The 228,404-nt window shown below is 64.4% G+C and carries 206 protein-coding genes and 2 pseudogenes (2 of these 208 only partly in view); 94 read left to right on the top strand and 114 right to left on the bottom strand.

Going from position 1 to position 228,404, the window contains the following annotated elements; genetic code table 11:
- From IDT60_RS04335 to IDT60_RS04350, 4 genes are all read left to right on the top strand, one after another.
- On the top strand, window positions 1–865 hold the 3' portion of the coding sequence (locus tag IDT60_RS04335) for a LacI family DNA-binding transcriptional regulator (protein ID WP_191080999.1). Its footprint begins 161 nt before the window's first position; 865 of the gene's 1,026 nt are visible here — the last part of the coding sequence; the start codon falls outside the window, past its left edge; the stop codon is at window positions 863–865.
- A 236-nt stretch (window positions 866–1,101) separates the two neighbouring features.
- Entirely contained in the window at window positions 1,102–2,484 is a 1,383-nt protein-coding gene (locus tag IDT60_RS04340) for a DUF1524 domain-containing protein (protein WP_191081000.1), read from the top strand.
- A 42-nt stretch (window positions 2,485–2,526) separates the two neighbouring features.
- Window positions 2,527–3,222, top strand: a complete 696-nt coding sequence (locus IDT60_RS04345; protein WP_191081001.1) for an excalibur calcium-binding domain-containing protein — start codon at window positions 2,527–2,529, stop codon at window positions 3,220–3,222.
- Window positions 3,223–3,514: 292 nt separating this feature from the next.
- Window positions 3,515–3,835: a GYD domain-containing protein gene (locus tag IDT60_RS04350; RefSeq protein ID WP_191081002.1), complete on the top strand. Its 321-nt coding sequence runs from the start codon at window positions 3,515–3,517 to the stop codon at window positions 3,833–3,835.
- A 59-nt stretch (window positions 3,836–3,894) separates the two neighbouring features.
- On the opposite strand, the gene IDT60_RS23160 is transcribed toward IDT60_RS04350, so the two are convergent.
- The 7 genes and pseudogenes from IDT60_RS23160 to IDT60_RS04380 form a co-directional block, all read right to left on the bottom strand.
- Window positions 3,895–4,296, bottom strand: coding sequence for a VOC family protein (locus IDT60_RS23160; protein WP_223883949.1), 402 nt, complete (start codon window positions 4,294–4,296; stop codon window positions 3,895–3,897).
- 45 nt (window positions 4,297–4,341) lie between these two features.
- Window positions 4,342–4,809: pseudogene (locus IDT60_RS23165) on the bottom strand (SRPBCC domain-containing protein); the annotation flags it as partial.
- A gap of 41 nt (window positions 4,810–4,850) precedes the next feature.
- The gene (locus IDT60_RS04360) at window positions 4,851–5,087 is read right to left on the bottom strand and encodes a hypothetical protein (RefSeq protein WP_191081004.1); all 237 of its coding nucleotides are present in this window, start codon (window positions 5,085–5,087) and stop codon (window positions 4,851–4,853) included.
- Window positions 5,088–5,217: 130 nt separating this feature from the next.
- Window positions 5,218–5,679, bottom strand: coding sequence for a hypothetical protein (locus tag IDT60_RS04365; protein WP_191081005.1), 462 nt, complete (start codon window positions 5,677–5,679; stop codon window positions 5,218–5,220).
- Window positions 5,676–6,107, bottom strand: a complete 432-nt coding sequence (locus tag IDT60_RS04370) for a DUF2177 family protein (protein ID WP_191081006.1) — start codon at window positions 6,105–6,107, stop codon at window positions 5,676–5,678. Before IDT60_RS04370 ends, IDT60_RS04365 begins: the two co-directional genes overlap by 4 nt.
- Complete coding sequence (locus IDT60_RS04375) at window positions 6,104–7,972, bottom strand: long-chain fatty acid--CoA ligase (protein ID WP_191081007.1); 1,869 nt, start codon at window positions 7,970–7,972, stop codon at window positions 6,104–6,106. The genes IDT60_RS04370 and IDT60_RS04375 overlap by 4 nt, the downstream gene beginning before the upstream one ends.
- Complete coding sequence (locus IDT60_RS04380; RefSeq protein WP_191081008.1) at window positions 7,969–8,454, bottom strand: MarR family winged helix-turn-helix transcriptional regulator; 486 nt, start codon at window positions 8,452–8,454, stop codon at window positions 7,969–7,971. The genes IDT60_RS04375 and IDT60_RS04380 overlap by 4 nt, the downstream gene beginning before the upstream one ends.
- Window positions 8,455–8,565: 111 nt before the next feature.
- Here IDT60_RS04380 and IDT60_RS04385 point away from each other — a divergent pair, with 111 nt between their 5' ends.
- Window positions 8,566–9,435, top strand: a complete 870-nt coding sequence (locus IDT60_RS04385; RefSeq protein WP_191081009.1) for a DUF1295 domain-containing protein — start codon at window positions 8,566–8,568, stop codon at window positions 9,433–9,435.
- On the opposite strand, the gene IDT60_RS04390 is transcribed toward IDT60_RS04385, so the two are convergent.
- Window positions 9,428–10,147 (bottom strand): DUF998 domain-containing protein, encoded by a 720-nt coding sequence (locus tag IDT60_RS04390; protein ID WP_191081010.1) that lies wholly within the window; start codon window positions 10,145–10,147, stop codon window positions 9,428–9,430. The two genes, IDT60_RS04385 and IDT60_RS04390, sit on opposite strands and share 8 nt — an antisense overlap.
- A 280-nt stretch (window positions 10,148–10,427) precedes the next feature.
- Here IDT60_RS04390 and IDT60_RS04395 point away from each other — a divergent pair, with 280 nt between their 5' ends.
- Together IDT60_RS04395 and IDT60_RS04400 are read left to right on the top strand one after the other, a co-directional pair.
- On the top strand, window positions 10,428–12,776 hold the full coding sequence (locus IDT60_RS04395; protein WP_191081011.1) for a PEP/pyruvate-binding domain-containing protein: 2,349 nt from the start codon (window positions 10,428–10,430) through the stop codon (window positions 12,774–12,776).
- A 160-nt stretch (window positions 12,777–12,936) separates the two neighbouring features.
- Window positions 12,937–13,209: an SHOCT domain-containing protein gene (locus IDT60_RS04400; RefSeq protein WP_191081012.1), complete on the top strand. Its 273-nt coding sequence runs from the start codon at window positions 12,937–12,939 to the stop codon at window positions 13,207–13,209.
- Between the two features lie 160 nt (window positions 13,210–13,369).
- Here the strand turns inward: IDT60_RS04400 and IDT60_RS04405 are convergent, their stop codons facing one another.
- From IDT60_RS04405 to IDT60_RS04415, 3 genes are read right to left on the bottom strand one after another with little or no spacing between them, the layout of a single operon-like run.
- A complete protein-coding gene (locus IDT60_RS04405) occupies window positions 13,370–14,956 on the bottom strand; it encodes a serine hydrolase (RefSeq protein WP_191081013.1) in 1,587 nt (528 codons plus the stop codon).
- A gap of 27 nt (window positions 14,957–14,983) precedes the next feature.
- Complete coding sequence (locus IDT60_RS04410; protein ID WP_191081014.1) at window positions 14,984–15,766, bottom strand: maleylpyruvate isomerase family mycothiol-dependent enzyme; 783 nt, start codon at window positions 15,764–15,766, stop codon at window positions 14,984–14,986.
- Between the two features lie 34 nt (window positions 15,767–15,800).
- Window positions 15,801–16,400, bottom strand: a complete 600-nt coding sequence (locus tag IDT60_RS04415; RefSeq protein WP_191081015.1) for a TetR/AcrR family transcriptional regulator — start codon at window positions 16,398–16,400, stop codon at window positions 15,801–15,803.
- A 146-nt stretch (window positions 16,401–16,546) separates the two neighbouring features.
- Between IDT60_RS04415 and IDT60_RS04420 the strand changes: the two genes are divergently transcribed.
- Window positions 16,547–17,407: a pentapeptide repeat-containing protein gene (locus IDT60_RS04420; RefSeq protein ID WP_370590734.1), complete on the top strand. Its 861-nt coding sequence runs from the start codon at window positions 16,547–16,549 to the stop codon at window positions 17,405–17,407.
- 59 nt (window positions 17,408–17,466) lie between these two features.
- Here the strand turns inward: IDT60_RS04420 and IDT60_RS04425 are convergent, their stop codons facing one another.
- The 3 genes from IDT60_RS04425 to IDT60_RS04435 all read right to left on the bottom strand — a co-directional run bounded on the left by IDT60_RS04425 (window position 17,467) and on the right by IDT60_RS04435 (window position 18,790).
- On the bottom strand, window positions 17,467–18,009 hold the full coding sequence (locus IDT60_RS04425) for a GNAT family N-acetyltransferase (protein WP_191081017.1): 543 nt from the start codon (window positions 18,007–18,009) through the stop codon (window positions 17,467–17,469).
- Window positions 18,010–18,084: 75 nt separating this feature from the next.
- Window positions 18,085–18,522 carry an SRPBCC domain-containing protein gene (locus IDT60_RS04430; protein WP_191081018.1) on the bottom strand — a complete coding sequence of 146 codons (438 nt, stop codon included), beginning with the start codon at window positions 18,520–18,522 and terminating at the stop codon, window positions 18,085–18,087.
- Entirely contained in the window at window positions 18,515–18,790 is a 276-nt protein-coding gene (locus IDT60_RS04435) for a hypothetical protein (RefSeq protein WP_191081019.1), read from the bottom strand. Before IDT60_RS04435 ends, IDT60_RS04430 begins: the two co-directional genes overlap by 8 nt.
- Before the next feature lie 185 nt (window positions 18,791–18,975).
- Between IDT60_RS04435 and IDT60_RS04440 the strand changes: the two genes are divergently transcribed.
- Complete coding sequence (locus tag IDT60_RS04440; RefSeq protein WP_191081020.1) at window positions 18,976–19,647, top strand: hypothetical protein; 672 nt, start codon at window positions 18,976–18,978, stop codon at window positions 19,645–19,647.
- 47 nt (window positions 19,648–19,694) lie between these two features.
- Here IDT60_RS04440 and IDT60_RS04445 read toward each other — a convergent pair whose 3' ends face one another.
- The 3 genes from IDT60_RS04445 to IDT60_RS04455 all read right to left on the bottom strand — a co-directional run bounded on the left by IDT60_RS04445 (window position 19,695) and on the right by IDT60_RS04455 (window position 22,248).
- Window positions 19,695–20,747, bottom strand: a complete 1,053-nt coding sequence (locus IDT60_RS04445) for a S66 peptidase family protein (RefSeq protein WP_191081021.1) — start codon at window positions 20,745–20,747, stop codon at window positions 19,695–19,697.
- A gap of 44 nt (window positions 20,748–20,791) precedes the next feature.
- Window positions 20,792–21,355: a dihydrofolate reductase family protein gene (locus tag IDT60_RS04450; protein ID WP_191081022.1), complete on the bottom strand. Its 564-nt coding sequence runs from the start codon at window positions 21,353–21,355 to the stop codon at window positions 20,792–20,794.
- A gap of 140 nt (window positions 21,356–21,495) precedes the next feature.
- Window positions 21,496–22,248 carry a metalloregulator ArsR/SmtB family transcription factor gene (locus IDT60_RS04455; protein ID WP_191081023.1) on the bottom strand — a complete coding sequence of 251 codons (753 nt, stop codon included), beginning with the start codon at window positions 22,246–22,248 and terminating at the stop codon, window positions 21,496–21,498.
- Window positions 22,249–22,356: 108 nt separating this feature from the next.
- Between IDT60_RS04455 and IDT60_RS04460 the strand changes: the two genes are divergently transcribed.
- Window positions 22,357–22,971 (top strand): heme-binding protein, encoded by a 615-nt coding sequence (locus tag IDT60_RS04460; RefSeq protein WP_191081024.1) that lies wholly within the window; start codon window positions 22,357–22,359, stop codon window positions 22,969–22,971.
- 303 nt (window positions 22,972–23,274) lie between these two features.
- Entirely contained in the window at window positions 23,275–24,375 is a 1,101-nt protein-coding gene (locus IDT60_RS04465) for a class I SAM-dependent methyltransferase (RefSeq protein ID WP_191081025.1), read from the top strand.
- A 74-nt stretch (window positions 24,376–24,449) separates the two neighbouring features.
- On the opposite strand, the gene IDT60_RS04470 is transcribed toward IDT60_RS04465, so the two are convergent.
- From IDT60_RS04470 to IDT60_RS04485, 4 genes are all read right to left on the bottom strand, one after another.
- Window positions 24,450–24,803, bottom strand: a complete 354-nt coding sequence (locus tag IDT60_RS04470; protein ID WP_164201843.1) for a hypothetical protein — start codon at window positions 24,801–24,803, stop codon at window positions 24,450–24,452.
- A 74-nt stretch (window positions 24,804–24,877) separates the two neighbouring features.
- A complete protein-coding gene (locus tag IDT60_RS04475) occupies window positions 24,878–25,945 on the bottom strand; it encodes a glycerophosphodiester phosphodiesterase family protein (RefSeq protein ID WP_191081026.1) in 1,068 nt (355 codons plus the stop codon).
- A 176-nt stretch (window positions 25,946–26,121) separates the two neighbouring features.
- Entirely contained in the window at window positions 26,122–26,574 is a 453-nt protein-coding gene (locus IDT60_RS04480; RefSeq protein ID WP_191081027.1) for an SRPBCC family protein, read from the bottom strand.
- A 78-nt stretch (window positions 26,575–26,652) separates the two neighbouring features.
- Window positions 26,653–27,012 (bottom strand): hypothetical protein, encoded by a 360-nt coding sequence (locus IDT60_RS04485; RefSeq protein ID WP_191081028.1) that lies wholly within the window; start codon window positions 27,010–27,012, stop codon window positions 26,653–26,655.
- Between the two features lie 333 nt (window positions 27,013–27,345).
- On the opposite strand from IDT60_RS04485, the gene IDT60_RS04490 reads away from it, so the two are divergent.
- The 4 genes from IDT60_RS04490 (at window position 27,346) to IDT60_RS04505 (ending at window position 30,713) form a co-directional block, all read left to right on the top strand.
- Window positions 27,346–28,860, top strand: a complete 1,515-nt coding sequence (locus IDT60_RS04490; RefSeq protein ID WP_191081029.1) for an MFS transporter — start codon at window positions 27,346–27,348, stop codon at window positions 28,858–28,860.
- Between the two features lie 177 nt (window positions 28,861–29,037).
- Window positions 29,038–29,709: a hypothetical protein gene (locus IDT60_RS04495; protein WP_191081030.1), complete on the top strand. Its 672-nt coding sequence runs from the start codon at window positions 29,038–29,040 to the stop codon at window positions 29,707–29,709.
- Between the two features lie 45 nt (window positions 29,710–29,754).
- Window positions 29,755–30,312 carry a hypothetical protein gene (locus IDT60_RS04500; protein WP_191081031.1) on the top strand — a complete coding sequence of 186 codons (558 nt, stop codon included), beginning with the start codon at window positions 29,755–29,757 and terminating at the stop codon, window positions 30,310–30,312.
- A gap of 35 nt (window positions 30,313–30,347) precedes the next feature.
- Window positions 30,348–30,713, top strand: a complete 366-nt coding sequence (locus IDT60_RS04505; protein WP_191081032.1) for a hypothetical protein — start codon at window positions 30,348–30,350, stop codon at window positions 30,711–30,713.
- Between the two features lie 191 nt (window positions 30,714–30,904).
- Here the strand turns inward: IDT60_RS04505 and IDT60_RS04510 are convergent, their stop codons facing one another.
- From IDT60_RS04510 to IDT60_RS04530, 5 genes are all read right to left on the bottom strand, one after another.
- Window positions 30,905–32,557, bottom strand: a complete 1,653-nt coding sequence (locus IDT60_RS04510; protein ID WP_191081033.1) for an alpha-amylase family glycosyl hydrolase — start codon at window positions 32,555–32,557, stop codon at window positions 30,905–30,907.
- Entirely contained in the window at window positions 32,554–33,480 is a 927-nt protein-coding gene (locus IDT60_RS04515; protein WP_191081034.1) for a carbohydrate ABC transporter permease, read from the bottom strand. The genes IDT60_RS04510 and IDT60_RS04515 overlap by 4 nt, the downstream gene beginning before the upstream one ends.
- Window positions 33,477–34,532 carry a carbohydrate ABC transporter permease gene (locus IDT60_RS04520; protein WP_191081035.1) on the bottom strand — a complete coding sequence of 352 codons (1,056 nt, stop codon included), beginning with the start codon at window positions 34,530–34,532 and terminating at the stop codon, window positions 33,477–33,479. The genes IDT60_RS04515 and IDT60_RS04520 overlap by 4 nt, the downstream gene beginning before the upstream one ends.
- Window positions 34,533–34,539: 7 nt before the next feature.
- On the bottom strand, window positions 34,540–35,853 hold the full coding sequence (locus IDT60_RS04525) for an ABC transporter substrate-binding protein (protein ID WP_191081036.1): 1,314 nt from the start codon (window positions 35,851–35,853) through the stop codon (window positions 34,540–34,542).
- A 127-nt stretch (window positions 35,854–35,980) separates the two neighbouring features.
- A complete protein-coding gene (locus IDT60_RS04530; RefSeq protein WP_191081037.1) occupies window positions 35,981–36,979 on the bottom strand; it encodes a LacI family DNA-binding transcriptional regulator in 999 nt (332 codons plus the stop codon).
- Between the two features lie 460 nt (window positions 36,980–37,439).
- On the opposite strand from IDT60_RS04530, the gene IDT60_RS04535 reads away from it, so the two are divergent.
- Entirely contained in the window at window positions 37,440–37,601 is a 162-nt protein-coding gene (locus tag IDT60_RS04535; protein WP_191081038.1) for a hypothetical protein, read from the top strand.
- Between the two features lie 149 nt (window positions 37,602–37,750).
- Here the strand turns inward: IDT60_RS04535 and IDT60_RS04540 are convergent, their stop codons facing one another.
- The 3 genes from IDT60_RS04540 to IDT60_RS04550 all read right to left on the bottom strand — a co-directional run bounded on the left by IDT60_RS04540 (window position 37,751) and on the right by IDT60_RS04550 (window position 40,395).
- The gene (locus tag IDT60_RS04540) at window positions 37,751–38,707 is read right to left on the bottom strand and encodes a lipid kinase (protein ID WP_191081039.1); all 957 of its coding nucleotides are present in this window, start codon (window positions 38,705–38,707) and stop codon (window positions 37,751–37,753) included.
- Window positions 38,704–39,309, bottom strand: a complete 606-nt coding sequence (locus IDT60_RS04545) for an isoprenylcysteine carboxylmethyltransferase family protein (protein WP_191081040.1) — start codon at window positions 39,307–39,309, stop codon at window positions 38,704–38,706. Before IDT60_RS04545 ends, IDT60_RS04540 begins: the two co-directional genes overlap by 4 nt.
- Window positions 39,310–39,390: 81 nt before the next feature.
- On the bottom strand, window positions 39,391–40,395 hold the full coding sequence (locus IDT60_RS04550) for a bile acid:sodium symporter family protein (protein ID WP_191081041.1): 1,005 nt from the start codon (window positions 40,393–40,395) through the stop codon (window positions 39,391–39,393).
- Between the two features lie 300 nt (window positions 40,396–40,695).
- Here IDT60_RS04550 and IDT60_RS04555 point away from each other — a divergent pair, with 300 nt between their 5' ends.
- Complete coding sequence (locus IDT60_RS04555; RefSeq protein WP_191081042.1) at window positions 40,696–42,516, top strand: calcineurin-like phosphoesterase family protein; 1,821 nt, start codon at window positions 40,696–40,698, stop codon at window positions 42,514–42,516.
- 173 nt (window positions 42,517–42,689) lie between these two features.
- On the opposite strand, the gene IDT60_RS04560 is transcribed toward IDT60_RS04555, so the two are convergent.
- The 3 genes from IDT60_RS04560 to IDT60_RS04570 all read right to left on the bottom strand — a co-directional run bounded on the left by IDT60_RS04560 (window position 42,690) and on the right by IDT60_RS04570 (window position 46,248).
- Complete coding sequence (locus IDT60_RS04560) at window positions 42,690–44,342, bottom strand: HNH endonuclease signature motif containing protein (RefSeq protein WP_223883879.1); 1,653 nt, start codon at window positions 44,340–44,342, stop codon at window positions 42,690–42,692.
- A 277-nt stretch (window positions 44,343–44,619) separates the two neighbouring features.
- Window positions 44,620–45,750 (bottom strand): NAD(+)--rifampin ADP-ribosyltransferase, encoded by a 1,131-nt coding sequence (locus IDT60_RS04565; RefSeq protein WP_223883880.1) that lies wholly within the window; start codon window positions 45,748–45,750, stop codon window positions 44,620–44,622.
- Window positions 45,751–45,930: 180 nt separating this feature from the next.
- A complete protein-coding gene (locus tag IDT60_RS04570) occupies window positions 45,931–46,248 on the bottom strand; it encodes a hypothetical protein (protein WP_191081044.1) in 318 nt (105 codons plus the stop codon).
- A gap of 296 nt (window positions 46,249–46,544) precedes the next feature.
- Here IDT60_RS04570 and IDT60_RS04575 point away from each other — a divergent pair, with 296 nt between their 5' ends.
- Window positions 46,545–46,805, top strand: coding sequence for a hypothetical protein (locus IDT60_RS04575; RefSeq protein WP_191081045.1), 261 nt, complete (start codon window positions 46,545–46,547; stop codon window positions 46,803–46,805).
- 143 nt (window positions 46,806–46,948) lie between these two features.
- Here IDT60_RS04575 and IDT60_RS04580 read toward each other — a convergent pair whose 3' ends face one another.
- Complete coding sequence (locus IDT60_RS04580) at window positions 46,949–47,137, bottom strand: type II toxin-antitoxin system YoeB family toxin (protein WP_191081046.1); 189 nt, start codon at window positions 47,135–47,137, stop codon at window positions 46,949–46,951.
- 14 nt (window positions 47,138–47,151) lie between these two features.
- On the opposite strand from IDT60_RS04580, the gene IDT60_RS04585 reads away from it, so the two are divergent.
- The 3 genes from IDT60_RS04585 to IDT60_RS04595 all read left to right on the top strand — a co-directional run bounded on the left by IDT60_RS04585 (window position 47,152) and on the right by IDT60_RS04595 (window position 49,976).
- Complete coding sequence (locus tag IDT60_RS04585) at window positions 47,152–48,417, top strand: UPF0158 family protein (protein WP_191081047.1); 1,266 nt, start codon at window positions 47,152–47,154, stop codon at window positions 48,415–48,417.
- Window positions 48,418–48,480: 63 nt separating this feature from the next.
- Window positions 48,481–48,738, top strand: a complete 258-nt coding sequence (locus tag IDT60_RS04590) for a helix-turn-helix transcriptional regulator (protein ID WP_191081048.1) — start codon at window positions 48,481–48,483, stop codon at window positions 48,736–48,738.
- A complete protein-coding gene (locus tag IDT60_RS04595) occupies window positions 48,735–49,976 on the top strand; it encodes a type II toxin-antitoxin system HipA family toxin (protein ID WP_191081049.1) in 1,242 nt (413 codons plus the stop codon). Before IDT60_RS04590 ends, IDT60_RS04595 begins: the two co-directional genes overlap by 4 nt.
- Window positions 49,977–49,993: 17 nt before the next feature.
- On the opposite strand, the gene IDT60_RS04600 is transcribed toward IDT60_RS04595, so the two are convergent.
- Together IDT60_RS04600 and IDT60_RS04605 are read right to left on the bottom strand one after the other, a co-directional pair.
- A complete protein-coding gene (locus IDT60_RS04600) occupies window positions 49,994–51,664 on the bottom strand; it encodes a thiamine pyrophosphate-binding protein (RefSeq protein WP_191081050.1) in 1,671 nt (556 codons plus the stop codon).
- 120 nt (window positions 51,665–51,784) lie between these two features.
- Window positions 51,785–52,288 carry an Lrp/AsnC family transcriptional regulator gene (locus IDT60_RS04605; protein WP_191081051.1) on the bottom strand — a complete coding sequence of 168 codons (504 nt, stop codon included), beginning with the start codon at window positions 52,286–52,288 and terminating at the stop codon, window positions 51,785–51,787.
- 93 nt (window positions 52,289–52,381) lie between these two features.
- Between IDT60_RS04605 and hisC the strand changes: the two genes are divergently transcribed.
- The 3 genes from hisC (at window position 52,382) to IDT60_RS04620 (ending at window position 56,440) form a co-directional block, all read left to right on the top strand.
- On the top strand, window positions 52,382–53,479 hold the full coding sequence (gene hisC / locus IDT60_RS04610) for a histidinol-phosphate transaminase (protein WP_191081052.1): 1,098 nt from the start codon (window positions 52,382–52,384) through the stop codon (window positions 53,477–53,479).
- Between the two features lie 53 nt (window positions 53,480–53,532).
- Window positions 53,533–54,945 carry an amino acid permease gene (locus tag IDT60_RS04615; RefSeq protein WP_191081053.1) on the top strand — a complete coding sequence of 471 codons (1,413 nt, stop codon included), beginning with the start codon at window positions 53,533–53,535 and terminating at the stop codon, window positions 54,943–54,945.
- A gap of 370 nt (window positions 54,946–55,315) precedes the next feature.
- A complete protein-coding gene (locus IDT60_RS04620; protein WP_191081054.1) occupies window positions 55,316–56,440 on the top strand; it encodes an EcsC family protein in 1,125 nt (374 codons plus the stop codon).
- Between the two features lie 581 nt (window positions 56,441–57,021).
- Here IDT60_RS04620 and IDT60_RS04625 read toward each other — a convergent pair.
- Window positions 57,022–57,747: a hypothetical protein gene (locus IDT60_RS04625; RefSeq protein WP_191081055.1), complete on the bottom strand. Its 726-nt coding sequence runs from the start codon at window positions 57,745–57,747 to the stop codon at window positions 57,022–57,024.
- Between the two features lie 92 nt (window positions 57,748–57,839).
- On the opposite strand from IDT60_RS04625, the gene IDT60_RS04630 reads away from it, so the two are divergent.
- A complete protein-coding gene (locus tag IDT60_RS04630; RefSeq protein ID WP_191081056.1) occupies window positions 57,840–58,085 on the top strand; it encodes a hypothetical protein in 246 nt (81 codons plus the stop codon).
- 16 nt (window positions 58,086–58,101) lie between these two features.
- Here the strand turns inward: IDT60_RS04630 and IDT60_RS04635 are convergent, their stop codons facing one another.
- From IDT60_RS04635 to IDT60_RS04650, 4 genes are all read right to left on the bottom strand, one after another.
- A complete protein-coding gene (locus IDT60_RS04635; RefSeq protein WP_191081057.1) occupies window positions 58,102–61,278 on the bottom strand; it encodes an exodeoxyribonuclease V subunit beta in 3,177 nt (1,058 codons plus the stop codon).
- A complete protein-coding gene (locus IDT60_RS04640) occupies window positions 61,275–63,914 on the bottom strand; it encodes a PD-(D/E)XK nuclease family protein (protein ID WP_191081058.1) in 2,640 nt (879 codons plus the stop codon). Before IDT60_RS04640 ends, IDT60_RS04635 begins: the two co-directional genes overlap by 4 nt.
- Window positions 63,915–63,992: 78 nt before the next feature.
- Window positions 63,993–64,751, bottom strand: a complete 759-nt coding sequence (locus tag IDT60_RS04645) for a DUF6308 family protein (protein WP_370590720.1) — start codon at window positions 64,749–64,751, stop codon at window positions 63,993–63,995.
- A gap of 99 nt (window positions 64,752–64,850) precedes the next feature.
- The gene (locus tag IDT60_RS04650) at window positions 64,851–66,806 is read right to left on the bottom strand and encodes an NERD domain-containing protein (RefSeq protein WP_223883881.1); all 1,956 of its coding nucleotides are present in this window, start codon (window positions 66,804–66,806) and stop codon (window positions 64,851–64,853) included.
- Between IDT60_RS04650 and IDT60_RS04655 the strand changes: the two genes are divergently transcribed.
- On the top strand, window positions 66,768–68,051 hold the full coding sequence (locus IDT60_RS04655) for an ISL3 family transposase (protein ID WP_223883882.1): 1,284 nt from the start codon (window positions 66,768–66,770) through the stop codon (window positions 68,049–68,051). The two genes, IDT60_RS04650 and IDT60_RS04655, sit on opposite strands and share 39 nt — an antisense overlap.
- Before the next feature lie 281 nt (window positions 68,052–68,332).
- On the opposite strand, the gene IDT60_RS04660 is transcribed toward IDT60_RS04655, so the two are convergent.
- Window positions 68,333–69,118, bottom strand: a complete 786-nt coding sequence (locus IDT60_RS04660) for a hypothetical protein (protein WP_191081060.1) — start codon at window positions 69,116–69,118, stop codon at window positions 68,333–68,335.
- 372 nt (window positions 69,119–69,490) lie between these two features.
- On the opposite strand from IDT60_RS04660, the gene IDT60_RS04665 reads away from it, so the two are divergent.
- Window positions 69,491–69,709: a hypothetical protein gene (locus tag IDT60_RS04665; protein WP_191082048.1), complete on the top strand. Its 219-nt coding sequence runs from the start codon at window positions 69,491–69,493 to the stop codon at window positions 69,707–69,709.
- 56 nt (window positions 69,710–69,765) lie between these two features.
- Here IDT60_RS04665 and IDT60_RS04670 read toward each other — a convergent pair.
- Window positions 69,766–70,014: pseudogene (locus IDT60_RS04670) on the bottom strand (ADP-ribosylglycohydrolase family protein); the annotation flags it as partial.
- Window positions 70,011–70,976, bottom strand: coding sequence for an ARPP-1 family domain-containing protein (locus IDT60_RS04675; protein WP_191081061.1), 966 nt, complete (start codon window positions 70,974–70,976; stop codon window positions 70,011–70,013). The pseudogene IDT60_RS04670 and the gene IDT60_RS04675, both read right to left, overlap by 4 nt.
- Window positions 70,977–71,071: 95 nt before the next feature.
- Between IDT60_RS04675 and IDT60_RS04680 the strand changes: the two genes are divergently transcribed.
- Window positions 71,072–71,734, top strand: coding sequence for an NUDIX hydrolase (locus IDT60_RS04680; RefSeq protein ID WP_191081062.1), 663 nt, complete (start codon window positions 71,072–71,074; stop codon window positions 71,732–71,734).
- Window positions 71,735–71,991: 257 nt separating this feature from the next.
- On the opposite strand, the gene IDT60_RS04685 is transcribed toward IDT60_RS04680, so the two are convergent.
- The 4 genes from IDT60_RS04685 to IDT60_RS04700 form a co-directional block, all read right to left on the bottom strand.
- Window positions 71,992–72,876 (bottom strand): hypothetical protein, encoded by an 885-nt coding sequence (locus tag IDT60_RS04685; protein WP_191081063.1) that lies wholly within the window; start codon window positions 72,874–72,876, stop codon window positions 71,992–71,994.
- Window positions 72,873–74,432 (bottom strand): SIR2 family protein, encoded by a 1,560-nt coding sequence (locus IDT60_RS04690; protein WP_191081064.1) that lies wholly within the window; start codon window positions 74,430–74,432, stop codon window positions 72,873–72,875. Before IDT60_RS04690 ends, IDT60_RS04685 begins: the two co-directional genes overlap by 4 nt.
- A gap of 32 nt (window positions 74,433–74,464) precedes the next feature.
- A complete protein-coding gene (locus IDT60_RS04695) occupies window positions 74,465–75,043 on the bottom strand; it encodes a hypothetical protein (RefSeq protein ID WP_191081065.1) in 579 nt (192 codons plus the stop codon).
- A 184-nt stretch (window positions 75,044–75,227) separates the two neighbouring features.
- The gene (locus IDT60_RS04700) at window positions 75,228–75,767 is read right to left on the bottom strand and encodes a hypothetical protein (protein WP_191081066.1); all 540 of its coding nucleotides are present in this window, start codon (window positions 75,765–75,767) and stop codon (window positions 75,228–75,230) included.
- Between the two features lie 143 nt (window positions 75,768–75,910).
- Between IDT60_RS04700 and IDT60_RS04705 the strand changes: the two genes are divergently transcribed.
- On the top strand, window positions 75,911–79,030 hold the full coding sequence (locus IDT60_RS04705; RefSeq protein WP_305072166.1) for a DUF3427 domain-containing protein: 3,120 nt from the start codon (window positions 75,911–75,913) through the stop codon (window positions 79,028–79,030).
- A gap of 133 nt (window positions 79,031–79,163) precedes the next feature.
- On the opposite strand, the gene IDT60_RS04710 is transcribed toward IDT60_RS04705, so the two are convergent.
- Complete coding sequence (locus IDT60_RS04710; protein ID WP_191081068.1) at window positions 79,164–81,263, bottom strand: DUF262 and DUF1524 domain-containing protein; 2,100 nt, start codon at window positions 81,261–81,263, stop codon at window positions 79,164–79,166.
- A 284-nt stretch (window positions 81,264–81,547) separates the two neighbouring features.
- On the opposite strand from IDT60_RS04710, the gene IDT60_RS04715 reads away from it, so the two are divergent.
- The 17 genes from IDT60_RS04715 to IDT60_RS04795 all read left to right on the top strand — a co-directional run bounded on the left by IDT60_RS04715 (window position 81,548) and on the right by IDT60_RS04795 (window position 106,702).
- Window positions 81,548–82,321 carry a hypothetical protein gene (locus IDT60_RS04715; protein WP_191081069.1) on the top strand — a complete coding sequence of 258 codons (774 nt, stop codon included), beginning with the start codon at window positions 81,548–81,550 and terminating at the stop codon, window positions 82,319–82,321.
- On the top strand, window positions 82,314–82,871 hold the full coding sequence (locus IDT60_RS04720; RefSeq protein WP_191081070.1) for a BREX protein BrxB domain-containing protein: 558 nt from the start codon (window positions 82,314–82,316) through the stop codon (window positions 82,869–82,871). Before IDT60_RS04715 ends, IDT60_RS04720 begins: the two co-directional genes overlap by 8 nt.
- The gene (gene brxC, locus IDT60_RS04725) at window positions 82,871–86,305 is read left to right on the top strand and encodes a BREX system P-loop protein BrxC (protein WP_223883883.1); all 3,435 of its coding nucleotides are present in this window, start codon (window positions 82,871–82,873) and stop codon (window positions 86,303–86,305) included. The genes IDT60_RS04720 and brxC overlap by 1 nt, the downstream gene beginning before the upstream one ends.
- Window positions 86,306–86,316: 11 nt before the next feature.
- Window positions 86,317–89,505, top strand: coding sequence for a DNA methyltransferase (locus tag IDT60_RS04730; RefSeq protein WP_191081072.1), 3,189 nt, complete (start codon window positions 86,317–86,319; stop codon window positions 89,503–89,505).
- A complete protein-coding gene (locus IDT60_RS04735; protein ID WP_191081073.1) occupies window positions 89,505–92,744 on the top strand; it encodes a DNA methyltransferase in 3,240 nt (1,079 codons plus the stop codon). Before IDT60_RS04730 ends, IDT60_RS04735 begins: the two co-directional genes overlap by 1 nt.
- A complete protein-coding gene (gene pglZ, locus IDT60_RS04740; RefSeq protein ID WP_191081074.1) occupies window positions 92,741–95,029 on the top strand; it encodes a BREX-1 system phosphatase PglZ type B in 2,289 nt (762 codons plus the stop codon). Before IDT60_RS04735 ends, pglZ begins: the two co-directional genes overlap by 4 nt.
- A 3-nt stretch (window positions 95,030–95,032) precedes the next feature.
- Window positions 95,033–97,081: a protease Lon-related BREX system protein BrxL gene (brxL, locus tag IDT60_RS04745; RefSeq protein WP_191081075.1), complete on the top strand. Its 2,049-nt coding sequence runs from the start codon at window positions 95,033–95,035 to the stop codon at window positions 97,079–97,081.
- A gap of 195 nt (window positions 97,082–97,276) precedes the next feature.
- Window positions 97,277–99,631 (top strand): UvrD-helicase domain-containing protein, encoded by a 2,355-nt coding sequence (locus tag IDT60_RS04750; RefSeq protein ID WP_191081076.1) that lies wholly within the window; start codon window positions 97,277–97,279, stop codon window positions 99,629–99,631.
- A gap of 422 nt (window positions 99,632–100,053) precedes the next feature.
- On the top strand, window positions 100,054–100,197 hold the full coding sequence (locus tag IDT60_RS04755; protein ID WP_191081077.1) for a hypothetical protein: 144 nt from the start codon (window positions 100,054–100,056) through the stop codon (window positions 100,195–100,197).
- A 30-nt stretch (window positions 100,198–100,227) separates the two neighbouring features.
- Entirely contained in the window at window positions 100,228–100,599 is a 372-nt protein-coding gene (locus IDT60_RS23500) for a hypothetical protein (RefSeq protein WP_191081078.1), read from the top strand.
- A gap of 30 nt (window positions 100,600–100,629) precedes the next feature.
- Entirely contained in the window at window positions 100,630–100,977 is a 348-nt protein-coding gene (locus tag IDT60_RS23505) for an integrase core domain-containing protein (protein ID WP_191081079.1), read from the top strand.
- Window positions 100,978–101,139: 162 nt separating this feature from the next.
- Window positions 101,140–102,702 (top strand): IS21 family transposase, encoded by a 1,563-nt coding sequence (gene istA, locus IDT60_RS04770; protein WP_191079989.1) that lies wholly within the window; start codon window positions 101,140–101,142, stop codon window positions 102,700–102,702.
- Window positions 102,699–103,445: an ATP-binding protein gene (locus IDT60_RS04775; RefSeq protein ID WP_191079990.1), complete on the top strand. Its 747-nt coding sequence runs from the start codon at window positions 102,699–102,701 to the stop codon at window positions 103,443–103,445. The genes istA and IDT60_RS04775 overlap by 4 nt, the downstream gene beginning before the upstream one ends.
- 232 nt (window positions 103,446–103,677) lie before the next feature.
- Window positions 103,678–104,124, top strand: coding sequence for a hypothetical protein (locus IDT60_RS04780; RefSeq protein ID WP_191081080.1), 447 nt, complete (start codon window positions 103,678–103,680; stop codon window positions 104,122–104,124).
- Between the two features lie 194 nt (window positions 104,125–104,318).
- A protein-coding gene (locus tag IDT60_RS04785; RefSeq protein WP_191081081.1) for an IS3 family transposase occupies window positions 104,319–105,466 on the top strand; the annotation gives its coding sequence in 2 pieces (ribosomal slippage) (window positions 104,319–104,592 and window positions 104,592–105,466; 1,149 coding nt in all).
- A gap of 185 nt (window positions 105,467–105,651) precedes the next feature.
- Window positions 105,652–106,332, top strand: a complete 681-nt coding sequence (locus IDT60_RS04790; protein ID WP_191081082.1) for a hypothetical protein — start codon at window positions 105,652–105,654, stop codon at window positions 106,330–106,332.
- A gap of 1 nt (window position 106,333) precedes the next feature.
- Window positions 106,334–106,702: a FlgT C-terminal domain-containing protein gene (locus tag IDT60_RS04795; RefSeq protein ID WP_191081083.1), complete on the top strand. Its 369-nt coding sequence runs from the start codon at window positions 106,334–106,336 to the stop codon at window positions 106,700–106,702.
- 219 nt (window positions 106,703–106,921) lie between these two features.
- On the opposite strand, the gene IDT60_RS04800 is transcribed toward IDT60_RS04795, so the two are convergent.
- Window positions 106,922–107,134 carry a hypothetical protein gene (locus IDT60_RS04800; protein WP_191081084.1) on the bottom strand — a complete coding sequence of 71 codons (213 nt, stop codon included), beginning with the start codon at window positions 107,132–107,134 and terminating at the stop codon, window positions 106,922–106,924.
- 252 nt (window positions 107,135–107,386) lie between these two features.
- On the bottom strand, window positions 107,387–108,667 hold the full coding sequence (locus IDT60_RS04805; protein ID WP_191081085.1) for a GAF domain-containing protein: 1,281 nt from the start codon (window positions 108,665–108,667) through the stop codon (window positions 107,387–107,389).
- Between the two features lie 181 nt (window positions 108,668–108,848).
- On the opposite strand from IDT60_RS04805, the gene IDT60_RS04810 reads away from it, so the two are divergent.
- Window positions 108,849–110,639: an NAD(P)/FAD-dependent oxidoreductase gene (locus IDT60_RS04810; RefSeq protein ID WP_191081086.1), complete on the top strand. Its 1,791-nt coding sequence runs from the start codon at window positions 108,849–108,851 to the stop codon at window positions 110,637–110,639.
- Between the two features lie 101 nt (window positions 110,640–110,740).
- On the opposite strand, the gene IDT60_RS04815 is transcribed toward IDT60_RS04810, so the two are convergent.
- Window positions 110,741–112,300, bottom strand: coding sequence for a glycoside hydrolase family 32 protein (locus IDT60_RS04815; RefSeq protein ID WP_191081087.1), 1,560 nt, complete (start codon window positions 112,298–112,300; stop codon window positions 110,741–110,743).
- 350 nt (window positions 112,301–112,650) lie between these two features.
- Between IDT60_RS04815 and IDT60_RS04820 the strand changes: the two genes are divergently transcribed.
- The 5 genes from IDT60_RS04820 to IDT60_RS04840 are packed head-to-tail and all read left to right on the top strand — an operon-like array spanning window position 112,651 to window position 118,414.
- A complete protein-coding gene (locus IDT60_RS04820; protein ID WP_191081088.1) occupies window positions 112,651–114,087 on the top strand; it encodes a glycoside hydrolase in 1,437 nt (478 codons plus the stop codon).
- A 39-nt stretch (window positions 114,088–114,126) separates the two neighbouring features.
- Window positions 114,127–115,464, top strand: coding sequence for an ABC transporter substrate-binding protein (locus IDT60_RS04825; protein ID WP_191081089.1), 1,338 nt, complete (start codon window positions 114,127–114,129; stop codon window positions 115,462–115,464).
- Between the two features lie 42 nt (window positions 115,465–115,506).
- Window positions 115,507–116,388 (top strand): carbohydrate ABC transporter permease, encoded by an 882-nt coding sequence (locus IDT60_RS04830; protein WP_191081090.1) that lies wholly within the window; start codon window positions 115,507–115,509, stop codon window positions 116,386–116,388.
- Entirely contained in the window at window positions 116,385–117,296 is a 912-nt protein-coding gene (locus IDT60_RS04835; protein WP_370590721.1) for a carbohydrate ABC transporter permease, read from the top strand. Before IDT60_RS04830 ends, IDT60_RS04835 begins: the two co-directional genes overlap by 4 nt.
- A 38-nt stretch (window positions 117,297–117,334) precedes the next feature.
- Window positions 117,335–118,414, top strand: a complete 1,080-nt coding sequence (locus IDT60_RS04840; protein WP_191081091.1) for a LacI family DNA-binding transcriptional regulator — start codon at window positions 117,335–117,337, stop codon at window positions 118,412–118,414.
- A 68-nt stretch (window positions 118,415–118,482) separates the two neighbouring features.
- Here IDT60_RS04840 and IDT60_RS04845 read toward each other — a convergent pair whose 3' ends face one another.
- The 3 genes from IDT60_RS04845 to IDT60_RS04855 form a co-directional block, all read right to left on the bottom strand.
- A complete protein-coding gene (locus tag IDT60_RS04845) occupies window positions 118,483–119,019 on the bottom strand; it encodes an MBL fold metallo-hydrolase (protein ID WP_223883884.1) in 537 nt (178 codons plus the stop codon).
- 133 nt (window positions 119,020–119,152) lie between these two features.
- A complete protein-coding gene (locus IDT60_RS04850; protein WP_191081092.1) occupies window positions 119,153–119,878 on the bottom strand; it encodes a hemerythrin domain-containing protein in 726 nt (241 codons plus the stop codon).
- A gap of 152 nt (window positions 119,879–120,030) precedes the next feature.
- Window positions 120,031–121,353 (bottom strand): S8 family serine peptidase, encoded by a 1,323-nt coding sequence (locus IDT60_RS04855; RefSeq protein WP_223883885.1) that lies wholly within the window; start codon window positions 121,351–121,353, stop codon window positions 120,031–120,033.
- Window positions 121,354–121,875: 522 nt separating this feature from the next.
- On the opposite strand from IDT60_RS04855, the gene IDT60_RS04860 reads away from it, so the two are divergent.
- Both IDT60_RS04860 and IDT60_RS04865 read left to right on the top strand, forming a co-directional pair.
- Window positions 121,876–122,562: an aspartate/glutamate racemase family protein gene (locus IDT60_RS04860; protein ID WP_191081093.1), complete on the top strand. Its 687-nt coding sequence runs from the start codon at window positions 121,876–121,878 to the stop codon at window positions 122,560–122,562.
- Between the two features lie 18 nt (window positions 122,563–122,580).
- Window positions 122,581–123,090 carry a DUF2087 domain-containing protein gene (locus tag IDT60_RS04865; protein WP_223883886.1) on the top strand — a complete coding sequence of 170 codons (510 nt, stop codon included), beginning with the start codon at window positions 122,581–122,583 and terminating at the stop codon, window positions 123,088–123,090.
- Here IDT60_RS04865 and IDT60_RS04870 read toward each other — a convergent pair.
- Window positions 123,087–123,500: an HNH endonuclease gene (locus IDT60_RS04870; RefSeq protein ID WP_223883887.1), complete on the bottom strand. Its 414-nt coding sequence runs from the start codon at window positions 123,498–123,500 to the stop codon at window positions 123,087–123,089. The two genes, IDT60_RS04865 and IDT60_RS04870, sit on opposite strands and share 4 nt — an antisense overlap.
- Window positions 123,501–123,688: 188 nt before the next feature.
- Window positions 123,689–124,354, bottom strand: a complete 666-nt coding sequence (locus IDT60_RS04875; RefSeq protein WP_223883952.1) for a hypothetical protein — start codon at window positions 124,352–124,354, stop codon at window positions 123,689–123,691.
- 531 nt (window positions 124,355–124,885) lie between these two features.
- Here IDT60_RS04875 and IDT60_RS04880 point away from each other — a divergent pair.
- Window positions 124,886–125,356 carry a DUF2231 domain-containing protein gene (locus tag IDT60_RS04880; RefSeq protein WP_223883888.1) on the top strand — a complete coding sequence of 157 codons (471 nt, stop codon included), beginning with the start codon at window positions 124,886–124,888 and terminating at the stop codon, window positions 125,354–125,356.
- Window positions 125,357–125,386: 30 nt separating this feature from the next.
- Here the strand turns inward: IDT60_RS04880 and IDT60_RS04885 are convergent, their stop codons facing one another.
- Together IDT60_RS04885 and IDT60_RS04890 are read right to left on the bottom strand one after the other, a co-directional pair.
- A complete protein-coding gene (locus IDT60_RS04885) occupies window positions 125,387–126,715 on the bottom strand; it encodes a DUF4241 domain-containing protein (RefSeq protein ID WP_191081097.1) in 1,329 nt (442 codons plus the stop codon).
- Between the two features lie 61 nt (window positions 126,716–126,776).
- Window positions 126,777–128,036: a S8 family serine peptidase gene (locus tag IDT60_RS04890; RefSeq protein WP_191081098.1), complete on the bottom strand. Its 1,260-nt coding sequence runs from the start codon at window positions 128,034–128,036 to the stop codon at window positions 126,777–126,779.
- A gap of 357 nt (window positions 128,037–128,393) precedes the next feature.
- On the opposite strand from IDT60_RS04890, the gene IDT60_RS04895 reads away from it, so the two are divergent.
- The 4 genes from IDT60_RS04895 to IDT60_RS04910 all read left to right on the top strand — a co-directional run bounded on the left by IDT60_RS04895 (window position 128,394) and on the right by IDT60_RS04910 (window position 132,299).
- Entirely contained in the window at window positions 128,394–129,173 is a 780-nt protein-coding gene (locus IDT60_RS04895) for an IclR family transcriptional regulator (protein ID WP_191081099.1), read from the top strand.
- Window positions 129,174–129,406: 233 nt separating this feature from the next.
- Window positions 129,407–130,672, top strand: coding sequence for a cytochrome P450 (locus tag IDT60_RS04900; protein ID WP_223883889.1), 1,266 nt, complete (start codon window positions 129,407–129,409; stop codon window positions 130,670–130,672).
- Window positions 130,665–131,942 (top strand): NAD(P)/FAD-dependent oxidoreductase, encoded by a 1,278-nt coding sequence (locus IDT60_RS04905; protein ID WP_191081101.1) that lies wholly within the window; start codon window positions 130,665–130,667, stop codon window positions 131,940–131,942. The genes IDT60_RS04900 and IDT60_RS04905 overlap by 8 nt, the downstream gene beginning before the upstream one ends.
- 33 nt (window positions 131,943–131,975) lie before the next feature.
- Window positions 131,976–132,299: a 2Fe-2S iron-sulfur cluster-binding protein gene (locus tag IDT60_RS04910; protein WP_191081102.1), complete on the top strand. Its 324-nt coding sequence runs from the start codon at window positions 131,976–131,978 to the stop codon at window positions 132,297–132,299.
- Window positions 132,300–132,367: 68 nt separating this feature from the next.
- On the opposite strand, the gene IDT60_RS04915 is transcribed toward IDT60_RS04910, so the two are convergent.
- From IDT60_RS04915 to IDT60_RS04935, 5 genes are all read right to left on the bottom strand, one after another.
- Window positions 132,368–133,756, bottom strand: a complete 1,389-nt coding sequence (locus IDT60_RS04915) for an MFS transporter (protein WP_191081103.1) — start codon at window positions 133,754–133,756, stop codon at window positions 132,368–132,370.
- A gap of 11 nt (window positions 133,757–133,767) precedes the next feature.
- Window positions 133,768–134,097: a Dabb family protein gene (locus IDT60_RS04920; RefSeq protein WP_191081831.1), complete on the bottom strand. Its 330-nt coding sequence runs from the start codon at window positions 134,095–134,097 to the stop codon at window positions 133,768–133,770.
- A gap of 1 nt (window position 134,098) precedes the next feature.
- Window positions 134,099–135,793, bottom strand: coding sequence for an FAD-dependent oxidoreductase (locus IDT60_RS04925; RefSeq protein WP_191081104.1), 1,695 nt, complete (start codon window positions 135,791–135,793; stop codon window positions 134,099–134,101).
- Between the two features lie 75 nt (window positions 135,794–135,868).
- The gene (locus IDT60_RS04930; RefSeq protein ID WP_191081105.1) at window positions 135,869–136,630 is read right to left on the bottom strand and encodes an SDR family NAD(P)-dependent oxidoreductase; all 762 of its coding nucleotides are present in this window, start codon (window positions 136,628–136,630) and stop codon (window positions 135,869–135,871) included.
- Between the two features lie 106 nt (window positions 136,631–136,736).
- A complete protein-coding gene (locus tag IDT60_RS04935) occupies window positions 136,737–137,522 on the bottom strand; it encodes an IclR family transcriptional regulator (RefSeq protein ID WP_191081106.1) in 786 nt (261 codons plus the stop codon).
- Window positions 137,523–137,651: 129 nt separating this feature from the next.
- On the opposite strand from IDT60_RS04935, the gene IDT60_RS04940 reads away from it, so the two are divergent.
- Together IDT60_RS04940 and IDT60_RS04945 are read left to right on the top strand one after the other, a co-directional pair.
- Window positions 137,652–139,376 (top strand): FAD-dependent oxidoreductase, encoded by a 1,725-nt coding sequence (locus tag IDT60_RS04940; protein WP_191081107.1) that lies wholly within the window; start codon window positions 137,652–137,654, stop codon window positions 139,374–139,376.
- On the top strand, window positions 139,369–140,130 hold the full coding sequence (locus IDT60_RS04945) for an SDR family NAD(P)-dependent oxidoreductase (protein WP_191081108.1): 762 nt from the start codon (window positions 139,369–139,371) through the stop codon (window positions 140,128–140,130). The genes IDT60_RS04940 and IDT60_RS04945 overlap by 8 nt, the downstream gene beginning before the upstream one ends.
- A 97-nt stretch (window positions 140,131–140,227) precedes the next feature.
- On the opposite strand, the gene IDT60_RS04950 is transcribed toward IDT60_RS04945, so the two are convergent.
- From IDT60_RS04950 to IDT60_RS04960, 3 genes are all read right to left on the bottom strand, one after another.
- Window positions 140,228–141,805 carry an alkaline phosphatase gene (locus IDT60_RS04950; protein ID WP_191081109.1) on the bottom strand — a complete coding sequence of 526 codons (1,578 nt, stop codon included), beginning with the start codon at window positions 141,803–141,805 and terminating at the stop codon, window positions 140,228–140,230.
- Window positions 141,806–141,899: 94 nt separating this feature from the next.
- Window positions 141,900–142,265, bottom strand: coding sequence for a hypothetical protein (locus IDT60_RS04955; RefSeq protein WP_191081110.1), 366 nt, complete (start codon window positions 142,263–142,265; stop codon window positions 141,900–141,902).
- 97 nt (window positions 142,266–142,362) lie between these two features.
- Window positions 142,363–143,229: an AraC family transcriptional regulator gene (locus tag IDT60_RS04960; protein ID WP_191081111.1), complete on the bottom strand. Its 867-nt coding sequence runs from the start codon at window positions 143,227–143,229 to the stop codon at window positions 142,363–142,365.
- 234 nt (window positions 143,230–143,463) lie between these two features.
- On the opposite strand from IDT60_RS04960, the gene IDT60_RS04965 reads away from it, so the two are divergent.
- The 3 genes from IDT60_RS04965 (at window position 143,464) to IDT60_RS04975 (ending at window position 146,645) form a co-directional block, all read left to right on the top strand.
- On the top strand, window positions 143,464–144,519 hold the full coding sequence (locus tag IDT60_RS04965; protein WP_191081112.1) for a 2,3-butanediol dehydrogenase: 1,056 nt from the start codon (window positions 143,464–143,466) through the stop codon (window positions 144,517–144,519).
- Between the two features lie 92 nt (window positions 144,520–144,611).
- Entirely contained in the window at window positions 144,612–145,889 is a 1,278-nt protein-coding gene (locus IDT60_RS04970) for a S8 family serine peptidase (protein WP_191081113.1), read from the top strand.
- An 81-nt stretch (window positions 145,890–145,970) separates the two neighbouring features.
- Complete coding sequence (locus IDT60_RS04975) at window positions 145,971–146,645, top strand: uridine kinase (RefSeq protein WP_191081114.1); 675 nt, start codon at window positions 145,971–145,973, stop codon at window positions 146,643–146,645.
- 6 nt (window positions 146,646–146,651) lie between these two features.
- On the opposite strand, the gene IDT60_RS04980 is transcribed toward IDT60_RS04975, so the two are convergent.
- Window positions 146,652–147,449 carry a DUF4386 domain-containing protein gene (locus tag IDT60_RS04980; RefSeq protein ID WP_191081115.1) on the bottom strand — a complete coding sequence of 266 codons (798 nt, stop codon included), beginning with the start codon at window positions 147,447–147,449 and terminating at the stop codon, window positions 146,652–146,654.
- Window positions 147,450–147,545: 96 nt separating this feature from the next.
- Here IDT60_RS04980 and IDT60_RS04985 point away from each other — a divergent pair, with 96 nt between their 5' ends.
- On the top strand, window positions 147,546–148,241 hold the full coding sequence (locus tag IDT60_RS04985) for a TetR/AcrR family transcriptional regulator (protein ID WP_191081116.1): 696 nt from the start codon (window positions 147,546–147,548) through the stop codon (window positions 148,239–148,241).
- Between the two features lie 58 nt (window positions 148,242–148,299).
- On the opposite strand, the gene IDT60_RS04990 is transcribed toward IDT60_RS04985, so the two are convergent.
- The 3 genes from IDT60_RS04990 to IDT60_RS05000 form a co-directional block, all read right to left on the bottom strand.
- Window positions 148,300–149,799: an APC family permease gene (locus tag IDT60_RS04990; protein WP_191081117.1), complete on the bottom strand. Its 1,500-nt coding sequence runs from the start codon at window positions 149,797–149,799 to the stop codon at window positions 148,300–148,302.
- A gap of 128 nt (window positions 149,800–149,927) precedes the next feature.
- Window positions 149,928–151,238 (bottom strand): ISL3 family transposase, encoded by a 1,311-nt coding sequence (locus IDT60_RS04995; protein ID WP_223883723.1) that lies wholly within the window; start codon window positions 151,236–151,238, stop codon window positions 149,928–149,930.
- 607 nt (window positions 151,239–151,845) lie between these two features.
- A complete protein-coding gene (locus tag IDT60_RS05000; RefSeq protein WP_223883890.1) occupies window positions 151,846–152,253 on the bottom strand; it encodes a cupin domain-containing protein in 408 nt (135 codons plus the stop codon).
- Between the two features lie 478 nt (window positions 152,254–152,731).
- Here IDT60_RS05000 and IDT60_RS05005 point away from each other — a divergent pair, with 478 nt between their 5' ends.
- From IDT60_RS05005 to IDT60_RS05015, 3 genes are all read left to right on the top strand, one after another.
- Window positions 152,732–153,112, top strand: a complete 381-nt coding sequence (locus IDT60_RS05005; protein WP_191081118.1) for a cupin domain-containing protein — start codon at window positions 152,732–152,734, stop codon at window positions 153,110–153,112.
- 73 nt (window positions 153,113–153,185) lie between these two features.
- A complete protein-coding gene (locus IDT60_RS05010) occupies window positions 153,186–154,583 on the top strand; it encodes an NAD(P)-binding domain-containing protein (RefSeq protein WP_191081119.1) in 1,398 nt (465 codons plus the stop codon).
- A 95-nt stretch (window positions 154,584–154,678) separates the two neighbouring features.
- A complete protein-coding gene (locus tag IDT60_RS05015; protein WP_191081120.1) occupies window positions 154,679–155,266 on the top strand; it encodes a TetR/AcrR family transcriptional regulator in 588 nt (195 codons plus the stop codon).
- Between the two features lie 78 nt (window positions 155,267–155,344).
- Here IDT60_RS05015 and IDT60_RS05020 read toward each other — a convergent pair whose 3' ends face one another.
- Genes IDT60_RS05020 through IDT60_RS05030 form a run of 3 tightly spaced genes read right to left on the bottom strand, consistent with a single transcriptional unit; the run spans window position 155,345 to window position 156,577 of the window.
- On the bottom strand, window positions 155,345–155,725 hold the full coding sequence (locus tag IDT60_RS05020; RefSeq protein WP_223883891.1) for a cupin domain-containing protein: 381 nt from the start codon (window positions 155,723–155,725) through the stop codon (window positions 155,345–155,347).
- 46 nt (window positions 155,726–155,771) lie between these two features.
- Window positions 155,772–156,134, bottom strand: coding sequence for a cupin domain-containing protein (locus IDT60_RS05025; protein WP_191081121.1), 363 nt, complete (start codon window positions 156,132–156,134; stop codon window positions 155,772–155,774).
- Between the two features lie 29 nt (window positions 156,135–156,163).
- Window positions 156,164–156,577 carry a cupin domain-containing protein gene (locus tag IDT60_RS05030; protein WP_208786618.1) on the bottom strand — a complete coding sequence of 138 codons (414 nt, stop codon included), beginning with the start codon at window positions 156,575–156,577 and terminating at the stop codon, window positions 156,164–156,166.
- A 258-nt stretch (window positions 156,578–156,835) separates the two neighbouring features.
- Here IDT60_RS05030 and IDT60_RS05035 point away from each other — a divergent pair, with 258 nt between their 5' ends.
- The 4 genes from IDT60_RS05035 to IDT60_RS23175 all read left to right on the top strand — a co-directional run bounded on the left by IDT60_RS05035 (window position 156,836) and on the right by IDT60_RS23175 (window position 159,795).
- Window positions 156,836–157,402: a nitrilase-related carbon-nitrogen hydrolase gene (locus IDT60_RS05035; RefSeq protein WP_191081122.1), complete on the top strand. Its 567-nt coding sequence runs from the start codon at window positions 156,836–156,838 to the stop codon at window positions 157,400–157,402.
- An 85-nt stretch (window positions 157,403–157,487) separates the two neighbouring features.
- On the top strand, window positions 157,488–157,922 hold the full coding sequence (locus IDT60_RS05040) for a hypothetical protein (protein WP_191080267.1): 435 nt from the start codon (window positions 157,488–157,490) through the stop codon (window positions 157,920–157,922).
- A gap of 176 nt (window positions 157,923–158,098) precedes the next feature.
- Window positions 158,099–158,923: a DDE-type integrase/transposase/recombinase gene (locus IDT60_RS05045; RefSeq protein WP_191080268.1), complete on the top strand. Its 825-nt coding sequence runs from the start codon at window positions 158,099–158,101 to the stop codon at window positions 158,921–158,923.
- Between the two features lie 173 nt (window positions 158,924–159,096).
- Window positions 159,097–159,795 (top strand): hypothetical protein, encoded by a 699-nt coding sequence (locus IDT60_RS23175; protein ID WP_223883892.1) that lies wholly within the window; start codon window positions 159,097–159,099, stop codon window positions 159,793–159,795.
- Between the two features lie 19 nt (window positions 159,796–159,814).
- Here IDT60_RS23175 and IDT60_RS05055 read toward each other — a convergent pair whose 3' ends face one another.
- The 7 genes from IDT60_RS05055 to IDT60_RS23180 form a co-directional block, all read right to left on the bottom strand.
- Window positions 159,815–161,068, bottom strand: a complete 1,254-nt coding sequence (locus IDT60_RS05055) for a Wadjet anti-phage system protein JetD domain-containing protein (RefSeq protein WP_191081123.1) — start codon at window positions 161,066–161,068, stop codon at window positions 159,815–159,817.
- Window positions 161,061–164,465, bottom strand: coding sequence for an ATP-binding protein (locus IDT60_RS05060; RefSeq protein WP_191081124.1), 3,405 nt, complete (start codon window positions 164,463–164,465; stop codon window positions 161,061–161,063). Before IDT60_RS05060 ends, IDT60_RS05055 begins: the two co-directional genes overlap by 8 nt.
- A complete protein-coding gene (locus tag IDT60_RS05065) occupies window positions 164,462–165,085 on the bottom strand; it encodes a DUF4194 domain-containing protein (protein ID WP_191081125.1) in 624 nt (207 codons plus the stop codon). Before IDT60_RS05065 ends, IDT60_RS05060 begins: the two co-directional genes overlap by 4 nt.
- Complete coding sequence (locus tag IDT60_RS05070) at window positions 165,082–166,524, bottom strand: DUF3375 domain-containing protein (RefSeq protein ID WP_191081126.1); 1,443 nt, start codon at window positions 166,522–166,524, stop codon at window positions 165,082–165,084. The genes IDT60_RS05065 and IDT60_RS05070 overlap by 4 nt, the downstream gene beginning before the upstream one ends.
- Window positions 166,525–166,598: 74 nt before the next feature.
- Complete coding sequence (locus IDT60_RS05075; protein ID WP_191081127.1) at window positions 166,599–166,991, bottom strand: type II toxin-antitoxin system VapC family toxin; 393 nt, start codon at window positions 166,989–166,991, stop codon at window positions 166,599–166,601.
- Window positions 166,988–167,254 carry a type II toxin-antitoxin system Phd/YefM family antitoxin gene (locus IDT60_RS05080; protein ID WP_191081128.1) on the bottom strand — a complete coding sequence of 89 codons (267 nt, stop codon included), beginning with the start codon at window positions 167,252–167,254 and terminating at the stop codon, window positions 166,988–166,990. Before IDT60_RS05080 ends, IDT60_RS05075 begins: the two co-directional genes overlap by 4 nt.
- Before the next feature lie 55 nt (window positions 167,255–167,309).
- On the bottom strand, window positions 167,310–167,633 hold the full coding sequence (locus IDT60_RS23180; protein ID WP_223883893.1) for a hypothetical protein: 324 nt from the start codon (window positions 167,631–167,633) through the stop codon (window positions 167,310–167,312).
- Window positions 167,634–168,370: 737 nt separating this feature from the next.
- On the opposite strand from IDT60_RS23180, the gene IDT60_RS05090 reads away from it, so the two are divergent.
- Complete coding sequence (locus IDT60_RS05090; RefSeq protein ID WP_024365339.1) at window positions 168,371–168,574, top strand: cold-shock protein; 204 nt, start codon at window positions 168,371–168,373, stop codon at window positions 168,572–168,574.
- A 91-nt stretch (window positions 168,575–168,665) separates the two neighbouring features.
- Here the strand turns inward: IDT60_RS05090 and ctaD are convergent, their stop codons facing one another.
- Complete coding sequence (ctaD, locus tag IDT60_RS05095) at window positions 168,666–170,420, bottom strand: cytochrome c oxidase subunit I (RefSeq protein WP_191081129.1); 1,755 nt, start codon at window positions 170,418–170,420, stop codon at window positions 168,666–168,668.
- A 104-nt stretch (window positions 170,421–170,524) separates the two neighbouring features.
- A complete protein-coding gene (locus IDT60_RS05100) occupies window positions 170,525–171,259 on the bottom strand; it encodes a FadR/GntR family transcriptional regulator (protein ID WP_191081130.1) in 735 nt (244 codons plus the stop codon).
- A gap of 191 nt (window positions 171,260–171,450) precedes the next feature.
- On the opposite strand from IDT60_RS05100, the gene IDT60_RS05105 reads away from it, so the two are divergent.
- Together IDT60_RS05105 and IDT60_RS05110 are read left to right on the top strand one after the other, a co-directional pair.
- On the top strand, window positions 171,451–172,059 hold the full coding sequence (locus tag IDT60_RS05105; RefSeq protein WP_191081131.1) for a gluconokinase: 609 nt from the start codon (window positions 171,451–171,453) through the stop codon (window positions 172,057–172,059).
- A 63-nt stretch (window positions 172,060–172,122) separates the two neighbouring features.
- Window positions 172,123–173,526 carry a GntP family permease gene (locus tag IDT60_RS05110; RefSeq protein WP_191081132.1) on the top strand — a complete coding sequence of 468 codons (1,404 nt, stop codon included), beginning with the start codon at window positions 172,123–172,125 and terminating at the stop codon, window positions 173,524–173,526.
- 78 nt (window positions 173,527–173,604) lie between these two features.
- Here IDT60_RS05110 and IDT60_RS05115 read toward each other — a convergent pair whose 3' ends face one another.
- Window positions 173,605–174,012: a TfoX/Sxy family protein gene (locus IDT60_RS05115; protein WP_191081133.1), complete on the bottom strand. Its 408-nt coding sequence runs from the start codon at window positions 174,010–174,012 to the stop codon at window positions 173,605–173,607.
- 139 nt (window positions 174,013–174,151) lie between these two features.
- On the opposite strand from IDT60_RS05115, the gene IDT60_RS05120 reads away from it, so the two are divergent.
- Window positions 174,152–174,976 carry an SDR family NAD(P)-dependent oxidoreductase gene (locus tag IDT60_RS05120; RefSeq protein WP_191081134.1) on the top strand — a complete coding sequence of 275 codons (825 nt, stop codon included), beginning with the start codon at window positions 174,152–174,154 and terminating at the stop codon, window positions 174,974–174,976.
- A gap of 6 nt (window positions 174,977–174,982) precedes the next feature.
- Here the strand turns inward: IDT60_RS05120 and IDT60_RS05125 are convergent, their stop codons facing one another.
- Window positions 174,983–175,666 (bottom strand): FMN-binding negative transcriptional regulator, encoded by a 684-nt coding sequence (locus IDT60_RS05125; RefSeq protein ID WP_191081135.1) that lies wholly within the window; start codon window positions 175,664–175,666, stop codon window positions 174,983–174,985.
- A 172-nt stretch (window positions 175,667–175,838) separates the two neighbouring features.
- Here IDT60_RS05125 and IDT60_RS05130 point away from each other — a divergent pair, with 172 nt between their 5' ends.
- Complete coding sequence (locus IDT60_RS05130) at window positions 175,839–176,597, top strand: hypothetical protein (RefSeq protein WP_191081136.1); 759 nt, start codon at window positions 175,839–175,841, stop codon at window positions 176,595–176,597.
- A 65-nt stretch (window positions 176,598–176,662) separates the two neighbouring features.
- On the opposite strand, the gene IDT60_RS05135 is transcribed toward IDT60_RS05130, so the two are convergent.
- Complete coding sequence (locus IDT60_RS05135) at window positions 176,663–177,214, bottom strand: dihydrofolate reductase family protein (RefSeq protein WP_191081137.1); 552 nt, start codon at window positions 177,212–177,214, stop codon at window positions 176,663–176,665.
- Window positions 177,215–177,432: 218 nt separating this feature from the next.
- Here IDT60_RS05135 and IDT60_RS05140 point away from each other — a divergent pair, with 218 nt between their 5' ends.
- Entirely contained in the window at window positions 177,433–177,960 is a 528-nt protein-coding gene (locus tag IDT60_RS05140) for a hypothetical protein (protein WP_191081138.1), read from the top strand.
- A 131-nt stretch (window positions 177,961–178,091) separates the two neighbouring features.
- Here the strand turns inward: IDT60_RS05140 and IDT60_RS05145 are convergent, their stop codons facing one another.
- From IDT60_RS05145 to IDT60_RS05155, 3 genes are read right to left on the bottom strand one after another with little or no spacing between them, the layout of a single operon-like run.
- Window positions 178,092–180,230 (bottom strand): bifunctional diguanylate cyclase/phosphodiesterase, encoded by a 2,139-nt coding sequence (locus IDT60_RS05145; protein WP_191081139.1) that lies wholly within the window; start codon window positions 180,228–180,230, stop codon window positions 178,092–178,094.
- 58 nt (window positions 180,231–180,288) lie between these two features.
- The gene (locus tag IDT60_RS05150) at window positions 180,289–181,683 is read right to left on the bottom strand and encodes a UDP-glucose/GDP-mannose dehydrogenase family protein (protein ID WP_191081140.1); all 1,395 of its coding nucleotides are present in this window, start codon (window positions 181,681–181,683) and stop codon (window positions 180,289–180,291) included.
- Window positions 181,680–182,900 carry a glycosyltransferase family 1 protein gene (locus IDT60_RS05155; RefSeq protein ID WP_191081141.1) on the bottom strand — a complete coding sequence of 407 codons (1,221 nt, stop codon included), beginning with the start codon at window positions 182,898–182,900 and terminating at the stop codon, window positions 181,680–181,682. Before IDT60_RS05155 ends, IDT60_RS05150 begins: the two co-directional genes overlap by 4 nt.
- Window positions 182,901–183,160: 260 nt before the next feature.
- On the opposite strand from IDT60_RS05155, the gene IDT60_RS05160 reads away from it, so the two are divergent.
- A complete protein-coding gene (locus IDT60_RS05160; protein ID WP_223883894.1) occupies window positions 183,161–183,640 on the top strand; it encodes a PRC-barrel domain-containing protein in 480 nt (159 codons plus the stop codon).
- Between the two features lie 9 nt (window positions 183,641–183,649).
- Here the strand turns inward: IDT60_RS05160 and IDT60_RS05165 are convergent, their stop codons facing one another.
- The 10 genes from IDT60_RS05165 to IDT60_RS05210 all read right to left on the bottom strand — a co-directional run bounded on the left by IDT60_RS05165 (window position 183,650) and on the right by IDT60_RS05210 (window position 194,430).
- On the bottom strand, window positions 183,650–184,468 hold the full coding sequence (locus IDT60_RS05165) for an HNH endonuclease (RefSeq protein ID WP_191081143.1): 819 nt from the start codon (window positions 184,466–184,468) through the stop codon (window positions 183,650–183,652).
- A gap of 106 nt (window positions 184,469–184,574) precedes the next feature.
- A complete protein-coding gene (locus tag IDT60_RS05170; RefSeq protein WP_191081144.1) occupies window positions 184,575–186,047 on the bottom strand; it encodes an aldehyde dehydrogenase family protein in 1,473 nt (490 codons plus the stop codon).
- Window positions 186,048–186,076: 29 nt separating this feature from the next.
- Window positions 186,077–186,970 carry an SDR family oxidoreductase gene (locus IDT60_RS05175; RefSeq protein WP_191081145.1) on the bottom strand — a complete coding sequence of 298 codons (894 nt, stop codon included), beginning with the start codon at window positions 186,968–186,970 and terminating at the stop codon, window positions 186,077–186,079.
- Window positions 186,970–187,986: a dihydrodipicolinate synthase family protein gene (locus tag IDT60_RS05180; RefSeq protein ID WP_191081146.1), complete on the bottom strand. Its 1,017-nt coding sequence runs from the start codon at window positions 187,984–187,986 to the stop codon at window positions 186,970–186,972. Before IDT60_RS05180 ends, IDT60_RS05175 begins: the two co-directional genes overlap by 1 nt.
- Window positions 187,987–188,049: 63 nt before the next feature.
- Window positions 188,050–188,892, bottom strand: coding sequence for an enoyl-CoA hydratase-related protein (locus tag IDT60_RS05185; RefSeq protein ID WP_191081147.1), 843 nt, complete (start codon window positions 188,890–188,892; stop codon window positions 188,050–188,052).
- Complete coding sequence (locus IDT60_RS05190) at window positions 188,889–190,163, bottom strand: CaiB/BaiF CoA-transferase family protein (RefSeq protein ID WP_191081148.1); 1,275 nt, start codon at window positions 190,161–190,163, stop codon at window positions 188,889–188,891. Before IDT60_RS05190 ends, IDT60_RS05185 begins: the two co-directional genes overlap by 4 nt.
- On the bottom strand, window positions 190,160–191,566 hold the full coding sequence (locus IDT60_RS05195) for an FAD-dependent oxidoreductase (protein WP_191081149.1): 1,407 nt from the start codon (window positions 191,564–191,566) through the stop codon (window positions 190,160–190,162). Before IDT60_RS05195 ends, IDT60_RS05190 begins: the two co-directional genes overlap by 4 nt.
- A 13-nt stretch (window positions 191,567–191,579) precedes the next feature.
- On the bottom strand, window positions 191,580–192,914 hold the full coding sequence (locus IDT60_RS05200) for an MFS transporter (protein ID WP_191081150.1): 1,335 nt from the start codon (window positions 192,912–192,914) through the stop codon (window positions 191,580–191,582).
- A gap of 164 nt (window positions 192,915–193,078) precedes the next feature.
- A complete protein-coding gene (locus IDT60_RS05205; protein ID WP_191081151.1) occupies window positions 193,079–193,684 on the bottom strand; it encodes a helix-turn-helix domain-containing protein in 606 nt (201 codons plus the stop codon).
- Between the two features lie 287 nt (window positions 193,685–193,971).
- Window positions 193,972–194,430, bottom strand: coding sequence for a DUF4383 domain-containing protein (locus IDT60_RS05210; RefSeq protein WP_191081152.1), 459 nt, complete (start codon window positions 194,428–194,430; stop codon window positions 193,972–193,974).
- Window positions 194,431–194,562: 132 nt separating this feature from the next.
- Here IDT60_RS05210 and IDT60_RS05215 point away from each other — a divergent pair, with 132 nt between their 5' ends.
- The 3 genes from IDT60_RS05215 to IDT60_RS05225 all read left to right on the top strand — a co-directional run bounded on the left by IDT60_RS05215 (window position 194,563) and on the right by IDT60_RS05225 (window position 197,234).
- Window positions 194,563–195,231: a hypothetical protein gene (locus IDT60_RS05215; RefSeq protein ID WP_191081153.1), complete on the top strand. Its 669-nt coding sequence runs from the start codon at window positions 194,563–194,565 to the stop codon at window positions 195,229–195,231.
- 72 nt (window positions 195,232–195,303) lie between these two features.
- Complete coding sequence (locus IDT60_RS05220) at window positions 195,304–196,608, top strand: DUF6350 family protein (RefSeq protein WP_191081154.1); 1,305 nt, start codon at window positions 195,304–195,306, stop codon at window positions 196,606–196,608.
- Between the two features lie 146 nt (window positions 196,609–196,754).
- The gene (locus IDT60_RS05225) at window positions 196,755–197,234 is read left to right on the top strand and encodes a hypothetical protein (RefSeq protein ID WP_191081155.1); all 480 of its coding nucleotides are present in this window, start codon (window positions 196,755–196,757) and stop codon (window positions 197,232–197,234) included.
- Window positions 197,235–197,265: 31 nt separating this feature from the next.
- Here IDT60_RS05225 and IDT60_RS05230 read toward each other — a convergent pair whose 3' ends face one another.
- Window positions 197,266–197,694, bottom strand: a complete 429-nt coding sequence (locus IDT60_RS05230; protein WP_191081156.1) for a hypothetical protein — start codon at window positions 197,692–197,694, stop codon at window positions 197,266–197,268.
- Between the two features lie 39 nt (window positions 197,695–197,733).
- Between IDT60_RS05230 and purN the strand changes: the two genes are divergently transcribed.
- Window positions 197,734–198,306 (top strand): phosphoribosylglycinamide formyltransferase, encoded by a 573-nt coding sequence (gene purN / locus IDT60_RS05235; RefSeq protein WP_191081157.1) that lies wholly within the window; start codon window positions 197,734–197,736, stop codon window positions 198,304–198,306.
- A 153-nt stretch (window positions 198,307–198,459) separates the two neighbouring features.
- Window positions 198,460–199,392, top strand: coding sequence for a hypothetical protein (locus tag IDT60_RS05240; RefSeq protein ID WP_191081158.1), 933 nt, complete (start codon window positions 198,460–198,462; stop codon window positions 199,390–199,392).
- A gap of 70 nt (window positions 199,393–199,462) precedes the next feature.
- Here IDT60_RS05240 and IDT60_RS05245 read toward each other — a convergent pair whose 3' ends face one another.
- Complete coding sequence (locus IDT60_RS05245; RefSeq protein ID WP_164201609.1) at window positions 199,463–200,815, bottom strand: MFS transporter; 1,353 nt, start codon at window positions 200,813–200,815, stop codon at window positions 199,463–199,465.
- A gap of 166 nt (window positions 200,816–200,981) precedes the next feature.
- Here IDT60_RS05245 and purH point away from each other — a divergent pair, with 166 nt between their 5' ends.
- Window positions 200,982–202,667, top strand: a complete 1,686-nt coding sequence (gene purH, locus IDT60_RS05250; RefSeq protein WP_191081159.1) for a bifunctional phosphoribosylaminoimidazolecarboxamide formyltransferase/IMP cyclohydrolase — start codon at window positions 200,982–200,984, stop codon at window positions 202,665–202,667.
- Between the two features lie 297 nt (window positions 202,668–202,964).
- On the opposite strand, the gene IDT60_RS05255 is transcribed toward purH, so the two are convergent.
- Window positions 202,965–203,951 (bottom strand): serine protease, encoded by a 987-nt coding sequence (locus IDT60_RS05255; protein WP_191081160.1) that lies wholly within the window; start codon window positions 203,949–203,951, stop codon window positions 202,965–202,967.
- A 207-nt stretch (window positions 203,952–204,158) separates the two neighbouring features.
- On the opposite strand from IDT60_RS05255, the gene IDT60_RS05260 reads away from it, so the two are divergent.
- Both IDT60_RS05260 and IDT60_RS05265 read left to right on the top strand, forming a co-directional pair.
- The gene (locus IDT60_RS05260) at window positions 204,159–204,386 is read left to right on the top strand and encodes a hypothetical protein (protein ID WP_191081161.1); all 228 of its coding nucleotides are present in this window, start codon (window positions 204,159–204,161) and stop codon (window positions 204,384–204,386) included.
- 230 nt (window positions 204,387–204,616) lie between these two features.
- On the top strand, window positions 204,617–206,836 hold the full coding sequence (locus IDT60_RS05265; protein ID WP_191081162.1) for an NADP-dependent isocitrate dehydrogenase: 2,220 nt from the start codon (window positions 204,617–204,619) through the stop codon (window positions 206,834–206,836).
- An 88-nt stretch (window positions 206,837–206,924) separates the two neighbouring features.
- Here the strand turns inward: IDT60_RS05265 and IDT60_RS05270 are convergent, their stop codons facing one another.
- The 13 genes from IDT60_RS05270 to purU form a co-directional block, all read right to left on the bottom strand.
- Entirely contained in the window at window positions 206,925–207,434 is a 510-nt protein-coding gene (locus tag IDT60_RS05270) for a hypothetical protein (protein ID WP_223883895.1), read from the bottom strand.
- Entirely contained in the window at window positions 207,431–208,636 is a 1,206-nt protein-coding gene (locus tag IDT60_RS05275) for a serine/threonine-protein kinase (protein ID WP_191081163.1), read from the bottom strand. Before IDT60_RS05275 ends, IDT60_RS05270 begins: the two co-directional genes overlap by 4 nt.
- A 268-nt stretch (window positions 208,637–208,904) precedes the next feature.
- Entirely contained in the window at window positions 208,905–210,236 is a 1,332-nt protein-coding gene (locus IDT60_RS05280) for a hypothetical protein (protein WP_191081164.1), read from the bottom strand.
- A gap of 91 nt (window positions 210,237–210,327) precedes the next feature.
- Window positions 210,328–211,263 carry a hypothetical protein gene (locus tag IDT60_RS05285; RefSeq protein WP_191081165.1) on the bottom strand — a complete coding sequence of 312 codons (936 nt, stop codon included), beginning with the start codon at window positions 211,261–211,263 and terminating at the stop codon, window positions 210,328–210,330.
- A gap of 169 nt (window positions 211,264–211,432) precedes the next feature.
- Complete coding sequence (locus IDT60_RS05290) at window positions 211,433–212,503, bottom strand: Gfo/Idh/MocA family protein (RefSeq protein WP_191081166.1); 1,071 nt, start codon at window positions 212,501–212,503, stop codon at window positions 211,433–211,435.
- A 34-nt stretch (window positions 212,504–212,537) separates the two neighbouring features.
- Entirely contained in the window at window positions 212,538–213,227 is a 690-nt protein-coding gene (locus tag IDT60_RS05295) for an ABC transporter ATP-binding protein (protein ID WP_191081167.1), read from the bottom strand.
- Window positions 213,228–213,229: 2 nt separating this feature from the next.
- Window positions 213,230–214,744 (bottom strand): ABC transporter permease, encoded by a 1,515-nt coding sequence (locus IDT60_RS05300; RefSeq protein WP_191081168.1) that lies wholly within the window; start codon window positions 214,742–214,744, stop codon window positions 213,230–213,232.
- Between the two features lie 254 nt (window positions 214,745–214,998).
- Complete coding sequence (locus IDT60_RS05305) at window positions 214,999–216,099, bottom strand: sugar-binding protein (protein ID WP_191081169.1); 1,101 nt, start codon at window positions 216,097–216,099, stop codon at window positions 214,999–215,001.
- Window positions 216,100–216,146: 47 nt separating this feature from the next.
- Window positions 216,147–217,430 carry a multiple monosaccharide ABC transporter permease gene (gene mmsB, locus IDT60_RS05310; RefSeq protein ID WP_191081170.1) on the bottom strand — a complete coding sequence of 428 codons (1,284 nt, stop codon included), beginning with the start codon at window positions 217,428–217,430 and terminating at the stop codon, window positions 216,147–216,149.
- 44 nt (window positions 217,431–217,474) lie between these two features.
- Entirely contained in the window at window positions 217,475–219,031 is a 1,557-nt protein-coding gene (mmsA, locus tag IDT60_RS05315) for a multiple monosaccharide ABC transporter ATP-binding protein (RefSeq protein WP_191081171.1), read from the bottom strand.
- Between the two features lie 132 nt (window positions 219,032–219,163).
- Window positions 219,164–220,354 carry an ROK family transcriptional regulator gene (locus tag IDT60_RS05320; RefSeq protein WP_191081172.1) on the bottom strand — a complete coding sequence of 397 codons (1,191 nt, stop codon included), beginning with the start codon at window positions 220,352–220,354 and terminating at the stop codon, window positions 219,164–219,166.
- 95 nt (window positions 220,355–220,449) lie between these two features.
- Window positions 220,450–220,968, bottom strand: coding sequence for a gamma carbonic anhydrase family protein (locus IDT60_RS05325; RefSeq protein ID WP_164201576.1), 519 nt, complete (start codon window positions 220,966–220,968; stop codon window positions 220,450–220,452).
- Window positions 220,969–221,094: 126 nt separating this feature from the next.
- Entirely contained in the window at window positions 221,095–221,955 is an 861-nt protein-coding gene (purU, locus tag IDT60_RS05330) for a formyltetrahydrofolate deformylase (protein ID WP_191081173.1), read from the bottom strand.
- A 274-nt stretch (window positions 221,956–222,229) separates the two neighbouring features.
- Here purU and glyA point away from each other — a divergent pair, with 274 nt between their 5' ends.
- The 7 genes from glyA to IDT60_RS05365 all read left to right on the top strand — a co-directional run.
- Window positions 222,230–223,528: a serine hydroxymethyltransferase gene (gene glyA / locus IDT60_RS05335; protein WP_191081174.1), complete on the top strand. Its 1,299-nt coding sequence runs from the start codon at window positions 222,230–222,232 to the stop codon at window positions 223,526–223,528.
- A 4-nt stretch (window positions 223,529–223,532) separates the two neighbouring features.
- Window positions 223,533–224,450 carry a bifunctional methylenetetrahydrofolate dehydrogenase/methenyltetrahydrofolate cyclohydrolase gene (locus tag IDT60_RS05340; RefSeq protein WP_164201570.1) on the top strand — a complete coding sequence of 306 codons (918 nt, stop codon included), beginning with the start codon at window positions 223,533–223,535 and terminating at the stop codon, window positions 224,448–224,450.
- Window positions 224,451–224,600: 150 nt separating this feature from the next.
- On the top strand, window positions 224,601–225,560 hold the full coding sequence (locus tag IDT60_RS05345; RefSeq protein WP_164201568.1) for an ABC transporter ATP-binding protein: 960 nt from the start codon (window positions 224,601–224,603) through the stop codon (window positions 225,558–225,560).
- On the top strand, window positions 225,553–226,413 hold the full coding sequence (locus IDT60_RS05350; RefSeq protein WP_191081175.1) for an ABC transporter permease: 861 nt from the start codon (window positions 225,553–225,555) through the stop codon (window positions 226,411–226,413). Before IDT60_RS05345 ends, IDT60_RS05350 begins: the two co-directional genes overlap by 8 nt.
- A gap of 2 nt (window positions 226,414–226,415) precedes the next feature.
- The gene (locus tag IDT60_RS05355; RefSeq protein ID WP_191081836.1) at window positions 226,416–227,276 is read left to right on the top strand and encodes an ABC transporter permease; all 861 of its coding nucleotides are present in this window, start codon (window positions 226,416–226,418) and stop codon (window positions 227,274–227,276) included.
- A gap of 142 nt (window positions 227,277–227,418) precedes the next feature.
- Window positions 227,419–227,982, top strand: a complete 564-nt coding sequence (locus IDT60_RS05360; RefSeq protein ID WP_191081176.1) for a hypothetical protein — start codon at window positions 227,419–227,421, stop codon at window positions 227,980–227,982.
- A gap of 10 nt (window positions 227,983–227,992) precedes the next feature.
- Window positions 227,993–228,404: the beginning of an exodeoxyribonuclease III gene (locus tag IDT60_RS05365; protein WP_191081177.1), read on the top strand. Its footprint extends 422 nt past the window's final position; only the first 412 of its 834 coding nucleotides appear in the window; it begins with the start codon at window positions 227,993–227,995; its stop codon lies off the right edge, out of view.

The following is a 228,404-nucleotide window of genomic DNA, read 5'->3' on the forward strand; positions in this document are numbered from 1 at the left end:
CCGCAATTCCTTCGCCTCCAACCTGCGCAGGGGTGAGACAAGGACCCTCGGAGTGCTGGTTCCCCGGCTCAGCGACACGGTAATGGCCCTCATGTTTGAAGAACTGGAGCGGGCTGCGTCGGACCGCGGATACTTTGCCATGGTCGCCACCAGCGGCGATGATCCCGACGACGAACGCCGGGCAGCGGAGACGCTCCTCGACCGGAATGTCGACGGGCTCATCCTGGCCACGGCCCGAATTGACGATGATCTGCCCAGGCATTTGCGTGAACGGGGCGTGGCCCACGCGCTGGTGCTGCGCACCGACGGGGTTAGCCCCTCGGCTCTTGGCGACGACGAGGTGGGCGGATACTTGGCGGTCCGGCATCTCATCGACCTCGGGCACCGTGGCATCGCGGTAGTTACCGGCCCGTCCTTTACCTCGACCGGGAGAGCCCGCCTCGCAGGTGCCTGCAGAGCCCTGGAAGGAGCAGGCATCGACGCCCGGAAAGACTGGCTGATTGCCGCCGGCTATGGCATCGAAAGCGGGCTGTCCGCTGCGGAAACCCTCTTGGCTCCCGACGCCCCGAACCGTCCCAGCGCGGTGTTTGCCGCCAACGACAACCTGGCCATGGGGATCATCGCAGCCGCGCACCGCCGCGGTATTACGGTCGGAGAGGACCTGGCCCTGGTTGGCTACAACGACATACCGCTCTCGTCACGCCTTTCAATTCCGCTCTCCTCCGTGCGGGTGCCCCTGGACCAGATAGCAGGCAATGCGATCGACCTCATTGTGAACCCGGGTAAGGAACCAAAAATTCGGAAATCCATGCCCACCCTGATACCCCGCCAGTCGAGCGGTACCCCCCGATACTCGGTGCGGTAGGCAGGAGTTTAGGTGTAGCTACCTTGGATTTGTGTCGGGGTTTCGGCCAATGCGTCAAAAATGACACGGCAATTCACTGCTCCGGTCAAGACCGGCTCAAGTCTCCATCAAGGTTGTCAGAGATTCACCCCAATTTCGGATTCCCGGGCTTCCCGGGAATTAGGCTCGGCATTTACGTGAACTTTCAATAGAAAAGGTCGGGCTCAGCGTTGAGCCCTGCCTAATGGGGAAAAGCAATGTCGAACTATCAGACCCTCTTCGGGTCAGCACCTCCTGCCCCTGTGCCCGGGCCGAAGCCGCCCCGCAGGCCTCGGGCTTCAACACTTATCGTTGGCGGCATCACAGCCCTGTTTATGATCATCGGTGGGTTCACGGGCGGTGTCGGCGGTGCACTCGTTTTCCTGGCCGTCGCGGCCGCCCTCACCGGCCTCTACGTTCTGGCCACCGGACGCCGCTCCTGGGCGGGGCTCCCGGCCAAACGCCGGGCCGGAGCCATTGCGCTGGCAGTCTCTTTTGCCCTTTTCATCGGCGGTGCCGCCGCCCTGCCGCGGACGGGTGCGAACGAACTGGAGGCAGCCTCCGCCGACTGGAACGCTGCCCCGGCGACCGCCCCGGCGAGCGCCTCTCAGGAAGGTTTGCCGACGCCGTCGTCCGCTCCCACGGCGCAGGCGACGGGCGCCCCGCTCGATCCCGACACGGCTTACGCCCTGGCGAACGGCACCAGCGCCGAGGCACCGAAGACGCAGCCGGCGTACGCCACGAAGGCGATCGACCTGCTGGCCACCCTGCCCATCAAGGGCCGGGCGCCGAAGACCGGATATGACCGGGCGCTGTTCGGGCAGGCGTGGATGGACGTGGACCGCAACGGCTGCGACACCCGGAATGACATACTCAAGCGCGACCTGACGGCAATCGAGTACACCAACAGCGTGCCCTGCAAGGTCCAGTCCGGCACCCTGGCGGACCCTTACACGGGCACCACCATCAGCTTCCTGCGGGGGAGTGCCACCAGCAGTGCCGTCCAGATCGACCACGTTGTTGCCCTCAGCGACGCCTGGCAGAAAGGCGCGCAGCAGCTGACCACGGAACAGCGGACAGCGTTCGCCAACGACCCGCTGAACCTGCAGTCGACGGACGGCCCCACCAACATAAAAAAGGGCGACGGCGACGCCGCCACGTGGTTGCCGCCGAACAAAGGGTTCCGGTGCGAATACGTGGCGAGGCAGATTTCGGTGAAGGCAACGTACAGCCTGTGGGTCACCCAGGCAGAGCACGATGCGATGGCCAGGATCCTCGCCGACTGCGCCGGCCAGCTGGCACCGACTAATGCGCAGGCGCCTGTTGTCGCGGCGCCCGCGCCTGCCCCGGCTGTGGCACCTGCCCAGGTGCCGCCTGCCCCGGTGGCGCCCGGTCCCGCTCCTGCACCCGTGCCTGTGGTACCCGCCCCTGCTGCTCCCGCTCCGGCCATACCGGCACCGGCCCCTGCAGCGCCGGCCGCCGCTTACTACGCCAACTGCGCCGCAGCGAAGGCCGCAGGGGCGGCACCGATTCTTGCCGGTCAGGCCGGTTACCGCGCGGCCCTGGACCGCGACGCCGACGGCGTGGCCTGCGAAAGCTGACTCTCTTCCATCACCCGTTACAAACTTTTCCAAGGGGGAAAAATGAAAAAGACACTCGCACTGGTTGTACTCACCGGGCTCATGCTCACGGGTTGCGGTGGCACGAAGGAGGCACAGCAGCCGACTGCCGCTGCTGCGGTTGTGGCAGATGCCGTGGCTGTGCCAAGCGTGGTGGGCCTGGCGTTGGACAAAGCGACGGACCAGCTCAAGGATCTTGGGTTCGAGGTCAAGGCTGAGGACATCGTCGACGGCAAAACGATCATGTCAAAGAAGAACTGGCAGGTCATGACCCAGGACCCCGCGGACGGCTCACAGGCCGCCAAGGGCTCTACCGTGAACCTCGGCGTTAAGTCGCTTGAAAAGCTTGAGGCGGAGAAGGCCGCCGCCGACAAGGTGGCAGCAGAGGCGGCTGCTGCCGAGAAGGCAGCCGCAGACAAGATTGCGGCGGAGAAAGCCGCGGCGGACAAGGCCGCAGCAGATCAGGCCGCTGCGCAGCTGGCTGCCGAACAGGCTGCAGCCCAGAAGGCAGCCGAAGCGGCGGCACAGGCGGCGAAGCCGGCACCCGTCGCTCCGGCACCCGCACCCGCCCCTGCACCGGCAGTCCAGGCACCGGCCGCCGCCTACTACGCGAACTGCGCGGCCGCCAAGGCCGCAGGTGCTGCGCCGCTGTACCGCGGTCAGCCCGGCTACCGGGCAGGCATGGATGGAGATTCCGACGGCGTGGCCTGCGAGAAGTAGTCCCAGCCAGCAGGGCTGAACGAGCCCGCCGTCGCGGGGCACATTGACACGGACACGCCGCGGATTGGGCCCGTCCAGGCGCCGGTTCGCCGTCAATGTGCCCCGCGACGGGTGCCCCTGGCAGTGCGCGAAGGCAGGGCGGGCAGCTTTGCGGAACGTGTTGTCACCACGCTCAGGTGGGCCTACGCTATGGCCACGGCCCCACGCCGGGGCCGGCCAGGACCCTCCCTCACGGGGTGCCGGGCACATGCTGGGAATGCCGCGTCCTGGACATCACGGGACAGGAAAGACCATGACCAAGTATCTGTTTGAAGCCAATTATGTGGGCGACGGAATCAAGGGGCTCATGCGTGAGGGCGGCACCAAGCGTCGTGAGGCGCTGACAGAGGCGCTCCGCTCCGTCGGGGGAACTATGGAGTGCTTCTACTACGCGTTCGGGGACGTCGATGTCCTGGGCGTGTTTGAGGTGCCGGCCCAGACGGACGCTGCGGCCCTTTCGCTGATGATCAATTCCAGCGGCTCCGTGGACGTGCGCCTGAAGCCGCTCATGACACCGGAGGACATTGACGAGGCGGCCAAGAAGACCCCGTCATACCGCGCACCCGGGCAATAACCACCCGGGCAGTAACCGCCCGGGAACTGGGCGCGTGCGCGGTTCCAACGGAAATCCGCTCACGCGGCAGGCTCGTAGCCGACAAGCCAGTGAAGCCCATGACGGTCAATGACCTGGCCGTCGGAGGCGCCCCACGGCTTGGGGGAGAGCGGATCGAGCACCGACCCGTCAACGGAGAGTTTGTCGAACCACTCGTGGAGGACCGCTGGCTCAGCGGTTCCCAGCAGCGAAAGCATGATGCCCTCGAGCCGGACCGTTGATTGGCCTTCGGCTGCATCCGATCCCGCCAGGGCCACCACGCCGTCGAGCGTTCCATGGGCTATGGCAGTGGGGTCGCCGTCGCTCCTGCCGAAGTCCTCATACGTGTAGAGGGACAGCTCGCCGCCGAAGACATCCGAGTAGAAGGTCAGCGCTTCGCGCGCCGTTCCCGGGAAAGAGAGATAGACACGGGGCCCCGCCATGCGTCCGCTGGTCACGGGGGTTATGGCGGAGCTCTCCTTGACCCGGTCGATGGTGGCAGCCCAGCCCTCTTGGGTGCCTTCCCGGATGAGCTTTTGCACCTCGTTGATGTCGAGGTGCGCAGCGAACCGGACAGTGAGGACGAGTTCCGTTTCGCTGCCGGCGCCGTTGAGCTGCACCGTGACAACAGGGGCGCCCAGCTCGTTCCCGCCGCCCAGCTCCGGCCAGCCGCCGGCTGCTCCCCAACGGAAGACGAGCCGTTCGTCGGGAACGATCTCCAAGTAGATCCCGCCTGTGGGGTAGCTAAGGTCCTCATTGACCACCATCTGCTGTTTCCACGTTCCCCCAACGCGGAGGTCCACCTCAATAGGCGTGGCGGGTGTGGGCATGTCCGGGTTGTAGAACCAGGCGAGGTGTTCAGGGTCAGTCCATGCTGTGAATACGGCATGCCGGGATGCGGCAATGACCCGGGTTAACGTGAAGCTACGGTCCTGCGTCGGGTAGTCGGTCATCATCTGTCCTCCGGTTCTGTCGGCTCATCGGGGTCGATCCTGCTTTATGGCGGGCCGAGCGTCAAGGAGATGCAGCCGTGCCCTGGAGATCCCGCTCGCTGCCGCAGGCCGCGGTTACTGCCGTTCGCCGGTGGTGGTGCCTGCCGATCCGCAATTCCCGAGACCCTGCGGACCTCGCGGAGCCGCGCCGGAAGGCCGGCAGCTGTTCGGCGGTAGTAGGTGCGCAGCAGCTGGGCTGCGGCGTCGGTATGGTCCTCATCCAGGATGTTAGGAATTGCCATGTATCCCCCAAATCGTTGTGCCGGCCCTCTGAGCCGGAAATCCCGGGAAGTCTATCCGCCGAGAGGGTGCCGTCTGGCCTGCGGAACTGCTTGTGCTGGTTGAACATCAGGCAAATCATTCCGGCAGGCATCAGACCTCGGCGCATTCGCCCTTTGGCATGGACGGGTGGCCGAACAGGACGAAATGCGTCCCGTCGTCCTCCATCACGGCCACGTAGCTTGGACCGAAGATGGCGACGGCGGCCTCGCAGATGGCGATCGCCGCCCTGGCAGGTTCGCTGCCGTCGGCACCGCGAGGGTCAACAAGGCTGGTCCCGATGGTCATTCTGCCGGGTTCGGTTTCCGTGGCGGACCTGATCTGCTTCACCCAGGCCGCGTTGGCGTTCGCCGTTGTGAAGTCCGCGGTCCTGTCGGGATCGATTGCGGACGCAGGCAGCGATTCGGGCGCCGCAGCGGTCTGGCTTGGCGCTGTTGTCCCTGTGGGAGCCGGAGGCGCAGTTGGGCCGTCCGGGGCAGTCCCGGCCGACGACGACGCGCACCCCGTGAGCAGCAGGGCGGCAGCAACCGCGGCGGCGGGCAGGGCGTTGTTCACCGCACGTCCTGCTTCACCAGCACCCGCCGCAGGGCTGTGACCGTCAGCCAGGTGACCAGGGCGCAGGCCCCGGCACCCCAGAGGATGTCCGTCACGGCCACCACGGCGGGGAAATCCTTGAGCACAGCGAACGCCGTCAGGGCCCACGTGGCGTAGGTGAAGAAGCCGAACAGGGCCGCCCCCGTGACGCGCTGCCGCAGCGTTGCCCCGGCGTCGTTGGGCCGCACGCCGTAGTGCACCATCCCGGCCACGAAGATCAGGTAGAACGCAGCGGCACCTGCGGCGTTGGGGCTGGCGGCGATCAGGTGGCCGATCTGGCTCTGGTAGAAGTTGCTCGCCACGAAGCTGATCCAGACGAGGTCCAGGACAGCGAAGATCACAGCGGTGACGGCATAGGAGAGCAGCCAGCGTTTCAGTGCGGGGTTCATGCCTGGGTCCTTTGGTCGGCGTACAGGTTGTCCACGATGTGCCGGGCCCGTTCAGTGAAGGCGCCGCGCTTGAGCTTCATGGTGGGGGTGACGTTGCCGTTGGTCTCGCTGAGATCGGCCAGCAGCAGCACAAACCTGCGCACCTGCTCGGACCGCGCGATCTTCGCGTTGGCGGCACTGACGGCCTTGCCGATGGCGCCGAGGAGCCGGGCGTCCTCGATCTGCACCGCGCCGCCGTCGTCCGGGATGCGCAGGCCCGCGAGATCCGCGATGCCCTCGCGCTCCGCCCAGGCCGCCACGGACTCCGGGTCCAGCAGCACCAGCCCGCCCAGGTACGGCTTGCCTTCACCCACCATCACGGCGTGGGCCACCAGGGGATCTCCCTCCACGTAGCCTTCCCAGATGGCGGGGGAGATGGTCTTTCCGCCGGCGGTGACAATCACGTCCTTGATCCGGCCCTGCAGCGTAAGGCGGCCCCGGTCATCCATCGAGCCGAGGTCGCCCGTGCGGAAGAACCCGTCACTGAAGGCCTCCGCGTTGTCCGACGCGCGCCGGTAGCCGGCGAACACGCCAACGCCGCGGGCCAACACCTCGCCCTGGTCCGAGATGCGCACCGTGGTGCCGGGCATGGGGACGCCCACCGACCCGGCGCTGATGGCTCCGGGCAGGTTCCCGGTCAGCGGGGCCGTAGTCTCGGTCAGGCCGTAGCCCTCGATGACCGGCAGGCCCAGGCCGCGGAAGAAGAGGGACAGCTCGGCGTCCAGCGCCGCGGCGCCGGAGAGCAGGTAGCCCAGCCGGCCGCCCACCAGCGTCCGGAGGCGGGCGTAGAACAGGCGGTCGAACAGCGCCCGCCGGGCACGCAGGCCGAGCGGGGCACGCACGGTTGGATCGGCGTCGTACGCTTCCTGAAACCGGCCCCACTCCACGGCGGTGCGCTGCGCCACAGCCCAGACCCGGCCCAGCTTTTTGGACGCGGCGGCAGCGGCGGCGGACGCCTGGATTTTCTGCAGCACGCGCGGGACCACCACCAGGAAGGTGGGTTTGAGCGCGCCGAGCGCGGGCACCACGTCCCGGGGATCGGACAGGTGCGCGATGCGCATCCCGTTGGCCAGGCAGATCAGCTGCAGGCCGCGCGCCAGCACGTGCGCCATGGGCAGGAAGATGATGGTGTTGCCGCCCTCCCGCACCACGTCCGTGTACGCGGCGGCCACGTTCAGGACCTGCCCCACGAAGTTCCCGTGCGTGATCAGGGCACCCTTGGGCGCGGCGGTGGTGCCGGAAGTGTAGACGATGGTGGCCACAGCATCGAGGTCCGCGAGCAGGCGCCGGTCCTCCACGGCACTGTCCGGAACGCCGGCGCCGAGCAGCACCAGGGCGGCCAGATCCGCTCCCGGGCGGGCGTCCATGGTCCAGACCCCCAGGCCGGGAGTTTCCGCGGCGGCAAACCCCGATTCAAGCAGCACGGCGTGCGCGGCGGTGCCGGCCAGGGCCAGCCGCACCCCGGCGTCGGCCAGGATCGCGTTCACCTGGGGTGCCGCGGACGTTTCGTAGATGGGGACCACGACGGCGGCGGCGAACCACGCTGCCATGTCCGCCAGCGCCCATTCGTAGCGTGTGGGGGACATGATGGCCAGCGAGTCGCCGGGCTGCAGGCCCGCGGCGATGAAGCCTTTGGCCAACGCCCGCACCTCGTCCACGAACTGCCGGGTGGTCACCTGCCGCCACGGGTCGGTGATGGCCGCATCGGGGGCCCGTACCTCGAAGGCAACATGCTCCGGTCTGGTCCGGAACCGGTGCATCAGCAGCTCCGTGGCGTTGCGGTGGCCGGCGGTGGAAACCAGCGGCGGGGAGGTGAACTCGTTCAACGGGCATCTTTCTGCGAAAGGGTGTGAAGGTGGTCCTGCATCTGGAGCAGCATGGCTTCGAGGAAATCCCCGACGACGGCCTGGTGCGCCGGGGGCAGTGCGGTGAGGTAGCTGTTGGTGGCAGTCATAAGCGGCCGGGTGAGGTCCGTGATCCGGGCGGTGGCTGCGGGGGTGATGCTGACATGGACCTGGCGCCGGTCACCGTCGCCCCGGTTCCGGGCCGCGTATCCTTGCGCTTCCAGCCGGCTGATGATGGCCGTGGTGGTGGCGGCGGTGGCACCCAGTTCCGCGGCGAGCGTGCCCACGGTGACCGGGGCGGAGTGTGCGAGTGCGCACAGGGCGCGGTAATCGGTGAGGTTCAGGCCGAGCCGTCGGGCCACCTCACGTTCGGTTTCGTTGGCGAGGGTGTACATGGCCTGCAGCGTGAACGCTGCCGGGTGGACAGGTGCCGTCCCGTGGACCCCTCCTTCTTGCGTTTGCATGTATCCACAGTACTCACATATGTTTGATGTTCAAAAGCGATTGAATAATAGGCTGCCTAGTTGAGTGGCTGTCTAGTTTTGTTGCTTCATAAAGGTTGGAAGGAAGCCGTGATGAAGGAATCGGACCGCAAGGCGCTCGTCATCCTGCCCGTGGTGGTGGTCATCGGGGCGCTGGTGGCTGTGGCCGGCAGCCAGGACGGTGCCGCCGTGGGCGGCTGGCCGCTGTTCGGCCTGGCCGTGGCCGCCGCCTTCCTGATCCAGTGGCTGGTGTTCATCCACGCGTGGAAGGCGCAGACCGAGAAGTATTACGACTTCACCGGCGCCCTGACCTATATCAGCATCACCTTGTTCCTGGTGCTGCTCAGCCCGGACATGGGTGCGCGGGCCTGGCTGCTCGCCGCGATGGTTGCGGTATGGGCGGGCCGGTTGGGGACCTTCCTGTTCCGCCGGGTCAGCAGGCACGGCAAGGACGACCGCTTCGACGAGATCAAGCCTTCGTTCGTCCGCTTCCTGAACACCTGGACCGTGCAGGGGCTATGGGTGGTCCTCACCGCGGCCGCGGCATGGATCGCCATCACCAGCTCCACCCGCGTGGCCCTGGACTGGTGGGCGCTGGCCGGTGTTGTGGTGTGGGCTGTCGGCTTCGGCATCGAGGTTGTGGCGGACAACCAGAAGGGCCGGTTCAAGGCGGACCCGGCCAACGAGGGCAGGTTCATCTCCACAGGCCTCTGGGCCAGGTCCCGCCACCCCAACTACTTCGGCGAGATTGTGCTCTGGATCGGCGTGCTCCTGATCGCCATCCCGGTGCTGCAGGGGTGGCAGTGGGTGGCCCTGATTTCGCCGGTGTTCGTGGCGCTGCTGCTCACCAAGGCCAGCGGCATCCCCATGCTGGAGAAAAAGGCCGAACGGAAGTGGGGCGGGCAGGCCGATTACGAGGCCTACAAGACGAACACCCCGGTGCTGATCCCCAAGCTTAAGTAGCGCCCTGGTGGTGCGGGCCCGCGTTGTCGGGGCCGCCCGCGTTGTCGGGGCCGCCCGCCGGACGCTTCCAGAGCACGACGGCGAGGATCGCCGCCCAGAGCAGGAACGCGCCGATGCTGATCCGCTCGCTGATGCCCAGCAGCAGGTTCGGCCCTGGAGCGGCCATAAACGCGACCACGCCCAGCACCGCCGACGCAGCCAGCGACGCGATCGAGTACCAGCGCATGCGGCCGTGGAAACCCGCGGCCACGAAGCACATCGCGGCGACCATGAGGGCGAGCTGGACGTTCGTGGCGACGATATGCATGGGGATGGAAGCCTCATCGCCCAGGGTCAGCGGGTAAAGGGCGCCCATGATGTTCCACAGCCCGTAGGCCGTGAGCAGTCCGCCGCCGATCCGCAGGGCCCGGTTGCCGCGCACCGAGATCCAGACCCCCACCCCGAAGGCAGTGAACAGCACGGTGTAGAGCCACGTGAAGGGGAGCAGGACCTCCCGGCCCGGGGAGCCGACGGCGAACAGCTCGCTCACCATTTGCTCGGCGCGGCGGTACCCGTCCCATCTGGAAGCCGCCACAATGTCCGTGGCAACCACGTAGAGCACTGACGAGAGCGGCCCCGCGGCGAGAAGGACTTTGCGGATGGCGTCACCGCGCTGGCCGGGTTGCGGCGTGGCCCGCCTGCGTTGCGGGGTCCGGCGCTTGTCGATCGACATTTCGGGGGGTCCTCAGAGCCCGCGGTCCGGCAACGGCCCGGCGCAGGGCCCGCGGGCATCCGCCCTCTGCGCCTCCGTGTTTAAGCCTTCGCCGGATTGCCGGGAGGCGCCAGGGCCGAACGGCCCGCCCCGGGCGCGGCGGCTCCGGGCTTCGGCGGCGGCCGCTCCGGCCCTCGGCAGTTGCGCGGAAACGGACCCTACAAAACGGACCCCGTTGCATGGCATTCTGGTCCGGTGGGAGGTCAGCGGAGCCCTCCCCATGCAGGAAGGGTTCAGGACCATGCGGACCATCGCAGCACTGCACACTCTCGAGCCTGCCGACCCGGCCCTGTGGGGGCGGAAGGCGGCTGCGCTTGCCCGCCTGGCGAGGACCGGGGACTTCACCGTCCCTGCCGGGATCGTCCTTGCCGCGGACGGCACGGGATTGACCACTGAGGACATTGAGCTGGCGGACAGGTCGGTCCGCGACATTCTCGGCGACGTCGACCTGGCCGTCCGCTCGTCCTCCAGCGAGGAAGACACCGCAGAGGAGTCGTCGGCCGGAAAATACACAACTGTTCTCGGCGTACGCGGCAGCGAAGCGCTGGCCGCGGCCGTCCGGGAGGTGCTGGGCTCGGCGGACGGCGCGCCCATGGGTGTTCTCATCCAGGAGCTCGTCCACGCGGACGCCGCCGGCGTGGCGTTCAGTGCCAACCCCGTCAGCGGTGCCAGGGGCGAGGCAGTCGTGAACGCCGTCCCCGGGCTCGGCGACCGGCTGGTCTCCGGCGAGCTCACGCCGCAGTCATGGACCGTGCAAGCCGACGGATCTGCCTCCAGCGATGACGACACCCGCGACGACGCCACGCCCGCGATCACCGCGGATGAGGCCCGGCGCATCGCCGGGCTCGCCCGGGAGGTGGAGGCTGCCGAAGGCGTTCCCCAGGACATCGAATGGGCGCTCGCCGGCGGGCAGCTGTACCTGCTGCAGGCCCGGCCCATCACCACCCTGGTGGAACCGGTGCCGGTGCCGGTGCCGGTCATCGTGCCGCGCGGGTACTGGGAACGCGAATCCGCGCATGCGGCCGCGCCGGCCACGCCATTGTCGGACTCGATCCTGGACATCGCGCCGAGTATGCAGCTCATGGCGCAGAGTTTCGGGCTGATCGCGCAGTTCGACTTCCGTGATATCGGCGGCTGGACGTACATGGGAATGCTGCCGCTGGGAATGGAGCCCAAAAGCGACAAGGCACCGCCCGTGCCGGGCTGGGCGCTGGCGCTGATGCTGCGCCTGATGCCTGAGGGGCGGCGCCGCATCCGCGCCGCCCGGAAGCAGCGCGAAGAAGACCTGTCGATGCGCCTGGTGGACGACTGGAACAACCGGCATCTGGACCGGCTGCGCGCGCGGATCGAGAGCATCAGGGACAAAGACCTCGGCAGCCTCACCAGCGGACAGCTCGCCTCCCACCTGGACGCAGTCCGGGAGCTGTTGGCGGAAACGATGCCGCTGCACTTCCTCGGGGCAATGCCGCACTTCCTGGAGACGACGCGGCTTGAGCTGTTCTGCCGGGAGCACCTGGGGTGGGACTACCCCGAGGTGCTGAACCTCCTGGCCGGCACCTCCGAAATGTCCTCCGAGCCCGCCAGGGAGCTCCGGAGGATCGCCGATCAAAGGCTCGATCCGGCGTCGAAAGTGCAGGCATTGGAAGAGTACCGGCGGGTCTATGGTGCCCGGGTTCTCTCCACCGAGCTTGCCGAACCGACCTTTGGAGAAAACCCAGGGCTCATCGCCGCGCAGCTCGAGGCCTTGGAGGCCTCCAGCCGGGACGACCCGGCGGCCGGGCAGCGCCGGCTGCGCGACGAGACCGCGGCAAAAGCACGAAGCCGGCTCCGCGGAGAAGCGCTGGAAAAGTTCAACACGCTGCTTGACCGGGCCCTGCGTGCCTACCCGCTCAGGGAGTCCAACGTCTTTTACACGATGGATTCCCCGCTGGCGCTGGTCCGGTATGCGGTCCTTGAAGCGGGCCGCAGGATGCGGCAGGCACGTGCGTTCACGGCGCTTGATGACGTCTTTTACTGCACTGCGGACGAAGTCCAGGGGTGGTTGAACGGCGCGTCGGGCGACCTTCGGCCTACGGTCAGGCGCAGGCGCGGTGAACGTGCGTGGATCCTGGCCCATCCCGGACCGCCGAGTTACGGCACGCCCCCGCCGCCGCCCCCGTCCACTAAGTGGCTGCCTGCCGATGTGCGCGAAATGATGGAGCTGATGATGCGCGCCGGCGAGCGGATCGTCGCACCGGCGGGCAGCTCCCAGATGCAGACGGCGGAGCAGGGCATCCTGCGGGGCACGCCGGCGTCGTCCGGGACGTACACTGGCGCGGCGCGGATCATCGCCAACGAACGGCAGTTCTCGCGGATCCAGCCGGGCGACGTGCTCGTGTGCCCCACCACGCGGTCCTCCTGGTCGATGGTGTTCGCGACCATCGGCGCAGTGGTGACCGACGCGGGCGGGGCCCTGTCCCACCCGGCGATCATCGCCCGCGAACAGCGGATCCCCGCCGTCGTCGCCACCGGCAACGCCACGCAGATCATTCGCGACGGCGCCCTGGTCACGGTGAACGGGACAACCGGGACCATAACCCTGCACGACTGACGTTGGCTCCCGGGTGCCAACCGGTCTGTGCCGAGCTCTGCTGGCGCTCCACCGGGCGCGCCGCCGCCCGCCACGGGGACCTAAGACTCTGACGCCGCGGAGCGCAAGGGGCGATAGTGTAAGCAGGACGGCGGTCCCTTGGTGGCAGGAGGATGCGGAAATGATGTTCTGGGGCGGGGACGGGAACATGGGCGGATGGTGGTACGTCCTGATGGTGGTGAGCTTCGTGCTGTTCTGGGGTGTCATCATCACCGCCGTTGTCCTTTTCGCCCGGTCGGTGGGACCCGGCGGGAGGCGGTACGAGGGCGGGGCCCCTGGGCACGGTTTTGCTGAGGACCTGCTCGCAGAACGGTTTGCCCGCGGCGAAATCGATGAGAACGAATACACTGCCCGCCTGGCGGCGCTCCGCCGTGGCCGCGGCTCCCCACGCTGAGCAGCAGGCGTCGCGGCGAAAGGCGGGCAAATCATCCAGGAACCCGGCAAGCTGAAGGTCCTCCTCACCGGCCTCACACCCGGTAGCTCGCTTGAGGCAGTTCGCGCCGGCCCCTTCGTACGCGGAATGAAGAGCTGAAGACAGTCGTTGGTGCTGCGGTTCACAAGCCGGTGTCTGGACCGAGCGGCTGCGGGCGGGCCCGCAGCGTCGCGAACAGCCACAGCGTCCGGGGGATCGGCCAGACGAAGGCGAGGGCGAGGACCGGCAGCAGCGAAATGCCGACGTCGGGAAACTGGCGGATGATGACGGACAGGTGGGTGTCGAAGCGGGCCGGGGCGTAGGCGAGGCACAGCCAGAGGGCGAACCCGTCGAGGGCAAGGGCCGCGGCGCCCCACGCCAGGGGCCTCCAAGGTTTTCCGGGCACAGGATGCCGCCGGAGCAGGAACCGCAGCGCCAGCCACAGGCTCAGCAGCTCCGCCAGCAGCAGCGCCAGAGCCACGGCCCAGCTGTAGCGCTGCAGCCAGTCCTCGAACACCACCGCGGGAACGGGGGAGTGCCCGTGCAGGATCCGCAGGAGGTTGGTGTCGATGGACTTGAGCCGTGACGGGGCGGCGGTGTCGTTGCCGTTGATGACGAGGGCGACGCCGAGGCCGGACTCAGGAACCACAGCCAGGTACGTGTGGCTGTTGCCCCATTCGCCCTGATGCTCCAGCAGCAGCGGCAGGCCGGCCTCCGGAACGGGCGGTGCGGCGGGATCGGCGGACTCCACGAGCGGCCGGGTGTACCACCCCATGGCATACCCCTTGGAGCCGTCCACCTGCACACGGGGCTCAAACATGGCCGCCACGCTCCCGGGCTGGAGGATCCGGGCGTCGCCGTACCGGCCGCCGTCGAGCAGCGCAATCAGCTGGTGGGCCAGGTCCTCGGCTGAGGCATAGAGCGTGGACGACGGCATCCCTGTGGTGGGTGCGGGCACATCGGTCTGGCGCCAGAACGAACCGAACCACAGCGAGTGCCCGGCGGCAGCGTTGTCCGCGCGCGCGGCGGCCCGGGTCGGATGGCTGTGGGCCATCTCCAGCGGCCCGAAGACGTGCTGCTTCAGGTAGTCCCCGAACGGCTGGCCGGAGACCGTCTGCACCAGCAGGCCCAGGATGTTGAAGTTGGCGCTGGCGTAGTGGAAGCCCGCCCCCGGGTCGCCGTCGAGCGGGGCGTCTGCGAGGGCACGGACTCCATCCTCGAGCGCCTCCGGGCCCTGCGCGTCGGAGGCTTCGAAGGCGGTGTCCCTGGATGACATGCCGCTGGCCTGGTGGAGGAGATGCCGGACCGTGATGGCGGACGAGCGGCCGTCATCCAGTGTGAACCAGGGCAGGTAGGTCCGGACCGGTTCATCCAGCCGAAGCCGGCCGGCCTCCACCTGCTGCATCACTGCGATGGCGGTGAGGGACTTGCTGGTGGAGGCCAGCAGGACCGGTGTCCGGGCGGTCATCGGCCGCCCGGACTCGTCGGCGCGGCCGAATGCTGCGGAGTGCACCTGGATCCCATCCCGGACGACGGCGACGGCGGCACCCGGGATCCCGACGTCGTCGAGCTGCCCCCGCAGGAAAGCGTCCACGGCCTGGTAGGTCGCTGCGGGACTCGCCGGTGCAGGGGCAGGCGGGTCCGGCGCGGGCGTGGCCGCCCCGCCGAGGATTCCGACCGACAGGAGGCACGCGAGGAGGCAGCGCGCTGACCGGGAAATAGCTCGCATGCCCGCACCTGCTTCGGATGCCGGATGTCAGAGCGGCAGCAGGTTTCGGAGGACTCCCTTGGGCGTTCCCCGGCCTGACAGGAGGCGGCAGCAGTCGATTGCGTCAAGTTCAAAGCAGTCGATTTCAGGATCTTCCGCACGAATGAAGGTGCCGCCGGCGGGTCCGGTGAGTTTCAGGCAGAACGGTTCCTTGTGCCGCGTGGCCCACTCGGCAATGATGTCTTCGACGATGCGGCCGTCGTGCTCCGGTGTCGGATTGACGGGGCGGCCGGTCGCCCGGCAGATGTCGATGCGATGCATCCATACGTCCCGGGTGAACCCGATGTCGAAGAGGTAACTCAGCGGCTGCCAGCCGAATTCAACCCCGTCCACGCTGCCCAGCGGAAGTAGTCTGAGGGCCCCTACGGCTGGGGGCAGCTGCTGCCGGGCGGTGAGCGCTGCCGCGGACGCGTGGTCCCACCTCGACGGGATTTCTTCGGCAGTGATATGGCTTCTGGCCCGAAGCTGGGCCTCATTGACCCCGTCGACCCAGTGCCGCCCGCCAATTTTGGTGGTGAGCCCCCGCCCCCGGATGACCTGGCGCGCGAACTCGACAAATGAGGCCTGCGCCTCCGCTGATGCTGTGACGTGCACAGCAACATCCCGCACGCTCCAGCGGGCGCAGTCAGTTCCCTTCTGCCAGTCATCGGTGCCGAGCTGTAGCAGGAGGTTGTGGAACCGGGTGTTTTCTTCTGCTGCCAACTGCATGGCTTCCTGGTGGGCGATCCTTCCGATCGCTGCCACGTCGATCGGAAAGTGTTCTGCGGGCATGGCGCTCCCTGCCTTCGCTTGCGGCCAGTCCGGTTTAGGTCCGGCCTTGATGGTCCAGATAGTAAAAAAACATGTCGAGGACGGTGTCCAGCTGCGATACCCAGCGGACTCCTCCGGGCTCGTTCGCGTGTTGCTGGCTGGCCAGCCCGGCGACGAGGGCCGTGAAAATGTCGACGTCGGAGGACGCAGTGACTCCGGCCTCGTTGAGTTTCCGGACGTATCGCTCCTGCATCATCAGTGCGGGGCCATACGCTTCCAGTGATGGCTCATAGCCGGGAATCGAGCGCTGGAAGATGAGTTGCGCCTGGACGGGGTGGGCCACACCAAACTGCAGTACAGTCCGCGCAACCAGCCTCGCGCCTTCCCGGGGCGATTCCGGGTACGCTGCATGCTCCAGCTCGAGGAGCAAGGCACCCGCGGCTTCCGCGAACATTGCATCGATCAGCGCGTTCTTGGAAGGGAAGTAGGAATAAAGGGATGGCTGCCGCAGGCCCACCCTGCGGGCAACCTGAGTAAGCGAGATGGCGGACAGGCCGTTGACCTCGGCCTCGGCCCACGCCGCCTGGACGATTTCGTCGCGCCGGGCGGCATGCCGTCCGGGCCGCGGGTCCTGGGTTTTAGCTTTAGCCTCCACGGGACCTTCCTTGGAATGCGTTGTGCTTTAAGGGTACGGATCCAGGCCCTATAGTCAATAGTTTTCCTATACCTCATTGGGAAACTCTGGAGCCTCACAAAGGTGCTGCAGAGCAATCCTTGCTGCACGGCGATTCACCGGGAATGATGGCGCGCATGGCACCGATTACGTTCACGCCTGCCCTGAACCGGCAATCCCTGCGGCCTGACTGCGGCAACTGCTTTGCCCTCTGCTGTACCGCCTTCGGATTCTCGCGGTCTGCGGATTTTGCGCTCGACAAACCCGCCGGCACTCCCTGCCAAAACCTCGCCCCCGACTTCTCCTGCACCATCCACACCAGCCTGCGCCCGCGGGGTTTCCGCGGCTGCACCGTCTTTGACTGTTTCGGCGCCGGCCAGAAAGTGTCGCAGGGGCTCTTCGGCGGCACGAGCTGGCGCGAGGATCCTGGCACCAAAAGCGAGATGTTTGCCGCGTTCAAAACCGTGCGGCAGCTGCACGAGATGCTTTGGCACTTAGCCGAGGCCCGGCGTCGGACTTTTGATCCCGACGTCGCGGAATGCGCCGGGGAGCTCGGCGCCACTATCGGGCAGCTCGTCGACGGCGGCCTGCAGCAGCTGCTCGCGCTGGATGTCCAGGACCTCCACGTCCGGGTGCGCTCGACGCTGATGGACGTCAGCGCGGAAGTCCGGGCGTCCTATTTTGCCGCCGGGAATGAACATCTTGACGCGGGGCTGGGGCCGGGAGCGGACCTGATGGGCAGCAATCTCGGGGGCCGCCGGCTGTGCGGCGCAGACCTGAGAGGGGCGTACCTGATTGCGGCCGACCTGCGGAACGCTGACCTGTCGGGCGTGGATCTGCTCGGCGCGGACATCCGGGACGCGCGGCTTGACGGCGCCGACCTGTCGGCGGCACTGTTCCTGACCCAGCCGCAGCTCAACTCCGCCAGCGGCAGCCGCACCACGCGGCTGCCCGCGGACCTGGTGATGCCCGCGCACTGGGAGGGATGAGGGAAGAGGACCGCGTACGACGGCGGCGTCCGGCGTGGGCAGTTGGAAGCACCTTCGGATCAAGCGAGGATGCGCTGGTACAGGATGTGGTCCTGCCAGGAACCGGCGATCAGCAGGTACGCGGAAGCCAGCCCGATCTCCGTGAAGCCCGCCTTCCTAAGGACCTTTTGGGAAGCTGCGTTGTGGATGAGCGTGGCCGCCTGAAGCCGGTGCAGCCCCAACTCTTTCCGCGAATAGTCCAGCGCAAAGGCGACAGCTGCGGAGCCGATTCCCCGGCCGGTGAACTCCTGGTCCACCCAGTAGCCGAGGTTGGCGCTGAGGAACGGCCCGCGCACAATGCCGGTGATGGTCAGCGCCCCAACCACCCGCTCGTCTTCCAGCAGGATGAACGGCACTTCGGAGCCGGCGGCGTGCTGGGCCAGCTTGGAACCGATGACTTCGGCTTGCCCTTCAGCGGTGTAGAACGCGGCCGGCCGGTGAGGTTCCCAGGGAGCCAGGTGGTCCCGGTTCAGCTGGTAGGCGGCCTGCAGCAGTCCGGCGTCGGAGGGGCGGATCACCCGGGCGCGGACGGTGCCGGTCAGCGCGTAGGTCGTTGCAGTCACCCCGCGACTATAGCGGCTGCGGTCACATGATGGTTGCTCTTGAGAGACAACAGGTGAGGGAACCGGAATGCCGGGTCACAGCCGCTGCAGCTTCGCGAAGGATTCGGTCCATCCGTCGCGGTGCAGGGCCAGCCGTTCCTCGGTCACGAACGGGCCCTGGGAGAGGACCAGCTTCGTGCCCGTGCCGTCGCCGGCGAGCGCGAGGTCCACAACGGTCTCACGGTCGTCGGGGGTCGGTTCTTCCCAGTTGAAGGTGTACACGAGGTGCCAGGGCGGGTCGATTTCGAGGAATTCGCCGGAGAGGTTGAAGGGCTCGCCGTCCGGGGGTGCCATGCGGAAGCGGTAGCGGCCGCCCGCCACTAGGTTGAGGTCGGCGGAGGGAAGGGTGAAGCCCTCCGGACCCCACCACTTCGCCAGTTCGGTGGCGTCGGTCAGCATCCTGAAGATCTTCTCGGGCGGAGCCGCCAGCCTGCATTCCAGGTTCAGGGCATGGCTGGCGGGCTGCTCATTCATCGTCCGGCTCTTCGTCGGTGAGCTCGGCGAGAACGTCGGCGGCATCGCTGTTGCCGTTGGCGGCGAGCCGCCGGAGCTCGTCGAGGTCCGACTTTTCGGCGGCGAGTTCAACGAGCTGGTCGGCAGCATCCCGGCTGCCGCCGTCCGCGAGACGCCGCAGTTCCTCGAAGTCTTCCCGCTCCGCGGCCAGTTCGATCAATTGCCCCACGGCGTCGGTGTCGCCGCGTGCCGCTTGTTCCCGGAGTGCTTCGAGATCGAAATCAGACATGGTGTGTACCTCCGAAGTCCGGTGCTGCTGAACATATCCGTCGGGCGTGAGCCAGTGACGTGACCCTCACGCTCCATGATGTCTGACTTGGTGAACAGGCGGAACAGGTGTTTGTGGATGGCCTTGGCTCTGCGGACCGGTTGAAGGCCCTTGGGGTGCGCCGGGGGCAGTGGGAGGATGAATCCGTGGACCAATTCTTTGACTTCCTGCGCAGCTACTGGTGGCTGGTCTTCCCTCTCAGCGGAATGGCCGGAGGGTGGGCGCGGCAGTGGTCCAAGGCCAGCGAACGCCGGCACCGTCGCCGTGTGGAGCTGTACACGCTCAAGAACCAGGCGGTGCAGGCGGAACAGGCCAGCCACGCCGAGGTCGCCGCCCTGATTGCAGCGCACGACGCCGTGAACCGGCGCTGGCTGGACTACGAGCTCGACGTCGGGAAACTCATCGACTTCCCGGTCATGACGGATGTGCGGGAGCCCCTTACGGTGGCTTTCCTCCGGGCGAAGAAAGCGGCGGACGGGTTGCGGCCGGACGCCCCGGGCGACATCACGACGGCGGCCCGGCTGGCGGAGTACCGGACAGCCGTGCACGGCTTTGAGCTGGCGTTCGACGTCGCAGAGCGCGAAGCCATGCGAGTCAAAGACCACAACTTCTCGGAGCTGGAGCGCCAGCGCCTGACGACGGCGAGGAAGCTGCTCAACATCGCCTCCGACAGCGCCGCAACGCCTGCCGAACGGCAGACCGCGTACAAGCGCGCCCGGAAGGAACTGGACGGTCTCATCGTCCTGCCCGACGTCACGGTGGCGGCGCTGGAGGTGAAGATTGCAGGCGAACTGAACGCACCGCACGCCTCCGAGTGAGTCATCGCGCCGGAAGGGACCGCGAGCACTTCGCCTATCAGAGCTAATTAGCTATAGGACGCGGTGATGGTGCGCGTTGACCCGTTCATTGTGATTTGTCCGCCGTAGGGCAGGATCCACTGGGGGCGGGTATGCCCGAACGGCACCCCGACGCAGATGACGGCCTCGGGGTTGTACAGGGTGACCTCTTCAATGACCGCGTCCCGCTGGGCGTCGCGCAGCCGGGTGCGTTCATCGGGTTCCGGCTGGTGTTCAAAATTGCTGGTCGGTGCCCTGGCGACGAGAACCCCGTGGACCGCGTTGAGGATGCCGCGCTCTCCGAGTGCGCGGACCCACCTCTTCACCCAGTCGGCGGGCGGGATCAGTTCGCTGGTTTCCAGCAGCAGGATGGACCCGTGCAGGTCCTCAACCGGCGGCAGGCGGTCTGCCAGCGCAAGCTGGTCGATGACCTCCAGACATCCGCCCCAGGTTCGTCCGGATACCAGCCGGGCCGGCCCGGCCCATGCCCACGGTTCGGTGGGCTCCCGTTCTCCGAATTCGACAAGTGCTTGCGGGTCATGCCAATCCTTGCCATAGTCCTCGGCTTCACCCGGATCGGTAATCGTGAGTTCACCGCCGGTCATCAGGGCGGCCCTTAATGAGGTGAGGTGGACTTCGTCAATGCCGGGGCCGGGACCGAGATGAACCTGGGTGGAACCACCGTAGAAACCGGCGATGCCGTGGGCCCAGAGCCAGTTCAGCAGGTTAGTGTTGTCGCTGTAACCAAGAAAGATCTTGGGATCGGCCCGGGCGGCTTCGGCGTCCAGATAAGGGATGACAGTGATCTGGTCATCACCGCCGATGGTGGCGAGTATGGCTCGGATGGTTGGGTCAGCGAATGCCGCGTTGAGATCGGCGGCACGGTCTTCGGCGGTTGCACCGAGCCGGCGGGTCGTGGGGAATTCCACGGGCACAAGACCTGTGGCGCCGGCGAAGCGATTCATGGCTTGATCGTGGACTGCAGGCGCGAAGCCGGGCGCAGCGAACGACGGTGACAGAATCGCCACCCGATTACCCTTACGAAGTTTTTGTGCCGGTACGGTGGATCCCCATTTTTCCATCACGCCATTCAAACACAACGAAAAAGCCACAGTATCCGGGGCACTCAGCGCCTGGTCTCGTACCGGGTCAGGACCATGCCGCCGGCGAACGTCCGGGTCTCCATCAGGTCCAGGTTCACCCAGTTGTCCAGGGCTGTGAAGAACGGCGTGCCGCCGCCCACCAGCACCGGGTGGGTGACGAGTGCGTATTCGTCGATCAGTCCGGCCCGCATGGCCGCGGCCGCGAGTGTGGCACCGGCGATGTCCATGGAGCCGCCGTCGCCGGCCTTGAGCCGGGTGATCTCGGTGACAGCGTCGCCGGTGACCAGGCGGGTGTTCCAGTCGACCGGGATGGTTCTCGAGGAGAACACCACTTTCGGCATGTCCCGCCAGCGGTGGGCGTACTCGGTCTGCGCAGGTGTGACGCCGGGCTGCTGGTCGGCGGTCGGCCAGTGGGAACTCATCCCCTCCCACAGTTTGCGCCCGTACAGCGCCAGGCCCGTCGCCCCTACCCGGTCGGACCACCATTGGAACAGCTCGTCACTCGGTACGCTCCAGCCGAGGTCGTCGCCGGGCGCGGCGATGTAGCCGTCCAGGCTCACATTCATGGCGAAGGTCAGTTTGCGCATGGCGTCAGTCTCCCGTGAGTCGAGGTTCGTTGTACAGACCAGCAAGGCGGCCGGGTTCAAGGCCGCCCTGCTGCTGCACGGGCGCCTGACGTCTACGGAAAGTACGACGGCGGCGCCCGGCCGGGTGCCGCCGGTCGCCTCTAGGTGTACATGAGGGAGCCGGGGGTGGTGAGTTTCTCACCCGTTTCCAGCCAGGTCTTCAGGCCGGAGAGGATCATCGGCCAGCCGCCGTACAGCTGATCGTTGGCGCCTTCGCGGAGCTGGTCGTGGGTGACGGTGAGGTGGCAGGAATCCTCGCCCACCGGTTCGATCTCCCACGTGATGCGGGAGTAGCCTTCGGCTTTGACGTCCTCGCCCCAGAGTGCGCGCATGGACTGGACGAGCCTGCGTGGGGGATCGACCTCGAGGTTCTCGCCTTCGCCCAGCAGGTCCGCCCCGTTGGGGGACATCTCGAACCTGGACCCCGGCGTCCAGTCCGAGCGGATGTTCATTCCGAACTGGTATTTGCTGCGGATCTCGCTGTCCGTGATGGCTTCCCAGAGCTGTTCCGGGGTGGTCTTGATGTAGATTTCGAAGATCTTTTCCATGGGACTTTCCAATCGGGTTTTGAGGTCGCTGAGGGCAGCGGCCCATGGTTCGGCGTACTTGCTGACCCAGCGGTCGTGGACCAGGCGGATGGGCACCGGATTGAGGAAATGGAGTTTCTCCCGGCCCCGACGGCGGGTGACCACCAGGCCGGCATCCTCCAGCAGCTTGAGGTGCTTCATGACCCCGTAGCGGGTCATGTTGAAATGCGCCTCAAGAGCGTGGAGGGTCTGCCCGTCCTCCCGGAAGAGCTCATCGAGCAGGTCCCGGCGGGTGGGGTCGGCGAGGGCCTTGAATACGGCGTCCACACCTCCAGAATAGGTGACTAAATGGTCACATGTCTAGAGTTAGTCATGGCGAGGGTGTAGCCGGATCTCTGGCCGCCGGCACCGGACCGGCGTAAGGTCTGGAGGACCATGACTGAGCAGCAGCCCTACGAACTGGTCCACCGCTATCCGCACTTTGAGCTGCGCCGCTATCCCGGGTACGCGGTGGCGGAGATACACGTCAACGCCACCTTTGACCGGGCCGGCAACGCAGCCTTCCGGCAGCTGTTCAACTACATCAGCGGCAGCAACACAGCCGGACAAAAACTGGCGATGACCGCGCCGGTCATCCAGGAGAGCAGCTCGTCACAGAAGCTCGCGATGACCGCGCCGGTGCTGCAGAGCGGTCCGCTGCCGGGTACTGATGCGCCGGCTGACTTTGTGGTTGCCTTTGTGCTGCCCGCCGGTACGACGGCAGAGACAGCCCCGGTGCCGACGAACCCCGACGTCCTGATCCGGGCTGTTCCGGGTTCGCTTGCCGCCGTCGTCCGCTTCCCGGGCAGCGGCACCGGAAAGGCTTTTGCGCGCCGAAATGCGGGGCTGCAGGCCGCCCTGAAGATCGCCGGGCTGACGGCGGTGGGCCCGCCACGGTTTGCCCGCTTTGATCCGCCGTTCAAGCCGTGGTTCCTGCGGCACAATGAGGTCATCCAGGACGTGCAGGAGCTGTCCAGCGCCCCGGAAATGCCCGGCATTACACGGGCCTGAGTTGCGGCAGCCCACGGAGCGGGAAGCCCCGGTATGCCGCCGTCGGCACCCCTGTATCCTGACAAGGTAGTCCAAGGGCTCCAGCGGCCATCGACCAAGCGCGCCTCACAGCCGGCTGACGGTCTGGAATGCTGGGCCGTAGCCTTGGACGTCGTCGAATCGCCGCTGCAAATCGTCAGTCTCCGATCGGCCCCGGACTCTCGGAATGGATCCTTCATCAGTACTGACACACCAGCTCCCGCCACAATCCCGACGCCGGACCCGGAACCGGCGCGAACGGCTGCGGCGGGTGAACCCGCCGTCGTGACCTGGATCGAGGCGGGGGAGAGCAAGACCGCGCGCTGGCGTTCGGCAAACGGCAGGCCTGCGCCGACGCGCGTGGAAGTGGTGGACGACTCCCTCACGGCCGATGATGCGAACCGGATGGCGTCACAGGGGATCGCGATGCTTTGGCACGGTGACTTCCACAACGCGCGGCAGATCCTCAACGCCCTGGACCGGCGGATCGGCGCCGGGAAGAAGACCGCAGGAACTCCGGCCGACCAGTTCTACCGGCACCGCCAGTCACGCTCGCACCGTGCACGCATTCTCGGCCTGATGCTGATTCCCCTTGATCCCGGCCCGGTGGTGCCGCTGCGCCGCGCACCGGATATCCGCGCGGCCGCCGCGGAGGCGTACGGCGATATCGGCGAACCGTCCGTGGTGTCCCTGCATGAGCTCGTCGGGGCCATCGGCGCCCACGAATGGCGGCGGAACGGCGTCTACGTCGATGCCCTGCAAGGCCGCATCCACCCGCACTACGGCACGTTCTTCCCCACCCGCAGTGAGTATGTGGATCTTGTGGCCGCCGCCGCGCTGCCCGCTGAGACGCTGGCGTTCGACGTCGGAACCGGCACCGGGGTGCTCGCTGCCGTCCTCGCCCGCCGCGGCGTCCGCTGCGTGGTGGCCACGGACAATGAACCGCGTGCCATCGCCTGCGCTGCCGAGAATTTCCGGAGCCTCGGTGTCGAGGACCGTGCCGAGGCGGTCCTGACCGACATGTTCCCGCCCGGACGGGCGCCGCTGATCGTGTGCAACCCGCCGTGGATTCCGGCCACGCCGCATTCCAGCCTGGACAGCGCCGTCTACGATCCCGGCAGCAGGATGCTGTTCCGCTTCCTGAACGAACTCCCCGACCATCTGGAGCCGGGCGGTGAGGGCTGGCTTGTCCTCTCCGACCTGGCCGAGCACCTGGGGCTGCGGACGCGCGAGGACCTGCTGGAGGCCATCGGGGCGGCGGGGCTGACGGTGGCGGAACGGCTCGACACTAAGCCAACGCATCCCAAGGCATCGGACCGCGACGATCCCCTGTACGAGGCGCGCGCGGCCGAGGTCACCTCCCTGTGGCGGCTTGTCCGCCGGTAGCCCGGTCAAGAGGCCAAGCAAAAGAGGAACCCCGCAGCGCTTGGCGTTGCGGGGTTCCTCTGAGTTAAGGCCGGTTACTCGGACCCGGTCTTCTGGTCCCGGTCCCGAAGGTTGTGCTTGATCTCGTCGAACTTCTCCTTGATGACCCGCTCCACATCGGACAGTGATTTTCCGGCGCTGCTCAACGGGTCCATCTGCAGGTAGACGTTGTGACCGACAGGCAGGTCGTACTCATCCTTCAGGTGGGTTCCGCCGCCCACGCCCTGCAGGGACAGGTAGACCTGGGCGTCCGTCCGGGCGATGCCGGCGATGGTTCCAAAGACAACCGTGAAGTCATTCGCCTGGAAGCTCACACTCTGGCCGATATGGCTGCGGTCGAGGTCACCTGCTGCGACGGGCTTTTCGGACGGGCTTCCGCTGTAGTTCATGAGTTGCTCCTAGTAATCGAGGGACGCATGCCACAGCAGTCTATAAGTGACGCAGAACTCGGCCGGGGAATGGTTTAACCCTGGACCTCGTACGCCTTGGGCAGCTTCAGGCCGCGCTCTTCCATGAGGGTGCGCAGGCGGGTGGGGTAGTCGGTGATGATGCCGTCCACGCCCAGGTCCATCAGACGCGCCATGTCGGCGGTGGTGTTCACGGTCCACGGGACCACGGGCAGTCCCAGTCCGTGGGCTTCGGCGATCATCCCGGCGGTGACGGAGCGGAACGTGGGGGAGACGACGTCGTACCCCTGGGCAGCAGCCGCCTTCGGCAGGGAACCGTCGTAGTCGTCGATGTCGATGCCGCCAAGGTTGCGGCTGGCGCCGGGCTGGCCCACGCCCATCCAGGCGTCGCCGCTGGAGAGCGCCACCAGGGGAAGGCCCGGCGCGATCTGCTGGGTGAGGTTCAGCGAGGACCAGTCGAAGGACTGCAGGGTGGTGCGTTCGGACATGCCGGACGCCTGGATCTCCGCCACCACCGCGCGGGTAAGGGACTCCATGCCGGCGCCGCCCACCTCGCTGCTCTCCACCTTGGTCTCCACGTTGAAGCGGACCTTCGCGGCGCCGGTGTCGCGGACCAGCTGGTAGACATCCTTGAGTTCGGCGATCCGGTTGCCTTCGATGACGTCCTGTTCGGGGTAGCCGCCCAGCTGGGTAAAGCCGCAGTTGAGCGTCTTGACCTGCGCCAAGGACAGTTCGGCCACGCGGTCGCCCACGTACGGGAATTCGGCGTCGCCGGCGGTAGCGGGTGCGGTGTCCAGGCACTTGGTGGCGGAGATGGTGTCGTCGTGCCAGACGATCACCTGGCCGTCCTCGGTGAGATGCGTGTCCAGCTCGAGGGTGGTCACGCCCAGCGCCAAAGAATTTGTGAACGCGGCGAGGGACTCCTCGGTCCATTCGCCGCGGCCGCCGCGGTGGCTCTGCAGGTCAAAGGACCCGTTGCGTTCGTTGACCTTCAGATCGGAGGTGGCGGCACCGGCAGCGTTCGACGACGGTGCGCCGGCACCGTTTTCCGGGGCGGCGACGGCGGGGCTCGCCATGGCGGCGATCAGGGCGGCTGTTGCCGCGGCAGTCAGGACTGGGCACATGGGGGTTCCTCCTGGAATAGCGGGGCCGGCGGTCCGCCGGCGACCCGTCCACGCTAGGGAGGCGAGGTTGCGCGCTTGGTGCGGGGAGTTGGAGGGGAGGTTAACGGCCGTTGGTCGCGAATTCACCCACCTCGGGAATCGGCCAGCCGGGTTGGGTCCTCCCTTGGCACGGGCAGCTACCCGTTCGCGCGGGCGGCCTTCCCGGTGGCGGCCAGCATGTCGGTGAAGGTCGCCGTCAGCATCCTGTCGATAAGAGGCCCGGTGAGCCGGCCGACGGGGCCGCCCCGGGGGACATACCGGTAGTCGAAGGTGGCCAGCGTCCCGTCGCCGTCGGGCGTGAGCGTGAGCGATGATCTGGCCTGTTTGAACGGCACCGATTTGCTCGGCTGATTCTGGGTGTCCATCCGGCGGCCCTCCTCCCAGACGGTGACGGTTTCCGTCATCCTGCCCATCGGCTTCAGCTCGATGCGGCGCCGGGCGCCCACGCCGCTGGTCTGGCTACCGATCGCTCTTGTGGACCTGAGGCCGCTCCAGTGCTTCGCGAGATTCGGGAAGTCGGCGTACAGGGCCCAGACGGAAGCCGTGGGTGCAGACATGCTACGTTGCACTCTGATGTGACGTTCAGGCATGAGGACCACTCCAAAATGTCGGGTGGGGCGTTGCGCTGTCCCAATCTCATGATCACGCGGGCAGCCGCAGCGGCGCAATCAACTGGTGGAGGGACGGGAGGGGGAGACGCGCTCGTCAATCATCCTGTGGACCTCATCGTCAGGGGGACACTCGCGCTGGTCGATGGGGCACTGCCTGTCTCCGAGGGACACCCCCAGCCGTTCCACCGTCTCGACGCACATGGTGCAGATGTTCTCGGAGTCATGCAGGAGCTTCGGGTCTTCCTCGACGTACCCGCACAGGGCACGGCGCCATTCCAGGTCGCGGCAGCAGATCAGATGGGCAAGCTCTTCCGGGTTGTCGCTGAGGGTGTACTTGGCTTCCCACGCGGGAACCCGGATCAGCTCCAGCGAACCGGCCTGTTCGACAGTCTGCTGTGCCTCGGTTGTTTCCGTCATCGCATCCCCTTGCTCGCTCGTGCCTGACAACACCATACGGGCGAATCACCGGGGCTCCATTGATGTGCCCGGGCAGCGGTGCCAAAATGATCGGAGCAGCACTAATAAGCCGACGTGACCCGGGACAGGACCGGACCAGAAGTTCTCTCCGACGGACCGGGCATCCGGCTTTTCTCGACAGCCCGGCACGGTTGCCGGACACTTTGGCCTCGCCATCACGGTAAGTCCAACGCCAAAGACGGCGCTATCCGTCGGGTGGCGCGTGTCCACTGGAGGAATCACAGTGCCGGTACAGCAGCCAAGGCGCCCCTTTGATGTGCAGGTGGTGCGGACGTGACACAGCAACCTCTGCAGAAACGGCGTCTCCGCGTTTCAGACGTCAACGTTGTTGACCACCGGACCCTGCGGAAAGCGCTCGGCGGGACGATCGTGGGCAACACGATGGAATGGTACGACGTCGGGGTGTTCGGTTACCTGATCACCACCATGGGGCCGGTGTTCCTGCCGGAAGCAGACAAAGCCGTGCAGAACCTGTTCCTGCTGGGAACCTTCGGAGCAACGTTTATCGCCCGTCCGCTGGGCGGCGTCTTTTTTGGCTGGCTTGGCGATAAGATCGGCCGCCAGAAAGTCCTGGCGATGACCCTGATGCTGATGGCTGCGGCGACCTTCGCCGTCGGCCTGCTGCCGGGGTACGCGGTGCTGGGCATCTGGGCTGCCGTGCTGCTGGTCATCACCAAGCTGGTCCAGGGCTTTTCCGCCGGGGGTGAGTACGCCGGCGCCACCACGTTCGTCAGTGAACACTCCCCGGACCACCGCCGCGGGTTCTTCGTCAGCTTCCTGGACATGGGCAGTTACCTGGGCTTTGCCCTCGGCGCCGCCCTGGTGTCCGTTCTCCAGCTGACGCTGGGCCAGGCCGGGATGGAGGCCTGGGGATGGCGCATACCGTTCCTGATTGCCGGGCCCCTCGGCATCGTCGCGATCTACTTCCGGATGAAGATTGAGGAGTCACCCGCGTTCCAGGCAACCCTCGAGGCAGAGGCCGAGATCGCCAGGCATCCCGAGACCGGTGAAGTGCTCAAACCCATGGGCCCGGTGGGAATCTTCAAGGCCCACTGGCAAAGGATCATGCTGGCCATGGTCCTGGTGGCCGCGGCCAATACGGTGGGCTACGCCCTCACGTCCTACATGCCCACATACCTGACCACCAACAAGGGCTACGACGAGGTCAACGGCACCCTCCTGACCGTCCCGGTCCTGGTGGTCATGGCCCTGTGCATCCCGCTGACCGGCCGTCTCTCGGACCGGATCGGCAGGCGCCCCGTCCTCTGGATAGGTGCCCTCAGCACGGTGGTCCTGGCGCTCCCCGCGTTCCTCCTGCTCTCTGTCGGAACCATCCCGGCCACCATCGCAGGCCTGTCCATGGTGGCGTTCCCCGTCACGTTCTACGTCGCCAATCTCGCCTCGGCTCTGCCGGCACTGTTCCCCACGGCCAACCGGTACGCGGCCATGGGCATCGCCTACAACTTCGCCGTGGCCATCTTCGGCGGCACCGCCCCGTTCATCATTGCGAGCCTGATCCAACTGACAGGCAATGACCTGATGCCGGCGTACTACCTCATGGCCACCTCGGCCATCGCCGCTGTGACCATCTACTTCCTGCCCGAATCCGCCGGGCGGCACCTGCCCGGGTCAATGCCCAGCGTGGATTCGGAGGAAGCTGCCCGCCACCTGGTGGCAACCCAGGACACCAACCCCATGCTGGACATGGCCACGCTGCCCTTCGGCCCCGGCTACGAAGCCGCAACGGCGGCGCACTCGCGGCCTGACCGCAGGGCGGGGAACCGGTGAGGCGCGGGCGGCCTGCCGTGGGCCTGCTCAAGCCGCCGGGTACCGCCGAACTGGAAAAGATGGTTTCCGGGTCTGTGCATGGCCTCCTCCGTCGCGTCTGAGACTGCGCGGATTATGGCGGTAGGATCGGAGCATCGCCGCTGGCCGGCCACTGTTTTGGGGGAAACTATCGTGGGAATGACGACGTTGCGGCGCACTGTCGCAGTGGCACTTATGGCCGGAGGTGCGATGCTTCTGGCACCCGCCCCGGCACATGCCGAGTACGTGTGCTGGATGTCCGACGGTATCCGGTACTGCTACGACCCGAATGACGGCAAAGTCCCCGTGGAACCCGATCCCGTGCCCGTGGAACCCACGTACGTTCCCACTCCGCCGGCTCCCAGCGTGGAGCAGCCCTGGATCCAGCCTGTTCCTGTCGAGCCGGGTCCGGTCCAGCCCCTGCCGGCGCAGCCTGCTCCGGTACCGGCAGCCCCGCAGCCCGCGCCGGTTCCTGTTCCCATGCCAGTTCCCGTCTACGTCCCGCCGACAGTGGACGGCTACTACGCTCCGGCCGCGGCGGCCCCGGCGCCTGCGGCGGAGGTGGCACCCGCTGAACCGGTGGCCGCCGAGGCGGCGAGCGCGGCGGCAGTCCCCACTGCTTCCGCGAGCCCGACGGCGGCCACCGCGCCGTCGCCGGCGGTGTCACCCTCAGGGGCTGTCGCCTCCACTACGGGTCAGCCGGGCAGCGCGGAACCCTTTGACGGCCTGCCGGTGGTACTGGTAGCCGGCGGGGTCTTAGCGGTTGCCGCCGTTGCCTGGCTGGTGCCGCCTTTCCGGCGGGCTCTCCTGAGCCTGGCCAGGCTTGAATAAAGCCTGCCCATTCCTGTGGGGAGGGGCCTGTGCAAGACTTCGGGCATGAGCGACCCACGAAGCCGCATTCTTCCCCTTCTCCGCCAGGGTGAGCAGTTGTTGTGGGTGGGACAGCCCGATCCGCGCGTTCGGTTCACCGGGGCTGACGCTTTCCTAGTGCCGTTCAGTCTTCTCTGGGGAGGCTTTGCCGTCGTCTGGGAGGTCATGGCCATCACCAATGTCAGGCAGCCCCTGTTTATTCTCTGGGGCATCCCCTTTGTTCTGCTGGGCCTCTACTTCATCTTCGGCCGTTTCATTGTCAAAAGGCGGCGGAAGCTCGCCACGGTCTACGGGCTGACCACTTCACGGGCGATCGTCTGCACGGGCGAACGATCAGTAGCGGATTCCCCTGTCGCCGGCATGCCCACGAAGGTGGACAGGTCCCGGGACGGGCGGCACGTCAGCGTGACGTTCGGGTACCAGGGCCTGCTGGGCTTTGTGGGCATGTACCAGAACACCGGGCTCGATTTTTTCAGCCTAGGGATGGGACAGACGGTGGCCTTTTACGACGTCGGCGATCCTGACGGGCTGTTACGGGCTCTGGACCAGGCCCGACCCGGATGAGTCGCACTACAGATCGCCCCCGCATCAGGGAGGTCGTGAAGAACTGGGTCCGGCAGCATCCGTACCTGGCACTCGCGCTTGGGTACGTCCTCTTTTTCGTGGTAACCGCTGCCGTCTGGCTCGTCGTGGACCTGGACGATCCGGTGGACGCCCTGTTCACCGCCTTCTTTTACACTTTGGTCTACTGGCTTTTGGCGCTGTTCCAGATTCGAAACATGCGCAAGACCAAGCAGCGGCTCGACGAACACGGCCAGTTCAGGGTATTTATCCGCTACCCCCGACTCTCTTCCAGGTTCCCTCAGCGGCATCTGGAACCAGGGCATCGCAACTCCCGGGGCCGGGGCTATCCGGTTCCAGCCTGCTGTTTACGACAACCTGGAGCCGTCAGGGCGGGCAACTGATTTCACGGTGCAGGAAGTTTTTCCGGAGCGCCGGAAAGTCAGCGGCAAGGAGCGCAAATACCTGCCGGCATACGGGTTCCACGCCATGACCCTGCTGACGAACGGGGGCAAAGTGGAGTTGGCCGCGAGCCCGGAGTCGCTGGACAGGCTTGCAGAAGTCCTAGGGTCAGGTCCTGCGCAGCCGGCCAGCCCTAGCTGAGCAGCACCCACGCAGCATTGTCCGGCTGCAGCCACCCGTCCGATTCCAGCGGCACCGCAGTCGCCAGCACCGTCCCGGCAGGCAGCCGCACCGGCACGGTATCCATCGCCACGGCCACCAGGAACCGCGGGCTGCGCTCGCAGATCAGCAGGTTCCCGTCCTCGACGCACCAACTGCCGCCGTCGTCCGCGGTGAATACGCCCTGCTCCCACAGCTCGCGGCGGAGCCCGACGGCGGCAGTCACCAGCGCCAGCATGGAACCGGGGTCCTGCTGCTGGGTTTCGACCGCATACTTCCCCCAGCCCTCGGGCTGCGGCAGCCAGGGGGCCGCCGCCGACGGCACCGACGAAAAGGCATAGTTCATCGAGGGAGACGCCGTCCAGGGGAGCGGCACGCGGGCGCCGTCGCGGGTGATGCCGCCGCGGGCCCACATGGGATCCACGCGGGCCTCCACCGGGACGTCCACTTCGGGCAGCCCGAGCTCCTGGCCCTGGTAGATGTAGGCAGCGCCGGGCAGTCCGAGCAGCGCCAGCACGGCGGCCCGTGCGCGGCGCGCACCACGGTCCCCGCCACCGAACCGGGTCACGGAGCGGACAATGTCGTGGTTCTCCAGCGCCCAGCTGGGGGAGGCGCCATGGAGCAGCCGAGCTGCCTCCAGTTCCGCCCCGACGGCAGCCCATGCCGCAGGATCCCAGCCGAGCTTCACGAAGGCGAAGGCGAACGCCTGGTGCATCTCGTCGGCGCGGGTGTAGCGGGCGGCGCGGGCCGGTTCCAGGTTGACCTCGCCCACCAGCAGGCGGTGCGGCTGGTACTTCTCGGCGAGGGTCCGCCAGCGCCGGTACACGTCGTGGACGTCCTCCTGATCGGAGACCAGCGGGTTGGACCGCAGACCGTCCACCACGGCGGTGGCGGACGGTGCGTCCGGCAGGCCGTCGGCCTTGAAGAGGGCATGCGCGACGTCGATCCGGAGCCCGTCCACGCCCTTGTCGAACCAGAACCGGAGTACACCTTCGAAGTAGTCGCCCACGGCCGGGTTCCGCCAGTTCCAGTCCGGCTGGCCGGGGGAGAAGAGGTGCAGGTACCACTCGGTGTCCGTCTCGGATTCCGGGGAAGCGCGGGACCAGGCCCGGCCGCCGAAGACGCTCTGCCAGTTGTTCGGCGGAAGGTCGGAAACCGAGCCAGGACCGGAGCTGCGGCCCTCCACAAAGTGGAACATGTCCCGTTCCGGCGAACCCGGACCTGCCGCCAACGCAGCCTGGAACAGCGGATGGTCCGAGGAGCAGTGGTTGGGGACCACGTCGAGCAGGATCCGCAGCCCCAGCGAGTGGGCGAGCTCCAAGAGAGAATCGAACTCGTCCATGGTGCCGAACAGGGGGTCCACGCCGCAGTAGTCGCTGACGTCATAGCCCTGGTCCACCTGCGGCGAGGGCTGGAACGGGGTCATCCAGATCCCGTCCACGCCGAGCGATGCGATGTAGGGCAGCCGTGCGGCCAGGCCGGCGAGGTCGCCCACCCCGTCGCCGTTGCCGTCCGCGAAGGAGCGCGGATACACCTGGTAGATCACGGCGGAGTCCCACCACTGCCCGGTGACCGGACCTCCAAGGCGGGCGCCGCCGTCGTGCGCTTTCCGGACTGAAGCGATCATTTGCCCGCTCCCGCTGTGAGGCCTTCCACGATGCGGCGCTGGAAGACCAGCACCATGATCACCAGCGGGACGGTGACGATCACGCCGGCGGCCATCTGCTCACCGAACGGTGCCTGGAATTCGGTGGCGCCGGTGAACTTGGAGATGGCCACGGTGGCGGTCTGGACGGCGGGGTTGTTGATCATGGACAACGCGATGATGAACTCGTTCCAGCTGTGGATGAAGGTCAGGATCGCGGTGGTGAACACGCCCGGCGCGGCCAGCGGGAGGAGGACCCGGCGGAACGCCTGCCACTTGGTGCAGCCATCGATCATGGCGGCTTCCTCGAGGTCGAACGGCAGCTGTTTCATAAACGTGGTCAGGTTCCAGACGGCCAGCGGGATGGCGAAGGACAGGTTGGGCACGATCATCGCCTGGTAGGTGTTGATCCACCCGATGTCCGTGAAGAGGCGCAGCAGCGGCACCACCACCGAGATGCCGGGGAACATCGACGTCGCAATAATAACGCCGAGGATCACGGACTTGAACCGGAAGTTCAGCCGGGAGATGGCGTAAGCCGCGAAGACGCCGAGGATCAGGGCGAACACCGTGGTGGTCCCGGCGACGATCAGGGAGTTGAGCAGCGCCTGGCCGAACATGGTGGAGCCGTCGAACACCTTCACGTAGTTTTCGAGCGAGAACGGCGCGGGCAGGAGCGTGTTGTCGAAGATGTCGGCGGTGCGGCGGAGGCTGGACACGATCATCCAGTAGAACGGCGCCAAGCAGTAGGCGAAGATCAGCGCCAGGCCCACGTAGACGGAGTAGGCGCGCCAGGTGCGCTTCTGCTTCGGGCGGAGGGGTACGACGGCGGCAGTTGCGTTGGGTGCGCCGGAACCGGTCGCGCCCGAATCGGCTGCGGCGTTGCGGAGGTCTGAGATGGTCATCGGGTGGCCTCGGCCTTCTTCTGGTCAGCGATGTCGTGGTCAGCGATAGCCAGCGTGCGGGTTGCCTTGAGTCGGGACTTCTTGGAGACGCGCTTCAGTTCCTTGGCGCCGGTGACGTCCGCGCCGAGCACCTTCACAAACACGATGGCGACGACGGCGACGTACAGGAAGAGGACCACGGCGAACGCGGAGGCGGAGCCGTAGCGGAGCTGGTTGGATTCGTCCCAGGCCAGCATGGAGAGGGTTTCCACGGATTCCTTGCCGGGGCCCACCAGGACGAAGGGCAGGTCGAACATGCGGAGCGCGTCGAGCATGCGGAACAGCACGGCCACCAGGAGGGTGGGGTTGACCAGCGGGAGGGTGATAGAGCCGAGCTGGCGCCACCAGCCGGCGCCGTCGATCTTGGCGGCTTCGTAGACCTCGCCGGGGATGATCTGCATCCCGGCCAGGACCAGGAGGCCGATGAACGGGGCGGTCTTCCAGACTTCGGCGATGATGACGGCCAGCTTGGAGGCGTTGCCTTCGGCGGTCCAGAGGATTTCGCTGCCGAGCAGGTTGTTGGCGATGCCGTCGGACTGGAAGATCCAGCGCCACAGCAGGCCGGAGACGGCGGTCGGCACTGCCCACGGGACCAGGATACTGGCGCGGAGGAAGGACCGGCCGCGGAAGGCGCGGTTCATGGCCAGGGCCAGGCAGAGGCCCAGGACGGTTTCGAGGAACACCGTGGTGACCGTGAAGAAGGTGGTGTTGGCGAAGGCGTTCAGGAAGCGCCGGCCGGATTCGCCCGCCAAGAGGTCGGCGTAGTTGGCGAGCCCTACGAAGGATTCCACTTCGGAGACGAAGCCGTCCGCGTCCAGGCCGGTCTCGGCGCGGAACAGCGATTGGTGCACCGCGGAGAGCAGCGGGTACACAATGACCAGGGCCAGCACCAGGAGGGTGGGGGAGAGCAGCATCGCGGCCATGCGGCCTTCGCCGGGGGAGCGGTTGCCGCGTTTGCTGGTGGCGGGTGCGCCGGTCTGCGCGCCGGCGGGCGGGGCGGTGGTTGTGGTCATGAGGCGCCTACTTGGTCAGTTCGGTGAGCTTGGCCTGCATGTCGTTCAGGGCAGTGTCCGTGTCCTTGGCGCCGGTGATGGCGGCGTAGGCCTCTTCCTGGATGGCCTTGGTAGTGGCGCCGTACTGGACCACCTTGGGGCGCGGCTGCGCGGTGTTCAGGGACTCGAGCAGGGTGGGGAAGAACGGGCGCTTGGCGACGACGGCCGGGTCCTCGAACAGCGAGGCGTAAACCGGGGCGCGGGAGCTGAGTTCGAGGCGCTTGGCAGCCTGTTCCTCGCTGGTGAAGAACTTGACGAATTCCAGCGCCGTGGCCTTGTTGGGGGTGAACGGGGAGATGGCCAGGCTGCGGCCGCCCAGGGTGGAGACGCCGCGGCCGTCGGTGCCGGGGATGGAGGTGATGCCGAACTTGCCGGCCACCTGGCTGGAGCCGTCCGTGGCGCTCAGGGAAGCGTGCAGGAAGGGCCAGTTGCGCATGAACACGAGCTTGCCGTCCTGGAACGCGCGGCGGCCCTGTTCCTCGAGGTAGGTGATGGCGTCGGAGGGGAAGAGCCCGTCCTTGAAGCCGTCCACCAGCAGGTTCAGGCCTTCCTTGGCTTCGGCGGTGGTGACGGTGGGCTTGCCGTCCGCGTCCACCACGGTGCCGCCGGCGGAGGCCACGGCTTCGGCGAAGTTGACCGTGAGGGCCTCGTTCTTGTCGAACTGGCCGGTGTAGCAGGACATCCCGGCGGCGTCGGGGAGGGCCAGGATCTTGGTGCAGGCTGCCTTCATCTCGTCCCAGGTTGTGGGCGGGGCGGCGATGCCGGCAGCGGTCAGCAGGTCCTGGCGGAAGTAGAACAGGGCGCCGTCGGTGTAGTAGGGGGCGCCCACCAGGGAGTCGCGGTACGTTGCGGCGTTGACGGTGGCGGGGATCATGGTGTCCGTGGGGACGGCGTCCTTGGGCAGCGGCATGATCCACTTGTTCGCGGCGAACTCGGAGGTCCACACGACGTCCAGGTTCAGCACGCTGAAGGTGTCCGACTTGATCTGGGCGTTCTGGATGAGCTGCTGGCGCTGCTGGTCCGCGGAGTCCGGCAGTTCGATGAACGTGACCTTCTCGTCGGGGTGGGCGGCGTTCCACTCCTCGATGCTCTTGTTCGCGGCGCCGGAGGCATCGCGGTTGGAGACGTAGTTGATGGGGCCCTTGCCTTCGAACGCGGCCGCGCTCGGGGCGGCCTTCGGCTCCGTGGTGGTTCCGCCGCACGCGGTAAGGCCGACGGCGGCTGCCGTCACCAGGGCGGTGGTGGTGAAAAGTGTCTGCCAGGTGTGGCGACGCTGCCTCATGTGATGCTCCTTCAGTGGGGTTCTTGCCTGTTTGGGTGGCTGGTTTTTGGGGCGCAGGGGAGTACGACGACGGCGGCACCAGGAAGTGCCGGACGTTGCCTTGGGTGGGGGTTTTGCTGTGTGGGGGTTAGGTCTGTTGGGCGGGCATCGCCGCGGGCGGCGGGGCGGTGGAGCCGCGTTCGATGAGTTTGTGGGGCATGATCCGCGGCCCGAGGTCGCGGGAGCGGAGGAGTTTCTTGACGGCCATGCGGCCCATTTCCTCCAGCGGCTGGGCCATGGTGCTCAGGGGCGGGTGGACGTGCAGGGCGGTGGAGGTGTTGTCGAAGCCGAGGACGGAGACGTCTTCGGGGACGCGGCGGCCGCGTTTCTGTAGTTCGTTGACCACGGCGGCGGCCATTTCGTCGCTCATGGCGAAGACGGCGGTGAGGTCGGGGTCCTGCTGGAGCAAATGGTCCAGTCCCGGGGCGCCGCTTTCGTAAAAGAAGGTTCCGGTGGCGGTGACAGGTTCGCACTTGGCCTCGGCCATGGCCTTGAGGTAGCCGCGCAGCCGGGGTTGGGCAACGAAGACGGATTCGGGATTGCCGGTGAGTAGCCCGATCCGGCGGTGGCCGAGTTTCAGCAGGTGACGGGTCGCGTCATAGGCTGCGTTCTCGTCGTCGATGGCCACGCTGGGTGAGCCCGACTTGTCGCTGATGGCCACGGAGATGACCGGGACGGTGGGTCCCAGCAGTTGCCGGATCTCGGGCTTGATGACCGCGGAGACCAGGATGACGCCTGCTGCCCGGTAGGTGCGCAGGGTCCGCAGGTAGCTGGCGATGTAGGCGGACTTGGCGCCGGTGCGGCCCAGCATGACGGCATAGCCGCGCTCCTGGGCCTCCTCCTCCACGCCCTGCATGACCTGGGAGGCGAGGGCGTCCGACACCATGGGCGCGAGCAGCCCGATGACCGAGGTCTGCCGGGTTTTCAAGCCGCGCGCCAGCGAGTCGGTTTCGTAGCTGAGCTTCCGGACCGCGTCCTCCACGCGCTCGCGGGTCTCGTCCGAGTAGCCCACCAGCCCGTTGACCACCCGGGAGACCGTAGCGGGGGATACGCCGGCGTGCATGGCGACGTCCCTGATGGTTACCACTGGTTCTCCTTGGCTGTACTGCGGGCTGGGGGCAGGTACGCAAACGGTTTACGTAAACGGTTACGTGACTTGCCTCATCAACAGTAAGGGGAGAGGTGCGGGAGGCGTGCGTGTTTCGTAAACAGCGCCTTGGGTCGAATAGCCACGGCCATCCAGGCCCGTTTCGAACGACGCCTGCTCGTGAAGCGGCCAACCAATGGGACTGCGTATGCGGCCGAATCCACCGGCTCACCTTTGTCGCAAACTGCGGACAACTCCGGGCACGCGCAACGTCCAAATAAAACCTCCGCAGGTCCTGTACTTTTGGGACTAATAGACAACACCGGGGGAAAAAATGCGGTTCAAGCGTTCAGCGGGTCTTTTTGTCACCGGCATTTCACTCCTAGTCGGCGGACCACTTCTCAGTTGGGCTGCATCGTTTTTCGGTGTGTATTTCGCTACCAGCGGCAGCAATAGCGGCATGGCAGCAATTTCCATTGCAGTAGTGGTCTTCGGGTTACTGCTGGGGGTAGTCGGATTCTTCATGCTCATGGTCGCCATTCACCGCGCCTTGGTAAAGATCGACGCACTGCCGGTACTGACACAGCCCAGCCAGCGGCAACACACTGCCTCCGAGTACTGACCGTCCCGTGCACAGCCAACGCATCCGACGGCGTTGGACCGCGACGATCTATTGTTCGCGGCAGGCGCGGCCGAGGTGACGCCCCTGTGGCGGTTTGTTCGCCGATAGCCACAGGAGATGTGTGCGCGACCAAAAGGGCTGACAAGCGTTCAAACAGGCGGCCAGTTCGCGGCGCCCGGTCCGTCGAACAGCGCGCTGGTGCTGCTTTGGGGCACCACCACGTGGACGGCGTTGCGCTGGATGGTGAAGTCGGCCGGCGTGGTGGTGGCGATCTCGCCGTCGAGGTTTACCGGCATCGGCGGCTCGGTGACCACCCGGACGCTTCGGCTGGTCAGGTGGTGCACCCGGTCGTGTTTGATGAAACTTCCGTCCTTGAGCAGCCGTGCGATGCTCACGTGCTCCCGGAGCGGCCCGGCCACGATGGCGTAGATGTCAAGGATGTGGTCATCGATTCCGGCGGTGGGGGAGACCGTGTTGCCGCCGCCGTAGTGCCGGCCATTGCCGACGGCCACCTGAAGCAGGTCCTCGAGTTCCAGCGGCTCGTGGTCGCCGTCCGGGAACTCAAGGCGGGCCCGGAACGGCTTGTGCCGGGTATAGGCCAGAATCGTGGCGAAGCTGTACGCCAGGGGCCCGATGTATCGCTTCAGCCGGGGGCTCAGGGCCTCGGTTACAGACACCGACAGGCCCACGGACGCGACGTTGAGGAACGGCTCGCCGTTGGCCCGCCCGAGGTCGATATCCACCACCTTTCCTTCCGCGATGGTGGCACACGCCTCGGCAAGGTTGTTCGGTATTTCCAGTGTGCGGGCGAAGTCGTTGGCGGTGCCCAGCGGCAGAACGCCGAGCACAACGTTGGTGCCGGCAACCCGGCCGGCGGCGTAGGACACGGTCCCGTCGCCGCCGCCGACAACCACCAGGTCATGCCCGTCCGCAAGCACCCGGTCAAGGGTCCCGGCCAGGTCCGCCCCCGACAGCACGGGGTGCACGGCGGAGATGGGCACGCCTGCCTTGCGCATCGCGTCCACGGCAAGTTCGTGTGCCGCCCCGCGGCGTGATCCGGCGTTGATCACAACGGCGGCAGAGCGGGCATCGCGGGCAGCTTTCATGAGGGCCATGGTAGGGCGTGGACCTGTGGGTTTCCTATGGCAGCGGCTGAAGCGTACGACGGCGGCGCGTGAGTTCCAGCCGCAGGAACCTGCGTGCGGGGGAGCCCAAGGTAGCGCGGCACCTTTTGCGCGTAGTCCGGGTAGGGCTGCGGGAACAGCCGCACGAGCTCGGACTCCTCCTCGAGGACAAACCGGTGCTCCACCAGCAGTTCGGCCGGCAGCAGTGCGAGAACCCAGGAGGAGCCGGCCATCGCGCCCGCACCGAGTTGCATGAGCCACCAGCCCACGTACATGGGATGGCGGGTGATCGCATAGGGCCCGGTGTCCACTAGCTCCTCTGGCCGTTCCAGCTCGAAGGGGCCCGCCGATCGCCGTCGGCGTTCGGCCAGGGCCCAGGCATTCAGGCCGGCGCCGGCCACCACCAGCCCCGCACCCGCCACCCTGTGAACGGAGCGGGGGCCGGGAAGCGGCAGGGGCCGGTGCCGGGCAAGGAGGAGATCGAGGGCCATCGCGGCAACCACGGCCGGCGGCAAGGGAAGGTTCGCGTAGACCGCCTTCACGCGTCCCGTCAGGGTGCGCCGAGAGCTGCCGAGGGCTGCCATGGTTTCAGCGTACGCCGCGTGAGCCGCGGCGCAGTGCTGTGCGCAGGGCCGTGCGCAGTGCTGTGCTGGTGGCCGCGTCGGCTACTCGGTGACAGCCACGGGAACCTTCTCGCCCTGGCTCGGAGCGGGAGTGCTTCGGCGCCGCCAGTAGGCGGCCAGCACGGCACCGGAAACGTTGTGCCACACGGAGAAGATGGCACCGGGGAGAGCCGCTTCAGGGGTCATATACGTCCGTGCCAGCCCTGCGGCCAGGCCCGAATTCTGCATGCCCACCTCAATCGCGGTGGTACGCCGGGCAGGAATCGGCAGCCGGCACAGGCGGGCCGCACCGTACCCGAGGGCATAGCCCAGGCCGTTGTGCAGGATCACAGCCACGAGCACCAGCAGACCGGCCGAGAAAATGGCCTTTGCGCTTCCCGACACCACAGCGATCACCACGAAGGTGATGGCAATGACCGAGATCCACGGCAGGGCGGGCAGCGCCTTGTTGACGAGCCGGGGCAGGAAGAGGCGGACCACAAGTCCCAGCAGCACGGGCAACAGCACAATCTGGACAATGGACCACGCCATGGACCCCGCATCAACGGGCATGTACTGGCCGGCCAGCCAGAGTGCCAGCACCGGGGTCAGCAGGGGAGCGACGAGGGTGGAAACAGAGGTCATCGCCACGGACAGGGCGACATCGCCCTTGGCCAGGTAGGACACCACGTTCGAAGCGGTGCCGCCGGGGCAGCAGCCCACCAGGATCACGCCCGCGGCCAGCGCCGGCGGCAGGGACAGCGCCATGGCTATCAGCCAGCCGAGGAACGGCATGATGGCGTACTGTGCCACCACGCCGATCACCACCGGAACGGGGCGTTTGGCAATGATGGCGAAGTCAGGCGGCGTGAGCGTCAGGCCCATGCCGAACATGATGATTCCCAGCAGCGGGTTGATCCAGGGGCTCAGGCCGCTGAAGGCAGTTGGAGCGGCAAGCGCCACGGCGCCTCCGGCCAGGATCAGCAGGGGGAACAGGGTGACGGCCACACGGGCGCTGCGTTCTTCGGCAGCGGAGGCCGTGGTGGAGGGTGCGGATGAGGAAGACATGCCTACCGGACTATCACAGTGAGAGTTCGGTTTCAGAATCAGCCGCAGTTGATGACGGGGCAAAAGTGCTGGTCAGCAGCGTTGTACTGTGCGGGGTGCCGTGCCGGAGGAAGCCGGGGACGGAGCACATCGACGACGTCGGCACCCGGGTGAGTGCCGCCGTCGCCCGTTACCCAACGAGTGGTTACATGCCCGTCCCCTTCCCGTGGCTTGCCCGTGGGTGACCGTTCACCCGGCCCTGTGAGGGTGGATGCGCCGGCCAGAACGGCCGGCAGCATTCACCCGACCCGGAGGACCTTCGTGTACTTGATTGCCAGACCGTCCAAGCTCCATCCCGCCCGGCCCTTGGCCCTGACTGCCAGCACCCTGGCCATCATTGCCGCGGCCTCTCTCCTGAACGCCTCCGCCGGCAACGCCGCCGACACCACCGACTGGGCCGCCTCGGCCTACCGCGGCAGCGTCAACGTGGTGGAAGGGCCTGACGAGAACCAGCAGGTGATCGACGGCGTCGCGTTCGTCGACGCGGACCAGGACTCCGTGCAGGACGGCAACGAGCGCGGCCTGGCCGGGGTGACCGTATCCAACGGGCGGGACGTCACGAAGACGGACAGCCAAGGCCGTTACGAGCTGCCGGCGTTCGACAACATGACTGTGTCCGTGACCCAGCCCCGCGGCTACCAGGTTCCGGTGGATGCGGACAACGTGGCCCAGTTCTTCTACCACCATCTGCCCGCGGGTTCCCCTGAGCTGAAGTTCGGCGGCCTCGAGCCCACCGGACCGCTGCCAGACCAGGTGAACTTCCCGCTGGCCAAGAGCGGCCTGACCCAGTCGCCCGAACAGCACTGCGTCATCGGCGGCGACGTCCAGACCTACGACCAGGACGAGGTGGAATACGCCCGCACCGGTGCCTTCACCGACCTGGCGGCCCGCACAGACTACGCAGGCTGCGGCGCCCTGTTCATCGGCGACGTGGTGGGCGATGACCTCTCGCTGTACCCACAGACCCGTGAGCTGTCCGGCATGCTGAACGGGCCGGCCCGCTTCCTGCCCGGCAACCACGACCTTGACTTCGACGCCACCACCAGCGAGCACACGTTCGACACGTTTAAGGCCAAGCTCGGCCCGGAGTACTACTCCTATGACGCCGGCAAGGCCCACGTCGTCGCCCTGAACACCGTGGAATTCCCCACCAAGCAGCCGGCCGCCAAGGGCGACTACACCGGTTCATTGGACGAGCAGCAGCTTGAATGGCTCCGCAATGACATCGCCCAGGTGCCGAAGAACCAGCTGATCGTCCTGGCCGCGCACATCCCGCTGCTGGACTACGCCGACCAGGGCAGCAGCAAGCACCAGGTGGCGCAGGTCAAGGAGGTCTACGAGATCCTCGAAGGCCGCGAGGTGGTCGCGCTGGGCGGTCACACCCACAGCATCGAGAACCTCCGCAAGGGCGACTCCCTGGCGGGCTGGTCCGAGCTGTTCGGCATCGACGCCCTGCCGTTCAACCACATCACCGCCGGCGCCATCTCCGGCGACTGGTACTCCGGACGCCAGACCGCCGACGGTTACCCGCTCGCCTACCAGCGCGACGGCGGTCTGCCGGGCGTGCTGACGCTGGACATCAAGAACACCGAGTTCCAGGAGCGTTTCACCGTCCGCGGCGAGGACGAGTCACTGCAGATGTCCCTGGGCCTGAACACGCCGCGCTACCGCGACTGGTACGCCCAGAACCTCGCCAACAAGGGCAGCGCCCCCGCATTCGCTGACCCGCTGACGGTCTCCCGCGACGACCTGGCCAACAGCACCTGGCTGACCAGCAACTTCTGGATGGGCAGCACCGGATCCACGGTGAAGGTAGAGCTCGACGGCGGCGAAACGGTTGAGGCGGTCCGCACGCAGCAGATGAAGGGCGAAGGCCAGCTGGTCGGCGCTGAGTACTCTGATCCGGTGGCCGTTCAGGAGCAGCTGGTCAACGGCGGAAGCCTGGCCGACCGCTCGATGCACCTGTGGCGGCTGCAGCTGCCCGCCGACCTGGCAGCCGGCGAGCACACCGCAACCGTCACAGCCACCGATGTGTACGGCCGGACATTCACCGAGACGCTGACGTTCCAGGTCGCCGGTTAGCGGCTACACCTAGTTCCGCTGTTGGGCGGAGGGGGAAAGCCCTGGCACGACGTTCGTGCCAGGGCTTTTCTGCGTGTGGACGTACGACGGCGGTGCCTACGCTGGGCGCGGCAGGAAAACAGGGCAGGGGAGGCTTAGCCCCGGTCGCCCTAGCACCTTAAATATGTGGCCAATCATCCGGACAAACGCTGGAGCAGCAGCCCTTCCAGCGGACTGACTTGGGATGAACTAGTTTCGGGTGGACTGATTTCCGACCCACTGAATTTCGGCGGGACGATTGTCGAGGGACTGATCTCGGGCGGGAGGACGCCCGGCGGCCATTGTGGTGGTTCGCGGTCGGGTTGTTCGGCCTGGTAGTGGCGGCCGGTGGGTGATGTCCAGCCGGGTGGCTCATCCTTGGTCGCGGCAGTGGGCTCCCAGTCTCTGTTGTGCTTTAAGCGGTGATGCGATGGGCAGAGCTGTGCGATGTTGCTGATTCCGGTGGTTCCGCCGTGTTGCCACGCCAGTAGGTGGTCGGTGTCGTTGTCGAAGGAGTTGTTGTTGCAGCCGGGGAAGACGCACTTGCCGTCCCGCAGCTGCAACGCTTTTTTCATCGCCTTGGTGAGTCGATAACTGGTGCGACCGATTTCCAGGGGCGTTCCGTCGCGGGGGTCGAGCAGGACCCTGCGGAAGGATTCGGCGCCGCCGGCAAGGAGCTGACGGGCCATGGAGGCGGGAATGGGCCCGTAACCGTCTAGCTCTGCGGGTTCGTCGGTGAGGCCCAGGAGTGCGAAGAACGGGACGGTGACGAGCACGTCGGCGCGGGGCGTGGGGACCTTGCCTGCATCCGGATCTGTGGTGGTTCCGCTCAACACCGGTTCAGCCTGGCCCGGGCGGTCACTGATTGCGACGGTATCGAAGCAGTAGAACTCTGCCGTGGGTTCATCGGAGCCGACGAGAGTGGCCAGGCCAAGCAGGCCCTCCTGCGCATCGCCCTCGCCCTGGACGGAGACTGTGGTGGGGATGGTGGCTGTTCTGTTGGTGAGGAGGCGTCTGGCGAAGTCGTCGGACTTGAGTTGTGTGAGGGTGCGGGTTTCGTTGGGTCCTTGGAGGCTGCGGGCGGTGGCGGTGATGCGGTTCGAGATCGCCAGCGCCTGGTCTGCTGGCAGGTATGCGGCGATCCAGGCCATCCCGTCCCGGTCCGGGGTGAATTCAACCCGCCGGTCCGCGGCGCTTTTGCGGTGACGCTTCTCGATCGATTCCGGGTGGTGGCGTTCCCTCCAGCCCCGTAGCCTGGCCCGCAACCGGCCCGGCACCAACTTCGGCGCGGGGCAACCCCTCGCCGCGTGAGGGGCGTCCGGGTCGAGAAAGTGCTCCACCAAAGCGGCCGCGGCGGGATGGTCCAAAGCCTCGGTCTCGTCGGCAAAGATCCGTGCCTGCTGCCAGGAGAGGCTGCCTGTGGAGAGGGCGTCCATGACCGGCGGCAATGCGCACACCTGCCGGGACTGATCCACGAACGCGGACGCGGCCCCGGGACTGATGGTCAGGATCCCGCCGATTTCCGCAACCGTGGACATCTCGGTGTAGGTCCGCTCATACAGGGGCGCGTCTGGTGGGGTCATCGCGTGTTGCAGGTCCATGGCTTCGGCCACGGACCTGGCCTTCCGGGCCGCGGCCTGGGCCTCCAGCTTCTTTTCCAGCCCCATCCGTTCCAGCCGAATTTCGTACGCCCGCGCCAGCACATCCACACCGTCCCCGGCTACAGCCGAAACACCGGCGGAGGAGAGGGCAGCGTCCTCGGCATCGAGCGCGGCGAGAGCAGCAACGGTGGCATAGATAGCCTCCATACCTGTCCCCGTCCCCGCCCTGGTTCCCATACGAACATCCTCTAACGGGGGTACGACAATTTGGCCGGCAGCCATTGACGGCCCGGCCAAAGCAGCAGACTCGGCAGGAGGCAGCGCCCGCTCAACCCCGCCGCCCGATGCATCAGTGCCCATAAGAACATCATGAACCGGGGGTCTGACATCAGCGTCGGCAAGGCGCGCACTCAAGGTGCGCGCCGCCGTCGTACTTTCAAAAAAGTGCCGCTGTCGCCGTTCTCGGCGGCCCCGCGTCGGCGCGCTACTCGCCGTCGTCGTCGGTGTCGGGGCAGTTGTCCCTAAGCCACTCGGTTATCCGACGGGTTCGTCGTTCGATGAAGTCCAGCGTGGCCTCACGGTATGCCACGTACTCCTCGGTTGTGGCCGGTGTCCCGCGATGCTTGAAGTTGTCGAACGGCAGGAAGAACAGAACCTCGCTGTAGTCGGGCGTCACGAGGTCTTGGAAGTGGAAAAAGTCCACGAACTCCTTGAATCCGTCGAAGAGCGCGAAGAAGTCCGCGTAGGCGGTGAGGACATCGGCGAGGGGGCTCTGGGGCTCTCCTGCGTAGTGGCGCCGGATGCATTCCAGGGTGAGGTCCATCCGGTCGGCGATCAGCGGCCTGATCCCACGTGCCTGGTTGATGGTGGGCCGGTCCTTATTCCTGACGGGCCAGATCATCGCACTGCCAATGGTGTACGGCGGTTTGAGGTAGCGTGCCTGCTGCTCCCCAGTGAGTCCGGCGACGGCGTCGGCCAGATTCCTCGGGCGTATCCACCTGGTGTAGGAGTTGGTGATGGCGTCGCTGCCGAACCAATGTTTGGCCCCGGAAGCGTCGGTGAAGGTGAGGTAGCCATCGCGAGGATTTGGCGGCACGGTCGGGGCGAAAAGCACCCCGGAGTTCAGCCTCTTTGTCCACAGGACCTGATGGAGCGACCGGAGCTTCGGACTGACCCTGTCCGGGTCTCGGCTGGTCCTCGCTGGCTGGTCGGTTTGGAAGTCGAAGGATGGATCGAAGCCCCGCGCCTCGGTGCAGTGAGTCTGCCAGCCCCGGACTTCGTCCAGCACACGGATAGGTTCGTGCGTGCGATAGGACCGGGCATACGTGCCGGAAAGCCCCTCGTCGCTCACGTGGGGATGGTCCTCGAAGGGGCCGGTGGGTTCCACCCGGTAGATCCTGCCTCTTCCCTCGCCTGCGCTGAGTTCAGCATGCAGCCTTGCCGCGTCGAGGGAATCGGTGACGAAGATATGGGTGGTCGCCCCTCGCGCCTCGAAGCCTGAGGCGTCGCCGGGGACCAACAGGTTCCCGGCCTGCAGGTTTGCCCTGGTGCCGTGGTAAAACGGCCCCGAATCGTTGGGACCGTGCGTTGCCTCCGCGAGACCAATTGCATTCATTTTTCCCCATTTTTAGTGCGGCTATTGCCGTGATGCTATTTCTTCAGGGGATGGAACGATTCGTTCTTGAGGCAATTTTGCGTTGATCTTTCGCGCACTCCATTCGGGCCGGCCGCCCGGAACGGGAAACCAACTGCGAAGTCTCCCAAGGTCCCGCCACGGCAAACAGTGGTCCTGCTGTTAGCCGTTGCCCGCGCCGTCTCCGGTGTCTTCCCACATGACATCCAGGTTGTGGAAGATCACGGGTCCATCGCACAGGGCCGCCATCTTGGCAGCGAACTCCGAGGTTTCCGGGCGGCCAGAGTTCTCCATTGCCGAGTCAAAGGACTCGAATTCGACGATGGTGAAGTAGGTCCCCGGGTGGTCCCTGTCCGCTGTGGCAACAATCCGGCGGAACGTGGCCGGCGTGCTTCCCTCGGTTCTTGAGGGACGGCCCAGTTCTTCGATCTCCTGGATGCGGGAAGTCTTGAATTCGATGATCTGCACAAACCCGGTCATGACGGCTCCTCGACGGCGGTGGACGTTGATGCGGATCAGACTAGTCCTGGCAGAGGACGGCGAACAGGGGTGAAATCCCTATGCATAGCTACCTAGCCTAAACGTGAGCCTTCCCACCTTATTCTGAGTAGCTCACGATAAGCCTGTAAAGTTAGTTGCAGGCCGCCGTAGCCCTTGAGTACCGCACTGGTGAACATTCCCGGGCCAGCGGGGCGAGCGACACAACGTGCATCCCCTCCTGCTTGAGCGGCACAAGAACCTGTACGGCCCTCATCCCAAAACCCCACGGAGTACTTATGACTTTGCTGACCGAACGCACCGAAACCATCCTTAAGGCCGCTACCACTGTCGCTGACACAGCAGTGCGCGGCGGCAGCTACGTGACTCTCCCCGCCGGCAGCGTCTCCGCCGGCGTCGAGTGCAGCTATGTCACCGTTGCTGGCGCCCGAAACCTGCCCCCGGTCACCCGTGGCAGCTATGTCACAGTAGACGGCACTCCCGTTGTTGCCGCGGGCACCATCGAGGGCAGCTACGTAACGCTTCCTACGGCGGCATAGGCTCCCACCGCCCTGCGGGGGATAGCACCACCGCGCGGGCATAAAAGGAGGCCGACGGCGACACTGGGGGTCGTCGTCGGCCTCCTTTTTCTCGTGTCTGGGCGGGCGGCTTTGGCGCCCACCTATCTTGAGAGTGTCTGCCCTTACGCGCCTCGGGGGAGACTGTGCCGTCCCGTACCATCAAGACCGGGCGGTCCCTCGTCGCTGGCGCTTCGGGGACCAGCTGTTAATAGTGCCTCGAAGGGATCATCGCGCAGCGTGTCTTCGATGAGGGTGTTGATCCGCTTGAGTGTCTTGCGGTCCTGGGTCTGCCAGTAGAGGCTTCGACCCATGCCATTCTTGAGTTATGGCACGAACCTGGTTATCGGTGACGGTGGAACTGCTCGGCGGACGTGGTGAGGAGTTGTGGCCGTGGCCAGGGCGTATCTTCGCGGTCGGACCGTCGCACACTTTTATGGATCTCGCCAACGCCATCAACGGCGCCTTCGCCCGGTGGGATCGTTCGCACCTATCGGCGTTCACCCTCGCCGACGGCCGGGTCATCACCGATGAAGAAGCAGGAGCCGAGATGGCCGCATCGGTCCGGGGCCCGATCATCGCGCCGATTGACATTGATGTAGCCAAGGTCGTGCGGACGGTCGAGCCGGGGGCCGAGTTTCAGTTCACGTTTGACCTCGGTGACGGCTGGACCCACCGCTGCGTGGTCGGGGAGGCGAAGGTGGACCCGCTGGAGGTATTGGGCATCCGTCCTGGCGTTCCCCTGCCGTACTGGGGCTGGGGCAGCATCCCGGACCAGTATGGGCGCCGATGGGCCACCGACGACGGCGAGAGTAAGGCGCCAGCGAAACCGGGCCGGCCGCACCCCATGCTGCTGCACGCATGGCCCGCACACGCGCATATACCGGATATTGACGTGTCCGAAGTGCGCACGGCTATCGGCGCAGGAGACGCGCAGCGCTTTCTTGCTGCGGTGACAGGGCACAACATCGATGACGCTCTGCAACAGGTGGGGGCGGGCATCCCGATGGCGCTGGAGCAGAGAGGTCAGGAAGCTGAACCGGTAGCACTGTCGGTCATCAACCGGCTGACTTGGCGCGGCGGCGCCGGTGACCGGGTGCTGGCCGAGGACCTGCTGGCTGGCCTACGGCGCGAGCCGCTGTCGGACCGTGTGGTGCCAGTTGACCTTGACATGCTTAGCACCGTGCTGGAGGGGGCGGTGGACCTGTCGCTGGGCGGCTACGTCGACTTGCGGACCGGTGAGGTGTATGACGGCATCGCCACTGACCCGATGATGGTTGGGGAGGATGCTGCCATCGATGTGGAGGAGGAGCCGGACTGTTGGCTACGAGTCAGCCTCGCCGGTTCGCGGCAAGCCTGGCAAGACATGGCGGCATTCGCCGAGCGGCAGCAGGATGAGGCCATCCGAGAGCGGCTGGAGCGCGCCATCGAAGGCAGAGGTGCCTTCTCCCGGTTCCGCGACGCGGTCCACGGCGAGAACCTCAGCGACCAGTGGTACACGTTCTCCGCCGACCGCCAGATGGGCCGAGCCCGCGAGTTCCTCGCCGACAATGGCATCCGCGTGGGCATGCGTGGTGAAGATACTGAACTTTGACCCACAATCAGGAAATGTTCCATATTTTCACCATTTTGCACTTGTGGTTGATATGGTGAAGATATGGAACACGTACCGGAAACGCCGTTCTTTCGGGCGGTGGATGCCACGTCATTTGGCGCGTCGGTGAGGGCGGCGCGGCAAGAACGCAAATTAACGCAAAGCGGCCTGGCGGAACTCATCAACGCGAGTCGGCATACCGTTGTCCGGCTTGAGCAGGGAGAAAACGTGTCCCTGGAAACCGCGATGGCGGCGGTGAGGGCGCTGGAACGTGATATTGCTTTGATTCCCCGCTTCTCACGCCTGGATGTGAAGAGGTGAAGCGGAGTGATCGGCTCGCCGTTTGGCTGCACGGCCGGCATATTGCCTGGCTTACCGGAACATCGCTTCGCCCGCGTTTGGAATATCTGCCGGATGTTGTGGCCGAATACGGCGCGGGTGCGGTCCTCCTCTCCCTGTCCCTTCCGCTGCAGTCGAAACCCATCACCGGTCCGGCGGTCCTGAACTTTTTTGACGGGCTGCTGCCGGAGGGCCAGGTCCGGGCGCATTTGTCCGAACTCTACAAAGTCCCGTCTACGGATATCAGGGGTCTTCTAGCTGCTGTTGGCGGCGACTGCGCGGGGGCTGTCCAGGTTCTTCCGGAGGGGAGGGATCCTGCGGGCGGGGGCAGCCTCCAGCCAATGTCCCGGAAGGAACTTGTGGCTGCGGTCGAGTCGCTGCCCACCTGGGATCTGCCTCCCGATTTTGCCATCGCTACATCTTTGGGCGGGGTGCAGTCCAAAATACTGCTGTCCCGTGACGGTGGCCGTTGGTACTGGCCTTCCGGTGGTGCCGCGTCAACCCACATCATCAAACCGGACCCGTTTGATTCCCCCATCCAAGACCTCTTGGCTGCGGAGCACTGGGCTTTGAACCTGGCCGGGGCCCTCAACCTTCCCGCCGCCCGCAGCAACCTGGAGCGGTTCGGCAGCCGCGAGGCGCTGATTGTGGAACGCTATGACCGCACCAAAGATCACCACCGCATCCATCAGGAGGACTTCACGCAGGTCCTCGGCATCTCATCGGCGGCCAAGTACGACCAGTCCACTGCGGGTCCTTCACGCCTGGCACAGGTGGCCGCCGTCGCGGCGCCGCATACGCGGAGTCCAACGATTTTCAAGATGGACCTTCTCAAACTGGTGAGCTACAACCTCCTTATCGGCAACGGTGACGCCCACTCGAAGAACTACTCTGTGCTGATCCGGGAAACCGGTGAGGTGACCCTTGCTCCGTTGTATGACGCCGCACCCACCCTGTTGCTCTATGCCAGGAGCAGCAATGCGGGACACTCCGTGGCAGGCCAGGCGAGGCTGAACTACATCACGCTTGATCACCTCGTGCGTGAGGCGGCAGGATGGGGCCTCGACTCCGATGCCGCCCGCACAACAGTGAGCGAGCTATTCTCCGCGGCAGCGGAGGCGCCGGAAGCCGCGCCGGACAGGCTGGCTGGCCTGCCGTCACTGGTGGCATCCCGCGCGGTTGATTTGCTTCAAGGACGCACCGCGCGCCGGCAACCCTGAACAGTCTCCATGTTCAGCTACCCCGCCACCGCCGCCTTCGCCTCCTGCTTGGCCGCCATCCACTCGCTCAGCCATGGAGCCCGGACGCTCGACGTGATCCGGCAGTCGGCCACGAAGGTTCCCGTGGCGCCGGCGTCTATCCACTCCGTGAGCGCGGACAGGTCAGACAAGGATCGGATGATCGCCGACTCGGCACCCAAAGCCCGCGCAATTCCGCTGAAGTCCACCTCGGGGATCAGCATGGGCTTTTCGGTCAGGCCCTGGGAGCCGTACTGGTGGATTTCGGCTCCGTAGGCGGCATCGTTGTAGATCACCACGACGGCGCTGCTGGCCGCCCCAATGAGCGATTCGAGGTCGGACAGGCCCATCAGGAAACCGCCGTCGCCGGAGGCCAGCACCAGGGTGCGGCCGTCCTCCACTGCACGGGCCGCTCCTACGGCGCTGGCAAGGCCCAGCCCGATGGCCTGGAAGGCGGTCCCCACCATGACCAGGTCCTGCGGCCTGGGGATGTGCCAGTACATTGGTCCCCAGCCGACAAAGTGCCCGCCGTCCTGGACCACCGTGCGGCGCGCCGGCAGCACCGCATCCAGTGCCGTGGCCAGGGACCGCGGGTCCAGCCGGCCGTCCAAAGTCTCGTCAGAGCCAGGGGCGTGGCCTGGTCCTGAAGCCAGGCGCCTGCGGGCTTCCGCGCGCCACGCCTCCGGGCGGGCATCCGCCGAAGTGCTGTCGTCCAACAGCGCCAGAAGGCGTGAAGCAGCAGACTTCACGTCCGCGCTGACGAACGTATCCACCCGGGGGTGCGTCGGCTGCAGGGCGGCGTCGATCTGGATGACGGTGCTGTCCGGGCCGAGCAGGTGCCCGAACCGCATGGTGAAGGGGCTCAGGCTTGCCCCGGCCACGAGGACCACATCAGCCTCGCCCATGAGCCCGGCCGCGGTGTCCGTGCCGAAACCGCCCGCGACACCCAGGTACCCCTCGCCTTTGAGGAGGTTGAGCGCCAGGGCGGTTCCGGCAGTCAGTGCGCCGAGACGGTCGGCGAGCTCGCGGAGCTCCGGGCCGGCTCCGGCGAGGTGCGCACCGCGGCCGGCGAGGATCAGCGGCCGCTTCGCCCCGGCGAGCAGGCGGGCTACCTGCCCGAGGCCGCCGTCGACGTCGTCACTCACCACCGGTGCCAGCGGCACGGGAAGCTCTTCGTCTTCCGCCTCGAGTGACGCGAGGTCGTAGGGAATGGCAATGACGACGGCGGTGCGCTTGGTGAGTGCGTACTCCACCGCCTGCTGCGTGATGGAGCCCGCGGCGTCGCGGGTGACGGTGAAGGTGGCCGCGCCGAGGCCCGCGGCGATGGCCGCCTGGTCCACGTCCTGGGGCCGGGCGCCGCTGCTCGGGGCGTCGCCGGTGACCAGCACCACGGGGATTTGGGCCTGGACCGACTCGGCGAGGGCTGTGAGTGCGTTGGTGTAGCCGGGGCCGTAGGTGGTGGTGCCTGCGGCGAGGCGTCCCGACGTCCGGTAGTAGGCGTCGGCCGCGGCGATGGCGGCGCCTTCATGGCGGACTGCGGAGAAGCGGAGGCCCAGCTGTTCCGCGGCGTCCAGGAAGTAGACGTTGCCGTTGCCCATGACGCCGAAGACATCGGTGAGGTAGCTGCTGAGAACCTGTGCCACGCGGCCTGAGACGGTGAGAGTAGTCATGCAGGAATCTTGTGGGCTGGTTCACAGATGAGCAAGAGACGAGAGTTTGATTGGGATATTTGGCAGGAGGACACAGGTATTAGTGAAAATATGACCGCTTGTGGTGTGCATCACCCACGATTAACGCGAAGGGCGGGATTCCTGCTCCGACAGCCGGCTCAGGAGGCCGTCGTAGCGGGGCGGCATAAGCTCCAGCACAGAAATGGCCGTGCTGGTCCGCTGGATGCCCTCGATTTCCAGGATCTCGTTGGTGATGCGGTAGAGATCGGCCGTGCTGCGGGCCACTACCTTGGCCATGAGGTCGGCGTCCCCGGTGGTGGCGTGGACCTCGATGACTTCCGGGATCGCGGCGAGCCCGTCCTCCACCGCGCCGGTCCGGGTCTGGCTGATGGAGAGGGAGAGGAAGGCCATCAGGTCGTAGCCCAGCGCGGCGGGGTCCAGCCTCCGGCTGAAGGAGCGGAGGGCGCCGCTGCGCTCGAGCCGTGCCAGCCGGGCGTGGACCGTGTTCCGTGCGACGCCGAGCGTCCGGGAGAGTGCCAGGGCGCTGGCTTCGGGATCCTTGTCGAGGGCCAGGATGATCCTGCCGTCGAGGGAATCCACGGTGCGGGGGTTCGGGATGGTCATATTTTCACCACAGACAGTTGAGGTTGAGCAGAAGTCCCAATGGCTAAAGGGTATCTTGCATTGTGGGCCGGGTCACAATCATGATCGTTGCTCATGACCCGTGATCAGATCCTGACTGCACCGGACACCGCGCTTCCCACCCTTCGTGGCGCCGTGGCCGGACTTCCGCCCTACGTTCCCGGCCGCCGCAGCGCCGGCCTGGACATTGCAGCCCTCGCCAGCAACGAAAGCCACTACGAACCACTGCCCGCTGCCGCCGCTGCGGTGGCCGCAGCGGCCGGAACCATGAACCGCTACCCGGACAGTGCCGCCGTCGAACTCCGTGAACGGCTTGCCCGCCACCTCGGCGTCACGGCCGGAGAGGTGGCGGTGGGACCCGGCAGCGTGGGCGTCCTCCAGCAGATCATCACCGGACTGTGCGATGCCGGGGATGACGTGATCTTTGCGTGGCGCTCCTTCGAGGCCTACCCCATCCTGGTTGAGCTGGCAGGCGCCCGGCCGGTCCGCGTTCCGCTGGACGATGTGGAGGGCCACGACCTCGAAGCCATGGCCGCGGCCGTCACCGACCGCACGAAGGTGATCCTGCTCTGCACCCCCAACAATCCCACCGGCGTTCCGATCAGCCACGAACGCATCGAGGCGTTCCTGCAGTCCGTCCGCTCCGACATCCTCGTGGTGATCGACGAGGCCTACGTGGAATACGCCGAAGCGGGCAGCGGCCCGGATTCCCTGGCGCTCTACCGCCAGTACCCGAACGTCTGCATCCTGCGCACCTTCTCGAAGGCGTACGGGCTCGCCGGCCTGCGCGTGGGATACGCCGTGGCGGCACCGACCATCGCCGAGGGACTGCGCCGGACTGCCCTTCCCTTCTCGGTGAGCGCGCTGGCCCAGAAGGCGGCCATCGCGTCGCTGGACGCGGGGGAGGAGATGGAAGCCCGGGTGGCCACGGTCAAGCAGGAGCGCACCCGGATGGCTGCGCAGCTGGAAGCCCAGGGCTGGAAACTGCAGGCGAGCCAGGGCAACTTCCTGTGGATCCGCGCAGATGAACGCCTCCAGGCAAGGCTGGTGGACGCGTTCGACCGCGCAGGCATCTTGGTCCGTGCGTACCAGGGCGACGGCGTACGGATCACCGTTGCCGCCCCCGCCTCCAACGATCGCGTGCTCCGGCTTTTGGAAGCCCACGCAGCCTGACAACCGACTTTCCTGTTACCCCATCCGTTCCACCCACAACCAGAGGACTCCCCATGGAACAACAGACAAAGACGTCTGGCCGCGCACTGGGCGCGGCACTCAAACCCCGCCAGCTCACCATGATGGGGCTCGGCAGCGCCATCGGTGCGGGCCTGTTCATCGGCTCCGGCGCCGGCATCCAGGCCGCCGGACCGGCCGTGCTGATCTCCTACCTCGTGGCCGGCACCCTCATCATCCTGGTGATGTGGGCCCTCGGCGAGATGGCCGCCGCCAATCCGGACAGCGGCGCCTTCTCCGTCTACACCGCCAAGGCGTACGGGCCGGTGGCCGGTGCCACGGTGGGCTGGCTCTGGTGGCTGCAGCTCGTGGTGGTCATCGCAGCCGAAGCGCTCGGTGCGGCAGGCCTGCTGGCCACCATCTTCCCGGCCCTGCCGGTGTGGCTGATGGCCTTCGTGTTCATCGTGGTGCTCACGGCTGTGAACCTCACCAGTGTGAAGAACTTCGGCGAGTTCGAGTTCTGGTTCGCCCTGCTCAAGGTGGCGGCAATCGTCGGGTTCCTCCTGGTGGGCGCTGCCCTGCTCTTCGGCTGGCTGCCGGGCGTCCAGTCGCCGGGCCTGTCCAACTTCACCGGCGCCGGCTTCGCGCCTGATGGTTTCGCCGGAATCGCCACGGCACTCTTCGTGGTGGCGTTCGCGTTCGGCGGCACCGAGATCGTGTCGGTGGCGGCAGCCGAGACCGCGGAGCCGGCGCGCAGCGTGCGGACAGCGGTCCGGACTGTGCTGTGGCGCATCCTGGTCTTCTACATCGGTGCGATCTTCGTTATCGCAGCCGTGGTTCCCGTCGGTTCGGCGGGGCTGAAGAGCCCGTTCGCCGCGGTGTTGGAGGCAGCCGGCATGCCCGGCGCAGCCACCGCCATCACCCTGGTGGCCGTGGCAGCTCTGCTCTCCGCCCTGAACGCCAACCTTTACGGTGCGTCACGGATGGCGTACTCCCTCGCCGAGCGGGGCGAAGCACCACGCCTGCTTGCCTCGGTGTCCAAAGCCCGGGTTCCGGTTGTCGCAGTCGTGGCCAGCGTCGCCTTCGGTGTTGTCACGGTTGTGCTGGAGCTGGCTTTCCCCGAGATGGTCCTTCCCGTCCTGCTCAACATCGTTGGCTCGACCTGCCTGCTGGTGTGGACCTCTGCTTTGCTGGCCCAGCTCGCGCTGCGCCTCCGTGCCGACCGCAACGGGACGGCGCTTCCCCTGCGGATGCCCGGCTTCCCGTGGCTCACGGTGGTTGGCCTGGTCATCCTCGCTGCGATCTTCACGGTGGGCTTCATCGGCGAGGATTCCCGCCCCCAGCTCCTGAGCACCTTCGCACTCGTGGCACTCCTGGCGGTGGCGAACTGGATCCATCACCGGCACGGTAAGGTTGCGCCGATTGTCGAAGCATCGGACGTTGACAAGCAGCGGGTGCTCGTCGACTGAACAAAGGGTTGCAAACCACGTCCCAGCCGGCACCGTAGCGCACGATGCCGGCCTGCTGGCTGTGCGAGACAGAGACGGATGATTGCCCGCCGGTCTTTCACCACGTCGAAAACAGGCAAGGCCCCCGCTGCGTGAGCAAGGGCCTTGCCGTTCGGCACTTCTGGCTACCAACCTTGTGAACCGTATGGCCAATCTAACTGCCCATGCTCAGCGATGGCTCCAGATTGGCCATAAAATATCCAAGAATGACGTCTCTTCATGGATGAAGTCCGTTGCTCCTATATACCTGAGGTCGTACGCTCGTGGGCAGCTTTTCCGGTTGCGATCGTGTCGGACTGGGTTCACTGCAACGTGAAGGCATAATTGCGGCATGACAGAACCATCGGCGTACGAGCTCGAAGCGTGGCACAACATCCAGCGGTTCAAGGGCCGACCGCTCTCACAGGCGATACGAAATGCGGGGGAGCAGGTGGCCGCCGGCGCTGAGAAACTCGGTGAGCGTGCCACGCAGTACCTGGAGGGAAGGCCAGGAGCCCAAGCTACCGTTGTCCGGGGACAGGAAATCGTTTCCAAGGGCGCTCACATGCTCGGCACCGGGGCTCGCAAAGCGGTCGAGGCCATTCCGGACGGAGTATCCGACTGGGGCGGCACTGCTTTTACATCGATGCGCCAATCGGTGGCGCGGGTCTCAAGGGCAGGACTCTCACCCAAGCAAGTGGTCGCGAAGCACAAGAAGCGTAAGCACGCCGTCAGTACCCTTTCCGACCTGCGACGTCTGGACCTTGAGCAGATCGATGCTGTCCGTGGACGAGGGGCGAGTTGGGGATATCCGCTTGCCGCTGCCGTTTCTGGAGCCGGTGCAGGGTTGGCGATCTCCGGCGGGGAACTCGCAGTCCCCCTCACAGGTGGTGCCGCGGCAGCACCTTCGGGCGCCGTAATCGCCGGCGCCTTCGTTGGCGACGCCGCCATAGTTCTGGCACTGGGGTCCCGTTGCGTCGGCGAAGTGTCGTTGCACTACGGCTACGATCCGGAAGAACCTGCCGAAAAGCTCTTCATCATGTCTGTCGTTAATGCGGGAACGGCAATATCCGCCGGCGCCAAGTCCGCCGCAATGGCCGACATTTCGCGGCTCACTCAAGCTCTCGTCCGCAAAAAGACGTGGGAAATTCTGGACAGATCGATCGTCTCTCAGGTCTCGAAGCAGTTCGCGAAGGCATTCGGCGTTCGCCTTACGAAGCAGGGGCTGGGCAAAGTCGTTCCCGTCGCAGGAATCCTCGTGGGTGGGACCCTTAACTGGACCACTTTGGAAGGGATATTTGACGCTGCCAACATGGCGTACCGACGGCGGTTCCTCTTGGAAAAGTACCCGCATCTTGGCGAGGGAGAAGCCCAAGAATGGCTTCATGACGACGGCCAAGTCGGCGAAGACGACTCTGACGAACCTATCAGTGTGCTCGTTGAGATCGTCGAGGCGGGTGGCCCCGACCTGCACTGATTGTGGCGAGTCCACCCAAAGGAGCGTGGTGGTAGATCGACGGGTTGTGGACGCCGACCTCACATTGGAGCTACAGAACAGAGACTAAAACGACTGGTTGGTTTCAAAACCCGTGGCATTACCGCCTCCAGTGCCGTGGCCAGGGAACGCGGGTCCAGCCGTCCGTCCGGCTCCGCTGAGCCTGGCTGATCGCCCGGTCCCCCGACCAGCAGAGCGGCGTCGATCTGGATGACGGAGCTGTCCGGGCCGAGCAGGTGCCCGAATCGCATGGTCAAGGGACTCAAGCTCTGCCCGGCCACGAGGACCCTTAGGCCTCGCCCATGAGCCCGGCTGCGGTGTCTGTGCCAAAGCCGCCCGCGACGCCGAGGTGCCCTCACCCTGGAGGAGTTGGGTGCCGGGGCGGTTGCGGCGGTCAGCGCGCTCAGGCGATCGGCGAGCTCCCGGAGCTCCGGTGCGGCTCCGGCGAGATGCGCACCGCGGCCAGCGAGAATTAGCGGCCGCCTGCCCCCGCACCTTTGTGCGTGCGGTGCCGGAATCTCATCGTCCGCGGCTTCGATTGCCCAAGGTCGCAGGGAAGGCAATCACGACGGCGGTGCGCTGGGTAAGTGCGTACTCCACCGCCTGCCGGGTGATGGAGCCCGCGGCGTCGCGGGTGACGTTGGTGAGAGCTCCGCGTGCCAATAAGCCGTAAACCGAGGCGCCGCCGTTCGACTAGTGGCAGCGCTGAAGTCCGAGTCGGTTGCGTGGATAAACTCCGGATGGTCCCAACCTTTGATGGTGTCCGGGGCCTGACCTTGCAACCAGACGCGCAGGCTCTCAAGGACTGGCTGCGTCGCCTGGTCCACGACGTCCTCCATTACTGAGATCAAGTCCGAGAAGCTCTCGGCAATGGCCAAAGGCATTGGATGAATGATCGAAATTCCGCTGACCTTGACTCCGCGTCCCTCGGCATCGAGGAAGGCAACGGGTAGCGGCAGGGTCAATTCTGACTGTGAGTGCGCGACGGTGGTGTTTCGATACTTCCGTATCTTGTCGTGCACCCCAGCGAGGGTAGGTGGCAACGCCGGGATTTCCGGCATGTTGTCCAGGCGTGTGCGAACGTTCGAATCGATGAACGGGCGGATGTAAGCCGTGACTGCATGCGAGGTCAGCGGGAGCCAGAGCTCGGAACCTTCACCGGCCTCGAAGGCATGACGCAGGGTATGCGCGGCTTCCGAAAGGTCGGAGGAATGACTGGTAAGTGCCACCAGTAGCCTCGTTTCGGGCGCGTCTGGCAACACTGCAATTCGCGGTTCAGGGTTGGTCACGTGGGTTGCTGCTCCTGTTTTCTGTATAGCTGTCGGTCCTAAAACTTTTTGTAAGTCGGCAGAATGTCTGCAGCCGAGGCTACGTTTCTAAGATGGCAGAGAACCGAAACCCCAAAAGAAAAACTGCGACAAGACGGTGCCCGGTCTGCGGGCACGAGGCCTGGCGCATTATCTACGGCATGGTTATGCCCGACACAGTGGAGCAATATCCGAAAACGGAATTTGCTGGCTGCGTCATGATGCACGAACAGCGCATTTATCCCGCGACCGGCCAGGTTGAATGGGGCCTGCCGAAGTGGGCTTGCCAAGATGACGAGTGCCGCCACCGCTGGTGGTGAAGCCGCGCCAACTCACCTAGACCGCGCTGATCTCGTAGATACTTCCCAAAGCTGGGAAATGGATTAGCGTTCGCACCACGGGCTTTCCGGTTGCAGCCAGTACCGCGCTCCTGTAGGCAGCCATCTGGCCCAGGTACTTTTCGCGGATATGGCCTCCGGGGTTGTTGCCGGGGTATGTCTTGTGGTCGACGAGCACGAATCCTTCTGGTCCTTCCAGCAGAAGGTCGATCCAGCCTTCCATGACCTGGTTCTCCGGCCGCCAGCCTATCGCTGCCTCCCGATGGCGCACCCACCCCGGGAACTCCGAGTCGAGATAAGCCTCGAACCGGTCCCCGGACGTGATCAGCAACAGAGGATCAACGGTTCCCTCGACGTGCCAGCGTTCGACGATCCGTTCCGCCAAATCCTGCCGGTCAGCTGGACTGAGCGCCGAGAACTGCGTTCCCAGGTAAGCATGGACTGCGCTGCCCACCGCACCCCAGTCATCGGAACCATGTTCAGCAAGACGAGAGCCTAGCTCCACCACCGCGGTTACGGCCGCGTCGTGTCCCGACGAGTCCAAGGACGACGCCGCGAAGCGGGCTGGCAACGCAGCAGCTCCGGAGGGGGACGACTCGGCATCAGTGAACCTCGGAGTCCAAACGGCAGCTGTCAAAACCGTATCCAGCGGCTCAAGTTCTGCTACAAACGCACGGAAGCCGTCATTATCCGCCACCTGAATAACACCGTCGGTGCTGTCTTCGTCTTGCTTGACCCACGAGACCAGCGAGGCAACACCCAGGTTGTTCAGCAAGTCTGGCTTGCCGTTCTTGGCTGTAAGGACCGTTGTTTTTACCGCCCGGGTCATGCCCACGTACATAAGCCGTGACATGTTGCGGCGATCGCGTTCCTGCGCCCGTTCCGCCACGTCGCTCGTCTTGCCCTTGGCGTCGAGCGGGGAGCCACCGTACGGGAAGGGGCTGGGCCAGAAGCGGATCCAGCGGCCGTCCAGCGGCTGCTCCAGATCGAAGCTGCCGTCCTGCTCCACTGCGGCGCCGAACGCTGCGAGTCGCAGATCTTTGTCCAGCCCCTCCAAGACCACAACGGGCCATTCGAGCCCTTTGGCCTTGTGATAGGTCAGAACGTTGACCACGTCGTCCCCTGCGTTCTCGGCCGATTGCTGCTCCTCACTGCCGAAGAAGGCGAGGAAGCCCCGCAGTGTCGCTGGCGATCGGAGCGCCAGACATCGCTCGTAATACGTATGGATCGCGCCACGGGCGGCGTCGAGATTCCTCAATCTGGTAGCCGGCGACGACCAGCTGCTGATCAGACGGTTGAGCCTCAGTACACCGGTCACCGCCTCGAAGACCTCGGTGGGAGTAGCCCGGGCTGCACGTTCGCGGAGACCATCGAGCCCTGCGATCAGTGGGTCGGCATTCCACGACTCCAGCACGGCGGCGGTCTCCGGGGCAGCAAGGAGCTGCTGTTGCCAGATCGCGTGGGCGGAGTGGTCAGGATGGAGTGCCACGATCTCGGCCAGCGCCACCGTGTCATAGCCGTCAGCGACGAAAGCCATGCCCGCCCGCGCGAGCTGCACCTCCCGTGCATCGGACAGCTTGCGTGGGTTGCGGCTGGCCCGGACCCCCAAAGCATCCAGTGCTGAGGAGAGTGATTCCACATCTGCGTTTGAGCGGGCAAGGATGGCTACGTCGCCGGCTCTCAGTTCCGGCCGCCTCCCCAGCAGAGACGCCACGCCTGCAGCGGTTGCCTTGAGCCGTTCACCGTCGTTGGTCTGGGGCCGGGTCCAGGCCTCAAGCGTGCCTGCGGACCAGTCCGCGTGTGCGTCCGGAAGCATCAAGTGGACTGTCTCGGGCTGCATCCCATGTCCTTGGAACACCGGCTCGAAGACGGCATTGCTCAAGTCCACGACGGCCTGGTGCGACCGCCAGGTTTCGGACAGCTGTTCCCGGCGGCTGACCTTGGCAACGACCGCTTCCATAAGTTCAGGGTCAGTGCCGCGGAACTCGTAGATGGCCTGTTTGGGGTCGCCCACCCAGACGGCCTCATTTACGAGACTGCTGAGCTGCAGGAAGAGTTCCAACTGGAGGGGGCTGGTGTCCTGGAACTCGTCGACGACAAGGAACCGGACGCGTCCGGGGAACGAGCGTCGGAAGGCTTCATTGTCGCGTGCCAGCTTGAGGACCAGAGTCTCCTGGTCAACAAAGTCCATGAGGCCGTGAAGCCGTTTGAACTCGGAATAGGCATCAAGGCAATCTGCAGCGCAAGCGAAGATCCTCCGGGTGTATTGCTCCAGATCGTGATGGAAAGCAGGGTTGGACAGTAGACCTTCCTTGATGGCATCCATGGCTGGTGCGAAGAGTGCTTTGACAGCCGAGGGAGCCCCTGATCCCACGACGCCGCGCCACTCTTCCCAGGTGATGCTTTCGATTTCGCCCATTTTCGCAACCTTGTGAAGGATCTTTGGCGCATGTTCCGTAAAGGATACTGAGGTGACGCTCACCGTCTTCCCGGCAGGCGTCTTGCCGTCCCGAGCCGTCGCTTCAAGGTCGGGCACGATAGCGCGCAGGTCCCGCAACCACTTCTCCCGGTCGTCTTGACTGGGGGTATCGAGGAGCTCGCGGAAGCCGTTCCAGGACCTTTCTGCGCAGTCGGACAGGTCCTCCGCGTCCAGCAGGTTAGTGCGGGCAGCGTCCACAACGGACCGGACCATCTCCTGCCAGGTTTTGGCATCCCGGGCGCCAGCGTCGTCGGTCCCCATGCGGCGGGCGATGGGGAGAATGGCCGGAGCGTGTTCGGCCAAGATTTCGTCGGTTGCCAGATTGAAGATGCCGGTAAGCTGTTCCTCGCCTATGATCTCGAGGGCGGGGGACAGTCCCGCGTCGATCGCATGTTCCTGGAGCAACTGGCCGTAGACACCGTTCACGGTGCCGATGAGGCTAGCCGGGAGCTGTTGGGAAGCGAGCCGAAGCGCGGCCGCAGCGGTTTCGTCGCCCGTTACCTCAGCCTGTTCCAAAAGCCTGGCTGCTATGCGCTCCCGGAGCTCACCGGCCGCTTTCTTGGTGAACGTGGTAGCCATTATTGCCCCGGCAGGCAGTCCTCCCGCGATCTGGTCCACGATCTTGCCAGTCAGCGTGTAAGTCTTGCCGGTGCCGGCGCTGGCCGAGACCATGGTGACGTTGTCCAGCAAGTTCACGAGTAATCCCCTTTTAGTCCGCACAGAGTTCCAAAATCGCAGTACCGGCAGTTCGGCTCCCGGTGCAACCGCTCATTCTCCGCAGCCAGCTCGGCGGAGGTGGGCCCACCTTCGGCTAGAGCAGCTTCGGCCGGCTGCGCGGCGGTGATTCGCCCGGTGAGTACTTCCTCCACCGTGAACTCCACGGCACGTACAGCTCGGCGCCACAACTCGGGTGTGTCCTGCGCGGGCTGCAGGGATGTGCCGAATTCCGCATGGGAGGAAGCAAATGTTCCCTGTTTGAGCAGGAAATACGCGGCCGGGAAATCGGGAGGTAACTCCCCTTCATTGAGAGCCCACTGATACAGCGCCAGCTGGAGAGCTTCTCCCCGCTGGACGTCCTCACGGTAATACTTCTCTGTGTTGCTCCACTTAAGGTCGACGACGGCGGTTCGGCCGCGGGCATCGATGCCCACGGCGTCGGCACGGCCACCGACTGAAACAGTCAGCTCGGAACCGTGCACTTTTAGTGTCAGGTCTTTACTGAACTCTTTCTCCATATCCTGCAGCACAATTCCGCCGCGTTGCAGCTGCTGGAAGAACATCATGACGGTGGCTTCGATGGTTGCCCGGACACCAGCAAGCCGGTGCAGCTGGCCGGGCAGTAGCAGTTCCGATGCAAGCTGGGGGAGGAGACGGTCGACGACGGCGCTCACCTCGGATGCTGTCGGCGCCGCCCGGTGTTGCGGCCGAAGTTGACCGTGCAGGACCTCTACAACCTTGTGGGCGAAAATGCCAAGCATTTGGTTCTCTGTGGGCACGCCCGCGGCGTCAGGCACCCGAAGCTGGGACCTGTGTTTGAGCGTCCAGGCGAACGAACAGCCGAGCAGGGTGGAGAGCTGGGTGTAGGAGAGGCGTTTTGGTATGAGTGCCGCGTTCGGACCGACCTCGTGGACGGGAGGTGGGGCAATAGGGCGGTGCTGTGCAACAGGAACGAGCTGGACGTGCCGTCCCGCCAACGACCAGCGGCCGCTGTTGTTTGTCAGCTCTTCGGGGGCGACAGTCAACGCGGCGAGGCGATCTGTAACAGATTCCGATTCTGTCTGCGTGCTCGGCTGGGCGGCTACGAGTGCCTCCAGGAGCGGGTTGCCCGCTACCCGTTCCCCGTCGCGCTGTCGTATCTGGACGAGCACCAGATTGCCGGTCCGGTTTGCTCCGGCGAGGGTTTGAGTTACATCGAGAGCACTCAGATCTTCGGGAGCCGGAAGCTGCACACCAGCTTGGGCGAGGGTTTCGATGTCATGGGAGTCCCAGCGGCGGAGGCGCGGCATTCTTGCGCTCTGAAAACCCCACCAGAGCACCTGATCGACGTCGTCGGTCAGCTCGGCTAGATGGCTGAGCCGCAGCCAAGGAGTTGATTCAGCTTGGATCAGGGATCCGGCCGAGGGAGTGATCACGGCGGCAATTATCCTGCGAAGGTCCCGGCGGGACACACGGGGAAGCGGCTTGATCAATGCGAGGATCCGTTGGAGCAGCACCGCCGTTCCCGTCGCCGTCTCGTCGTAGGCTACGCGGGCACGCAATCGCGCTGCCAGCCATTCGGCTTTTTCAGCCAACTGGATGCCGCTGACATTCGTTTCCTCAACAAGCAGGCCTGCACTGAAAACGTCGTCCAGGACGCCAGACACGTCGGGGCCGAGCCGTTCGTCGCCTTCGATGTTTGCGATTGCCGCGGCCCAGGCGTCACCGCCGACTCCTGGCTCAGCCTTGAGCGCACCCAGCAGGTGCCCCGCGGCGCGCCGGCGGACCGGCGACCCTGGAAGGCTGAGCAGTTCGGCGAGGAGCTGTACGTTTACCGGTGACCAGATGACTTCGAAAAACAGCGGAATCGACTGGTCATGCGGCCGCCACGCTGAGGGGGCGCCAACGCCGACGGCTGGCATTCCGTGCCCGGAGAGGTAGCTGTCGAGAAGGGCGCTGCTGTCAGAACAGATAACGGCCGTGCTGGTATTGTTGCCCGAGGCGAGCCATCTGGCGCTTATCTCGGCGGCGTCCCATTCCGTTTCAGCGGAAAGGATTGTCAGTTTCGGAGGCGTGGCAGACGGAATGGCTTCGCTGATGTCTACCCCGCGGTCGCGGAGCTTTCCGATGATGACCTGCCAGATCTTTGGAAAGCTGCACTCAGGGTGGTGAAGCACAAGCTCGTCGATGCCTAGCGGCAGCGGTGAGTCAAGCGCCGTCACCAGCTCCGCGATGTCATCGGCCAGGGACGGCGCGAGCCGTCCCTGCGCTTGTTCCGCTGCCGCAAGTGTCCGCAGCAACGGGGACGGCGCTTCCGAGTCTGGCCGCTGGGCAGGAAGCACACCGATCCAGCCGTTTGCCACTGCGTCGTCGCGGGCGGCAAGTAGCTCCTGGGCAGTGGACCAAGGGTCGACCTGGAATGACTTGTGGAACCAAGCGCCGGGGGAGTCGATGGACCGAAGACGGTCCAGATACTGGCTGACGCGTTCGGCGTGCCCCGTGTCCGGACGCGTGATTCCCAGACGTGTCTGCAGTAGGGCCGTGAAGTTCTTCCGCCCTACCCGGATCTGGTTGAGCCGGGGCCGAGTGTAGGCCCACGGTGCGCGGTCCAGATGCAATCCGAACTCAATTTTCATTCTTCCCCCATGCTTTGACCGATGGTCGTTTCCAATCACGTTAGCGGCAGGGTCTAACAATCGTTGCCCCTGCATGATTCACTGCAAAGGCAGCGGGTCAAAGCCGCCGGGCTGATAGTCACGATGTTGGCTATTGAGCCAGAAGTCGGTTGGGCTCCCAGGACGGGACATGCGGTCATCTTGGGAAGTCCAGATGATAATGTCCAGCAGTCGCAGGTCCGTTACTTTGCCAATATCGGATACCGCATGGGCGACTTGATCACGGATTTGTGTGAGTTCGCCCTGCTGTTGGCTGAGGATGCAGCGAAGTGTCAAAAGCGTTTGCTCGATGCGCCTCCAGCGAGGTTCCTTGCCGGAACGGAAGCCGTCCCTCCTGAAACCCATGGCCATCGCCACGTGTCCATCGAGAACTGGTACTGCGTCCGGCCTGTAAAGGGCAAGCATCTTTGTGACCTTCGGTGCCCACAGACCGCTATAGCCGGACCTACAAAGAAGAGTCAGGCCCTTCACCTCGGCATCGTTCATGTCGGCCAGGTTTTTGGCGGACAGCGAGGTGAGTCGTTGCACCAATTCAGTTCGAAATTCGTGCGTGAAGCCTGCCACGTCTGACGCTGACAATCGTCCAGACAGCGAAGTGGCCCACAACAGCGACCAAGGGGCGATCTGCTTAAAGTGGCCATCTCGCCGAGCTACCAATCCTGGCATGTCGTATGTATGCCAGCCGCTCCTCGGGTGTGTGCAGTAGCTGACGACTCGTGCCACAAGGTCTTGTATCGGTGCGACCCCGATTCCTCCGGACATGCCGGGGGACAGATCCATTTGAACGTGTGTGCTCATCGTCTTCTTCCTAGGGTGGATGATTTACGGCGCCGGATGGCGATGCGGAATCCATGAGAAGTCGCCATCTGGCTTTGCCGCAGTTCGCGCTCTTTGGTCCTAATGCTGCGACGGTATCCAGACCTGCGCCCGCCCCAGCACCGCCTTCAGCTCCCGCCCGCCCGCTTCTTCTAAGAGCCCGGAATCACCGACAACGACCAGTAGGCTCCGCGCCCGGGAAAGGCCGACGTAGAGCTGCTCTGCCGCCCGTTCCATGTCTTTGAAGCCGTTGACGCAGAGCACCACTACGGACCGCTCCAGGCCTTTGAAACCGAGGACGTGGCCGTAGAATTCGGCTTTGTTGGCGTGGAATTCGCGCCAGTACTCTTCGGTGGCATCGCGTTGGTAGAAGTCAAGATGTATTGGGTGCCGGTCCTTGGTGGTCAGCAACGCGATCTGATTGTTGGCCCACCCTTCTGCGATGAGTGCATCCACGCAGTCTCCGGCGATGTCGAGCGCATCCTCGGTTGCGCACTCCACCCGTCGGACCGGCAGTCCGGTACTGCCGCGGGGTGTGAAGTGTTCGCCCGCAAAGGGTTTGAGCGTCTCGGCGATCCTTCGGGTGTTCCGCAGGTTGTCGTCGATGTGAATGGGAAGAAATGTCGTGGTCGGGCCGTAGGCGAAGTCGGCTGTTGCCCCTTCCCACCTGCGGTAAACGTCCTGGCGGTCGTCCATGAACGCGTAGACCTCACCGTCGTCGGGGTCATTGGTGCAGGCAAGCAGGGCGTCCCACCACAGCGGGGCGAAGTCCTGGGCTTCATCGACAATGACGGCATCTAGCTTGTCCTCAGGCTTCATTCCCGCGGCCAGCTGCTTCAACATGCGGGGCATGTCCACGTCAAAGTACTTCTGGCCCGCACCGTCAGGGACGCCTAGGCCACGAACATACTCGTGAAACTCACCGGTGAACACCGGCTTTGCCTGGCGCCAGGTGGTGACGCGGTCCTGCAGGTATTGGCCGAGCCCCTTGTTATAGCAGAAGAGGCCTACGCGTTTGCCGTCCTTGCTTAGCAGGCGCGCCTTTTCGACTGCCAGCCAAGTCTTGCCGCTGCCCGCGCCACCGGTGAAGCGGATGCGAGGGAGTGATCGGGTTGCTTGAAGCAGCACGGACTGGCGCTCAGTGAGATGATCCTGAGCGGCTTCGTCTTCCTGCGGATTCCCGGAGGTCCCGACGGCGCCAGCCAGATTTCCGCCCAGCTGACGGACAATGCGTTCCAAGAATACCGGCGCCAGCGGGGCGGCTCCGCCGCCCTCGTTCTCTATTGCCCGGCGGACCAAGTCAGCGGGGGACTTGCTCTCAGTTTGGTCAAGGATGAGGGTCCGGGGGCAGCCAGCCATGGCCCACTCGGGCCGTACATCGGTGTACGGCAGGCTGACCATGTAGACACAACGGCTGCTGAGACGGGATCCGAGCTGGTTCTCAAGCCAGTTCTTGAGCGCGTGTAATGAGCTCTGTGACTGCGCCACCGGGCTAAGGATTTTGCGCTTTTGGCTGCGGTCTGACTGGTACCACTGGCCGTCCGTGATGCTGACCTGGCCGCCTTTGACCTCAATAGCCGCCATGCCAACTCTGGGCCAGAGGACGAGCAGGTCAATCTCGTATTCGTTCCGACCGTCGCGGATGTGGACGGAATGGGCTAGAACAACGTCGTCGGGGAGGCTGTTTTTCAAAGCGTTCCAGACTGCTTTTTCCGCCAGCTGTCCCTCGCCGAATTCCGGTTCCTCCGGTATGCACCTCATTGTTGCCCCCATACTGATCAACCGGCCGTCCGGTTTAGCGGGCCTTCGCAGATAAGCATGGATGCGCAGTCTGAGGATGGCGCCATCGCGTAGGTATTCTGCGGTGCGATGTGGTGCGGCGTGGTGCGGCAGTAAAGAGGTCAGGGCCTCTTTGAATTGGTAGCGACCAAGCAACCAAAACCAAAAAGAGACCCTGACATGAATAACTCTATGTCTTGTTCTGCTGGCCGCTGGTGCATGCGCGCGGATGCGCTGCTCGGTGTCGAGGGCGTCCACGTCAGCTCCGTCACGGCAACCAGGACTGGCCTCGTACTGGGCGTCGAAACCGATGTGGACCTCGCCGGTTGCCCGGACTGCGGCGTCGTCGCGGTCGGCCACGGACGCCGCCAGGTCCGGCTCCATGACATTCCCTGTTTCGGCCAGCCGGTGCGGCTGCTGTGGGCCAAACGTGTTTGGCGCTGCCCGGACCCGGACTGCCCAAAAACAACATTCAGTGAAGAACACCCGCTGGCCGGGCCGCGGGCGAAACTCACCGCCCGAGCCGCCCACTGGGCGACCGACGCGCTGCAGCGGTTCGATACCTCGGTCTCGGCCCTGGCCCACCAGCTCGGGGTCTCCTGGCACACCGTCTGGGACGCCATCAGAGCAGAAGCCACCCGCCGCATCAGGAACTCCGATCGGCTCGCCGGCGTTGACGCGCTCGGGGTGGATGAGCACGTCTGGTCACACACCGGCCCGCCGGGATCCGGCATGGTCACCGGAATCGTGGACCACACCCGCGACGAGAACGGCGTGGTGCACGCACGGCTACTTGACTTGGTTCCAGGCCGGTCCGGGAAGGCCTACGCCGACTGGCTCAAAGACCGTGGCCCCGGGTTCACCGCCGGGATCAAGACCGCCGCGCTGGATCCGTTCCGCGGCTACGCCAACGCGATCCGCGACGAACTGCCCGAAGCCATCACGGTCCTGGACGCCTTCCACGTCGTGAAACTCGGATCGGCCATGGTCGACGAAGTCCGCCGCCGGGTCCAGCAGAACACTCTCGGCCACCGCGGACGCAAGGGTGACCCGCTCTACGGTATCCGCCGGACCCTGCAGATCGGCGCCGAACATCTGACCGACAAGCAGTCCGCCCGGCTCGATGCGAAACTCAATGCCGGAGACCCCGACGACGAAGTCACCCTCGCATGGCAGTGCTACCAGAAGCTCCGCAACATCTATCACGCCCGGCCGGAGCGGGGCAGGGAACTCGTGAATGAAGTCATTGGGTCCTTCCCGTCCTGCCCAATCCCGGAAGTCGCCCGCCTCGGCCGGACACTCAAACAATGGAAAACCGCGATCCTGGCCTACTTCGAAACGAACGGCGCCTCCAACGGGCCTACCGAAGCAATCAACGGAGTCATCGAAACCACCCGCAGAATAGCCCGAGGCTTCCGCAACTTCACCAACTACCGGCTCAGATGCCTACTCGCCGCCGGCGGCCACCGGCACTACCGGATCAAACAAACCAACCATGCGTAAATGCGAAGGGCCGGTTTAGCACTCATCCAACGTTAGCCGGGCACAGCGGTTTCGCCGTGTCGACACGAAGAAGGGTGGCTCAGGACTTGGTATCTAGTGCCGGCGGCTGAGTCCGCTGCTTGGGATTGCGTGCTTCCCAGGACGAAAATTCAGATCAGCCAAGGCCGACCATCAATGCACCACCTGACGACGACGTGGATCAAGCATTAGCGGCGCGACAATAGTGAATCATTCGCGGCAAAGATGAGGCGGGGCGGACGGTCCAGCAAGTGATCGTAGGGTCAGCCCGCAGCTTGGGGCTTCCAATTCTCGATTTCAGCGTCCGCAGCGATGAACCAAATAACTTCAAATGCCTTGGCTGAATCGCTTGCTTCTCCGGCGTCCGGGTCAAAACCGCCCGTATAGGATGCGACCCATTCTGTCTTTTCTTTCTTCGGAATAGCGTTGATGAAGTAGTCCATGCCACGCTTTTCGATGAAACTTTCGGCCGTGGACGGCGACTCCGCTTCGGCTATTTCCTTGTCTGTGACAACTTCCGCGATGAACTTGTCTGTGCGCTGGGCCTGTGCGATATCCGCGATGATCATTTTAATCTGGTCCTTGTACCCATCCGTTGAGTAGTCGAGTTTACTCGTGTATACCCAGTACTGGTTGAGTTTTGCTGGACCTTGGTTTTCATCAACGGTGACAACCTCGTATGGCGCACCTTTGTAGCTGTATGCCTCCACCGGAGGCTTGGACTTTTCCGGTTCCCGGGTCGGCTCCTCGGAAGGAGTGCCGTCGGTTTCGCAGGATCGGTCTACGGTGAGGCGAGGGGCAGACGAGACCTCTGCCCCGGTTTGAGGCTCTTGGCTGCACACCGTCCAGTTCGACTTGTCGACAACGCCAAACATGCCGCCGCCAAGAACCTCGACCTCGTCGTCAATTCCGGCCAACTTAACATCGCTGATTGCGACATCGAGACCCTTTCCAACCACGTCGGGCATGGTGGTGACAGTCTCGCCCGAGCACCCTGCGACTAGCAATGTGACGGCAATGAAAGCGGACGTGACGATAAAACGGCGCATAGGTGTTCCCCCGGGAATGAGACTCAGATGTGAATGCTGGCGTGCTCAACAGCAAATGGATAGGTGCTGCATGAGCCCCGTGGCTGTTTCAACAGAACTCACAGTACTAGCACCACGCGCCGTATGACTCACCGTCGCCAACAGGTCGGATGTTTAAAACCGGGCGCGGTGGGCAACTGAAGGCGAAGCCCCGGCGTCCCTCGGCTCGGCGGCGCCCTCAGCATTTCCCAGCACTCGCAAGAACACTGGGTTTGGCCGCGCGAAGGGCAGGGCGCGCTGGAGGTCTTCCATCGCCTCCAACGGAGACACTCCTGCAACGTGCGCGCCGTAGGGGTCCGCAACAGTAGGCGTCCGCGACTCCGCCCGGACACAATGCAGCAGCACAGTCTTGCCCTCCGCCCGGAATCGTTCGACGGCGGCTGCCGCCTCCCCGAGGACAAGGCCGCGTGTGTGGTGTCGTCTTTAGCAGCGGAGTCGACAACCCAGAAAGTGGAGTGGTCCTCCGGCGCCACGCCCGGCACATTGAGAGTGCCGAGCGCGCAGAGCGAGACCACGGCGTCGATGCCCAACTCAGGCCACGCGCTGAAGTGAGCCGACCCCGCCGAGCCACACGCCGCCGTCGTGCGGGTGCCGGACCAGCGCACCCGAGTCGCGAGGGAGGAGGACGCGGCGCCGGAGGCGGACTCCAGCAGTGCCTGCGCAATGGGGATCGCCATGGACGTATCGTCGGTCCACTCGGCGGGGGCGAACCCGAACGGGCCGCGGCCCTTCATGGTCACGTCGGCGCCGTCCGGCAGCGGTGCGCCGAACTCGTATCCGGCTCCGAGGGCGTCGCCGGCGGCCAAGGCGACGAGGACGCCGGCCGCGCGGTCATTCTGCAGGGGGTTCAGTTTCATGCCATCTCCATCAGGGGGTGTCGGGTGTTCCAGCCGGTCAGGTGGGCCAGCTGCGGGCGGCGCTGGGGGAGCGCGACGGCGATGCCGGCCGCGGTCACCGCTCCGGCGGCACGGGCGATGTTGCGGCTGCGGAGCGCGCCGTGGTCACGGACCTCGACGGCCGCCGGGCCGCCGTCGAACGTTCCGAAGTCCATCGCTTGGACGTGGGCGGCGAAGTCGCGGGCACGCTGGCCGGGCATCGGTCCGGATGCCAGCACCTGGGGCGACAGGAGCTCAAAGTCCAGCAGTGCCGCCTCGACCATCTGGCCGTAGTGGCGGAGGAACAGCGTGCTGGTGCCGAAGACCTCCAGGAGCAGCGGCTGCCGGCCGAGGCCGATCACCACGCCCCGCTGGCCTTCCAGCGGCTTCGGCGCGGCCGACGCGTCGAAGCGGTTCCGTTCCTCCTTGTCGTTCTTGAACCAGTCCATGTGCTGGAGCAGGGAACTGGTGGCGGAAGCGCCGCGGGCGTTGTCGAAGCGGCTAACCCGCTCCCAGATCCGCCCCTGCCGGTTGCCGCCGCGCTCGCCATGAAGGCCGTTGGCCAGCTCTGACCAGACGTTCAGCGGGGCGCGGCGGGCCTGCCTCCGGTGGCTGGTCTCGCCCGCTTCCCAGCGGCCGGCTTCGACGCAGAACGTGTCAATGTCGCGGGTTTCGCCTGGACCGAGGACGACGTCGCGGGCACAGATCCGGTGCTGCTGCCCGCCTTCGAGCAGCTCGCCCTCCAGCAGCAGTGCGGGGTGCGGGCCGTTGTTGGTGACGGTGAGGCGGGCCACCTGGGCACCACTGGCGAGTTCGGTGACGGCGACGTCGGCGTGGGTGCCGGTGCTGATGCCGAGACTGCCGGAGCCTGAGGTCCAGACGGGGAAGAAGCTGAGGGGGCCAAGGGTGCTGCCGGCGCCGACGTGGAGCTGTGGGACTTTCATGGTGACCTCCGGTTGATTTAATGCATTTCTGCGCTAATTGATCTCAGTATGCACCGCTTGCATCTTTAGCGCAAGACTGCGATAAATAAGATGTGATGGTTTCCAAGAACATTCCTGGCGCGTCCCTGCTCGACTACCCGCGACCGTCGGTGGCGGTGGATACGGCGGTGCTGACCGTCGCAGAGGGGAGCGTGTGCGTGCTGCTTGTGCGGCGCGCGGAAGACCATCAGCACGGACAGTGGGCCCTTCCTGGCACGTTCCTGCGCGAGCGGGAAACCCTGGCGGACGCGGTGCTGCGCTGCCTGCGCGAGAAGGCGGGGATTACCGGGCGGGTACCGCGGCAGTTGCAGGTGTTCGACGAGCCTGGGCGCGACGATCGCGGCTGGGTGTTGTCAGTGGCGCACGTGGACGTCGTGCCGTTGGCGGCTCTGCAGGAAGCGCTAAAGTCCGACGGCGCCAGGCTGGCTTCCGTTACCGGGGAACTGGAGCTGATCGGCGGGCTGCCCTACGGGCACGCGGACATCGTGGCGAAGGCCGTGGACTGGCTGCGGACTGCCTATGTGGAGGCTCCGGATCCTGGGGCGTTGCTGGATGAGCCGTTTACGTTGAAGGATCTGCGGGAGCTGCACGAGGCGGTGGCGGGTGCTCCGTTGATGCGGGACACGTTCCGGCGGTTCATGGAGCCGAAGCTGGTCGGGACGGGGCAGATGTCCGACGGGACGCGGGGGAGGCCTTCGCGGTTGTGGCGAAGGCCCTAGGTCCATGCATCAGCAACATACATGGACCCCACGTGGCATTAGAGTTCGACTACCACGAACAGTTGGCCGCGAATTCCGGGTGCCGCGACATGCGATGAAACAGCCAAGAACTTCGCTGACGGTTCATTACTTTGCACGAGAGTTACAAGTCGCTGGGTAGAAATGTTCGCCGATTCGTAGTGGAACACTTCGGCCACCATTTGCTTTGAGCGGTTGAGGTGCGTGGGTAGCGTCAACTCTGGATCATGCTCGACACGTCACTCGGCACGGGGCCAGTAGTTTAGTGTGCTCATGTCCCCGCGCTTCTTCGCTATCGTCCGGTAGCCATACTCGCCGATGACCTGGTCGAACAGCGGTCCATCCAAAACCGGGCTGACCTGGAAGCCACGTCTACCAGTGGCCGCGTTCTGTTCCCAGGTGTCGGAGAGGATCCGAAACAGGCCCCTAGTTACGCCGCGGTGAACGGCGACAACGTGGTCGATTCCTTCGGCTTCTATGCGGGTTTGGTTCAGCTTCCACCAGCAGCGGACGGAGTCGCCGAGCTCTGCGGCAAACTCAGACATGCCCTTGGCATTGAGCCATTCGGATTTGAAGCCATAGCCGGATCGCACGGATCCGCCGGGTGCCATTTCTTCCGCTTCAACCCAAGGCTTCAGGGTAACAAGCAGCAGGGGCGGAACGGCGCGGCCAAGATCCGGTGCCGCAAACTCGGCCACAATATTGTCCAAAGTCTCGATACCGTGTCCGTTGGATGCTTCGCGGCGGCCGTTGGTGAGCTGATCCAAGTGGGCTAAGGGGCGAGAGGCGTCGCCCGGTTGGAGCAGAAATGAACTCAGCAGGTCGATGGCAGACGCCTCAACCTGGGTGTATTCCGGGCCCATACTGTGCCGCAATATCCAGATTTCTGGTTTCAGTCCGGCGTCGTGAATGCTATTGATGGCGTCGAGCTTGCGCGAGCGCTCACTGCTGGGTTCATCTCCTGCGGGGGTCAGGGCTTTTGCCTCCAGTCCGTGGTCTAGAACGCGTGTCTTACTGCCCTTACCCACGTAGAACGGAATCCGCGTTTGCGGGTCAAGCAGTAGGTAAACGTAGTTGCCCAAGTAACCGGCGACTTGTTCCAGGACCTTCTTTTCGTCCGTCATGACTCTCTCCACTCATTGTTTGCAGAATGGCCGAGCCCGTCGAGCGTCTGGTCGAGCAACGCCCACACCTCCTCGGTTCCGGGCGGTCGCGGCTGCTCAGCCAGTTTCAGCAGTTGGGCGCGCAACTGTGCCTCGGTGTGATTTAGGCCGGCGTCGTAGGCGGGTGCCAGCAAATACGAGTGATTGTCGGTAGCGTAAGCGCCTAACATGTCCAGGAAGACTTCGAGCTCTCGTCCGGATATCGCCAGCGCAAGCTTTGATTGATCGACGTTCAAGTGGCCGGCGCCGGACTCCGCCGGCATCGAGAGGATGTCCAGCTTGCCCTTCCAGACCATGGACTGAAGTGGCTCATGAAAAAGGGAGAGTACCGTCCCCATGTGGTGCCCCTCGGAGAGCCCCTCCGGCAGAGCCCGCCTGACATCGTGGACGATCTCATGGAAATGGTCGTCTGCCAGGCCGAAACCCACGAAGAGTAAATGGTGTGTCAGCAGATGTGCCTTGACCAAGGCGGACAGGGCTTCGCGGTTGCTGTTGTAACCAAGGTAGTCGTCACGCGTCAAAACGATTGATGCAGGTTGGCTGACGGATCCGTGCAATTTCAAGAGCCAGCTGTTGCCGACTGCAGGTATGTTCTCCGGCAGGACGGTTCGCGGCCGTTGGGCATCGTGGCACGCCAACTCGAAGAGTCGGTCATAGTTCAGCGTGATTGCTCCCGAAGAGGGGACGGCGGCAAGCAGCGCGGGCGCCAAGCCATACTTCTGCAGGTCCACGGCCCTCGCGACGGCTTCGCCAAAGGCAGCCCGGGAACCGTGCTGGTCGATGTAGAGCTGCTCCAGCACGCCGGCCTGATCGAGCACTGCCAGCTTCTCGAATGCAGCAACTGCACCCTCGTCCAACTGGACTCCAGCGCGCAAGGCCGTAAGCAAATCTCTCCAGCTCGGCGCTCCGGCGCTAACGCTGACCCCCGCACCAAGAAAGGGCACCAAGTGGCCAGAGCGCGCGAGCTTGCCGAGCCCTTGCGCCTTGGCATGCAGTTCGTCACCAAGCGAAGGCCAGCACTCCGAGCCGCCCGCGTCCCGGCGAAGCTTCTGGGCCAGAGAGAAGGCTGCCTTGTCGCGGAGCACGATGACTAAGTCGACGGCGAACTTAGTAGCCAGATTCGCGCAGACGTCCAGCAGCCCGCGCAGCATAGCCCCGAGGTGGTTTCCTGCACCGCCGCCGGCCGTCCCGAAGAACGGAACGGCCAGCAATCTGTAGGGCCGCAGCGCCGGACTGGAAGTGGCGCCGGTGGCGGCACGCACGAATGCCTCCAGTCGCCGCGCCACAGCAGTGGAATCCCAGATGCCGTCCAGCGGAACCGCAGTCAGAACGGGGAGTGGATCCGCCGGTTCCCAGGCGGCCACGGGCTCCGCGAGAACTGTCCCTGCTCGGAAATCTTTCGAAGCCGATGCGGCAGCGATTCCTTGGAGGTCGGGGTTCGCCCGCAGCCAATGCTGTTCGATTCGGACGGTGGAGTCCGTAGGAAGCAGCCAAGCATCGCATTTGAGGTTGAGCATGTCTGCCATAGCGACGAAGACGTGAGGCCGGGTCATGATAGTGCCCTCAGAATTCGGACGCTGTTCCGCTCAAACGCAGCAGTACCGTTACCGTCGGGCGCCGCGATGCGGATCAAGGGCGGCTGGCCCATGGCAGGAATTACTAGATCGCGCAAAGCGTCATTGTAGGCTCTTTGGCGCTGTCGGCCACCGGGGCCGAAGCCGGAGGCTGCCTTATTGAGCCGGTACGCATCCGCTGTTCGGCAGTACTTTTTGCATAGGTTCACGTACTCGTCAGAGTCGAATCCCAGGCTGGCGTCCGCTGGATAGTGTGCGAAGGTCCGCATGCGGTAGCTGGTGAAATGCTGAACCTCATCGATTTCGATCATCGTCCCAGTGGGCAGGTGGATGAAGTCGCCGGGCAGCGCAGTTGTCCGCTTAGCTGATTGTGCCTCACCGTCGCCGCCAAGTTCGTGAAAGATCTTGTCCAAGATAATGAATTCGGCTCCGGCATCACCGGGCAAGCCGAAGTGGCCCCGCTGATTCAGCCACGGTTGTTTGTACCTGACCAGCTCGATGCCTTCGTGGGCAGCTGCTTCCAAGAACGAGTTTTCGCAATCTCCGACGGGCATTCCCACATCCTAGGGCCGCTAGCCGAAAGAATGTCACTTGACAGGTCCGGGCGCACAGCTGTCTGAGGCACAGAGTCAAAGCAACGTCGCTGTTGCTGGCGCTGGAATGGCTCCGCGGGGTGAGAACCTGGCTGCACATGAGTCCGCGACAGGCAAGATTTCTGCGGATGTGCGAGCTTTCGCCCTAGTTCATCGACTTTTCAACTATGCGGATGTCGACTTCTGATGGTTCCTCATCCAGATAGAGTCGGCCAGACCTGTGAAGTTCCAGCCCAGCGTCGAGGTACGGGCGCATAGTATTCCGTGGAATGCCTGCCTCGCGTTCCATTAGACGGCGGTTGATTTCCCCATTTCGAAGTCTTGACGGGTCCAGCGCCATTCGAGTCCAAACACGTGCGAGCTTCACGATCGCTTTCTTCCGAAGTAACTTGGGGGACGTGAACGGGTCTGGGCTGTCCCTAGCGGTGCCGTCATCAAATGCCTGCGATCCGACGTTGACCATGGCCAGGAGCCCGTCCACGGTTTCGGGCAGGTGTCGACCATTAAACTCGGTTGCGTCATTCTCACTCGTTGCGGTCTGGGACGCCTGGTGGAGTTTCAACTCCTCTGATGCTGAGTGAAGGCGCCGAGCCAACTCTTCGAGGAGCTCCGCGTTGGAAAAGTCTGAAATTCGGACCTCGCGATTTTGCACCCCTTCAACGTTTTCGTCTGTTTTTCGATTCATTCGGTCACAATATCGAGAACAGGCGTATACAGGAATTCCGAATATTCGATGGGCCGAACACTGCAGCTGAGTTGGCTCCGGTCCCTCCCGCGAAATACCCTGGCGCAGTGACTAATTTCTTTGGGGGAGTGGCAGCGGAGCAGCTGCCCGAGGGCTTGTACGAACTGCTGAGCACGGAGGTGCTCAGTAACCGTCTGAGCAAAGAGCAAGAACTCCATCCAGTCTTCGCAAACGTAGACGACGAGGACACCCCGGATATCCTCTCCCGCCACGTTGCCGACGCCGTGCGCCAAGCCCTGGAAGCAGCCAAACCGACTGAACGTGTCGCCCTTGCAAACAAGCTTCTCCAAGAGCTAAAGCACGCGGACCGCATCGCGCCAGGTCCTGCCCAATTACGGTCCCTTCACCGCCCGGACACCCTGAAGCGCCGCCAACTCCGCAGACCCACCACCAAGCTCAGTGACTCAGCGCTGCTGACCAATAGCAAGGACGAGCCAAATCTCGCCGCGGAGCTCCGGGCCGAGATCGGGTCCGCGAACACCGTCGACCTGCTCTGCGCCTTCGTCCGCTGGACGGGGCTCCGTCTGCTGGAGCCTGCCCTGGAGCAGCTCAAAGAACGCGGTGCCAGACTCCGAGTCCTCACCACCACCTACATGGGCGCCACGGAACGCCGCGCCATCGACGAGCTCGTCAACCGCTACGGCGCCGAGGTCAGGATCAACTATGAAACCCAGGCCACTCGCCTCCACGCAAAGGCCTGGTTGTTCCGCAGGAACTCCGGCTTCGACACCGCGTACGTCGGGAGCTCCAACCTCAGCCAGGCTGCACTGCTGGATGGCCTGGAATGGAACGTCAGGCTCAGCTCCGTCGGTACCCCCACGCTGCTGCAAAAGTTCGAGGTCACCTTCGACAGCTACTGGGAGCAGCGGGCCTTCCAAAGCTACGATCCGGAACGCGACGGCGAAAGGCTGGATGCCGCGCTGGAACGCAACGGAGGGCGGCGCACCGCAGTCCCGGGCGCGGCTACAGGGCTGGAAGTGCAGCCGTTCCTCCACCAGGAAGAGATGCTCGAGGAGCTGGAAGCCGAGCGGCTCAAGGGTTTCAACCACAACCTCCTGGTCGCGGCCACCGGCACCGGGAAAACAGTCATCGCGGCACTGGACTACAAACGCCTGTCTGAGGCTGCCGGCCGTGATCTCAAGTTGCTCTTCGTCGCCCACCGACAGGAAATCCTGAAGCAAGCGATGCGTACTTACCGCGACGTCATGCAGGACGGCGCTTTTGGTGAACTCTACGTGGGGGACCACAAGCCCAAAGAGTGGAAGCATATCTTCGCTTCCGTCCAGTCGTTGTCATCGCTCGGCATCGAACAGCTGGAGCCGGACTTTTTCGACGTCGTCGTCATCGATGAGTTCCACCACGCCATGGCGCCCACGTACCGGCGCCTGCTGGATTATCTCCAGCCGCAGCAACTTCTCGGACTGACTGCGACGCCGGAACGTGGCGACGGCGTCGACGTCGCCAAGCAGTTCTTCGATGGCCGCACCGCCAGCGAGCTGCGGCTCTGGGATGCGCTGGATGCTGACCTGCTGGTGCCGTTCCACTACTTTGGTGTGTCTGACGACGTTGACTTGAGCCAGTTGGAATGGAAGCGCGGCAACTACGACGCCGCCCAGCTCAGCAACCTGTACACCGGTAACGACGCCCGCGCCGCCAAGGTGATCCGCGAACTCCGCGACAAGGTCACCAGCACCGATCAGATGCGGGCCATCGGCTTCTGCGTATCGGTCCAGCACGCCCACTACATGGCGGAGGTGTTCAACCGTGCAGGCATAGCTGCGGTTGCCGTTGATGGCAGCACTGACGACGCCGACCGCGCAGACGCGCTGGAGAGACTCCGCCGGCGGGAGATCAACTGCATCTTCGCAGTCGACCTCTTCAACGAAGGGCTGGATCTGCCGCAGGTGGACACTATCCTGCTGCTCCGGCCGACGCAGAGCGCCACGATTTTCCTCCAGCAACTGGGTCGGGGGCTGCGCCGCGCCGAGGGCAAGGCGGTGCTGACCGTCATGGACTTCATTGGCCAGCAACGGCGTGAGTTCCGCTTTGACCTGCGCTACCGGGCCCTGACCGGTTACGGGCGCAAGGAATTGGAAAAGGCCGTCGAGGACGAGTTCCCCTACCTGCCGTCGGGCTCGCAGATCGTGCTGGACCGGGTGGCACAGAAGGTGGTGCTGGACAACATCAAGGCACAGTTGCGGTTTAACCGAGCGCAGTTGGTCCGGGATATTGCCTCGTACGCGGAGACCGAGCTGGAGGCCTATCTGGAGCAGTCCGGGAACGACGTGAAGTCGATCTATCGGTCGACGAGGGATTCGTGGACCGGCTACCTTCGCCTGGCTGGGCTGATCGAGGGCTTCTCTCCCCTGGAGACGGTGCTCCGCGGGAAGATCGAGGACAGGACGGACGCCGACGAGAAGAAGCTGCTGGGCCGGATGGCTGCCCTGATTCATGTGGATGACCCAGAACGCGCAGAGGCGTACTCGATGCTGGTCGGCCCCGATGCGCCCCGCTATGCGGAGCTGGGAATGCGTGAGCAGACTTTTGCCCGGATGCTGTTCTATACGTTGTGGGACGACGGCGGCGGTTTCCAGACGTACGACGACGGACTGGACTACCTGCGCGGCTACCAGTTTGTGTGCAGCGAGATCCGCCAGATCGTGAAGCTTGGGGTGGCCGCTTCCAAGCACGCCGCCAAGGGGCTGGGAGCGGGGCTGCAGCACGTTCCATTGCTTTCGCACGCAACCTACCGGCGTGAAGAGATCTTGGCCGCCCTGCAGTACGGGTCGCTGGAGCTCGGCAAGAATGTGCAGCACCGGGAGGGCGTGGCCTGGTGCCCGGCGACCTCCACCGACGCCTTCTTTGTGACGCTGAACAAAGACGACAAGAAGCATTCGGCCACCACAATGTATAAGGACTACGCCATCAGCCCCGAGCTGTTCCACTGGGAATCGCAGAACGCGACGTCGCCAGGGAGCCCGACGGGGAAGCGGTACCTGGACCGGGCATCGCACGGCTCCAAGGTTCTGATCTTCACCAGGGATACAGCCGACGACGAGACCGGGCTGACGGTTCCATACACATGCCTGGGCCAGGTGGACTACGTGCAGCACAAGGGTGAAAAGCCCATTGCCATCACGTGGAAGCTGCACCGGCCGATGCCGGCGGATGTGTTCGCCACGGCTGCTCCGGTGGCGCAGTGACGCTCTGCTAACAAGGCTTGTGCGAAGTTTCAGGTAGCCCGCCGGCGCATCCCGCTACCTCCGAAGATTGACTCAAGGTGCAGCCGCGTTACGAACTCCTCGTAGAGAAGCTCATAAGTGCCTACAGCGCTGCCTATTCCCCACCCATCTGGTACTCGAAAGCCTGACGAACCAAGCCGATGGTGTAGCCGAGGTCGGTCTCCTCGTTCAGGCTGACCTCGGTTGGGCCATTGCCCCAATGCCCCTTGTCGCTGACGTCCCAGGCAAGGCCCCGCTCGTCTCGGAGTGCCTCGAGTGGGATGTTGAGGCTCAACCTCAGCCGAGCCTTCTGCGGGACCACGTCGACGAAGTTAGTCTCAGCCTTAAAAGCGACGTATTGCTTCAAGAATTGCTGAGTGACGACTGGGTCTAGGGCCAGAACTTCCGCACTAAACTTTTCGAATAGGGCTCGTCGCGGCTGCTTGAGCAGATGTGGGTGGTCTTCAATGGAGAAATCCGACTCTGCACGTCTTTTTTGTAACTCCGTGATCGTTTGGGCTGGCAGTTCCGGCAGGGACCAGATCTTGAGCGCATCGTCTGCCAGCCGCGCGTTGCGTTTTTGGATCTCGCTCGCGTTCCAGAATTCGAGTTGCCCTAACCCCTTGTTGAGCCTGAGCGGGCTGTCTTTGAACCCTCCCTCCATGTCGCGCTTCTTTGCGAACGCGTGATCGGAGTACTCCGAGTTGTAGCCCGTGAGCGTGAGGTTTCCGAGCGTGTGCAGGTAAGTCGATTGCACGTCCTGCCAGTCTTCCCCAAGAGACAATTGCCATTCATCCGACAGGTTCTCGTTCTGCGGCATTATGTGCTCGATCGTGTAATCCTCGATCGTCACGCGCTCCTTGCGGCCGTAGTTCTCCAGCATGCGAAAAAAGTAAGAGCGCCGGCGAAAGTTGTACAGGTCACTGGACTTGAGCCCGGAAACGAACTCGGCGTCAGTCGGAAATCTGCGGTAGCTCTTGAAGCCGAGAAAGTTTGCCTTAACGCTCTCGAGATACCGATCCTTGCGCACAGCTGAACTGAAGCCAGCAAAGGTCTTGTTCAGCGAGTTGGTCGGGATGCGGCAAACCGCGCGGCGGAAGATGTACGAGGTAACTAAATCAACGATCTGGAGCACGCCGTCGCGAGTCAAAGTCCCGAGCTCGTAGTCCGTGTAGACATCGAGCAGGAAAGGGTAGACGACATCAGCCTTGATCTGGTCCAGGTCCTTAAAGGCCCGCCACAAGGTCGGATCCGTCTCCTTGCCCAACGCCATCGCGCAGTAGCGGCGCGCGTACTGACGCAGCTCGATAACGAGAGACTCGATTGTTTCGTCCGCGCTTGTGAAAGCTGTCGCGTGATCCTTGAATGCGTCATAGATGCCGTCCAAGCGAGGTATCTCGCCGGTCTTATTGGTCAGGTAATGGCGGACGAACTCATCGAACTGACTCTCCTCAGCACCCATAAACTCGAGCTCCATTGGACGCCAATAGGCCGAGTAGACTTTCTCCTGCTGTTTGGGTGGCAGGTCCATGAGGACGTAGTTGCGAATCAGATCGGCCTGGGACAGCTTCTTGCCGGTCGAGTTCATGGCTTCAAAGACGAGCTGGGGGTTGTCCACCCCGCGCTCGAGCTTTACATCGACGACGACGAGTTTGTCGAGGCCGCGGCAGACGAGGGACAAATCGAGCTTCGGATCATCAAGCTTCCGCCGGAAGTAGGAATAGTTCTCGATGACGCGGGTTTCCGTGTCGTTGGCCGGCTCCGCTCCCTGTAGGATCGCGATCAACGCCGGCCTGTCGCTCTGGGACAAGATCAGCTTGAACTGACGTTCACCTTCTTCATCATCATTGAGTAGGTAGCGATTCCGGATCTTTCGCGGAGAGAAACCGTCCCAGGGCTCCCGCTGACCGTCCGGTAGTGCCTCCAGCCGGTCAACCAGAGCTGCGAGTATCAGGGTTACAGTGGTGACCCGCTGCTGGCCATCGATGATCAGATCGGGCTCAGCGGAGGTGTTAGTGGCTTGATCCTTTGCGACGTAGACGATAGACCCCGTGAAATGTGACCCAAGTGCCGCAGTCGATCCCGCGCGGAGGATATCTGCCCACAACTGCGCGCACTCCGCTTCGTGCCAAGAGTAAAGGCGCTGGTAGATCGGCACTATGAACTGACTGCTCGCTTTCAGCAGCGTAAGTAGATGCGAGTCAACGGCCTTCACAGTTCTCCTTCATTTTGTGTTGATCACACCTTATCGTCCAGGTAAGTAGACCGAGCCTTGGGGTCACGGCAAGTATGGGTGGCTGTGCCTGCGGCTAGTCCGAAGGATGCAACGGTCCGGCATATGCTTTGACGGCTCGCGCCCGCCCGCTATCTGCCGGACAACATAAACGCCATAACCTGCAAGCCCTATAAGCCCCGTCGCTTCCGGCGGGTTGATTCGTCCCGGGAGGCAGCTGCCGCTACAGTTTGAAGTCAGAGTTGTTCGTGAGTAGGAGATCGTCATTGGGGCCGTTCGATGACCGCGATATTGTCAGTGGCCATGTGCCCGGCGGCACGAACACTAGCCACACGATTGCCATCGGACACCTGACTTCACTTCTCTCTGCAGTGCCCAAGGCGTCTGGCCTGGCCGATTACGAAATGGCCGCCGTCGAGCACAACGTGCTCGGACGGGCTACAACGGAGGGCCGCCGGCGGACCTTCCGCTATTTGCGCGAACTGTACCTTCTCGATCCCAACCGCATAATGTTCCGGGCAATGCGTGACCTGTGGGACGAAGATGAGAAGGCACAGCCTCTCTTAGCTGGTTTGTCGGCCATGGCGCGAGACAGCGTTTTCCGGGCGTCTGCTTCGGGTCTCCTCGCGTTCGATGAGGGAGCGCTCGTGACGGCTGAAATGCTCACCGGACTTGTAGAAGCCGCGTTTCCTCATGCATATAACGAAGGTACAGCGGCCAAGATTGGTCGGAACACTGCATCGTCATGGACGCAGACAGGGCATCTCCACGGCCGGGCTTCAAAAACTCGCCGGCAAGTGGAGCCGCGCCCAGCGGCGCTGGCGTTCGCGCTCCTCCTTGGCCACTTGCAGGGAGCCCGTGGGCCGTCCCTATACGACACTCAGTGGACAGCGTTCTTCGATGCGGACGTGCGCGAAATCGAGGCCATGGCCGGAGTCGCCGGCCAGCGTGGGTATATTGAGCTACGATCCGGGGGCGGGATTGTCGAGATCGGGTTCCGGCACCTTCTGAGACCCATGGAGGATCTTGCAAATGAGTGACATCGACGCCCTTGTGGGCGCGTACGAACGATTCGTGGCTCTGCCGTGGTCGCGAAACCTCGCACCTGCACAGCGCGTTTGGATGGTCGTCTACCCTCCGAACGACGAGCGTCGATTGAGGGCGCGGATCGCAGCGTTTGCTGTTGCCACAGCCAAGGCAAAGAAAACCTGGTCGGTGGCCGATGTGACCAACAGTTTTGGAGACTGGATCGGGCGAAACCCATACAGGGAAACGTACTTCAAGAGCCCTGACAAGCTGTCGGCTGCTGCGCTTCGGGACTTTGAAAGGGACCTCGTTGTCCAAGTGCGCTCATCATTGGATGGTGCCGCCAACGATAGCGACGGGGTAGTCGCCGTCCTCGGCGTGGGATCTTTGTTCCCCTTTACAAAGGTCAGCAAGTTCATCGAAGATCTTGCCCCCGAGGCGGCAGGGCGTCTGGTTGTCTTTTTCCCCGGTGAACGCGACGGCTCCAACTACCGACTGCTCGAAGCCAGAGATGGCTGGAATTACCTCGCCACACCAATCACTGCCACAGAGGACACGTTGTGATGCTGAACAAAGAGATTTTCGTCGAGGACCCAACCAAGAAGAGCATCCCCAATCTTGGGGTGGCGAAAGTTGGGGAACCCACTGACGACGCCGGCTGGGCCGTGCTGGAGTACGAGCTGAAGAGCTTCGTTTGCGAGGGCGCATACGCGCAAGGCTTAGACCGCATCTTATCCTCATACGTAGGGCAGGCAGGATCCTCACAGCCGGCAGCATGGGTCAGCGGGTTCTACGGAAGCGGAAAATCGCATCTGGTGAGGGTTCTGGAGTACCTTTGGCGAGATCTGGAGCTAGCGGACGGGTCGACGGCGCGAGGGTTGGTCCGCACGCCCCAACCTGTAACTGACGTTTTGCGCGAGCTCAGTACTATTGGGAGCCGTAACGGGGGTCTCTGGTCAGCGGCGGGCACTCTCGGTGCGGGAGCCGGTTCTGTGCGCCTCGGGTTTCTGTCAATCATTCTTGGCGCCGCCGGCCTTCCGACGGACCTGGCGCCGGCCCGCTGTGTGATGTGGCTTCAAGATGAGGGCTTATTTGAAACGGTCCAGGCGGACATCGCAAACCGAGGACTGGACTGGGAGATGGTCCTCGAAAATATGTACGTCTCGGAGCTGGGTGAGGCGATCCTGGCTGCGAAGCCGGGGTGGGCAGCCAGCCCCGACATGGCCAGGGAACAGATCCACAATCAGTTCCCGCAGCCGGAAGATATCTCCCTGTCAGAGACCATCAAGACCGTAGAACATGTGCTTCGCCAGGTGTCGGACACGGTGGGTAAGCTGCCGTGTGCCCTCGTTGTTCTTGACGAAATGCAGCAGTTCATCAACGAGGACCCAGACCGTGCCCAGCAGGTCCAGTTGCTCGTAGAAGCGTGCTCAAGCGGTTTTGACGGTCTCCTCATGATTGTTGCCACGGGACAGGCCGCTCTCCAGACTACTGCCGTCCTTCAGAAGCTGATCGACCGTTTCGCCATTCAAGTGCAGCTCTCCGACACCGACGTCGACGCCGTTATCCGGGAGGTCGTTTTGCGGAAGCGGCCTGAAAGTGTGCCCGCGCTGGAATTGGTCCTCGAGAAGCAGGCAGGTGAGATTGACAGGCAGCTGGGCGGTGCTGTCATTGCGCCATCGGCTTCCGACGAAAAATACCTTATCCCTGACTACCCCTTGCTGCCGTCCCGTCGCCGCTTCTGGGAGCACGTCCTCCGTTCGGTTGACAAGGCGGGCAAGGCGGGCCAGCTCCGTTCCCAGTTGCGTGTTGTGCATGAAGCGAGCAGAGTTGTGGCGGACTCTCCGGTCGGCACGGTTGTGCCTGCAGACTTCATTTACGATGAGAAGTCTGCTGACATGCTCCAGACTGGCGTGCTGCTTCGTGAGATCGAGCAGCTCATCAAGGGGGAGCGTTCGCAGGGGCCCGAAGGAGAGCTTCGGAGCCGTGTCCTGGCTCTTGTATTCCTGATTTCGCAGCTCTCCCGGGAAGGCTTTGCAGACACAGGCGTCCGGGCCACTGAGCAGCACATCGCCGATCTCCTGGTGGATGATCTGTCCGGCGCCGGACCTCGTTTACGTGCCGAAGTTCCAAAGGTTCTCGAGCAGCTTCATGCCGAATCCAAGCTCCTGAAAGTTGATGAGGAGTACTTCCTGCAGACACAGGCAGGACAGGAATGGGCAAAGGACTTCCGTAACCGCAGGGCTTCTTTCCTGAGTGACTCGACCCGCGTTTCACACGCGCGGGACAGCGCCTTCCGAGACGCAATGACGCGAGTTGTCCCCCGGTCACGGCAACACGGCCTCAGTAAGACCCCACGAAACGTTGAAAATAGTTTCAGCGACGTAGAGCCGAAGGTTGACGTCAGCATTCCGGTCTGGGTCCGCACAGGTTGGGATTTGGCAGAAAAACAGTTTACTGACCTGGCTAGCTCGGGAAGCACGGACTCGCCCCTCATCTTTGTTTACCTACCCAAGGTCGACGCAGACGCCTTGGCCGGTGCCTTGGCGGACTTGGCAGCAGCAGAGGAAACGTTGGCAACCAGGCCGCGTCCGAATACGGACGAGGGTGTATCCGCCCTCAAAGCCATGGAGTCCACCCGAGAGATGGCTCGACAGAAGGTAGCCGGGCACGTTTCAGATGTTCTTCGTCAGTCGACCGTTGCACAGTCCGGAGGTAATCGAATTGCAGAATCGGACCTAAGTAAGGCTCTGGCAACCGCTGCAGATCGATCCATTGACCGTCTTTACCCCAAGTTCCGGGAAGGTGACCATACAGGCTGGGCAACTGTATGGGCACGAGCGGTGGAAGGCAACGAAAACTGTTTGGAAGCTGTTAATCACAAGGGGCCAACTGCGTCGCACCCAGTCTGCAAAGCAATACTTTCCGCTGTCGGGCCTGCGGGAACATCCGGAAACGATCTCCGGAAAAAGTTTGAATCCCCAGAGTACGGCTGGCCGCGCGACGCAGTACATGCGGGCCTCGCGGCGCTCGTACTGGCTACCGAGCTGAACGCTGAGGAAAACGGTCTCCCGGTCTCCGCGCGACAGCTGAAGCCAAATGCCATCGGTAAGCTGATTTTCCGCCGCGAAACAAAGGTCGTCCCGCTCGGCGTAAGGCTTGCCGTACAGCAGGTGCTCACTGAGTCCGGAATTGCCGTGGAGAGGAACGAAGAGGCGGCCGCGTGCGGGTTGCTCTTACAGCGACTTAGTGACCTTGCCGGTGCCGCAGGTGGTGCCCCACCGCTGCCGGCGCCGCCGTCGACGGAGTTTCTGGACCCGCTGAAGGGTCTGAAGGGAAACGAATTGATTTCATCGGTGCACGACCACCGTGAAGCGATCCGGACTGCCGTAGTGGAATGGCGGACTGCATCAACGCTCAAGCAGGACAGGTTAGCCAATTTTTCCAAAGCACAGCGCCTAGTTGCCCATTTGCCCGGTGACGGGGAGCACATAGCGGATCAGTTGCGTTCAGTTCAGGATAACCGGCAGCTGCTTCAGTCACCTGATCCCGTCGCGCCCATCATCCTCGCGGCAGCCGAGGTCCTGCGCACTGCGCTGAACGCCCAATTGTCCCGTTACAATCAGGCCGTTGCGGAGGCGCTAGCGCATTTAGCGGGCGATGACAGTTGGGGTGCCATGAGCGGTGGCCAACAGGAAGAACTTTTATCGAAGTATGAATTGGCGCTGGTGGTAACGCCTGCGCTAGGAACGGCAGATCAGGTATTGGCTGCTTTGGAAAGCCGCCCCGTGAGCTCGTGGAATGACCGCATAGATGCAGTTGACGCCCAGCTGGGCCGGTTGCGCGAGGCCGCCGCCAGGCTTTTGGAACCCACCGCATTCAAGATTATTCCGCCCAATGCGACGCTGAAGTCTGAACTTGAGGTCGAGGAATACATTGATCGACTTCGCAATCAGATGTTGGATGAGCTCCAGCAGCACAAGTCACTCATCGTCTAGGGAGTAAACACATGTCGGTGTTGTCGGGTGTTTTGCGGAAGTTGCTTGAGCGTGCGGTGGTTGATGGTCGGGTGGTGGCTGAGGGTGGTGCTGCTGTTGCGTTGACGCGTTTGGGTGTGGGGTTGCGTGATGCGCCGGGGCATTTGAGTTTGGAGGAGCGGGCGCTTCGGAATGGTTTGCGGGCGCGGGCGCGTCAGCTGGGGGATCGTTTGGAGCTTTCGGGTGATCCTGGTGATGTGTGGGTGGCGTCGCCGTTGCTGGTGGGTGAGGTTGCGTATGAGCAGTGGCACCGGTTCCTGTTTGCGCGGTTTCTGGAGGTTAACGCCCTGTTGCGGCATCCGGAGTTCGGGGTTCCGGTTTCTTTGGAGGATTGCCAGGAGCTGGCCGCGGGTTTGGGGGAACCGGATGGTTGGTCGGTGGCGGCGCGTTTTGCGGCGGAGATCCTGCCGGGGATTTTCAAGCCGTCGGATCCTGCGGTGAAGGTCGGGCTGGCGCGGGAGGATCTGCTTGCGTTGGAGCGTGCAGTGACGGCCCTCCCGGCGGAGGTGTTTACGGCTGAGGATTCGCTGGGGTGGGTGTACCAATTCTGGCAGTCCAAGGCCAAGGAGGCGGTGAACACTTCGGGCCGCAAGATCGGCGGTGCGGATCTGTCGCCGGTGACGCAGCTGTTCACCGAGGATTACATGGTGCGGTTCCTGCTGGAGAACTCCCTGGGTGCGTGGTGGGCGGGCCGGTATCCGGAGTCGCCTCTTCTGTCCGCGTTTGATTTCCTGAGGTTTGCGGAGGACGGTACTCCGGCGGCGGGGACGTTTGAGGGCTGGCCGGAGACGGTTGCGGAGGTGACGGTGATGGATCCGTGCTGCGGGTCCGGGCATTTCCTGGTCGGGGCGTTCGGGATGTTGTGGCGGATGCGGGCCGAGGAGGAGGGTCTGTCTCCGGCGGCGGCACAGGACGCGGTGCTGGCTGAGAATCTGTTCGGGCTGGAGCTGGATCCGCGCTGCACTCAGATTGCGATGTTTGCGCTGGCTTTGGAGGCATGGAAGCAGGGCGGCTTCCGGAAGTTGCCGGTGCCGCAGGTGGCGTGTTCTGGGATTCCAGCGAAGGCGCCGTTGGCGGACTGGACGAAACTCGCCGAGGGCGATTACCAGCTTGAGGCTGCGCTGACCCGGCTGCACACGTTGTTCGCGGACGCGGACACCCTGGGTTCGCTCATCGATCCGGTCCGGGCCTCCGAGCAGGCCGGGCTGGAATCCGTGGAATGGGCGGACATTGCACCGCTGCTGGACAAGGCCCTGACTTCGGAGGCTGCCTCCAGCGGTGATCCTGCGACGGAGGTGTTTGGTGAGGCCGCTGCGGGGATCGCCCGCGCCGCCGATTACCTCAGCCGGAAGTACACCCTGGTCGCCACCAATCCCCCCTACCTAGTGCGGCAGAGCCAAAACGAACCCTTGCGAGCCCATTGCGCGACCAATTTCCCTGATAGCAAAGAGGATTTGGCGACCACGATGCTGGAACGCATTAACAACATGCTTCAGGTGCGGGGATCCTCGGTAGCAGTCAGTCCTCAAAATTGGCTTTTCCTAGGTACATTCGAGAAATTTCGAAAGCTTCTCTTAGGCGGCGTCAAGTGGAACTTTGACGCCAGGTTAGGTGAAGGAGCGTTCGGGGGTATCAGCGGACACGTAGTAAAGGTACACCTATCCGGTTGGACAACAGAACGTCCCGGAGGGGACGCCATATTCTCAACGATTGATTGCTCCACCTTTCGGGGCCCCGAGGCCAAGTCCGAGGCCCTTAAAGGCAAACTTGAACCGGTGATGCAGGTCTCTCAACTAAACAACCCGCAGTCCCGTATAACGTTTAGAGACACGTCGTCTATGCCGCTGCTCGGCGACTATGGTGTATCCCTGAAGGGAATTACAAGCGGCGACGACCCTCGGTGGCGGAGGGAAATGTGGGAAGTTGATCTCAAGGACGGGCAGTGGACTTTTCTCCAAGGTACGACGAGTTTCGGCCCACCTTATAGCGGCCGTCAGTCGGTCATGTCCAAGCGCCTTACTGTTGTCCCTACTCCTCCCGGGTCGTACATACGAGGTCACGAATCTTGGGGGCGGAGCGGGGTAGCTATAAACCTAATGAACAGCCTGAACGTTGCCCCGTACCAAGGAGACAAGTTCGATACTAATGTCGCCGTCTTCCTTCCGGGCCGCGATGAGGATTTGGGAGCAGTCTGGGCGTTCCTATCTTCTGCGGATTTTTCGAGAGAAGTCAGGGCGATCGACCCGAAACTAAGCATTCAGCCAGGTACCATCCCCAACGTCCCCTTCGATGTTGATTATTGGCGGGGTGTTGCTGCTGTGGAGTTTCCGGAGGGTTTGCCGGAGCCGTTTTCGGATGATGCGACGCAGTGGTTGTTCAGGGGTGTTCCGGCGGGTGCGCAGCAGCCGTTGCAGGTAGCTGTTGCCCGGCTGCTGGGCTTTTCGTGGCCTGATCAGGAGCCGGATTCCGTTGATGCCCTGGTGGATGGGGATGGGATTGTGTGTCTGCCGGCTGTGTCCGGTGAGCAGTCGGCGGCGGAGCGGGTGCGTTCCGTGCTGGCGGCCTCGCATGGGGGCCAGTGGTCGAATGCGCGTCTGGACGAGCTGCTGGTCGAAGCCGGCGGGAAGCCCGGGGATCTGGCCGGGTGGCTGGCTGATGTGTTTTTCAAGGATCACTGCAAGGTCTTTTCGAACCGCCCGTTTATTTGGCATGTCTGGGACGGGCGCCGGGACGGGTTCTCTGCCTTGGTGAATTATCACAAGCTGGACCGCACGACGCTGGAGAAGCTGACGTACCGGTCCCTTGGTTGGTGGATTGACCGGCAGCGGGCTGATGCTGCTGCCGGTGCGGCGGGGGCGGAAGCCCGGCTGGTTGCGGCGATGACGTTGCAGGAGAAGCTGAAGCTGATCCTCGCTGGCGAGCCACCGTATGACATTTATGTGCGGTGGAAGTCGCTGGCGGAGCAGCCGGTTGGCTGGGACCCGGACCTGAACGACGGCGTGCGGTTGAACATCCGCCCGTTCGTGGAGGCCGGCGTGCTGCGCTCAAAGTTCACCGTCCACTGGAAGAAGGACCGCGGTACGAATCCCGACGGCACCGAACGCCACAACGACCTCCACTTGACGAACGAAGAAAAGCGAAAGGCTCGAGGTCTCAGCTGATGTCGGTGTTGTCGGGTGTTTTGCGGAAGTTGCTTGAGCGTGCGGTGGTTGATGGTCGGGTGGTGGCTGAGGGTGGTGCTGCTGTTGCGTTGACGCGTTTGGGTGTGGGGTTGCGTGATGCGCCGGGGCATTTGAGTTTGGAGGAGCGGGCGCTTCGGAATGGTTTGCGGGCGCGGGCGCGTCAGCTGGGGGATCGTTTGGAGCTTTCGGGTGATCCTGGTGATGTGTGGGTGGCGTCGCCGTTGCTGGTGGGTGAGGTTGCGTATGAGCAGTGGCACCGGTTCCTGTTTGCGCGGTTTCTGGAGGTTAACGCCCTGTTGCGGCATCCGGAGTTCGGGGTTCCGGTTTCTTTGGAGGATTGCCAGGAGCTGGCCGCGGGTTTGGGGGAACCGGATGGTTGGTCGGTGGCGGCGCGTTTTGCGGCGGAGATCCTGCCGGGGATTTTCAAGCCGTCGGATCCTGCGGTGAAGGTCGGGCTGGCGCGGGAGGATCTGCTTGCGTTGGAGCGTGCAGTGACGGCCCTCCCGGCGGAGGTGTTTACGGCTGAGGATTCGCTGGGGTGGGTGTACCAATTCTGGCAGTCCAAGGCCAAGGAGGCGGTGAACACTTCGGGCCGCAAGATCGGCGGTGCGGATCTGTCGCCGGTGACGCAGCTGTTCACCGAGGATTACATGGTGCGGTTCCTGCTGGAGAACTCCCTGGGTGCGTGGTGGGCGGGCCGGTATCCGGAGTCGCCTCTTCTGTCCGCGTTTGATTTCCTGAGGTTTGCGGAGGACGGTACTCCGGCGGCGGGGACGTTTGAGGGCTGGCCGGAGACGGTTGCGGAGGTGACGGTGATGGATCCGTGCTGCGGGTCCGGGCATTTCCTGGTCGGGGCGTTCGGGATGTTGTGGCGGATGCGGGCCGAGGAGGAGGGTCTGTCTCCGGCGGCGGCACAGGACGCGGTGCTGGCTGAGAATCTGTTCGGGCTGGAGCTGGATCCGCGCTGCACTCAGATTGCGATGTTTGCGCTGGCTTTGGAGGCATGGAAGCAGGGCGGCTTCCGGAAGTTGCCGGTGCCGCAGGTGGCGTGTTCTGGGATTCCAGCGAAGGCGCCGTTGGCGGACTGGACGAAACTCGCCGAGGGCGATTACCAGCTTGAGGCTGCGCTGACCCGGCTGCACACGTTGTTCGCGGACGCGGACACCCTGGGTTCGCTCATCGATCCGGTCCGGGCCTCCGAGCAGGCCGGGCTGGAATCCGTGGAATGGGCGGACATTGCACCGCTGCTGGACAAGGCCCTGACTTCGGAGGCTGCCTCCAGCGGTGATCCTGCGACGGAGGTGTTTGGTGAGGCCGCTGCGGGGATCGCCCGCGCCGCCGATTACCTCAGCCGGAAGTACACCCTGGTCGCCACCAACCCGCCCTACCTCTCCCGGAACAAACAAACTCCAACACTTGCCCAGTTCGGGGCGGACAATGCGCCGGCCGCAGCAGCGGATCTAGCAACGATTTTTGTCGATAGAATGACACGGCTTTCCCGTGGAGGGGCTTTGGTGTGCGTTTCCCCGACCAACTGGTTAACACAAGGCGCGTACAAGGCGTTCCGGACGAGCTTTCTTCCGGTAAACACATTGGCCTTTATCGTTTGGCTCGGGAGCGGTGCCTTTACTGCCGTGACCGGGCAGCAGGTAAATGTTGTTCTTGTTGTGGTATCTGCACGCCTACGGGTGCGGCAACCGGTGATCGGTATCGACGCCCGCGAGGGTACCTTGGCCACAAAGATCGTCGCCATGCGGAGCGCGCCGACGATGATTTTGCCTGACGTAAACCCGCAGTCCCCTAGTCCCTCGAATCCGGATTTACGAGTTGTTCCCCACACGGTGGTAACGCATCTACCACTCATGTCTGAATTTGCCGAAGCGAAAGCGGGCTTATTTGCCGGTGATTCCCTCCGCTTCGACCGCAATCTTTGGGAGGTCCCCGAACTCGGGACGTCTTGGGAAAGACTGCAGGGAACGGTGAATGCGTCTGTTGATTACGGAGGCCGCGCTCGAATTGTCTTGTGGGAAAGGGAAGCTGGCCACATGGCCCGATTGGCCGAGAGTGTCCGGCATCTGAACCACGCCGCGCAAAACTGGCGACGAGGAAAGCCGTTCTGGGGCCACAAAGGAGTGGCCTTCAGCCTAATGGGTGATCTCCCTTCCACCCTCTACTCTGGGGACCGCTACGACATCAACTGCTGCGCCGTCGTTCCGAGGACAAAAGAAGATCTGCCTGCTGTTTGGGCCTTTGCGCGCAGTGGCGATTGGGCACGCGCCATTCGCCTTATAGAGGGTTCTTTGAAGGTTCCGCCCCACACCTTGCTAAAGGTGCCGTTTGATGTGGATCATTGGCGGCGTGTGGCGGAGGAGGAATTTCCGGAGGGTTTGCCGGAGCCGTTTTCGGATGATGCGACGCAGTGGTTGTTCAAAGGTGCCCCGGCGGGTGCTCGGCAGCCGTTGCAGGTTGCTGTGGCCCGGCTGCTGGGGTTTTCCTGGCCGGATCAGGAACCTGACGCCGTCGATCCGCTGGTGGATGGGGACGGGATTGTGTGTCTGCCGGCCGTGTCGGGTGAGCAGTCCGCGGCGGAGCGGGTGCGGGCCGTCCTGGCCGCCTCGTACGGGGACGACTGGTCGAATGCGCGTTTGGATGAGCTGTTGGTCGAGGCCGGAGGGAAGCCGGGAGACCTGGCGGGGTGGTTGGCAGACGTATTCTTCAAAGACCATTGCAAGGTCTTTTCCAACCGTCCCTTTCTCTGGCATGTCTGGGACGGGCGGCGGGACGGCTTCTCGGCGCTGGTGAACTACCACAAGCTGGATAGGTCGACGCTGGAGAAGCTGACCTACCGGACACTTGGCTGGTGGATCGACCGGCAGAGGGCCGATGCTGCCGCCGCGGCCGCGGGGGCAGAAGCCCGCTTGGCGGCGGCCACGACCCTGCAGGAGAAGTTGAAGCTGATCCTCACCGGTGAGCCTCCGTACGACATTTATGTGCGGTGGAAGGCGCTGGGGGAGCAGCCGGTCGGCTGGGATCCGGATCTGGACGACGGGGTGCGGCTGAACATCCGGCCGTTCGTTGAGGCCGGTGTGCTGCGTTCGAAGTTCACGGTTCACTGGAAGAAGGACCGCGGCACGAATCCCGACGGCACCGAACGCCACAACGACCTCCACTTCACAACCATCCAGAAGAATGATGCACGAGGAACCCACAACTCATGACAGTGTCCGGTAAATCCGTTTTGGACGCCATTGCAACTTCGCTCCTGGATGCAAGCCGCTACAACAGCGACGACAAAACCAGCCCCGTGGCCGTTTTGTGGCCAGACCCAGAGCGTCTTTGGGAACCGTTGGTGGCGAAACTCGGTGGGATTCTCAAGACCGCCACACTGGGGGATTTCGATCAATCCAAGTCGGCCGGACCAGCAATCTGGATTCGCTCATTGCTTGCCAATTTTGATCAGTCGTCTTCGGACACTCCCCTCGTGGTCTATCTCCCAGGCGTTTCCCGCGGCGACCTTCGGGCAGTTGAAAGCAGTTCGGCAGCCCTTCGACCTCTGGCAGAACTGCAGTTTCGCTCTGTGTGGTGGCTCCAGTCGAACCAGTCGCCATGGACTCCAGGTGCTTTCCTTCGAAGCCCCGACGGTCTCAAACTTGACGTTGCCCGAAACGACGAGACAACGAAGAACCTCGCCCTGGTGCTATCTGAACTCAGCGACTCGGCAGTTGAAGATCTCCGCAACGTCGGTCGCTTGGACGCGTCCTTCTTCTCCTCCCTATTAGTGGCCGACGAGACCAAGGCACTTCTGACCTGGCTCAACGAGCCGGATGCCACAAAGATGGCGCTAAGCGGCAACGAGTGGGCAGCTTTTGTGTCCCGATCCAAGTCGACCTTCGGCGTGGATCCTGATGCCGTGGGCGCACTGACTATTGCAGCGAAGCTGGGGCAGAGGCAAGGCCCGTGGAAGAAGGCCTGGGATAGGTTCGCTGAGGCTCCTCACAGCTACCCCAAGATCCCAGACCAACTGCGTAGGGCGAAACCTTCTGACCAGCTCTTTTCCGATCTCCCCGACTCATGGCCGCAGGACAATGAGGAGGCTGAACGGGAGGTCGAGGCCGCACTCGTTGCGACGAGCGGAGGTACGCCGGCAGAGGCCCGGTCGCGGGTTTTGGCACTCGAGCAAGAGCACGCTGGCCGAAGGCTGACTGTTTGGTCGGTGCTCGGGACTGCCCCGCTCGCCGGTGCGCTGGAACACCTCAGCATTGTGGCCCATAAGGCCCACAGTCTTCCGACCGCAGACAGCCCCGCCGGTTTTGCGAGTTGGTACGCGGAAGAGGGATGGCAGGTCGACGGGGCCGCGGTGGCGGCCCTGGCCTCGGTCACAGACCAGTATTCCCGAGGTGCCGTGGGGGACGCTCTCCGGGCGATCTATCTGCCATGGCTTGATGACGTGGCTCGAAGCTTCCAGAAGGTTGTTACGCAGCACGGTCAGTTGGCCGATGTTGGGCTGGATCTCGAGAAGGGCGACTGTGTCGTCTTCGTTGATGGCCTTCGTTACGACGTCGCCGAGTCTGTGCGGCGGGCCCTTGCTGAGCGCGGCGCAAACGCCGAAATTCGCACCAGATTCGCTGCTTTCCCCAGCATGACAAGCTCGGGCAAACCTGCCGTTGCGCCCCTTGGGCAAAAGCTCGCTGGAGGGAACGAGCTGGCACCGAGCGCGGGCGAACGCCCGGTGGACGCGGGGGTGTTGCGCTCTTTGTTAGGGCAGGCGGCGGTGCAAGTACTGCAGCGTGATGAGCTCGGCGACCCGAAAGGCTACGGCTGGACGGAAACCGGAGACCTGGACGCGACTGGTCACAAACTTGAGCTTAAGCTGGTTGACCGCATACCCCAAGAAGTAGCCGACATCGCCAGCCGGGTCCGTCAGCTCCTGGACGGGGGATGGGCGCGGGTACAGATCGTGACCGATCACGGATGGTTGCTCATGCCGGGCCAACTCCCCAAAATGGAACTCCCGCAACACCTCACGATCGTGCGCAAATCGCGTTGCGCGCGGCTAGCGGATGGGGCCGGGGCGGTGGACCAGCCAACATTTCCCTGGACTTGGGATTCCGACGTCCGGATAGCCATTCCGCACGGAATAGCGGCCTTCCAAGCCGGCTGCATCTACGAACACGGTGGTGTGAGCCCTCAGGAAAGTATCACTCCGCACATCATTGTCAGCGGGACCACAGCCCAATCTCACGCACGAATTGAAGGAATCAAGTGGGTGGGCCTCAGGTGCCGGATTGACTACGTTGATGCTCCCATTGGCGCCGTTCTGGACGTGAGGAAAGAGCCGGGGAACTCGTCGTCGTCCGTTACGACCGCCAAGGTCATTTCTGGTTCGGGTGAAGATCGCTTGCTAGTGCCTGACGACTCCAAGGAGGGCGAGATGGTTTTCGTCGTCCTGTTGTCCGAACAAGGAGAGATTATGGCCCAAGTGTCGACAAGAGTTGGGGAGTAACCGGTGGCAGAGCTCGACGAACTCGACCGAATTACTGCGGATGCCTATGAGGGCTTTGTCGTGCGCAAAGACTTGGCACAAAAGTTCAAGGGAGCTTATCCGATTCCAACTTACGTCGGGGAGTTCCTCCTAGGACGTTTCTGTGCAACAACAGACCCGGTCGAGATCCAGGAAGGTTTGGAAGTCGTCGAGCGGCTGCTTCGAGACCGGACCGTACGCGCTGGCGAAGAAGAGTTGTTCAAATCACGGGCCCGCGAAAAGGGCACCATAAAGATCATTGATCTCATCCAGGCCAGATTGGATTCCAAAGCCAACGTTTATCTGGCCACGCTGCCGAGCCTCCAGCTGAGCGATGTCCGGATCGAGGACTCCGTGGTGGCCGCGAACGAGCGCATGCTTACCGGTGGCTTCTACGCCGAAATTGACTTGGAATACGATGCCGCAATCGCCGGCGAGAGCTCGGGTCGGCCATTCGGAGTGACGAGCCTGCGTCCGATTCAGCTGTCTACGCGGTCTGCCTTGGATGATCTGGCGGAAAAGCGTGACAAGTTCACCACCGAGCAGTGGAAGCACATGCTGCTGAGAAGCGTCGGTTTTGAACCCGCCCGATTGACTGAGCGACAGCAAAATGTGCTTCTACTACGGATGGTCCCGTTCGTTGTCCGCAATCACAACATGGTAGAGCTTGGCCCCCGAGGTACTGGCAAGTCACACCTGTTCCAACAGGTCTCTCCCTACGCCCACCTCATCTCGGGCGGGAAGGCGACCGTGGCGCGGATGTTCGTCAATAACGCCACAGGTCAGCGTGGACTCGTAGCGCAGCATGACGTGGTTTGCTTCGATGAAGTGTCCGGCGTTTCCTTCGATCAGAAGGACGGCGTGAACATTATGAAGGGCTACATGGAGTCGGGGGAATTCAGTCGAGGCCGCGAAAGTATCCGCGCCGACGGCTGCATTGTCTTGGTAGGGAACTTCGATGTTGATGTCCAGCACCAACAGCGCGTCGGGCATCTCCTCTCTCCGCTGCCGCCGGAGATGCGAAACGACACGGCCTTCATGGATCGCATCCATGCTTTTCTACCTGGTTGGGACGTTCCAAAGCTCGATCCTTCATACTTCACCTCACATTTCGGTCTAGTCAGCGACTTCTTGTCCGAGTGCTGGACGCGACTGAGAACTCAGAGCCGAATGGCGAACATCCAGGGTCGCCTTCACTACGGCGACGCGCTCAGTGGACGAGACTTGACCGCCGTCAACAAGACGACGGACGGCCTACTGAAGCTCTTGTATCCGAACCACGACGCAGCTATACCGGACGTCGAACTCGAGTGGGCGGTCAAGCTGGCACTCGAATGCCGGCGCCGTGTGAAGGAGCAGCAGCGCCGCATCGGTGCAGCCGAATTCCGAAACACTCACTTCAGCTACCGTCTGGGCGAAGATGCTGTCGAGCAATTCGTCTCCACTCCGGAACTCCAAAGCCCTGACACGATCGGCTTAGACCCGTTGCCGCCCGGACAGATTTGGGCTGTGAGTCCTGGCGGTCCAGACGAGTATGCGGGTCTATACCGGGTTGACGTTACAGAAGCTCCGGGAAGTGGCGTCAAGATTGTGAACCGGCCAACGCCTCCGGCACTTCGCGAGAGCGTTCAAGTGGCCGAGCAAAACCTCATTGGGCACGCGCGTGAGCTGGTCGGGGACAGAACACCCCGTGAACACGAGTTTTCGATTCAGGTGCGGGCCATGGACAATGCCAAATCCGGAGCTGCACTTGGACTGCCAGCCCTATTGGCCCTGTGTAGCTCACTACTGCAGAAAAACGTTAGGGGAGGTCTCATCGCAGTGGGCAATCTAACTCTAGGCGGAGGCGTAGAGAATCTGCCGAACGCGGTTGCCTTGGCGGAGCTGGCGATGGAAAAGGGGGCGGAGACACTTCTACTGCCTGTTTCGGCCCGAAAACAGCTCTTCGATGTGAGCGATGACGTGGCCACGAAGATCTCGTTTCTCTTTTACTCCGATGCCAAGGACGCCCTGCTCAAGGCGCTGGCCGACTGAGATGGAGTCTCACAGGACTGGCCTGCAACAGGTGTTGATGTTGGTTCTGGATCAGAACTTCAGACCGTCGTCGGGCCTATCGAGGTCTTATCCGAGTCGCGATTGAGCTCTGCAGGAACCGCTGGCGAGAATTGTCTGGGTAGTCCATTAGGATTGTCCAAAATGAGTCACGAAACACTTTAACAGGGGGAACTTTTGACGGCGGAGCTGCAAGATCTGAGGCCTATTCTCGAAGCGGAGAAGGCGATCGAGCAGGATTATTTCGACCAGGCCAAAGACGCCCTCGATCAGGCAATCGCCTCCAGCGAACTCCTATCATCTGGTAGCACTGCATTTGAGCGCAGAGCCTTAGCAGCAGCTGCCCAGCGTCGGCAACGACTGGGTGCCGACGAGGCTGTTGCCTTTGGCCGAATAGATCTTGACGACGCTGAGACTCGGTATATCGGCAAAGTCGCCATCCGAAACGCGGACCGCGACATCTTGGTGTATCAATGGCAGTCCCCGGCGGCCGAGCTCTACAATTTGGCGACTGTGGATGATCCGAAGGGTGTAGCTCGACGGCGCGTCTATCACGCTCCAGGAAACCGGATCGAGTCCTTCGATGACACGCTTTTCCAGCAGCTGTCGGAGGACTTGGAGCAACTGGAGCAACATTCTTCGTCATCTGACCCCTTGCTGGAAGAGCTTGGCCGTCAACGCGGTACGCATATGCAGGATATCGTCCGCACAATTGAGGCCGCGCAGAGCAAACTAGTAAGGGCCGACAAGGACCAGCTACTCGTGGTCCAGGGCGGCCCGGGCACTGGCAAAACGGCCGTCGCTCTGCACCGGGTGTCATGGCTTCTATTTAACTTTCAGAACGAGCTCGCACCCCAGGACGTCTTGGTAGTCGGTCCAAACCCTACTTTCACCAAATACATTCAGCGGGTCCTTCCGGACCTGGGAGACGAGAACGTCGTTCAGCAATCGCTTGACCAGCTGCTGGCTGGGTCTACTGTGGCAAGGGGCTCGGACGACGCACGAACGGCGCGTTTAAAGGGGTCCCAGACTATGGCCGGCATCGTGGCCAGGGCTCTGAACCAGAGGGTTAGGGTGCCCTTGGCTGGCCTCAAATTCCGTCTCCGCAACTCAGCGCTGACCTCATCTGTCAGCAGCTCTGACATTGAAAGCGCGCTGAAGTCGTTACGCCCTGGGACGTTTAATGAGCGTAGGGCCCAACTGCGTTCGGCCCTACTGCAAGTGGCGCGGGCGTCATCTTCATACCTCGGGTCTTTGGACCCGGAGAGCTTGTATGATCCCACTTCGATAGAAGCAGAAATTGAAAAGGTGTGGCCCCAGTTGTCACCGCATCAGTTCATTAGGGAACTCTTCGGCTCCAAGGAGCGGCTGAAGTCGGCAGGAGCCAATAGCTCGCAGGTTGAAGCACTTTATCGCCCCGCCCAGGCGCGGATTGGAGACGAGGCCTGGACCTCCGCCGATCTGGCCGTACTAGACCAAGCGATGCACTCAATCCAGGGTGTCGCTTCTAGATACGGTCACATCGTTGCCGATGAGGCCCAAGACCTCTCCGTCATGCAGCTGAAAGCGATTAGGCGTCGATCGCGTTCAGGATCCATGACGATCGTTGGGGACATTGCGCAGTCCACCTCTGCATACGCTCGACAAAACTGGAGCCAGGTACTCAAGGAACTCGAATCGGAGCTGCCGGCAAATCTTGAGATCCTCGACATGGGCTACCGCGTGCCACGTCAGATCTTCGAAGTGGCGACAAAGGTACTTTCTGTGGCTGCACCAGACATCAAAGCTCCTCAGATACTGCGGGATGTTCCCGAACCCCCGCGATGGTTTGTCCCGGCTCCAAGCGCTTTGGGTGCTTGCGTTGTCGACGCCGTCCAGGACCACAGCGCCAAAGGGCTATTCGTTGGAGTCATCGCCAACAAGAAGATATGGCCGGAATTGCAGGAGTTGTTTCACGCACGGGGAACGCGATGGAGTGAATCCGCCGACGGCGGTCTTTCTCAAGGAATTAATCTTGTCACGCCAGAGGATTCTAAAGGCTTGGAATTCGACGCTGTTGTCGTCGTAGATCCGCAGCGTATCCTGAATGAGACCCAAGGTGCTCGGCTACTTTATGTCGCCCTTACGCGGACTGTGCACTTTCTTGACGTCGTCATACCTGAAGGTAAGGTCCCTGACGTTCTGGCTGAATTCGTTACCGCCGCCACTCCTGAAACGGAAGCCGACACCGGGTCCGACGCTGACTTTGAAGGCGAGTATGAAGACATCGAAGACGAGATACTCGAGACCGAGGAGGCCACGGATCCGGAAGACGACGGTCAGCCGGACCCCGAGGTTGAGGGTCCGCCCGAGCCGGTTAAGGGAACTCCATTCTCGACGGGCAGTGGGGCGACTTTGCACAAGGCAAGGGATGAGGCCTACGCCCAGTTGACGGCTGACGAGATTTTCGCAGACCTCCAACAAACGGCCGGCCCAGCAATTCAGCGGCGTGTGGTGGAGCTGCTAACCGTAAAAATCAAGGGCGCTTCCTAGCGGCCGGAGAAAGCTGCGAATAGGCGACCATGGAGATCGCCCAGCGTGCCCTCCAGCTGGCCGCCCGTGGGCACAAACTATGCATGGACAGGCGATGGCGCGCTGAGCTGCGCCCGCTCGTTTGCGACTTTGTCCAAGGGACAGCGGTCGTCTGGCGGCCGGCCAACTTTGTGGTACGCACCTATAACTTCCACCGAGGTTGCCGTCATAGAGCTCAGACTTGGCCAAGTTGCTGCAGGTCGCCGCTGAGGACCAGGGCTGGGTTGAGTATTCGCTCTTGAGGGGTCCAGGTGTGGTGCGGTTTAGCGCCAGGGTCCGATCCCAAAGTTTGCGCTGTTCAGCGCCGGTATTGGTGTGGTTAAGCGCCGCCTGAAAAGCTCCTTCCACCGCGTGAGGGCCACGTGGTGGAAGGAGTACCGGTAATGGTACGGAAGATTAAGGCGAAGCTCGTCTTGCAGTTGCGCAATAAGGGCCTGTCCGGTAGAGCGATCTCGGTTGCTCAGGGCATGTCCAGGCACAGCATTCAGGCGGTGATCGATGCTGCGGAGCAGCTCGGGCTCGGTTGAAACGACGTTGCGGAGAAGTCTGAGGGCGAGGTGTATCTGGCGCTGTTTCCCGGTCGCGGGGTGCGGGAGAGCGTGTTCGCGCAGCCGGACTGGGTCCAGGTGCACCGTGAGCTGGCCAGGGTGGGGGTGACGTTGAAGCTGCTGCACCAGGAGTATCTCGACGGGTGCAGTCGGGCCGGGCAAGCGGCGATGAGTTATGACCGGTTCTGCCGGCTCGGCACCAGGGTCCCCTCGGGGGCGACGATCGCCCGGCTGCTCTCAGCGGTCGGGCAGGTTGATGCTGCCCCCAAGAAACGCCCGAAGTCGTCCTGCATTCCCTTTACCCGCGCCACGGCCATGGCGTTGTGGCAGCTGGACGCGTTCGAATACAGGCTGGCCACCGGCGCGGTCGTGACGATCTAAAAGCTGCTGGACGACGCGACCCGCTACGACGTGGGCACCTGGGCGAATGCCCGGCATGAAAACAGCGCCGACGCGCAACGAGTGCTGGAACGAGCCATTGACCAGTACGGGGCACCGCAAGGACTGTTATCGGGTAACTCCCTGGCGTTCCACCAGCTACGCCTCGGCCGGGTCGGCGCAGTGGAATTTTTCCTGGCCTCACGCGGCACGTTGCCGATCACCGGCCCGCCCGGCAAGCCGACCACACAAGGGAAGAACGAACGCTCCCACCAAACACTGGTGCGCTTCCTCGACGCACATCGACCGACAAACCTTGAGCAGTTACGGGCGAGAATCTGCCGGTATCGGGAGCACTACAACAACCGGCGCCCACACTGAATATTCGCTCTTTTGGGGTCCACCCGTCGCGTGTTTGGGGGCCGGTGGCCAGAGCGCGCAGTAGCGGTCTTGGGAGCCGGGCGGTGGCGTCGTTGGGGGCCACCCCGGCTTAGGCTCCTTCCGTCGTGTGTATAGGGCGCACGGCGGAAGGAGTAATCAGTAATGGTACGGAAGATCAGGGCGAAGCTGGTGTTGCAGTTGCGCGCCGAGGGCCTGTCGGGCCGGGCAATCGCAGCGTCGCAGGGAATGTCCCGGAAGAGCATCACGGCGGTGCTGGAGGCAGCCGACGCGGCCGGGGTGGTGTGGGACGAGATCGCCGACAGCTCTGACAGGGAGGTGTATGCCCGGTTGTTCCCGGGGCGCGGTGAGCATCAAAGCGTGTTCGCGCAGCCGGACTGGGACCAGGTGCATCGGGAGATGGCCCGGGTCGGGGTGACGCTGAAGCTGCTGCATGGCGAGTACGCCGATTCATGCGCCGCTGCCGGTGAGCCGGTGATGGGCTATGACCGTTTCTGCAGGACCTACCAGCGGCACGTGCTGGTAACGGGAGTGGCATCGAGGGTCGGACACAAGGCCGGGCAAACGGTGGAGGTCGACTGGTCGGGGCCGACAATGCAGTTAACCGATCCGGTCACGGGCAAGGCCAGGACCGTATATCTGTTCGTGGCGTGCCTGCCTTTCAGCCGGTACGCGTTCGTCGAACCCGCTCTGGACATGAAGCAAGACACCTGGCTGCGGGCCCACGTGGCGATGTTCGAGGCCTTCACCGGGTCGGTGCCGCGGATCGTGCCGGACAATCTGAAGACCGGGGTCATCAAGCATCCCCGCGAGGGCGAGGTCGTGCTCAACGACGCCTACCGCGAGATGGCGGCGCACTACTCGGCGGCGGTGCTGCCCGGACGTGTCAGGGCGCCGAAGGACAAAGCCAGCGTGGAAAACACGGTCGCCCACGTGGCTACCTGGGTCATCGCCGGGCTGCGCCAACGGCAATTCACGTCGTTGACGGAGCTCAGGGCCGCCATCATCGAGCGCGTGGCGGCCTACAACGCGGAGCTGTTCCAGAAGCGGCCCGGGTCCAGGGCCAGTGTGTTCGCAGCCGAGGAACAGCCCCTGCTGACGGGATTGCCGGCGGTTGCCTACGAGATCAGCAGGTGGGTCTACGGGCGCCGGGTGGGCCGGAACGGGCACGTGGTCTGGGAGCGGAACTACTATTCGGTGCCCTTCGCCCATGTCGGCACCACGGTGGACCTGCGGATCACCGATCGGGTAATTCAGGCCTACCGGGGCACCGAACGGCTGACCAGCCACCTGCTGCTGCCCGAGGGCGCGGCCAATGAATACCGCACCAACGACGCCGACCTGCCCGCCGGCGAGAAGTACCGGCAATGGGATGCGCTCCGGGTGCGGGAGTGGGCCGGACGGATCGGCCCGGCGGCGGTGACCGTGGTCAACCGGATCTTCGAGTCCGTCCCGGTCGACGAGCAGGGCCTGGACGCAGCACTGGCCGTGCTGCGGCTCTCCCGGCGCTACTCCGCCGAACGCCTCGAGGCAGCCTGTCGGCTCGCGTTGGCAGGCCGGGTGCGGTCCCCGCGGTATGCGCACCTGCAGCCGATCCTGGCCACAGAGCAGGACAAGGCCGCCGGTCTCAGACCACCACGGGATGAACCCGCCGAACACGGCGGATACGTGCGCGGCGCCGAATACTACGCAGGGGGTGCCAAGTGAGCGGGATCGATCTCGAGACCAAACGCAAGCTCCGTGAGATGGGCGCCTCCCCGATGCTGGAAGCGCTCGAGGCCCAGGACGAGACGCTCGTGCTCGGCATGGCCTTCGAGGAACGGCTCCGCCTGGTCGTCGACGAGGCCCACTCCGGGTTCAACCACGCCAAGGTCGAGGGACTGATCCGGCGGGCCGGGCTACGCTACCCGGGCGCGGATCTGCGCCGGCTCGACCTCGTGGACGAGCGTGGCCTGGATCGGAACGTGATCGCCCAGCTCGGCACGTGTTCGTTCATCGAACGGCAGCAGAACGTCGTGTTTCAGGGATTCACCGGATCCGGGAAATCCTACCTGGGGTGCGCACTGGCCAAGCAGGCCTGCCAGCACCGGATCCGGGCCCACTACGTCCGCATGCCCGACCTTGAGGAAGCCTGGGCGCTGGCGAAGGACAAGCCCCAGGGGCAGACTAAATTCCTGAACAAGTACGCGGCCTTCACCCTGCTCGTGATCGACGAATGGCTTCTCGACCACCCCGACGAGGGCATGCGCAGCATGCTCCTGGAGTTACTGGAGCGCCGGTACGACACGGCATCGACCGTGTTCTGCACCCAGTACGCCAAGAAAGACTGGCACCAACGGCTCGGCTCCGGGGTCCACGCCGATGCGATCATGGACCGCATCGTGCACAACACCATCTGGGTCGATACCGGCAACCACAACATGCGCCAACACGCCACCATGAAGCAGTAAGAAAACGTCGGTGGGGGCCGGTGGCCCCCACAACCCCGGCCACCGGCCCCCACCGGCAATATCACTGGCCCCGAAAGGCAATATCGAGTGGCTTCCAAACCTTCAAATACTCACACACCAATCCCTTGACCAAGCCACGCCGGGCAGGGCATGGGAACTGCTGGCGCACACCCCGGCCGCCGAACCGATCCCAGTGGCGGTTCTGCAGGGGAAGGCGGCCAGGTATCGGCAGATGCGCACACTCGACGCCCAGCTCCTGGCACGGGCGAAACTCACCATCTCCAAGACCGGACGGCTGCTGCCCGACGCGGGGACTGGCGACGTTGCCGAGCAGCAGGCGGCCGATCAAGGCCTGGTGGAAGTCACGGCGGCGAACCGCCAAATCTATTACCAGGGGTATCACGTGTCGTTGCCGACCACGTTTTCCGGGCGTGAGTTCTATCGAACTATCAACGACACCGAATACCTGTTCGCCGATCCCACCAGCGGGGAAGTCGTGTTTTCATTCCTGCTGCCCATGATCGCGTTACAGGTCCGTGGACGGTTCGTTGCCTCACACTCCATCAAGGGCGTGCACATGTCGCACCCGACCAAGCAGTGGACACGAAAACGCGCCGAGTTTCAGGAGCAACACGCCTTCCGCGAGAACGAACTGCCAGCAGTCTTTAGCCTCAACTAGATTCCCTGATCTGGGGTGGCGGAGGGCAGGAGGGTAGGAGTGTACGAAGTAGTGAGACTCAGCGTCCACGAAGCCACGAGATCCAGTGTCCACGATGTAGCGAGATTGCACACCTGGTTGGGTCCCCATGTAGAAGTCCAGTGTTTGTGTGAGTTTCGTGTCCGAGAATGGACATAGGAGGAAATTCACGAATCATGGCACGCAGACACACCCCTGAGCAGGTCATCGCCAAGGTCCGGCAGGGCCAGAAGATGCTCAATGACGGCCGCCCGATGCTCGAGGTCATCAAGGAACTCCAGATCACCGAGGCGACCTGGTACCGCTGGCTGAACCAGTACGGGTCCGAGAAGAACGCCGAAGCGTCCAAACGGACCAAGGAGCTGGAGAAGGAGAACGCCCGGCTCAAGCGGCTGTTGGCGGAGAAAGAACTGGCCATCGACATCCTGAACGAGGTGGCCAAGGGAAAATTCTGAGCCCCGAGCCCCGCCGCCGTGCCGTGCGCATGGCGGTGGAGAAGTTCGGGGCGTCCGAACGCTTCGCCTGCAAGGTTTTGGGGCAGAACCGGTCCGCGTTCCGCAAGAAGAAACCCGACATGGGCTTCGAGGAAGCCCAGCTCCGCTCGGAGCTACGTGCCATCGCGGTCAAGCACCCGGCGTGGGGCTGGCGGAAGGCCCGCTGGCACCTGCTGGCCCAGCCGGCCTGGGACGGGGTGGCGCTGAACAGGAAGCGGGTGCGCCGGCTCTGGCGCGACGAAGGCCTGACCTGTAAACCCAGGGCGAGGAAGAAGCGCCGCACCGGGCCCGGCGCCGGGGAACAGAAACGCCTCACAGCCCAGTACCCGATGCATGTGGTCAGCTTCGACTTCCAGTCCGACGTGACCTCCTGCGGGCGGCATATCCGGTTCTTCAACGTCATCGACGAATACACGCGCACGGCGCTGGCGGTCATCCCGCGGAGGTCGTTCAAAGCATCGGATGTGGTCGCGGTGCTGGAGAACATCATCGCCGAAACCGGCGCCGCACCGGCCTACCTCAGGTGTGACAACGGCCCCGAATTCACGGCCGCCGCACTGATCGAATGGTGTAATACCGCCGGAGTCGACACCGCGTTCATCGACCCGGGATCACCCTGGCAGAACGGCTTCATCGAATCCTTCAACGCCCAATTCAGAAGGGAACAACTCTCCGGAGAAATCATGGACACCATGGCCGAAGCCAAGTATTTGGCCGAGGAATGGAAAGCTATCTACAATCATGAACGGCCCCACGGATCCCTGGACGGCATGACGCCGAAACGCTACTGGGAAACATGGACGCAAGAAAACCAATTAGCTACCGCATAGACGCTGGACTGCTAATGGGGGCCCAATCACACCGACACCTCGGAACGCCAGTACCAACTCACGCTATCTGCCAGCCTTGGGATTATGTCGGTAGGTATGTGCGCAGCAACGGACCCGATTGGTAAATGGAGCTTCATTCGATAAGGATGTAGAAGTTCGACTTTTGTATGGGGGTGGTGGCTGGCATGAGTGATTTGTGGGGGCGCCGGCTGAAAACCGCCGGACTCTTCACTCTCGCAGTTCTCGCGGCGGTTAGCGGACTCTCGACCCTTATTTTTGGCTTGGCGCAAGAGGGCACGGCTCGTTTGGCTTTCGCTGGCATCGGCATTGTGGTGCTTGCTCCGACCATCTACTTGCTCGGGATCGTATCGGTTGATGTTGTCGTGCGCTTCCGTGATTACCAGAAGTTGCTGGACGCGGTTGGGCAAGCCCGAGATTCCCTCCAGGCAGCCCAGGAGGACCTGGCTGACGTCCCAGATAAGTTGGCCAAGGAGCGCTTGCGTGGACAGTTGGAGACGTTGGGTGCAGTAACGGCCAATTCCTGCCCGATAATTCCAACGCTAACCAACGCAAGAATTGAAGATGGACGGCTTACCTTCTACGCGGATGTGCAGGAGGGGCAAGTTCCAGCGGTAGGATCCAGGTACTTACTGCAATCTGCTCTCGGCACGCGTCGCGGCATCTTGGCGGTGGCCAAAGCGAAAGACGAAAGTAGTGTAATTCTTGAGGTTCGGGAGCAAGAAGAGGCCGAAGGTCGTTTTTGGGACGCTGCAATGGACCGCGCTCACGTCCACGAGGCCTTACCCGAGAACGTGACCCTCGTTCCAGACCCATTACTGCGTGAACTTGAAAAGAAGGTGGAATGACATGCCGTCCATCAGGGGCAAGGTCGCTACGGTTCTCGATGAGGATCAAATAGCAATCAACGTCGGAAGCAACGACGGCGTACAGGAAGGCGCGAAAGTTGTAATCCTTCGAGAGGTAAACATACCCGACCCATCGATAGAAGGTGGTTCGCTAGGTACTGCTTTTGTGAGAAAGGCAAGCCTAAAAGTTGAGATAGTTGAACCTCGATTCTCAGTGGCTCGTGTTTCGAAAGTCAATCGTTCACAAAGTCTCTTCATGACTAATATGGAACCGGAGTTCGTCTTCGTTGACGACCCCGCCCGTGAGGGTAAAGGGCGACTGTTTGTGCAGGCTAACGACCCTATCGAGGTGAGTGTCTCTGGGAATTAGCGCTAGAGCCATCGGATGGGTGAGGACGCCGTTCTAATGACTGTTGGGTGCGCTTACGCACCGGCGCTTCGCGGTGCAAGGCGATCCAACCAGGCTGTGCACCTGCTCCACTCGCGAAACGCTGTATGTCTTCGGCACTACGGCCGTTCACTATTGTCCTAATGGATAGTGCCGGTTCCAATCGCGACGATGTTAGAGGCCAGAGACTCGCTCTCCGCGTTAGCCGGCCCATGGATGCCGCGAAGCCAAGCGAAGCGATGCCGCTGCCAAGAAGACAGTCGGGAGCACGAACACCCGTCTGTCGCGCACATAGTCAACATTCCCGCGCCCGACCATGACTTCCTTGAGCCGGGTCTGGGCGTGGGGGGCCTCGCAGATGCCGTGTTCGGCCATGACGGCGGCACTACCCAGGAACACGTCGTCGAAGCCCATCCTTTCCCAAGGCCGCCTCGGCCAGCGGCCTCACGAAGCATGGCTCACGCTCGGGATCCGGCCGCCCAAGCAGTCGATCTCGATGCCGTCTTACTCCGCCGGCTCCTGCACGATGTTGATGCCGGGCGTCGTCACGAAACAATCGATCAAAATCCCGCAGTTCGTGGGCTAGGGCACTCACGGTGGAGCCGGCGTCGAGCCGGATGTTCTCACCGGGATGGCTGGAACTTCGGGCTCAACAGTGGGGCAAGCTCAACCCCCGCACGACGCCCGGAACGCCAGGTACCGCGCATCCCCGCGTCCCACTAGCCGGCCCAGTGCCTCCACGGCCTCAAAATCCGCGGCGCCCGTATCCGTGGACAGCCAGCGGATGAGGAGCCCGGCGTCGCCGCTGGACCGCACGGCCGATCCAATAGCAAGATCCAGCTGGTCCCGGAGCAGCTGGACCGCGAGGGCACCTGACCGGCTGAGCAGGGGAGCGGAGTACGCTTCGAGCGCCTGAGCCACTTGCCCTTCGCGCAGCAGCCGCAGGACCCGTCCCGAATCCGAACAGCCGGCCAGGCCCGCAACCAACCGGTACGGGTTCGACTCCACGGCATCGCCCAGCATCGAGCGGACCCGGAACATTTCTGTCCGAATGGCTTGCGGCGTACCCGCGTCGCCATACAGCTCGAAGGCGAGCTCCTCGGCGCTCCAGCCCTGCGAACGTGAATCCAGCAGCGCCAGGATCTCGGCCCGGCGGAGCGTCAGCGGCACCCGGCTGCCGTCCCGGAACACCGCAGCGGGCCTGTCGCCGAGAAGCTCCAGTGACTCCACTGCGGCAGCCGGCCGGCCCACCACCTGCCGGGACGCGCGAACGGAAGACGGGGCACCCGCGGAGTTCCCGCCGTCGGGCATTCCCAGCAGCGCCTCCGCCACTCGAACCGCGCACCGCATCATCCGCAGCGTGTCCGCGCTGAGGGTGTCCAGCGGTCCCGAGACGTCGAGCACGCCCAGCAGTTCACCCGTCAAAGGGTCCGTGATGGGCGCCGCCGTGCAGGCCCACTCGTGGTGCGTGCGGACCAGGTGCTCGGCGGAGAACAGTTGCACCGGCCGGCCGGTGACCAGCGCCTCGCTGATGGCGTTGGTGCCGATGCCGGCCTCGGACCAGTCCGCCCCCTCAAAGAACTCCAGCCGGTCCGCGCGCCGCAGTACCTGCGGGCTGCCCACGCGCCACAGGATCTCGCCGTTGGCGTCGGTGAGTACCAGGAGGTGCCGGCCGGAACTGGAATCGTCGGCGAGCAGGTCGTGCAGCGCCGGCATGACCTGCTGCAGCCGGTGCTCCCGCCGCAGCTCCAGGACGTCGGCAACGTCGTGCAGGTGCCGCGGGCTGTGCTGGTCCGGGCTGATGCCCAGGGCCATGGAGCGGCGCCACGAATCCGCCAGGTCGGTGGGGATCTCCGGGCGCGGGACGCCGGAAATGACCAGTTCGTGCGCGCGGCGCAGGGCGCGCGAGTACTTCGCCGGGTCCGAAAACCTCAGGCCGTAGTCCAAACAGTGTCCTCCTCACCGGCGGCGTCCTTGCCGGCAGTGCCCGTGTAACGCGGTTGAAACCCCCACTGCGTTGCAATGGTGATGCAGCTCACGCCCGTCCCAGCATATCGCAGGGGATTCCGGCGGGACGGGGCCGCCGGAACCAACAGACACACGGACCATAAGACACAAGGGAGTGGACATGACCGAGACACCCACCGCAGCCGCGCAGGCCTGGCTGACGGAACTGGATACCGCTCTGCAGCGGCGCGACGCGGACGCCGCCGTCGAACTTTTCGAGGACGAATGCTACTGGCGCGACTTCGTGGCGTTTACCTGGAACCTGAAGACGCTCGAAGGCAAGGCAGACATCCGGCAGATGCTCGAGGCCACGCTGGACCACGTGCAGCCTTCTGGTTGGGCGCTCTCCGAGGACGCCACGGGCGACGCCGCCAGCACGGAAGCCTGGATCACCTTCGAAACCGCTACCGCCCGCGGCTACGGCCACCTCCGGCTGCGGAACGGCAAATGCTGGACGCTGCTCACCACCATGCAGGAGCTGAAGGGCTTCGAAGAGAAGAAGGGCCCGCGCCGCGAGAAGAGCGTGGCACACGAGATCATCAAGGGCCGGCGCTCCTGGCTGGAACAGAAGGAGGAGCGCGAGGCGCGGCTCGGCTACGAGGCGCAGCCCTACACGGTGATCATCGGCGGCGGGCAGGGCGGCATCGGCCTCGCGGCCCGGCTGCGGCGCCTGGGCGTCCCCACCCTCGTCATCGAGAAGAACCAGAAGCCGGGCGACTCCTGGCGGAACCGCTACAAGTCCCTGCACCTGCACGACCCCGTCTGGTACGACCACATGCCCTACCTGAAGTTCCCCGACGACTGGCCCGTCTTCGCCGCCAAGGACAAGATCGGCGACTGGCTGGAGCACTACACCCGGATCATGGAGCTGAACTACTGGGGCGGCACCGAGTGCGTGGGCGCCGAGTACGACGACGGCACCCAGGAATGGGTGGTCAGCGTCGTTCGTGATGGGGTGCCTGTGACGCTGCGCCCCAAGCAGCTGGTCTTCGCCCTGGGCGTCTCCGGCTACCCGAACATTCCCGCGTTCGACGGCGCGGGCTCCTTCCTGGGGGAGCAGCGCCACTCCTCGCAGCACCCGGGCGGCGGGGACTGGACCGGGAAGAAGGCCGTGGTGATCGGCTCCAACAACTCCGCGCACGATATCTGCGCAGACCTGTGGGAGCACGGCGCCGACGTCACCATGGTGCAGCGGTCCTCCACCCACATCGCCCGGAGCGAATCGCTGATGGATCTGGCACTGGGGGGTCTGTATTCGGAGAAGGCTTTGGCGAACGGGGTCACCACGGAGAAGGCCGACCTGCTGTTCGCCTCGCTGCCCATGCGGATCCTGCCCGAGGCGCAGGTGCCCGTGTACCAGGCGATGGCTGAGCGGGATGCCGCGTTCTACTCCCAGCTGGAGGCCGCCGGGTTCGACCTGGACTTCGGCGTGGACGGGTCCGGTCTGTTCGTGAAGTACCTGCGGCGCGGCTCCGGCTACTACATCGACGTCGGCGCCTCGCAGCTGATCATCGACGGCCGGGTGCAGCTTCGCTCGGGGGAGGTTTCGAAGATCACAGGGAACGCGGTGGTCCTTAGTGATGGCACCGAGCTGGAGGCTGACCTGATTGTCTACGCCACCGGCTACGGCTCCATGAACGGCTGGCTGGCGGACCTGGTTTCGCCCGAGGTGGCGGACCGGGTGGGCAAGTGTTGGGGATACGGCTCAGACACCCCGAAGGACCCGGGCCCCTGGGAAGGGGAGCTGCGCAACATGTGGAAGCCCACCAACGTGCCCAACCTCTGGATCCACGGCGGAAACCTTCACCAGAGCCGGCACTACTCCGCGTACCTGGCCCTGCAGCTCAAGGCCCGGATGGAGGGTCTGGAAACGCCGGTGTACGAGCTGCAGGCAACGCACCACCCCCGCTAAACGCCGGTTCGGTGGTTGAGCCTGTCGGCCGGTGGTTGAGCCCGTCGAAACCCAGGTTTCGACAAGCTCAACCACCGGGTTTCGACGGGCTCAACCACCGATTAGACCGGGCTGCCGAACTCGCGGATCCTCATTCCGGTGAAGTCCGCCGGGCCGCCGTCGGCGTACAACGAGATGCCGGTGTCGCCGTCGGCGAAATGCACTTGCTGCGAAAGGACCGTGTGCCCGGCGTTCACGAACACTTCGACGCTCTGTGTATCAACGAAGATGCGCAGGTGTACCGATCGCGCGTTGGCGTCGATAGGCGCGGCGGCACGCGAGTAAGGCGTGAGCGAATAGCCGCTCTGGTCCGAGGGCGCACGGTCGACGTACAGTTCGGCGCCGTACTTGCCAACATTCGTGTGGCGCAATCCGTCTGAGGAGCGGCCCACCGATACCCCAACGTTTGCAGCCGCGTCCCATGAGATGTCGAGCTCGAGCTCGTAAGCGCGCCCGCTCCACGGCAGCACGGAGCTGCCGTTGACGGTGCGGTCAGGAAGCGTGGTGGTCGCGGTGACGTGGCCCGAAAGCGCCTCAACGGGGGAGCTGAGCAGGCTGTACCAGCCGTTCGGTTGGTGCTCAAGCCGCAGTTCCCGCACGATCGAGTTCTGCCCGTTGTACCCGTCGGATGCATCGGTGGGTACGTCGCGGGCCGCGTACTTCCAGTTGTTCATCCAGGCGACCGCAAGACGTTTTGTCTCCGGCGCCTCGACCGATGGCCACGTCACAGCGGCGTACCAGTCCCAGCCCCAGTCGAGCCACTGCGGTGTGAGGTTGTCGGCGATGAACGCCGTGCCGTTCCAGGTGCCCGTCCAATATGCGTAGGTCATCGGCAGGCCGATACTGTAGGCATCCATGCTCGCACCGAGCACCCAATGCCGTGTGCCGTCGTCGGCCGTCATGGTGAACAGATCCGGGCACTCGATCCCGCCGAGCGCAGGGTTTGGGTAGTCGAAATTGGATTTCCACTGCCAATCCCGAAGGTTCGGGGAGGTGTACAAGGCTGCGTAACGTGCCCGTCCGATCACACACACCCATTCGCTGCGTACTTGGTCCCAGTGGATCTTGGGGTCGCGGAACCACTCCGCGTTTTCGATCTCGGCTGGTGTTGTGGCCGTGCGGCCGTCAGTGTTGACGATCACCGGGTGGGGGAGTGCGGTGAAGGTGTAGCCGCCGTCGGTGGACCAGTAGAGGTACTGATCCTGATACTTGCGGATCCCGTCTGTCGGCTGCGTGGCGAGTGCGATCACCGCCCCGGCGCCGAACCCAGCCGTGTTGGCTGTGTCCACGACGGCCGATCCCGACCACACCGGGAAATCGGGCTGCAATGGCATCACCACGCCGTGGTGGGTAAAGGACACGCCATCGCTGGTGGTCGCGTGATCCCATCCGCCCGGGCCGTTATTCTGCCCGGAGTGCAGGTAGTAGAGCTGGTAGCCGCCATTGGTATAGACGGGGCGCTGCGGGTCGCAGAGCCAGCCCGAGGGCGGAGTCATGTGATAGACCGCCCGCAGGGATGACTGCGCATGCGCTGCAACGGGTATGGCGCTGCCAGCGAAAAGGGCAAGAGCCCCAACGCCTGAGCCTTGCAGGACAGCACGTCGTGAGATGCGGTGCGTCATAAATTGGTTTTCCTCTCAGGGTTTGGCGGGCGCGTAGGCCAGCCGTGAGTCATCGGCGGTGATGGAGGCGCGCTGGCAAGGAGGAACACTTGCGGGATTCCAGGGGAGCAGTGCCGCGCTTTTCAGGCGAGAGAACAGGTGATCGTAGCCAGGCCGCGTCGCTCGGCTTCGAGGGGCGCGGTAACTGATCGGCTATGCAGGACGATAGTGGGGCTTGGCGGGATTGGTCAAGCGTTTAATCACTGAGTGCCAACGAGAAAATAAAATTTGCTAAATCGCTTGATCGGCTGTGTGATCCACGCTACTTTTATCGTGATCAAACGCTTTAGCAGAAATGGACATCAGCGCCGATGAAACGCTCAATCTTTTTCCAGCCCGCCGACGGCTGGGTTGGGGACCTCATCCCCTTCGAGAAGGACGGGGAGTTCTGGCTCTTCTACCTCCACGAGGTCCGCTCAGACCCGAAGCCGGGAACCTCATGGAATCTCGTCACCACGAAGGACCTCACGCAGTTCGAGGACCAGGGAGTTTCGCTCCACCACGGAAGCGAGTCCGATCTGGACTTCAACGCTTACACGGGCAGCATCGTGGTCGATGACTCCGGCATTCACCATCTGTTCTACACGGGACAGAACCCTCGCAACCTCGGTCCGGACGGCGCACCCCTGCAACTCGTCATGCACGCCACAAGCACCGATGGCATGCAGACCTGGGTGAAACACCCGGAGCTCACTTTCGGCGCCCCGGACGGCTATGAGTCCGGAGACTGGCGGGATCCTTTCGTTTTCCGGGACGGCACCGCCGGCCAGTGGCGGATGCTGCTGGCGGCCCGGCACTCCGCCGGAACCGAACGCCGTCGCGGCGTCATCGCCCAGTGCGTCTCCAGCGACCTGATGACGTGGGAGCACACCGAGCCGTTCTGGGATCCGCGCCGCTACATCACCCATGAGTGCCCGGACGTCTTCGAGTGGGGCGGCTGGTGGTACATGGTCTACTCGGAGTTCTCCGAATCGTTCACCACCCGGTACCGCATGGCAAAGGGCCCCGACGGTCCCTGGAGCGTCCCGGACCGGGACAGCATCGACGGCCGCGCGTTCTACGCGTCAAAGACCGCCGAGCGGGACGGGCGGCGCTTCTTCTTTGGCTGGATCGCCACCAAGGAAGGAAAGCGCGACGGCGGTCCCTGGCAGTGGGCGGGCACCATGTCCGTCCTGGAGGCACGGCAAAACCCCGACGGCACCCTGGGATTCGGCTTCGCGGACGAACTCGTCGACAGCTTCTGGGATGACGTCCCCGTATCCCTGACAGGCGGCCTGCCCACGCGGCTGGAGGTACCGGACGGGTATACCGCCGTCGTCTCCGATGAAGAGCTGCCCAGCCAGTTCTACGCCCGGGCAGTACTCAACATCGAAGCCAACACCACCGAATGCGGGCTGTTGCTGCGTTCAAGCGAAGACGGGGACCAGGCCTACGTTCTGCGCCTGGAACCGAAACGCGGCCGCATGGTGTTCGACCGGTGGCCACGGAGAGTCACCGGCGACGCGCAGTGGCACGTCTCCGGGGACATACCGTTCGAGATCGAACTGGAACGTCCCTGCGACCTGACTCCCGGCGAGCACACCCTCGAACTCGTCGTCGAAGGGGACCTGTGCGTGGCCGTTCTGGACCGGCAGGTTGCCCTTAGTACCAGGATCTACGACTTGCCAGCGGGGCGTATTGGCGTCTTCGCGGGGGAGGGGTCCGCAATTCTTACCGAACTTCAGATACGCACACGCACAGACAACTAAACATCCACAGTGCTTGCACCCGAATCAAAGGAGATTTTCATGAAGAACCTATTCCGCACAGCCGCCGTGGCGGCAGCCGCGGCCATCGCCCTCGCCGGATGCGGCGGCGGAGGCACGGCCAGCGACCCGTCTAACGTCAGTCCCACCGGAGAGGTCAAGCCCCGGGAAATCTCGTGGCTGCTGTCCCGGCCGGCCGACGGCGCCGTCATCAACATCATGAAGAAAATCGCGGACGACTACGCCAAGGACCACCCGGGCTTCTCGCTCAACCTCATCACCACCCCGGACAGGCCTTCCTACATCCAGAAGCTTGAGACCCTGGCTGCCGCGAACAAGCTACCCGAACTCTTCGATACCGACGCCACACCCTTCGCCCAGCAGCTGGCCAAACAGGGCAAGATGGTCGACGCCGAAAAGCTGCTCAAGTCGCTGGATGTCTACGACGACTACCGGCCCAGCGCACTGGACTACCAGCGCTTCGACGACGGATCCCTGCACATGATCCCCTTCCAGTTCGAGCTGGAGTTCGTCTGGTACAACAAGGCCCTGTTGCAAAAGGCAGGCGTGTCCGTTCCGAAATCCCTCGACGACATTCCCGCCATGTGCACCGCCCTGCGCGAAGCCGGCATCACGCCCATCGCCCTCGACGGCCAGGACCAGTGGCCCCTGGAACGGTATGCCGCCTACCAGCCGTTCCGCGAAGCCGGACCGGACTTCATCCAGAAGCTCAAGAAGGGCGAAGCGAAGTTCACTGACCCCGCCGGTCAGAAAACCGTGGAGTGGCTGGCATCGCTCGGCAAGGCCAAGTGCTTCCAGGACGGATTCTCCTCACAAGGCTACTCCGACGCGCAGAACCAGTTCACGTCCGGGCAGGCAGCGATGTACAACATCGGCACCTGGGAGCTGCCAAGCCTGGCAACTGACAAGCTCAATCCTGCCGTGCGGGAGGACATCGACTTCTTCACGCTGCCCACCACCGCAGGATCCGCCACGGCGGCAAACGAGTTCGTCTCGCCGTCGGGCATTGGAATGGCGGTCAACGCCAAGACTTACGACCCGCTTGTCAGCGACTTCCTGAAGTTCGCCCTCACGAAGTACCCCGCCGAGTACGCGGCCACGGGCGCGCTTTCGCCGACGACCAACGTAGAGACGGCCGTGCCGGCCAACGCCACGCCCCTGTACAAGAAGGCCCTGGAGATGGCCAACGACCTCGGGGACAAACAGGCCATGCCGTGGGACACCCAGCTCGACCCGACCACCAACGGCCGACTGCAGCAGGAGCTCGTGCTCCTGGTCCAGGGCAACATTACGCCCGAAGAGTTCACCAGCACGATGGACAGCACCATCGCGCAAAACGCCCCGAAGTTCTTCAAGTAATCACAGCGGTGGGGGCTGCGGCCCCCACCCGAAAGGCCTGCCATGCTTCCCAATAGGTCACGACTCTCTGTCCTGGTCTTCCTGCTCCCGCCCCTGCTGCTTTACGGTGTCGCGGTGCTGTTCCCCATCATGCAGTCGCTGTTCCTGAGCTTCTTCTCCTGGAACGGCATCAGCGACATGGAGTTCGTAGGGCTCGCCAACTATGTACGGATGCTCACCGCTGACGACATTTTCTGGCGCTCCTTCTTCAATGCTCTCGGCTATCTGGCCATCTGCCTGGTCCTGCAGCTTGGCGGCGCACTGGTGGTGGCCAGCCTCCTGACCTCCATGCGGCGCGGCCGGGACCTGATCAAAACCCTCTACCTCCTGCCCGCGGTGATTTCCACCGTGGCCATCGCCTTCCTGTTCGTGCGCATCTACTCGATCGAGCCAGTGGGGCTCCTCAACCAGCTCCTGCACTGGATCGGACTCGGCGCCCTGGAACGTCCCTGGCTCTCGGACATCAACACCGTCCTTGCCGCGGTGTCGGCCCCGGAAGGCTGGCGGTTCACCGGCCTGTACATGCTCATCCTGTACGCGGCGCTGCTGTCCGTCCCGCAGGAGCTTGAGGAAGCCGCCCGCCTCGACGGCGCCTCGCGGTGGCAACTGTTCACCAAGATCCGGTTCCCGCACATCATGCCCGTCTGGATCACCACCACCATCATGGCAACCACCTACGGCCTGCGCGGGTTCGACATCCCGTACCTCATGACCAACGGCGGCCCCGGACAGTCCTCGGAGTTGCTGACCACGTACATGTACAAGACGGCATTCACCAGCACCGACTTCGGATACGCCAGCACTATCGCCGTCTTCATCGTCGTCGAATGCCTGGTCGCCGTCGGACTCATCCTCTTCATGCTCAAACGAAAGGCGGACGCATGACCGCGCCAGCAGCTCCGGTTACCAGGCCCATGACTGTCTCAGCCCCACCACCCAGCCAGCCGCCGTCGCGCAGGCGGCCCAAGCCCAGCCTCCACGGCACGTTGTCAAAGGTGATCATCGCCCTCATCGTCATCGTGCAGGTCTACCCTCTGGCCTGGCTGTTCATCACCAGCCTGCGCACGGAGCACGACTTCGCCACCGGCGATCCGTTCGCACTCCCGAAGGCGATAACCTTCGAAAACTACGCCCGGGCCTTCGAGACCGGCAACCTCGGAATGAACATCCTCAACAGCTTTATCGTCACGATGGGCGCGAACGTCCTGATTGTGCTGCTGGGAATGATGGCCGCCTACGCGCTCCAGGTCCTGGGCTTCCGGTTCAGCAAGTTCGTCCGGGGCCTGTTCCTCATCGGCATCATCGTGCCCGTCCAGATCGCGCTGGTACCGCTCTTCATCGACTACGCCACGATCAACCTGCTCGACACCTACCAGTCGATGATCATCCCACTGGCTGGCTTCGCCCTTCCGATGTCGATCTACCTCTTCTGCTCCTTCTTTGAATACATCCCGCGGGAAACATACGAAGCCGCCTCTCTTGACGGAGCAGGACCCTACCGGATTTTCGGACTCATCACCCTGCCCCTGTCCTTGAACACCGTGGTGACAGTTGTGCTGGTGAACAGCATCTTCATCTGGAACGACTTCATCTTCGCCAACACCTTCGTCCTCTCGGAGGGGCTGAAGACGATCCCGCTGGGCCTGCAGAACTACATCGGGGCCATGGGCAAGACCGACTGGACCGCCACGTTCGCCGCCGTCTGCGTCACCATCACACCCCTGCTGCTGGTGTTCCTCGTGCTGAACAAAGCCATGATCCAAGGCCTGGAGAGCGGGGCGACGAAGGGATGACGGCCACGGCTGATGGATATACTCCTGAAGGAGGACAGATGATTTCGCAGGCGAAAAATTCAGGCAACGCGGCCACCCCCGACGTCTCTGTCAGGACAGGCCGCGCCCATCCGGTGACCCTCCGCGATGTTGCTGAAGCAGCCGGGGTGTCCACCGCCACTGTCTCGCTGGTCATCAACAAGAAGAAGAACGCCCGCATTGCGGACGAGACGCGTCAACGCGTCAGTGATGCGATCCGGCAGCTCGGTTACCGGCCCAACGCGATGGCCAAGAACTTGGTCAGCGGCACCTCACGGTTCATCGGGCTGGTGGCAGACGGCGTGGCCACCACCCCCTTTGCCGGCCAGATCATCCACGGAGCCCAGGACGAAGCCTGGAAAAACGGGTACGCCCTGCTCATCGCCAACACCGAAGGCAACCGCGACCTCGAAAAGGACGCCATCGCCATGATGCTCGAATACAAGGTGCGCGGCATCCTCTACTCGACGTGGTTCCACCGGCCCACAGACATCCCGGAAACACTGCGCGAGGCGGACTTCGTCCTGGTCAACTGTTTCTCCCCAGAGCCGGGGGCCGCCCGAGCTGTGGTACCGGACGAAGCACAGGGCGGGCAGTCGGCCACCGAAATCCTGCTCCGCGGCGGGCACGTACGGATCGCATTCATCAACACCACCACCCCCGCCCCAGCCAGGGACGGACGGCTCCAAGGCTACAAGGAAGCACTGGAAGCTGCCGGAATTCCCTTCGACCCCCACCTGGTCCTGGAAGCCTATCCGGACCAGGAGGGCGGATACGGCGCAACGGAAGAACTGCTCAAACGCAACGTCACCGCCGTGTACTGCTACAACGACCGCATGGCCATGGGCCTTTACGACGGCCTGCGGGAAAACGGGCTGTCCATCCCGGACGACATTGCCGTAGTTGGGTTCGACAACCAGGAAGTCATCGCCGCCCACCTCCGGCCTCCGCTGTCCACAGTGTCACTGCCACACTACGAACTCGGGGCGGCAGGCGTGCGCATGCTGCTGGGTTTGGACGAGGCCCCCACCGACTCCGCAGTGAAGATCATGTGCCCCACTGTTGAACGCGCCTCCGTGGCTGCGCACTCGCCCGCGTAGCATGTAGCCCGCCGTCGTCCCCTACCAAACGCTCTCTCATTTAATGCGGCTTTTCGGCGAACGCTCTCTCACTTGCGCTGGCGTCTTTCGGCGAGCCGCTGCAGCTGCCATTGATGCACTTCGGGCAGCCAGTCAAGCGGGGCCGAAGGGCCGACGCGCACGTCGTCGGGAACACCGCCGTCGTACAGTGCTTCCACGTATGCGCGGTCCTGCCTGATTCGCGCCCGCAACTGCCCAGCCCCGCCCACCGAGCCGTGACCGGGAACGACGGCAACGACGTCGTCGGCCACGCTCTCGAACAGCCGCAGCGCGGCGAGGTAATCTTCAATCGGATTCGCGGCCTGCAGGTCGAGGAACGGCATCAGGATGTCAGACAGCATGTCGCCGGCGACGAGGACGCCGCACTCCTCGATAAGCAGCGCCGCATGGCCCGGGGCGTGGGCCTGATGCTCGATGATGCGGACTGTCGGGCCATCCCAAGGAATCTGCGGAGCCTCGGCGGGCAGACCGGTAGTGAGACCGAGCAGATCCATCGGGATGTCCTCGGCGTACTCCGGCCGCAGCCCCTCAGCGATGCTGTCCTTCCAGTCCGGGTTCGCCAGCACATCCCGGATCGAAGCCGCGCAGCGGGCTGTACCGTACCGGGGCGGGTCGCCGAGGTCCGGGCGCCAGATTCAGCATGAAGTGCCTTCCGTTGGTAGGCTCCCGGGACTGCCCCGGACGGGACCGCCGCGCCGCCTACAGCGTCGCGGGAACTGCGCGTCCCGGGAACAGCGTGGAGTACTGCTTCCGGTACATCCGGCGCCCCACCAGGCGGTAGGCAAGGCGGACAGGCAGCGGGATTTCCTTGAACAGTTCCTTTTGGTCTGCGGGCGGATTCGTGGCCAGCACCATGCCTAGGTAGCCCACCAGGAACTTCCTGTCGACCTGGTTGATCCCGTGCTGCCCGACGCTGCTCATTTCCTTTTCAGTCATCACCCTGTCCACGGCGGGCATCACCTCGGTGACCTCCCGGCGCAAATGCACGTTCAGGACAGCCGACAGGTCTTCGTAACGCTCAGCCAGTTCCTTGCCGGTCTCCGCGTCCGCCGTTGCCATCCACTTCAGGCGGAGCGGCTCGATGACCTTGAGCCTGTCGGTGACCTGCCTGTGCTGCGCGAGCATCTGCTCAATGTGCAGCGCGCACGCCGGTGCCCGTTCCCCCAGCGGCGGGTACATCAGCAGGTCCTCGCCCTCGTGGTGGATGTGGAGCACCATGTCGAAATTCCCCAGCACCTCGCCGACGTAGGCAGCGCGGGCGGTGTCGCCCGGCGCGGCGGAACGGACAAGGCCGGGCGCCTCGCTGTATGCCCAGAGTAAAAAGCGGTGAATGCGCCGCATGCCCGCGGTCCCGGTGCACAGGACCGGCCCCGGCGGCAACGGGGCCGCGGTCTCGCCGGGCTGCATGGTGAAGAAGTCGGTCATTTGCTGGGCCCCTAACACTCGTTACGGCTGACCAGGACCCCTCCCCGGCAGCATCGTATCGCCCGGCCCTCACGGCGCACAACGGGAGACGGCTTCCGACGGCGGTCGTTCGGCCTGCATGGGGCGGGTGGTCGGGCACCCTTTGCCTTTCCTCATTTCCTTCCCGGGCAGCTGGTTCGTTTTGGCGTCTCAGACGGACAGTAGTCCGCAATCTGTGCCAGGTATCCGTAGTACTGGGAGCCTGTCGGGCGCAGCGGGTCGCCTACGAACCCGAAGTCGGCGTTTACCGCGTTATATGCCTCGGTCTGAGTCAGGAATTGGTCCATGACTTCCTTGCCGGAGCCCTTGCAGGCTTTCTTGCTGATGCAGAGCGCCACAGCACCGGCTACGGCTGGGCTGGCGAAGCTCGTCCCGTGATCGACGGAGTACCCGCCAGGCGCAGTAGAAGCCATGCAAACCCCTGGAGCGGCTAATGTGTGGCGCTTGTCGGCCGGTTGTGTGGCGAAGTTGGAGAAAAAGGCGGCATGGTCATCGGATTGTCCCGCCGCACTCCAGTCCACAGATGCGCAGACAGGCGGCGCTGCTAGTCCTCCCGGGCGTCCATCGAAGTCAGCCATGGCCGTTACGGTGAGGACCTCGTCATACGCGGACGGAACAGATGCCGCAATGTCGGCGCTCTCGTTACCCGCCGCTACCGTGTAGGTCACGCCGGCCTCAACCGAGCGGCAGATGGCGTGGTGAAAGGGATCGACACCAGCGCCGCAGTTCCCCAGATCAGTCGCCGGGCCGGTGATGCTCATGTTCGCGACTGAGATGTCGTTACGCGGGTCCTTGTCCTTTTGGGTGGACGTTACCCAGTCTACAGCGCAGAGGAGGTTTGCTTCTGGAATAGTGCCGGCGTCGTCGACGACCCGGACGGACCAGAGCGGCGTACCTGCAGCTGCCCCGATGATGCCGATGCTGTTGTTCTTGGCCCCGATGATGCCGGCAACCATTGTTCCGTGCCCGAAGGGGTCGACGGGGGCGACTGTGACTGGTGAACCGGACTGGCAATCCACACCGCCGCGGACATTGAGATCAGGATGGGTGCCGTCGATGCCGGAATCAATGACGGCGGTGTTCACCCGGACGGAGTTGTGTCCGTCTTCAGCCGTGGCATCGTCCAGGGTTTGGCCCATCCGCTGCCACCAGAAAGGGGCAAGCTCGGTATTCGGCGCCGGGTCCGGGGGGCGGCGAAACTCGCGACCTGAGGAAACGAAATCGACGGTCGGGTCTGTGGCCAGGCTTTTGGCTTCAGGAGCGCTCATGCTTGCCGCATATCCGTTAAGTGCGTTCTTATAAGTCCGCGATGGTGCGAAGCCGAACTTCTTTCCGTGGGTCGCGGCCACGGTATCTGTGTTCTGAGCCCCGTCCTTCAGTACCACGATGTAGTTTTGCTCTGGCTCGGCGGCTGCTGCCGGTGCGGCGGTGGCCACGCCACCTCCTGTCACTGCGATCATGGCTGCCACCATAATCATCGCTGGCCTTTTGTAACCTTTCGCCGCTGGCCGTGACCTTCTAACGAGGGGAAATGGCACATTGCTGAACATCGTGGCTCCTTGTCTAAGAACCTGTCCAGCACACCAGATAACAAAGTCATCGATCCCACGAGTTCAAGGTGGCTGTTGTCACAGGCTCTAAACAGGGGCGTTTCCCGTGAACCGGCTGGATTTGAAATTGTGCCGAACGGGCTCGTACTTGCCGCTCCGGTCCGAAGTCTCAGTACACAGTCGCTTGAACGCGGGATCAAGAGTGGGGTCTACTCATTCTTGGAATGCGGAGGTTAGGTAGTTCTGCATTATTCGCGGCTTCAAGCCAAAGCTGCAGGGCAAAGTTATTGACCAGCTTCGGCTGCGTGAACTCGTTCAACGCACCCAGCAGTCCACGTGTGGTTGACGTACAGGCCGCCGGGTCAAAGTCGGCGCCCTGCGGACCCTGTTCTGTTACAGTCAGGCCCCATGAGCGAACCCCGCCCCGACGGCCCCGGAACTGTCGGCTTCCTCCACACGGCGCAGGTCCACGTAGAGACGTTCGAGGCGCTGTCCCGGGAGCTCATTCCCGCCGCCCGTACGGTCCACCGGGTGGATCCCGAAGCACTGGAGCTTGCCAGGCACGACGGCGCACGGGAGCGCGTGCGCGCCGTCGTCGCCGGGCACCTTTCGGAACTCCGCGAGGCAGGGTGCGAGGTGGTCCTGTGCACCTGCTCAACGCTGGGCGGGATCGCGGAAGGGCTGTCCGAAGACGGTCTCGACGTGATCCGGATCGACCGGCCGATGCTGCGCCGCGCCGTCACCCTCGGCCCGCGTATTGGCGTTCTCGCGGCGCTGACAAGCACCGTGGAGCCGACTACACAGGTTCTTGCCGAGGAGGCTGCGGGAGCCGACGTCACCGTGGAGGTCAGCGTCGTCGACGGCGCGTGGGATGCCTTCCTCAGGGGAGATGCGGAGGACTACCGCTCCCGCGTCACGAAGGCGGCGCGCATGCTCTCAAGCCGCTGCGACGTCGTCGTCCTCGCCCAGGCGAGCATGGAACCTGCGGCCGCACTACTGACCGGGCTCAGAACCCCTGTCCTGACCAGCCCCCGTTCCGCCGTCGAAGCGGTTGCCGCAGTTATCCCGTCCCGCCGCCGGGGCGGCTCCGAATAACAGTTGGAGGTGGAGGCAATGAACGGACCCGCCGGTCACAGCGGACCGCACTGGCGCCGGGTGATGGCGGCGCTCGCCAACCGGGATGCGCGGACCGCGTACGCGCAGATCGTGCTGAGTGAGGACGTCCTTGCCGACGCGAAGGAGCAACGCCGGGACCGGGCACTCGCCGTACTGCTGGACGCGGGGCTGGTGGAGCGGACGGGAGGCAACACGTTTCAAGCCTCCGAGACGATCTTCCACAACCTCCTGTCCCAGCAGCCAAAGCGCCAGCCGAAGACCGGGGTGCACCGCTTCCTGCGCCTTGGCCGGATTGACAGGTACCCGGCCAGCGCGACGGACCGGCGCGAACTCCTGGCGTGGATCGTGGGCGAAGCCATCCAGCCGGGGGAGGACCTCACCGAGAGGCAGGTCAACGAGCGGCTGCTGAGCTACACGGACGACGTGGTGCTGCTGCGCCGCTACCTTGTGGACTTTGGGCTGCTGGAGAGGACGGCGTCGGGGTCCTCGTATTCCCGGCCCATTTAGCGCAGCGGCTGCCGTTCGCCGACGCCGACCAAACCGTCGGGCGCGACGTACTCCCGCCGTCGTCGTTCTATCCGCTCCTGCTGGCCTGGCGAAGGAATCCTGGCGCCCTTGGCCCGGTTGCACCTGGCGCAGGCGGCGACGAAGTTCTGCAGGCTGGTGGAGCCGCCCTTGGACCACGGGTAGAAGTGGTCTCCGTGTTCAGCGGGCCTTGCACAACGGCGCCGGAACCCTGCCTCCATTTCACACAGGCCGGCGGCCCGGGCCATGCCTTCGCGGCGCTGCTGGCGGGTGAAGCGCCTTACCGGATCGCGGCGCCGGACGTCCCGGCCAACTACAACTGCCGCCAGAATGCCCAGGACGAGCAGGCAGAGTCCAGGGACTACCGCCGCGGCCAGGACGTCGTCGAACATTCCGCGCAAAACCTCGGCAGGGGAGGAGGTATTCGGTCCAGCCGCCGTGCGTCCTGGATCTGGCATGAGGGACAGGAGCACCGAAAATCCCAACCACAGAATCGTGGCCGAATAGGCGAGGCGCAAGGCATGGCGGCTCCAATAGATACGTTTTAGTTCCACCATTGAGGTGTCCGCAACGTCGCTGGTTACCCTTCGCACCCCACACCGTCCCCGTCGCGGTCCAGACCATAGATGTCAGAGCCGACGACTCTGACAGGTCCGCTCACGTACGCAGGACCGTTGCCGCTTCCTCCGGCGCAATCGACGTCGGATGCAATGGGCACGCACGCTCCCGAGTAGTTCGTGTCGCATCCGGCGGGCGCTGCCGGGGCGGCAGGCCGGTCAGGCGCCTGGGCTTGGGCGGCCGCGGCGGCGGCCGCTGCTGCAGCGGCGGCTTGTTGCTGGCGGGCCGCTTCTGCGGCAACAGCTTCCTGACGGGCCGCCTCCGCAGCGGCCTGCTCTGCGGCTGCCTTTGCAGCAGCATCTTGTGCTGCCTTGTCCGCGGCAGCCTTTTCTGCTGCGGCTTTCTCGGCTGCCGCCTTCTCGGCCGCGGCTTTCGCCGCCGCTGCTGCCCGCGCCTCCGTTATCCGTTTCGATTCGGACTGCTCCAGCCACGTCAGTCTTCCGGCATCGGTTTTGGTGCAGATGAAGACCTTCGGCGCGTACTTTTCAGTCGCGTTCTCGGTGAGACAGGCGGATGAAGCCGGTGCGGTCGGAGTGGGTGTCGGCGTTGCTGTGGCCGACGCGGACCCGCTGGAAAGGGAAGCGCCGATAGAGGCCGCCGATTGACCTCCGCAGGCTGTTGCTGACATAAGCACGACGACCGCCAAAGCCCCACCAGCCACCCAGCTTCGGGAACTCCGTGGCCGCGGCGAAGTCCGAACCCCATGGCCGACCTCAATGTCGCCCGGCTTTCGCGCTTCATTGCGTCGAAAAAGTGTATTCATTTATTGCCCCCAAATGAGTGATGATGCGAAATTGCTCGCTGCGCTTAACCCCGTACCCTGAAGCAAAAGGCAAGCGATGAGGCGATTCTGACCGTCCTGCGTCAAGGCCGCCGCAAGTTCTTCCCAGCATTGGCGCAAGAAGACCGACCGTTTCGGAGCGTGCGACCCCCTCGACACCTTGGAATTGCGGTGCAATACCGAAGCGCCAAGAGTATTTTGAGCTGCATGCACTCCACACCCAGCGCACCAGGTGCTTCCACGAATGAACAGCCGACCCACGCCTCCGTGAATGCCACTACCGGCAGCGGCGGGCGTTATCCGCGGCTCCTTGGCTGGCTTGAGAGGGCTAGACCCTTAGGCGCTTTGGCCAAGAAGGTTGACCCCTACGCTTCCCGCTTGACGGCCCGCCCGGGAATGCGCAGCTTCTTCCGCGGAGACGCCACCGGCATTCCCCTCCATAGCATCCTGACCGACGGCCCTTTCGGCGCCTGGTGGTCGGCGATCTTCCTCGACTTCTCCAACGACGACGGTTCCAGGCAAGCCGCGAAGCGGCTGGTGGGCCTGGGCGTCATAGCGGCGGTCCCCACAGCTGTGTCCGGCTGGGCGTCGTGGTCGATGAAGGACCGGGCCACCAAGAGCGTGGGCATCGCTCACGCCGCCGTCAATGCCGCGGCCACCCTTGTGTACCTTGCCTCCTGGGCAGCACGTGAACGCGGCCACCACGAGCTTGGTATTGGCCTGGCCAGGGCAGGAGCAGTGCTGCTGCTGGCCAGTGGGTTCCTGGGCGGCCATCTGCGCAGCGGACGGCCACGCCGGGTGCCCAAGCTGCCCAGGAACGAAAGCCCGACGAGCACCGGCACGCCCTGATCCCTGTGCGGACAGGCCGCTGGGCAGTAGTCAGAGGTGCCGGTACCCCAGGTACTCGGTGACCTCGACGACGGATCCGGGCGGAGGAGGCGCGTCCGGTTTCCAGGTCTTGCTGGTGATGCCTCCCGTCATGAAGGTGCCGAGCTGGCCGCCGTCCATCAGAAGCGCACCGTCCGGCGCCAGCACCCGGAGGCCGGTGATGTCCTCACCCCTGCTGCTAAAGACGAACTGCCCGCCGTCCGCGGTGATCTGCAGTTCGTGGCCGGCTAATTCCGGAGTGCTGACGGGGCCGGGCTGGAACGGCACGCGGCTGGTGCGAAGGATGTTCTCTGCGAGCACCCGGAAATCGACAACAAGCGAGGTGAGACTGCCCTCGGCGGCCACGCCCCAGTAGCACGGGTAGTGTCCGTCGCCGTAGCCGCTCGAAACCATGACCGCGTCCACGGCCCCGCCGTCGAGGGCGAACGCGGTGCCCGGAACTTCCATGAGCAGCCCAATGCGTTCTTGAAATAGCTGCTCGACGCGCTGGGCCTGGCAGTTCACCAGCGCCCCGGCGTCCAAGAGCGCGACGTTTCCGGCATCGACCCCCACACCGTTCGTGCCGTTGGTGAACTCGGCGGGGTGCCAGCTGGCGGCTGGGGCCTCGGAAAGCCTCAGCCGGACAGCCACCGTCATGTCGGCCGCCGTCGCGACTTCCACGGAGTACGTCCCAGGAATGATCCGCCGCGCCAACGGGACGAAGTGTGCGTCGACAAAGCCCAGATCCAGGACTGTGAGCACCCCGGAGGCGGAGGTCAGCTCGCCGACGTGAAGGACGTCGAGCGGCACCGGCTCGCCGAACGGTGCCACCACGCGGCCGGCCGTAAACAACCCCGGGATGTTGAGCTCCAGATGGGCTGGCAGCTGGGGCAGGACGGCGTCAGGAGTTGCACCGAGCAGGAGTGCCTCGGCCGCGGCCGGATCGATCAGCGGCTTGCCGGGCGGGTCGAGAAAGGCCGAGAGCCGGGAGATCCGCCAGCCGTCCTCGCCGCGCAACAGCTGATACTCGTAGTAGTGGGTGGTGCTCCCCGCTGCTTCCATGACCGAGCGGACCGTCGCCGTATCCTCGTGGAGCTCGACGTCCGTGATTTGTTCGGCGTCCGGGTGGTGCGCCGGACTGGATGACAGGGCACCTTCCTGGCCGGTGCGCATACCCGGCGTGCCGTGGGTGGCGACCAGGCCGGCCAACTCGGCAGCCCAGGCTTCGAACACCGCAGGGTCGAAACTGAACATGCCCGGCGACGTGCCTGACCGCTGCCACCCTGTGTGGAAATCGGCCACGAAGGCCTCGATTCTGCCGCGGACCTCTTCCTGAGTCATGCGACACACCCTACCGCCCCACGGTGACCTTCTCCCGGAACGGCTGTGGCCAGGTGGCCGACTACCGGACGGCGTTGTAGGCGTTCACGCGCCCATATTTCCAGTAGGTTCCGGTGCCCGCGATGTTGTCGGCGGTATTTTCGACGTAACCGCGGACATCTGACTGGTCAGCCTCGGGATGTGCGCGCCAGGCAAGGGCGGCCGTGGCGGCGACGATCGCCGAGGACATGGAGGTGCCGTTGCCGACGTCGTAGCCCTGGGAGCGGCCGTTTTGGGTGCCGAGGTAGAAGGGGTGGTTCGGGAAGGTGGAGTAGACATTGGAGCCGGGCGCTGCGAGATCCACCCAGCTGGCCCCGTAGGTCGAGAACGGCGCCTTGGCATCGGTATTGTCGGTTGCGGCGACGGCGATGACGTTCGGGTAGGCGCCGGGGTAGATCTTGGTCTGGTTGCCGCCGTTGCCTGCTGCCGCAACCAGCACCACCCCCTTGCTCCAGGCGTTGTTGACGGCCGTTTCGAGAGTCCGTGAGGCGCGGACCCCGAGGCTCATGTTGATGACCTTCGCGCCGTTGGCGACGGACCAGTTGATGGCGTCCACAAGGCCCGAGCTGGACGCAATCCCGCTGTCGTTGAGCACTTTGCCGTCCAGGATCTTGCACCCCGGGCACACGCCGGCGACGCCCGTAGCGTTGTTGTAGGTGGCGGCAACAGCGCCGGCTATGTAGGTGCCGTGGCCGTAGTTATCCTGCCCGGTTGCCGCGCCGCTGAAGTTGGCGCGGGCAACCACCTTCGGTGCGATGTCGGGGTTGTCGGTGGCGACGCCGGAATCGAGTACGGCAACTCTGATCTCGTTGCCTGTGGTGACGGTCCACGCTTCGACGGCGTCCACGTCGGCATCCGCCTTGCCCGCGGCCACCGCGATGGTGCCGGCGGTGTTGGTGAAGGATTGGCCGGTGTTTTCCAGTGCGTACTGGCGCGGGAAAAACGTGTCGTTCGTCGAGGCCGTGACCAGTTCGTCAGGCTCCGCGTACTCAACGGCCGGGTTCCGGCTCAGGGCGTCGACGAGCTGCAGCTCCTTGCCGGCCGGCACTTTGACGAGGCGGGCGCCGGTGCTGCCGATGCCGGTGCCTTCGCTGAGGCCATGCTGGCGCAGCACGCCGGCTGAAGCGCCTGCGTCGCGGAATTTCACAATGATCTGGCCGGCCGTGTGCGATGACTGACTCGCTGCGCTGCCTGTACTTGCCGAGCTGCCGGGCGCTGCAAAGACAACCACCCCACATGCCATCATCGCCGCCGCAAATCCGGCCATAAGCTTTTTCATCATAAAACCCCGTTGTTTCAAAATGGTGATGCCCATTGCTGCGTGGCTGGCTTCAACCGGCACGCAGCGCGTACACGGAACCCCATGTTCCGCCGGTTACGGGCCGCGGTCAACGCTCCCCGCGGACATCACCGAACATGACGGACGACGGCGGGTGGCCAGTTGAATCGCCGACCTCCCCGCCGCCGTCGTTCGCTCAGCGAGGAGTGGTGCCGCCGTCGAGAATAACGACGGCGGCACGCAAGCTGGGAGCGCTGTGATTGTGAGGCGCGGGTTCTGCCGATAGTCTGGAATGCCCCGTGACCGGGAGCATTCCATGCGGTCAACGGGCTCCGGTCTCTCCGTGGAAAGGGCAACGGCATGGCCAATTCCCGCAGCGGAGATTCGGTTCTGGGCCGGGTGGTTCGCGTCCTTGAGGCCTTCGACCGCGACCGGCAGACCATGACCATGTCCAGCCTCGCCATGCGGGCCGGCCTGCCCCGGTCCACTGCGCACCGACTGGTGGAGGAGCTCATCAGCTACGGCCTGATCCGCCGCTTGGACTCCGGTGACCTGCAGATCGGGTTACGCATGTGGGAAATCGCCACCCGTTCCCAAGCTGCGATGGATGTCCGCGAAGCCGCGCTGCCGTTTATGGACGACGTTCTCTCGGTGGTCCGGCAGCACACCACGCTGGCTGTGTTGGACAACAGGTCCGCCCTCTACGTCGAGCGCATGTCAGCGCCGGATTCCGTGCTGGACGCTGCGCGGATCACGGACCGCCTGCCGCTGAATGCCTGCTCGCCCGGCCTGGTACTGCTGGCCCACTCCCCGGCCGCCTTCCAGGAGAGCTTCCTGTCCGGACGGCTGACAAAGCTTACCGACGAAACCCCAACCGATCCCGGACTCATCCGGCGGCATCTCGCCGAGGTCAGGCAGCGGGGATTCGTTGCCCTGCCGGGAATCGGGGTGTCCGAATGGCTGGGCATCGCCGTTCCGGTCTTCGGGCCCGAACGCTCCGTGGTGGCGGCGCTCAGCGCCATTGTGCCCCGGGACGACGGCGACGTGCAGGTCATCGTGCCGGCCCTCCTGACGGCGGCCCGCGGAATTTCCCGGACCCTCAGCCCCGTGCGGCAACCCTCCGCCGACAGCGACGGCTGAGGCCGAACGCAAAAACCGGCTGGCAATTCGTCCGTTGAATGGACGCGTTCGCCGTTCCGGGCGTGGCGCCCCTCACAGTGGAAGGGAGGCATGGGCCGGCGAAACAGCCGGAGATGTTGTCTTATGTGCGGTGCCCTGAAGGACACCCGCCCGGCCCGCCTCACCTGTTTCCCGGCTCTCGATCACCCTGCCCGGCCAGCGGTGACGAAGTCCCACATGATGAGAGGACCACGATGCTCGCAGCAACGACGCTCGACACGCCACTTCCCCGAAGTGAGGAGGGCAGCCTTCCCTACTCCCATGAACTGCACTGGCCGGATGGCCTGGAGCCGTTCAAGGTTGTTGACGATGGTTCCCAGGAGAATCCCTACGCGCATTACACCTGGATGCGGGAGAACACACCCGTACTCCGGTGCTGGTCACCGGTCTCGGATGTCTACTTCATCTCGCGCTACGACGACGTCCGTAAGGCCTTCCGGGCACCGAAAATCTTCTCCTCGGAAGTGGTCTCCCCGCCGCCGATGACTTTCCTGACCTTGTTCGATGCACCGAACCACACCCGTCTGCGCAAGGTTGTTGCCACTGCCTTCACCCCCAAGGCCATCAAACTGTTCGAGGACCGGGTCCGGGAAACGGCACACAAGCTCCTGGACGGGCTCCTCGCCAAGGGCGGAGGGGAGGTGGTGGAGGACTACGCCATCCAGCTCAGCATGGCCACCATCTCCGCCCTGCTGGATGTCCCGGCGCAGGACTACGAGAAGATGAAGTTCTGGTCCGACGAGACGTTCTCCTATTTCGGACGCCTCGCCCGGAACGCGCCGGGCACGGGCACCGACAAGGACAGTGCCCACGATTTCTGGGCCTACCTCAAGGACACCCTGGAGCGCCTCTACGCCGAGGAGAGCCCCTCCATGGGCGGGCACATCGCCCGGATGTGGAAAGACGAAGGCATCCTCACCGAGCAGGAAGCCAAGGAGCTGTGCTCGTTCGTCTTCATTGCCGGACACGACACCACCACCATCCTGCTGGCGAACGCCTTCCGCATCTTTGCAGGGCAGCCCGGCCTCCTCGGCCGCATCCGCGAGACTCCGGCCGACGCGGCAAAGTTCGCCGATGAACTGGCCCGCCACAGCGGCGCCGTCCACCGCGCCAGCCGCATCACCACCGAAGCCGTGGAAGTGGCCGGAGTGACCATCCCCGCCGGCAGCATCGTGCGCCTGCTCAACGCCTCCGCCAGCCGGGACCTCTTCGACGACGGCGACACCTTCGACATGGACCACGACAACAGCAAATCCCTGGGCTTCGGCCACGGCGTGCACAGCTGCCTGGGCCAGCCCCTGGCCCACCTGGAAACCACAGTCACCGCCGAAGTGCTGGCCCAGCGGCTGGCCTCGGTCACGCTGGACCCGGCACACCCGATTGAGTGGGTCCGCGGCAACAACCTCACCAACGCCGGCCCGCACCGCATGCACGTCTTCCTGGAGGAGCACAATGACTGAGCAATCAACAGATCCGATCGTTATTGTCGGCTCCGGCCACGCCGGGGTGGCCGTGGCAGCAGGTCTGCGGACCGGCGGCTGGGACGGACGCATCGTCCTCATCGACTCCCAGCACGGAATGCCCTACGAGCGGCCTCCGCTGTCCAAGGAACTGCTCACCCCCGGTGCCGGGGAAAAGACAGCCCTCCTGCGCAAGGAGGACTACTACCAGGCCAGGGGGATCGAGCGCATCACGGGCCACCCGGTCGAATCGATCGACCCGGAGACCCGCGAAGTGGTCCTGGCAGACGGCAGCCGGCTCCCGTACCACCGGCTGGTGCTCGCCACCGGCTCACGCGCCCGCGAGCTTCCCGTGCCCGGTGCGGACCTTGACGGGGTGCTCGCCCTCCGGACCTACCAGGACGGGCTGGCCATCCAGCGCGCGCTGGTTCCCGGCGCGAAGGTGGTGGTCATCGGTGCCGGATTCATCGGCATGGAGGTGGCCGCGGCCGCCGTCAAAAACGGCTGCTCCGTCACGGTGCTTGAGTTCCAGGACCGCGTGATGAAGCGGGTGACCTCCGCACCCGTGTCCGCCTTCTTCGAGGGGCTCCACCGGGCCCGGGGCGTCCACCTGGAATTCGGGGCGGCCGTGACCGAACTGCAGGGGGATGGCCGCGTGGAACGCGTCCTGACCTCCGACGGTCGGCACTTCGAGGCTGACGTGGTGGTGGCCGGCATTGGTGTATTGCCCAACCAGGAGCTCGCCGAAGCCGCCGGCGTTGCCTGCCAGGACGGCGTCCTGGTGGACGAATTTTGCCGGACAAACGTCCCTGGCATCTACGCCGCCGGAGACGTCACCCGCTTCACCAGCCCGTTCAGCGGCGCCAGCCAGCGGCTGGAATCCATCCAGAACGCGAACGCCCAGGCCGAGGCCCTGGTCAGCGACATCCTCGGCAGCCAGCCCAGGACCCCGGAGGTCCCGTGGTTCTGGACCGTCCAGCACGGTGTCCGCCTGCAGACTGCCGGCGTAATGCACCCGGATGATGAAGTCATTGTGCGCGGGGAGCCGGCCACCGGGAAATTCTCCGTGGTGTACCTGCGCGAGGGCCGGCTGGCCTCCGTGGACACCGTGGGTGGACTGACCGATTTCCGCCCGGCCAAGAAACTGATCCCTGCCGGCCTGCTGCTCGACCCCAGTTTGGTTGAGGACCCGGCCGTGAAGCTTGAAGACGCCGTGACCGGCGAAGATCCCCGTTCGGCCATCCTCGAGACCGCAGCAGCACTGGTCTGACAAACCGCACAACTTCCAAGAAAAGAGCACCAGATGAGCACCAACACCCTGACCGTAGTGGACCGCGAAGGCCAGCAGCATGCCGTGGCGTGGGAGCCGGAGCAAAGCCTGATGGAGGCCCTGCGGGACAACGACCTCCCTGTCCTGGCGTCCTGCGGCGGAACAGCCTCCTGCGCCACCTGCCATGTCTTCCTGGACGGCGACATCGTCACAAGCCTCGGCGAACGGAGCGAGGACGAGGCCGAGCTGCTGGTGGACGCCGAAGGCTTCAGCGAGGACTGCTCGCGGCTGTCCTGCCAGGTCACGTTTGAAGACCGGCTGAACGGTATGACCGTCACCCTCGCGCCCGAAGAGTAAGCCGGAGCAATGACAGTGCCCCCGTCGCCGATCAGGCGACGGGGGCACTGCCATTTGCTGTGTGGTGCCTACCGGACAGGGTTGTTCACTTCGCGCTCCACCGTTGCGGCGGCATGCTGTTCACGACGCAGCGCAGTGCCCTCGAGATAGGGTGCGCCCAGCTTCTCGATGGGCGTCCTGTACGTCTCGCGGGAGTAAAAAACACAGACGCCGGCAATGAGCATGCAGACAGTCGCAAAGACGGCCACGGGGAGCCAGCCCGTTACTCCCGGCGTCAGGAGCATGCTGGCGATCATCGGCGCGAATCCGGCGAGCACCAGGCCCAGCTGGTTGCCCAGTGCCATGCCCGTGTAGCGCACGGGAGTGGCGAACTGCTCGGCCACGAACGCTGGCCAGACACCGTTGTAGGCCGAGTACAGCACTGTCATATTCAGGAATGCCGCCAGGAAGACCAGCACGATGTTGCCCGAGGACAATGCCAGAAAATACACAAAAATCGTGGCGGAACAGCCAATCGCGGCTGCCAGCAACAAGGGCCGGCGACCGATCCGGTCCGCAAGCGTCGCGGTGAACGGCATCACGAGCATCGACAAGCCGATGGCCACGGCGTTGACAGTCAGGATGGAGGAGCGGTCGAACCCCGCAGTGGAGGTGGCGTAGGCCAGCCCAAAGACAGTAAAAACTGTCTGCATAACCACCATGATGGACATACCCGCCACGCGCGCCACGTCAGGAGCCTGAAACTTGAGGACCTCCTTGACGGGCATGGGCGTGACCTGTTCCTTCTCCTGTGCCGCCTCGAAGACAGGGGTCTCATCCAGGTGCGTCCGCACCCAATAAGCCACCGCGAGGACAACGATGGACAGCCAGAACGGGACGCGCCAGCCCCAGCTCATCATGGCCTCCTGGGGGAGGGCAGTCACCGGAATGAACACCAGGGTGGCCAGGACCATGCCCGAGGCGTAGCCCATCATGACGAAGCTGGTGAAGAAGGCACGTTTTCCGTCGGGGGAGTGCTCCAGGGTGAGTGTGGACGCGCCCGCCGATTCAGCACCGGCGGAGAATCCCTGGGCCAGGCGCCCGGCCACCAGGAGAATCGGGGCCCAGACACCCACCTGCTCATACGTAGGCAGGCACCCAATACCGAGTGAGGCCAGGCCCATGATGCCCAGCGTGAGCAGCAGGATCTTCTTGCGGCCCAGCTTGTCGCCGAAGTGGCCCATGACCAGCCCGCCGACCGGTCGCGCCACGTACGCGACGCCGAACGTGGCCAGTGCGCCGATCAGGCCGACGGCGGGGTCGTCCGATGGGAAGAACAGGTGCGGGAAGACCAAGGCCGCCGCGGTGCCGTAGATGAAGAAGTCGTAGTACTCCAGCGTGCTCCCCAAGAAAGACGCCAGGGCCGCCTTCCGCGGGGTCTTCGGCGGTGCGGTGCGGGTGTCAGGTGATGTTTCCATGGTGAATCTCCTTAAGACGGCGGTGTCTTGGCGGAAGCCGGCCGGGGATCCTCAAGGTGGAAGTCCACCGAGAGGATGTGCTGGCTGTTGGGGAACGAGTACGCCTTCAGCGGCTCGTGGAGAGGATGCGTGTTGTACACGGCGATGTCCTCGACCGTTTCGAAGTCCGCCACGATGGCGTAATCGAAGGAACGCTCGGCGCTGAGCACATCCGGTCCGTGCGTCAGATTTAGCATGCCCGGAATATTGCCTCGCATCCTGTTGAGCCCGGCGATCCAGGTCTGCTTGTCGGCTGGGGGAAAGTCCGGCTTGAATTTGAAAAGGACGGTGTGGCGGATCATCTCAGGCACCGGCCTCCACAAGCTCGGCCACCGGTGACGGTGCGGCGTGCTCCAACGAGCTCGGGACATAAGCGGGATCCTGGCCAGCGATGGTCCGTCCGGCGAGGTAGCCCATGGTCATGATGGGGCCCAGCGTGGCGCCGGCGCCGGGGTAGCCCGCGGCGTAGGCGTTTTCGGTGGTGTTGCCGGCTGCGTAGAGTCCTTCGATGGGGCGGTTGTCGACGTCGAGCACGCGGGCCAGCCCGTCGGTTGCCACGCCGCCGTTGGTGCCGAAGGCGCCGTTGACCACTTCCATGGCGTAGAAGGGCCCGGTCTGCATTGGACCCAGGGACGGGTTCGGGTAGGCGTTCTCCGCGTCACCCCAGTATTTGTCGTAGGCGCTCTCACCGCGGCCGAAGTCCGGATCCTCGCCCTTGGCGGCGAAGCCGTTGAACCGGGCCACGGTCTCCACAAGATTCCGGGCAGGAACGTTGATCTTTTCCGCCAGCTCCTCCAGTGTTGCGGCCTCGGCCAGGTAGGCCGGCGTGGGCTCGCCGGCGCGGTGGGCCAGGATGCCGTAACGCTCCATGTAGGCGTGGTCCACGATCACGTGGGCAGGGGTGTTGAGGGTCTGGTTCGCGGCGGAGTCCCAGGACTGCAGGCAACGGGCGAGGTCGTTGTAGTTCTGCGACTCGTTGGCGAAGCGACGGCCGTGGCGGTTCACCATGATGGACCCCGGGCCCTGGCGTTCGAAGCGCAGCAGGGTGCCGATCGGCTGCCCGTCGCGCGTATCGCCGGTGATGGACATCGGGGCCCACCAAGCCTCGCGCGTGCCGCGGGTCTGCCCGCCGATGCGCTGGGACATCCGCAGCCCGTCGCCGGTGTTGGAGGGCGGCGAGCACATGGTGTAAAGCCGTGAGGCCAGCATCGAATCGGCCAGTGCCTTGTCCCATTCGAAACCCCCGGTGGCCAGCACCACGCCGTCGTTCGCGCGGATGATCTCGCCGGTTTCGAGCTCGACGCCGGTCACCCGGCCGCCGTCGGTCACCAGCCGGTGCCCGCGGGCACCGGTGGCCAGCGCCGCACCGCTCCGGACCAGGCTGGCCAGCAGCATGGACACCAGGGCCTGGCCCTTCGCCACAAAACCGTCCTTCTGGCGCTGATCCAGCTCCGCCCAGGGGAACTTGGTGAAGGCGCCCCAGGTCTCGTACTCCTGCATGGTGAACGGCGCGCGGCCGTCGGTGCGGACATGGGCGGTGAGGGAGCCGAGGGCTTCCTTGCTGTTGAAGAGCTCAGGTTCCACGGTGCGGCCGCCGTCCAGTGCGCCGGGCAGGTCCTGGCGGTAATCCGGGAAGTTGTCCAGGAAAATGAACCGCACGCCGCACTCGTCTTCCACGAACTGCAGCATCTGGTCCCCGTGGTTCAACGCGGCGTCCAGCAGGTCCTCGCGGCCGCGGCCCCGGGCCACCGCGCGTACATATTCACCGGCCGCTGCCTTGGAGTCGGTGATGCCTGCCTCTCGGGCGTGGTGGTTGTCAGCCACCCAGAGCATGCCACCGGAAACAGCCGAGGTGCCGCCCAGCAGGTCGCTCTTTTCCAGGATAATGACAGATTTGCCCGCACGGGCTGCAGTAGCCCCTGCGGTGAGGGCGCCGGCGCCGGAACCCACGACGACGACGTCGTACGTTTCCGCTGCGGTTCCACTGACGAATTTCATGGTGATGCCTTTCGGGAGATGTTTGGTGCCGCCGCGCGCCATGGGACGGTGCGGCGGGAGGAGCGGGAGCGTGGCTCAGACCGCGGTGTAACCGCCGTCGATCACGAGCTCCGAACCCGTGGTGAAGCGGGATTCGTCCGAGGCCAGGTATAGGACGCCGTAGGCGATTTCCTCGGGTTCACCCTGCCGGGGAAGCGGGTTGGAGCCGAGCAGCTGCTTGTAGTACGCCTCCGGGCCAACCGTGGACTGTTCCGCGGAGCGGCGGCTCATCCGGGTGTTCATGGAGCCGGGGTGGATGGAGTTGACCCGGATGCCGTGGGCTCCGTAGGCGGCGGCATCGGACTTGCTCAGCAGCCGGACGGCGCCCTTGGTGGCGTGGTAGAGCGGGACAGAGCTGCCACCGGTGAGGCCATGGATCGAGGAGAAGTTGATGATGCTCCCGGCGCCCTTGGCAATCATGCCCGGGACCACGTGCTTGGTCATCAGCCAGACGCCCTTGACGTTGACGTTGAAGATGGTGTCGAAGTCCGTGCCGGAGGCGGTGTGGGACGGCCCGGCCGGTCCGATGATGCCGGCGGCGTTGACCAGGATGTCCGGCGCGCCGATGTCCGCGGTGACGCGCCGGATTGCCTCGGCAACGCTGTCCTCGCTGGTGACGTCAACGTCGTACTCGCGGACGTTGTGATGGTCGACGGCGGCCGGCGCCCCTGCCATGTCCAGGCTGGCAACCTGGGCGCCGTGTTCGGCGAGCAGCGCCGCCGTGGCGCTGCCGAGATCCCCCCGGCCGCCGGTGATGACCGCCGTCTTGCCGGCGACCCGGCCGTGCGTGATGTTCATGTTCCGCTCCTTGTCAATCCGCAGCCTCGTCGCTGCGCCTTAGCTACGGTGACAGGGATGCTGTGAGCGGAACCACAAGATTGCCGATGAACGGTAATCCCGGCCCTTATTGGCTTTGCCGGACGGTCCCCTTGAGTTCTCCGCGCCAGCCCAGGGCGCGCGACACCCCGCGGGCTCCGGCCATCAGCACGGGCACCCGGGCGGAAGTGTTCTCCTCGGTCCGCGGCACAATCACGCTCAGGGCTGCCACCGCCGTGTTGTCAGGCCCGAAGACCGGCACGGCAATGCCGGTGGTCTCGGGAACAATGACGCCGGGCATGGCGGCGAAGCCCCGCTGACGGATATCGGCCAGGTGGCGCCGCAGCAACGCGGGCTCCGTGAGCGTGGTGTCGGTGTACTTGGTCAGGGGCCTGGCGAGGATCTTGTCCTGGTAGGCGGCCGGGGAGTGGGCCAGCAGGATCAGCCCCGACGACGTGGCGTGCAGGGGGAGCCGGCCGGCGATTTTGGAAATGTCCACCACCGTGGAGTGGGTGCCGATGCGTTCGATGTAGAGGACCTCATCCGAATCCAGGATGCCCAGGGTGGTGGCGTACTGCACCACGGACTGGACGTCCTCCATAAACGGCAGCGCGGCCTCCCTCAGGCCCACCATCTTGGAGCCGCGGGACGCCAGTTCCCACATTTTGGTTCCGATGTGCACGGCGCCGCCCTGTTCGCGCTCCAGGAGGCGCTCGTGCAGCAGTTCGTTGACCAGCCTGTAGGTGGTGGTGACCGGGAGTCCAGTCCGGCGGCTCAGCTCGGCCACGGTCATGGTCTGGTGGCGGTCATCGAAGGCGCTCACCACCCTGACGAATCGGGCGATCATCGACTCGCCGGATGCGGAATTTGCCATCGAACCTCCTTGTGATTCCCGATCAATGGTAATGGCGGTCGTGGTGGTTCCTCATTCCCGTTCTACTGGGGGCTGGCATTCCCCCCGGCTGCCGCACCGATGCGCAGCCACTGAACGGAGCAAGAAACCATGAGTAAGATTGTTGTGTGTGATGTCCTGGTGATCGGGTCCGGTGTGGCCGGCATGGCTGCAGCGTTGAAGGCGGCATCGCAGGGGCTGAGCGTGATTGTTGCCGAGAAGGAGCAGTACTTCGGCGGCACCACCGCGATTTCGGCCGGCTGGGCCTGGGTCCCGGGCAACAAGCAGGGCGTGGCCCAGGGCGACACCCGCGAGGAAGCGGAAACCTACCTGAAGAACCTCGCGCCGGACACGTTCAATGAGGCCGGTGTCCGCAGCTTCCTGGACACCGTGCCCGAAGCCCTCGCATTCTTCGAGGACGAGACGGACGTGAAGTTCACGTACCCGGAAAAGTCCCCGGACTACAAGATGGACCTGCCCGGGGCCAAGCTCTCGGGCCGGGCCATCCTGCCCCAGGACGTTGATGCACGCGTCCTCGGTGACAAACGCATGCTGATGCAGCCCTACATGAGCTCCTACACGGTTTTCGGGTATATGCCGCAGGTGGGCCCGGACATCAACGAGTTCTTCCACGTCAACCAGTCGGTCAAGTCCTTCGTTTATGTGGCGAAGAAGCTGCTCCGGACCTGGGCGGACGCCGCCCGGTACAAGCGCCCCGTGCTCCGGTCCAACGGCAACGCGCTGATGACCCGCATGGTCAAGAGCGCCGATGATCTGGGAATCCGGCTCTGGAACTCCTCACCCGCGCTTTCGCTGACACGGGACGACGCCGGCACCGTCACGGGGGCAGTCATCGGGGGCCAGCATGCTGCCACCGTGACCGCAAAGCTGGGGGTCATCCTGGCCGCCGGCGGATTCTCCGGCAACAAGGAACTGCGCCGGCAGTACTTCCCGCACGATGCCGAGGGCGACGACCACTTCACGCCCACCGTGGGCCACGGCGGCGACGCCGCCACCCTGGCGCTCAGCGCCGGCGGACACATCGACAACTCGGTGTTCAGCGTGGGCTCCTGGGCTCCGGTAACGGTCTTCAAGTACCTCAACGGCAAGCAGCGCCTCTTCCCGCACCTCCGGGCCATCGGGCTGCCGGGGCTGATCGCCGTGGACCGCCACGGCAAACGCTTCGGCAACGAGGCCCTCAGCTACCACGACTTCGGCGGCGCCATGATCGGGCACAACCAGGACGAAGACAAGACGTTTGGCTATGTGATCGGTGACGCCAAGACCATGCACAAGTACGGCATCGGCTACGCCAAGCCCTGGCCCATGCCGCGCGGCTACTTCTACAAGACCGGCTACCTGGTCAAGGGGGCAACGCTGGAGGAACTGGCCGGCAAACTCGGCATTGACGCCGAAGGTTTGAAAGCCACCGTGGCTGAGTTCAATCCGGCCGCCGAACGCGGCGAGGACCCTGCATTCGGCCGGGGCTCCACCCTGTACAACAACTTCCGCGGCGACATGGACCACAAGCCCAACCCCAACCTGGCCATCGTGGGCAAGGGGCCGTACTACGCGGCAAAGATCCAGATGGGTGATCTTGGCACCTTCGCCGGCATTGGCGTCAACGGGTCCTCCGAGGTTGAAACCGCGGAGGGGACCGCCATTCCGGGGCTGATCGCCGTGGGTTCAGCAGCCGTCAGCGTGTTCGGCGGCGGCTACCCGGGCTACGGCTCCCACATCGGTCCCGCCCTTGTTTTCGGGTACCGGGCCGGCCGGGACGTTGCCAAACTTGCCGCCGGGCGCGGCCGGCGTTCCGAGCTGGCGGACCGTGCATAACGCAGGATCCGCGGTGGTCACGGGCGGTGGCTCCGGGATCGGGGAAGCCATCGCCCTCAAGCTGGGGGAAGCAGGATACGCGGTGACCATCGGTGACATCGGCGATGCGGCTGCCGAGGTTGCCGCGAAGATCATTGCCGGTGGCGGAGAGGCCCAGTTCGTCCATACGGATGTGACCGACGAAGACTCGGTGCGCGGCCTGATGGAGGCGGCGGCCACCGCCTATGGCGGCCTGGACGTCCTGGTGGCCAATGCCGGGATTCCGGAGGTGAAGGCTGCCGTTCACGAACTGGACCTGTCCAAGTGGCAGCGTGTCATTGACGTTAACCTCACGGGCGTGGCCCTCTGCAACAAATGGGCTGTGGCCACCATCCTCGAAAACCGGCGGCAGGGCGCAGAACCGCGATCGGCCTCGGTGATCAACATGGCTTCGATTTTGGCCCATGTGGGCCAGTCACACAGCAACGCCTACTCCGCCGCGAAGGCCGCCGTGGCCAACTTCACCCGCTCAGCAGCCTTGACTTACGCCACGGACGGTATCCGGTTCAATGCGGTCTCGCCTGGCTATGTGGACACGCCTTTGCTGGGCCGGCTGCCGGAGGAGACGCGCTCCCAGATGGTCTCGAGGCAGCCGATCGGCCGGTTGCTTCGGCCGGAGGAGATCGCCAATGTTGTCCTGTTCCTCGCGGGGGATGGATCGTCGGCCATGACGGGATCCATCGTCACCGTGGACGGCGGATACACCGCTGCCTAACGGCGCTCGCTGACAAACCGCGACGGCCGCACCCGGGCCGGGTGCCGCCGTCGCGGTCTTTGTGGGGAGACCAGATCATCCGGGCGTTTCGCCGGGTCTACCTCGCCTGCAGCCCCGGCACTCCGTCCCGAATCTCAAACGACGCCTTCGTCGCAACGGGGGATCCCGGCGTCGTGACGTAGTCCAACACGCGGAAGTCCGCGGTCATCGCATCCTTCGTGATGCGGGTGTTCACGTAGCCGCGGTTGTCGTTGTAGAACTTCAGGTGCGGGTTCCAGGCCATGACCGGATCCACGGTGGAGCCCGAGCCGTTGCCGGTGGACGTGACGGAGGTGCAGACAAGTTCTGAGCCGACCACGGGGGAGGCGGGGTCCCGGTAGTCGACTTTGAGGTCGTTGGCCCAGTTGCGGTGGACGTCGCCGGTGAGGACCACGGCGTTGCGGACGTTCGCGTCCACCCAGCCCTGGGTGATGCGGCGGCGTGAGGACGCGTAGCCGTCCCAGCCGTCCATGGAGACGTCGTCGATCTCCGGGGCGGCGTTGCGGTCCTTCTCGGCGAAGAAGACCTGCTGGCCCAGGATGTCCCAGCGCTGGGTGGAGTTTTTGAAGCCGTCCAGCAGCCATTTCTCCTGCTCGGCGCCGGTGATGGTGCGGTCCTCGGCCAGGTGCTCGGTGACGTTCTTCTTCCAGCCGTCGCCCGCGAGCTGGTCGTCGCGGTACTGCCGGGTGTCCATCATGTGGAAATTGGCCAGCTGGCCCCACTGGATGGTCCGGTAGATCTTCATGTCGAACCCCGCCGGCACTGACGAAGCGCGCAGCGGCATGTTCTCGTAGTACGCCTGGAACGCGGCGGCCCGGCGCATGCGGAACCGCTCGGTGGTGTCGTTCAGCTGCTTGGCATCCCTGTTTTCCGGGATCTCGTCCGCCCAGTTGTTGTCCACTTCGTGGTCATCCCACACCACCAGCCACGGTGCGATCGCGTGCGCCGCCTGCAGGTCGGCGTCGGACTTGTACTGCGCGTGCCGCTGCCGGTAACCCTGCAGCAGGCTGGTTTCGGGGCCCTGGTGGTCCCGCAGCTTGCCGCTGTTGGCCACGTTCCTGCCCTCGTACATGTAGTCGCCCAGGTGCAGCACCAGATCCGGGTGGTCCTGGGCCAGCCGCGAGTAGGCGGTGAAGTAGCCCTGCTCGTAGTGCGCGCAGCTGGCGAACGCCATGGCCAGGGCCGCCGGGGTCTCATGCGGTGCCGGGCTGGTGAGGGTGCGGCCCACTGCGCTGACGTGCTTGCCCGTGCGGAAGCGGTAGAAGTACTCGCGCCCCGGGCGGAGGCCCTTCAGTTCCACGTGCACCGAGTGCGCGGTTTCGATCCGGGCCTGCTCGACGCCGCGGGCTACTACGGTGCGCATGCTTGCGTCTTCAGCCACTTCCCACGCCACCGCCACGTTGCGGGACGGCATGCCGCCCAGGCCGTCCCCGGCCACGGGGTCCAGCGCCAGTCGGGTCCAGATCACGAAGCCGTCCGGCCACGGCTCGCCGGAGGCGATGCCCAGCAGGAACGGATCGGTGCGGAGGCCGGCGTCGTCCGCAGTTGAAACGGCGACGGCGGCACCCGGCAAAGCGGCGACGAGCCCGGCCCCGAGGCCGGCGGAAAGGAGGGATCTGCGTGAAATGTTGTCCATGCGTTCGAACGTAGACACGCCGACTGGACTGCTTGTGAGGCACGTGTGAATGCCCGGTTAACTGCGTGACAAGCTCAGTTGATTTGGGTAGGGCCTACGTGCGGGAGGCCAGCCTGTCGAACTGCTCCTGCCAGATGGCCAGCTCCTCGTCCACGTAGCGCCGGTGGGTAGGAGTCCATTTCGGCCAGATCTCCGCCGAGGCCTGGGCCTGTGCCGGCCGCGGGCGGTCTCGGACCGGAGGTGCTGCGTGCGGCGGGGCATGGACGGGGGCGCGGCGCTGGACAGGGGCGGGGGCGCCCCGGACGGCGGCGCCCTTCCTCTTCGTCTGGCCGGGCCGCTCCAGCACGCCCATGATCCCGAGCGCCAGCTGGCACACGGCCCAGACGATGCCGCTGAGAACCAGCACGGCAAAAAGGAAGGCAATCCAGAGCAGGAGTCCGATGGCTGGGAAGACCAACATGGTCCATTTTATCTTCCCGAGCCGCGATTGGGTCAGGTCAATTTCCGCGAACCCGGGGACTGCGCCGGCAGTCCCGGGACCTTGCCCTGCCGAGCTGTCAGGCGCGTTCCACCGGCAGCCACAGCTCGGTGGTTGCAGTGCTGAAGTCCGCGGCGCGCTCCAGGATAGCCACAACCGACGGGCCGGGCCTCAGCCGCCACGGGTTGGACGGGAACCAGTCAGCGGCCGTCGCCGCCCACGTGGCCTGGAGGGCCGCCGGGTAGGGGCCGGCGGTGCGGAACACCGCCCAGGCACCGGCCGGCACCTCGATGACGTCAAGGTCCCCGGGCACCGGCGTTCCTTCGCTGACGGCGACTCCGTGCAGGTAGGTCAGCTCGCTGCCCTCCGTATAGTCAGGGTCGACGTCGGCGCTCACCTGAAGCAGCCCCGCCGGTTCGGTGTTGCTCAGTGCCTTGAGGCGAGCGTGCTCCGCTTCGGGCAGCGAGGCGATATGTGCCTGGATATGCGGATTCACGCCGTGGTAAATGAGCGGCACGCGGGCCGCGTGGCCCACGAGCCGGAAGGCCGGTTGGTCTGCAATGCGGGTATCCATGGTGGTTTTCCCTTCTATGGTCAGGCGGAACCTGAGCTGCGGTTGCGTGCGAAGGGGGCCGCCGTCCCGGCGGGCGTCGCCGGGGCTGATGCCGTGCACCGCCCGGAAAGCCCTGGCGAATGCCTCGGTGGAGCCATAGCCGAAGCGCACCGCAGTCCCCAACAGGTCGCCACCCCCGATGACATCGGCGGCGGCGACGGTCATGCGGCGCCGCCGGATGTACTCGGACAGCGGCATGCCGGCCAGTGACGAGAACATCCGGCGAACGTGATACTCCGTTGTGCCGAGTTCGCCCGTCAGTCCGGCGACGTCAATCTCCCCGGTGAGGTGCTCCTCGATAAAATCGATGACCCGGTTCAGCACTGCAATCACGGCTTCCTCCTTCTGCATCAAGCCTGCTGCACCGACACAAGCCCGCACCCAACTATTGCGGTCCGATTCGGTCGCGGTCGGTTCCGGCGCGGGGAAGCGCCCGGGACGGCACCGACCAAAGGTCCCTACCGAACTTCCGGAGCCGGTGCGAGGATGTTCGGATGCGGGCCGGCCGCCGCTGAGGGCCCGGACCCCTTCGAGGCAATGTATGTTCACCCACTGGAAGGATCCATCATGAAGGCAGCACGTTTCCATGGCCGCGGGGACGTCCGGATCGAGGACATCCCGGAGCCGGATCTCCGCGCCGAGACCGTCAAGATCGACGTCGCCTGGTGCGGCATCTGCGGAACCGACCTGCACGAGTACCTCGAGGGTCCCATCTTCGTCCCCGCACCGGGACATCCGCACCCGCTTTCGGGGGAGGAGGCTCCGGTGACGCTGGGACACGAATTTTCCGGAACCATTTCTGAAGTCGGCGATGGGGTGAGCGGCCTCGCGAAGGGGGACAACGTCGTCGTCGAACCCTATTTTGTCTGCGACGAATGCGAGTCCTGCCGGTCGGGCAACTACCACCTCTGCCGCAAGCTGGGCTTCATCGGTTTGGCAGGCGGCGGGGGAGGCCTGAGCGAGAAGATCGTGGTGGACGCCCGGTGGGTCCACCCCATCGGGGACATCCCGCTGGATGAGGCGGCCCTGATCGAGCCGCTGTCCGTGGCGCACCACGCCGTGGCCCGGAGCGGCGCGAAGGCCGGCGACGTTGCCCTGGTGGGCGGGTCCGGGCCCATCGGGCTGCTCACCGCCGCCGTCCTCAAAGGCATGGGCGTGACCACCATCATCAGCGAGCTGACCACGGCGCGGAAGGAGAAAGCCATCTCCAGCGGGGTGGCCGACCACGTGCTTGACCCCACCCAGGAGGACGTTCCGGCCCGGGTGCTGGAACTCACCGGCGGCACCGGCGCGGACGTCGCGTTTGAATGCGCGGGGGTGAACGCGGTGCTGGACACAATGCTCGACGCCGTCCGGCCGGGGGCCGTTGTTGTCAACGTCTCCATCTGGAGTGCTCCGGCCACCGTGGACATGCAGAAGCTGGTGCTGAAGGAGATCGACCTCCGCGGCACCATCGCCTACGTCCGCGACCACCCGGCCGTGATCAAAATGGTGCAGGAGGGCAAAGTGGACCTGAAGCCGTTCATCACCGGCAGGATCGCCTTGGACGACCTGGTGGAGCAGGGCTTCGACACCCTGATCAACCACAAGGACACCGCCGTGAAGGTGCTGGTTCATCCCTAGCCGCCGCGCCGGGTTCGCCGCCGCGCCGGGCTCGCCGAAGTGATAGCGCACTGGCCCTGTTCAGCGGGCCCGGCGTCAACCAAGATTGCCGAATGAGAAAACTTCTTACAGCGGGATTCGCGGCGGCAATGATGGCGTGCGGCGGAATCACGGTGGCGGCACCCGGCACCGCAGCGCCCCAGGGTTCACACGTCGCGGGGCAGATCCTCGTCAAGTTCCGCGACGACCGCGCGGCCGCTGGCGTCCTTCGCCAGCACGGCCTCAGCGACGGCCCGGGCGTCGGCAGCACGGGTGCCCGGCTGATCAACGTTCCGGCCGGCAAGGAGCTTCAGCTGATCAGCGCCCTCAGCCGGAATCCCGCCGTCGAATACGCCGAGCCGGACGAGGTTGTCACGGCCACCACCGATGACCCCTTTTTTGACCGTCAGTACGCCCTGCACAACGATGGCTTGTCCTTCAAGAGCACCGGGGGGACGGTGACCGTCACCGGCGGCGATGCCGGTGATGACGTGGATGCTGTCGAAGCGTGGGCCGTCACCAGGGGCGGCAGCACCAGGGTTGCCATCATCGATTCAGGGGTGGCAATTGACCACGAGGACATCTCGCAGAAGGTGGTTGCCCGGGCCAATTTCAGCGACACGGTAATCCGGGAAGGCAATCCGGACGACAACGAGAAATACGACAAATACGGCCACGGCACCCACGTGGCCGGCATCGTGGCGGCCGAGCACAACACCGTGGGCGTCGCCGGAGTGTGCCCGGAATGCACCATCCTGGACGCGAAAGTGCTCAACGACACCGGGTCAGGCTCCACCTCGCGGATCGTCAACGGCATCGACTGGGCCGTCGACAACGGCGCCAAAGTCATCAACATGAGCCTGGGCCAGCGCGTTTCCAACCGGACGCTCGAAGCCGCCGTCAACAACGCCTGGAATGCCGGGGTGGTGATCGTGGCCGCAGCCGGCAACGGCGGCACCCAGGCCAAGGTCTACCCGGGCGCCTACGCCAACGTGATTGCCGTGGCCGCAACCGACAATAAGGACAACAAAGCCTCCTTCTCAACCTACGGAAAGTGGGTGGATGTCGCGGCGCCGGGCGTCAACGTGTACTCCACCTTCCCGTTCCACACCTCCGTCCTGGGAAGTCAGAACAAGCGCGCACCGGGCTACGACGTCGAAAGCGGCACGTCGATGGCGTCCCCGATCGTGGCTGCCGTTGCTGCGCTTGCCTGGAGCGCGGATGCCGACGCCACCAACGGGACGGTCCGGAAAAAGGTCGAAGAAACCGCTAAGGACATCGGCGGCAACGGCACCAACTGGGTGCACGGCCGTGTGAACGCGCACGACGCCGTTAAGCCGTCGGTGCCCTGACAAGCCGGGAGTTCGTGGTCGGCGACGTCCGGGTTCCGGGCTGACTAAGGGCTCACTTCCGCGGCATGGCAGCATGGGCGGATGAGTGAACTACACCCGGCGGCGGCACGGACCCTTGTGCTGCGCTCGCTGGCCTCGGAGTTGCTGTCCGAAGGGACCGGACGACGCCTCATTGCCGTCGATGGTGTGGACGGCAGCGGCAAATCCACGTTTGCCAATGACCTGGCGGCAGTCATCCAGGAGGCGCCTGTCATCGTCATTCACGCTGACGACTTCCTGAACCTCCGGGCTGTCCGGCACAGGCGGGGGCGGGATTCGCCGGAAGGATTCTGGCTGGATACGTATGACTACGAGGCCCTGCACCGTGACGTCCTTGTTCCGCTGGGACGGGGAGGCAACGGCTGCTACCGGCCTGCTGCCACCAACCATCGGCAGAATGTGAGGCTGCTCCAATCACCACAGGACGCCGTGGTGATTGTCGAGGGCATGTTCCTGCACCGCGACGGACTGGCGGAACAGTGGGACTTCTCGTGTTTCCTCGACGTGCCGTTTACGGAGACGGCGCGGCGCATAGCTGTCCGCGACGGCAGCCACCCCGATCCGGGCCATGAGTCAATGCGCAGGTACGTCGGCGGCCAGCGCCTCTATTTCGAGACTGCCCAACCGTGGCAACGCGCAACCCGCGTCGTCGACAACACCCGGCCTGCGATGCCCCGCATTCTGTCGGCCGGCGAAGCCGATGACCGGCACCGCTGAGCCCCGCTACCGCGCGGACGAGAACGTGCCTGACGGCCCCGGTGACCTGTCCGACGCAGCGGGGGAGCCGGCGTCGGCCGCTTTTGCGCGGCGGGCGGAACGGATCAGGACGCAGACGCCCAGGGCGGCCACCCACAATCCCCAGCCGGTGCTGCCGAGGAGTCCGGCCAGGTCCCACACCGGGAACCCGGGAACGGCGGTGGCCAGGATGTCGCCCTGGTTCAGCAGGTAGAGGATGCTGACAAGGATCCCCACTGCGCCGAGCCAGCGGGGGAGGACCGCGCTGCGGAGGATGATCACGCTGAGGGCCACCGACCAGCCGATGACCAACAGTTGGCCCAGATGCTCTCCCAGCAGCGCTCCACCGAACTGGTGCTGTGCCGTCCAGGCCGCGTCCACCGCAGCCTTGGTGGTGGCATCCCCTGTGACGTAGGACGCGGCAAGGGGCGGCACCACGAACACCCAGCGGAGGAACCCGATCAGGGACAGGACCACCGACGCGGCGCCCGCATACGTGGCAACCCGCAAGGCCTGGTGGTCGCGGAGGCCCAGTGCTGCGGGCAGCAGCAGGATCGGAACGGCAAGCAGCCCGTAGGTCCACGCCGTGGCGAACCACGTCCAGACCAGCCCCGGCCCGCCGGCATCGAATTCAGGCAGCACAACACTGGCCGGTTCACGCAGGATGTCGGGCCAGTCGAAGATCACCGACAGGACGGTGGCGGCTGCGGCGAACGCGAGGGCGCTCACCACGAACAAGACGCCGGCCGCCCGAAGGCTTTTCTTTTGCGGTTCAGTGGGTGCCATGGGGTCCGACCTTTGCGAATGTTGTACGGTGTACAGATACTGTACGATGTACAAAGATTGGACCCGCACGCCGCACTTGTCAAGAGAGGACTGCCGATGACGCCAGCAGCCAGGACGTCCAGGCCCGGACCCCGCCGCACCCTGACGGAGGAAGAAATCCTGGAGGCCGCACTGACCCTGCTGGACGAGGGCGGCATCAAGGCGGCGTCCATCCGGGGGATTGCAGCACGCGTCGGTGTGGCCCCGAATGCGGTCTACACATATTTCCCCGACAAGGCGGCGGTGGTCCAGGCGATCGTTGAGCACCTGCTCGGACTGGTGGACCATGCGGTCTTCGCCGACACGGACATGCCCTGGCGCCAGCGGATCGAAGCCCTCGCCCTGGAGCTGCGGGAACGGCTCACCGCGCATCCGGGGGCAGTCAATCTGATGATTGGCGGGCCCATGGACGGGCCCCACGCGCTCACTCTGAACGAACGCCTCATGGGTGTCCTCGTGGAGGCCGGACTCACGCCGGAAGAGGCTGCAAGGGCGGCCTACCTGCTGATCGTCTACGTCTTCGGCTCGATAGCCCTGGACGTTGCGGAGTCCGGAGGGACTCACTCGTTGCCCCCGGAGGCCGAGCGGATCAGCGCTCGCCAGGCTGGCTTTGCCGCCATCCCGGCCGACACCCACCCGCTATCCGCGGCGGCCGCGGGCGTCATGGCCGGCTACATCTCCACAGACCAATACCTTTGGGGACTGCGCCGGGTGCTCGACGGCATCGCTGCCGGCGCCGGCGACGGGCGCTGAAGCGCCGCCGTCGTAATTAATGACGACGACGGCGCTCCCGCCCCCGGGCAGCCCGGTATCAGCTGGGTGATGGCACCTTTTCCAGGTCCTGGGCATCATTATCTGAATCGTTGGCCAAGGCGACTGCAGCTGCTGCCGCTTCCTTCTCCGAGCGCCCCGACTCCCGTTGGGAATAGAACCAGATGGGAATGTAGAGGGAGAGGACGAGGAAGCCGAGCCAGGTTGAGGTCCAGCCAATCTCCTGGCTGTTCAGGTAGACCACGCCGATCAGGCACAGCGGCAGGTTGAACAGGCCGAAGATCATGGCCACATGCTTCCAGCCCTTGGGTGCATTGAAGGGCCGTTCCAGGTTTTTGAAGGCGGGGTGCTTTTTGGCCCTGACGTAGGCGAACAGGCTGATGCCGTTGGCACAGGTGTAGCCAATGGCCGCGGCCGCAAGAATTGCCGGCATCGATCCCAGGGAAATCAGGACCATGTTGAACGCGGCGGTGACGAACATGGCAACAAAGGGCGTTCCATGGCGGTTCGTTTTACCGAAAACACGGGGCAGGTTTCCTTCCGTCGTCATGGAGTGCATGGCGCGGGAGGAGCCCAGGTAGGCCGTCTGGATGATCAGGACCATGGCGGCGATCAGCATGATGATGGTGATGACGGAGCCGGCCTGGCCAAAGACGGCCTGGGCCACGGGGATCAGGGGCGAGACAGGCTCCGCCATCACACCCTCAACACCCAGCACGCCGATGACTGCTGCTTGAACCAGTACGTAGGAGAGGAAGCAGACGACGCCGCAGGCAAACAGGGCTTTCGGGACATCCTTGGACGGGTTTTTGTATTCCGGAGCGTAAATGGCTGCCGTTTCCCAGCCGCAGGCACTCCACTGCGCAATCGCAAAGATGCCGAAGAGAATCAGGATGTGGTGCATGTCCCAGGTCCAGTCGGTGGGCCACCAGTTGCCGGTGATGTTAGCCAGGTCAACGTGTCCGGTAGCGAAAGGTGCCACGGTGAGGATAACCAGCGGGATCAAGGAAACAGCCGCCAGGACATAACCCAGGATGGCGCCGTCCTTGAGGCCGAACCAGTTAACAATGGACAGGCCCGTAAAGATCACCAGACCGGAGATCAACGTCAGCTGATATTCGGTGAAGGTCTCGGCCAGCACCGGAAACAGTCCATGCAGGTAACCGCCCACCAGGATGGCGAAGATTGCCAGGACCGGGTTCCAAGCGAACCAGTAGCTCCAGGCGGAGAAGCCGCCGATTAGTTTGCCCTTGTCGTACTTACCCTTGTAGTTCTCGGTACGGAACACGTGCTGGGCGAAGCCTGGCAGGCCGCTGGCCTTGGGGAACGTGGTGGCCAGCTCTGCATAGGCGGCGTTCTGGATGAACCCCTGGATGACCGACAGGCCCCAGATGAGGATTGCTGCGGCAGCCATATACATCGGCAGATAGCCCAGGGACGGAAGGATCAACAAGGGCACGCCCAGGGCAATTGCCAAGCCCTGTTTCCAGTTGATCGACCTTTCCAGGTGACCAACACCATTTGATATATCTTTGCTCATAAGAGTCTCCTTAGACGACCTGACATCGCCCGTTCCTTTAGATCTAATTAGCTGGGATTTTGAATCTGTGGCGGTTTTAAGAATCTCGGCCGGGGATTTAGTAAGCCTGCTTTACAGGCCCTTCGCATTTACGCATGGTTGGTTTGTTTGATCCGGTAGTGCCGGTGGCCGCCGGCGGCGAGTAGGCATCTGAGCCGGTAGTTGGTGAAGTTGCGGAAGCCTCGGGCTATTCTGCGGGTGGTTTCGATGACTCCGTTGATTGCTTCGGTAGGCCCGTTGGAGGCGCCGTTCGTTTCGAAGTAGGCCAGGATCGCGGTTTTCCATTGTTTGAGTGTCCGGCCGAGGCGGGCGACTTCCGGGATTGGGCAGGACGGGAAGGACCCAATGACTTCATTCACGAGTTCCCTGCCCCGCTCCGGCCGGGCGTGATAGATGTTGCGGAGCTTCTGGTAGCACTGCCATGCGAGGGTGACTTCGTCGTCGGGGTCTCCGGCATTGAGTTTCGCATCGAGCCGGGCGGACTGCTTGTCGGTCAGATGTTCGGCGCCGATCTGCAGGGTCCGGCGGATACCGTAGAGCGGGTCACCCTTGCGTCCGCGGTGGCCGAGAGTGTTCTGCTGGACCCGGCGGCGGACTTCGTCGACCATGGCCGATCCGAGTTTCACGACGTGGAAGGCGTCCAGGACCGTGATGGCTTCGGGCAGTTCGTCGCGGATCGCGTTGGCGTAGCCGCGGAACGGATCCAGCGCGGCGGTCTTGATCCCGGCGGTGAACCCGGGGCCACGGTCTTTGAGCCAGTCGGCGTAGGCCTTCCCGGACCGGCCTGGAACCAAGTCAAGTAGCCGTGCGTGCACCACGCCGTTCTCGTCGCGGGTGTGGTCCACGATTCCGGTGACCATGCCGGATCCCGGCGGGCCGGTGTGTGACCAGACGTGCTCATCCACCCCGAGCGCGTCAACGCCGGCGAGCCGATCGGAGTTCCTGATGCGGCGGGTGGCTTCTGCTCTGATGGCGTCCCAGACGGTGTGCCAGGAGACCCCGAGCTGGTGGGCCAGGGCCGAGACCGAGGTATCGAACCGCTGCAGCGCGTCGGTCGCCCAGTGGGCGGCTCGGGCGGTGAGTTTCGCCCGCGGCCCGGCCAGCGGGTGTTCTTCACTGAATGTTGTTTTTGGGCAGTCCGGGTCCGGGCAGCGCCAAACACGTTTGGCCCACAGCAGCCGCACCGGCTGGCCGAAACAGGGAATGTCATGGAGCCGGACCTGGCGGCGTCCGTGGCCGACCGCGACGACGCCGCAGTCCGGGCAACCGGCGAGGTCCACATCGGTTTCGACGCCCAGTACGAGGCCAGTCCTGGTTGCCGTGACGGAGCTGACGTGGACGCCCTCGACACCGAGCAGCGCATCCGCGCGCATGCACCAGCGGCCAGCAGAACAAGACATAGAGTTATTCATGTCAGGGTCTCTTTTTGGTTTTGGTTGCTTGGTCGCTACCAATTCAAAGAGGCCCTGACCTCTTTACTGCCGCACCACGCCGCACCACATCGCACCGCAGAATACCTACGCGATGGCGCCATCCTCAGACTGCGCATCCATGCTTATCTGCGAAGGCCCGCTTTACATGCAGGTTTCACTGCGCCATGCAGGCCACTCCGCGCTGTTTCCGCGATATCCGGAAATCCGAAGCATGCTTTGGACATTGGGCGGCCGGGTGTTCGGCTTTGCAAACTTTTATGGCGCGGATAAAGATGCAACGGCGATTTGCAGTTGCACAGTATTGCCGGCGAATCCTCATTCGGAGGGATGGATGAAGCGCATTGACCCCGGGGCAGAAAGGTTTTCCGAAGCCGGGGGTAGTACCGGGATCAATCCTGCAGACTCAAGATGTTTTCTGTCGCAGAAATGGACGGCCGTTGGTCAGCCTGGGGAAACGTTGCTGCCCGGCAGGATGGGGGACGCCTTAGCCGGCAGAGCCGCTCCGCACGGAGGGCCTGCCCGCCGAGGGGTGGTGCCGGCGCCGGGTCTGGTGCCAGCGCGAAGGAATCTGTCGCTAGATTTCGAAGTACCGGAAGGAGTGGGACTCCGCGCCCTCGGGGTTGGGGCCGTAGACGGTAACCATTCGGGCGTAGACGGGTGCCCAGTACCGGCCAAGTTGTCCGGGATTTACGCGGGCTGTGTCACCGGGCCGCAGGACGACAGTCCTGCCTTCACTCTCGATGTAGAGCTCGCCTTCGACAACGAAGTTCGTTTCAGAATGAGGGTGGAAGTCCTCCCAGCCGCAGGCCTCCAGTTCCCATTCCGAAAGTATGAAGTCCTTCCATCGGCCTACTGGATCCGCGTTGACAAAGCGGCAGCGCAATCGCGGCCATTCGTCCTTCATGACCTTCATGGACTTCGCTGACCAGAGGTCGATTGATTGCCCCGTCGTCAGTGACGGGGCCTGGGTGGCTGTGGACATAATCTTTCACCGTTCTTCGATTTGGAAGTCTGCTTAGCAAACTTCGGTGAATCCAAAATCAGGTGGATCAACGTGATGTGGATCACGGATTCGATTACTTTGACATTGACAAGCGTCCCAGTCAAGGGTCCATGAGAAGGAATGTATAGCGTTCCCGGCACTCCCGGGTGAGTGTCAGTGCTCAAAAAAATAATCCCAGAAATCTTTTCCTGAACGATTGACTTGCACGGTCGTTCATGTGAAAGTCGGTGGACAGGCAAACGTGATTCACTTCACACCGTACGGCTCAATGGGGAGATCGGCCGGTCCATAGTGAACCATGAATGCCGGATTTGCAGCTATTCCTCCCGGAGCCATAAGCCGGTTTCAGAGGCCCCTTCAATGCAAACCTAATGCGCCAACAACGCAATTCCCTATGGCCGTTTATGCCCTCATGAACTGTCCCAAAAAGTTATTCCCTCAATTCACAGGAGACACCATGGAAACCACCCTCGTAGGAACCCTGAGCAAGGCCGGATCCATCCATAAGGTCGAAAACGGCTTCATCGGTCTGCCCCCGATGGACGAGCCGGGCACGGTCGCCGCGATCGGCGATTCCCTGCACAACCCGGAGGGCTCGGTCATGTGCGCCGGCTTCTTCGAGCTGAAGGCGTCCGAGCCGCTGGTCTACACCTACACCTACGACGAGATGAAGGTTGTCATCAAGGGCGAATTCATCCTCACGGACCAGAGCACCGGCGAAGTCACGCACGCGAAGGAACGCGACGTGCTGTTCTTCCCCAAGGGCACCACCGTGAAGTTCGAGACCCCCGAGTACGGCCTGGGGTTCTTCGCCGGCGACCGCACCTTCAACCCGTAAATATCGCCCAGCGCGACTTAGTTCACAAAGCCACCCATCGGCGCCCATAGAATTTTTGGAAGAGGAGAGCAGCATGACACTTCGAGTAGGAATCATTGGTGCAGGCCCCAGCGGCCTGGCGCAACTGCGGGCATTCGAATCGGCACGCCAAAAAGGGGCCGACATCCCCGACATCATGTGCTTTGAGAAGCAGGACGAATGGGGCGGGCAGTGGAACAACAGCTGGCGCATCGGGCTGGATGCCCACGGCGAGCCAGTCCACTCCAGCATGTACCGCCACCTGTGGTCCAACGGCCCCAAGGAATGCCTGGAGTTCTCGGACTACTCCTTTGACGAGCACTTTGGCCGTCCTATTTCGTCCTTCCCGCCCCGCGAAGTCCTCTTCGACTACATCAAGGGCCGGGTGGAGAAATCCGACGTCCGCAAGTACGTCCGCTTCCATACCGTTGCGCGGCACACCAGCTACAACGAGGCCACCCAGGAATTCACCCTGACGGTGGAAGACCTCAAGACCAACAAAACTGAAACCCACGTGTTCGACAAACTGGTGGTTGCGACCGGACACTTCTCCGTCCCGTCAGTCCCGGAGTTCAAAGGCATCAAGACGTTCCCGGGTGAAGTGCTGCACGCCCACGACTTCCGCGGGGCGGAGCGGTTCTACGGCAAGAATTTGCTGATGATCGGCAGCAGCTATTCCGCTGAGGACATTGGCATGCAGTCCCACAAGATGGGCGCTGCCTCCATCACCCTTAGCTACCGCACAACACCCATGGCCTATGACTGGCCGGCGAACACGGTGGAACGCCCGCTCGTCACCCACTTCAGCGGCCCCACCGCACACTTCAGCGACGGCACCCAAGGCGACTTTGACGCCGTCGTACTTTGCACCGGATACCAGCACAAGTACCCGTACCTGCCAAGCGAACTCTCACTGAAGTCGCCGAACGTGCTGTACCCGGGCAACCTCTACAAAGGTGTGGTGTGGCAGCAGAACACCAACCTGTTCTACCTCGGTGCGCAGGACCAGTACTACACGTTCAACATGTTCGACGCGCAGGCCTGGTTTGCCCGCGACGTGATGACCGGCGCGATTGAACTGCCATCCCTTGCCGAGCGCCAAAAGGACATCGATGCGTGGCTTGAACGCCAGGCAGCGCTGGCCGACCACGATGCCGAGGCGGATTTCCAGACGGACTACCTCCGGGAGCTCATCGAGGCCACGGACTACCCGCCCTTCGACCTGGACGCTGTGTGCCAGCTGTTCAAGGACTGGATGCGCCACAAGCACGATGACATCCTGGGGTACCGCGACATGCTGCACCGCTCCGTTGTCACCGGCACCATGGCCACCAAGCACCACACCCGGTGGATCAACGCCATGGATGACTCCATGCAGCGGTACCTGGAAGGCCCGTCGCAGGACGTTGACTCCGGCTCGCCTGCCGTGGGCGACATCCTGGCCGCCAGGTAACTGCCGGCCTTGACGTCCCCGGACCGTATCCTGGCTGCTTCGACAGCCGGGATACGGTCTTAGGCATTAACACACTGGAGGGTGGAGAGAGGTCTATGCGGGTATCCTCTTCGGATCGAAAAGAACAGCTGATTGCGGCCACGGTCGAACTTATGCGCCGTGAGGGCATTCAGTCGGTGACCATGCGCGCCATTGCCAAGGAGGCCAATGCTCCGCTGGCCACTGCTCATTATTGCTTTAGCGACAAAGACGAGCTGATGGACGCAGCCGCCGAGGCCTGGTTGAAGAACCTGAGCCGCTTTTCCAGTGACGTACCGGTTTACCTGGGTCTGCGTAAGGCTGTGGAACAGGTGGCTGAGGGCTACTGGCGTGCTTTGGAGGAGGAACCGGCGAGCATTCTTGCCGAGATCGAACTCATTCTGTGGGCGACACGCAATGCCGCTACCAGCCCGCTGGCGGCGAAGATCTACCCCGCCTATGAAGTGGAGCTGGGAAACATCTTTTCCTCCGCTGCCGAGGCCAGCGGGGAGGAGTGCCGCATAGGGTTCCCGACGCTGGTGCGGCTCTTCCTGATGATTTACGACGGCGCCGCCATCCAATACATGACCGACCCGAAATCTGCCGATCACAGCGCCCTGTTCTTTATGATGATCGATGCACTCCTGGTCAAAGCCGGCGTGTAGGGCGTTGCCATAGGTTGTCCTGGTTCATGGCCGCCCCCCAACGACGGCGGCCATGAACCAGGACGGCTTAGAACTTCATTAGGACGACATCGAGCCGTGGGCGGTGAAGAAACCCAAGCCGTAGTCGGGGGTTTCAAAGGTAATCTCTGATCCCTTGGGGAAGAAGAGTACGTCGCGCTCCTTCGCGTGGGTCACTTCTCCTGTCGCCCTGTCGGTGAGGATGAATTCACCCTTCACCACGACCTTCATTTCATCGCAGGTGTACGTGTAGACCAGCGGCTCGGAGGCCTTGAGCTCAAAGAACCCGGAGCTCATGACCGAGCCGTTGGGGTGGGTGAGGGAGTCGCCGATGGCGGCGTCGACACCCGGGATGTTCATTGACGGGAGTCCGATAAAGCCGTTTTCCACCTTGTGGATGGATCCGGCTTTGGTGAACGTTCCCAGTGTTGTGGTTTCCATGATTTCTCCTGTTTGTTAGTGGTGTTGATGGCTTTTTATTAGTGAATTAAAAGATCACGTAGAGCTTGCGCAGCGTCTCGTGAATCTCCCAATTGCCGCTCCAGCCGCGGGGAATGAAGATTGTGTCGCCGGGGCCTACGAGCTGGGCTTCGCCACCGTCCTGGGTGACGGTCATCGAGCCTGAAATGACATGGACGAATTCGTTGGTTTCAAGAACCCAGCGGGAGGGGCCTGCGGTGCATTCCCAGATGCCTGATTCTGAACCGTTCCCGTCCTGCCACAGATAGATTCCGCGGGTGTCCATCTGCTGTCCGGTCGCTTCGGGGCAGGGGCCCCAGTCGTCCAGCTCGGTCACGTTCTTCGCATCGCGGATGAGGCTGGCGGAGATTGAGGTTGTCTGCTGCGTCATGTGTTTTGCCTTTCTGGGGCGGGTTGGGATCAGACTTCGGAGTATTTGAAGGAGTGCGATTCGAGGCCCTCGGGATTGGGGCCGTAGATGGTGATCATGCGGGCGTAGACGGGTGCCCAGTAGCGGCCGACGCCGCCCGGGTTGACCCTGGCCGAGTCGCCCGGCCTCAGGACCACCGTGGTGCCCTGGCTCTCAATATGGAGTTCGCCCTCCAGGACGAAGGCAGTTTCGCTGTGCGGGTGGAAGTCCTCCCAGGAGCAGGAATTCAGCGTCCATTCGGAGAGGACAAAGTCATCCCAGCTGCCCACGGGATGGGAATTTATGAACCGGCAGCGCAGGCGTCCGTATTCACCGCCCAAGGCCTCCAAGGGCTTCGATGCCCAGAAATCAATTGCGTTCCCCGTCGTCACTGCCGGGGACTGAATGGTGCCCGCATCAGTCATGGCTTCAACCGTTTCAATAGTCGGAAATCTTATAAAAAGAAAGGCCCGGTGAATTTCAGTTACATCGCGTCATTGTGAGTTGGGTCACCGTGCTGAGACAACATTTACATGGACAGCTGTTCGAGTCAAGCGTTCATGATGAAACTCTTTAAGATGACTCCGGAGAGCGGGAGGCCTGAGGCGGATCGGGGCCCGCCGGCCTGGCCAACGAAGCGCTGCGGTATTGACGAAGCGTAGAAATGGGGCCACCGTTTCGATATGTCCGCTAGTACTGTGCGTATCGCCGCCATTCAGGCCACCCCGGTGATCCTCGATGCGGAGGCGACGGTGTCCAAGGCGCTTCATCTCCTTGCCGAGGCAGCCGGCGACGGCGTGAAGCTCGCGGTGTTCCCTGAAACGTTCATTCCGCTATATCCGTCGGGGGTTTGGGCGCATGCGGCGGCCCGGTTCGGCGGATTTGATGAAATGTGGGAGCGTCTCTGGGCAAACTCCGTCGACGTCCCCGGCCCGCACATCGACCATTTCATCGAGGCATGCGCCGAACACAGCATCTACTGCGTGCTGGGTGTGAACGAGCGGGAGTCCGCCAGGCCCGGAAGTCTCTACAACACCATGGTCCTGCTCGGTCCGGAGGGGTTGCTCTGGAAACACCGCAAACTGATGCCCACGATGCACGAACGGCTCACGTCGCCGCCCTGGCCGCCTTCCTCCTCGGCCCGCACGGCAAGTCCATCACGGGCCAGAACTACGTCATCTGCGGAGGCGCCTCCCTCTAACCCACTTCCCCCACCCCCGGACGCACTCTCACTTAATGTGGGTTTTTGACGCACCCTCTCGCAGTTAATGTGGGTTCCCTCTACGTCAGGCTGGTTGTGAGTCAGCCAATGATTGATGAGGAGCAGGAGCAGACATGACTGTTGGTGCGCGAGGTATTAGCCGCGATGAGATTCGGGAGTTGGTGCATCAGTATTACGTGCAGCCGTACGGGACGAGGAAGGAATGGCTTGCCTCCCAGCCAGTGACTGAGTGGACGTTCCGGCGCTGGCGGAGGATGGTGCAAGAGGGTGACCTCGACCGGAATCTGATTCCACGAGAGCATGGGAACATGGCCCGCACGAATGGCGAGTGGTCCGCGTTTGAGAAAGCGCGCGCCAAAGAGATCGCTGAACACCAGTCCGAAGTCGAACAGCTCAAGGGCCGTATTCGTGATCTTGAAGGCACGAATACAGCCTTGGGAAAAGCTATCGGGCTCTTGCACGAGTTGAGCGTGCCAGAGCCCGATACGGCCCGGACGAAAGATCCGAAAGGTTCATCGAAGCCGAGAACATCCTCGTCCGGCAACTGACAACGCTCACCGGCTCGCAACGGCAAGCCCTCGAGTTCGCCGGCGTATCCCGCTCGACCTGGCACTACCGGCAGAATCCCCGCGCAGGGGTCCAGGACCCGCTCGGACAGTCTGAACGCGCTTACCAGTCACGTGTCAGCGCCAATGACCGCGACCGGATCTGCGAATACATCCTGGTGGGCTGGGCCAACCAGGTCTCCGTTGATCATTCCTACGCGGCTGCCTGGGACGCGGGGGTGATGCTCGCTTCCCGCCGCACATGGTGGCGGGTCGCGGCGCAGATCGAGGACCAGATGCTGCGCCCCGCGATCCCGACCAGGACAGGGAAGAACCGGCCCCCGCGGGAGAAGCCCGTGGTGATGGCCACGGGCCCGGGGCAGGTCTGGTCCTGGGACATCACCGATCTGTATTCACCCTGGCGGGGACGGTCGTTCAAGGCCTACTCGGTCCTTGATATCTACTCCCGCCGCATGGTGGCCTGGCGGGTCGAGGAACGGGAGGCGGACCATCTCGCTGTGGAGATGTTCGAAACCGCGATCGCCCGGTATGGCGCACCGCGCATAGTTCACGCCGACTCGGGGCCGGCGATGCGATCAAACCTGCTCCGCGAAGCTCTCACCGGCCACGGCGTGGAGCTCTCCCACAACCGGCCCTACGTCTCGAACGACAACCCCTTCTCCGAGTCCGGGTTCCGGACCATGAAGTACAGGCCCGGCTACCCCCGTGTGTTCAAAGAAGTCGAGGCCGCCCGGGCCTACCTTGCCGACTACGTGCCCTGGTATAACACCCAACACAAACACTCGGGCATCGCACTGTTCTCGCCCGCCGAAGTCCATGACGGCTCATGGAAGGAAGTTTGGAAAACCCGGGACCAGGCACTACAGCGCTACTACAACAAACACCCCGAACGATTCCACCAGCGCCCAACGACACCAGCCCCAGCCAGCCATGCCGGAATCAACCTCCCGACAACAAAAACACCCACACAACAAACCCAATGACTCCACACAGCTTGACAACCTGCGGTTTTCCCCGAACGCTCTCTCACCGTGGGCAGGCAATCATCGCCACAGTGAGTTACCCCCGCCGGACTTAAGCCCCTATTCCGGGAGGGCGGCGCTGGCATACCTTGAAGCTGGGTCTGCTACTGCGGCCCAGCATCCAAGGGGGCATCATGACCAGGCCCGGGCTTTCGGCATTCAGCGTTCTCGGGGTGGGCGCCATGTTCGCGCTCGCAGGCTGTTTCGGACCGCCTGCCCCGACGCCGACGACTAATTCCGCCGCCCCCACCGCTTCACAAACCCAACCCGCCACGACGAGCGCGACGGCGACCCTGACCGCCTCACCCACCGCACCGGTGACAGCGTCGCCCCCAGTGACAGCGCCGCCGTCGACCGCCCTGCCGTCCTCCGACCCGGCGATCCCGGCGCCCACGGCGGAGCCCACCTTCACGGGGTTCCCTGAACAGGTGGCCCCGCTGACGGTCTACTACGTGGCGGTCGGCGACAACGGCATTTCCGGGCCCCTGATCGGTTGCGGCGACAGCCTCGTCGCCACAACCACGGCCCCGGTCCGCTTCACCGACCAGGTGGGCCCCAGCATCGGGACCCTGCTGGCAAACAAGAGCCGCGACGTCGGTCTATCGGGGCTTGTGAACGTCCTGTATCAGTCGAACCTGACATACCTTGGCGGCGAGCTGAACGGCAGCACCATTACGATCTGGCTCACGGGGCAGTTCGTGCTGGGCGGAGTGTGCGACATCCCGCGCGCGAAGGCACAACTGGAGTACACCGCCATGGCCGCGTCGGACGCCACGAGCGCCCAGGTGTTCGTCGACGGCCGGCCGATCGACGAGGTACTCAGCCTCAAATAATGATGTGTCCGCTGGCAGGCTACTCGTCCCGGGGAACGATCCGTTCCAGCGCCCAATCCCAGCGGACCAGTTCCTGTTCCAGCCTCACAGCCGCCCCGAATGCACCGGCGCGGAGCCTGTCGTAGAGTGCTGACTCCTCGGCAGTCAACCGGCTGAGCGAAGCCTTGGACGGCACCGGCTCCGTGACCCAGGCATCGCGGTGTGCCAGCAGCGTGGCCTCATCCATCAGCACGCTCACCACGTGCGGATGCACCGCCCGGAGTTGGTCCAGGATCCGGAAGCCATGCGTGTCCAGGTCACCCCAGTACAGCACCTCGCAGTCCCGCAGCCAGGCTGCATCCCGCAGTGAGGTGAACCCATAACCGGCACCGTAGATCGCCAGCGTTCCCGGCAGTTCGGGCAGAGCCAGAAAATTTACGAGGTTCTCCGTGATCAAAACGCGGGTGACGGGCAGGCTCAGGGTGCCGAACGCCTCCGCCGTGACGGTGAGGTCCCGTGCCCGGCCGAGCAGCGGCACATCCGGATCGAGGAGGCGGAACCTGACAAGTTCAGGCGGATGCAGGAAGCCGTGAACGGCGGCGAAGCGCGACGCCGGAGTCCTGGCCGACGTCAGGCCGAGCATGGAACCGGGCTCCGCCGGGAGTTCAGCCACAGGTTCAGCGGCCCGGTCATTAGGGGCTCCCGCCCGCAGCTCACCTGCGAGCTCGCCGATCACGGCCCGGTGGTTCTCGACGAACTTGGTGTGGACGCCCGGGAGGCCCAGCTGCCGGACGTAGATGCCGGGCCCGGGATTGTCCCGCAGCCACAGTGCCACTCGGGCGGCGGTCAGCGCGCCCGCGCCGAGTTCCAGGAGCTTGAGCGGCCGCCGCAGGGCCCACCGCCGGAGATTCGGGTCCAGGGCGGACAGTTCCGCCGCAAGCTCCACGAACCGGGCCGCCTCCTTTGCCTTGCCTGCAAACGCGATTTCATCCTCTACGGAAGCAAAAACCGCAGCGGCCGGCAGCTGGTTTGCCCCTACGGTGGTGCGCCCCACCTCCGAAGTTTCCACAGTGAAGGGACCAGCGGCACCCAGCAGCTCAGCCGCCCAAGCACGTGCCGCACCATAATCACTCCGCAGCGTCGCCGCCGTCGGACGCTTCAACGGACGACGGCGGGGGTACAGTCCGCCGGGTTCCAGCACCTCGCGCAGCAGCGCACCAGTGCCCCACGCTTTGAGCGATTGGGCTCGCAGATCAGCCAGCGTGGTCCAGCCCTGTACAGACCGCTCAGGCACGGCGGTCCCGCTCGTCGCGGTACTCCTGGATAGTCATGTTGCGCAACTGAGAATCGTCGCCGTTGATGTTGGCCACAAATCCGACATGGGAAACGAAGGGTTCAATGACGTGGATCTTCTGCAGGGGCGTGACGATCAGCAGTTGCAGCTTCATCCGCTGGAACAGCTGCAGCCCGTACCGTGCCGATTCGTCGGAGCCACGGCCAAAGGCCTCATCGATCACCACAAACCGGAAGCTGCGCCCGCTCCCGGAGTTCTTCCCCGCGCCCTTGCCGGACGCCAGCCCGAACTGGAACGCCAGCGCCGCGGCGAGGATGGTGTAGGCCAGCTTCTCTTTCTGCCCGCCGGACTTTCCGCCCGAGTCTGTGAAGTGTTCAAATTCCTCGCCTGTTTCGGTCCACTTCTCCGACGCCGAAAAGGTGAACCAGTTCCGGACGTCAGTGACTTTCGCGGTCCATCGTTCGTCCAGGGTGGTGTAGCCGTCGCGGCCCCGGAACCGCTCGATCAGGCGCGCCACCTGCAGGTACTTCTGCTCTGAGTACTGGTCGTCATCGCCGATGGTTCCCTCTGAACAGGCTCGCAGGTCCGTGCCGAACTGGCGCACGTCCAGGTCGCTGCTGTTTTGGTGTTCCAGCTGGATGTGCCGGCCCGCGTTGTACTCAATCCCGGCCAGGGACAGGTTGATTTCGCCGATCCGGTTCACAATGTCCTGCCGGCGGCTGTCCAGCAACGCGTTGAACGCCACCACCTCGTGGATGGTGTTCTGGTTCAGAGACTCTTTGAAATGGGCCTCGAACCGCGGAAGATCATTGCTCACAAGCTGCTCCAGCAACTTGCCGAAGTCCGCGGCAGCCTCCAGGGCGGCGTCGATCTCTGTGGTCTCGTTCGGGTACTTGTTCCGGAACTCGGCCATGAGCCGGACGGTCTTCTCAGCGGCCCGCCCGATCTGCTTGGACAGTGCGTCGATGGAGTCGGTCAGCCCGTTCCGGACCGCACTTTCGATGGTGCCGGTGTTCTTATAGGTGAGCGGTTTGCCAGCGAGTTCCGCGGCGGCGAGCTTTGCGACGGCGGCCAGCACGCCGGCGTCGTCCGTCAACGGAGTCTCGTTCAGTACATCGCGGCAATCCTCGATGGCCTCCGCGATGTCCTTGGCGGCGCCGTCGTTGGAGCCGATCCGGCGCTGGACGTCATCGGCCTTCGTCTGCAGGCGGTCCAGCTTTCCAGCCAGCTCGTCTTCCTTCGCCGTCAGCTGCCGCAGCACATCGCTGGCGGACTCCAGCTGGGCCTTTTCAGCCTTGAGCTCCTCGATGCGGCGGACCGTGAGCTGCCAGCTGAGCTCGGCGAAATCGGACACAGCTCCAATGATGCCCAGCTGCTGGTTCTGCCGGCCGATGGACCCCAGAGCGTCATTGACCCGCTTCAGCTGGCCGGACACCACGCTGAGCTGGCCCTGGACGTCGTCCTGTTCGGCGCGGAATCGGCTGATTTTGTCCAGATTGTCCCAGCCCAGGACGTAGTTCCGGCGGTCCGCCAGGTCCTGCCGGTCATCTTTCTCATGCCTGCCGCGGCCGCCCTTGAGCTGGCCGTTGGCGGTGAGTGCCTTGGAACGGCGGCGGAAGTCTTCCAAGTTGTCGCAGCAAAAGTAGTCGAAACGGCTGCTGAGCTCATCAAGCAGGAAATTGCGGAACGGCGTGCCCTGCTTGATAGCGATCTTCGCCGCCAGGGTTCCCGCTTCGGCCGGCTTCGGCGCGTACGATTCACCGATCTTCAGGTAGACCAGCCGGCCGCGCAGGTTGTTGCCGTCCACCCAGCCGCTCACCGCCGCGTAGTGTTCCGAGGGCACCAGCAGCGACAATGCAAAGCCGCGCAGGGTGCGTTCGGCAGCGCCCTCCCAGGCCGCTTCGCCGTCGCGGACACGCAGCAGCTCACCGGCGTACGGCAGCTTCGATTCGGTAATGCCGGTCCCGTCGCAAAGGCGACGGCGGAGCTCCACCTGGGGGCGCGGCAACAGGTTGGGGCGCGCCTGCAAGCTTGTAAGTTCCGCGGCGATGTCCGCCGCGCGTCCGGTGAGCACCGTGCGCGTCATGGTCAGTTCAGTGCGGCTGTCCTGGACCTCGTTGGCGCTGGCGGCGAGCTCCCTTTCGACGCCGGCGAGCCGGGCACGGTTGGCATCGAACTGGACGCGGTCCGCGGGGGCCTGAAGGCCGAGGTCCGCGGCGGCCTCGGCGTACTTTTCGAAGCGCACGCGCTGTGACCGGGACTCTTCACCGAGCCGGGCGGCCTCGGCCTCGATGGCCGCGAGCCGGCCACCGCCGTTGCTGCGGATGTCCTCCTTGACGGCCGCCAGATCCAGGCGGAGTTGGGTGATTTCGGTGGCCAGCTTGCCACTGTCCTCCTGCAGCCGCAGTCCCGTCTTCTGCAGTTCGGCCTGGTGCTCGATGCTGAGCTGCAGCTTCTGGTCCGTGAACCACGGGTGAAGCTGGTCCCGCTGTTGGCGGGCAAGCTGATCCTCCCGGCTCAGTGCGGTGTGCGTGGCAGCGCCCTCGGTGATGGGTGTGAGCAGTGCGATCTGGTCCTTGGCGCGAAGGACGGCGTCATGGGCTTTTTTCAGGTCGTCGAAGTGGTGGATGAGGTTGCCGATCCGCGCCTGAACGTCGTCTTCCTCGAGCATGTTGGTTCGCACGAAACTGGTGATGTTCTCCACCTGCTTCATGGACACCGTGCGGTGGAAAAGCTCCATTGCCTGGTTGCCGCTGATGCCGAACTGCCGCTTGAACCCCGCGGCGTACGGCTCGAAGGTTTCATGGATGGACGCCCCAGCTGCCTTGAGCTGTTTCTTCAGCCTGGCGGGGTCCTGGCCGAAGTTGGCGAAGTCCCCGGCGATGGACTGCTCGCCCTCCGTCAGAGAGTAGAAGCGGTTAGGCTGGCCGGCTTCCTGGGTGGCCCAAAGAGTGATGGCCAGCGTGACCGATTTGCCCAGGACAGCATTGTGGAAGACGCCCAGGACCACCGTGAGTCTGCCGGTGCCACGCAGCGCCACGGGCTTGGAATATTCACCGCCGGCACTTCTGGTGCTCTTGTGGAAGCCCCGCACATACGACATCAGGGTGCGTTCCTTCTTCTGCGCACCCGCGGCCTTGTTATATTCGATCCTGTTGGCCGGCAACAGCAAAGTGGTGATGGCATCCACCACAGTGGATTTCCCGGAACCGATATCGCCGGTCAGGAGGCTGTTGGATCCGTCAAGCCGAAACGTACGCACTTCCTGGTGGAACGTGCCCCAGTTAAGCAGCTCCAAACGGTGCAGCCGGAAGCCCGGGGGAGTGCCGGCGTCGTCCGCTGTTTCGTCCAGGCTGAACAGCATCTCCTGCTGGTCGGCGGCTGTCTCGGTAGTCATGTGCGGTCCTCTCCCTTCGGGGTGGTGCCGGCTCCGGCGAGTGAGGCGCGGTAGTCGGCCAGCCGCGCCTCGAATTCCTCGAGCCATTGGGCATCCACGTAGGCCTTTAGGATGCGTGCCACCTCGTACGTCCCCACCTGGCCGCGCAGCTTCCGAAGGAAGCCCAGCTCCACAACCTTCTTGATGTTCGTACCGAGCTGGTCCAGGATCCGGGCCTCGTTGCTGGACTCCGGCAGGAAAACGGACACCATGTCCGCGATGTCCTGCTCCGTCATGATGAGGCGCAGTTCGCTGCTGTTGGTATCGAACTCGAGCATCCGTCCGCGCAGTAGCGCCAGGAGGAGGCTGACGTTGAACGTCAGCGGGCGGCGGGGGATTAGTCGCGGCAGGGTGCCGTCCGGATCCTCACGCGACTTCAGGAACGCGTATCCTTCGGATTCGTCCAGGATCAGGTCGAGGCCCAGCACCGCCACATAGTCGCGGACATGCGAGGCCAGGCCGAGCAGCGACTGCCAGGTCTTTTCGTCAGACTCGGCGTACACCACTCCTTTGAACAGCTTGGTGACAACGCCCGGAAGTTCCTCGGGAGTGTGCGTTTCGGGTGCGTCGATGGCGGTCATGCGGGCCTCACGAAGATGATCTGTTCGACGGTGGCTTCACGGATGCTGCCGTCCGGAAGTTGCCAGGACAGTTGCTGTGACTCGTCCGGGTTGATGGAGGCCCAGTCCGATTCGGTGGCGAGCTGGTAGTAGGCCACAATCTCGGCCAGGCCCTGCGACAGCGGGTGGGCAGCCGCCACCTCGCCCAACGTTGCCTGTTCGGCGCCGGCGAGGACGTCGTCGATGTTTGACCTCAGCCGTTCCGTATCTACATGGAACTGGCTGAAGAGGGCGCCCGCGTCCACCTCTGCATCGTTTGCCGCCACCACGACGTCGTCCACCATGATCCGCCGGCTCGGTTCATACAGGGGCCGTTCGAAGGGCAGCGCCACCTCCACGGACTGGGCATCAATCTCCATAAAAACGCCCGACGGCGGCACCTCCCGGGTGCCCAAGGCACCGGACTCGATGCTCCTCACGAGCTGCATGATGCGCTTGTTCTCGAGGAACACCTTGTCATCCAGGAGCCGGCGCATCTGCTGGGAGAGCTGCCTAACGGTTGCCTGGGTCTGTTCAACGGCGGGCAGCCAGTCCTGATGCAGGTTGGTCACGGCCTGCAGGTTGTCCATGCTGGCGAGGGCGTCGATCCGGGTGGCCCGCTGCAGCAGGTCCTGCAGTTCGGTGCGGAGCTGCGGAGACATCAGGTAGTCCCAGAAGCCCTGGAACGTGCGGCCTTGGAGGGAGCCGCTGATGTCCTGTTGGTTGGCGAAGATGCTCGCCAGAAGCTCACCCTGGGTTCCGTCCCAGGTGGCGATCTGCTCACGGACCTGCCGGTCCAGCTTCCGGAAGTTCTGCTCCACTTCACGGAAATCAGATAGCAGGTCCTTGGCCAGGGTGGTCAGCTGCTGGAAGTGATCCAGCGCTTCCGGGGCGGTCATCACTTTGAGGTTGCCGTCGCGGATGCGTTGCATCTCGGCATCGATCCCGTCCCGCTGGCGCTGGAGCTCGGCGAGCCTGACTTCCGGATCGGTTTCCGACTGCTGGACCAGTGCCTTAAGCACGGCGAAGATGCTGGTCAGCCTTGACTGGGTGGCCACAAAGTCGCGCCCGCTCAGGCTCTCCACCCAGCGGACCACGTCCTCGGAGGCGGCCGTGAGATCGTAACGCGGCTCGTCCTGTCCCGGCACGTAGTACTTCCGCAGCCAGGCCCGTTCCGGGGCCGCCCACTCGTCAAGGTACTCACCCGCCGGGCGGGGGAACCTTTCCTCACCGAAGACCTCACGGAGGCCGAACAGTAGATCATCGAGGTGGTCGATCAGCTCTTGGCGGCCGATGTCCCGTTGGTTGGGCGCGGTGAACGCTTTGATAAAGAAACTGACGGCAAGCGGGGCATTCTGAGCGCGAAGCAGGGACCACCCGGCGTGGTTTTCACGCAGTGCGTTGATGGCGTAGAAATCCATGGCGTCCTCATGCAGGGGTGCAGTTATTCCTAAGCTACACGGGGACACCGACATTCTTGGGTGTGCCGGCAGCCTTATGCGCCGGGGGATAGGACGTCCAGGCCTGCTTCCACAGCCGCGGCCAGGAGCTCGGAGTCGTACGCCACCATGACGTCAGACTGCAGCCGGATGGCAGCGGCCAGATGGATGGCGTCTGCGCTTCGGAGTTTGCCGGGAAGAGCCGCTGCGTACATGAGGTCCGAGCGTGCAACATCGACCAGGTTGATGGCTCCCAGGACTGCATTGACAGGCGCTCCGGGAAATCCGCGGCGATGGGCCGCGCAATGCAGTTCGGTATACAACAGCATCGAAGCCACCAACCGATGGCCACTTGCCGCGGCCCCTGAAAGGTATTGAGCGGCAGCGGCTGATTCCGGTTCTTCCACCACCAGTTTGAGGACAGCCGATGTGTCCAGGTAAATGATCAACGGTCCCCACGGAGGTCGGCCAGGATCTCGGCCGTACCGGCGTTTGACCTGACTCGCGGCAGGGCCAGGAAATCGACCGCCCCCTCGGCGGCGGGACGGACCTGTCCCGAAAGCAGCAGGCGCTCAAAGGGTGACGCCGACGGCGGGATCAGTGTCGCGGCTACCTCACCGTTGTTTGTTACATCGATGGTCTCGCCGTTCTTCACGCGCTCTAGGATTTTGCTGCTCTGGTTGCGAAGCTCGCGGTGTGGAATGGTTGTCATGGTGGCCTCCGTAGCAATCGTAGCAACGATGCGGTATCGGCGCCACAAAGGCAACTCAGGTGCCGGGCAGGGTTTCGGCGGGCTGAACCACTTGCCTTTCGGCCTGCTCCCAGTGCCGCTTCAGCATTTCAGCCAGCCGTTCCGGTTCAACCCTGTGGGGCGGGTCGAAATGATGGAGCTTGGGGAACAGCTCGAGGTGGAAGTCCGGGAAGAAGACCCGTGACAGCCGAGTGGCGATGTCGCCGTAGTCGTCGGGATTGCTCAGGCCGCCGAGTGCGAAGAAGACAGGCTGGCTAAAAGCAGCCAGCAAAGCCCTCTCCAGGTCATACGTTTTGAAGGTTCGCAGGAACGCCTTGATGCCCGCAGGCCGGTTGGCCATCCATGAAGGCAACGGATCCGGCGGAGGTGGAATGACGACGTCGGGCTTAACTCCCAGCCTCGCGAACGCAGGCAGGAACTGCTCCGGCGGGAGCGTTTCCAGTTCGCCGTATTTCTTTTGAACCTCGGCGTATGCAGGGCTCCAGTCCCAGCGGCCGGCCCAGGCTCCAAAAGCGCCAGGCTGAGCAGCCTGTCGGGACGCTTGGCGGCAAACGCCAACGCCGCCGCGCCCCCGCCTGAATAGCCCGTCAAATGGAACCTCTCCCAGCCCCGGGCATCGGCTTCGCGGAGCACACCGTCGATCTCTGTGTCCAGGCTCCAATCAGGGGGCAGTTCATCGGTTGCGTAGAGCTCGAGGTCCTTTGCGACTGCCTGGACGTCCGGCCCGAGGGCTGCGATGAGGTCGCCGTACGCGGCCTTGGCGGGGAGGCCGGCCCCCGGCAGGAAGATGGCCCGAATCGGTCCCATGCAAGAACGGTACGCCCGGGTGTGGACAGGCTCAATCACCAGTTTGTCCGGGTGCGGACAGGCTCCACCACCGGCCCTTGGTTGCTGTTGGTAAATAGTCTCCGGAATCTCCTGTACTGTTGATCCTGTTGTTGTGTTTATGCAGTTGGTAGTTCAGGCAGTACGCGCGGTCGAAAGTCCGCGTCTTTCTGAAGTAGCGGTTTTGAACACCCCACACCGGAGGACCCGAAAGTCGGGACTTTTCCTCCACCTTCACGAAGGACAAAAATAATGGCTACTGGTACCGTCAAATGGTTTAACGCTGAAAAGGGCTTCGGCTTCATTTCCCCCGATGACTCCTCACAGGACGTTTTCGCTCACTACTCCGCGATCGCCTCTTCAGGCTTCCGCTCACTCGAAGAGAACCAGAAGGTTTCCTTCGAAACCGAGCAGGGCCCCAAGGGTCCCCAGGCCGTCAACATCCAGGCACTCTAATTCCTTAGAGATTCTGGGGCCTTAGGGTTTCATTTTCAAAAGCAGGGCCGGTCAATTTGACCGGCCCTGCTTTTTGTTAACATTTTCCGGGCTACTCGTCCGGGTTGGGACTGCGTACGTCGTCATCGCCGATATCGGCGGCACCCAGGGCTGCCGCGGCGGGGCTATGCGTGGTTTCGTGCTCGCGGACGCGGAGCTCCGGGTGGTGAAGGTCCAGGGCCGGGCGTTCTGAACGGATCCGGGGCAGTGACGTGAAGTTGTGCCGTGGCGGCGGGCAGGACGTGGCCCACTCAAGTGAGGCGCCGAAGCCCCAGGGGTCATCGACCTCCACCTTTTCACCGCGACGCCACGTGATGTACACGTTGAAGAAGAACGGAATCATCGAGGCGCCCAAGAGGAAGGATGAAATGGTGGAGAACTGGTTCATCCAGGTGAAGTTGTCCTCCACCAGATAGTCCGCATACCGGCGGGGCATGCCCTCAACACCGAGCCAGTGCTGGATGAGGAATGTTCCGTGGAAGCCCAGGAACAGCATCCAGAAGTGGATCTTGCCCAGGCGCTCGTTGAGCATAGTGCCTGTGAACTTCGGCCACCAGAAGTAGAACCCGGCGAACATCGCGAACACCACGGTGCCGAACACCACGTAGTGGAAGTGCGCCACCACGAAGTAGGAGTCGGAGACGTGGAAGTCCAGCGGCGGGGAAGCCAGGATGATGCCCGTCAGGCCGCCGAAGAGGAAGGTGACCAGGAAGCCGATGCTCCACAGCATCGGAGTTTCAAACGTCAGCGATCCGCGCCACATGGTGCCGATCCAGTTGAAGAACTTCACACCGGTGGGCACCGCGATGAGCATGGTCATAAAAGCGAAGAACGGCAGCAGCACCGATCCAGTGACGTACATGTGGTGCGCCCATACCGTCATGGACAGCGCGGCGATGGCGATGGTGGCGTAGACGAGGCCCTTGTAGCCGAAGATCGGTTTGCGGCTGAAGACCGGGAAGATCTCCGAGACGATGCCGAAGAACGGCAGCGCAATGATGTAGACCTCGGGATGGCCGAAGAACCAGAACAGATGCTGGTACAGAATGGGCCCGCCGTTTTCGGGATCGTAAATATGGGCGCCGAACCGGCGGTCCGCTCCTATGGCGAAGAAAGCTGCAGCCAGGGGCGGGAAGGCCATAATCACCAGAATTGACGTGACCAGGGTGTTCCACGTGAAGATGGGCATCCGCCACATGGTCAGGCCGGGGGCGCGCATGCAAATAATGGTGGTTATGAAGTTGACCGCACCGAGAATGGTGCCGAAACCTGACAGGATCAGGCCGAAGACCCACAGGTCACCGCCGACGCCGGGGCTGAACGTGGTGTTGTTCAACGGCGCGTAGGCGAACCAGCCGAACGACGCCGCACCCTGGGGCGTGATGAAGCCTGACATGGCGATGGTGGAACCGAAAAGGAAAAACCAGAAAGCCAGCGCGTTCAGCCGCGGGAACGCCACGTCCGGGGCGCCGATCTGCAGCGGCATAACGAAGTTCGCGAACCCGGCGAACAAGGGGGTTGCGAACATCAGCAGCATCGCGATCCCGTGCATGGTGAACAGCTGGTTGTACTGCTCCTTGGTCTGCAGGATCTGCATGCCAGGCTGGAAAAGCTCAGCCCGGATCAGCAGGGCCATCACGCCGGCGAGGAGGAAGAATATAAAGGACGCGATCAGATACATGTAGCCGATCTTTTTGTGGTCCGTTGTGGTGAGCCACTGGACCACAACGCTGCCTTTACGCCGTGGTGCCACTGCAGGGGCGGCGTTTGCCGGCGTCCCTATTCGCGAATCTCCAGTGATGGCCATCTTCCACCTCACAGATATGTCTGCACGACACTGATGAGCCCTCTACCTGAGCCCATAATTGCAGGCTACTCAGGAATCAGGGGTGCGGGAAGAGGCAAAAGTGGCTAGCGCAGGCCCATCGCCGTCCGGACCTCATTCAGGATGTGGTGGACGGCAGTCTCCGCCATCACGGCATCGCCGCGGGCCACGGCGGCAGCAACGTCCTCGTGCGCCTGCAGGGCTTCATTCCGCGGCTTGAACGGCATCAGTCCCTGCTGCGTGCGGCTGGTCAGGACCTCGGCCACCATCCCCTCCAGCGCGCTGAACATCTCATTGCCGCAGCTTTGGAGCAGCAGGCGGTGGAACTCGATGTCCACCGCGAGGAATGCCTTGAGGTCACCGGCCTCGCCAAGCCGCCGGAGCTCGGCGGCGAGTTCAACCAGTCTTGCCCTTTCAGCGGCGCTTGCGCGGCGGGCGGCCCCGGCCGCGGCGATGGGTTCGACGGCGATGCGCAGCTCCGTGAGGCTGCTGTACTGGATCTCGCGCCGGTCCGAGGCGAGCCGCCAACGCACCAGCTTGGGGTCGAAAACATTCCACAGGCCGCGTTCCTGCACCACGATGCCCACCCGCCGGCGCGAATACACCAGGTTCATGGATTCAAGGACCTTCATGGTGTCGCGGGCAACAGTGCGGGAAATGCCGTACTCCGCCTGAATGCCTTCGAGAGTGAGCCGGCTGCCGGGCGGAAGAGCTCCCGAAGCGATGGCGATGCCAACCGCCTTGAGAACGCGCTCATGCATCGCGGGGGATGCCCCGTCGTCGTCCGCGGTATCCGCGCCCTGTACTGTCGCCGTCGACATTTTCCTACCTCTCCTGCGCCGGAGCGCACTCCCAAGGATACCTAACCTGGGACCAAAGGTATGACTTGTGACACTCAAAGATAGTATCTATGGGCAGGAATGGTGATACCTTATTTTCCGGCGCAATTCCCGGTGAGCTGCGCCAACCATTTTCTTCCCTTAGCCAATGGCGTCTTCCTCGGAGGTAGAACATGCAGAATCCCGCCACGCATCTGGTGGTGATGGGCGTTGCCGGTTCCGGCAAGTCCACCATCGCCGCTGCCCTTTCCCAGCAGCTTGGCTGGGCCTGTGCGGAGGCCGACGAGTTCCACCCGCAGTCCAACATCAGCAAGATGACCCAGGGCATTCCCCTGCAGGACGAGGACCGCTGGCCCTGGCTGCAGGAGATCCAGGACTGGATGACCGCCCAGGCCGCCGCCGGCCACAGCACGGTCCTCACCTGCTCGGCGCTTAAGCAGACCTACCGTCACCTTCTGGCCGAGGCTGAGGGCCGCGTGCTGTTTGTCCACCTCGACGGCGGGGCGGACCTGATCAGCCAGCGCATGCAGGGCCGCGAAGGCCACTTCATGCCTCCCACCCTCCTGCCCAGCCAGCTGGCCACACTGGAACCCCTGACCGGCGACGAACTCGCCGCCGGCAGCCTCCGCCTGGACATCTCCCTGCCCCCGCAGGAGATCGTCGCCGCAGTCATCGCCGCCCTGGCGGCTTCTGCGACTTCGGCGGCTGTCGTGAGCCCCGCCGCCCCCGGCGCCCCCGCGAGCCCCGCGGCTTCCGTGCACCCCGCGACCAGCGCCACCTAGCCCCCGGCACCGCCGGGCCGTTCCGCTTTCCCCACCACCGAAGTTCCGTTTCAAAGGAGAACCATGACCATCGAAGGATGGACCCAGACGATGGGCGCAGCCCCCCTGCTGCTCATCGCTGCGGCCGCGATCGTCGCCCTGCTGTTCCTGATCATCAAGCTGCGGATGCATGCACTGGTCGCACTGATCCTGATCAGCCTCGCGACGGCATTCGCCACCGGCATCCCGGCCAACAAGGTGGTGCCGGTGCTGATCGACGGCTTCGGGACCACCCTCGGCACCGTGGCGCTTCTGGTGGGCCTGGGCGCCATGCTGGGCCGCATCGTGGAAACCAGCGGCGGTGCCAAGGTCCTGGCCGATTACCTGATTGGTGTCTTCGGCGAAAAGCGGGCCCCGTTCGCCCTGGGCCTGGCCTCCCTGATCTTCGGCTTCCCCATCTTCTTTGACGCCGGCCTGGTGGTTATGCTGCCCGTGGTCTTCGCCGTGGCCCACCGCCTCGGCGGGGGAGTGCTCCGTTACGGCCTCCCCGCCGCCGGCGCGTTCTCGGTGATGCACATCTTCCTGCCGCCGCACCCGGGCCCGGTCTCCGCCGCCGCGTTCTTCGACGCCAACATCGGGCTGGTCCTGATTGCCGGCCTCATCACGGCCATCCCCACCTGGTACGTCACCGCGTACCTGTTCGGCCTGTGGACCGGCAAGAAGCTGGTCCTCCCGGTCCCGGAAATCCTTGGCCATGCCAGCGCCGAGGCCGAGTCGCACCCGCCGCGGTTCCGCACCATCATCGGCCTGCTGCTCCTGCCGCTGGTCCTGATCTTCATCAACACCGGCCTGAACACCCTGGCCTCCTCCGGTGCGCTGTCCGAATCCGTCAGGAACGAACAGTGGTTCCAGATCCTGCGCACCATCGGTGAGACCCCGGTGGCCCTGCTGATCGCCGTGCTGGTGGCCGTGTTTGTGCTCGGTAGCCGCCGCGGCAAGGACGCCGGCGCCATCGAGAAGCTGCTCGAATCCTCACTCGGGCCGGTCTGCTCGGTCATCCTTATCACCGGTGCCGGCGGCATGTTCGGCGGCGTGCTGCGCGCGTCCGGCATCGGCGCCGCACTGGCCGACGTCCTGGGCGACCTCGGCATCCCACTGATCCTTGCCGGCTTCCTGATCTCCGCCATCCTGCGCATCGCCCAGGGTTCAGCCACCGTGGCCCTGACCACTACCGCGGGCCTCATCGCCCCCGCTGTGGCACTGGCCGGACTAACCGGCATGCAGGTTGCCGCCCTGGTCATCGCCGTGGCCGCCGGCTCCGTGGTGGTTTCCCACGTCAACGACTCCGGTTTCTGGCTGGTGGGGCGCTTCTTCGGCATGGACGTCAAGACCACGCTGAAGACCTGGACCGTCATGGAAACGCTCATCGGCGTGATGGGCTTCGCCATCGCGGCGGTCATCTTCGGGCTCGCCGGGATAGCGGGTTAGCTCCCCTCCCAGCCACTGCTGACTGAAGTACGACGACGGGGCGCCTGGCAGGAAATGCCGGCGCCCCGCCGTCGTGGTTCAGTCAGTCGTTGGTTTCGGCTGCTTCGGTGCTTTCGGTGCTTTCGGTGCTTTCGGTGCTTTCGGCGGGAGTGCTGCCACGTAGGCGTAGGCCTTTTCGGCCCAGGCGCGTGCCCGCGCGTCGTCGCCGTCGCCCTCGGCGTTCCACATGTCCGGCAGGCCGGTGTAGCCGCCCATCGGCCGCTCCGGCGGCCCGAACGGGACCGTCCGCTCGGTGCCTTCGAGCTCCTGTTTGTCGGCTTCGCCAAGCTTGACGCCGATGGTGGGGCCGATCAGGCCGGCGAACATATTGCCGTTGACGAAGGCGCCCAGGTTGCCGAACATCGGCTTGATGATTACGTCGGGGTGGCCCGGCATCGCTGCGCGGAACCGTTCCTTATCTTCCTCTGACGCCTTGGGCATCTCCATGTCGTGTTCTCCTCGCGTTGCAGGGCGGTTCTTCGTGAAGCTTATTCCCGCCCACGCAAAGGGGACAGGATTCCCGGAGCCGCTAGGGTTGTAGGAGTCCGCTCTCAGCTTTTTCGGCACCCAACCAAAGGGGCACACCTTGACCCAACGCACCATTGTGATCACCGGCGCCAGCGACGGCATCGGCGCGGCAGCCGCACGGACACTGACTGACGCGGGGGACCGGGTAGTCGTCGTCGGCCGGTCCGAGGAGAAGACGCGGACGCTCGCCAAGGAGCTCAACGCCGACTACTTCGTCACCGACTTCGCCGAACTGGACCAGGTCCGCACCCTCGCCGCGCAGCTGAAGTCCGACTACCCGCGGATTGACGTCCTGGCCAACAACGCCGGCGGCATCATGGGCAAACACCAGCTCACTGTCGACGGCAACGAGGCCACGTTCCAGATCAACCACCTTGCCCCGTTCCTGCTCACGAACGAGCTTATGGATGTCCTGATCGCCAGCAAGGCCAAGGTCATCAACACTGCCAGCGCGGCGAACGGTTTCGGCAAAATGGACCTCTTCGACCTCAACGCCGAGCATACCTATTCCACCAACCGCGCCTACGGCACGGCCAAGCTCGCCAACATCCTCTTCACGTCCGAGCTCCACCGCCGCTTGGGCGAGCAGGGAATTACGACGGCGGCGTTCCACCCGGGGGTGGTCCGCACCAACTTCGCAGCGGCCTCGACCAGTCCCATGCGGCACGCGTACAAGACCCTGCTGAACCGCTTTATGCTCAGCCCGGACCAGGGTGCCGACACCCTTCTTTGGCTCATCAACGGCACGGCCGGGACGGACTGGGTCTCCGGCGCCTACTACGCCAAGCGTGCACTGGCCAAAGCGAACGCCCAGGCGTATGACGCCGAGCTGGCGCAGGGTTTGTGGGAGGCGAGCGAGGCGCTGGTCGGGACCCGAAACTAGGTAGCGCTAACTGTCGTTATGAGCCGTCAAAACGACTGTTGGTGCTACCTGGTTGGGACGGAGCCGAGGCGCGGGCCGGGCCCGCTCGACGTCGGCGGCACTTGCCGACTGGCCCTGCCCGCGGAGGCCCGCCACCACGCCGTCGATGTCGGCGGCCGGCCGGTTCTGGCTGAGCTTGGCCTTCGCCTCGATCCTGGTGATGACCAGTTCAAGGCCCACGATTGCCCTGAGCTGGCCTGCGATGTAGCGCTCCGGTGCATCGTCCACGCTCCACGGATGGTCGAAGGCGGCTTCGTTGGCGTCGGTGAGCCGCCGCACCTGGCCGGCGAGCCATGCCGGATCGTCGTGGACAACCAGCGTGCCGTACACATGAGCCGTCGAGTAATTCCACGTGGGAACCACCCGCCCGTGCTCGGCCTTGGACGCGTACCAGGACGGCGAGACGTAGGAGTCCGCGCCCTGGATGATCATGATTGCTTCCCCGACGGCGGCTTCGGACCACTGCGGATTGTTGCGCGCCACATGTGTCAGGAGGGCGCCGTGTTCGCCTACTGACGGATCGAAGACGAACGGCAGCAGCGTGGCGAGCAGGCCCGTCGATGTCATGGTGACCAGGTTGGCTGCGCCCGGCCGGGTGAGGAGGTCATAGGTGGCGTCGGGACCGGCTTCAAAATGGGCTGGGACGTACATAAGCCAAGGTTAGCGTGCAGGCGTACGGCGCCGGGCCGGCGCAGAGTGTGTGGCAGGCGAGCGGGCCCTCCGCCGGACTCCGACCGAGCCCGTTGAGCTGTTGGATGCGAATCCTAAACGCCTTACCCTAGTGATTGTAAGCATGCTTCCTATCTCTGAGGAGTGGTTTCAAATGCGCAATACTGCAGCGTTGGGTTTGGCAGCGGCCAGCGTTCTGGCCCTTGCGGCGTGTACCGGCGGAAGCACCGGACCGAGCCCCTCGCCCACAGCCACCACCAGCGCAGCTGCGGAGGACAAGGTCTACAGCGAAGACGAACTGCGCGAACTCATTGCCGGTGCGAAGGACGGGGAAGGCAATGAACTGAAGCTGTATTCCGAAGAACAGGTAGACCAAGGCGGCAACATTGCCAGTCTCTTGTTGAGTACGGCGGCTGTGGACCCTGAGGACTGCAAGTCGATTGCCACCGCAGGGCTCCTCGACAAGGTGGACAGCGGCGAGGTTGCTGTTGCCATTTCCGAAAGCGCCCAGCCGCGCACCCTGTCCGCCCAGTCCGGCAGTGAAGGACCGGACGCCGTGGGGCTCCTCCGCGAGGTGAGCGGCAAGATGAGCCAGTGCGCCAAGTTCACAGTTCAGGCGCTGGGCCAGAGCTACGAGGTCACCAGCGAGGAACTGCAGGCGACGACGGATGCCGAGGATACCTTCGCAACGCTGAGCACGCGCGGACAGAACTCCAACGAAAAGCTGATGCAGGTATCAGCGGCCGAGGGCAGGCTCCTCGTGGTGGCCACCAAGGGCGGATCCGACCTGGCCGATGACGACCAGAAGGAGCTCGAGGACTTGATCAATGAGGTTCTCGCCAAAGCAAGCGGCTCTTCCGGGTCACCCACCGCGTCGCCCACCCGCTCCGCGACGGCCACCACCACTCCCTAACTGACGTCCCTGTCCCGCGCGGGCCAACGTCCCGTACGGGCAGGCCCGTGCGGGCAGGAAGCCCGTTATTCGCCCCGCAGGCTGTAAGTACTGACGATGTTGCCCTTGGTGGTCCGGTACTGATCCTTCAGGCTGAGCCTGGTGGTAGGGTCACCGGCTTCGAACAGATGCCGCCCGCTGCCGGCCACCACGGGGTGCGTCATCAGCGTCAGCTCATCCAGCAGCCCGGCGAACAGGAGTTGGCGCACCACGGAGATGCTGCCCATCACGGCGATCTCGCCGCCGTCGCGCTGTTTGAGTCCCGCCACAAAGTCCTCCAGCGGACCCTCGATCAGGCGGGAGTTCTGCCACTCAAGCGGCTCCTTCAGCGTCCGGGACGCCACGAACTTCTCCACCGTGTTAATGAAGCCGACGAAATCCTCATCTGCAGAGGCGGTGGGCCAGTAGCCCGCCCATTCCTGGTAGCTCACGCGTCCGAGTACCACGGTGTCCACGCGTTCCATCACTCCGGTCAGGGCTTTGCCCATGTCCTCGTCGAAGCTGTCGAACTGCCAGAGATTCGGTTCTGAGACCACGCCGTCAACGGAGTGGAACAGGCCGGACGTGACTTTGCGCATGAGGACCTCCAAAGGTTCTGACTGCCAGGCATGCCGGCGGTGGGCCGGTCAAGTCCACGGTATTGTGCCGTTCGCTGATGGGGAAGGGAGCAAAAGGGCGGCCGCTCCAGTTATGTTCATCACCACTGCCTGCGTGTTGCGCGAATCCACGGCCCGGCAGCCTCATACTTGTCTCTATGCGGCCTCTCGCCGCGCCCCGGCCAGGCAGGAGGAAGTGCGTGGAAACCCTGAAAAAAATCGTACGAAACCAGTATTTTCCCGCTGCCGCGGTGCTGACCGCAGTGGTGCTTTTCTGGACCATCGCCATGTTCGGCGGGCTTTCCCTGCTGCACAACAACCAGCCGCCGATGGCCACCCTGACCTGGTTGCTCTTTGTGTATGGAGCGGCCGTCCTGACCCCGCTGGCCGGTGTTATCGCCGCGACGGATCTGGTCCGACGCTGGCGCCGCAACCGCCAGTACGCGCAGGCGGACATGGCGCAGGATGACGGCTACGAATACGAAGTAGTGCAGGAAGTGACTGCGGCAGACGAATCCGTGCACAACGAACCGGCGCAGGACGAATTTACGCGGGAAGAGCCGGTCCAAAGCGAACCGGCTTCGGTCCGGCAGGGCGATCAGCAGCCTGCTGGGGAAGCACCCACACAGTCAGCTCCCACGCAGCCGGTCCAGTACCGTCCGGCCACCCAGCGTCAGCCCGCGAAGAAGCAGCCCGGCCAGGCCAAGCAGCGCAAAACGGCCGCTTAGCCTCAGGCGGCAGGGTACGTCGCGTCCACATGACCCACCGGGCGCGAGTCCGTCCTGTCCACGGACCCGTGCTGGGGATCGATGACCAAACCGCTCGAATCACCCGCGATACCGTGCCGGGCTGGCGGTGCTCAGTCGGGGACAGAGCGGCTCTCTAATCCCACCAGCGCCTGTCCGGCGTTTTTTAGCGCGTGCCCGAAGCGGCAGACCGGTTCCGGATGCGAGAACAGGTAGCCCTGCAGCGAATCGCATTCCAAGGCGATAAGGTACCTGGCCTGCTCCTCGGTTTCGATGCCCTCGGCGGTGACAGTAAGTCCCAGGCTGTGCGCCATGTTGATCATGGAACTCAGGATCGGAAGGCGTTCGGCGCCGCTGCGCACCATGGAAACAAACGTCTTGTCGATCTTGACGATGTCCACCGGCAGGTCCTGCAGCCGTCCCAGCGAGGAGTAGCCGGTGCCGAAATCGTCCAGGGCCACACGGGCCCCGGCTTCCCGCAAACGGCTGAGCTGTTTGATTACGTTGCAGTCGGCGTCGAAGAACACACTCTCGGTGACCTCGAAGACCAGCTGGTAGGCGCCCACTCCGCTTGTCTCAGCCAAACGAAGGACTGCCTCCGCAAAGTCGGGTTCCTGCAGCTGGACGCCGGAGACGTTCATGGACAGCGACCGCGACGGGTCCTCCCGGAGCCAGGACGCCAGCTGCTTCAGGCTTTGCGCCATCACCTCGCTGCCGAGTTCGTTGATGAGGCCGCTGCGTTCGGCCAAGGGGATGAAGACTGCGGGCGGGACGCGTTGGTCCTCGCGGTCCCAGCGGGCCAGTGCTTCAAATTTGACCACTCTGCCCATGCGCGGCGACACGATCGGCTGGAACTCCACGGAAATCTCGCCCCGCCCGATGGCCAGTTGGAGGCCGGCTTCCAGGTCCGTGCGCTGGACCAGTGCCGTCATCATCTCGGGGTGGAACCGCAGGAAACGGTTCTTTCCTGCCGCCTTGGCCGCGTACATGGCGATGTCTGCCTCGCGCAGCAGTTCCGAAGCCGCCCGGGCTTCCCGGCCCACGGAGGCGAGTCCCAGGCTCAGGCTGGGGCGGAGCATGGTGCCCTCGATCGTGAACGGCACGTGCAGGCAGCGGACAATGCACTCCGCGATGGCGTCCACATCGGGGCAGGCCGTCAGCAGCACCACAAACTCGTCGCCGCCAAGCCGGGCCACCACGTCCGCGGTAGGGACGCAGCCCCTAAGCCGGCGGGCCACCTCCACCAGCATGACATCGCCCGCATGGTGGCCCAGGATGTCGTTGACCTCCTTGAAGTCATCCAGGTCAAGCAGGAGGACGTCCACGGACTTGAGCCGCGGTTCTTTGAGAGCGTTGAGGAGTTCAGCGTTGAACACCGCCCTGTTGGCCAACCCGGTCAGCGGGTCCTGGAATGCCATGGCCCGCAGCTGCTCGGCCTGGGCCGCCAGGTCGGTCAGGGCCTGCTCGGCCTGCTCCTGGGCCATCCGGCGCGGGGTGACATCGCGGAAACTCCAGACCCGTCCCACAATCCGATCGCCCACTTTCTGCGGGCGCGAATACCGCTCGAACGTCCGGCCGTCAAGGAAATCGATGGTGTCGTGGCTTTCCGCGCTGGAATCCGCGGTCAGTTTCTCTACACGGGCCAGGAACGCTTCAGGGTCCTTCACCTGGCTGAGGATCAGCTGCATGGCTGGCTCGTCCGAATCGGCCTTCATCATGTCCGGCGGAATGCCCCACATCGTCAGGAACTGCTCATTCAGCCCGGCGATCCTGCCCTCGGAGCTGATGACCAGTATCCCGTCTGCTGTCGACTCCAAGGTGGCGGTCAGGAGCGACATCGCCTCGCTCAGGTCAGCGTCAGCGCTCTTCCGGTGCCCGGTGCTCCGGACCGAAACGAGCAACACCTGCGGGCCGCCGTCGTCGACCAGGGAACCGGCAATTTCGGCGGCGAACTCAGTGCCGTCCCGGTGCACTCCATACACCTCGCGCGGCGGCTGCGGATCGTCGGGCCGGGCCAACAGTTGTGCCCGGAGCAGCGCCGTCTCATTGTGGAAGCCCTCCGAAAGGAGCATCCAGTGGTTGCTGCCGGTCAGCTCCTCGCGGGAATAGCCGAAGAGCCTGCTGGCCGCGGTGTTCGCCACGAGGACGGTGCCGTCCGCATCCAGGGCGAGGAGTGCGTCCGGGCTGGCATCAAGGAGCGCGCCGAACGATGGTGCCCCGAAAACCTTGTTCTGCCGCCTGGATCCCCCCATGCGCAACCACCCCCACGGACATCATAAAGTGATTGCCAACATCGCGGGGCTAAAAGCGTCATTTTGCGGTCAGGCGGTCCGAAGCTTGGCTGGCGCCGCCGGGGTTGGTGCCGCCGGGGTTGGTGCCCAGCCCGCGGACCGTCCAGCCCTCGGCCAGCCAGGCTGCAGCGTCCAGGACGTTCCGCGCATCCAGAACCACCCGGCGCCGGACGAGTCCGCCCGCAACAGCAGGGCACAGACGCCGGTATTCGTCCCACTCGGTCAGAAGCAGCACCAGCTCGGCCCCCTCCAGAGCCCGTGATGCGGAGGCCTCAAACCGCAGCTGGGGATAACGCAGCCAGGCGTGGTTTACGGCTTTCGGGTCCGTCACGGTTACGTGCGCACCGGCTGCCGCCAGCCGGGCGGCGACGTCCAGTGCGGGGGAGTCACGGATGTCATCTGTCTCCGGCTTGAAAGCGGCACCAAGAACGGAGATGGCCCGCCCGGAAACTGTCCCGCCGCACAGTTCCTCAGCCAGTGAGACGGTCCGGATCCGCTGGCGGACGTTCACGGCATCCACAATGCCCATCAGGTCGTTGACCGGCTCCACGCCGAGGGCCGCTGCCTGGCTGCGGAGGCTGCGGATGTCCTTGGGCAGGCACCCGCCGCCGAAGCCGAGACCGGCGTGCATGTAGCGGTTCCCGATGCGCGGGTCCATACCCATCGCCTCGCTGAGTTCGGCAACGTCCGCCCCGGACGCGTCGCAGAGTTCGGCGATGGCGTTGATGAAACTGACCTTGGTGGCCAGATAGGCGTTGGCTGCCGATTTGATCAGCTCGGCCGTGGCGAAGTTGCACACCAGACGCGGGATGCCTGCGTTCAGCAAGGGCTCGTAGACGGCGTCCAGGGCGGCCGTCACCCCGCGGGGAGCGCCCGTCCCGGGGTTGAAGGCGGCGGCCCGCCCGCCCTCGACGCCGTACACCAGCCGGTCCGGTACCAGCGTGTCCTTTACAGCCGTGCCCTGCCGCAGGAACTCCGGGTTCCAGCCCAGCTGCACATCCGGCCGCTCCGCCAGGACATCGCGGAGCATGTCCACCGTGCCCACGGGCACCGTTGATTTACCGACGACGACGGCGCCCCTCGCCAGGTGCGGGAGCAGCGCCCCGGCGGCGGCCACCAGGAAGGTGAGGTCGGCGCCGTCGGACGTCTTGGACTGCGGCGTTCCGACGCACAGGAAGTGCACCTGGGCGCCCGCGGCAGCGGCGAAGTCCGTGGAAAACTTCAGGCGGCCGGTGGTGCGGCCATCTCTCAGGAGTTCGTCGAGGCCGGGCTCAAAGAAGGGCGCCAGGCCGCGGCCCAGCTGGTCCACTTTGGCCGCGTCCACGTCGATGCCCACCACTGAATGGCCCATGGACGCGAGCGTGGCCGCGTGCACAGCGCCAAGGTAACCGCAGCCGATCACAGATATTTTCACAGGGACACTCCTCGTTTGGTGACGGCGGGCCCAACTACCGGGCGGACCGGCGGCGCCGGACGGACCGGCTTGGGTACCGGCACGCCGGTGATTACTGAGCGGTACTGTCCTACAAGCTGGGCACACAGCGCGGGCCACGTCCGGTCCTGAACCGAAGCGTGGGCGGCTGTGGCGAAGGCGCGGCGCTTGGCGTCGTCGCCCATGAGGTCCATGACGTGGGCGCGGAAACCCGCGAGGTCGCCTGGCTGGTAGAGCCAGCCGGTGCGGGAGTTTTCGACCAGGTCCAGGGGTCCGCCGCGGCCGGTCGCCACCACCGGGACCCCTGACGCCATGGCTTCCTGGATGGTCTGGCAGAACGTCTCGAACTCGCCGGGGTGGACAAAGAGGTCAAAGGACGCCACAGCCCTCGCCAGTTCCTCGCCGCCGAGGAAGCCGGTGAACACCGCGCCGGGCAGGGCTTCCTGCAACGCTGTCCGCTGCGGGCCGTCGCCCACAATTACCAGCCTGCTGTTGGGCACGGTGGCGAGGGCGGAGAGGTCCTCCACCTGCTTTTCGATGGCCAGCCGGCCGACATACCCGATGATCCGCTCACCGCCGGGGGCCACGGAAGCCCGCCATCCGGCGTCGCGCTTTTCCGGCGAAAACCGCGCCGTATCCACACCGCGCCGCCACATGTCCACCCGCGGAATCCCGCGGCCGCGCAACTGGTTCAGCGCGAACGTGGAGGGCACCAGGGTCCGCGTGGCCATCAGGTGGATGTTCTCCACCCGGTTCCACGCCCAGTTCTCCAGGAACGGCACGCCATACCGGGCCGCGTAGCTGGGAACCTCGGTCTGGTAGATGGCTATGGTGGGGATCCGCAACTGGTGCGCGGCCTGCACGGCCCGCCACCCCAGGATGAACGGGGAGGCAAGGTGGACGATGTCCGGCGCGTAATCGGCAAGGATTCGCTTGACCCGGTACACACCGCCCATCGCCACGCGCACATTCGTGTAGCCCGCCAGCGGAACCGCGGGAACCCGGTGCACCTTCGCACCGTGAACCACCTCGGACGTCCCGGCAAACTCGGCCACCGCGTCAGCGACGGCGTGGGTTGACGGGGCAATGACCAGGACGTCGTGACCCTGGTCCTCCAGGTGCTCCAGCACCCGCAGGATGGAGTGCGTAACCCCGTTCATCAGCGGCAGGAATGATTCGGCAACAATTGCGATCCTCACCCCTTCACGGTGGGCGCCCCGCCTGACCGCGCGGGGACACCCGGGTTGAGCGCAGGGAAAGGTTGGGTGAACAGGGGAGGGCCCGCCGAACGATACAACGGAGTGCACTTCCCTTTAACTGGTAAGCATGCTTACGGTAGAGGGGCGGCTGTACCGGGAACCTCAAGCAGACGGGGCTGGGGCCGCAACCGGAGGCGCGCGCCTTCCCGTACCAAGGCCTTGCGGCCGTTATCCCAGCACATCAAGGAGACATCATGCTCATGAGGGAGAACATTGAAGACCTGCTCACCAGGGGCGGGCAGGTCGTAGGGTCCGACGGCGAGAAGATCGGTTCTATCGGCCAGCTTTATGCGGATGATGATACGGGCGAGCCCACGTGGGTCACCGTCAAAACGGGACTGTTCGGTACCTCGCAGTCGTTTATCCCCGTAGAAGGGGCCAGGATCGACGGCGACGACCTCGTGGTGCCCTACACCAAGGACCACGTCAAGGACGCTCCGAGGGTGGAGGCCGACGGGCACCTGGAACCCGAGGAGGAGGACCGCCTGTACGCCCACTACGAAAGGGGGACCCGCACTTACTCGGAGGCGCGCACAGACGCTGGCCTCGCCGACGCTGACCTCCGCGGGGATGCGGACCTGAACGCGGGTGCGGGTGCCGACACGCGTGCCAGCACGGACACTGCTACCGGAATGGACGCTGGTGCACGCCTTCGGCGGGATGGACTGCGCAAGCTGTAGGCGGTAGGACTACTCCGGGCCCAGGAGCTCCCGGGCCGCCTGCTGGGCTTCGAGCTCTTCGGGCGTCACCACTGATCCGGTGAGGAACCCGGCGCCGGCCATGGCCCGCCGAAGCTCCGTCTCGGTCCTCGGGGTGGACACGCCGTGGTGCGCCATGGCGTGGCAGTTGGCGCAGAGCGGAACCAGATCGGTAAGTGGATCCAGCTGGTAGCCGCCGCCCAGCCGCCACGGGGGCACCACGTGGTGGACGTCAATGAAGTCTCTGCCGATCTCCCCGTAGGCCACCTCGAACGAGAACCCGCAGGCCGCGCAGCTGCTGCCGCGGTGGGCGATGCAGGCCCGCCGCGCCTCCGGATCACGCTCGTACCGGTTGACCGGCACGCGGGTGACGGCCTCGTCCGGATAGGTGCCCGGCACCAGCTGGGTGGGGATTGAACCTTGCGGCGGACCGAACTCGGCCCAGACGCTGCGGAGGCCGGCCTCCTCCGCCGGACCGAGCTGCCCGCCGTCCACCCCGCTGCCTCCCCACACGATGGCGGGTGCCGTCTTCAGGAGAACCTCAGCCGCCACCTGGTCGCCCAGCGGCAGGAGCGCATCAAAGGCGACCTGAATTTGCCCGCCGCTCCGGCCGACCACAACGCCATGGCCGATCAGCCCGGGACCACGGGGTCCCAGCAGGACAAGCCATACATCAGTTCCGGCGGCTACAGCCGGGGCCAGGTCCCACGGCTCCACGTGTAATCCGGCTACGGCAACGTGTTCAACAGCGGCCGCGTAGTTCCAGCGGTTCCAGTGGGCCGGGTCCCAGCCCAGGATGATGGCGCTCATGTGCCCATTGTTCCAGCGGGACTGCCCTGGTGCCCGCGGGAACCGCGGCGAGGCTGATCACCGGGTGGTCGCGGGCCGGTTTCCCGAGGGCAGAGGCGCCCGCGCGCTACACACCCGTATAGACGGTCTTGCCCCACGTGAAGAAGTCCAGCGCCGACCGGCCCTGTTCGCGGAAGGTGTTGGTGGAGGAATCCTTCACACCGCCAAACGGCACATTCAGATCCAGGCCCGCCGTGGGCCGGTTGACCTTGATGACGCCGGCCTGGGCACGGGCTGCGAAATCAGTGGCGCGTGCCAGTGAGTCGGTGCAGATGCCGGCGGTCAGGCCGTAACGGGAATCGTTGATGGCGGCGAGCCCGGCCTCATAGTCCGGGACCTCAAGGACAGCCACCACCGGCCCGAAGATCTCCTCGGTCACCGCGGCGTCGTCGAACGGCATGCCGGTGAGCACCGCCGCCGGGAAGAACAGCGCGCCGGAGGGGTCGCCGTCGTACGTTCCGTGCAGGAGCGTGGCACCGCGTTCGACGGCGGCACGCACCGCTGCCTGGTCCTGCTCGAACTGCTGCCGGCTCACCACGGCGCCCATGCGGGACGTGCCGTCGAGGCCGTCGCCGGTGCTGTAGGCCGCAGCTTCTTCGGTGAGTGCGGCCAGGAACTCTTCCCGGACGCCGGGGGTGACGTAGACGCGGGACGTGGCGGTGCACGCCTGGCCGGTGAGGCCGAATGCGCCGGCGGCCACCACCTGGGCGGCCTTCCGGGGGTCGGCGTCGTCGAGGACCAGGACGCCGTTCTTGCCGCCCATTTCCAGCTGGACGCGGGCGCGGCGGCCGTTCAGGATCTCCTGCAGCCCCAGCCCCACATGGGTAGACCCGGTGAAGGAGAGCCCGGCGATGCGGGGGTCGCGGGCCAGGGCATCCCCCACCACGCGGCCCTTGCCGTGCACCACGTTGAACACGCCGGCGGGGAGCCCGGCGTCCTGCAGGGCGCGGGCCAGGTGGGTGGCCGATAGCGGGGTCAGTTCGGCGGGTTTGCTGACCACGGCGTTGCCGCTGACCAGTGCGGGAGCAGCTTTCCACGCCGGGATGGCGATGGGAAAGTTCCACGGCGTGATGAGCCCGACGACGCCGAGCGCCTCGCGCCGGGTAGTGATGGTGGTGTCCGGCAGACCGCTGGGCAGGACCTCACCGGTGGCTGCCCAGCCCAGCGAGCCGAAGAAGCGCAGCACATCGGAAGCGCGCTTGACCTCGCCTTTGGCTTCGGCAAGGGTCTTGCCTTCCTCTCGGACCAGGTCTTCGGCGATGGCGGTCTGGCGGTCGATCAGAAGGTTGCCCGCGGTGATAAGGATGGCGCCGCGGGACGGTGCGGGCATGGCTGCCCAGCCCGGCTGGGCGGTGACAGCCGCGCTGATGGCGGCGTCGACGTCGTCCGCGGTGCCGCTGGGGGAGAGGGCTGCCAGTTCGCCGGGGCGGGCCGGGTTCATCCGCTCGGTGTCCGCCTCGCCGAGCCATTCGCCGTTGATAAGGTGCCGGGCGGTGAGGAGTTCGGTGTTAGTTGAGACGTCGGTGGCTGTGGAAGTCATGGTGCTGTCCTTTGGAAAGAGTGGGGGAGCTAGAGGCTGCGGATCAGGCCGCCGTCGCAGCGGAGTGCGACTCCGGTGATGTACGACGCCGGGGCGCTGCAGAGGAACGCGGCAGCGGCGCCGAACTCCTCGGGTTCGCCGTAGCGGCGGGCGGGAATGGTCTTGCGGGATTCGAGCTGGATGTCCTCCACCGAGGTGCCGCGCCGTTTGGCGGCGGCGTGGTCCAGTTCGGCCACCCGGTCCGTGGCGATCCTGCCGGGCAGAAGCATGTTGACGGTCACGGAGTCCAGCGCCACTTCGGCGGCGAGGGTCTTGAGGTAGCCGGCCAGGGCGGCCCGGCCGGTGTTGGAGACGGCGAGGTTGGGCAACGGGGCTGCCACTCCGCTGGAGCCGATGGCGAGGACACGGCCCCAGCGCCGTTCGCGCATCCCCGGCAGGACGTGCGAGACGAGGGCGTGGTGCGGCTTGACCAGCAGGTCGAAGGCGGCGGCGATGTCCTCGGAGGAGAGCGCCGCCGCGGCGCCTGGCTTGGGGCCCGGGCCGTTGAGGACCAGGATGTCGATGGGCCCCAGGTCCGCCACGGTCTGTTCGACAGCAGACGTGATGCCTTCCGGCGTTGTCAGGTCCGCCTCGATGGCCACCGCATCAAAGCCTGGCACGCGACTGCCGGCAGCCTCCGCGCCTGCGACCCCCGCGCCTGCGACCCCAGGGCCTGCGACCTCCGCGCCTGCGACCCCAGGGCCGCTAACCCTGTGTCCGTAGGCCGTCTGCAGCTCTGCGACGATCTCCTTGGCGCGGTCCCGGCGGCGGCCCACGATGGCCACCCGGACACCTTCGGCGGCGAGGGCGCGGGCCACGGCCAGGCCCAGGCCGCCCGTGGACGCAGCCACCAGGGCTGTTTTTCCAGCGATTCCCAGATCCATCAGATGCTCCTTGCCGGGGTGCGGGCGCTGCTGTGGGCGGGGGCGTGCAGTTCCAGGGCCGCGGCAGCCTCGGCGAGGTGTGTTGCCATGCTGAACCTCAGGCTTTCGGGGAAGCCTGCGGCCGGGGGACGGACGCCCGGGTCCTTGATGAGGCCGCGTTCGCGCAGGCATTCCTTGCGGATGGCCAGCGCCACCTTGGCCTGCTGCTCGAAGTTGATCAGCGGCATGTAGGGCAGCAACTGGTCGCGCGCGGCCTGGTAGCCGTCCTCCTGCCAGGCCTGCACGCAGGCGATGAGTGCCTCCGGATAGGAGAAACCGGTCATGGCGCCGGCGGCTCCGGCCAGGAGCTCGTCCAGCAGGCCCTGCCCGCCCAGCCCGCCGAATACGGAAACATCGACCGCGGCACTCAGCTCCGCGATGGCCACGCTGGTGGGCGGGGCCTCGGCCTTGACAGCGATGACGAAAGTGCACCACGTCACCACCGAGATGAGCGCCTTCGTGCTGATGCTGACGCCGCTGGCCAGCGGGTAGTCCTGCAGCACCACCTTGGCACGGGTGGCCCGGTGTATGGCGTCCAGATGCGCGATCACCACTTCGGGCGAGGCAGAGTTGGCCTGCACCATCACGGCAGCCAGGCGCTCGCCGGCAATGGCCTGGGCGGCGAGGATTTCCTCGATGGCGGGGCGTGTGGCCAGGGCTGTCACGCCCACCACCAGCGGGAGGTCCGTGCATTCGACGGCGATCTCCAGCACTTGGCGGCGTTCCTCCGCCGTGAGGGCAGCGGCTTCGCCAAACACGCCCAGGACGGTCAGCCCGGTGGCACCGATGGCTTCGTAGTGCTCCACGAGCCCGGACAGGCTGTCCAGGTCAACGTCCAGGGTGCTGCCCTGGAACGGCGTGGCCACCACGCCCCAGACGCCCGGCGCCAGGGACTCGCGTGCCGGGGATTCCCCGGTCAGGGATTCACTGGTGGGGAATTCACTGGCGACGGATTCACGCGCACCTTGGTGCTGCATCGGATTCTCCTTCGATTCGTTTCTGCGGGTTCTTCTGCACGGTGTTCGGCAAATGGCGGGTGGTCAGCGGCCGGGCCAGACCGGTGGCCGCTTGTCCTGGAATGCGCGCACACCCTCGGCCGAGTCCTCGCTGTCCAGCGCAGCCATCAGCGCGGGGAGCCGGAGGCCGCGGGCCTCCTTGGCGGTGAGGTGGCCGGTCTGGGTGACCATCTGCTTGACGGCCCGGACGGAGGTGGGAGCGCACGCCAGGATCTGGTCCACCCAGCGCTGCACCGCGGCGTCGAGTTCCGCTGCCGGGACAACCTCGTTGACCAGCCCCATGGACTGCATTTCGAGGGCGTCGGCCTTCCGCCCGGTCAGCAGCATGCCCATGGCCTGGGTGTGGGGGATGCGCCGCACCAGCTGATGGATGCCGCCGTCGAGCGCCAACCGGCCCACGCGCGGTTCGGTCAGCCCGAACTTCGCGTTGTCCGACGCCACCACGATGTCCGCGCCGAGCACGATTTCCATGCCGCCGCCCAGCGCATATCCGTTGACCCGGGCGATCACCGGGATGTCCAGGGTGGTTCGCAGGCTCAGGCCGCCGAACCCGTTCGGGTCCAGGCCGGCCCAGTACTCCAGGCCGGTCTTGTCCACGGCGTTGGCGGACATGTCCGCTCCGACGCAGAACGCGCGGGTGCCTGCGCCGGTGATGACTACGGCGCGCACGTCCGGATCGGCCTCGAGCTGATTCCAGATCTCGTTCAACCGGGCCTGGGCGGTGCCGTCCACAGCGTTGAGCACGTGCTGGCGGTCGATCACCACCGTGGCTACGTGGTTGTTGATGGTCAGGGTGACCTGGTCAACAGGCGACGTCGAAGCGGAAGCCGCGGCCGCCGTCGTGCGGTCCTCTGCAACGGCGGTCACCGGAGCACCCCCAGGTCCTGCAGGCGCTTGATGGTCGCTTCGTCGAAGCCGTTCTCCAGCAGGACCTCCACGTTGTGCTCGCCCAGCTGCGGGGCCACGCGGCGGACAGTGGGCGGGGTGGCGGAGAGCCTGATGGGCGCGTTGAGCATGCGCACGGTTCCGACGCCGGGGTGTTCGGCTTCGACGATCATGCCGTTGGCATGCGTCTGGGCATCGGCGAGGGCCTGCTCCAGGGTGTGGACCGGGGCGTTGAGCAGCCCCTGGTCCTCCAGCTTGCCGGTCCAGTACTCGGTGGTGTTGGTGGCGATGCGCTCGCGGAAGATGGCCTGCAGCGCCGGCTTGTGTGCGAACTGCTGCTCCAGGTTGGCGAACTCGGGCCGCTGCGTGAGGTCCTCGTCCAGGCCGAGGGCCTCGGAAATGCGGGCCAGCGGGTCCGGGGTGAACCCGCCCACCATGCACACGGCGCCATCGGTCGTTTCAAACACGCCGCTCAGGGGCATGGCACCCCAGTTGACCTCGTAGCCGCGGTTGAGCTGCATGCACGCCTCCTGCATCTGCAGGTGCAGCATGGAGTCGTACATGGTCACCTCCACTTTCTGCCCGACGCCGGAGGTTTCCCGGGTGCGCAGCGCTAGCAGGATGCCCTGCATCAGGTGCATGCCGGTGATGTAGTCGCACAGCGTGGTGGGGTAGATGGAAGGCTTCTGGTCGTCCGATTCCCGCCTCCACATCACCCCCGAGTAGGCCTGCGCGATCGCGTCCTGGCCGCCCTTGTGCGAGTACGGCCCCACCGGGCCGAAGCCCGTGCCGGAGGCCCAGATGATGCCCGGGTTCGCCGCCTTGAGTTCCTCGTAGCCGAAGCCCATCCGCTCCATCACGCCGGAACGGAAGTTGCTGACCACCACGTCCGCGTCGGCCATGATGGCGTGCAGGACGTTCCGGCCTTCCTCGGTGCGGGTATCGATGGAGACGCTGCGCTTGTTCCGGTTGATGGACAGGAAGATCGGGTTGTCCTGGCCGTCCTTGTCCGGGAACGAGTTGCGGGAAATGTCCCCGGCGCCCGGGCGCTCCACCTTGATGATGTCCGCGCCGTAGTCGCCGAGCATCTGCGTGCAGGACGGGCCCATAAACACCTGGGTGAAGTCCACGATCTTGATGCCGTCCAGCGGCAGCGGGGTTGCCGTCGGTTCAGCGGCGGTGCGGGGCTCAGCGGCGGCACGTGCCGCCGTCGTGCGTTCCAGTTCTGTCGTTTCCAACGTCACGGTGCTCATGCCAGGACCGCCGCATCGGCGTCAACGGTGGCGTTCGACGACGGGACGTCGCCCGGGTCCGCGCCGTGCTGGCGCATGCCCTGCTGGATATCGAGTGCGGAGACGTCGCGGACCAGGGTGCCGTTTTCGACGGCGAGGGCTGCGGCGACGCCGACGGCCTGGCCCATGGCCATGCAGGGCGGGATCTCGCGGGACATCTTCTGCGCCTCGGGAGTGGCTGAGTAGTGGCGGCCGGCCACCAGCAGCTGGTCCACTTCCCGGGGCAGCAGTGAGCGGTAGGGGTAGTAGTAGTCGCGGCCGCGGGCCACGGTGTCGGCGAAGTGCCGGCGCTGCGTGACGTCGTCCTTGGTCATGACGTATTCGCCCTGCAGCAGGCGGGTCTGGCGGACGCCCATCTGGGAGGCGACGTCCAGCATGTAGCAGTTCTCGAAGCCGGGCAGGTTGGCGCGGACGTAGTCCACGGCTTCGGAGATCCGGTCGCGGGCGGCGAACTCGGCGGCGGTCATGTCTGCCGGGTCCGTGCCGTCGAACCCGGACATGTGCGGGGCGTTGCACCAGACCACGCCGTCGATGGGGGTCTTGAGCCACCACAGTTCCCAGGCGCCGCCGAGGAGGCGCTTGATCTTGCGGTTGATGGCGCGGGCTTCCTTCGGGTTGGCCTGCTCGAACGCCTCGGCCGCTGCAGTGTTTACGTTGCCGAGCCGGAAGACGAGGGTGGTGATGTAGTTGTCCTTGGCGTAGCTGGCGCCGGCCCGGGAGGCGACGTCGATGTCGCCCGTGGTGTCGATGACCACGTCCGCCATAAACGCCTGCGGGCCGGACTTGGTCTCGCAGATGACGCCCTTGATCACGCCGTTGTCCACGATGGGGCGGGAGAACCAGGAGTGCAGGCGGAGGTCCACGCCGGCTTCGCGGACCAGGTCGTTGGAGACGCGCTTCCAGCCGTCCGGGTCGAAGGCAGCGGCGTAGCAGATGGGCTTCGGAGTGGTGTGCGAGTGGAAATCGAAGGTGCCGTAGCGGCCCCACTTGTTCCAGAGTTCCTGGGACGTCTTGCGGTCATCTGCCGGCGGGACCACGGCGAGGCCCAGCTTCTGCAGGCGCTCCACATATTCGGAGACGATGCCGGTGACGGTGATTTCCTGGCCGTTGATCATGTCATCGAGCACCAGGACCATGCCGCCGGAGGCCAGGCCGCCGAGGGATGAGTAGCGTTCCAGCAGGGTGACCTTGGCGCCGGAGCGGGCCGCGGTGACGGCGGCTGCCACACCTGCGGGGCCACCGCCCACTACCAGGACGTTGGAACGGGAGATGACCGGGGCGGTGAGGTCCGCCGTCGTGGTGGCGAGCTCAAGTGAGCTGACGGAGGTGTTTTTGGGCGCGACGGAGTCAGCTGTGGTGATCATGGGGTAAGTTCCTTTAGTTTCCGACGAAGATGCCGTTGGTGCGGCGGGCGGCGAGGTAGAAGACGATGCTGAGGATGGACAGGACGGCCACGTACACCGGGAAGACCCAGCTGAGGTTCATGGACTGGAGCCAGACCAGCAGGTAGGAGGCGGTGCCGCCGAAGAGGGCGACGCCGATGCCGTAGCCGAGGGCCACGCCGGTGCCGCGGCAGTTCTTGGGCATCAGGGACGAGCTGACCACGTTGTAGAGGGTCATGTTGAGGACCAGGACCAGGGAGCCGCCAAGGAGGACTGCTGCGAAGCCGCCGATGCCCGGCTGGACGTAGAAGAGCATGAGGAAGACTGACGGGATGGCCAGGATCCGGGTGATCAGGAACCAGCGGGACATGGACCGGCCGTCGGCCAGCTTGCCGATGATCCAGCTGCCGGCCACCAGGATGACGCCGAGGATGGTGGTGAGGGCGAAGACGGCGGTGGGGTCTTCCTTGAAGCCGCTGCGGGCTGCGCTGGGCAGGCCCACGTTCCAGGCGTAGTTGTAAGCCTGGGCGGCGCCCACCACAAAGATGATGGCGAGTACGGACAGCCAGTGCTTACGGACACCGGTCCAGACGGCGCCGGGGGTATTGGTGGCCATTTCCTCGGCCTTCATGGTTTCCGGCAGGGCGCGGCGGAGGTAGATGACCACAAAGCCGAAGAGTGCGCCGATGACGAACGGGATACGCCAGCCCCATTCGCCCATCGCGGCGGCGCCGAGGACCAGGCTGCAGAGGAAGCTGACCAGCGAGGCCAGCAGGATGCCGATGTTCACGTAGAAGGACATGATGCCGGCCACATAGCCTTCACGGCCTGCGGGCACCAGTTCCACGGCATGGGAGGTGGAGAGCGGGGCTTCGATGCCCGTAGAGATGCCCTGCAGGACGCGGCAGACCAGCAGGATGATGCCTGCCCATGCGCCGATCGTTTCGTAGCTGGGGGTGACGGCGATGACCAGGGTGGTGCCGGCCATCAGCATGATGGACAGCAGCATCACGCGGCGGCGGCCCACGCGGTCAGCAAGGGTGCCCAACAGGATGCCGCCCAGCGGACGGAAGGCGAAGCCGACGGCGAAGACGGCCAGTGCGTTCAGGGTGGCGGAAAGGGGATCGGTGTTGGGGAAGAAGTTGGGGCCGATAAAGGCTGAGAGGAGGCCGAAGACCATCCAGTCGTACCATTCGAGGGCGTTGCCGAGGCCCAGGCCCAGCAGGCCTTTGCGGACTTCGGGGGAGAACTTCTTGGAGGTGCGGGGGGTTGTGGGGGACGTGACAGCATTGTCCGTCGCTTTAGGGTTCGTCGCTTGGATATCGAGCATGGAGGTGTCCTTACGCTTACGCCGGGGACGGCGTGGGAGGGTATGACGCGCCGGCATCCTGGGGGCAGGACGGAAGACGCGAAGGATGCAAGGACTGTCGGCGGGCACAGTTCAGGCCCGGACAGTGACGGTGGATCGGTAAAGGCCGGTTGGAGTCGGCAGGATTACCACGCGTGTGGTGCGTTAACCCAGATCGCTACGCATACCTCTTCGTAGCTGTTTTTGTACCAGTGCGGGGTGTCGGAGGAGAAGGTGATGGAGTCGCCTTCCTCCAGGGTGTGGCATTCGCCGTCAAGGAAGATGTCTTTCTTGCCGGACAGGATGATCCCGAACTCTTCGCCGCTGTGGCGGAAGGGCGTTGCGCTGGTGTCGTGGCCGGGAGGGCTGACAATCCACTGGGCTTCCAAGGCTCCGTTGAGGTCGGGGGTGAGCAGCTCATACACGGCTTCTCCCACGGATTTCTTGGTGACGCCCTTGAGGTTGCGCCGCTCGGCCTTGCGGACCACGGGGGACCTGGTTTCTTCCTGGCCGAGGAAGAATTTCCCCACCGGGATGTCCAGGCCGTGGGCCAGTTGCGCCAGGGTGGTGAAAGACGGATTGGCCATGCCGCGTTCGATCTGGCTGACGATCGCCTGGCTGAGGCCGGTGCTCTCCGAAAGCTTCGCAAGGGTCATGCCTTTTTCCTTGCGCATGGCACGCACCTTGTTGCCCACCGTGACCAGCAGTGCGCTGGTGGCTGGCGGGGCGGCGGTGGAGCTCTCGGCGGTCATCGTTTATCTTTCACTGGGTGATCTGACTCACATAACTATAGTGAAGATTTTTAGCGAGTCAATGGTTTCTCCCTGACTAAAATGAAGATTTTCACAGGAGTACGTGTTTTGGCAGGTCAGGGAGACAGAGCCCTCTTTGCACCGGCCCGCGACTGTCTGCGCGCATGAAGAAGCCGGTGCAGCTGTGCGCAGAACCGCCAACTGCACCGGCGAGTAGGACGAATATTCAGAACTTTATAGATCCAACCTCATTCGCGGCTCCTATTTCCCGGCTTGTCCTTTCCGGGCTACGTCCTGTCGCTGGCCCTCCGGGACAGCAGCCAGCCACAAGCAATCATCACAACACCCAGCACCATATGGGTCCAGTTGTCCGTCATGTTCAGCGACAGGAAATTGGCCGCCGAATCAACTCCGACACTGAGCCCGAAGATGCTGAGGATGATGTACAGCGCACCGGCGCCCATGAGGAAATTGCGCGCGCCGTGTTCGGTCCGGGACATCGCAAAGCCCGTGGCACCGATGGCCAGCTGCACAATGTTGAGCAGCATGGACACCTGGAACACACCGAGGAACAGGGCATGGGAATCAGGTCCCAGGAACATCAATTCGCTGTAACGGGTGGTGATGCCGGGGATAAAGCCCAGGACACCGACCACCAGCATGAGAATACCTACACCCATGCCGGCATTCTGGACGTCTGCGCGCCCGAAGTGAACACCATGAGCATGTGGGGATGCGGTAGTCATTTTTCTGCCTCCAACCACTGATTGCGGACAATCCAATTTTACGGCGGAGCTGTGGAAAAAGCGCCGGAAGAGGCCTGATGGGGACTTCTGCCCAGCGACAGGACGGAGGCGTTCTGCTGGACTTGGACCCTTATGAAATCCGTTGTGGTCCTCGCCCGTGCCGCCCTCGCGGCCGGCCTGCTTCTGCTCGCCACGGGCTGCAGCGTCGCCGTTCCGGAAGGAAAAGCACCCGCCGTCGGGGCCTTGCTGGTCGCCCCGCAGGAGGCGTCCGGACTGCCTGAACGCCCGACGACGGCGCCGGTACCGGCGGAGTCCGGCTCGCCGTCGTCGCCGGCTGCTCAGGCGCCCGCGGGCCGCGCGCTGAACCGGGCCGAGGAGCTCCTGCCCAAGGTGAACGTCAAACCGTGGCGGGCAACGCTGCCCGTGGTGGTGCAGTCGGCGAACAAGGACATGCAGTGTTCCATCGGGCCCGACGCCGCCGCGTGCCACCTGCTCAACGATGTAGCGCCGCGGCCCGCCGACATCAAAGGACAATGCCGCGGGCTGAGCGAGTATTTCGGCGGCTACGCGGTGGTCACGCCCGACGCCGGCGCCCAGTACGGTCTCTGCGGTGACGGCATCTCGCCCATGGAAGCCGAATCGGTGGCGGGGCCCGCTTTCCCCGGACCGTGGATCGGGGACGGGCAGACGGTGCGCATCGGCAATATGGTGTGCTCCCGGGAGCCGGGGTCCATGGTGTGCGCCCACCTGCGCACCGGGCACGGGTTCATGATCGGCGCGGCGGACTACGAACTGTGGTGACGCGGGTCTCCTGCGCCGGATGAGCCTGTCGCAGACCGGCTGGCAGGCCCGGCCGTGACACCATGGAACACGATGAAACTGCGCGCTGATCAGACCGGAGACCGTGGCCTTCCCATGCCCTTGTGGCTGCAGGGAGCCCTCGAGACGGCGCAGGCGGCCATTATTTCCGCCCTCCTGGTGCTCATCCCGATTGTGGCCGTGTGGGCGACCGGTGGATTCCTGAACGGTGCTTTCGACGCGCTGGCCCGGCTCGCCGGGCAGGCCTGGCTCCTGATCCACGGTGTGCCGCTGGAGTTGGCGGACATCGGATCCGGGGCGGCAGGCGCGGCGGGGTCCGGCATGCTCACGCTGATTCCGCTGGGGCTCACCCTGATCCCGTTCCTGCTCGCGTGGCGGGCGGGACGCCGGCTGGCCCGGGCCTCCTATACGGACCAGCTGTGGCAGGCGCTGTTGGGCTCCTGGCTGGTGTACTCCGCCTTCGGCGCGGCCACCGGCTTTGTATGCCGCACCCCTGACGTCGGCATCAACATCTGGCACGCCATGGTGATCCCGCTGATCCCGTACGCCCTGGGCATGGTGATCGGCGCACGCCGCGAGGCCGGCTCATGGAGCCGCCTGATCGGCGTCGACGCCGTGGACTGGATCTCGCGCACCAGCCAGCATTCCCGCTGGGCCGGGTCCTATCTTGGGTCCGCGGCGAAGGCCGGTGTGCTGGCACTGGTGTCCGCGCTGGCGCTCGCGTGCGCGCTCCTGGCCGTGGATATCTTTGTCCACTGGAACCTGGTCATCGCCGTGTATGAAGCGCTCGACGCCGGCGCCGTAGGAGGTGCGGCGCTCACCATCGCGCAGCTGGGCTACCTGCCCAACCTCGCGGTGTTTGCGCTCGCCTGGATCTCAGGGTCCGGCTTCGCCATGGGCATTGGTTCGCAGGTGGGTCCGCTGGGCACCGCCACCGGGCCGCTGCCCGCTATTCCGGCCTTTGCGGCCATTCCGTCCGGTCCGCTGGACTACGGCTTCGTGGCGCTGGTGGTTCCGGTCCTCGCCGGCGTCCTCGCCGGCTGGTGGTTCCTGCGTGAAGGTGAGAACCACTTTGACGAGTGGCTGTCCATCAAGGTTCGCGCCCGCTGGTTCACGGCCACGGCGTCCACCCTGGTGCTCGGCGTGCTGATCGGCGTTGTGTCAGGGCTGCTCGCCGCCGGACTGGCGTGGCTGGCCGGTGGGTCTGCCGGACTCGGCCGCCTCACCGACATCGGACCGGACCCCTTGTGGACGGGAGTGTGGCTGGCCGCGGAAGTGGGGATCGGCGTCGTGATCGGTTACGCGGCGGGGCCATGGCTGGAACGCCAGCAGCACGTGGAAGCGGAACTGGTCCGCTGATCCGCCTTTTCGGCGTGCCAACGGCACTGCCTGAACTTTGGTTCTCTGCGGCGGAAATCATTCCGGGGTTTATCGGTTTCACCGGAGGTTATCGGGTTAGTGTTGCGGTGACGGCAACCGCCGGCGAATACCCTCAGGGAGGGTGCATGAACGCCAACCAATCCAGCTCCGAGCAGTTCGGCCAGCACTTGATCAGCGTTGGAGGTTCGGAAGCTGACGTCAGCGGATCCGCCTACGTGGTCACCGACGAAGACACGGTCGAGAGCGTTGTGTCGGGTCTGCGGATCAAACAGCAGCAGCAAGGCGTCCCCGCCAGCAAGCCGTCCATTCTGCATGCCTCCGCGCAGGTTCTGATCAGCAGGCGCGATGAAGATGACCCCGAACATCACGCCGGAACGTCCCATGCGGGGGAGTACCAGTTGGACATCCACCTCAGCGCGGACCACAGCATCCGCGAAGCCATCCCGGAGAAAGATCTGGAACAGGCTCAGATCTGGGCGCGGGGACGGATCGCAGCCGAGGGGGCCGAGTTCGGGGCCATCTACTTTCCTGCCGGCGGCGGCGTCGAACCCGGCACAGGTGCGCTCGAATGCAGTTACCACAGCGCGGTGGGCTGGTACCGGTAGCGGAGCGCCAGTGCAGTTTTAGGGCGACCGCTTAGGGAAAGCCCGGCAGCGCCTGCTCGAGCTGGACGCGGCAGCTTGACATCGCCTGGTCCGTCAGGGCCTGCCGCTGGCACGCCTGGAACTCCTGTACCTGGTCAAAGAACACTGCCGAAGCCAGGATGACCAGCAGCATGATCAGCGAAATCACGAGTCCAGAGATGGTCCCGAACAGGACCAGCCGGGACTCCTTGAGCTTCGCAGCCCGGACCAGCAGGAGGATCCCCAGCACGAAGCTCGCGGCGGTCAGGATGCCGGTGAGCCAGAGGTAGCTGACGTCGAGCTGGTAGACGAAAAAGGCACCCAGCACGGTGAGGATAAAGATCCGGAAGAGGGTGCGGGTCTTGTTGAGCGAGGTCTTGGCGGCCTCGCTCAGCTGCGGTTTCGTCCGCTGCTGGCCAGCTGGTTCCGGGGGAGTAGTCATGGATTCCAGCCTACGCGAGCCTGCCCATAAGCTAGACCCATGCGCATCGTAGTCCTCGTTTCCGGCACCGGGTCCAATCTCCAGGCAGTCATCGACGCCGTTAAGTCAGGGGGGCTGGACGTGGAGATCGCTGCCGTGGGCGCCGACCGCGAGGGGACCTACGGTGTCGAACGTTCCTCCGAAGCCGGGCTGGAGACCTTTGTGGTCAACTTCAACTCGTTCCCCACGCGCGACGAATGGGATGCCGCGCTAACCGCGAAGGTGGCCTCCTACGCCCCGGACGTGGTGGTGTCCTCCGGCTTTATGCGTATTGTGAGCGCCGACTTCATTGATGCCTTCAAGGGCAAGTACCTGAACACCCACCCCGCCCTGCTGCCCGCGTTCCCCGGGGCCCACGGCGTCCGCGATGCCATGGCCTACGGTGTGAAGGTCACCGGCTGCACGGTCCACTGGGCCGACGCCGGCGTGGACACGGGCCCCATCATCGCCCAGGAAGCCGTCACCATTGAACCGGCGGACAGCGAAGAAACCCTGCACGAGCGAATCAAGATCGTGGAACGCCGCCTGCTCGTCAACACGCTTGCAGCCCTCGCCGCTGCCCCTTCCTTCTAATCCATCCCCGCCCCGCCCCGCCCCTCCCAACTAAGTAGCGCTAAGTGTCGTTTTGACCCCTCAAAACGACACATCGCGCTACCTACTTGGGTTTGGGGAGGGAACCTGTGGATAACTTCAGCGGCGTTCTCCCGGGCCTGCCACCATGGGCAGATGAAGGTCCCCAGTGCACTGCCCCATCCGTGGGCCCGCCTTCCGTTCACACTCAAAGAAGCGGCCGACGCCGGGATCACCCAACGTAGGTTGCGTCACCAGGGCTTGGAGCGCCCTACCCGCGGCATCCGGGTGCCGGAGGTGGAGGAGTGCCCCCTTGACCGCAGTATTCGCCCCTACACTCTGGTCACGGAGTTTGCAGCTGCGTCCCACGCCTCGGCTTTCCTGTTGTGGGAGTTCCCGGGGTTCCTCCCGGGTAGCGATGAACAGCTGATCCATATCTCGCGGCCCGATTCGGTAGCCATCATGCGCCGCCCAGGGGTGAAGGGTCACAGGGGCCAGTTCTTCGCAGACGAAATTGTCACCCACAACGGTTTGCTCATCACGTCGCGGACACGCACGTGGCTCGACTGTTCCCGCAAGATGAGCATCGAAGAGTTAACCGTGGTTGCAGATCACCTGCTGAGGGTCCCTAGGCCAGACTTCGAGGCCAGATCTGATCCCTTCGCAACGAAGGAAGACCTTGAGGACATGTTGGACCGGCACAAAGGGACACCAGGAATCCGGAAAGCTCGTTTCGCCCTTGAACAGGCAAGAGTAGGGGCTGATTCTGCCCCGGAAACCCGGCTAAGGCTGGCACTGGAATACGCGGGCCTGCCTGAACCGCAACTGAACGTGCCTACGGAGCTGGGTGCCGGCGTCGTACGTCAACCCGATCTAGCGTATCCGGAGCACCGGGTGGCCGTGGAATACGACGGCGAGGGACACTCCGAGGTCGCGCAGATCGTCAAGGACATAGCCCGCGAGGAGGACTTCGCGCGGGCCGGTTGGTTGCCGGTCAGGATCTCCAAACGCCACATGAAAAACGAGGCGCGGGCCGCCGTCGCCAAAGTCCGCATCGCGCTGCAGAGCCGTGGCTGGTCCCCCAAGTAAGTAGCGCTAACTGTCGTTTTGAGCGCCCAAAACGACAGTTAACGCTACTTAGTTGGGGAAGGAAAGGCGGCTACTCGAGGCGGCGCTGTTTGGTTTCGGGGGAGAAGAACGCCATCCACAGCACCGCCAGCAGCACCAGCCCGCCGGCCAGGGCAAAGGACGTAGCCAACCCAAGCTCGGGCCAGAAGTAGTTCGCAAAAATGAGCGGGCCAAAGCCTGCGCCCAGCCGGGAGAACGTTGAGGCCCAGCCGAAGCCGGTGCCACGCAGCTCCGTGGGATACAGCTCCGAGACATAGGTGTAGAGCACGGGAATGGCCACCTGGACCACGAAGCCGAACACCAGCAGCCAGAACACGGCGGCCGTTGGGATGTCCACCACAAACGCGACGATCACGAGGGTCAGCGCGGAGAGCGGGCCGGTGATGGCCAGGATCCATTTGCGGCCCACGTGCTCCACCAGCAGTGCGGCGACGATCACGCCGAGCAGCCCGACAGCGGCCATGGACGCCGTGGTTACAAAGGCCTTGTACTCGGCGAAGCCGGCGCCGATCAGGATCCGGGGCATCCAGGTCAGGGACAGGTAGTAGACGAGCAGGATGCTGAAGAACAGGGCCCAGGCCGTGGCCGTGATCTTCCAGTTGAACTGCCAGACAAGGCGCAGCTGATGCCACGCGCTTCCGGCGGACAGCCGCGGAACGTCCTGTGCATCGGGCAGGCTGTAGGCGCGGGGCTCGGCTCCGGTGGCTGTCACCAGGTCATCAATAACTTTGGCGGCTTCCTCCCGGCGGCCCTTTCGGATCAGGAACAGCGGTGATTCAGGGACACTGCGGCGGACCCAGAAAACCAGGAGCGCCGGCAGCACCATCACCAGCATGGTCAGCCGCCAGTCACCAAAGATTCCCACCAACGCTGCGGACACGAAGCCGGCGAGGGCCGCGCCCACGGGCCACCAGCCATCCATTGCCGTGAGGACCTTGCCGCGCTGTTTCCGCGGCGTGAACTCGCCTACAAGCGCGTAGTCCACCGGTATGCAGCCGCCCAGGCCGAACCCGGCCATAAAACGGAACACACAGAACCAGACGAAGTCGGGGGAGAAGGCGCCGAGCACGGTGAAGACGGAGAAGATGAGCAGCGTTGCTGTGAAGGCCTTCTTGCGTCCGATTGTGTCGGCGATGGTGCCCCACACAAACGCACCCAACGCCATGCCGATCAGGTTGGCCGTCCCTACCCACGCCACCTCGCCGGGCGCCAAGGCCCAGTGGGTTGAGAGCAGCGGGATGAGGATGCCGTTCAGCGTCACATCCCAGGCGTCGAACATAAAGCCGAGGCCGCCGATCAGGAAGATCCGCCCCTGGACTTTCCATCGCCAGGGCAGTTCCTGGACCACCTGTTCGCCGCTGGGCACAGTGGTGTAAATATTCATCGCAGCCTCCTGCCTAAATCTTAGTTGCCTGCATTGCGGGGTCTGTTCTGCGTCGATCGGAGCGCCCGGAGCCAGCCCGCAGCGCAGGCCAGGCGTGCAACACGATAAACTGGGCCCTATCCCCACCACCCGCGGCACTGGCCCGCGATATAAGACGGAGACTTTTGTGAGCTTCACGCAGCCTGACCGCGTATCCATTGACCGTATTCCCATTCGCCGGGCCCTGATTTCGGTTTACGACAAGACCGGTCTGGAGGATCTCGCCAAGGGTCTGCATGCCGCCGGCGTGAGGATCGTCTCCACCGGCTCCACGGCCAAGAAGATCGCCGCGGCCGGTATCCCGGTCCAGGAAGTCGAGGAAGTCACCGGTTCCCCGGAAATGCTCGATGGCCGGGTCAAGACGCTGCACCCCCGCGTGCACGGTGGCATCCTCGCTGACCGCCGCGTGCCGGCCCACATGGACACGCTGACCAAGATGGAGATCGAGCCCTTCGACCTCGTCGTGGTGAACCTTTACCCCTTCGTGGAGACCGTGAAGTCCGGTGCGGCGCAGGACGACGTTGTGGAGCAGATCGACATCGGCGGCCCCGCCATGGTGCGCTCGGCCGCGAAGAACCACGCCGCCGTCGCCATTGTTGTTGACCCCGGCTTCTACGGCGAAGTTGTCACCGCCGCGGCGGAAGGCGGCTTTGACCTGAAGACCCGACGCCGGCTGGCCGCCAAGGCGTTCGCCCACACCGCCTCCTACGACAATGCCGTGGCAACCTGGACCGCCAGCCAGTTCCTGGACGAAGACGGCGACGGCGTCATCGACTGGCCTGCCTACGCCGGCCTGGCGCTGGAACGCTCCGAGGTCCTCCGCTACGGCGAAAACCCGCACCAGCAGGCCGCGCTCTACGTGGACAAAGCCGCCCCGGCCGGCATCGCCCAGGCCGACCAGATCCACGGCAAGGCCATGAGCTACAACAACTTCGTGGACGCGGACGCCGCGCTCCGCGCCGCCTTCGACTTCGCCGAGCCGGCCGTCGCCATCATCAAGCACGCCAATCCGTGCGGCGTGGCTGTCGGTTCAGCCGATGCTGAAGACCCGATCGCCGACGCCCACGCCAAGGCCCACGCCTGCGACCCCGTCTCCGCTTTCGGCGGCGTCATCGCAGCTAACCGCACCGTTACTGCCGCCATGGCCGAAACCGTCGCGGGCATCTTTACCGAGGTAGTCATCGCCCCCGACTTCGAACCCGAAGCCGTGGAGATCCTGTCCAAGAAGAAAAACATCCGCCTGCTGGCCCTGCCCGAAGGCTATGGCCGGTACCCGGCCGAAATGCGCCAGGTCTCCGGAGGCGTCCTGGTCCAGATCTCCGACAAGGTGGATGCCGACGGGGACAACCCCGCCAACTGGACACTCGCCGCCGGTGACGCCGCCGACGAAAAGACCCTCGCGGACCTCGCGTTCGCCTGGACCGCGTGCCGGGCTGCCAAGTCTAACGCCATCCTGCTCGCCAATAACGGCGCTGCCGTGGGCATCGGCATGGGCCAGGTCAACCGCCTGGACTCCTGCAAGCTGGCCGTCGAACGTGCCAACACGCTGGGCGTTTCGGTGGAGTCCGACGTCGACGGTGCGGGCGGTGCCTCCAACGCCGGCGCCGTCGACGCACCTGCGCGCGCCCGCGGTGCCGTGGCAGCGTCCGACGCGTTCTTCCCGTTCGCCGACGGCCTGCAGATCCTGATCGACGCCGGCGTCCGCGCCGTGGTCCAGCCCGGCGGTTCCGTCCGCGACGAGGAAGTTATCGCGGCGGCCAACGCGGCCGGCATCACCATGTACTTCACGGGTTCGCGCCACTTCTTCCACTAATCCCCACCGGGTTGCGCCCAACCCGGGATTCAACGAACGACGGCGCCTGTCCCCGCAGAGGGGAGAGGCGCCGTCGGGCGTTAACGAAGGGTTCAGGATGGTTCCGGTGAGGGTAACGTGCTTTCGTCACCGGGACGCTGAGCACGTTCGGGAAGCCGCAGCTCCCGCGGCTTCGCCTCAGCCATCCGTTCCGGAGTCCAATACGCGAGGATCTCCTCGTGTGTCTGGTCCGACGTACTGTGGCTGACCGAATCCTCGCCGGGCTCCTTGCCGGACGCGGATTCCTTGCCAGGCGTCCTAGGCTGCTTGGGCAAAGTTGTAGACGTTCTCGATTTCGGTGCCCCAGTACGGGCCGAACATAACTTCGGCACCGTTGTAGCCGTAACTGTTTATGGAGTTCTGTACGCCGTCGTCGAGAAGCCACGGCCCGCCGGAGGAGCCGCCGGTCATCGTGCACGGGATTCCCTGGGTTTCAAACTTGGGGTTCGTCATGTCGTTGGTAGCAGTGCCTGCGCAGCTCCAGAGCTGGGCGCCGTTGTATGGCGTGGAGGCAGGGTAGCCGTAAGACGTGTACTCAAGCCCGCGATCGATACCAAAGACAACGTCGGAGCTGCCCACAACGTCTGTGAGTGTCTCCCCGTCTTCGTTGGGGTTCATGACCGCAAAGCCGGTGTCAAAGGCGATGTCCCCGGAGGTTTTCCACTGCGGTGTGGTGTGCAGGTCCCGGGCGGTCCACCGCCCATAGGGTTCCTTGCCGTTGTCATAGCCGGGAACAAAAATGAAGTTGGTGGCGTACGCGCCGGGACCTTCATTGAGGCAGTGGCCCGCTGTGGCCACGGTGCTTCCGTTCTCCGAGGTGACGGCATTGCCCGAACACACATAGTTGAACCCGCCCATGGTGAAGAACACCTTGCCGATGTGGTCCACCGGTGTCGCCCTCAGGGCGAGCTTTGATTTGCCGCTTACGACCTTGGTTGCCTTGACCTTGGGCTTTTTATCCTTGACCTTGTCCTTCTCCTTGGCCGCGTCCACGGCGTTGAGGGAAGTGCGGCGTTCGATCGCATTTCCGGCCAGGACATCGCCGGGAACAGCGGCGCGCATACGGTCCGCGGTCCAGTATTCCGCCGCACCGGTGCTGTCCACTGTGGCGCTGGCAACCGCGGGGGTGGTCTGGTCGTCCGACGCCGGCGGGGCGGCGTGAGCGGTGCCGGCGCCCACCAGCGCCAACATGGCAGCGGCCGAAAAAGTGAGGAGGCTGGCGGCGAAGGATCTGGTTCGCGTCATGATGGTCCTGTCTGAGCGGGCTGAACGGGGCACCAGAGGTCCGCCGGGTAACCCATAGAACCTATCGAGGCACCCCATTTTTGTAAATAGTAGTCCGGCCTCATGTGCGCGTCACTCTGGTAAAAGTCGAGGTCAACGGGTACTTTTCTCTTATCAATGACCTGTCCGATCTGGGCTCCGGACTCCGAGTGAAATTGGGGCCCCATCGTGATTGCTTTCTGGAAATCTGCCAAGAAGTCCTCTGCCGCAGGCAGGCATTTTGCCGCCAACGGGGGAGCCGGCGCCGCCGTCCCGGATATGGAGGCGTTCACCGCGGCACTCCAGCTGCGGGACGTTGATCCAATCCACACGTTCACCGCCACCGAAGAGCTGCGCCGTCAGGACCCCAAGTACGTGCAACTGTGGCCGAGTGATATTCCCCACAAACGGCGCTGACACGCTCCTCACGGTTGCCGGCGGCTGCCGGTTGCAATGCCCGACGGCGACTGGCCCGCTTGGGGTGCCTCCCCGCCGTCGTGCGCTCCCGGGTACCTCAAACCTGCGGTAATACGGGCTGTCCGGCCGTCCCGGGTAGGGCTCAAAGCCGTGTCCTCGGGTAAGTTAGGTGAGGTGAAATAGACAAATTTCCACAAAAAATCAGCCGACCTCCAGGGAGACGCCCGCGCATGTCCAAGATTATCTATACCCACACCGACGAAGCGCCGATGCTGGCTACTTATTCGTTCTTGCCGATCATCGAGGCGTTTGCTTCGACCGCAGGTGTGGAGGTGGAGACCCGTGACATTTCGCTCGCAGGCCGCATCATCGCCGTGTTCGGTGACTACCTCACCCCTGAGCAGCAGATCGCCGATGCCCTTGCTGAACTGGGTGAACTGGCAAAGGCGCCGGAAGCCAACATCATTAAGCTGCCAAACATCAGCGCTTCCATCCCGCAGCTGAAGGCCGCCATCGCCGAGCTCCAGAGCCAGGGCTACAACCTGCCCGATTACCCGGACAACCCGGCCTCCGATGAGGAGACGGCCGTCCGCTCGCGCTACGACAAGATCAAGGGTTCCGCCGTGAACCCGGTCCTTCGCGAAGGAAACTCGGACCGCCGCGCGCCGCTGTCCGTAAAGAACTACGCCCGCCAGAACCCGCACTCCATGGGTGCCTGGTCTGCGGACTCCAAAACCAACGTTGCCACCATGGTCAAGGACGACTTCCGCTCGAACGAGAAGTCCGTGGTCATTGAGTCCGACGGGACCATCGCCATCCAGCTGGTCCGCGAAGACGGTTCGGTCAAGGTCCTGAAGAAGGCCTTCCCCGTGCTGGCCGGCGAGGTCATCGACGGCACCGTCATGCGCGCCGCTGCCCTGGATGAGTTCCTGGCAGCCCAGGTTGCCCGTGCCAAGGAAGAAGGGGTCCTCTTCTCCGCCCACCTGAAGGCCACCATGATGAAGGTCTCTGACCCCATCATCTTCGGGCACGTGGTGAAGGCCTACTTCTCTGAACTGTTCGAGACCTACGGCAAGCAGCTCTCCGCCGCCGGCATCAGCCCCAACAACGGACTCGCTGCCATCCTCAGCAGCCTTGAGGACCTGCCGGAGGACGTTCGCGAGGGCGTTCAGGCACTCATCACGAAGGGCCTCGAAGAGGGTCCGGCCCTGGCAATGGTGGACTCGGACAAGGGCATCACCACCCTCAATGTCCCCAGTGACGTTATTGTGGACGCCTCCATGCCCGCCATGATCCGTTCGTCCGGCCACATGTGGGGCCCGGACGGCAAGGAAGCCGACACCCTGGCAGTCCTCCCGGACAGCTCCTACGCCGGCATCTACCAGGTTGTCCTGGACGACTGCCGCGCCAATGGCGCCTTCGATCCCACCACCATGGGTACGGTTCCGAACGTTGGCCTGATGGCCCAGGCCGCCGAGGAGTATGGCAGCCACGACAAGACGTTCGAGATCCAGGAAGCCGGCACAGTCCAGATCGTTGACGGCGCCGGCACCGTGCTCATTGAACACGAAGTTGCCCCGGGTGACATCTGGCGCGCCTGCCAGACCAAGGATGCCCCCATCCGCGACTGGGTCAAGCTTGCCGTCACCCGCGCCCGGGCCTCCAAGACGCCCGCCGTCTTCTGGCTGGACGAGACCCGCGCACACGACGCCAACCTCATCGCCAAGGTCAACGAATACCTCAAGGCGCACGACACCGAGGGCCTGGACATCCAGATCATGTCCCCGGTCAAGGCGACGGCCTTCACCCTGGAGCGCATCCGCAAGGGTGAGGACACCATCTCTGTCTCCGGCAACGTGCTCCGCGACTACCTGACGGACCTCTTCCCCATCCTGGAACTCGGAACCAGTGCCAAGATGCTCTCCGTTGTGCCGCTGATGAACGGTGGCGGGCTCTTCGAGACCGGCGCCGGTGGATCCGCCCCCAAGCACGTCCAGCAGCTGCTCAAGGAAAACCACCTCCGCTGGGACAGCCTGGGCGAGTTCCTCGCCCTGGCCGTGAGCTTCGAGCACTTGGCCACCACCACGGACAACGCCCGGGCCCAGGTCCTCGCTGACACGCTGGACAAGGCCACCGGGACTTTCCTGCTGGAAAACAAGTCCCCGAGCCGCCGTGCAGGCGAGCTGGACAACCGCGGCAGCCACTACTTCCTTGCCCGCTACTGGGCCGAGGAGCTGGCCAAGCAGACCGAAGACGCAGAGCTTGCAGCATCGTTCTCGGCTGTGGCCGGCGAGCTGACGTCCAACGAGGAGACCATCGTTGGCGAACTCGCCGAGGTGCAGGGCTCACCGGTGGACATCGGCGGCTACTACCGTCCGGATGAGGCTAAGGCTTCGGCAGTGATGCGTCCTTCGGCAACGCTGAACAAGGTCATTGCAACCTTGAAGTAACAGGGACTGATAAAGAGGCGGCGCTCCGGGAAACCGGGGCGCCGCCTCTTTGTTGATGCTTGTGGCCGCTTGAAGCCCGGACGGGTTATCAGCCGTCCTTGCCCTTGCCTTTGCCCTTGTTATCGTTTCCCTTGTCCTCGGCGGGCGCGGCGGGCGCAACCGGCGCGGGAACTGACTTCGCGGCTTCCGCGGCGGCGTCTGCCTCGGCCTGACGTTGCGCCGCTGCTGCTTCTTCTGCGGCCTTGGCTTCTGCAGCAGCTGCTGCGGCAACCGCCTCGTTGAGGTCCGCACGCACGGCAGCAGCCGCCGTCGTAATTGACAGACGCCGGTCTTCAGAAACGCTTCCGCTGCCCGTTGCCGCCGCGAGATCAGCCTCCAGGCTATCCAGGGCGGACAAAGCAGCAGCGTGGTCATTCCCGGCCGCCGCCTCGCTTACCGCCAAGACGCGTTCCTGGAGCTGCCGGGCCACGTCCTGCTCCAGTCCTGCATCGCGGGGACCGCAGGCGGCCAAGGACCCCGCCACCAGTAGTGCCGCCGCCGCCGCGGACACGCAGCGGAAGACGCCGCGGCCCATGCGGCCGCACGGGTCCGGGGTCACGGTTGCACGCTCTTCTGAAGTTCTTGGAGATGGTCGCCCAAGCTGCCAGTGACGGTGGGGTACGGGACGACGTCGGGAGTTTGCGGCCATGCCAGGCTGAAGGTCAGCGCTGATGCGGCCGCCACTATAGCCAGCAGGGCAAGAACGATTGCAAGCCAGAACCGCCTGCTCCCGCGGCGGAGGCGCTGGAACGCTGTTGATGGACTCCCTTGCGGCGTGTCTGCCTGCTGGTCCCTGCTTGCCGCAGCGGAGGGCACATCGTGTTCTTCGGTGATCGGTATGGACGGCGGTCGGAACGGCATCGCCGGCAACACACGGGTGGTCTCCGGCGCAAGCTCGCCCGGAGTGGATACGGGCGAGACCAACGCTTGGCGGAGCACGGACTCAACGTCGGCGGCGGTGGGCCTTTCCAGCGGTTCAAGGGCCGTCATGGAGCGGATCAGATCAGCCCATTCAGGCGGGAGATCGTCCGGAATTTCGGGCGGGCGGTGCAGTCGTGCCACGGCGGATTCGACGGCGTTGCCCGGATACTCCATGGTCTGCTTAATGCACTCCAAAAGGACGAGCCCCAAGGAATAGATGTCAGTAGCAGGAGTAAGGGGAGACCCCATGGCCTGCTCCGGGCTCAAGTAGGCCGCCGTGCCCACCATGGTTCCGGTGGCGGTCAGGCGCGTCGAATCAACAATCCTGGCGATCCCGAAATCCGTCAGCTTGGGCCGCACGGGCTCCCCGGGCCTGATCTGCACCAGGAGGATATTGCCGGGTTTGATGTCGCGGTGGATGATGCCCAGGCCATGGACGTATGCCAGCGCGTCAGCAAGGCCTGCTCCGATCACGGCGAGCTCGTCCAAAGGGACCGGGCTGAGCCGGATGCGGCCGCGGAGATCCTGCCCTTCCACGAGTTCCATGGTGAGGAACGGCCGGGGTTCGTCCGGGATGCGGGTATCGATGCCGGCGTCGAACAACGTGACCAGGTTGGGGTGGTTAAGCGTGGCCAGGAGCTGGATTTCGGCTTCCTGGCGTTTGAGCTCGTCTGTGTCCGGTGATTGGGGGGCGAAGAGTTTCAGGGCTACGTCCCGGCCGAGGTTTTCGTCCCGGGCGCAGTAGACAGATGACATGCCTCCCCGGCCGATCACCTCACCCAGCCGATACCGCCCGCCGACTACGTCATTCCTGAGCGAGCTAGGTGAATCCATCACCAAAATCAGCTCCCTCCCCGGTGCGCTGCGGCACTATCTACCAGTAATGATATCGCCGCCGGGGCATCTTTCGTGCCATCCGGCGGCACACCGAGAGTCCGGCCGGGAAGTTGATGGGAGCTTCCCGGCCGGACCCTCGGTCACAAGGATGTGTGCTGGATGTCAGGGCTATCCCGTAGGCCACCCCCCTTCAGGACCGGTCACGTGTACGGACGGTCGCATCGCGGATTTGATCGGATCGTGTGCCAGGTTCCCTGGGTTTGCGGGGCTTTTAGGAAGTCCGGCGCCGCCTCAGCAGCAGCGCACCGGCAGCCAGGAGGAACAGCGCGAGGGGTACCAGCGAGGCGTCCAGGCCCGTGTTGGCCAGTGCACCGGTGCCGCCGCTCCGGGCGGTTGTGCCTGCTGCTCCTACTGCTGCTCCCACTGCTGTTACGGGGCCGGTTGTGTTCCCGGCCGGAACCACGGTGATGCCGGTTGCAGCAGACCCTGTTGTGGCTGTCGTGTCTGTTCCGGTACCGGGGTTGTCTGTTCCGGCGGCAGGGGTGTCAGTTCCGGTTGCCGGTGTGTCCGTGCCACCCGTCGTGCCGGTGCCCGGGTCCGTTGTGCCCGGGTCTGTTGTTCCGGGATCGGTGGTGCCGGGATCGGTCGTTCCCGGGTCCGTGCCGGCAGGCTTGCCACTGCAATCTGCGGAACCGTTGACGCTGACAACGCCGCAAACATTCAAAATCACGCCGTCCAGCAGTCCGGTGTCCAGCCCCAGATTGACGTCAGCCAGGACATCCAGTCCGCCGTTGTTGTCAGTTCCCGCGTCTCCGCCGGTGGGAACGTCACCCGGGGGGTTGTCGCCCAAGCCGAGCCCGACTGTCGCGGCGACGTCGGCGGTTGTGCCGGTGCTGTTGTTGCTTCCGAGGAGGCCCTCGGTGCCGCCGAGGTTGACGTCCACTACAGCGGCGACGTCGGCGGTGGTCCCGCTTGCGTCTGAACTGCCGCCGAGGAGGCCGTCGGTGCCGCCGAGGTTGACGTCCACTGCTGCTGCGACGTCGGCTGTTGTGCCGGTCCCGCTTGCGTCTGAGCCGCCGCCGAGGAGGCCGTCGGTGCCGCCGAGGTTGACGTCCACTGCTGCTGCGACGTCGGCTGTTGTGCCGGTCCCGCTTGCGTCTGAGCCGCCGCCGAGGAGGCCGTCAGCCCCGCCGAGGTTGACGTCCACTACAGCGGCGACGTCGGCGGTGGTCCCGCTTGCGTCTGAACCGCCGCCGAGGAGGCCGTGGGTGCCGCCGAGGTTGACGTCCACAACAGCCGCGACGTCGGCGGTCGTGCCGGTCCCGTCGGTCCCGTTTGCGTCTGCGCCGCCGCCAAGGAGGCCGCCGGTTCCGCCGAGGTTGACGTCGACCTCAGCGACGACATCCGCGATGTCCGACTGCGTTGGGCCACCCAGCAGCCCCAACGACGTCGTGTTCGCGGATGTCGCCGCTGAGACCAGTGCGGTGGCCGTGAGGTCCGGACCGCTGGTAGTGTCCGCAGCGCTGGCCGCGGTGGCGCCGAAGGCTAAGAGCCCGCCGGCAAAGAGGGTGCCGAGCAGCCCTCTGCGAAGATTGGAATCCATGATGTTTGTCTCCTGACAAAGTTGATGTGGGGCGCAGTGAAGCAAGCCCGATGGCCGTGTTCTGCCGTGAAGACGGCAGAAAGAGGCTCAACTAGTCAGGAGAGGAACCGGGGTCGAAAGACACCGGCGCGGGGGCATGCCCGAACGTTCCGCTGATCGGGAAGGTGCCCGTCAGCGGCAGGTCAAAATGAAAGTCGTTCAGCCAGGCCGCAGCGCCGGAGGAACCGTACGGCGAAGCAGCGCTGCCTGTCCCCGAACCGGGAACTGCCGGCGCGGGAACCGGCGAGGGCGACGGTTCTTCGGTTACCGGCGAGCCAGCGGCAGCCTGTTGAACGAACCCGCCCGGAGTTGCTGCGTCTGAGATCTGTGCAACGGCCAGCGTGACTCGAGGCGTTACAGCAGCCACCTCGATTGCAGCTGCAGAATCATCCGCGACTGTCGGTGCCGGTGCTTCAGGGGCCGTCTGCAGTGCTGCTGTGTCCAGCGCCAGCGCTTCAGGAAGTTCGACTGATGGCTCCACCACCGCTGGCAGCACCACGGCTACGGGGGTCGCTCCGGTGACGAGGCCGGCAACGGGCTGTACTACAGGTTCAAGAACGGGGACCGCTTCGACGAGCGGAGGAACTGCCGCGTCCAGCAGTCCGGACACGGCGCCATCGGCTGCGGAGGCGACGGAGACGGTCACCGAGGAGACCGTTCCCGAGGGAACAACACTCTTCACCACCGGGACGGCTGCCGCGAGTTGATCCGCCGTGGTGGCAAGGCTGCCGACCACTGGCTGCAACAGCCCGGTAGGTGCGGCCACAGGCGCAGCGGGAGAGTCCGTTCCTACGAGGGGAGTGACGGCAGCCTTCAGTGGAGCCGAGAGCGACGAAACCGAGGAGGTGACCCCGCCCAGCACAGAGCCGGGTTCCTTGGAGGAGTCAGCCGAAGCGGCGGAAGAGGAGAGCGTCAGCCAAGTGGCAGTTACGGCTCCAGCGATGAGGAGGGGGCGGAGCAGGCGCCATGACGGACGAACCTTTGCCACGCGTACCACCCCCAGTACGTACCGTTGAGACCGACGATGTCTACAGCCTAAGACCGCTCCGTCCAGCAAGTCTAGGGAATTGAAAAATAACTTCAGCAAACTTACTAATCAGTCACAGGCGAAGGAACAAGCGCGCGTCTCGCTGTCAATCTGTTTACAGGCGGCACCATCAATGCGCATCGTTGGCGTAGCTGACGCCCAACTGCGCGCGAACTCCGTCAAAAAGGCGCATGGTCTTAATGGAGTCCTCCAACGGCATGACGGGGCTCTCGGTGACGCCCTGCTGGATGCAGCGTGTCACCTCGCGGAGCTCGTAGGTGTAGCCCAGCCCCACCACGTCGAACGCTTCCTTACGCGGCTCCTCGAGTCCGATGCCAATCACCAGTTCACGCGGGTTGTTGATGGATCCGATGCTCTGCAGGTAGCCCTTGCTCCCCGCCACCGTGGCGGTCCGGGGACCAAATGCCAGCAGTGACGAGGTCAGCTGGGCCTGGGCGCCATGGTTGTAGCCGAGCGTCAACGCGTTCTGGGCGTCCACGCCGTCGTCGTTGATGAAGCCCGTAGCGCTGACCGTCTGGGGGAATCCCAAGGTCCCCACGGCCCATAGCAACGGGTAGACCGAGATATCCAGGAGGGCGCCGCCGCCGTCCTGGCGGGCCCACAGCCGGGACGTGGGGGAGTAGGGGGCGGGAAAGCCCAGGTCAGCCGTCACCCAATGCACATCGCCGAGTTCGCCGGACGCGGCGACCTCGAAGGCTCGCTGGATCCCGGGCAGGAACCTGTTCCAGACGGCCTCCATCAGGAAAAGCCCCCGTTCGCGCGCCACGGACACAATCTCACTGGCTTCCCGTGCATTGATGGTGAACGCCTTTTCACACAAAACATGCTTGCCGGCGTTCAACGCCGCGAGCACGATCCGGTGGTGCTGGGCGTGCGGAGTGGCAACGTAGACCACATCAACCGCGTCATCGGCGAGGAGCCGCTCGTAGCCGGAGACGCCGTCGTAGTCCCAGTAAGACCGTTCAAAACCGTAGGCTGCGGCGAAGCTTTCCGCGGTGTCCCGTCCGCGGGAGCTGACGGCGTACGGCTCGGCGTCCGCAAGCAGCGCCAGGTCCCGGGAGACCGAACGGGCTATCCCGCCGGTGGCGATGACGCCCCAGCGCAACGGCTTTCCGGTGGCGGACCGCGGGTCCTTGTCGGGCTGGCTGGACAACCACGGCGTGGCAATTGGCGCGCTCATGGTGCCCATCCTCTCACCCGGTCCGGCGTAAGTGTCAGACCATGGCCCGGACCGTTTCCTCGGTCAGCCTGCCCTGCTGCAGCCTGAACCGCCGGTCCGTCTTGTTGGCGAGGGCACGGTCGTGTGTCACCACCAGGATGGTGGTGTTGTGGTCTCGGCTGAGCGCGCTGAGCAGTTCGATGATGTGGTCACCTGTCTGCTCGTCCAGGTTGCCGGTGGGCTCGTCGGCCAGGATCAGCTTCGGCTCGTTGGCCAGTGCCCGGGCAATGGCCACCCGCTGCTGCTCGCCGCCCGAGAGCCGGTTGATGCGCCGCACCTGCTTGTCCGGGTCGAGCTGGACCTGTTCCAGGAGGTCCTTCGCCCGCGCCGTCCGCACAGACTTGCGCACGCCGGCAAACTCCATGGGCAGCATCACGTTGTCCACTGCAGACAGATTGGGGATCAGGTTGAACTGCTGGAAGACAAAGCCGATGTCGCGGCGCCGGTATTCGGTCAGCTTGCTGTCGGGCATTCCCGCCAGGCTCACGCCGTTGACGACGACGTCTCCGCTGGTGGGTTTGTCCAGCGCCCCCAGGAGGGACAACAGGGTGCTCTTGCCGCTGCCGCTCTTGCCAACGATGGACGCGAGGGTGCCCTGCTCGAGGACGAAACTGACGTCGTTGACAGGTTTGATGGTGCGGTCACCTGAGTTGAATGTGCGGACCAGGTTCTTGACTTCAATCATGGTTATTCTCCTCGCAGGACTTCGATGGGACGGATGCGTGCCGTGAGCAGCGCCGGGATCAGGGCGCCGATGATCGCCACGCCGAACACCGCGGCGATGCCGGCTGCGATGACACCGGGGGAGGCGCTGGCGGTGACGGAGGTCAGCAGCTGCGACGCCCCGCCGAGGGGGTTTCCGCCGGGGAAGCCTCCGCCCTGGGGCATGCCCGCGCCGCCGGCCGGCATTCCGGCACCCCCGGCCATCCCGGCCGCGCGCCCGGTGGCGGTTGCCGCCGTCGTCGTGCCCGTATTGGTGCTGATCAGTGCGGATGCGATGCCTCCGCTCGCAAAGGACGCGACGGCGGCACCCACCGCGCTGCCAAGCGCCACGAGGACGAGCGCCTCCAGCACGAACTGCAGACCGATGGTGCGGTTGCGGGCTCCGATCGCTTTCAGGACTCCGATCTCGCGGCGGCGCTCGCGGACCAGCATGACCATGATCAGCAGGATGATCAGGCCGGCGGTGCCGAGGGCCGCCACGAAGGCGATGAACGAGATGTTCTTGACGCTGCCGAGGGAACTGACGGCCGATTCGAGGTTCTGGCCCTGGGTGACGTCGGCGGTGTCCGTTCCGAGCGCGGACTGGAGGGCGGTCTTGGTCGACTCAACGTTGTCCTGGCTGTTGACAGTGACGATCATCGAGGACAGTTCGCCGGGCAGTTCAGCGAGGGTCTGCGCGGTGGGCAAGGTGACGTAGAGGGCGTTGTTGCCGAACGTGGTTCCCGCGTCAAACAGGCCCGCCACAGTGAACGTCCGGTCATTGATGGTGAAGGTTGATCCGACGGTGAGGCTGTTCTTCTCCGCCAGCGTGGTGCCAACGAGGGCGCTGGCTGACTCGGCAGCATAGTCGCCCAGCCCTGTGCCTTCCGTGATGGTCAGGGCTTTGCCGGTGCTGTCCACTTCGCCGCCCGTACCTGTGGCAGTGATGGGAAGCGAGCGGGCCGGCTGCGTGGTGGTGGTCCCGGTGGTCCCGTTCGCAGCCTGGTTCCGGCCGCCCAGTGTGCCGGCATCGATCGCCGCCGTAAGGCTGGTGGTCAGGGTTGCGGCGGATGCGCCGCCGGGGCCGCCCTGGCCTCCGCCTGGCCCGGCGCCGGGGCCGGTCTGGGTGCCGGTTTGGGTGCCGGACGACGTCCCGGCCGCTGCCTGTGCGGCCGCCTGCGCGGCAGCTTCAGCAGCGTTACGGAGCCGGAGGGACGTGGTCCCGACGACGGTGCTCACGTTGGGTACCGCGGCCGCGGTTGCTGCCTGCTCGCCGGTCAGCGGTTCGCCGCCGCCCTCGAAGCCCTGTCCGCCCGCGGGGTTGACGGTCAGGACTGTGCCGACGGACGTATTAAGCTCCTGGACTTTCGCTCCGACAGCCTGGTTGGCCACCAGCATGGCCAGTGCCAGTCCGATTGCGACGGCCAGGACTGCCACCACCGCAGCTGTTCGGACTTTGTTTCTGAAGGCGTTGCCGACACTTCTGGCAAGAACGCTCACTGTACTCCTCGGGACATGACCTGCCTGATGCGGGCCGCTGCTCCCAACAGTGCTGAGCACTGCTGTGCACCGGCGGTGGCATTCCTATGCGTGGGCTGTGAATCGGGGGAGTGCAGGAGCGTTTGGGAAATTTGCACATTAAGTGAGAGAGCGTCGCCGGAAAACCCGCATTAAGTGAGAGAGCGTCCGGGGGGCAGCACAAAGCCCCGGTCCGCCGTTGCCGGCGGGCCGGGGCCCCGTTATGCAGGTAGGTGCTACTTGGTGATCGGGCCGAGGACCGGATCGTCCACATAGGCCGTCTTCACGTTTTCAGCGGTGACGATGACAGGCTCGAGCAGGTAGGCCGGAACAGTCTTGACGCCGTTGTTGTAGGACTTGTCGTCATTGACCTCGGGGGTCTTGCCGGCCTGGAGATCCTTGACCATGGTGATGGCGTGCTCGACGAGCTTGCGGGTGTCTTTGTTGATGGTGGAGTACTGCTCGCCGGCCATGATCGACTTCACGGACTCAACTTCGGAGTCCTGGCCGGTGATAACGGGGAGCGGCTTGCCGGCGGCCTTGACGGAGGTCAGGACTGCGCGGGCCAGAGTGTCATTGGGGGACAGGACGCCGTCCAGGGATTCCGTTCCGTAACTGCCGGTCAGCAGCGTGTCAGCACGGCGCTGGGCGTTCTCAGCCTTCCAGCCCTGGGTCACAGCCTGTTCGAAGGACGTCTGGCCGGAAAGCACCTTGAGCGTTCCGTCGTCGATCTTTGGCTGCAGGACGCTCATGGCGCCGTCAAAGAAGACCTTGGCGTTGGCATCATCCGGGGAACCGGCGAACAGCTCGATGTTGTACGGGCCCGAAGACTTCTTGGCCTCCATGCCGTCCAACAGTGCCTGGCCCTGCAGTTCGCCGACCTTGAAGTTGTCGTACGCCACGTAGTAATCCACATTCTCCGTGTTCAGCAGGAGCCGGTCATAGGCGATGATCGTCGCGCCGGAGTCCTTGGCCTGCTTGAGCTGGGTACCCAGCTGGGCGCCGTCGATAGCGCCGACGATGATGACCTTTGCACCCTTGGTGATCATCGCGCTGATCTGGTTCTGCTGCTCGGAGACGCCGCCATTGGCGAACTGGACGTCAGGTTTGAACCCGGCACCCGAAAGGCCATCGTTGAACAACTTCTCAGCCAGCACCCAGTTCTCGCTGGTCTTCTGGGGAAGCGCGACGCCGATGGAGGAGCTTTGTTCGAAGCCGCCGGCGCCATCGGTGGAGCCGCCGGTTGTACCGCCGTCGTTGCGGCCGCAGGCTGTTAGCGCAAGTGCCGCGATAGCAGCAATTGCTGCAGCCTTTCCTGCTTTGCCAGTCATTCGCATTGTTGGTTCTCTTTCTTTGAGGTGGTGTAACTCGAAGGGTCTTGCGCTCAGGCTTCCCTGGCGATCGCTTCCTTGGTTGAGGTGGTTTCGTCAGGCTGGAGGGGGTTGCTCGGCCCGCCGGTGTTGCGGCTGAAGTTCTTGGTCATCATGCCGATGATCGATTTCTTGCCCTGCGTCTTGTTGTAGACGTCGAACGCGACCGCGATCAGCAGGACCAGGCCTTTGATGATCTGGGTGAGGTCGGCGCCGACGCCCAGAAGCTGCAGGCCGTTGTTAAGGACTGCCATCACAAGGCCTCCGATGATGGAGCCAATGACTGTGCCGACGCCGCCGGTCACTGCTGCGCCGCCGATGAAGACTGCGGCGATGGCGTCCAGTTCCCAGCCCACGCCGTCGAACGGGCCCGATGCGGTGGAACGTCCCACGAAGATCATGCCGGCAAGCCCGGCAAGGATGGACATGTTCATCATGACCAGGAAGTTGACCTTCTTGGACTGGACGCCGGAGAGTTCGGCCGCGTGCCGATTACCGCCCACAGCGTAGATGTGCCGGCCGACTACAGTCTTGGAGGAAATGAAGCCGTAGATCAGAACCAGCACCGCGAGGATGAGGCCGGGGATGGGGAAGGAGGTGCCCGGCCGGCCCGTTGCGAAGAGGTACGTGGCATACAGGATGGCCGCACAGATCAGTACAAGCTTCAGGACAACCACCCAGGTTTCCGGCACTTCGGCGCCCAAAGCCTTGGCGGTGCGCCGGCGGCGGATTTCGCTGAAGACAACGAACGCCACGGCGGCGAGGCCGATCAGAAGCGTCAGGTTGTTGTACCCGGTGTTTGGTCCCACCTCGGGGAGGTAGCCGGACCCGAGGTACTGGAAGTCGCTGGGTACCGGGATGGTGTTGGACTTGCCCACGAATTGGTTGAAGCCGCGGAACAGCAGCATGCCGGCCAGTGTGACGATGAACGCGGGGATCCCCACATAGGCCGTCCAAAGACCTTGCCAGGCTCCGATCAGGGCGCCGAGGAGGAGCCCGAGCAGGACGCCCGCATACCAGGGTATGCCCCAGTCCCGGATGGCGAGGGCAACAGTGACGCCCACGAATGCGGCAACGGAACCGACGGACAGGTCGATGTGGCCGGCGATGATGACAAGCACCATGCCGATGGCCAGGATCAGGATGTAGGAGTTTCCGTTGAAGAGGTTGATCACGTTGCCGGATGTTAGGGTGCGTCCTTCAGTGGCAACCTGGAAGAAGATGATCAGCGCAACCAGGGCGAAGATCATGCCGAATTGGCGGGTGTTGCCGCCAAAAAGCTTCTTTATCGCGTTCATTGTTCAGTCCTTGTATCTGGAAGGTTCTGGAGAGTTCCAGAAGTTCAGGCGGCTTTGCGGGCGGAGGTCATAAGTTTCATCAGGCTTTCCTGGCTCGCTTCCTCTTTGTTAAGGACACCGGTGATTGCCCCTTCGAAGATGGTGTAGATCCGGTCGGAGAGCCCCAGCAGTTCTGGCAGCTCAGAGGAGATCACGATGACGCCCTTGCCCTGGTTGGCGAGCTGCTGGATGATGCCGTAGATCTCGTACTTGGCGCCAACATCGATGCCGCGGGTGGGCTCGTCCAAAATAAGGAGGTCGGGGTCGGTGAACATCCACTTTGCCAGGACCACTTTTTGCTGGTTGCCGCCTGAAAGCTTGGCGACGCCTTCCTCCACCGACGGAGTTTTGGTTCTTAGCGACTTCCGGTACTGCTCGGCAACCTTGAATTCCTCATTGGCGTCCACCACGCTGTTGTGGCTGATCTTCTTCAGGTTGGCGGAGACTGTGGTGGTCTTGATGTCATCGAGAAGGTTCAGTCCCAGGGACTTGCGGTCCTCCGTGACGTACCCCAGGCCGGCGTCGATGGCCTGCCGGACGTTCTTCAGGGTGACTTCCTTGCCGTCCTTGTAGATGTGGCCGTTGATGAAGCGGCCGTAGGACCGGCCGAACACTGACCGTGCCAGCTCGGTCCGGCCTGCACCCATAAGGCCGGCAAATCCGACGATCTCGCCGCGGCGGACGAAAAAGTTCGAGCCCTTGCACACCAGGCGGTCCTGGATTGCCGGGTGGCCCACCGTCCAGTCCTTGACGTCGAAGAACACTTCGCCGATCTTTGGAGTGTGATCGGGGAACCTGGATTCGAGCGTGCGTCCCACCATGCCCTTGATGATGCGGTCCTCGTCAACCCCGTCTGCCTTGACGTCCAGGGTTTCAATCGACTTACCGTCGCGGATGATGGTGATCGAATCGGCGATCTGCTCAATCTCGTTGAGCTTGTGGGAAATGATGATGGACGTGATTCCCTTGCCCTTAAGCCCCAAGATGAGGTCCAGCAAGTGCTGGGAGTCTGATTCGTTCAACGCCGCCGTGGGTTCGTCCAGGATGAGGATTTTCACCGACTTGTTCAGGGCCTTGGCGATCTCCACCAGCTGCTGCTTGCCAACGCCGATTTCCTTGATGGGGGTATCCGGGTCCTCGCGGAGCCCTACCCTGGCCAGCAGCTCGGTGGATCGGAGCCGGGCCTCCGCCCAGTTGATGACACCGCGCTTTGTGGGTTCGTTTCCGAGGAAAATGTTCTCCATGATGGACAGCTCGGGGATCAGTGCCAGTTCCTGGTGGATGATCACGATGCCGGCATGCTCGCTGGCCCGGATGTCCCGGAATTGCTGGACTTCGTTCTGGTACACAATGTCGCCGTCGTAGCTGCCGTACGGGTAGACACCTGAGAGCACTTTCATCAGCGTGGACTTGCCGGCGCCGTTTTCGCCGCAGATGGCGTGGATCTCGCCGGCCTTGACCCGGAGGCTTACTTCGGACAGTGCTTTGACGCCGGGAAATTCCTTGGTGATGGAGCGCATCTCCAGAATGACAGGGTCAGTGTGCGTGGTTTCGGACGTCATTTGCCCTTACGCCTCCAATGCATGACTTCTTTGTCCGCTCCCCACAAAGCGCAGGGGCGTCTGATGAAAAAGTAAACTGGATCACAAGGGTTGTCGTCAAGTCTTGAACGCAATTACGGGATAACGAAATGACTACATGCGCCGGATTCCGGCGTGCTGAAATACGAGGGCGGCGGCACCCAGGGCTTCCGCGCGGTCTCCGAGCGAGGACATGGTGAGGGTGGTGGTCTCGCCCACCACCGGTACGGCGTGCCGTACCAGACCGCGCCTGATGGGGTCGAGCAGGAGGGTGCCGAGCCCTGCGAGGGGACCGCCGACCACAATCACTTCGGGGTTGATGAGATTGGCGACATTACCCAGGGCGCGCCCCACAGCCTGGCCGGCATCGTCCACCACGCGCAGGGTGGCCGAGTCTCCAGCCAGGGCTTTGCGCACAATGTCCGCCGGGCTCAGCGGCGGGTCTTCCCCGCGGCTCAGCAGCTCGATCATGGTGGTCGTGGAAGCTATGGTTTCCAGGCACCCGCGGTTGCCGCACCGGCACACCAGGCCCTGCTCATGGATGGTGGCGTGACCGATTTCGCCGGTAATGCCGACGGTGCCGTAGTACGGTGCGCCGTTGAGGATCAGGCCGGCGCCGATACCGGATCCGATTTTCAGGAACATCAGGTTGGCGACTCCTGTGTGCGGTCCCCACGTGACCTCAGACCAAGCACCCAAATTGGCGTCATTGTCAATGAATACGGGCATTTCAAGTCTTTCCTCCAGGTGCTGGAGGATGTTGATGCCTACCCACTCGGGGAGGATGGCGCCCTGGGCAACGGTACCGGTCCGGCGGTCGATGGGGCCGGGAATTCCGACGCCGGCACCCACCAGGGCGCTGCGGTCTATACCGCTTTCCGCAATGAGCTTGTCCAGCAGCACAACGGCGGCCCTGATGCCCTCATCGGACTGGTGGCCCAGCGGGAGCAGCACTGATTCTTCCGCGATGACGTGGTAGCTGAGCGATGCCAGGACGACTCGAAGGTGCCGCCTGCCAAAGTCGATTCCGACAGCCACTGCGCCGTTGCTGTTGAGCCGGACGTTCAGCGCCCGGCGTCCGGAGCTGGTAGTCGGCTCGGTGGACGCCAGGCCGTTGTCCTGCATGATTTTGACGATGTTGGAGACCGTGGCTGTGGACAGTCCGGTCTGGCGGGCAAGCTCGGCCTGAGTGGACGGGCCGCTCATGAGGGTCTCGATGATCCGCTGCTGGTTCAGTTGTCTGAGGGCAGACTGCGAGCCCGGATTTTTTGGCCTGCTCTTCGTCGGGCGCGGTGTAGCGGACATGAAAAGAAGATTGCCTTACATTGATGGTTGCAGTCAAGAAGTTAACGCAACTTGGTGGCTCAACCGTCGCCCGGTGAGAGAAGAAGGCGTGCGGGCTACGCGTGCAGGTCGCGGTGCGCGCGGGCAAGCTCCACGTAGCGCGCGGCGTTTTGCTTCACGCCGTCGAACTCTTCGTCGGTAAGTGCCCGCCGGACTTTGGCCGGTACGCCCGCCACCAGTGAACGGGGCGGCACAATGGTCCCTTCCAGAACCACGGCGCCCGCCGCCACGAGTGAACCGGCGCCGATCACCGCGCCGTTCAGCACCGTGGCGCCCATGCCGATCAGGCAGTCGTCCTCAACGGTGCAGCCATGCACGACGGCGGCGTGCCCCACGCTGACTCCGGCGCCCACGGTGCAGGGGAATCCGGGATCCGCGTGCAGCACCACGTTGTCCTGCAGGTTGCTGCCCGGGCCCACGATGATGGCCGCAGTGTCCGCGCGCACGGACACGCCGTAGAAGGCGCTGGAATCCCGGGCGAGGGCCGCATTGCCAATGATGGATGCGGTGGGGGCGATGAATGCGGTTTCGTGGACGGCCGGGGCGTGGCCGGCGAACGTATGAAGAGGAGCCATAGCGCCAAGCCTAGGACATCAGCCCCCTGGCCCAAGTAGGTAGCAGTAAGTGTCGTTTTGAGCTGCCAAAACGACACTTACTGCTACCTACTTATGGGAGGAGTCCTCCGGAGCAACAGGAACCCGCTAGTTGAAGACCACGGTCCGGTTGCCGTCCAGCAGGACCCGGTGTTCGGCGTGCCACTGGACTGCCTGAACCAAGGTGCGGCCCTCGACATCGCGGCCCATCTGCACAAACTGTTCCGGCGTCCGGGCATGGTCCACCCGGATCACTTCCTGCTCGATGATGGGTCCTTCGTCCAGTGCCGCGGTGACATAGTGCGCCGTGGCGCCGATCAGCTTTACTCCGCGGGCGTGCGCCTGGTGATACGGCTTGGCACCCTTGAAGGACGGCAGGAACGAGTGATGGATGTTGATGGCCTTGCCGGTCAGTTCGGCGCAGAGATCATCGGAGATGATCTGCATGTACCGCGCCAGCACCGTGAGTTCAATATCGTGCTCGGCCATCAGGGCGCGCAGCTTGTCCTCGGCTTCGGCCTTGGTGTCCGGCGTTACCGGGATGTAGTGGAACGGGATGCCGTAGAACTCGGCCAGCCCGGCCAGGTCCCGGTGGTTGGAGACGATGGCGGGAATGTCGATGGGCAGGGTGCCCGATCGCTGCTGGAAGAGGATGTCGTTGAGGCAGTGCGCGGACGTGCTCGCCATCAGCAGGGTCCGCACCTTCTGGCCCACGGGGTTCAGGCTCCACTGCATGCCGAAAGCGTCAGCCACCGGCTCAAGGGCGGCGTGAAGCGCGGACCGGGAGGCCGCCGTCGTGGCTTCAACGCGCATAAAGAAGTTGCCCGTAGCCGGGCTGCCGTACTGCTGCGAGTCCAGAATGTTACAGCCCGCCACGAGCAGGGCGCCCGCCACAGCATGGACAATTCCGGGGCGGTCCGGGCAGGACAGGGTTACGACATACGTTTTGTTCAGCTGCTCTTCACTCACGGTTACCAGCCTACCCGCGTGGCGCGGCGCTTTTTGGTAGTCTGGGGACGTCGCAACTGGCGTTGGGTGGCTTAACCACCAGGGAGCGGCAATCACGAAGACCACGGATCGTACGCCTGGGCCGAGGGTCATGTCTTGCCGGACACATGCTGCAACCCTGCGGGAAAACAGCACCATTCTGTGCACTTTTACGCTCTGTCATTTCGGGGCGGCGGAGTGTGCCAGCCGGTAGCCTGACCTTAGCAGTGCCCGTATCCCTAGCCAGGAGTTTTTCGTGACTACTACCGCCACCACAACAGCCGAAGTCAGCAATCAGCCGCTGGCCGAACTCGATCCCGAAATCGCCGCAGTCCTTGAGCAGGAACTTGGCCGCCAGCGCGGCACCCTGGAAATGATCGCCTCCGAAAACTTCGCCCCGCGCGCCGTGATGGAAGCCCAGGGTTCGGTCCTCACGAACAAGTACGCCGAGGGCTACCCGGGCCGCCGCTACTACGGCGGCTGCGAATACGTCGATGTCGCCGAGCAACTGGCCATCGATCGCGTCAAGGCCCTGTTCGGCGCCGAGTACGCCAACGTCCAGCCGCACTCCGGTGCGCAGGCCAACGCCGCCGCACTGTCCGCCATGATCACCCCCGGCGATAAGATCCTGGGCCTGTCCCTGGCCCACGGCGGCCACCTGACCCACGGCATGAAGCTCAACTTCTCCGGCAAGCTGTACAACGTGGCTGCCTACCAGGTGGAGCAGGACACCTTCCGGGTGGACATGGACAAACTGCGCGAGCAGGCCATCGCCGAGAAGCCCCAGGTCATCATCGCCGGCTGGTCCGCCTACCCCCGCCAGCTGGACTTCGCCGCCTTCCGCTCCATCGCCGATGAAGTGGGCGCGCTCCTCTGGACTGACATGGCACACTTCGCCGGCCTGGTTGCAGCCGGTCTGCACCCGAGCCCGGTGCCGTACTCCGACGTCGTGACCTCCACAGTGCACAAGACCCTCGCCGGTCCGCGGTCCGGTGTGATCCTGGCCAAGCAGGAGTGGGCCAAGAAGCTCAACTCCAACGTGTTCCCGGGCCAGCAGGGCGGTCCGCTGATGCACGTCATTGCCGCCAAGGCCGTGGCGTTCAAGATTGCCGGCACCCAGGAGTTCAAGGAGCGCCAGGAGCGTGTCCTGGAAGGCGCCAGGATCATCGCCGACCGGCTCAACCAAGCTGACGTCGCCGAAGCAGGCGTCTCCGTCCTCACCGGCGGCACCGACGTGCACCTGGTCCTGGTGGACCTGCGAAACTCGCAGCTTGACGGCCAGCAGGCCGAGGATCTCCTGCACTCGGTTGGCATCACCGTTAACCGCAACGCCGTCCCGTTCGACCCCCGCCCGCCGATGGTCACCTCCGGCCTGCGGATCGGCACTCCCGCCCTGGCCACCCGCGGCTTCGGTGCTGCGGAATTCACGGAGGTGGCCGAGATCATTGCCACCGCCCTGAAGGCAGGCTCCGCCACCGACGTTGAGGCTCTGCAGTCCCGCGTTGACAAGCTCGCCGCCGACTTCCCGCTGTACCCGCAGCACGAGCAGTGGTGATCCCATGACCAAGACCCAAACTGCCAAGATTCTTGACGGCAAGGCAGCCGCAGCAAGCATCAAGTCTGAGCTCGTTGAGCGTGTCGCGGCCCTGAAGGCCAAAGGCGTTGTCCCCGGCATTGCCACCGTCCTCGTGGGCGCGGACCCGGCCTCGCAGCTCTACGTGTCCATGAAGCACAAACAGTCAGCGGCGATCGGGATGAACTCGATCCAGCGTGAGCTGCCGGCGGATGCCACCCAGGAGCAGGTCGAGGCCCTCATTGACGAACTCAATGCGGACCCTGCCTGCCACGGGTACATCGTGCAGTTGCCGTTGCCCAAGCATTTGGACACCGACGCCATCCTGGAGCGGATCGACCCCGACAAGGACGCCGACGGCCTGCATCCGACCAACCTGGGCCGGCTGGTGCTCAACGTCAGCGGTGAAATCACATCGCCGCTGCCTTGCACGCCGCGCGGCGTTATTGAGCTCCTGGAGCGCAACGGCTACAGCCTTGCGGGCAAGCACGTAGTGGTGGTGGGCCGCGGTGTCACCGTCGGCCGCACCATCGGGTTGCTGCTCACGCGCCGGTCCGTGAACGCCACCGTGACGCTGACGCATACCGGCACCGAGAACCTCTCGGAGCTGCTGCGCCAGGCCGACGTCATTGTGGGCGCGGCGGGTGCCAAGCACATCGTCAAGGCCGCCGACGTCAAACCCGGTGCCGCGCTGCTGGACGTCGGTGTCACCCGTGAAACCGATGCCGAGACGGGCAAGAGCAAGGTCCACGGGGATATCGAGCCTGCCGCAGCGGACGTGGCCGGCTGGATTTCGCCGAACCCCGGCGGCGTCGGCCCCATGACCGTGGCGCTTCTGATGACCAACGTGGTCGAAGCCGCGGAACGCCACGTGGCACAGAAGAACGGCGCGGAAACCGCCTAGCGGCACCGCGCGCGAATATCGTCCGACGGCGGCCCGTACCTTCTTGACGGAAGGTGCGGGCCGCCGTCGGGCGTTAAGGACCATGTGCGAGTCCCCTTTCACATTCAGGGGCGCTCCACTAGTCTGCGGAGGGTGCACAACAAAGCCATCATGTCCTCCACCTCTTCAGACGGCCTTCGCGCCCGGCAGGGAACGGTCATCGCCGCGGAGGACTTGCGGAAGACCTATGGCGATGTCGCCGCCGTCGACGGGATTTCGTTCAGCGTTCCCGCGGGGGAGTCCTTCGGCCTGCTCGGCCCGAACGGGGCGGGCAAATCCACCACCATGAAAATGATCGGCGCGGTCACCCAGCGCACGTCCGGGAAACTCAGCATCATGGGCCTGGACCCTGACAGCCACGGCCCGGAAGTCCGGGCGCACCTGGGAGTGGTGCCCCAGCAGGACAACCTGGACGAGGAGCTTCGCGTCCGGGACAACCTCCTCGTCTATGGCCGCTACTTCGGACTGCCGATGAGCTACCTGAAGCCGAAGGCTGACGAGCTGCTCGAATTCGCCCAGCTCACGGACAAGGCGAAGTCCAAGGTGGACACGCTGTCCGGCGGTATGAAGCGGCGGCTGACCATCGCCCGTTCGCTGATCAATGAACCGCAGATCCTGCTCCTGGACGAGCCCACCACCGGGCTGGACCCGCAGGCACGGCATATCCTGTGGGACCGCCTCTTCCGGCTCAAGGAACAGGGCGTCACACTGATCCTGACCACGCATTACATGGATGAGGCCGAGCAGCTGTGCGACAGGCTGATCGTGGTGGACAAGGGCAGGATCATGGCCGAGGGATCGCCGGCGCAGCTGATCCGCGAGCACTCCACCAGGGAAGTGCTGGAGCTGCGCTTCGGCTCCGAACGCAACTCCACGATCGGGCCGGAGCTCCAGGGGATCGGGGAGCGCCTTGAGGCGCTCCCGGACCGGGTGCTGATTTACGCGTCCGACGGCGAGGCGGCCCTTGAGCAGGTCTCTTCCCGCGGCCTGCGGCCGGTGACCTCGTTGGTGCGCCGGTCCTCGTTGGAGGACGTGTTCCTGCGTCTGACCGGCCGGAGCCTCGTTGACTGAGAAGGCGGCCACGGACGCCCCTGGTACCGCGGGCGTCCGAGCCCATTCCCCGGATGTTTCCGCGGCCAGGGCGCGCCGTTGGGGCGCCTTCTACTATGCCGAGCAGGTCCTCCGCGTGATGAAGGGCTATGGCTGGTCCATCCTGATGTACAGCGTGGGCCAGCCGGTGGCCTACCTGTTCGCGATGGGCGTGGGACTGGCCACGCTGGTGGACTCCGGGGACGCGGGAGCCTTCGGCGGGGTCAGCTATCTGACCTTCATCGCACCTGCACTCCTGGTTTCGGCGGCGGTCATGACCGCCGCCAACGAGTTCACCTTTCCGGTCATGGACGGTTTCAAGTGGCGCCGGATCTACTACGGACCGCACGCCTCCCCGCTGACCCCGCAGCAGATTGCCGCCGGGCAGATCATGGCTGTGGCGTTGCGCCTGTTCCTGCAGTCCGCCATCTACTTCGGGGCAGTTGCACTGTTCGGCGCCTCGCCGTCCGGCTGGGGCTGGGCGGGCATCGCGGTGGCCACTCTCGCGGGGCTGGCCTTCGGTTTGCCGCTGATGGCCTACTCTGCGTCGATCAAGGATGACCAGGGCCAGTTCGCGCTGGTCATGCGTTTCATCGTGATGCCGCTCTTCCTCTTCTCCGGAACTTTTTTCCCGCTGGACACGCTGCCCCTTGCGGTCCGCTGGATCGGCTGGATCTCGCCCATCTGGCACGGCACTGAACTGGGGCGGGTGGTCAGTTACGGATACCAGGAACCGCCGGTCCTTACGCTCGTGCACATCGTGGTGCTCGTGGCACTCGCGGCCATCGGCTGGATCCTCACCAAACGGCAGTTCATCCGGAGGATGGGGCAGTGAGCATGGCTACCGGCCCCGGCTCCGGTATCGCCGGCCCTGGCGGTCCCGGCCCCACTGTCACCGAGGAAGCGCGGAACAGGACGTTCGGCCCGCTGTATTCACGCAACGCCAAAGCCGTCATCTCCCGGGGGCTGATGGCCACGTGGAGAAGCAACTGGCTGGTGATGCTCTCCGGCTTCTTTGAGCCGGTACTGTTCCTGATCGCCATGGGTGTGGGCCTCGGTTCCATCGTCGGAGCGGTGCAGGGGCCCGACGGGACGGAAATCAGCTACGCCGCCTACATCGCGCCTGCGCTGCTTGCCGTGTCCGCCATGAACGGGGCTGTCTACGACTCGACGTGGAACGTCTTCTTCAAGATGAACTTCGCCAAGCTGTACCAGGGCATGCTGTACACGTCCCTAGGTCCGCTGGACGTGGCATTCGGCGAGATCTTCCTCGCGCTCCTGCGCGGCCTGCTTTACGCCACCGGGTTCACGGCGGTGATGGGACTGATGGGCCTGATCACCACGCCATGGGCCCTCCTGATGATTCCTGCGTCGGTGCTCATCGCCTTCGGCTTCGCCAGCATGGGGATGGCAATCACAAGCTTCCTGAAGACCTTCCAGCAGATGGACTGGATCAACTTCTTTATGCTGCCCATGTTCCTGTTCAGCGCCACGTTCTACCCGCTCAGCGTCTACCCGCAGTTCATCCAATGGCTGATCCAGGCCATGCCCCTCTGGCACGGGGTGGAGCTGCTGCGCCAGATCAGCGTGGGCGTGTTTACGCCGGCCACAGCCATCCACATCGGGTACTACCTGGTGATGACAGCCCTGGGCATGCTGCTGACAACCATGCGCCTGCGGAAGCTCTTCCTGAAATAGCCCACCCCAACTAAGTAGCGCTATCTGTCGTTCTGAGGCGTCAAAACGTCAGTTAGCGCTACTTAGTTGGGGGAAGAGGTGAAGGTGTTCGCCGGGGGTGGAAGGTGCAAAAGGGCCCTGCCGGGTTTGAGACAATGAACCCATGCAATCTCTGGGTAACCCACAGTCTCCGTCCGGCCGGTCCAAGGGCGGCTTCTCCATGCTGCGGATCAGCGGCCCGGGGATGATGGTCTTCATCATCGCCTTCCTGGTTGCCGTGATCTTCGCCGCCAACCAGAACGACGTCGTGGGCTGGGTTGTTGCGGTCATCGCCGCCTTCTGGCTCGCGCTGGCGGCCTTTGTGGTGTTCAGCATCCAGAAGGCAGCCAAGAAAGCCGGTGCCAAGCTCACGGAAGCCCAGAACGCCTTCAACAGCGCAGCCGGCCGCGCGCCGTCGTCGTCCTCTGCCGATCATGGCGGCACCCGGCTGGTCACGGAACGGAGCGAGGCGGACGACGTCCGGGACCTCAAGCTGGACCACTCCTTCAAGATCGTGCAGGTGCAGATCCGGGTGGTGGAGGAGGAACGGGCCAAGGGCGAGGCTGCGGACCAGGACACCATCCGCCGCGCGCTGGAGACCATCGAGATCACCGCCACCAACGCCCGGGACATGATCCGCTCCGCAGGCGGCACCGGGGACCCGGTCAGCGGAACCATCATCGACTAGAGTGGTGCGGGTGAGTTCGGCATTGGAGAAGGATTACCTTCGCATCGCATCAGTCAACGTCAACGGCCTTCGGGCTGCCTACAGGAACGGGATGGCGGCCTGGCTGGAGCCGCGCGAAGTGGACATTCTCTGCCTCCAGGAAGTCCGTGCACCTGACGCGATCGTCCGGGAGTTGCTGGGCGAGGGCTGGCACATCCTGCACGCCGAAGCCGAAGCGAAAGGCCGCGCCGGAGTGGCAATTGCGTCCCGCGACGAACCGCTGGCCACCCGTCACGGCATCGGCGACGATTACTTCGCCACTGCCGGCCGGTGGGTGGAAGCCGATTTCAGGCTGACCGACGCCGGCGGCAACCCCGTGCACCTGACCGTTGCCAGCGCCTACGTGCACTCCGGCGACGTCGGAACCCCCAAACAGGTGGACA

Origin of the sequence: Pseudarthrobacter sp. BIM B-2242 (assembly GCF_014764445.1) — a bacterium.
GTDB classification, from domain to species: Bacteria; Actinomycetota; Actinomycetes; order Actinomycetales; family Micrococcaceae; genus Arthrobacter; species Arthrobacter luteus_A.

Bases quoted from the DNA above. Each gene is read 5' to 3' on its own strand.
- IDT60_RS04340 (WP_191081000.1), top strand. From the start codon at position 1,102: ATGTCGAACTATCAGACCCTCTTCGGGTCAGCACCTCCTGCCCCTGTG.
- IDT60_RS04345 (WP_191081001.1), top strand. From the start codon at position 2,527: ATGAAAAAGACACTCGCACTGGTTGTACTCACCGGGCTCATGCTCACG.
- IDT60_RS04350 (WP_191081002.1), top strand. From the start codon at position 3,515: ATGACCAAGTATCTGTTTGAAGCCAATTATGTGGGCGACGGAATCAAG.
- IDT60_RS23160 (WP_223883949.1), bottom strand. From the start codon at position 4,296: ATGGCGGGGCCCCGTGTCTATCTCTCTTTCCCGGGAACGGCGCGCGAA.
- IDT60_RS04360 (WP_191081004.1), bottom strand. From the start codon at position 5,087: ATGGCAATTCCTAACATCCTGGATGAGGACCATACCGACGCCGCAGCC.
- IDT60_RS04370 (WP_191081006.1), bottom strand. From the start codon at position 6,107: ATGAACCCCGCACTGAAACGCTGGCTGCTCTCCTATGCCGTCACCGCT.
- IDT60_RS04380 (WP_191081008.1), bottom strand. From the start codon at position 8,454: ATGCAAACGCAAGAAGGAGGGGTCCACGGGACGGCACCTGTCCACCCG.
- IDT60_RS04385 (WP_191081009.1), top strand. From the start codon at position 8,566: ATGAAGGAATCGGACCGCAAGGCGCTCGTCATCCTGCCCGTGGTGGTG.
- IDT60_RS04390 (WP_191081010.1), bottom strand. From the start codon at position 10,147: ATGTCGATCGACAAGCGCCGGACCCCGCAACGCAGGCGGGCCACGCCG.
- IDT60_RS04395 (WP_191081011.1), top strand. From the start codon at position 10,428: ATGCGGACCATCGCAGCACTGCACACTCTCGAGCCTGCCGACCCGGCC.
- IDT60_RS04400 (WP_191081012.1), top strand. From the start codon at position 12,937: ATGATGTTCTGGGGCGGGGACGGGAACATGGGCGGATGGTGGTACGTC.
- IDT60_RS04405 (WP_191081013.1), bottom strand. From the start codon at position 14,956: ATGCGAGCTATTTCCCGGTCAGCGCGCTGCCTCCTCGCGTGCCTCCTG.
- IDT60_RS04410 (WP_191081014.1), bottom strand. From the start codon at position 15,766: ATGCCCGCAGAACACTTTCCGATCGACGTGGCAGCGATCGGAAGGATC.
- IDT60_RS04420 (WP_370590734.1), top strand. From the start codon at position 16,547: ATGGCGCGCATGGCACCGATTACGTTCACGCCTGCCCTGAACCGGCAA.
- IDT60_RS04430 (WP_191081018.1), bottom strand. From the start codon at position 18,522: ATGAATGAGCAGCCCGCCAGCCATGCCCTGAACCTGGAATGCAGGCTG.
- IDT60_RS04435 (WP_191081019.1), bottom strand. From the start codon at position 18,790: ATGTCTGATTTCGATCTCGAAGCACTCCGGGAACAAGCGGCACGCGGC.
- IDT60_RS04445 (WP_191081021.1), bottom strand. From the start codon at position 20,747: ATGGAAAAATGGGGATCCACCGTACCGGCACAAAAACTTCGTAAGGGT.
- IDT60_RS04450 (WP_191081022.1), bottom strand. From the start codon at position 21,355: ATGCGCAAACTGACCTTCGCCATGAATGTGAGCCTGGACGGCTACATC.
- IDT60_RS04460 (WP_191081024.1), top strand. From the start codon at position 22,357: ATGACTGAGCAGCAGCCCTACGAACTGGTCCACCGCTATCCGCACTTT.
- IDT60_RS04470 (WP_164201843.1), bottom strand. From the start codon at position 24,803: ATGAACTACAGCGGAAGCCCGTCCGAAAAGCCCGTCGCAGCAGGTGAC.
- IDT60_RS04475 (WP_191081026.1), bottom strand. From the start codon at position 25,945: ATGTGCCCAGTCCTGACTGCCGCGGCAACAGCCGCCCTGATCGCCGCC.
- IDT60_RS04480 (WP_191081027.1), bottom strand. From the start codon at position 26,574: ATGCCTGAACGTCACATCAGAGTGCAACGTAGCATGTCTGCACCCACG.
- IDT60_RS04485 (WP_191081028.1), bottom strand. From the start codon at position 27,012: ATGACGGAAACAACCGAGGCACAGCAGACTGTCGAACAGGCCGGTTCG.
- IDT60_RS04495 (WP_191081030.1), top strand. From the start codon at position 29,038: ATGACGACGTTGCGGCGCACTGTCGCAGTGGCACTTATGGCCGGAGGT.
- IDT60_RS04500 (WP_191081031.1), top strand. From the start codon at position 29,755: ATGAGCGACCCACGAAGCCGCATTCTTCCCCTTCTCCGCCAGGGTGAG.
- IDT60_RS04510 (WP_191081033.1), bottom strand. From the start codon at position 32,557: ATGATCGCTTCAGTCCGGAAAGCGCACGACGGCGGCGCCCGCCTTGGA.
- IDT60_RS04515 (WP_191081034.1), bottom strand. From the start codon at position 33,480: ATGACCATCTCAGACCTCCGCAACGCCGCAGCCGATTCGGGCGCGACC.
- IDT60_RS04520 (WP_191081035.1), bottom strand. From the start codon at position 34,532: ATGACCACAACCACCGCCCCGCCCGCCGGCGCGCAGACCGGCGCACCC.
- IDT60_RS04525 (WP_191081036.1), bottom strand. From the start codon at position 35,853: ATGAGGCAGCGTCGCCACACCTGGCAGACACTTTTCACCACCACCGCC.
- IDT60_RS04535 (WP_191081038.1), top strand. From the start codon at position 37,440: ATGGCAGCAATTTCCATTGCAGTAGTGGTCTTCGGGTTACTGCTGGGG.
- IDT60_RS04540 (WP_191081039.1), bottom strand. From the start codon at position 38,707: ATGAAAGCTGCCCGCGATGCCCGCTCTGCCGCCGTTGTGATCAACGCC.
- IDT60_RS04545 (WP_191081040.1), bottom strand. From the start codon at position 39,309: ATGGCAGCCCTCGGCAGCTCTCGGCGCACCCTGACGGGACGCGTGAAG.
- IDT60_RS04550 (WP_191081041.1), bottom strand. From the start codon at position 40,395: ATGTCTTCCTCATCCGCACCCTCCACCACGGCCTCCGCTGCCGAAGAA.
- IDT60_RS04560 (WP_223883879.1), bottom strand. From the start codon at position 44,342: ATGGAGGCTATCTATGCCACCGTTGCTGCTCTCGCCGCGCTCGATGCC.
- IDT60_RS04565 (WP_223883880.1), bottom strand. From the start codon at position 45,750: ATGAATGCAATTGGTCTCGCGGAGGCAACGCACGGTCCCAACGATTCG.
- IDT60_RS04570 (WP_191081044.1), bottom strand. From the start codon at position 46,248: ATGACCGGGTTTGTGCAGATCATCGAATTCAAGACTTCCCGCATCCAG.
- IDT60_RS04575 (WP_191081045.1), top strand. From the start codon at position 46,545: ATGACTTTGCTGACCGAACGCACCGAAACCATCCTTAAGGCCGCTACC.
- IDT60_RS04580 (WP_191081046.1), bottom strand. From the start codon at position 47,137: ATGGGTCGAAGCCTCTACTGGCAGACCCAGGACCGCAAGACACTCAAG.
- IDT60_RS04585 (WP_191081047.1), top strand. From the start codon at position 47,152: ATGGCACGAACCTGGTTATCGGTGACGGTGGAACTGCTCGGCGGACGT.
- IDT60_RS04590 (WP_191081048.1), top strand. From the start codon at position 48,481: ATGGAACACGTACCGGAAACGCCGTTCTTTCGGGCGGTGGATGCCACG.
- IDT60_RS04600 (WP_191081050.1), bottom strand. From the start codon at position 51,664: ATGACTACTCTCACCGTCTCAGGCCGCGTGGCACAGGTTCTCAGCAGC.
- IDT60_RS04605 (WP_191081051.1), bottom strand. From the start codon at position 52,288: ATGACCATCCCGAACCCCCGCACCGTGGATTCCCTCGACGGCAGGATC.
- hisC (WP_191081052.1), top strand. From the start codon at position 52,382: ATGACCCGTGATCAGATCCTGACTGCACCGGACACCGCGCTTCCCACC.
- IDT60_RS04615 (WP_191081053.1), top strand. From the start codon at position 53,533: ATGGAACAACAGACAAAGACGTCTGGCCGCGCACTGGGCGCGGCACTC.
- IDT60_RS04620 (WP_191081054.1), top strand. From the start codon at position 55,316: ATGACAGAACCATCGGCGTACGAGCTCGAAGCGTGGCACAACATCCAG.
- IDT60_RS04630 (WP_191081056.1), top strand. From the start codon at position 57,840: ATGGCAGAGAACCGAAACCCCAAAAGAAAAACTGCGACAAGACGGTGC.
- IDT60_RS04640 (WP_191081058.1), bottom strand. From the start codon at position 63,914: ATGAAAATTGAGTTCGGATTGCATCTGGACCGCGCACCGTGGGCCTAC.
- IDT60_RS04645 (WP_370590720.1), bottom strand. From the start codon at position 64,751: ATGAGCACACACGTTCAAATGGATCTGTCCCCCGGCATGTCCGGAGGA.
- IDT60_RS04655 (WP_223883882.1), top strand. From the start codon at position 66,768: ATGCGCGCGGATGCGCTGCTCGGTGTCGAGGGCGTCCACGTCAGCTCC.
- IDT60_RS04660 (WP_191081060.1), bottom strand. From the start codon at position 69,118: ATGCGCCGTTTTATCGTCACGTCCGCTTTCATTGCCGTCACATTGCTA.
- IDT60_RS04665 (WP_191082048.1), top strand. From the start codon at position 69,491: ATGCAGCAGCACAGTCTTGCCCTCCGCCCGGAATCGTTCGACGGCGGC.
- IDT60_RS04675 (WP_191081061.1), bottom strand. From the start codon at position 70,976: ATGAAAGTCCCACAGCTCCACGTCGGCGCCGGCAGCACCCTTGGCCCC.
- IDT60_RS04680 (WP_191081062.1), top strand. From the start codon at position 71,072: ATGGTTTCCAAGAACATTCCTGGCGCGTCCCTGCTCGACTACCCGCGA.
- IDT60_RS04685 (WP_191081063.1), bottom strand. From the start codon at position 72,876: ATGACGGACGAAAAGAAGGTCCTGGAACAAGTCGCCGGTTACTTGGGC.
- IDT60_RS04690 (WP_191081064.1), bottom strand. From the start codon at position 74,432: ATGCTCAACCTCAAATGCGATGCTTGGCTGCTTCCTACGGACTCCACC.
- IDT60_RS04695 (WP_191081065.1), bottom strand. From the start codon at position 75,043: ATGCCCGTCGGAGATTGCGAAAACTCGTTCTTGGAAGCAGCTGCCCAC.
- IDT60_RS04700 (WP_191081066.1), bottom strand. From the start codon at position 75,767: ATGAATCGAAAAACAGACGAAAACGTTGAAGGGGTGCAAAATCGCGAG.
- IDT60_RS04720 (WP_191081070.1), top strand. From the start codon at position 82,314: ATGAGTGACATCGACGCCCTTGTGGGCGCGTACGAACGATTCGTGGCT.
- brxC (WP_223883883.1), top strand. From the start codon at position 82,871: ATGCTGAACAAAGAGATTTTCGTCGAGGACCCAACCAAGAAGAGCATC.
- IDT60_RS04730 (WP_191081072.1), top strand. From the start codon at position 86,317: ATGTCGGTGTTGTCGGGTGTTTTGCGGAAGTTGCTTGAGCGTGCGGTG.
- IDT60_RS04735 (WP_191081073.1), top strand. From the start codon at position 89,505: ATGTCGGTGTTGTCGGGTGTTTTGCGGAAGTTGCTTGAGCGTGCGGTG.
- pglZ (WP_191081074.1), top strand. From the start codon at position 92,741: ATGACAGTGTCCGGTAAATCCGTTTTGGACGCCATTGCAACTTCGCTC.
- IDT60_RS04755 (WP_191081077.1), top strand. From the start codon at position 100,054: ATGGTACGGAAGATTAAGGCGAAGCTCGTCTTGCAGTTGCGCAATAAG.
- istA (WP_191079989.1), top strand. From the start codon at position 101,140: ATGGTACGGAAGATCAGGGCGAAGCTGGTGTTGCAGTTGCGCGCCGAG.
- IDT60_RS04780 (WP_191081080.1), top strand. From the start codon at position 103,678: ATGCGCACACTCGACGCCCAGCTCCTGGCACGGGCGAAACTCACCATC.
- IDT60_RS04790 (WP_191081082.1), top strand. From the start codon at position 105,652: ATGAGTGATTTGTGGGGGCGCCGGCTGAAAACCGCCGGACTCTTCACT.
- IDT60_RS04795 (WP_191081083.1), top strand. From the start codon at position 106,334: ATGCCGTCCATCAGGGGCAAGGTCGCTACGGTTCTCGATGAGGATCAA.
- IDT60_RS04800 (WP_191081084.1), bottom strand. From the start codon at position 107,134: ATGGGCTTCGACGACGTGTTCCTGGGTAGTGCCGCCGTCATGGCCGAA.
- IDT60_RS04810 (WP_191081086.1), top strand. From the start codon at position 108,849: ATGACCGAGACACCCACCGCAGCCGCGCAGGCCTGGCTGACGGAACTG.
- IDT60_RS04815 (WP_191081087.1), bottom strand. From the start codon at position 112,300: ATGACGCACCGCATCTCACGACGTGCTGTCCTGCAAGGCTCAGGCGTT.
- IDT60_RS04820 (WP_191081088.1), top strand. From the start codon at position 112,651: ATGAAACGCTCAATCTTTTTCCAGCCCGCCGACGGCTGGGTTGGGGAC.
- IDT60_RS04825 (WP_191081089.1), top strand. From the start codon at position 114,127: ATGAAGAACCTATTCCGCACAGCCGCCGTGGCGGCAGCCGCGGCCATC.
- IDT60_RS04830 (WP_191081090.1), top strand. From the start codon at position 115,507: ATGCTTCCCAATAGGTCACGACTCTCTGTCCTGGTCTTCCTGCTCCCG.
- IDT60_RS04835 (WP_370590721.1), top strand. From the start codon at position 116,385: ATGACCGCGCCAGCAGCTCCGGTTACCAGGCCCATGACTGTCTCAGCC.
- IDT60_RS04840 (WP_191081091.1), top strand. From the start codon at position 117,335: ATGATTTCGCAGGCGAAAAATTCAGGCAACGCGGCCACCCCCGACGTC.
- IDT60_RS04850 (WP_191081092.1), bottom strand. From the start codon at position 119,878: ATGACCGACTTCTTCACCATGCAGCCCGGCGAGACCGCGGCCCCGTTG.
- IDT60_RS04860 (WP_191081093.1), top strand. From the start codon at position 121,876: ATGAGCGAACCCCGCCCCGACGGCCCCGGAACTGTCGGCTTCCTCCAC.
- IDT60_RS04865 (WP_223883886.1), top strand. From the start codon at position 122,581: ATGAACGGACCCGCCGGTCACAGCGGACCGCACTGGCGCCGGGTGATG.
- IDT60_RS04870 (WP_223883887.1), bottom strand. From the start codon at position 123,500: ATGTTCGACGACGTCCTGGCCGCGGCGGTAGTCCCTGGACTCTGCCTG.
- IDT60_RS04875 (WP_223883952.1), bottom strand. From the start codon at position 124,354: ATGTCAGCAACAGCCTGCGGAGGTCAATCGGCGGCCTCTATCGGCGCT.
- IDT60_RS04885 (WP_191081097.1), bottom strand. From the start codon at position 126,715: ATGACTCAGGAAGAGGTCCGCGGCAGAATCGAGGCCTTCGTGGCCGAT.
- IDT60_RS04890 (WP_191081098.1), bottom strand. From the start codon at position 128,036: ATGATGAAAAAGCTTATGGCCGGATTTGCGGCGGCGATGATGGCATGT.
- IDT60_RS04895 (WP_191081099.1), top strand. From the start codon at position 128,394: ATGGCCAATTCCCGCAGCGGAGATTCGGTTCTGGGCCGGGTGGTTCGC.
- IDT60_RS04900 (WP_223883889.1), top strand. From the start codon at position 129,407: ATGCTCGCAGCAACGACGCTCGACACGCCACTTCCCCGAAGTGAGGAG.
- IDT60_RS04905 (WP_191081101.1), top strand. From the start codon at position 130,665: ATGACTGAGCAATCAACAGATCCGATCGTTATTGTCGGCTCCGGCCAC.
- IDT60_RS04910 (WP_191081102.1), top strand. From the start codon at position 131,976: ATGAGCACCAACACCCTGACCGTAGTGGACCGCGAAGGCCAGCAGCAT.
- IDT60_RS04915 (WP_191081103.1), bottom strand. From the start codon at position 133,756: ATGGAAACATCACCTGACACCCGCACCGCACCGCCGAAGACCCCGCGG.
- IDT60_RS04920 (WP_191081831.1), bottom strand. From the start codon at position 134,097: ATGATCCGCCACACCGTCCTTTTCAAATTCAAGCCGGACTTTCCCCCA.
- IDT60_RS04925 (WP_191081104.1), bottom strand. From the start codon at position 135,793: ATGAAATTCGTCAGTGGAACCGCAGCGGAAACGTACGACGTCGTCGTC.
- IDT60_RS04930 (WP_191081105.1), bottom strand. From the start codon at position 136,630: ATGAACATCACGCACGGCCGGGTCGCCGGCAAGACGGCGGTCATCACC.
- IDT60_RS04935 (WP_191081106.1), bottom strand. From the start codon at position 137,522: ATGGCAAATTCCGCATCCGGCGAGTCGATGATCGCCCGATTCGTCAGG.
- IDT60_RS04940 (WP_191081107.1), top strand. From the start codon at position 137,652: ATGAGTAAGATTGTTGTGTGTGATGTCCTGGTGATCGGGTCCGGTGTG.
- IDT60_RS04950 (WP_191081109.1), bottom strand. From the start codon at position 141,805: ATGGACAACATTTCACGCAGATCCCTCCTTTCCGCCGGCCTCGGGGCC.
- IDT60_RS04955 (WP_191081110.1), bottom strand. From the start codon at position 142,265: ATGTTGGTCTTCCCAGCCATCGGACTCCTGCTCTGGATTGCCTTCCTT.
- IDT60_RS04965 (WP_191081112.1), top strand. From the start codon at position 143,464: ATGAAGGCAGCACGTTTCCATGGCCGCGGGGACGTCCGGATCGAGGAC.
- IDT60_RS04970 (WP_191081113.1), top strand. From the start codon at position 144,612: ATGAGAAAACTTCTTACAGCGGGATTCGCGGCGGCAATGATGGCGTGC.
- IDT60_RS04975 (WP_191081114.1), top strand. From the start codon at position 145,971: ATGAGTGAACTACACCCGGCGGCGGCACGGACCCTTGTGCTGCGCTCG.
- IDT60_RS04980 (WP_191081115.1), bottom strand. From the start codon at position 147,449: ATGGCACCCACTGAACCGCAAAAGAAAAGCCTTCGGGCGGCCGGCGTC.
- IDT60_RS04985 (WP_191081116.1), top strand. From the start codon at position 147,546: ATGACGCCAGCAGCCAGGACGTCCAGGCCCGGACCCCGCCGCACCCTG.
- IDT60_RS04990 (WP_191081117.1), bottom strand. From the start codon at position 149,799: ATGAGCAAAGATATATCAAATGGTGTTGGTCACCTGGAAAGGTCGATC.
- IDT60_RS04995 (WP_223883723.1), bottom strand. From the start codon at position 151,238: ATGTCTTGTTCTGCTGGCCGCTGGTGCATGCGCGCGGATGCGCTGCTC.
- IDT60_RS05000 (WP_223883890.1), bottom strand. From the start codon at position 152,253: ATGTCCACAGCCACCCAGGCCCCGTCACTGACGACGGGGCAATCAATC.
- IDT60_RS05005 (WP_191081118.1), top strand. From the start codon at position 152,732: ATGGAAACCACCCTCGTAGGAACCCTGAGCAAGGCCGGATCCATCCAT.
- IDT60_RS05010 (WP_191081119.1), top strand. From the start codon at position 153,186: ATGACACTTCGAGTAGGAATCATTGGTGCAGGCCCCAGCGGCCTGGCG.
- IDT60_RS05015 (WP_191081120.1), top strand. From the start codon at position 154,679: ATGCGGGTATCCTCTTCGGATCGAAAAGAACAGCTGATTGCGGCCACG.
- IDT60_RS05020 (WP_223883891.1), bottom strand. From the start codon at position 155,725: ATGGAAACCACAACACTGGGAACGTTCACCAAAGCCGGATCCATCCAC.
- IDT60_RS05025 (WP_191081121.1), bottom strand. From the start codon at position 156,134: ATGACGCAGCAGACAACCTCAATCTCCGCCAGCCTCATCCGCGATGCG.
- IDT60_RS05030 (WP_208786618.1), bottom strand. From the start codon at position 156,577: ATGACTGATGCGGGCACCATTCAGTCCCCGGCAGTGACGACGGGGAAC.
- IDT60_RS05035 (WP_191081122.1), top strand. From the start codon at position 156,836: ATGTCCGCTAGTACTGTGCGTATCGCCGCCATTCAGGCCACCCCGGTG.
- IDT60_RS05040 (WP_191080267.1), top strand. From the start codon at position 157,488: ATGACTGTTGGTGCGCGAGGTATTAGCCGCGATGAGATTCGGGAGTTG.
- IDT60_RS23175 (WP_223883892.1), top strand. From the start codon at position 159,097: ATGACCAGGCCCGGGCTTTCGGCATTCAGCGTTCTCGGGGTGGGCGCC.
- IDT60_RS05060 (WP_191081124.1), bottom strand. From the start codon at position 164,465: ATGACTACCGAGACAGCCGCCGACCAGCAGGAGATGCTGTTCAGCCTG.
- IDT60_RS05065 (WP_191081125.1), bottom strand. From the start codon at position 165,085: ATGACCGCCATCGACGCACCCGAAACGCACACTCCCGAGGAACTTCCG.
- IDT60_RS05070 (WP_191081126.1), bottom strand. From the start codon at position 166,524: ATGGATTTCTACGCCATCAACGCACTGCGTGAAAACCACGCCGGGTGG.
- IDT60_RS05080 (WP_191081128.1), bottom strand. From the start codon at position 167,254: ATGACAACCATTCCACACCGCGAGCTTCGCAACCAGAGCAGCAAAATC.
- IDT60_RS23180 (WP_223883893.1), bottom strand. From the start codon at position 167,633: ATGGCCAACCGGCCTGCGGGCATCAAGGCGTTCCTGCGAACCTTCAAA.
- IDT60_RS05090 (WP_024365339.1), top strand. From the start codon at position 168,371: ATGGCTACTGGTACCGTCAAATGGTTTAACGCTGAAAAGGGCTTCGGC.
- ctaD (WP_191081129.1), bottom strand. From the start codon at position 170,420: ATGGCCATCACTGGAGATTCGCGAATAGGGACGCCGGCAAACGCCGCC.
- IDT60_RS05100 (WP_191081130.1), bottom strand. From the start codon at position 171,259: ATGTCGACGGCGACAGTACAGGGCGCGGATACCGCGGACGACGACGGG.
- IDT60_RS05105 (WP_191081131.1), top strand. From the start codon at position 171,451: ATGCAGAATCCCGCCACGCATCTGGTGGTGATGGGCGTTGCCGGTTCC.
- IDT60_RS05110 (WP_191081132.1), top strand. From the start codon at position 172,123: ATGACCATCGAAGGATGGACCCAGACGATGGGCGCAGCCCCCCTGCTG.
- IDT60_RS05115 (WP_191081133.1), bottom strand. From the start codon at position 174,012: ATGGAGATGCCCAAGGCGTCAGAGGAAGATAAGGAACGGTTCCGCGCA.
- IDT60_RS05125 (WP_191081135.1), bottom strand. From the start codon at position 175,666: ATGTACGTCCCAGCCCATTTTGAAGCCGGTCCCGACGCCACCTATGAC.
- IDT60_RS05130 (WP_191081136.1), top strand. From the start codon at position 175,839: ATGCGCAATACTGCAGCGTTGGGTTTGGCAGCGGCCAGCGTTCTGGCC.
- IDT60_RS05135 (WP_191081137.1), bottom strand. From the start codon at position 177,214: ATGCGCAAAGTCACGTCCGGCCTGTTCCACTCCGTTGACGGCGTGGTC.
- IDT60_RS05145 (WP_191081139.1), bottom strand. From the start codon at position 180,230: ATGGGGGGATCCAGGCGGCAGAACAAGGTTTTCGGGGCACCATCGTTC.
- IDT60_RS05160 (WP_223883894.1), top strand. From the start codon at position 183,161: ATGAGGGAGAACATTGAAGACCTGCTCACCAGGGGCGGGCAGGTCGTA.
- IDT60_RS05165 (WP_191081143.1), bottom strand. From the start codon at position 184,468: ATGAGCGCCATCATCCTGGGCTGGGACCCGGCCCACTGGAACCGCTGG.
- IDT60_RS05170 (WP_191081144.1), bottom strand. From the start codon at position 186,047: ATGACTTCCACAGCCACCGACGTCTCAACTAACACCGAACTCCTCACC.
- IDT60_RS05175 (WP_191081145.1), bottom strand. From the start codon at position 186,970: ATGGATCTGGGAATCGCTGGAAAAACAGCCCTGGTGGCTGCGTCCACG.
- IDT60_RS05180 (WP_191081146.1), bottom strand. From the start codon at position 187,986: ATGCAGCACCAAGGTGCGCGTGAATCCGTCGCCAGTGAATTCCCCACC.
- IDT60_RS05190 (WP_191081148.1), bottom strand. From the start codon at position 190,163: ATGAGCACCGTGACGTTGGAAACGACAGAACTGGAACGCACGACGGCG.
- IDT60_RS05195 (WP_191081149.1), bottom strand. From the start codon at position 191,566: ATGATCACCACAGCTGACTCCGTCGCGCCCAAAAACACCTCCGTCAGC.
- IDT60_RS05200 (WP_191081150.1), bottom strand. From the start codon at position 192,914: ATGCTCGATATCCAAGCGACGAACCCTAAAGCGACGGACAATGCTGTC.
- IDT60_RS05205 (WP_191081151.1), bottom strand. From the start codon at position 193,684: ATGACCGCCGAGAGCTCCACCGCCGCCCCGCCAGCCACCAGCGCACTG.
- IDT60_RS05210 (WP_191081152.1), bottom strand. From the start codon at position 194,430: ATGACTACCGCATCCCCACATGCTCATGGTGTTCACTTCGGGCGCGCA.
- IDT60_RS05215 (WP_191081153.1), top strand. From the start codon at position 194,563: ATGAAATCCGTTGTGGTCCTCGCCCGTGCCGCCCTCGCGGCCGGCCTG.
- IDT60_RS05220 (WP_191081154.1), top strand. From the start codon at position 195,304: ATGAAACTGCGCGCTGATCAGACCGGAGACCGTGGCCTTCCCATGCCC.
- IDT60_RS05225 (WP_191081155.1), top strand. From the start codon at position 196,755: ATGAACGCCAACCAATCCAGCTCCGAGCAGTTCGGCCAGCACTTGATC.
- IDT60_RS05230 (WP_191081156.1), bottom strand. From the start codon at position 197,694: ATGACTACTCCCCCGGAACCAGCTGGCCAGCAGCGGACGAAACCGCAG.
- purN (WP_191081157.1), top strand. From the start codon at position 197,734: ATGCGCATCGTAGTCCTCGTTTCCGGCACCGGGTCCAATCTCCAGGCA.
- IDT60_RS05240 (WP_191081158.1), top strand. From the start codon at position 198,460: ATGAAGGTCCCCAGTGCACTGCCCCATCCGTGGGCCCGCCTTCCGTTC.
- IDT60_RS05245 (WP_164201609.1), bottom strand. From the start codon at position 200,815: ATGAATATTTACACCACTGTGCCCAGCGGCGAACAGGTGGTCCAGGAA.
- IDT60_RS05255 (WP_191081160.1), bottom strand. From the start codon at position 203,951: ATGACGCGAACCAGATCCTTCGCCGCCAGCCTCCTCACTTTTTCGGCC.
- IDT60_RS05265 (WP_191081162.1), top strand. From the start codon at position 204,617: ATGTCCAAGATTATCTATACCCACACCGACGAAGCGCCGATGCTGGCT.
- IDT60_RS05280 (WP_191081164.1), bottom strand. From the start codon at position 210,236: ATGGATTCCAATCTTCGCAGAGGGCTGCTCGGCACCCTCTTTGCCGGC.
- IDT60_RS05290 (WP_191081166.1), bottom strand. From the start codon at position 212,503: ATGAGCGCGCCAATTGCCACGCCGTGGTTGTCCAGCCAGCCCGACAAG.
- IDT60_RS05295 (WP_191081167.1), bottom strand. From the start codon at position 213,227: ATGATTGAAGTCAAGAACCTGGTCCGCACATTCAACTCAGGTGACCGC.
- IDT60_RS05305 (WP_191081169.1), bottom strand. From the start codon at position 216,099: ATGCGAATGACTGGCAAAGCAGGAAAGGCTGCAGCAATTGCTGCTATC.
- mmsB (WP_191081170.1), bottom strand. From the start codon at position 217,430: ATGAACGCGATAAAGAAGCTTTTTGGCGGCAACACCCGCCAATTCGGC.
- mmsA (WP_191081171.1), bottom strand. From the start codon at position 219,031: ATGACGTCCGAAACCACGCACACTGACCCTGTCATTCTGGAGATGCGC.
- IDT60_RS05320 (WP_191081172.1), bottom strand. From the start codon at position 220,354: ATGTCCGCTACACCGCGCCCGACGAAGAGCAGGCCAAAAAATCCGGGC.
- IDT60_RS05325 (WP_164201576.1), bottom strand. From the start codon at position 220,968: ATGGCTCCTCTTCATACGTTCGCCGGCCACGCCCCGGCCGTCCACGAA.
- IDT60_RS05340 (WP_164201570.1), top strand. From the start codon at position 223,533: ATGACCAAGACCCAAACTGCCAAGATTCTTGACGGCAAGGCAGCCGCA.
- IDT60_RS05345 (WP_164201568.1), top strand. From the start codon at position 224,601: ATGTCCTCCACCTCTTCAGACGGCCTTCGCGCCCGGCAGGGAACGGTC.
- IDT60_RS05355 (WP_191081836.1), top strand. From the start codon at position 226,416: ATGGCTACCGGCCCCGGCTCCGGTATCGCCGGCCCTGGCGGTCCCGGC.
- IDT60_RS05360 (WP_191081176.1), top strand. From the start codon at position 227,419: ATGCAATCTCTGGGTAACCCACAGTCTCCGTCCGGCCGGTCCAAGGGC.